Origin of the sequence: Saccharopolyspora mangrovi, assembly GCF_035320975.1 — a bacterium.
GTDB classification, from domain to species: domain Bacteria; phylum Actinomycetota; class Actinomycetes; order Mycobacteriales; family Pseudonocardiaceae; genus Saccharopolyspora; species Saccharopolyspora mangrovi.
Window position 1 is genome coordinate 1 of record NZ_JAWLNX010000011.1, and the last position, 204476, is coordinate 204476.

A 204476-nucleotide genomic window follows, 5' to 3' on the forward strand; every position below is an offset into this window, starting at 1 on the left:
CGCGTGGCCATCAGACCCGGCATCTCGTGCTCGGCCAACCGGATCTGGTGCCGACCCGCCTCAGCCAGACCCAAGTCCTTCACGGCGAACTCAAGACCGTTGACCTTCTGCAACTTGACGCTCATGACTTCCTTTCTGTTTCTTTCTGATTGGCAGCTGATGGACCAGCGGAATCAGGTGTTGAAGTACTTGGCTTCGGGGTGGTGCGCGATGATCGCGTCGGTGGACTGCTCGGGGTGCAGCTGGAACTCCTCGGAGAGCACGACGCCGATGCGCTCGGCCTCCAGCAGGTCGACCAGCTTGGCCCGGTCCTCGATGTCCGGGCACGCGCCGTACCCGAAGGAGTAGCGGGCGCCCCGGTAGCCGAGCTTGAAGAACTCGCGCACGTCGGAGGGGTCCTCCTGCGCCACGTTGCCGCCGTTGGCCCAGGCCAGCTCGCGCCGCACGCGGCGGTGCCAGTACTCGGCCAGCGCCTCGGTGAGCTGCACGCCCATGCCGTGCACCTCCAGGTAGTCCCGGTAGGCGTTCTTGGCGAACAGCTCGTTGGCGAAGTCGGCGATGGGCTGGCCCATCGTCACCAGCTGGATCGGCAGCACGTCGACCTGCCCGGTCTGCTCGGCCTGCTCCCGGGTGCGGAAGAAGTCGGCCAGGCACAGGCGGCGGTCGCGCTTCTGCCGGGGGAAGAAGAACCGGTGCCGCTCCTGGGCGTCGGGCTCCTCCTTGTCCAGCACCACGAGGTGGTTGCCCTCGGTGACGCACGGGAAGTAGCCGTAGACCACCGCCGCGTGCTGCAGGATGCCCTGCGTGGACAGCTCGTCGATCCAGTGGCGCAGCCGCGGCCGGCCCTCGGACTCCACGAGTTCCTCGTAGGTCGCTCCTTCGCCCTTCTTGGCGCCGCGCAGGCCCCACTGGCCGAAGAACGTGGCGCGCTCGTCCAGCAGCTGCAGGTAGTCGTTGACCGCGACTCCCTTGACCACCTTCGAACCCCAGAACGGCGGGGTCGGGACCTCGACGTCGGCGGCCACGTCGGACCGCGTCGTGTCGTCGTAGCCCGGCTCGTCACCGGCCTCGGCCTTGCGCTTCTCGGCGATGCGCTGGGAACGCGCGCGGCGTTCCTTGCGCTCGGCCTTCTTGGCCTCCTCCGCGGCGTCCTCCTCCGGGGAGTCGCCGCGCTTGATGGCCATCAGGCGGTCCATCAGGTGCAAGCCCTCGAAGGCGTCCTTGGCGTAGCGGACGTCGCCCTCGTAGACCTCGTCGAGGTCCTGCTCCACGAAGGACCGGGTCAGCGCCGCGCCACCGAGCATCACCGGGTACTTCTCGGCGATCCCGCGGGAGTTCATCTCCTGCAGGTTGTCCTTCATGATCACGGTGGACTTCACCAGCAGGCCGGACATGCCGATCGCGTCGACCTTGTGCTCCTCGGCGGCCTCGATGATGGCGTTGATCGGCTGCTTGATGCCGATGTTGACCACGTCGTAGCCGTTGTTGGAGACGATGATGTCGACCAGGTTCTTGCCGATGTCGTGGACATCGCCCTTGACCGTGGCCAGCAGCAGCTTGCCCTTGCCGCCGGAGTCGTCCTTCTCCATGTGCGGTTCGAGGTAGGCCACCGCCGCCTTCATGACCTCGGCCGACTGCAGCACGAACGGCAGCTGCATCTGGCCGGAGCCGAAGAGGTCACCGACGACCTTCATGCCGCCGAGCAGGTCCTCGTTGATGATCTGCAGCGGGGCCTTCTCCTGCATGCCCGCTTCGAGGTCGTCCTCGAGGCCGTTGCGCTCGCCGTCGATGATCCGCTTCTGCAGGCGCTCGAACAGCGGGAGCTTGGCCAGCTCCTCGGCGCGCGAGGCGCTGGAGGACTTCGCGGTCTGGCCCTCGAAGAGCTCCATGAGCTTCTGCAGCGGGTCGTAGTCCCCTTCGCGCCGGTCGTAGACCAGGTCCAGGGCGACCTTGCGCGGCTCCTCGTCGATCTTGTTCATCGGCAGGATCTTCGAGGAGTTCACGATCGCCGAGTCCAGCCCGGCCTCGCGGCACTCGTTGAGGAACACCGAGTTGAGCACCTGGCGCGCGGCCGGGTTCAGACCGAAGGACACGTTCGACAGACCCAAGGTGGTCTGCACGGCCGGGTGCCGCTTCTTGAGCTCCTTGATGGCCTCGATCGTCTCGATGCCGTCCTTGCGGACCTCTTCCTGACCGGTGGTGATCGGGAAGACCAGGCAGTCGATGATGATCGCGGACTCGTCCAGACCCCAGTTGGTGGTCAGGTCCTCGATCATCCGCTCGGCGACGCGCAGCTTCCAGTCCTTGGTGCGCGCCTGACCCTCTTCGTCGATGCAGGTGACCACGACGGTGGCACCGTGCTCGCGGACCATCTCCATGACCCGCTGGAACCGGCCGCCCGGTTCGGTGCCGTCCTCGTAGTTGACCGAGTTGACCGCGCAGCGCCCGCCCAGGTGCTCCAGGCCGGCCTCGATCACGTCGGGCTCGGTGGAGTCGACCATGATCGGCAGCGTCGACGCGGTGGCCAGCCGCGAGGCCAGCTCCCGCATGTCGTGCGTGCCGTCGCGGCCCACGTAGTCCACGCACAGGTCGAGCATGTGCGCGCCCTCGCGGGTCTGGGCCTTGGCGATCTCGACGCAGTCCTCGTAGCGCTCCTCGAGCATCGCCTCGCGGAACGCCTTCGAGCCGTTGGCGTTGGTGCGCTCACCGACGTTGAGGATCGAGGCGTCCTGGTCGAACGGGACGCTCTGGTACACCGAGGACACCGACGGGATGATCTCCGGCGTGCGCACCGTCGGAGCGGTACCGCCCACGGCCTCGGCCACCGCGCGGACGTGGTCGGTGGTCGTGCCGCAGCAACCGCCGACCAGCCGCGCGCCGTAGTCGCGCACGAAGCCGGCCAGCGCTTCGGCCAGCTCGTCGGGCTGCAGCGGGTACACCGCGCCGTTGGGGCCCAGCTCCGGCAGACCGGCGTTGGGCATCACCGACAGCGGGATGCTCGAGTTCTGCGCCAGCACCCGCAGGTGCTCGCTCATCTCGGCAGGACCCGTCGCGCAGTTCATGCCGATCAGGTCGATGCCGAGCGGTTCCAGCGCGGTCAGCGCCGCGCCGATCTCGGAACCGACCAGCATCGTGCCGGTGGTCTCCACGGTGACCTGGGCGATGATCGGCAGCTTCTGGCCGGTCTGGGCCATCGCGCGCTTGGCGGCCACGATGGAGGCCTTGGTCTGCAGCAGGTCCTGCGAGGTCTCCACCAGGAAGACGTCGATGCCCCCGTCGAGCATGCCCAGGGCCTGCTCGTAGTAGGCGTCGCGCAGCTTGGCGTAGGGCGCGTGGCCCAGGGTGGGCAGCTTGGTACCCGGTCCCATCGAGCCCAGCACGAACCGCTTGCGGTCCGGCGTGGAGTACTCGTCGGCGGCCTCGCGGGCCAGCCGCGACCCGACCTCGGCGAGCTCCCGGATGCGCTCCGGGATGTCGTACTCGGCCAGGTTGGCCCAGTTGGCGCCGAAGGTGTTGGTCTCGATCGCGTCCGAGCCCGCGTCCAGGTAACCCCGGTAGATCGAGGACACCACGTCGGGCCGGGTCACGTTGAGGATCTCGTTGCAGCCCTCCAGGTTGGAGAAGTCGTCCAGACTGAGGTCGTAGGCCTGCAACGCGGTGCCCATGCCGCCATCGGCGACGAGAACGCGCTCGTCGATGGCGGCCAGGAACCCGCTGGGATCGTTGTGCCGGTCTGACATGCCGCTACTCCCCGTTCGTCAGCGCAGCTTCGGCCCGACCTCGGCGGCTGCCTCGTCGCCGTAGGCCTCGGCGATGCGGGCCAGGAACGAGTCCCGCTCGACGTCGTACTCCTGCGGACCGTCGGTCTCCAGCGAGACGGTCGCCAGCGTGCAGCCCAGCTGCAGCGACCGCTCCAGGCTCAGACCGCCCTTGAGCCCGGCGAGGAAGCCCGCGCGGAGCGCGTCGCCGACACCGGTCGGGTCGCCCTTCTGCTTCTCCTTCGGGGGCTCGACCAGCAGCGTCGGTTCGCCCTTGGCCTTGACCTGGACGCCCTTCGGGCCGAGCGAGGTGACCCACTTGCCGACACGGCCGAGGACCTCGTCCTCGGACCAGCCGGTGCTCTGCAGCAGCAGGCCGTGCTCGTACTCGTTGGTGAACAGGTACTGCGCGCCGTCCACGAGTTTACGGATGTCGTCGCCTTCCATGCGGGCCAGCTGCTGGCCCGGGTCGGCGAGGAAGTGGTAGCCGCGGTCCCGGCACTCCTGGGTGTGGCGCACCATCGCGTCGGGGTCGTTGGCCGAGATGACGACGATGTCGAGACCACCGAGCCGGTCGGCGACGGGCTTGAGCTCGATCTCGCGGGCCTCGGCCATCGCACCGGCGTAGAACGAGGCGATCTGGTTCAGATCGGTGTCGGTGGTGCACAGGAAGCGCGCGGTGTGCTTGGTCTCCGAGACGTGCACGGACTCGGTGTCCACGCCGTGCCGCTCCAGCCACGCGCGATAGTCGTTGAAGTCCTGGCCGACCGCGCCCACCAGCGTCGAGGTCACACCCAGCTTTCCGAGGCCGAAGGTGATGTTGCCGGCGATGCCGCCGCGACGCACCTCCAGCTCGTCCACCAGGAACGACAGCGAGACCTGCTCCAGCCGGTCGGCCACGAGCTGGTCGGTGAACCTACCGGGGTAGGACATCAGGTGGTCGGTGGCGATCGAACCGGTCACCGCAATCCGCACTTAAATAACTCCTTCACCAGGGCAGGCTGCGGGACGCTGCCATGTGGGCGGCGCCCCGCAGCCTGCGACAGCTTCGTCGGTAGTGGCTTACAGACCGGCAGCGGCCTTGAGGGCCTCGGCGCGGTCGGTCTTCTCCCACGGCAGGTCGACGTCGCTGCGCCCGAAGTGACCGTAAGCCGCGGTCGGGGCGTAGATGGGCCGAAGGAGGTCGAGGTCACGGACGATGGCGCCGGGGCGCAGGTCGAAGACCTCGTTGATGGCCGCCTGGATCTTGACCGGGTCGACGTTCTCGGTGCCGAAGGTCTCGACGAACAGGCCGACCGGGGCGGCCTTGCCGATCGCGTAGGCGACCTGGACCTCGATGCGGCCGGCCAGGCCCGCGGCGACCGCGTTCTTGGCCACCCAGCGCATGGCGTAGGCCGCGGAGCGGTCCACCTTCGACGGGTCCTTGCCGGAGAACGCGCCACCACCGTGGCGGGCCATGCCGCCGTAGGTGTCGACGATGATCTTCCGGCCGGTCAGACCGGCGTCACCCATCGGGCCACCGACGACGAAGCGACCGGTCGGGTTGATCAGGACGCGGGCGTCGCTCGCGTCCAGACCGGCCCGCTCCAGCTCCGGAGCGATGACGTGCTTCTGGATGTCGCCGACCAGCTGGCCCTCGAGGTCGATCTCCTCGGCGTGCTGGGTCGACAGCACGACGGTGTCGAGGCGGACGGCCTGGTCACCGGCGTACTCGATGGTGACCTGGGTCTTGCCGTCGGCGCGCAGGTACGGCAGCGTGCCGTCCTTGCGCACGTTGGTCAGGCGGCGCGACATGCGGTGCGCCAGAGTGATCGGCAGCGGCGCCAGCTCGTCGGTGTCGTTGCAGGCGTAGCCGAACATCAGGCCCTGGTCGCCGGCGCCCTGCTTGGCGATCTCGTCGTCGCTGCCCTCGACGCGCTTCTCGTGCGCCTCGTCGACGCCCTGGGCGATGTCCGGGGACTGCTGACCGATGGCGACGTTGACGCCGCAGGAGGCGCCGTCGAAGCCCTTCACCGACGAGTCGTAGCCGATCTCGAGGACCTTGTCCCGGACCAGGGTCGGGATGTCGACGTAGGCCTTCGTGGTGACCTCGCCGGCGACGTGCACCTGGCCGGTGGTGACCAGGGTCTCCACGGCGACGCGCGAAGCCGGGTCCTGGGCCAGCATCGCGTCCAGGATCGAGTCGCTGATCGCGTCGCACATCTTGTCCGGGTGGCCCTCGGTCACCGACTCACTGGTGAACAACCGGCGGTTGATCTCACTCACGACTGCTCCTCACCTCACAAGCTTTGCAGCTTTGATCCTTGCGTACGGTAGTCAGGTTCTCTTCCCGGGGGACCTCAGACTCGGGCGTGAATGATGCCCCACGCGAGGTTCCCCGCCTTGCCCCCCGACACCCAGTTCTTAAGGCCGGTCTTCATCTTGGTGCGGTAGGCGTCACTGATCTTGTCGGCAAGATCACCCTCTCGGGCTTCCAGTTCCTGCAGGACCCGGCCGTAGTGGATGGCCAGGTACTCGGTCAGGTCCTCGAACTCGAAGTTCTGCAGACCCAGACGGGCGAGCTCACGGCGGTAGAAGCCGGGCGAACCCATCGTGTCCAGGCTCAGCCGATCCAGGATCGGACCGAGGTCGGAGTTCTTGGCGGTGTCGGCCGCCATCGGGTCGGTGAACAGGAAGGATCCCTTGGGCTTGAGGACGCGGGTGACCTCTTCCAGGACGCGCGGGCGGTCGCCGCTGTGCAGGATCGCGTCCTGCGACCAGACGATGTCGAAGGCGTTGTCCTGGAACGGGATGTCCTCGAAGGAGCCGTCCTTGACCTCGATGAGCTCGTCGAGGCCCTCGGCCCGGTTGAACTCGACGTTGCGGGCGTTCTCCACCTCGGAGAGGTTCAGGCAGGAGACCTTGCAGCCGTAGGTCTTGGCCAGGTAGCGGGCCGCGCCGCCGTAACCCGCGCCGATGTCGAGGATGCGGGTCTCCGGGGTGATCTCGACCTTGGAAGCCATCCGCTCGACGGTGCGGCGGGAGGCGGTGTCGATGTTCTCGGTCTCGGAGCTGTAGAGGCCGACGTGGATGTCGTTGCCGCCCCAGACGTGGTAGTAGAAATTGTCCGCGTCTTCGGAGTTGTAGTAGTCGCGGGCGGTGTGCACCGCGGTGGAGTAGACGTCGGCAAGATCGTCTTCCTCGACGTACTTCTTCTCCGCGACGTGGATGTAGAAGTCCGGCTCGCCTTCCTGGTAGGTCTCCTGGAAGTCGCCGTAGGTGTCGATGCGCTGGAATCCGACCTCGCGCATCAGCCGCCGCATGTAGTTCTTGCGCAACGGGTACATGTTCAAGAAGAATTCAGATTTGTCCGGGAAGGTGTACTTGAACCTCGCCAGACCTTCATCCACGTAATCCGGCTCCGCGGAAACGTCCTCACCCGCGTAGTAATACGTGTGTTTGGAGCTGAATCCGTCATCCAGAATGGAATCGTAATTCCGCTGGTCGATGATCAGAACGCCGTCGTGCTTCAGCATGGCGTAGAACTCGGCGAGCGTCTTGCGGCGGTCGCGCTCGGAGAACAGGTGCGTGAACGAGTTCCCGAGACAAATGATCGCGTCGTATTCGCCGTGGACGTCACGATTCAGCCAGCGCCAGTCGGCGTGCACGACGCGCAGAATGTGCCCGCCGTACTCGAGCCCGTTCTGGAATGCCTTGGCCAGCATCTGCGGACTGCCGTCCGCGGAGACCGTCTCGAAGCCCTCCTCGAGCAGCCGCACCGAGTGGAACCCGGTACCGGTGGCCACATCCAGGACGGACCTGACACCGCGAGCCTTGAGCTGGTCGATGAAGAAGCTGCCCTCGCTCTCGTAGCGCTTCTTCCAGTCGATCAGATCGTCCCACTTCTCCACGAATCCACCGACGTACTCGTGGGTGTAGTGGTCCGACTCGCGCACCTCCAACGGATTCTCGCCGAACACCTGCTCTTCACGGGCCACCAGATCGGCCGTGTCAGGCGAACCAGCCTCGTCAGAAGTCAGGTCGTCCACGCTCTTGGCCATTTTCACTCCCACCACTCACGTTGGTCATGCGCCACCCACGAACTTCAGGCATGCGCAAATCCGTGCCCCGAGCATGTGTCTCGCGGCCGTGCGGGTCGCCACTGCGAAAAAAGGCAACACCTCCGACCGGCGCGGGCAGCCGAGAAAACGCTCAAGGCCGCAGCACCAACGCCGATCACACTCGGCCGGCACCTTTGCCAACCGGCGCGACGCATTTCCGTGCGTCGCTTAACCAACCTAGGCGAAGGAGATCACGAAGCAAGCGTACAAACGTGTGACGGTAATCACCGCAATGCGATGATTGCGTGATTCCCATTGTCACCCTGGGTGAAAAAATGCGCTACCACCAGGGAATATTCCAGATGATTTTGGAGCTGATAACGATCACGTGAGTGCAACAAAATCCCGGAAGATGTACACTAACGCGCGCCTGATATAGCACAATGTTCGCGCCATATCAAGAGTTCCGATCGACAAGATTTCTATGAATAGCCGATGCGGCGGTTGACTTTTTGCCCCTCGCGGTACTTGCATCGAAGAGCGGAGCACGGATGTTACGGCGTTCACCCCCGGAGCGCCATAACTTTTTCTCGAGTGTCAGTCAATCGGTGCATCCGCCCCGGGGACGCCGGACCGATCCAGCGCCCGCATGAACCCGGGTACCCGTCCGGACCGGATCGCACACCCGGCCCGGACGGCGGCGCACGCGCCCTCAGTCAGCTCCTGAGCCCGGGGAAGTCCTCGTCGCGGTACTCGTCCCGCACGCGCTCCCCCGACTCGTAGAGATCGCCCTCCCGGCCCCGCAGCTCGACCCGCCGGATCTTGCCGGAGATGGTCTTGGGCAAGTCGAAGAACTCCAGCCGGCGGACCCGCTTGTAGGGCGCGAGGTTCTCCCGGGCGAAGCGCAGGATCGACTCGGCGGTGCGCTCGTCGGGCTCATGACCGGCTGCCAGGACCACGTAGGCCTTGGGCACCGCCAGCCGGACCGGATCCGGCGCGGGCACCACGGCCGCCTCGGCGACCGCCTCGTGCTCCAGCAGGACGCTCTCCAGCTCGAACGGTGAGATCCGGTAGTCGGAGGCCTTGAACACGTCGTCGGTGCGCCCGACGTAGGTGATGTAGCCGTCGGCGTCCCGGGATCCGACGTCACCGGTGTGGTAGTGACCGCCCCGGGTGACCTCGTCGGTGCGCTCGGTGTCGTCGGCGTAGCCGGTCATCAGCCCGACCGGGCGCGGCTGCAGCGCCAGGCAGATCTCGCCCTCGTCGGCCTCCTCGCCGGTCGCCGGGTCCAGCAGCACCACCTCGAAGCCGGGCAGCGGGCGGCCCATCGAGCCCGTCCGCACCTCCTGCCCCGGGGTGTTGGCCACCTGGACGCTGGTCTCGGTCTGGCCGAAGCCGTCGCGGATGGTCACCGACCAGGCACGACGCACCTGCTCGATGATCTCCGGGTTGAGCGGTTCGCCCGCCCCGACGACCTTCGCCGGTGGCGTGCGCAACGACCCCAGGTCGGCCTGGATGAGCATCCGCCACACCGTCGGCGGTGCGCAGAAGCTGGTGATCCCGCAGCGCTGCATCTGCTCCAGCAGACCCGCCGGGTCGAAGCGCGAGTAGTTGTAGATGAACACCGTCGCCTCGGCGTTCCACGGGGCGAAGAAGTTGCTCCAGGCGTGCTTGGCCCACCCCGGCGAGGAGATGTTGAGGTGAACGTCACCGGGTTCCAGCCCGATCCAGTACATCGTGGACAAGTGGCCCACCGGGTACGAGACGTGCGTGTGCTGAACGAGTTTCGGCTTCGCCGTGGTGCCTGAGGTGAAGTACAGCAACATCGGGTCGTCGGCCCCGGTCGGGCCGTCGGCGGTGAAATTTCCTTCCGCTCCCGCGCTTTCGGCGTAGGAGTGCCATCCCTCCACCTCGGACCCGACGGCGATCCGGGTGTAATCGCCCGGCACGTCGGCGAATTTCGCCGCGTCGTCCGATGTGGTCACCACGTGGCGGGCCTGGCCGCGGTCGACCCGGTCGCGCAGGTCGGCCGGACCCAGCAGCGGGGTCGCGGGGATGATCACCGCGCCGAGCTTCATCGCCGCCAGGATCGTCTCCCACAGCTCGACCTGGTTGCCCAGCATCAGGATCAACCGGTCGCCGCGCGCGACGCCGAGCCCGCGCAGCCAGTTGGCGACCTGGTTCGAGCGGCGGGCCATCTCGGCGAAGGTGATCTTCTGCTCACCGCCGCCGGCCTCGACGATCCACAGCGCCAGCTCGTCCGGGCGGCGCTCGGCGATGGTGTCGAACCACTCCAGCGCCCAGTTGAACTCCTCGAAGCGGGGCCAGCTGAAGCCCTGCCGCGCCGCGTCGTAGTCCTCGCGACACCGCAACAGGTAGTCGCGCGCGGCCAGGAATTCCGCACCGGCCGATCTCGCCGTCGCTTCGCCGATCACTCCGGTCTCCTCACTCCTGCGCTGCACTGCCGGGGGAAGAAGTGGACCATGTGCGCGGAGGGGTCTGCCAGCCCAACGGGGTGCACTCGTTGCTCCGATCTGCCGGTCCTGGCTCGCTGCTGTTGACTCCTCGTGCGGTTGTGGTCATTGTTGTTGATTACTGGTGATTTTCTTTCGGAATTTCCGGCGTCAAGGAGGACACCGTGTTCCGACCTGTCACGACGATTGCCACCGCACTCCTGCTCACCTTCTCCGGAGCACCCGCAACGATGGCCACCGCCCAACCAGATTGGCAGCCGAAGGAACCACCTCTGAGCACGCCGTGGACCGACCAGGTCGGCCCGGACAACGCCCTGCCCGAGTACCCGAGACCCCAGCTGACCCGCGAACGCTGGCTCAACCTCAACGGCCTGTGGGACTACACCGGCGGGCAGAACGCCACCGAGCAGATCCTGGTGCCCTACCCGCCCGAATCGGCGCTGTCGGGCGTGCAGCGCCACGACGACCAGATGACCTACGAACGCACCTTCGAGGTGCCCGCCGACTGGTCGGGGCAGCGGCTGATCCTGCACTTCGGGGCCGTCGACCAGCGCGCCGAGGTCTCGGTCAACGGCAAGCAGGTGGCGGTGCACGAGGGCGGCTACACCGCCTTCTCCGCCGACATCACCGATGCCGTGAGACCCGGTGCGCCGCAGCAGCTCACCGTCGCGGTCTCGGACGGGAACGAGACCCAGCCCTACCCGGTGGGCAAGCAGCGCAACGATCCCGGCGGCATCCTCTACACCGGTGCCTCCGGCATCTGGCAGACCGTGTGGCTCGAACCGGTCGCTCCGGCGCACGTCACCGGGCTGGACATCAACCCCGACCTGACCGGGTTCGGGATCACCGCCAAGACCTCCGCCGACAACGGCGAGCAGGTCGAGGTCGCGGTGCGCGACGCCGAGGGCAACGAGGTCACCAAGACCACCGGCCCCGCAGGCGAACCGGTGCGCGTGGACGTGCCGCAACCGCACCTGTGGACCCCCGACGACCCGTACCTCTACGACCTGACGGTGCGCCTGCGCGGCGCTGACGGCGCCGTGCTCGACGAGGTCGGCAGCTACACCGGTCTGCGCACGACGGGGCTGGTCAACGACGAGCAGGGCCGACCGCGGATGGCGCTCAACGGCAAGATCGTCTTCCAGCACGGTCCGCTGGACCAGGGCTACTGGCCGGACGGCATCTACACCGCGCCGACCGACGAGGCGCTGCGCTTCGACCTGGACAAGACCAAGGAGCTGGGCTTCAACATGGTCCGCAAGCACGTCAAGGTCGAGCCGGCGCGCTGGTACTACTGGGCGGACCGGCTGGGGCTGATGGTCTGGCAGGACATGCCGTCGCTGCCGATCGACCTGAACATCCCGCCGGAGGACAGCCCGCCGCCGTCGGAGGAGATGAAGGCGCACTACCGCGCCGAGTGGGTCGACATCATCGACCAGCTGCGCAGTTCCACCTCGATCGTGGCGTGGGTGCCGTTCAACGAGGGCTGGGGCGAGTTCGACACCGCCGAGATCAGCGACCTGACCCGGCGCACCGACCCGACGCGGCTGATCAACGCCTCCAGCGGGGTGAACTGCTGCTACTCGCTGCCCGACAGCGGCGCCGGTGACATCTACGACGACCACACCTACGTGGGTCCGGGTGCGCCGACGGTCAAGGACGGCCGGGCGATCGTCGACGGCGAGTACGGCGGGCTGGGGCTGGCCGAGGAAGGGCACCTGTGGCCGGGTGAGCCCAGCGCGTACGAGATGACCGAGAGCAGGGAGCAGCTGACCCAGCGCTACGGCGAGGTCAGCGACGAGCTGGCGCGCGTCATCGGGGCCAACGGCCTGTCGGCGGCGATCTACACCCAGACCACCGATGTGGAGAACGAGGTCAACGGCTTCCTCACCTACGACCGGCAGGTCATGAAACCGGACGTGGCCTCGGTGCGCGACCACAACACCGCCGCCATCGAAGCGGGAAGCCGATGAGGAGTCCGATGAGATCGACGAAGATCACCAGACGTGGTGCGCTGCTCGGGGCCGCTGGGACGGCCGGTGCGCTGGCGGCCCTGCCCGGTGCCGCGCAGGCCGCACCTGGTGCTCCCCCGACCGCGAGCGGGCGCCTCTACGAGATCGGCGCGGGACGGCATCGCGCGGTGGTCGGCGGTGTGGCCGCCTCGATGCTGTCCTGGACGGTCGACGGCCAGGAGATGCTGCTGACGCACGACCCCGACGACGTCGGGGAGGGCTACCAGGGCAAGACGATCCTGCCGTGGGCCAACCGGATCGACCACGGCGCCTACACCTTCGAGGGCGAGGAGCTGCAGGTCGCGATCAACGAGCCGGAGCGCGACGCCGCGCTGCACGGGCTGATGAACTTCGTGGAGTGGTCGCCGGTGCACCACCGCGCCGATTCGGTGGTGCTGGAGCACGTGCTGCCGCCGGACTACGGCTACCCGTTCCAGCTGGCGTTCCGCATCGAGTACCGGGTCGACGACCGCGGTTTCTCCAGCACCCTGTCGGCGACCAACGTCGGGCGCGGCCCGGCGCCGTTCGGCACCGCCAACCACACCTACCTGGCGGCGGCCCCGGGCACCCGGATCGACGACATCGTGCTGGAGATCCCGGCCGACACCTACTACGTGGTCAACGACCGGCTCATTCCTACCGGGACCGCGCAGGTGGCCGGCACCGACTACGACTTCCGCACCGCCCGGCCCATCGCGGACACCGCGATGGACACCGCCTTCACCGGCCTGCACCACGCGGGCGGCGAAGCGGTGGTGCGCTTCCGGCGGCCGGACGTCGACGTGCAGCTGTGGGTCGACGAAACCCACCGCTACCTGCAGGTCTACACCGACGACGACCCCAGCACCGACCGCCCGGGCCGGGCGGGGCTGACCGTGGAGCCGATGACGTTGGCGCCCAACGCCTTCGTCTCCGGTGACGGGCTGATCGTCCTGCAACCGGGCCAGACCCACACCGGCAGCTGGGGCTACCGCCTCGCCGAGTGATCGGCCGCCGTTCGGGGGTGGGAGTTCCAGCGGGAACTCCCACCCCTCGATGACCGTTAGGGTGGGGCGCGTGGCCGAATACATCCAGATCCCCACGCCGGCAGGCAAGTTCGACGCGTTGACCGCGGGCCCCGAGGACGGGCGCCCGGTGCTGCTGCTGCACGGATTTCCCGAAGCCGCAGTGGAGTGGAGCGAGCAGCTGGGAGTGCTCGGCGGCGCCGAGTGCTTCGCCGTCGCGCCGGACCAGCGCGGCTACTCCCCCGGCGTCCGCCCGGAGCAGGTCGCCGACTACCGGATGCAGGAGCTGGTCGGCGACGTGCTGGCCATCGCCGACCACTTCGGGTGGGAGCGCTTCGACCTGGTCGGCCACGACTGGGGCGCGGCGGTGGCGTGGTCGGTCGCAGCCGAGCACCCCGACCGGATCCGCACACTGACCGCGGTGTCGATCCCGCACCTGGACGCCTTCACCAAGGCCGTGCGCGAGGACGAGGACCAGCAGCAGCGCTCGGCCTACATGCAGGCGCTGCGCTCCTCCACCGCCGAGAAGACGCTGCTGGCCGACAACGCCGCCAAGCTGCGCCGGATCTACTACCCGGGCGTGCCCGAGCACCACGTCGACGACTACGTGCAGCGGCTGACCGAACCGGGCGCGCTGACCGGCGCGCTCAACTGGTACCGGGCATCGCGGTTCAACGAGGAGATCGGTCCGGTCACCGTGCCCACCCTGTTCGTGTGGAGCACCGAGGACGTCGCCGTGGGCTCCACCGCCGCGCTGGCCACCGAGCAGCACGTCACCGGCCCGTACCGGTTCGAGATGCTGCAGGAGGTCTCGCACTGGATCCCGGAGGAAGCGCCCGATTCGCTGACGCGCCTGCTGCTGCAGCACCTGCTCGCGCACGCCGAGTGATGTCTTGCCGGTGGCGGTCCGGGCGGTGAGCATGACATCGGTCCGGATTTCCGAGTCGCCGTAGGAGTGCTCGTGAAGGGTTCCGAAGGTCTGCTGGCCACCGCCGCTGCCGCCGGTGTCGACATCTGCTTCGCCAACCCCGGCACCACCGAGATCCCGCTGGTCGAAGCGTTCGACCAGGTCCCCGGGGTGCGGGCGGTGCTGGGCCTGTCCGAGGGCGTGGTGACCGGCGCCGCCGACGGCTACGGCCGGATGACGGGCACACCCGCGCTCACCCTGCTGCACCTGGGGCCCGGGTTCGCCAACGGCATCGCGAACCTGCACAACGCGCGCCGCGCCCGCACCCCGATCGTCAACATCGTCGGCGAGCACGCGTCCTGGCACCAATCCGCCGACGCGCCGCTGAGCAGCGACATCGAGTCGCTGGCGAACCCGGTGTCGGGCTGGGTGGGGCGCACCACCTCGGCCGCGGCGGCCTCCGGCGAGTTCGCCGAGGCCTACCTCGCGGCGCTGCGGAACCGGCTGCCGGCGACGCTGATCGCCGCCGCCGACCACATGTGGAGCCAGGGCGGCATGCCCGCGACCGCGCCCAGCGCACCCGAGCGCCCGCAGGTCGACGAGCAGCGGATCGCCGAGATCGCCAAGGTGCTCTCGGCCGGGCGGCGCCCGGTGCTGCTGCTGGGCGGGCAGGCGGTGGAGGACGCCGCGGGGATCCGCACGGCGGTCCGGATCGCGACCAAGGCGGGCGCTGCGGTGCTCGCCGAACGCGGCAGCGCCCGCGTGGAGCGCGGTCCCGGCATCCCGCCGGTGCGGATGCTGCCGTACTTCCCGGAGGCCGTGACCGAAGCGTTCGAGGGCTTCTCGGACCTGATCCTCATCGGTGCCCGCACCCCGGTGTCCTTCTTCGGCTACAAGGGCCAGCCCAGCCACCCGCTGCCCGACGGGCTGCGGGTGCACGAGCTGGCCGGTACCGACGCCGACGCGCTCAACGCCCTCGCCGCGCTCGCCGAGGCCACGGGCAGTGCGGCCGAGGAACTCCCGAAGGCCGTGCGCCCGGCGGTCACCGCGCCCTCGGGACCGCTGGACGCGGACGCGATCTCCGCGGCGATCGTGCTCACCCAGCCGGAGAACGCGATCATCGTCAACGAGGGCGTGTCGTCCTCGGCGTCCTACCCGGCGATCGCCGACGCCGCGCCCGCGCACTGCGAGCTGTCGCAGACCGGCGGTGCGATCGGCATGGGCATGCCGGTGGCCACGGGTGCCGCGATCGCGTGCCCGGACCGCGCGGTGATCAACCTGCAGGCCGACGGCAGCGCCGCCTACACCGTCCAGGCGCTGTGGACCCAGGCCCGCGAGTCCCTGAACGTCACCACGGTGATCTGCTCGAACTCCCGGTACCGCATCCTCGACCAGGAACTGCAGCGCGCGGGTATCGACGATCCCGGCGCCGCCGCGGCGTCCATGACCAGCCTGGGCGATCCCGCCCTCGACTGGCTGGCGGTCGCCCGGGGCTTCGGCGTGGAGGCGGTGCGCGTCACCACGGGCGAAGACCTCATCGATGCGCTCACCCGGGCCCACCAGCAGCCGGGGCCCCGCCTCGTCGAAGCCGTCCTCTGACCGTCGTCTGGTGCGGAAGAGCCCTGCCCCGCTCGAAGGCGGGGCAGGGGGGGTACGAGCGATCCCCGCCCGGGCCGAAGGGGCCGGGGTGGGGGGCCCGCAGGAGCTTCTGCAGGTCGGCGGGCTTCGCCGATGCTGCCTGGGCGACCTGCTCGCGGGCCAGGTCGTCGTAGGTGGGACGCGTGGTGCTGCGGAAGATCCCGGTGATCGCCGGGCTGAGGTCCTGACCGCCGAGGCGGGACAGGGCGAAGGCCAGCGACGGGTCCTCCCGCTCGGCGTCGTGCACCACGACGTCGGCGGAGTCCACTTCGGACAGCTTCGCGACGCGCAGCCCCTCGTGCCCCTGCACCACGCCGTACTGCTCGTCCTCCGGCCCGAACACGATCGGCTCGCCGTGGGTGAGCGAGACGATCCGGCGCTGCTTCTCCTCGTTGTCCTTGAGGACGTCGAAGGCGCCGTCGTTGAAGATCGGGCAGTTCTGGTAGATCTCCACCAGCGCGCTGCCCCGGTGCTCGGCGGCGGCCTTGAGGGTGTCGGTGACGCTCGCGCGATCGGAGTCGATCACCCGCGCCACGAACGAGGCCTCCGCGCCCAGCGCCAGCGACACCGGGTTGAACGGGTGGTCCAGCGAGCCGGCCGGGGTGGACTTGGTGACCTTGCCGACCTCGCTGGTCGGCGAGTACTGGCCCTTGGTCAGCCCGTAGATCCGGTTGTTGAACAGCAGGATCTTCAGGTTGACGTTGCGGCGCAGCGCGTGGATCAGGTGGTTGCCGCCGATCGACAGCGCGTCGCCGTCACCGGTGACCACCCACACCGACAGGTCCGGCCGCGAGGTGGCCAGACCCGTGGCGATGGCCGGGGCGCGCCCGTGGATGGAGTGCATCCCGTAGGTGTTCATGTAGTACGGGAACCGGGACGAGCACCCGATGCCCGAGACGAACACGATGTTCTCGCGCTTGAGCCCCAGCGACGGCAGGAACGACTGGACCGCGTTGAGCACGACGTAGTCGCCGCACCCCGGGCACCAGCGCACTTCCTGGTCGGACTTGAAGTCCTTGGCCTTCTGCGGCGCATCAGCGGCCGGCACCCCGGCCAGCCCGCCGAGCGACGGCATTCCCAGCTCGGTGGCGGTCACGCGGACACCCCCTGCAAGACATCGGTGAGCACGTTCTGCAGTTCTTCGGCCTGGAAGGGCAGGCCGGCGACCTTGGTGTAGGACTGCACGTCGACGAGGTAGCGGGCGCGCAGCAGCATCGCCAGCTGGCCGAGGTTCATCTCCGGCACGATCACCTCGTCGTAGCCGCGCAGCACCTCGCCGAGGTTGGCGGGCATCGGGTTGAGGTAGCGCAGGTGCGCACTCGCGACCTGCAGGCCCTGCGCCCGCACCCGGCGGCACGCCGCGCCGATCGGCCCGTAGGAGGAACCCCAGCCCAGCACCAGCACCCGCGCCTCGCCCGACGGGTCGTCGACGGTGAGGTCGGGAACGGTCACGCCATCGATCTTGCGCTGCCGCAACCGGACCATGTGGTCGTGGTTGTCCGGGTCGTAGGAGATGCTGCCCTTGCCGTCGGCCTTCTCCAGCCCGCCGACCCGGTGCTCCAGACCCGGCGTGCCCGGCACCGCCCACTCGCGGGCCAGGGTCTGCTCGTCGCGCACGTACGGCCAGAACTCGCCGGAACCGTCCGGCGCGTTGGGCTCGGTCGCGAACTCCACGCTCAGGTCCGGCAACGACGCGACGTCCGGGATCAGCCACGGCTCGGAGCCGTTGGCGATCGCCCCGTCCGAGAGCAGCAGCACCGGCGTCCGGTACTCCAGGGCGATGCGCGCCGCGTCCAGCGCGATCTCGAAGCAGTCCGCCGGCGAGCACGGCGCCAGCACCGGCACCGGCGATTCGCCGTTGCGCCCGTAGAGGGCCTGCAGCAGGTCGGCCTGCTCGGTCTTGGTCGGCAGACCGGTCGAGGGCCCACCGCGCTGGATGTCGCACACCAGCAGCGGCAGCTCCAGCGCCACCGCGAGACCGATGGTCTCCGACTTCAGCGCCAGACCCGGGCCCGACGTGGTCGTCACACCCAGCGAACCGCCGAAGGAGGCGCCCAGCGCGGCCCCGACACCGGCGATCTCGTCCTCCGCCTGGAAGGTGGTCACGCCGAAGTTCTTGTGCTTGGCCAGCTCGTGCAGCACGTCCGAGGCCGGGGTGATCGGGTAGGTGCCCAGGAACACCGGCAGCCCGCTGCGCTGACCGGCGGCCACGATCCCGTAGGCCAGCGCGGTGTTGCCGGTGATCTGCCGGTAGGTGCCCTCGGGCAGCTTGGCCGGGGAGACCTCGTAGGTCACCGCGAAGGACTCGGTGGTCTCGCCGTAGTTCCAGCCGGCGCGGAAGGCCAGCACGTTGGCCTCGGCGATGTCGGGCTTCTTGGCGAACTTCTCCCGCAAGAACCGCTCGGTGCCCTCGGTCGGCCGGTGGTACATCCACGACAGCAGACCGAGCGCGAACATGTTCTTGCACCGCTCGGCGTCCTTCTTGCCCAAGCCGGTCTCGGCCAGCGCGCCCTGGGTCAGCGTCCCCATCTGCACCCGGTGCACCGCGTAGAGGTCGTCGAGGACCTCGCCCTCCAGCGGGTCGGCGTCGTAGCCGACCTTGGTGAGGTTGCGCTTGGTGAACTCGTCGGTGTTGACGATCAGGATCCCACCATGCGGAAGATCGCCGAGGTTGGCCTTCAGGGCCGCCGGGTTCATCGCCACCAGCACGTCCGGCCGGTCGCCGGGGGTGAGGATGTCGTAGTCGGCGAAGTGGAGCTGGAAGCTCGACACACCCGGGAGGGTGCCTGCGGGGGCCCGGATCTCAGCCGGAAAGTTCGGCAGCGTGGCCAGGTCGTTCCCGAAGGCCGCGGCCTCCGAGGTGAACCGGTCGCCGGTCAGCTGCATGCCGTCACCGGAGTCACCGGCGAAGCGAATCACGACCCGGTTGAGCTTCCGGGTCCCGTTCGTCCGGTGTCCGTTCGTCGCGCCCAATTGATCCGTTCCCCTTCAATTGCAGGCAACGTTCGTCCTGTGGCGAACGATACAGGTAGTGGCGTGGTCGCGATCACGCAGTCGATCTTGTCGATCACCGTGTGCAAGCCCCCGCGCGAAACGATCCAGTTCCAGATTCCCGCGCAGGCAGGAGGACCTGTATCGATGGTGCAACCGGCGGATGAACGGGCGCTACGGATCGTTGACCGGGAAAACTGTGATCTGCCACACCTTGGGCCCTTCTCATGATGCGGGAACACGATCGCTCAACTGGCCGATGCCCACCCGGGTCCGGGTCGGATTACATCTCAGGCCGGACCAGAAGTCCGGTCGAGCCCGACCGTGGAGGAACACCATGCCGCTGCATCCGGAAGCCGAGCCGTTCGTCGCACAGATCCGGGAACTGGCTCCCGACCTCGGCGGTGAGGTGACCGATGCGGCGACCGCCCGCAGACTCTCAGCGGCACGCGCCCGACAGCGCCCGGCGCCGGAGGTCGAGCGCGTCGACGAGCGGCTGATCCCGGGCTCCTACGGCGTCGAGGTCCCGGTGCGGATCTACTGGCCGAGCAGCGACGCGGGACTGCCGCTGATCGTGCACTTCCACGGCGGCGGCTGGGTCATCGGCGACCTGGACTCCCACGACGGGCTGGCGCGGTCGATGGCCAACGCCACCCGGTCGATCGTGATCTCGGTGGACTACCGGCTCGCCCCCGAGCACCGCTACCCCGCCGCCGTCGAGGACGCCTACTCCGCCACGGTGTGGGCGGCGGCCCACGCCGATGAGCTCGGCGGTGACGCCTCGCGGCTGGCCGTGGCCGGCGACAGCGCAGGCGGCAACCTGGCGGCGGTCACCGCGCTGCAGTGCCAGGAGCGCGGAACTCCTGATCTGGCCTTCCAAATGCTGCTCTACCCGGTCACCGACCACGACTTCACCACCCAGTCCTATGTGGACAGCGGGCCGGATTGCCTGCTGACCAAGCAGCACATGATGTGGTTCTGGGACGAGTACGCGCCGGACCTGGAGGTCCGCGACCACCCGCACGCCTCCCCGCTGCGCGCCGACGACCTGACCGGCCTGCCGCCCGCGCACGTGCTCACCGCGGGCATGGACCCGCTGCGCTGCGAGGGGCAGCGCTACGCCGCACGGCTCAAGGAAGCGGGAGTTCCGACCTCGACCCAGCACTGCCCCGGCCTGTTCCACGGCTTCGCCCCGGACGCCGAGCGGATCCCGGTGGCCGCCGAAGCCATGCGCGAGCTCTACGCGGTGCTGCGCGCGGCCCTCGGCTAGCGAGCTCGCGCATCCGGTGGTGCGCTGGGGACGACGCGTGAGACGGGGGTGGACCAGGTGGTCGACGAGGTCGACGTCGTGGTGGTCGGCATGGGACCGGGCGGTGAGGACGTGGCCGCGCGGCTCGGGCGGGCCGGCTTGTCGGTGATCGGGGTCGAATCGCGCCTGGTCGGCGGCGAGTGCCCGTACTACGCCTGCGTGCCGACCAAGATCATGGTCCGCGCGGCCGACGCGCTCGCCGAGGCCCGCCGGGTGCCGGAGCTCGCTGGTTCGTCGGCGGTGCACCCGGACTGGTCGCCGGTGGCCGCGCGCATCCGCGACGAGGCCACGACCGGGTGGAACGACGAGATCGCCGTCCGCCGCTTCGAGAGCACCGGGGGTCGGCTGGTGCGCGGCGTCGGTCGCATCACCGCGCCCGGCGAGGTGACCGCGGGCGAGCAGGTGCTGCGCGCCCGGCGCGCCATCGTGCTCAACCCGGGCACCGAACCGGCGGTCCCGCCGATCGACGGCCTGGCCGGCACCCCGTTCTGGACCAACCGCGAGGCCGTGTCGGTCGAGGAAGTTCCGGCGTCGCTCATCGTGCTGGGCGGCGGCCCGGTCGGCCTGGAGTTCGCGCAGGTCTTCGCCCGCTTCGGCTGCGAGGTCACGGCCGTGGAGGCGAAGCCGCAGCTGCTGCCCCTGGCCGAGCCCGAAGCCGCCGAGGTCATCACCGACCAGCTCGCGGCCGAGGGCCTGCGGGTGCGGGTCGGCAGCACCGTGCGGCGGGTGCGGCACGACGGGCGCTTCCACGTCTCCACCGACGGCGAGGAGCTCACCGCGGAGCGCCTGCTGGTGGCCACCGGTAGGCGCACCGACCTGCGTGCGCTGGGCGTGGCGGCGGTGGGCCTGGACGAGTCCGCCCGGACCATCGCCGTCGACGAGCGGATGCGCGCGGCCGACGGCGTGTGGGCGGTCGGCGACGTGACCGGCCATGGCGCGTTCACGCACACCTCGGTGTACCAGTCGCGGATCGCGGCCGCCGACATCCTCGGCAAGTCGAGCGCCCCGGCCGACTACCGCGCGATGCCCTCGGTGACCTTCACCGACCCGGAGGTCGCCACCGTCGGGCTCACCGAGTCGCAGGCCGTCGCCGAGCACCAGCAGGTGCGCACCGCGATCTCCCGGCTGCCCGATTCGACCAGGGGTTTCATCCACAAGGTCGGCAACGCCGGCTTGGTGAAGCTGGTGGCCGACGCCGAGCGCGGCGTGCTGGTCGGCGCGACGGTCGTCGGGCCCTCCGGCGGCGAGATCATCGGCGCGCTCGCCGTCGCGGTCCACGGCGAGGTGCCGATCAGCCGCCTCAGCGAGATGATCTTCGCCTACCCCACGTTCCACCGGGCGATCGAACCCGCCCTCGACGAGCTGGCGGCCGCCTGAGGGCGGCTCCGCGTCCCTCGGCGGCTGCTAGTCGCGGGCCGCTCCGCGGCGGCGCTTGCGCTCGTACATGTCCTGGTCCGCGACGTGCAGCAGCTGCTCCTGGGTGATCTTCGGGTCGGCGGTGATGGCGTGGCCGACGCTGGTGCGCAACCGCAGTCGCCGTCCCCCGATGTCCACCTCGGTGTTGAGGCCCTGCTCGATGCGGTCCCGCAACGCGGCGGCCTCGGCCGCGTCCTCGACGAGGGTCACCACGACGAACTCGTCGCCGCCGATGCGGGCCACCGCGTCTCCCCCGCGCACGGCCTCCTGCAGCGCGTTGGCGGCGGCGACGATCACCTTGTCGCCCACCAGGTGGCCGTAGCGGTCGTTGAACGGCTTGAGCTCGTCGAGGTCGGCGAGCACGACGGCCAGCATCCCGTCGCCGCGGGCGATCCGCTTGAGCCCCAGGTCCATCAGATCTGCCAGCAAGGTGCGGTTGGCCAGGCCGGTGAGCGGGTCGTGCAGCGCCAGCTGTGCCAGGTGCGCGTCGGCGAGCCGGCGTTCGCCGACGTCGTCGTACTGGCTGACCACGAACGCCGGTTCACCGCCGGCGCCGGGCACGGCGGTGGCGCGGATCAGCATCCAGATCGGGTGGCCGTCCTTGTGACGGTAGCGCTTCTCGATGCTGACGCTCTCCACCACGCCGTGGACCAGGTCGTCCAGGATCGCGGGTCCCTGGTCGTCGTCCTCCTCGTAGGTGATCTCGCTGAAGTGCATGCCGATCATCTCCTCGCGGGAGAAGCCGAGCATGTCGCAGAGCGTGTCGTTGACCTCGGTCCAGTGCCCCTTGAGGTCCAGCAGCGCCATGCCGATCGGTGCGTTGGCGAAGCTGCGCTGCCACAGCAGTTCCGCCTCGCGGCGGCGGGTGATGTCCTGGCTCTGGGACAGGAACCGGACGGGTTCGCCCTGGTCGTCGCGGATGAACGAGCGCGACACCAGTGCCCAGATCACGCTGCCGTCGGAGCGGATGTAGCGCTTCTCCAGGGGTTCGTCGGCTTCCACCGGGCCTTCGGCGTCGATGTCGTCCGGGTGCGTCACGCTGCGGTAGTCGCGACCGATCAGCTCTTCCGGCCGGTACCCCAGCATTCGGCAAAACGCCGCGTTGACGTGCAGGTAGCGGCCCTGCAAGTCGAGAATCGCCATGGCCGCCGCCGCTTGCTCGAAGAGCGGCTGCCAGGGCGCGACGTCGCCGTCCGGCTCCGGGGTGGACATACGAAACGCACGATAGCCGCCGCGCAGCGACCACGCATCGACTACGAAAACCCGCGGCTGCGATTCGCAGCGAGGAACACGGTCCGTGACGGACCGACCGTCCCGCCCCGGGCGCTGAGGTGGTTCTGCGCGCGAGCTAGAGCGATTCGATGCGGGCCGCGACGCTGTCGAGCACCCGGCGCAGTCCGTACTCGAACGGCGCATCGGATTTGCGGGGGCGGCGTTGGGCCATCGCCGCCATGACCGCCGCGACGGTCGGGAAGCGCTCCTGCTGCCCGAACTCGGCGAGCAACTCGGGGCTGATCATCTTGGACTCCCCGGCGGCCCGCTCGGGCACGAACGGCGCGCTGCCGCGCACGAAACCGTTGACCAACAGCACGGTGTTGAGCATCTCGGCGGGTTCGAGCCCCGTTCCACTCAGCGCCGCGAGCCCGGCCTCCAAGTAGGCGACCTCGTTCGGGCCCATCACCCGCGGCTTGGTCACCAGCGTCAACGCCCACGGGTGGCGTTCGAAGACGCTGACGTTGGCGCGCGCCCACGTCTCCATCGCGCTGCGCCAGCCGCTCCGCTCGCCGATCTCCGGTGGTTCACCGATCGCCGTGTCGAGCATCAGGCTGATCAAGTCGTCCTTGCTCGGCACGTAGCGGTACAGCGACATGGTCCCCGCCCCGAGCTCGGATGCCAGCCGTTGCATCGACAGCGCTTCCAGGCCTTCGGAATCGGCGAGTTCGACCGCCTCGTCGACGATTCGCTGCAGGCTCAGGGTCGGTTTCGGTCCTCGCGGCGGGCGGCTGGTATCGCCCCAGAGCAGCTGGACACCGCTGGAGTGGACATCTCGATCGGTCATCGCAGTCCATTCTCGTGCTCGACGTCAGCGTGTTCGTCGCGCGTTGAGGTTACGCCGAACGGATTGCACGCCCCCTCTCCCGCGTGGCACGTCCGACATTCCGCAAGTCCGGTTCGGCGGCATCACCCCCAGCCGATGCCGCCGAACCGCCCCGACCCCGCCGCTTCGCAATCCCCTATTGCGTGCGGTATACGCATATTAGCGTACGACTTTCGTCCGGCGCCATCGAGATTCCGCCGCTCGCTGATCTGCTCGAACGCGCCATCGTGACGCCGGGCACAGTGAGATGACGAGCACAAGCCCGCCGCCCGGCCCCGATCTTGACTGCGCGCACGCGCGGCCCTTAACGTTCGCCAACATCCCGCCGGGCACGGTTTCGCCCTGCTGCGCGCGGTTTTCGCGACCTTCCTGGAGGAATCCCGTGTCGACAGCAGAGCGGATCAGCTGCACCGTCACCGACGGCGTGGCCGACGTGCGGTTGAACCGCCCCGACAAGCTCAACGCCCTCGACCACGCGATGTTCCAGGAGCTGGTCGCCACCGGCGAGCGGCTGCGCGGGGATTCCAGCGTGCGGGCGGTCGTGCTCTCCGGCGAGGGACGCGGTTTCTGCGCCGGACTGGACTTCAGCGTCTTCGGCGAGATGGCGGAGGGCACCCGGCCGCCGCGGTTGGACACCGACGGTCCCGCCAAGGCTCTCGCCCAGCAGGCCGTGCACATCTGGACCCTGCTGCCGCAGCCGGTGATCGCCGCGGTGCACGGCGTCGCCTACGGCGGCGGTCTGCAGATCGCGCTCGGCGCCGACATCCGGCTGGTCTCGACCGATGCCCGGTTCTCGGTGCTGGAGATCAAGTGGGGCATCAACCCGGACATGACCGGCACGCAGGTGCTGCCGGAGCTGGTGGGCCGTGACGTCGCCAAGGAGCTGACCTTCACCGGCCGCGTGGTCAGCGGCGAGGAGGCCGTCGCGCTGCGGCTGGCCACCCGGGTCGAGGACGACCCGCGCGCGGCCGCGCTGGCGCTGGCGGGCGAGATCGCGGGCAAGAGCCCGGAAGCGATCCGCGAGTCCAAGCGGCTGCTGGACCTGGCCGGACGCGTTCCGCTCGACGAGGGGTTCGAAGCCGAGCAGGTCGCGATCCACTCGCTGATCGGCTCGCCCAACCAGCTCGAGGCCATCGCCGCGAACCTGGAGAAGCGCGCCCCGAAGTTCACCGACCCCGTCTAGTCGAGGTCGGTCGCGGCGCTGTCCCGCACGGCCTTCGCGACGGCCGCCAGCGCCGGCGAGTCCAGCTTCCACTGCTGCCAGTAGAGCGGGACGTCCACGCCGCGGTCCGGTGCCATGTCGACCAGCGCGCCGGACCGCAGCAGGGGTTCGGCCTGGACGCGGGGCACCATCCCCCAGCCGAGGCCGACCACGATGGCCTCGACGAAGCCCTCCGACGAGGGCACGAAGTGCCGCGGGCCGCCCGCTCCTCCGCGGGCGATCCTGCGGGCGAAGGCGTCCTGCAGGTCGTCGTGGCTGTCGAAGATCAGCACCGGAACCTCGTCGAGCACCTGCTCGAGCGATCGCCGCACCATCCTCTCCGGCGCCGCGCAGGCCAGGTAGCGCATGTGCCCGAGCCTGCGCACCGAGCAGCCCTGCACCGGGTCCGGCGTGGAGGTCACCGCCGCCATCACCCGGCCCTCCCGCAGCAGCGTCGTGGTGTGCCCTTCGTCGGCCCGGTGCAGCTCGAAGCAGATCCCCAGCTCGTCGGGAACCCGGGCCAGCGCGGGCACGAACCAGGTGCTCAGCGAGTCGGCGTTGACGGCGATGGGCAGCGTGTTCGGCGCTCCGCTGCCGGACATGCCGAGCTCGGCGCTCACGTCCTCCTCCATCCGAGCCAGCTGGCGCGCGAACCGCACCACCACCTCTCCGGACTCGGTGAGCTGCACCGGCTTGCTGCGGATCAGCAGAACGCGTCCGGTGCGCTGCTCGAGGGCCTTGACCCGCTGGCTGACGGCCGACGGGGTCACGTGCAGGGCGGCGGCCGCGGCGTCCAGCGTGCCGTGGTCGACCACGGCGAGCAGCGTCCGCACGTGGTCCAACGGCAGATCTACATTCACATCTCCTAATGGTAGTTAAGAATCATTAGCTGTACTGTTCGGCGTTCGCTGCCTAGCGTCGGAGGTATGGCCAACGCCCTGCTCCCGATGTCCGCTGGTTTCGCGACCTGCCTGTCCCTGATCGTTTCGATCGGCGCACAGAACGCCTTCGTGCTGCGCCAAGGCCTGCGCAGGCACGCGGTGCTGATGGTGGTGGCGATCTGCATCGTCTCGGACGTCATCCTCATCGCGCTCGGCGTGGGCGGGTTCGGCACCCTGGTGACCAGGTCGCCGCTGCTGCTGACCGTCTGCACGGTGGCCGGCGGGCTCTTCCTGCTGGCTTACGGTTTCCTCGCCGCGCGCAGGGCCTTTCGCCCCTCCGCAGCGCTCGAGGCCGGTGTCGGCGAAACCGGCTCCCGGCGACGCGCCGCGCTGACGTGCCTGGCCATGACGTGGCTGAACCCGCAGACCTACTTGGAGACGATCCTGCTCATCGGCTCGGTGGCCGCCGGTTACGGCGCGATGCGCTGGGAGTTCGGCGCGGGTGCGCTGGCCGCGAGCTGCGTGTGGTTCATCGCCCTGGGATTCGGCGCGCGGCTGCTGACCGGGTTCTTCTCCCGCCCGTCGTCCTGGCGCCTCCTGGACGGAGCGATCGCGGTGATGATGGTGTCCCTGGGGGCCAGCCTCCTCGCGGGACTGTGACCTGTGGATTCATCCGAGGTGGTCACTTGATGGTGTTGTCCCGCAGGCGGTTTCGGCGCTGAACACCTGATCGTGTAGCTGCTGTTCGCTCGCAATTTCGAACGCTTCGGTGCACCATTGACACATGCGTTCGACAGAGATTGAGATGCGGAGACAGACCTCCAATCATCCTGCCCGTCAAACTATTTCAGCAATACCGCTACCCAGCGACGTGAAACACGCTCCAGGGGAGCATTGTTCACGGCGTCGGACGGCGCGTGTTCCCCACGAGCACCGCCGGCGGGCGGTGGCACGAGAGCCACCGCCCGCCACGCAGTGATACCCGGACGTTCCAGCGCACTGATCCTCAGTTGGCCGGTGATCCCGGCGACATGCTGTTTGACAACTGCAGAACGGGGTTTCCCGGGCGCGCTCAGACCCCCTCCGGGCGAGCAGGCCACTCCGGCATGAAGCCGGGGTAGTCCTCGCTCACCCGGAGGGGGAACTCCGGTGCCCGTTTGGCCAGGAACGAGCCGACGCCCTCAGCAGCGTCGGCGCCAGCGCCGAGCACGTTGATCCCCTTGGAGTCCAGTCTGTGCGCCTCCCACGGCGAGTCCGCCGAGAGCATTCCCCACATGAGCTGGCGGGCCACCGCCACCGACACCCCAGAGGTGTTCTCAGCGATCTCCCGGCAGATCGACCGCGCGGTGGGGATCAGATCGTCATCGGCGACCACCCGGGACACCAACCGGCCGGACAGCGCCTCCGAGGACCCGAAGATCCGCCCGGTCGCGGCCCACTCCATCGCCTGCGAGATGCCGACCACCCGCGGCAGGAACCACGACGAGGCGGCCTCCGGGAGGATCCCCCGCCTGGTGAACACGAACCCGAACTTGGCGCTCTCGGCAGCGATGCGGATGTCCATCGGCAGCGTCATCGTGACCCCGACGCCCACCGCCGCGCCGTTGAACGCACCGATGACCGGCTTGCGCATCGCGGCCACCCGCAGCGCCACCGTGCCACCGCCGTCCCGCGGGACTCCGTCGACCTCACCGAGCTCCCGGTAGGCCTCGGCCCGTCGCTCGTTGGCCTCGCCGTTGAAGGTGTCCTCGCCCGCGCTCAGGTCCGCCCCCGCGCAGAAGGCCCGCCCGGCGCCGGTGACGATCACCGCGCGGACCTCGTCGTCGGACTCGGCCTCGTCGAAGGCGGCGATGAGCTCACCGCGCATCACGTGCGTGAACGCGTTGAGCTTGTCCGGCCGGTCCAGGGTGATCGTGGCGATCTGTTCGGACACCTCGTAGCCGATCTCGGTGTAAGTCATCGCACCATCCATTTCGCGGGTTTGAAATCGGGTTTGCGCAGTGGAAAGGTCTGGCGTGCACCAGGAAGCGCAGAAAGCGGGGCAGCATGTCCGACGTCGAGTACCGGCAGTCCTCGTTCGCACCGCCCGCCGGTGCCACCGACATCCTGTTGGTCCGGCACGGTGAGTCCGCCCCGGCGGTGCTGGGCAAGCCCTTCGACCTCGTCGGCGGGCAGGGCGACCCCGAGCTCGCCCCGGCCGGCCGCGAGCACGCGGAGCGCGTCGGGCAACGGCTTTCGAGCGAGCGCATCGACGCGCTCTACGTGACCAACCTCCGCCGCACCACCGAGACGGCCGCGCCCCTCGCGTCCCGGCTCGGCTTGACCCCCCAGGTCGAGAAGGACCTCCGCGAGGTGCATCTCGGGGAGTTCGAAGGCGGGTTGTTCCGGCAGAAGGTCGCGCAGAACGATCCGGTCATCCAGCGGATGCACGCCGAAGGCCGCTGGGACGTCATCCCCGGCGCCGAGTCCTCCGAAGCGTTGCGCGAGCGCGTGGTCGCAGCGATCGAGCGGCTGGCCACCTCCCACCCCGATCAGCGGATCGCGGTGTTCACCCACGGCGGCGTGATCGGGGAGGTCCTGGCCATCGCCAGCGGCAGCCTCCCGCTGGCGTTCCTGGGCGCCAGCAACGGTTCGATCTCGCAGATCGTGGTCACCGGCGAGCGCTGGATCGTGCGGCGCTTCAACGACACCGCTCACCTGGGCGGCGGGCTGGACCAGCAACCCGCCGCCCTGAGCTGACTCAGCGGCCAACGCGGCCTACTTCAGTCCCAGCGCCCGCACCGCCTCGGTCGGATCGCCCGGGGCGACCAGCGCGATCGCAGGGGTCGTCACACCGTTGTCGACGTACTGCTGGACCCGTTCCCGGCAGTACTCGGCCGGCCCGTGCACCACCAGGTCGTCCACGATGCTGTCCGGGATCGCCGCCAGCGCCGCCTTGCGGTCGCCCGCGTCCCACGCCTGCCACATCGGCGTGAACTCATCGCGTCCCAGCCACTCGTGGAAGGCGCGGTACACCGGCACGTTCATGTACGCGGCGATGTGCCTGCGGGCCATGCCACGCGCGGTGTCGGGGTCGATGTCGGGCATCACGAAGATGCGCGCCACCACCTCCTTGTCCGGGCCGCCCTGCTGCACGTAGGGCACGACGGTGCGCACGTCGTCCGGCGAGAGCCAGTTGATGATCGCTCCGTCGGCCTCGCGCCCGGCCAGCTTCAACATCCCGGGACGCAGCGCCGCGACCAGCACGGGCGGCACCGGGTCGGCCACCAGCCCGGCGGTGAAGCCCTTGACCTCGAAGGTGTCGTAGGACTCGGTGACCTTCTCCCCGCGCAACGCCTTCCGCAGGAAGCGCACGGTGTCGCGCACCCGTTTGTAGGGCTCGTCGAACGGGATGCCGTTCCAGCGCTCGACGATCACGTTCGACGAGGTGCCCACGCCCAGCGCGAACCGGCCGGGGGCCGCCGCGGCCAAGGTGGCCGCGCTCATCGCCAGGGTCGCCGGGCCGCGGGTGTAGACGGGCACGATCGCCGTGCCCAGCCGCAGCTGCGGTGCCCAGGACGCGGCCAGCGCCAACGGGGTGAACGCATCGGCTCCGTTGGCCTCCGACGACCACACGTCGGTGTAGCCGAGATCGGGCAGCTCGGCGATGAGGTCGCGCTGCTCCGGCAGCGAGAGCTCGGGCAGCGGAACGCTGATGCCCCAACGTCGATCCACGGATATCCCTCTCAGTTCATCGGGTGTAACGGGCCTTGAGCTTGCCCTTGACGAGTTTTCCGGTCGGTGTGCGCGGCATGTCGTCGACGAAGTCCACGCTGCGGGGCACCTTGTAGTGCGCCACCCGCTCGCGCGCGTGGTCGATGATCTGCCGCTCCAGTTCGGGCCCGGGTTCGGCGCCCGGCGCGGGCCGCACGACGGCCTTCACCGTCTCCCCCATCTCGGGATCGGGCACGCCGAAGACGGCCACGTCGAAGATCGACGGGTGCAGTGCCAGCACGTTCTCGATCTCCTGCGGGTAGATGTTCACGCCGCCGGAGATGATCACGAACGCCTTGCGGTCGGTGAGGAACAGGAAGCCGTCCTCGTCGACGTAGCCGAGGTCTCCCGTGGTGGCCCAGTTGAGGTGTTCAGGGTGCTTGGCCGAGCGGGTCTTGTCCGGATCACCGAGGTATTCGAACTCGATCTCCTCGCGTTCGAAGTAGACGGTGCCGACCTCGCCGGCGGGCAGCTCGTTGCCCTCCTCGTCGCAGACGCGGACCACGCCCAGCACCGGCTTGCCCACCGAGCCCGGCTTGTCCAGCGATTGCGCGGAGTCGATCATCGTCATCCCGATCCCCTCCGTCGAGGAGTAGTACTCCTGCAGGATCGGCCCCCACCACTCGATCATCGCCTGCTTCACCTCCACCGGGCACGGCGCGGCGGCGTGCACGGCCAAGCGGTGGCTGGACAGGTCGTAGCGGCGGCGGGTGGTCTCGTCGAGCTTGAGCATCCGCACGAACATGGTCGGCACCCACTGGCTGTGGGTGACCCGGTACCGCTCGATGGCCCGCAGCGCTACCTCGGGGTCGAAGCGCTCCATCATCACCACGGTCCCCCCGATCGCGTGCACCGCGGCGCAGTAGCGCAACGGTGCGGCGTGGTACACGGGTGCCGGGGAGAGGTAGACGGTGTCCTCGTCGAAGCCGTAGAACCCGCGCAGCAGGTCCACCAGGATGTTGCCCGGCTCGTGGACTTGGCGATCGGGCAGTTCCGGCCGGATCCCCTTGGGGCGACCGGTGGTTCCCGAGGAGTACAGCAGGTCCGCGCCGCACGGCTGCACCGCAGGCACTTCGGTGGGTGCCGCGGCCAGCGCGTGCTCGTAGTCGTCGTAACCGGCCACCGCGCCGCCGTAGGCGAGCCGGACGCGGACGCCGGAGGTCAGTTCGGCGACCTGCTCGGGCAGGATGCCGAGTCCCGCCGAGACCACCAGTGCGCTGGCGTCGGAGTCGTTGACGACGTAGGCGACCTCGTCGGGGTGCAAGTGGCTGTTGACGGCGCAGACGTACATGCCCGAGCGCACCGCGGCCCAGTACACCTCGTAGGCGTGCAGGTCGTTGTCGGAGAGCACGGCGACCACGTCGCCCTTGGTCAGCCCGGCCTCGCGCAGCGAGTTGGCCAGCCGGAGCGACCGTTCGTCGAGTTCGCGATAGGTGAGCACCTCGCCCGATCCGGCCATGATCAGGGCCGGCTTGTCGGGCGTGGTGGCGGCGTGGACACCTGGGTACATGCGGCTCCTCCTTGAACCTCGCGTACCGCCTCGAATTACCTCACTTGACCAGTCCCTCGACCTTCCCGAAGAGCCGGCTGGACTGTTCGGCGTTGGGCACCACGAACTTGCCCTCGGCCTCCACCAGCACCGCGTCCGGCGCGTCGGCAGTGCAGATCGTGGCCTTCGACTCGGTCCACCGTCCGTCGACCCGCTCGACGCGGCCGACGAGGCGCAACGGCGTGGCCAGCGGCACCGGCCGCCGGTAGCGCAGTGACAGCTGCACCGTCATGCCGGGCGGGGCGCCACCGGCGGCGTGGGCGTGGCCGAGGATCTGGTCGAGCAGCATCGCGCTCATCCCGCCGTGCACGTAGCTCGGCGGCCCCTCGTAGGCCAGCCCCAGCGTGCAGGTGCCCACCGCGGCGCCGTCGACGATCTCCACCTGCATCGGCGGTGCGATCGGGTTGCCAGGCCCGACCGCCGGGCTGTACAGCCGTCGTGGGCGCCGGCCGTCGTCGACGGCGGCGAGCTGGCCGCGCTCGCGCCGCACCGCGTCCAGCGGGGGCACCAGCGCCCGCACCTGTGCGGTGATCTCACGCAGGGTCTCGGTGTCCGCCTCGGTGGACACGGCGGCGTCGGTGAGGTCTCGCAGCGCGGCACCGAGGTCCCGCACCGCTTGCCGGCGTTCCCGCAGTTCGTCTTCGCTGTCGGCGGCCACGTTCGCTGATCCCTCCGGGTGCACGATCAGATTCCGGCCCTCAGTTAAACCCGTCGCCTCGCCTCCAGTCCAGACGTACCGGCCGGTCGGTATGAAACTCGATCGGCTGCGCTCCCCAGACCGCGGGCAACTGTCCTGGACACCGCACCGGATAGGCTGTGGCCGAGCAGACGGGGAGGTGCGGTGCCGCAAGAGCGTGGGGAGCACTTCGTCCGCGCCGTGGAGCGGACGATGTCCGTGCTGCGGGCGTTCACCCCGCAGCAGGCGGAGCTGTCGTTGACCGAGGTCGCCCAAGCCGCCGACCTCGACCGGGCCGGTGCCCGCCGCATCCTGCTCACCCTCGTCGAGCTCGGCTACGTGCACCACACCGACCGGCGCTACGCGCTGACACCGCAGGTGCTGGAGTTCGGCCACGCCTACCTGACCAGCAGGTCGCTCCCGCAGGTCGCCGAACCGCACCTGCAGGAGCTGACCCGGCAGGTGCGGGAGATGACCGCGATGGCGGTGCTCGAGGGAACCGAGATCCGCTACATCGCCCAGGTGCCGAGCCCGAAACTGCTGTCGGTGGCGATCCCGGTCGGCTCCCGGTTCCCGGCGCACGCGACGTCGATGGGCAAGGTCCTGCTGGCGGCAGTCCCACCGGAGCAGCTCGAGGCCAGCCTCCGCTCGATCGAGCTGCCCCAGCTGACCCCGCACACCGTCACCACCCGCGAGGAGCTGCTGGCCGAACTCGCCGCGGTGCGCAGGCAGGGATTCGTGATCGCTGACGACGGCTTGGAGGAGGGACTGCGGGGCGTCGCGGTCCCGGTCCGCGACACCGATGGCCGGGTGTTCGCGGCGGTCAACGTGTCGCTGGACAAGCACAGCTCCACCGAGGAGGGCGTTCAGCGCGAGATCGTCCCGCTGCTCGCCCGCACCGCTGACCCCTCGACGGGTCCGCGAACCGGACCTCAGGCGTCCGGGTCCTCCACGTAGGACTTCTCCGCGACGTGGATGAAGAAGTCGGGCTCGTCGACGGGTTCCTCCTGGAAGTCCCCGAAGGTGTCGATGCGCTGGAACCCGACGTCGCGCAGCAGCCCGCGCAGGTAGTCCCTGCGCAGCGGGTACATGTTGAGGTGGTACTCGCTGCCGTCCGGGAACTCGTAGCGGTACCGGGCCAGACCGTCGTCGACGTGGTCGGGAACGGCTTCGACCTCCGTGCCGCAGTAGTAGTAACTGCTCTTCCCGCCGGTCTTTCCGTCCAGCAGGGCGTCGTAGTTGCGCTGATCGATGATGAGCACGCCGTCGTGCTTGAGCATCGCGTAGAACTCGGCGAGCGCCTTGCGCCGATCGTGCTCGCTGAACAGGTGGGTGAAGGAGTTGCCCAGGCAGATGACCGCGTCGAACTCGCCGTGCACGTCGCGGTTGAGCCAGCGCCAGTCGGCGTGGACGACGCGCAGGAGGTGGCCGCCGTTGTCCAAGCCGTTGCGGAACGCCTTGGCCAGCATCTGCGGACTACCGTCGGCGCTGACGGTGTCGAAACCCGCCTCGATGAGCCGGACGGAGTGAAATCCGGTTCCGGTGGCCACGTCCAGCACGCTGCGCACACCGCGAGCCTTGAGCTGGTCGACGAAGAAGCGCCCTTCTCCTTCAGCGCGCCGCTCCCAGTCGATCAGGTCGTCCCACTTGTCGACCATTCCACCCACGTATTCCTGGGTGTAGTGGCCGGTTTCGCGGACTTCCAGCGGGTTGTCTCCGAAGACCTGCTCGCGAATGTCGGTCAGGACGTTTTCGGTCATGCTCCCTTTTCCTCGAATCGCTCGAAAATGGTGCGGTGCGCGCGTCCGCCGAATTCTGCAACGGAATTCCGACGTCCCCGACGTTAGTCCGGTCGAAACGAACAGCAAGAGCCATTTCCCGCCGCACCACCGGAACGGCACGCCGACCGAACCGCTGCCGAGCGCCGTGGAACGCGCTCTGACCAGTGGATCCGCACGCGCCCCTCAGGTCGCCGAATTCGCCCGGATCCGCTCCGCGAGGAGGTTCGGCCACCGAACGCCGTGATCGCTGAGCGAACGTCGAGCCCGTCCCCGGGACGGGTTACCCCAGTGCCCTCGAATGCCACGCCGAGATGCGAAAATCGGTCTGCTAGCGCCAGATTCGCAGCACGGTGAGCGGAGTGCGACACCGATCAGCTCTCTCCCGCAGGGCCCTGCTGTCCGGGGCACTGGCCACCGGAGCACTCGCGATGACCGGCAACACCGCAGCCTGGGGTTCACCCGTGCGATTCGACAACCCGCTGGCGCTCAGGCGCGCCGACCCGCACATCTCCCGGCCCACCGACGGCAGCTACTTCTTCACCGCGACGGTGCCCACCTACGACAGCGTCGTGCTGCGCCGTTCGGCGACGCTGCAGGGGCTGGGCACCGCCGAGGAGCACGTGGTGTGGCGCAGGCACGACAGCGGCGAGATGAGCAAGCACGTCTGGGCGCCGGAACTGCACCACGTCGACGGGCGGTGGTACGTCTACTTCGCGGCGGGCAGCGCCGAGGACATCCAGACCATCCGGATGTACGTGCTGGAGAACTCCGATCCCGATCCGCTGGCGGGGACCTGGGTCGAGCGCGGGCGGGTCCACACGCCGTGGGACACCTTCGCGCTGGACGCGACGACCTTCGCCCACCGAGGCGTGCGCTACCTGGCCTGGGCGCAACGCGAACCCGGGGTCGAGACCAACTCGAACCTCTACCTGGCGCCGATGGCCGACCCGTGGACGCTCGGCGGAGCACCGGTGCGGTTGTCGGTACCGACCCACGATTGGGAGACCCGGGGTTTCCGGGTCAACGAGGGGCCGGCGGTGCTCGTGCGCCACGACAAGGTCTTCGTGGCGTTCTCTGCCAGCGCCACCGACAGCAACTACTGCCTGGGCTTGCTCTCAGCGCCGGCCGACGCCGACCTGCTGGACCGGGGCTCGTGGGAGAAGAACCCAGATCCGGTGTTCACCACCAGCGTGGCCACCGGCCAGTACGGGCCGGGACACAACAGCTTCACCGTCACCGAGGACGGCACCGACGTGCTCGTCTACCACGCGCGCCCGTACGACGCCGAGGTCGGCGACGTCAACCGGCACGCCCGGCTGCAGACCTTCGGCTGGAACCACGACGGGACACCGGAGTTCGGCGTCCCGTTACCGGACTGACCGCCTGAGAACAGCGGTGCCCCGGCCGCAAGACCGGGGCACCGCTTCACGCGCTCAGGCTCACACCATCGGGCGGTCCGTCGGCTCGATCGGAGCCGGCAGCACGTCGCGTCCGGTGAGGTAGCGGTCCACTCCGGCGGCCGCGGAACGGCCCTCGGAGATGGCCCACACGATCAGCGACTGGCCGCGACCCATGTCGCCGGCGCTGAACACACCGTCCACGCTGGACATGAAGTTGCCGTCGCGGGCCACGTTGCCACGCGCGTCGAGCTCCACGCCCAGGTCCTGGAGCAGACCCGGCTTCTCCGGACCGACGAAGCCCATCGCCAGCAGCACCAGCTGGGCCGGGATCTCGCGCTCGGTACCGGCCACCGGCTCGAAACCGCTGTTGGTGCGCTGGACCTCGACCAGCTGGAGCGACTGGAGCTTGCCCTGGTCGTCACCCACGAACTCCTGGGTGTTGACCGAGTACAGCCGCTCGCCGCCCTCCTCGTGGGCCGAGGTGACGCGGTAGAGCATCGGGTAGGTCGGCCACGGGTGCGCCTCGGAGCGCTCCACCGGCGGCTGCGGCATGATCTCCAGCTGCGTCACCGATGCGGCGCCCTGGCGGTGCGCGGTGCCGACGCAGTCGGCGCCGGTGTCGCCACCGCCGATGACCACGACGTGCTTGCCCTCGGCGTGGATCGGCGAGCGCTCGAAGTCGCCCTCCTGAACCTTGTTCGCCAGCGGCAAGTACTCCATCGCCTGGTGCACGCCGTCGAGTTCCCGGCCCGGGGCGGGCAGGTCACGGGCCTCGGTCGCGCCACCGGCGAGCACCACGGCGTCGTAGTCGGCGCGCAGCTGCTCCACGGTGACGTCGACGCCGACGTTCACCCCGGTGCGGAACTCGGTGCCCTCGGCCCGCATCTGGCCGAGCCGGCGGTCCAGCCGGCTCTTCTCCATCTTGAACTCGGGGATGCCGTAGCGCAGCAGACCGCCGATGCGGTCCGCCCGCTCGTAGACCACCACGCTGTGGCCCACTCGGGTCAGCTGCTGCGCGGCGGCGAGACCGGCCGGGCCGGAACCGATGACCGCGACCTTCTTGCCGGTGCGCTTCTGCGGCAACTGCGGCTTGACGTAGCCGGACTCCCAAGCCTTGTCGATGATGGAGATCTCGACCTGCTTGATGCTCACCGGGTCGCTGTTGATGCCGACGACGCACGCCGCCTCGCACGGGGCGGGGCACAACGTCCCGGTGAACTCCGGGAAGTTGTTCGTGGCGTGCAGCCGCTCGATCGCGGACTCCCAGTCGTCGCGCCACACCAGGTCGTTCCACTCGGGAATGAGGTTGCCCAGCGGACAGCCCTGGTGGCAGAACGGAATTCCGCAGTCCATGCACCGACCGGCCTGCTTGGTCAGCCGCGGCTGCTCGAACTCCAGGTAGACCTCGCGCCAGTCCTTGATGCGCACGTCCACCGGGCGACGCTGCGGGGTCTCCCGCGGCGTCGTCATGAATCCCTTGGGGTCAGCCATGAGCCGCCTCCATGATCGCCTCGTTGACGTCGCGCCCTTCGCGCTCGGCGGCGCTCTGCGCCTCCAGCACCCGCTTGAAGTCGCGCGGCATGACCTTGCCGAACCGTTCGACCGCGGTGTCCCAGTCGGCCAGCAGCTCGCGGGCCACCGCCGACTCGGTCTGCTCGAAGTGCCTGCGCACACGGTCGTGCAGGAACTCGCGGTCGTCGTCGTCCAGTGTTTCCAGGTCGACCATCTCGGGATTGATCCGCTGCGGATCGATGTCCAGCACGTAGGCGATGCCGCCGGACATGCCGGCCGCGAAGTTGCGCCCGGTCGTGCCCAGGATCACCGCACGCCCACCGGTCATGTACTCGCAACCGTGGTCGCCGACACCTTCGACGACCGCGATCGCACCGGAGTTGCGCACGCAGAACCGCTCACCCACGATGCCGCGGACGAACAGCTCGCCACCGGTCGCGCCGTAGAGCAGCACGTTGCCGGCGATGATGTTCTGCTCGGCCGCGAACGGCGCCTTCGGGTCCGGGCGGACCACGATCCGCCCGCCGGAGAGGCCCTTTCCGACGTAGTCGTTGCCGTCGCCCAGCAGCCGCAGGGTGATGCCGCGCGGGACGAACGCGCCGAAGGACTGACCGGCGGACCCGGTGAAGGTCACGTCGATGGTGTCGTCCGGCAGCCCTTCGCCACCCCAGCGGCGGGTCAGCTCGGACCCGAGCATGGTGCCCACGGTCCGGTTGACGTTGCGCACCGGCAGGTCCAGCCGGACCGGGGTGCCTTCCTTGAGCGCGCCCTCGGACAGCTGGATCAGGGTGTTGTCCAGCGCCTTCTCCAGACCGTGGTCCTGCTCGGTGGTCTGGTGCAGCGAGGCGCCCTTGGGCAGCTCCGGGACGTGGGTGATCGGCGCGAGGTCCAGGCTCTGGGTCTTCCAGTGCCGCACGGCCTCGGAGGTGTCGAGCAGGTCGGCGTGGCCGATGGCCTCCTCGAGGGAGCGGAATCCCAGCTCCGCCAGGTACTCCCGCACTTCCTGCGCGACGAACTCGAAGAAGTTCACCACGTACTCGGCCTTGCCGGAGAACTTCTCGCGCAGCTTCGGGTTCTGCGTGGCCACGCCCACCGGGCAGGTGTCGAGGTGGCAGACGCGCATCATGATGCAGCCCGAGACCACCAGCGGCGCGGTGGCGAAGCCGTACTCCTCGGCGCCCAGCAGCGCCGCGATGACGACGTCCCGACCGGTCTTGAGCTGGCCGTCGGTCTGCACCACGATCCGGTCGCGCAGGTCGTTGGCCAGCAGCGTCTGCTGCGTTTCGGCCAGGCCCAGCTCCCAGGGACCACCGGCGTGCTTGATCGACGACAGCGGCGAAGCGCCGGTGCCGCCGTCGTGACCGGAGATCAGCACCACGTCGGCGTGCGCCTTGGACACACCCGCCGCGACCGTGCCGACGCCGACCTCGGAGACGAGCTTGACGTGAATGCGCGCCTTGGGGTTGGCGTTCTTCAGGTCGTGGATCAGCTGCGCCAGGTCCTCGATCGAGTAGATGTCGTGGTGCGGCGGCGGCGAGATCAGGCCCACGCCCGGCGTGGAGTGCCGGGTCTTGGCCACCCACGGGTACACCTTGCCGCCGGGCAGCTGACCACCCTCGCCGGGCTTGGCGCCCTGCGCCATCTTGATCTGGATGTCGTCGGCGTTGACCAGGTATTCGCTGGTCACGCCGAAGCGGCCGGAGGCGACCTGCTTGATCGCCGAGCGCCGCGAGTCGCCGTTGTCGTCCGGGGTGAACCGGTCGGCGTCCTCACCGCCCTCACCGGTGTTGGACTTGCCGCCCAGCCGGTTCATCGCGATCGCCAGCGTCTCGTGCATCTCCTGCGAGATGGACCCGTAGGAGATGGCGCCGGTGGCGAAGCGCTTGACGATGGACGAGACGGGCTCGACCTCGTCGACCGGCACCGGCTTGCGCGCGCCTTCCTTGAACTTGAACAGCCCGCGCAGCGTCATCAGGTCGCGCGACTGGTCGTCGACGGCCTGGGTGTACTCCTTGAACACCTCGTAGCGCCCGGAGCGCGTGGAGTGCTGGAGCTTGAACACCGTCTTCGGGTTGAACAGGTGCGGTTCGCCCTCGCGGCGCCACTGGTACTCGCCGCCGATGGACAGCGAGCGGTGCGGCGCCTGCACCCCGTCGACCGGGTAGGCGCGGCGGTGCCGCTCGGCGACCTCCTGGGCCAGCACGTCGAAACCGACGCCGCCCAGGCGCGAGGTGGTGCCGGTGAAGCACCGCTGCACGACCTCTTCGCCGAGACCGATGGCCTCGAAGATCTGCGCACCGGTGTAGGAGGCCACAGTGGACACGCCCATCTTGGACATGGTCTTGCGGACGCCCTTGCCCAGCGCCTTGATCAGGTTCGCGGTGGCCTGCTCGGCCTCGGTTCCCTTGATCACGCCGGTGGTGACGAGATCTTCGACGGTGGCCATTGCCACGTAGGGGTTAACAGCGGCGGCGCCGTAACCGATGAGAAGAGCGACATGGTGCACTTCGCGAACGTCGCCGGCCTCGACGATCAAGCCCACCTGGGTGCGCTCCTTCTCGCGCACCAGGTGGTGGTGCACGGCGCCGGTGGCCAGCAGCGACGGGATCGGAGCGCGCTCGGCGTCGGCGTTGCGGTCCGACAGCACCAGGATGTGCGCGCCGTCGGCGACGGCAGCGGAGACCTCTTCGCAGATCTCGTCGAGCCGCGCGCGCAGCGCCTCTCCCCCACCGGCGACCCGGTAGGTGGCATCGATGACGGCGGGCCTGAGGTCGGGCCGGTCGCCGTCGTCGTTGATGTGCACGATCTTGGCGAGCTGGGCGTTGTCGAGCACCGGGAACGGCAGCACCAGCTGGTGGCAGGCCTCCGGGGCGTGGTCGAGCAGGTTGTGCTCGGGCCCGACGTGGGTGCCCAGCGAGGTCACGAGCTCTTCCCGGATCGCGTCCAGCGGCGGGTTGGTGACCTGCGCGAACAGCTGCGTGAAGTAGTCGAACAGCTGCCGCGGGCGTTCCGAGAGCGCGGCGAAGCCGGTGTCGTTGCCCATCGAGCCGATCGGCTCCGCACCGGTGGTGGCCATCGGCTGCAGCAAGACCCCGAGCTCTTCCTGGGTGTAGCCGAAGACCTGCTGCCGGTGCACCAGGGAGTCGTGCGAGGGCAGTTCGCGCTCGCGCTCGGGCAGGTCACCCAGCCGCACGACGCCGTTGTCCAGCCACTCCTGGTACGGGTACTCCTCGGCGAGCTCGCCCTTGATCTCGTCGTCGTCGATGATCCGGCCGGCGTCGGTGTCGACCAGGAACATCCGGCCCGGCTGCAACCGGCCCTTGCGGACGACCTTCTCGGGCTCGAACTCGAGCACGCCGACCTCGCTGGCCAGCACGACCAGACCGTCCTCGGTCACCCAGTACCGGCCGGGACGCAGACCGTTGCGGTCCAGCACCGCGCCGATCTGGGTGCCGTCGGTGAAGGCGACCAGCGCCGGGCCGTCCCACGGCTCCATCAGGTAGTTGTGGAACTCGTAGAACGCCTTGCGCTTGGGGTCCATCTCGGCGTGGTTCTCCCACGCCTCCGGGATCATCATCAGCACCGAGTGCGGCAGCGACCGGCCACCCAGGTGCAGCAGCTCCAGGACCTCGTCGAAGGTCGCCGAGTCACTGGCCTCCGGGGACGCGATCGGGTACAGCCGCTTGAGCTCACCGGGGATGAGATCGGTGTCGAGCATGCTCTCGCGGGTGCGCATCCAGTTGCGGTTGCCCTTGACGGTGTTGATCTCACCGTTGTGCGCGATGAACCGGTAGGGGTGCGCCAGCGGCCACGACGGGAACGTGTTCGTGGAGAACCGCGAGTGCACGAGACCGATCGCGCTGGCGAAGCGCTCGTCACCCAGGTCGGGGTAGAACGCGCCCAGCTGCGCCTCGGTGAGCATGCCCTTGTAGACGATGGTGCGCGCGGAGAGGCTCGGGAAGTACACGTCGGCTTCGTGCTCGGCGCGCTTGCGCACGCAGAACGCCCGCCGCTCGAACTGCAGCGCCGTCTCGGCTTCCTGCCCGTCCTGGGCGCCGATGAACAGCTGCCGGAAGTTCGGCATGGTCTCGCGCGCCGAGGTGCCCGCGCAGTCCGCGGCGATGGGGACCTCGCGCCAACCGAGCAGTCGCAGGCCTTCCTCGGCCACGATGCGCTCGATGATGGCCGCGGCTTCCTCAGCGGCGGCGTCGTCGGCGGGCAGGAACGCAGTTCCGGCCGCGTAGGTGCCGGCTTCGGGCAGTTCGAACGGCACGACCGCGCGGAAGAACGCGTCCGGGATCTGGGTCAGTAACCCGACACCGTCACCGGTCTCGGGGTCGGCGCCCTTGGCGCCGCGGTGCTCCAGGTTGCGCAACGCCGTCAGTGCTTTGTCAACCAGGTCGTGACTCCGCCGACCGCGGAGGTCGGCGACGAACGCGACACCGCAGGCATCGTGCTCATTGGCCGGGTCATACAGACCACTGGCTTGGGCGCTACGCTGCGCCACGCTTCTTGCATGGTGGGATTGGGGCATCGGACCTCCCGTCGACAGGCTGCGGCGCGCAGCAGGGCATGACTCACCCACTGCGAACCGCGGGAGCCTTTGGGGGCACTGACAAATAAGGATGCGCCGTTGCACTCTTGGTCAGTTTGAGGCACTGTACATACCCAGCGGCCCGAAAGCTACCGCTAGGTAATACGAAGTTAAGGGAACGTGACGACTCTCAGACAGTGAGACGCCGTTGTCGCAAAGGCCGGGAGTCCGAGGAATTGTGCACCACACATCTGTCCTAAGGCGACAGCTGGCGATCATCAGTGGTGTTGTTCACGATCTTCTTGCGCACCACCGAATGTAGCCCGAATCGCAGCTCACGCCGTTCGGATTCGGTTCAGACCCGCACTTTTCCGTAATTGTTGGTACACGGTCGGTGCGCGTGGGCGCAATCACCCGAATGCGAACGACTTTCAGACACTGGCCGGTTCTGGAATGCGGGACGGTGCCGGAGCCGCACCGACGCGCGTCGTGCGCGCCTCGCGCACCAGTAGGGCGATCAGAACCATCCCCAGCAGCGCGTACGGGTTGCCGAAAAGGTGCGCCACCGCGTCCCACGGCGGGCCGCTGGGCATCCAGTTGAACGCCGCTGCGAGCACCGTGACCAGCGTCCATCCGGCCACCAGCAGCCAGCCGACGCTCCGCCGCCGGACCGCGTAGCCGAGCAGCAGGAGCAAGCCGGGCGCGCACCACACCCAGTGGTCGGACCAGGACGTGGGCGAGATCAGCAACGCCAGGAGCGCGTTCGCCGAAATCGCGAGAACGGGTTCGACGCGCCGGATGGCGAACGCCACGGCGATCGTCGCGGTGACCGACAGCACCAACCACAGCGCGTTCTGGGCCGTCGCCGGGAGCTCGAAGCGCGACAGCGCGCCCATGATGGATTGATTGGTGTGGAAGGCCGAGCCGCTCACCCCGTGGGCGGGCCCCTTGCCGAACCAGTACTCCACGGCGGCGGAGAAGTTCAGCGCGAAACCGGCCAACGTCGCCGCGGCCGCGGTGGCCAGCGCGACGATCGTGGCCCGGTAGTCCTTCCGCAACACCAGGAACAGCAGGAAGGCGGCCGGGGTGAGCTTGATGGCGGCGGCCAGCCCGATCAGCATCCCGCGCGGCCAGCGCGGTGACTCGGCCAGGCAGTCGGCCATGACCAGGCCCATCAGCAGGATGTTGACCTGCCCCAGCCCGAACGACGAGTAGACCGGCTCCAGGAACAGCGTCCAGGGCAGCAGCGCCATCGCCACCGCCAGCGCCCCGCGCGCGCCCACCTCGGGCCACAGCCGGCGGGTCACCAGGTAGAGCGTGCCGCCGATGGCCAGCAGGTCCAGCAGGTAGAGCGCCATCAGGCCGACGCTGAAGGGCAGCAGCGCCAGCGGGGTCAGCGGTGCGAGCGCGAACGGCGGGTACACCCACGGCAGGACGCGGCCGATGCTCACCGTCGGCGCGGTGTTCATGATGTCCCCGCTGGCGAGCCAGGTGTGCACCGCCCAGCGGTAGACCTGGTAGTCGATGGCCGATTCCTCGCCGATGCCCGCTCGCGGCGTGAGCAGCAGCAGGCCGAACGCGGCCAGTACCAGCGGAACGCACACGAGCGTGATCGCGCGCGAGTTCGCGATCACGAACGCGCGCAGGCGGCCGGGCAGACCGCCGAGGTGCAGAGCAGGGACGGAGCCGATCCGTACCTTGGCCACCCTGTGTCCTCTCGTCCGAGCGGCGCCGGTCATCTGGCACTGAGTGATCACTGGATCACACCCGGTTCGCCGCGCCGCGGGAATTCCCCCGGTGAAAGCCGGAAAACTTTAACCCACGTGGCGCGCGATCCGGCACTCGCCTCGCCGGGGAGGGCCGGACGTTCAGCCGGCCAGGTCCATCGGGGCCAGGACCTTCGCCAGAAGTTCACCCAGCCGAGCTCGCTCGTCGTCGGTGAGCGGGTCGAGCAGCGCCCGCTCCCGATCCAGCTGGGCGGGGAAGACCCGGTCGATCACCGACCGCCCGTGCTCGGTCAGCCGCACGTCGATCTCGCGCCGGTCGCGGACGGAGGTGCTGCGGGTGATCAGGCCGTCTTCCTCCAGCCGCGCCAGCCGCTTGGTGGTGGCGGCGCCGGAGGAGAGCATCTCCCTGGTCAGCTGGCTGGGGCGCAGGCCACCGCCCGCCCTGCGCAGGGCGCTGAGCACCTCGAACTCCATCCGGGACAGCCGCAGGTCGTCGAGGACCTCGTCATGCCGCTGGTTGGTCAGCGCCGCGAGCCTGCGCACGCGTCCGATCACCTCGATCGGTGCGAGGTCCAGGTCCGGATACTGCTCGCGCCATTGCTCGCGGATCCGTCCGACGACGTCCAAGGCCACACTCCTTCACGAGTAAAACACCTAGTAACATCTTACTCGTGAACGGTTCCTTGCTCCAGACCCTGCGCTCCCGAGATGCCCTGCGGATCACGTCCATGTTCGGCGGCGTGCTGGTGCCGGCCCTGCGGGTCGGCGTCTCCTACGCGGTGCCGATCGTGGTGCTGCTGGCGACCGGGCACCTGGAGCTGGCTCCGTTCGCCGCGCTGGGCGCCTTCACCTCCCTGTACTGCCGCGTCGACACCTACGCGCGTCGAGCGTGGCTGCTGGCGGTGGTGGCCGCGGGCCTGACCGCGAGCGTGGCCACCGGCGCGATGGCCTCGGCGGCCGATGCCGGCGGCGTGACCAAGGTCGTCGTCCTGACTGTGGTGGCGACGCTGTCGAAGCTGCTCGCCGACGTGCTGCGGCTGGGCCCGCCCGGCGGGCTGATGTTCGTCTTCGCCGCGGGCGCGGCCGCGTACTCACCGCAGGCGTGGGGTGGGGTCGCGATCGCCATCGCGGTCACCGCCGCATCGGCGGCCCTGTCGTACCTGATCAGCATGCTGGGCGGGGTGCTGCACCCGACCGGGCCGCACCGGTTGGCCACGGCCCGGGCGCTGCTGGCGGTCGCCGACCACCTCCAGAACCCGAGCTCCGCGTCCCGCCGCCGCGCGCACGGCTCGGTGCACCACGCGCTGACCGCGCTGCGCGCGGGTGAAGGCCGGGCGGCGATCCGGTTGCGGGGACACCTGGCCCACGCGCTGCACCTGCTGCACCACCCGGCCGAGGTCGCCGAGGACCTGCGCGCCACCGGCAAGAGGCTCCGTCGCGGCAGGATCCCGGACCCGGCGCTGATGCGACCTCTCCCCCGCCCGGTGGCCGCGGGACGCGCCCGGCTGCGGGAGTTCCGCACCAACGCGCTGCGGATGGCGGTGGCATGCCTGGTCACCGGCCTGATCGCGTCGACGTTCGAGCTCGACCACGCCTACTGGGCGGTGGTCTCGGTCAGCTCCGTGCTGCAGTCGCACAACACCGCCGCGACCTGGCAGCGTGCCCTGCAGCGCAGCGCGGGCACCATCGCGGGTTCCCTGCTGGCGCTGGGGATCTTCGCGGCGGATCCGACGGCGGTCGTGCTCCTGGTCGTGATCGTGGTCTGCCAGATCGCCGCCGAGCTGGTGGTCATGGCCAACTACGGGCTCGGCCTGACCTTCGCCACACCGCTGGCGCTGTGCCTGGCGGCGCTGGGGCACCCGGCCGACCGCCTGCACCTGGTCGCCGAGCGGGTCGGGATGACGTTGTTCGGCGCGCTGCTGGGCGTGGTCGTCTGCCTGGTGCTGACCAACCGCCAGGCGCGCGCGCGGTTGCGCGAGGCGCTGGAGACCTGCCGCGGCGCCACGCGGAACCTGCAGCGCTCCCCCGCCGACCCGGAGGCGCGCGACGACCTGGTGCGGGCGGTGTTCGGGCTGCGCGATGCGCACCTGGTCGCCGTGGGCGAACCGCTGCGGGCGCACCACGACGACCAGGAGGTGCTCGACTGCGAGCACGACGCGTACCGGCTGCTGGCCGCCACCACCGCCTCACACCAGGGCGCGGTGAGCCCGGGTCATTCGACGCCGAGCCGTGCCAGCAGTTCGGCGCGCAGCGACACGAACTCGGGGTCGCCGACCTCGCGCGGGCGCGGCAGGTCCAGCACGCGGTCGTAACCGATGCGGCCCTCGTTCATCACCAGCACGCGGTCGGCGAGCAGCAGAGCTTCCTCGACGTCGTGCGTGACCAGCAAGATCGCGCAGCCGTGCCGCTTCCACAGCTCTCCCACCAGCTGCTGGGCCTTGAGCCGGGTGAGTGCGTCGAGCGCTGAGAACGGTTCGTCGAGCAGCAGCAGGTCCGGCTCGCGGACCAGGGCGCGTGCCAGCGAGGTGCGCTGCGCCTCGCCGCCGGAGAGCACCTTGGGCCACACGTCCACCCGGTGGCCGAGGCCGACCTCCTCCAGCGCCGCGACGGCGCGCTGCTTGTCGGGGCGTCCGGGAAGCCCGAGGACGACGTTGTGCCACACGCGTTTCCAGGGCATCAGGCGCGGCGACTGGAACGCCACCGCGCGTCGCTCGGCGACCTCGACCTCGCCGGTGACCTCCTGGTCGAGGTCGGCCAGGATCCGCAGCAGCGTCGACTTGCCGCAGCCGCTGGGCCCCAGCAGCGCGACGAACTGCCCGGGCTCGATGTCCAGGTCGAGCCCGTCCAGGACCGCGCGATCTCCGAACCTGCGTGAAAGCCCCCGGACCGCAGCTGGTTTCGCGGTCACTTCCCGCTGAACGCCGGTCGCCATGCCAGCACCACCCTTTCCAGTGCGCGGACGATGAAGTCGGCGACGAGGCCGAGCAGGGCGTAGAGCACGAGGCAGACCACGATCACGTCGGTCTGGAAGAACTCGCGCGCGGTGTTCATCTCGTAGCCGATGCCCGCGGAGGCGTTGATGGTTTCGCCGAACACCAGCGCCAGCCACGCCGATCCGAGCGCGTAGCGCAGGCCGACCAGGGCGTTGGGCATGGCGGCGGGCAGGATCACGTGCCGCACCTGCGCCAACGGCCCCAGCCCGAGCGTCTTGGCGGCTTCCACCAGACCGGCGTCGACGTTGCGGATGCCGCCGTAGATGTTCATGTACAGCGGGAAGGTCACCGCGAGCGCGATCAGCACGATCTTGGGCTCTTCGCCGATGCCGAACCAGATGATCAGCAGCGGGATCAGGCCGATCACCGGCACGGTGCGCAGCATCTGCATCGGCGCGTCGATGAGGTTCTCGCCGCGCCGGAACAGGCCCGACAGCGTCGCCAGCACGGTCGCGGCCACCACGCCGATCGCCAGGCCGGCGCCGACGCGCTGCAGCGACACCGCGATGGCCTCCTGCAGCCGCCCTTCGGCGAACAGCTCGGCGCCGGTCTCCAGGACCGTGGCCGGTGAGGCGAGGGTGTCGTCGCTGAGCACGCCGGTGCTGCTGAGCACCTGCCACAGCGCGACCAGCGCGATCGGGCTGATCAGCTTGAAGGTCCAGCGGGGGACGCGGGTTTCGCGCCGCGCGGTGCGGGTGCGCACCTGCGTGACGGGTATCTGCTCACCCGTCGGCACGGGTGTGAGGTGTGTGGTCATGAGGGCTCCACGAGCGTGGGCGGACATGCGGCGGCGACCACCGGCCAGAAGAGGGCACGGCGGTGCGGGGAGAAGGCGGTGGAGAAGAGGTCAGGCGCGACACAGCGCCGAGGACACGCGGGAGAAGTCCACGTAGCCCCGGATCGTCAGCGGCACCGACGGGATCATGGCGATGACGCTAGCCCGGCCGGCACCGGGTGTAAACGGCGCTCCACGGAATGGGATCGGGAGCCGTACACCCTGGTCAGAGACCGGGTGGGCTAGGTTGTGGGGGTGATCGAGGAGCTTCTGCCAGCCGGGGTGGCCACCGCCGAGACCTTCGACGACCCGCCCGGGGCCGAGCTGTTCGACGCCGAAGCGGCAGCGATCGCGAAGGCGGTCGCCAAGCGGCGCCGGGAGTTCACCAGCGGCCGCTGGTGCGCGCACCGGGCGATGCGGGCGCTGGGAGTCGAGCCGGTGCCGCTGCTGCGCGGCGAGCGCGGCGCACCGCAATGGCCCTCGGGCCTGGTCGGCAGCATCACCCACTGCGCTGGTTATCGGGGCGCGGCAGTGGGGTTCAGCCGCGAGGTGCGTTCGGTGGGCATCGATGCCGAGGAGCACCAACCGCTGCCGGACGGCGTGCTCGAGGTGGTGTCCCGTCCTGAGGAGCGCGAGCACATCGCCGAGCTGACCGCGCGCGAGCCGGGCACGCGTTGGGACCGGGTCCTGTTCAGCTGCAAGGAATCGGTCTACAAGACGTGGTACCCGGTCACCGGCGAGTGGCTGGGTTTCGAGGACGCGGAGCTGGAGTTCGGCGCGGGGACCTTCACCGCGCGGCTGCACAAGAGCGCGGGTGGGCTGACGGGCTTCACCGGGCGCTGGATGGCTCGCGACGGGCTGGTGCTCTCCGCCGTCGCGTTGCCGGAATAGGTGGAGGACGCCTCCCCGCCTCCCGCCGACCCGGCGCACGTTCGTTCCCCCTCGAGGAATCGCTCGGCGCGGGCATCAGCGGAAACACCTGGCGGCAGGAAGGCGCCCTCCACTCCCCCCTCGCAATGGACTGGGAGCCTCACGCCCGGTTCTTGAGGGCGCGGGCGACCTCGACCACGCGGCGCGCCTGCACCGCGGCTGCGGCGCGGGTGACGTCGTCGACCTTGTTCTCGCCCTGAGCGTCGACGTGGCTGGTGCCGTAGGGGTTGCCGTCGACGAACTTGCTGGCGTCGGTGTAGCCCGGCGCGACCACGATGCCGCCGAAGTGGTGGATGGTGTTGTACAGCGCGAGCAGCGTGGACTCCTGACCGCCGTGGGCGGTGGAACTGGAGGTGAAGCCGCTGTAGACCTTGTCGGCGAGCTGGCCCTGGGCCCACTGGCCGCCGAGGGTGTCGATGTACTGCTTGAGCTGGGCGGCGATGTTGCCGAAGCGGGTCGGCGAACCGAAGATCACCGCGTCGGCCCACACCGCGTCGGCGGCGGTGGCCTCGGGGACCGAGCGGGTGGCCTCGACGTTGGCGCGCCAGGCGGGGTTGGCGTCGATCGCAGCGTCGGGGGCCAGTTCCGGCACCCGGCGCAGCCGCACTTCGGCGCCCGCAGCCTCGGCCTCGGCGACCAGGGTGTTGGCGATTTCAGCACCGATTCCGGTGGACGAGTAGTAGATGACGCTGACCTTCACGTTGCTCACGACCCGAAACTCCTGTTCACGCAGCGGATCATCCGAACCGGCCGGTCTCTTACGCGGAAGACAGTAATCCGAAGAATGTCTTCCGCGCAAGCGACTTTCTGGAAAATGTCTTTCATGTAGTATGGATCTCCACGACCCGCAGTGAAGGAGCGTTGCGTTGAGCGAGGCGATCAGTCCGGACAGTGCCGTCGACGACGACGAGATCGTCACCTGGTGGGGCCTGGTCATCGAGGGCTACCACGTCACGGCCGACAAGCTCGCGACCGCGATCATGGATGGGTACGGGCTGCCGATGGCCTCGTTCGACATCCTGATCCGGCTGGTGCGCTCGCCCGACAACCGGATGCCGATGACCAAGCTCGCGCGGGAAGCGGCGCTGAGCAGCGGTGGGTTCACCAAGGTCGCCGACCGGCTGGCCAAAGCGGACCTGATCCGCCGCGTGCCCAGCGAGACCGACCGGCGGGTGACCTACGCAGAACTGACCGATCACGGCTTGGACGTGGCCAGCCGCGCCCGCCAGACCTGTGCCCAAGTCCTGCGCGACCACGTGCTGACCCCGCTGGGCAAGTCCGATTCCCTCGCCCTCGCCCAGGCCATGCGCACGCTGCGCGAGGCCAACTCCCCGCAGGAGTGAGAGCCGCTCAGCACGCACTCGGTTCGGCGGAGCCGAGGCGGTGCGAGCCGAGCCCCGCGCCTGGTCAGGGTGCCGCGGCACCCTGACCAGGGCTCAGAGCACGTCGGCGACCGCGGTGCCGGTTTCGTTCAGCGGCAGGCCGAGGTCGGCGCGTTCGACCAGCCAGCGGCTGGGCCGGTACCGAGGGTCGCCAGTGGCCGAGTGCAGCGAGCGCAGGATCGTCAGCACCCGGCGCGGGCCCACCTGCTGCCCCCATTCCAGCGGGCCGCTCGGGTAGCCCAGCGCCAGGCGCACGGCGGTGTCGATGTCCTCGGGCGTGGCCAAGCGCTGCTCGGCGATGAAGCAGCTGGTGTTGACGATCGAGGCGAGCAGCCGCTGGGCGATCATCCCCGGGCCGTCGCGCACGATGGTCACCGCGCGCCCGGTGGCGGCCAGCGCCGCCCAGGCCGCGCGGGCCATGTCGCGGTCGGTGGCCGGGTGCACGGTCAGCGTGCAGCGCGTGGCGTTGCTCAGCGGATCGACGCCGCAGACCTGCTGGGCGGGCAGGCGCGCCGACAGCGCCGCCGAGGCCGCGCTGTGGCCGTGCGGCGTGAGCAGCACGATCGCCGCCGAGCTCGGTTCCTCCCCGCGCTCGACCGGGCTGCCGACCTCGGCCAGCGCGTCGAGCAGCGCGGCGTCGTCGGACCACACGGGCCTGCCGGTCGGTTCGGGTGCCGCCGGTTCGGGGCGTTCCTGCTTGACGCCGTCCTCGTAGCGGTAGAAGCCCTCCCCCGTCTTGCGCCCCAGCAGTCCGGCCTCCAGGCGGGAGCGGGTGATCGGCGACGGACGCAGCCGGGGGTCGCCGTAGTAGCCGCTGAAGATGCTCTCCATCGCCGGGTGCGTGACGTCCAGCGCGGTGAGGTCCATCAGCTCGAACGGCCCCATCCGCAGCCCGAGCACGTCGCGCGCGATGCGGTCGACGTCCTCGGGCAGGGCCAGGTCCTCGGCGAGGATCTGCAGCGCTTCGGTGATCAGCCCGCGTCCGGCGTGGTTGACCAGGAACCCGGGGGTGTCGGTGGCCCGCACCGGCGTGTGGCCGAGCCTGCGGACCAGCTCGGTGAGCGCGTCGGGCAGGTCCGCGGCCGTGCGGGCCCCGGGGATGACCTCGACCAGCCGCATCAGCGGCACCGGGTTGAAGAAGTGCAGGCCGGCCAGGCGGCTCGGGTCCTGCAGCGCGGTGGCGATCGAGGTGACCTGCAGCGAGCTGGTGTTGGTGGCGAAGACGGTGCGCTGCGGCAAGGCGCGCTCCAGACCGGCGAACAGCTCGCGCTTGGTGTCGAGGTCTTCGCGAACGGCCTCGACGACCAGGTCGCAGTCCGCGGGGTCCAGCGGGTCGGAGAGCGGGACGAGACGGCCGGTCGCGGCCTCGGCCTGCTCGGCGCTCATCCGGCCCTTGCCGGCGAGCTTGTGGTACATCCGGCCGATCTCGGCGACCGCGGATTCCACGGCCTCGTGGCGGGCGTCGGCGAGTTGCACGGTGATGCCCGCCGCCGCGCAGATCTGGGCGATGCCCCGTCCCATGACGCCGGTGCCGATCACCCGCACGGTGTTCACGCGTTCCGCCCACTCGCCCGGCAGCATGGTCGACTCCTCCGTTGACGACGCCGATTCCGGTCAGCTTCGCACGCCTCGCCGAGAGCGTCCAATACCGAATTGCGGTACCAGTGAGACGCGACTCGACATAATCTCCGCTGCTTACGATCCGCGCGGGTGCTGTGCTACCAACGAAAGGACGACGCCGGAAACGGCGGCGTGCCAACGCGAAGGAGCAAGCGATGCGCGAAGCGGTGATCTGCGAGCCGCTGCGGACCCCGATCGGCCGGTTCGGCGGGGTGTTCAAGACGGTGTCGGCGGTGGAGCTCGCCGCGACGGCGATCAGGGGGCTGCTGGAGCGCACGGGCTTGCCCGGGGAGGCGATCGACGAGGTCGTCCTCGGCCACTGCTACCCCACCTCCGACGCCCCCGCGATCGGCCGGGTCGCCGCGCTCGACGCCGGGCTGCCGGTGGAGGTCGGCGGCACCCAGATCGACCGGCGCTGCGGCTCGGGCCTGCAGGCCGTGGTCGACGCGGCGATGCAGGTGCAGACCGGGGTCAGCGACGTGGTGCTGGCCGGTGGCGCCGAGGCCATGAGCAGCGCGCCCTTCTACACCACCGAGGCCCGCTGGGGCATTCGCGGCAGCGGGCTGGAGCTGCACGACTCGCTGGCCCGGGGCCGCACGACCGCCGGCGGGAAGAACCACCCGGTTCCGGGCGGCATGCTGGAAACCGCCGAGAACCTGCGCCGCGAGTACGGCATCCCGCGCGAGGAGCAGGACGAGCTCGCGCTGCGCTCGCAGCAACGCGCCGCCGAGGCCCAGCAGGCCGGCCGGTTCGACGACGAGCTGGTGCCGGTGACGGTGCGCTCCCGCAAGGGCGACGTCGTCATCGACGCCGACGAGCACCCGCGTCCGGACACCACCCTCGAGCAGCTCGCCGGGCTCAAGCCGGTGCTGGGCAAGAACGACCCCGAGGCGACGGTGACGGCGGGCAACGCCAGCGGCCAGAACGACGCGGCCGCGATCTGCGTGGTCACGACCCCGGAGAAGGCCGCTGAGCTGGGGCTTCGCCCGCTGGTGAAGCTGGTGTCGTGGGCGCGGGCGGGCGTGCCGCCGCGCACGATGGGCATCGGTCCGGTCCCCGCGACGGCCAAGGCGCTGCAGCGTGCCGGGATCGACCTGGCCGATGTGGACCTGATCGAGCTCAACGAGGCGTTCGCCGCGCAGGTGCTGGCCTGCACCCGCGAGTGGGAGTTCAAGCCCGCCGACTTCGACCGGCTCAACGTCAACGGCTCCGGCATCTCCCTCGGGCACCCGGTGGGCGCCACCGGCGGCCGGATCCTCGCGACGCTCTCCCGCGAGATGCAACGCCGGGAGGCTCGCTACGGGCTGGAGACCATGTGCATCGGAGGTGGCCAGGGCCTCGCGGCCGTCTTCGAGCGGGTTTAGTCCACAGTGGAGGAAGGCGGCTGTCGGCGGCGGCGATTAGGCTGAACGGCGTTCTCAGCGATCTGTTTCGAGGAGCTGTTCATGGCGATCGCCACCGCTGACAAGGTCGACCGCGAAGCGCTGCTGGAGTTCCTGCGGCCGAGGCACAAGGCAATCCTGCTCACCAGCCGGGCCGACGGGCGGCCGCAGATGTCTCCGCTGACCTGCGGGGTGGACACCGAGGGCCGGTTGGTCATCTCGACCTACCCGGAACGAGCCAAGACGCGCAACCTCCGCCGCAACCCGCAGGCGTCGGTGTGCGTGGTCTCCGACGAGTGGAACGGCCCGTGGGTGCAGGTCGACGGCACCGCCGAGGTGCTGGACATGCCCGACGCGCTGGACGGTCTCGTCGAGTACTTCCGGTGCATCTCCGGCGAGCACCCGGACTGGGACGAGTACCGGGAGGCGATGGTCCACCAGGACAAGTCGCTGCTCCGGATCACCATCGAGCGATGGGGTCCGATCGCCACCGGCGGTTTCCCGGCTCGCCTGGCTCAGGACTGACTGCGCGGCCTGACGTCCCGCTCCGGGGCGGGGCGTCAGGCGGTGCGGACGCGGACGCTGAAGGCCCGGGAGAAGCGGGCGCTCCGCAGGAACAGCGAGATCAGCAGCAACCAGCCGAATCCGACGCACAGGGCGATGCGCTGGTAGAGCCCCGCGTGGGGCTGGAAGTCGGGGACCTGGGCGAATCCGAGCACGGACAGCACGAGTCCGACGAGGAAGATCACGGCGGTGACGAAGCAGTAGGCGGCCCACCACGGGTGCTTCGTGGACCAGAACAGGCGGCCGAGCAGCCCGCTCGCGGCGGGCAAGCCCAGGAACACGCCCGCGGAGAACACCTGGTGGAGCACTCCCGTCGCGGTGACCTCGAACTCCTCACCGGCCGGGTAGCCGCCGACCGGGTCGGTGGTGAAGAAGCCGGCGCCGATGAGCCCGACGCCGATGGCGATGATCAGACCGGGAATCCACCAATCGCCGCCTAATCGCAGCAGCACGGACCGCACGCCGAAGGCGAAGCTGGTGACGAGCACACCGCTGATGCAGAAGTTCACCGCCTGCGTCCAGCCGAGCGAGCCGATGGCCAGCGAGCTCACCGGGTGGCGCAGCGGGTCGTACCCCGACCGCAGGGAACCTATGACCAGGAACGCCGCCACGAACAGCACCGCTCCCGCGGTTCCGCAGCGGAGCAGCGTCCGTTCATCGCGAGCCTGCAACATGCGCGGCAGCCTAGCCGCACGTGTCATCGGCTGATGTCACGGTCGTAACCAGCGCCACTTCCGCGGTCAGCCGCGTCCCAGTCTGCGGACGGCCGCACCGCCGCCGATCAGCAGCACGAGTCCGGCCAGCGCCCAGCGACGCTTCTCCTCCGTGGTGTGCCCGGTTTCCTCGGCGTCGGGTTCCTCGGAGGAAGAAGTGGGAGTGGTGGTTTCGGGTGATTCGCTCGGTTCTTCGGCCGGTGGTGGCGGTGCCGGCGTGCGGGTGGGGGTCGGTCGCGGCGGGGTCGGCGTTTGCTCGGCGGTCGCCGAGGGCGGTGGGGGTGGCGTGGTCGAGGGCGGCGACGTGGGTGGCGGCGAAGGCGGTTCGGGGGGCAGTGGTGCGGGCGACGGCGGTTTCCGCAGGCAGCCGGTGGCGTCGGAGCTGGACATCCCCGGCAGGTCGGCCAGCTCGTCCAACTCCCCTCCCCTGCTGATCCGGTAGACCCCGCCGCTGCGGTTGGCCGTGATGTGGAGCGCGCCGTCGCCGGCGGTCACGACCGATCCGTAGCTGTCCGGCAGCAGGGTCGGCAGCCACGACACGGGTTCGACGACGCCGGTCCGCTGGTCGAGCCGCACCACGGCCGGGATCCCCGCGTAGTTCTGGGCGACCCCGCGCAGCAGCCCGTCCGGGCCGATGTCGAAGTCGTCCACGGAGAAGGGCCCGTGCCGCTGCTCCAGCGCGATCGAGGACAGCACGTGCCGGAACGTCGGGCTGCTCGGGTCGACGTCCACTGTGTACAGGTAGTCGTCTTCGAGGACGTACCAGCGGTTTCCGCGGATCGCGCCGGCCGTGGGGTGTTCGAGGGGGTTCCACCGGGTGTCGGCGCGTCCGGCGATCACCGGCCCGAGGTCCAGCGGTGGGTCGGTCGGCCGCAGCGCCACCACGTGACCGCCGTCGGCGAAGCCCTCCGCGATTCCGTAGGCCCCGCCCTGCGCCGTCGAGTAGCCGATCGCGTTCATGCGGTGCGGCAGCACCCCGACCTGCGTGTCGACGAAGTCGGGCAGGCGCACCCGGTGCAGCACCGATGTCGTACCGGTGGTGCGCACCTGCACGACCTCGCACCCCGGAGCGGCCTGCGCCACCGGGCACACCACCGACGCCAGCAGTGCGAGGACGACCGCTAGCCCCGCCCGAGGCGGTCCAGCGCCCACTGGAAGGCCTCCGGTTCGATCCTGGACCCGCCGCTGAACGGGTTCTGCAGCTGGAAGATCGCGAACAGCAGCAACGCCAGCGCACCGGCCAATGTGGACACCAGCACGATGTGCGGGAACAACCTGGTTCCGCCGAAGAGGTTCGGCAGCAGCACGCACACCAGGCTGCCGACGATGAGCACGAACCACACCACCGCCACCACTCCTCGATCGAAGGCGCGGGTGAGGCGCTCGTGCCGCTCGGAGTAGACCTCCTTGAGCTTGTCCAGGGCCTCGGACTTGCGGTCTTCTTGGAACTCGCCGTCGCCCTGCGCATCGACCACCGCCGCCCGGATCTGGTCGAGCCGGTGCCAGCCCGGTCCGCCGACCGGCTCGCTGCGCCGCATCGCCGGCCACTCGGTGCGGATCACGGTGTCGAGGTAGGACCGGCTGTGCGCCCGGACCTCCGCGGAGGCCGCTGCGGGCAGCGACTCCATCGCCCAGGACACCGCGACCAGGTATCCTGCGCTTCGGTGTAGGCGCCCTGGCGCGTCTCGCCGACCGCGTCGAACAGCGTGACCAGCACGAACGCCAGGACCACGGCCTGCAGACCGCTGATGATGGTGAAGACCTGCCCGGCGGCGTCGTTGTTGCTGGACCTGCCCTCGTCCTGGCCGATCCGGCGCACCGGGTAACCGATCAGCGCCGCACCGGCCGAAGCCCCCAGCCCCCAGAGCGTTCCAGCCAGGACCAGGATCACTCGGCGACTCCGGCGGGGGCTTCACAGGCGGCGTCGGGTAGTCGTGGCGCCGGCACCCGTGGCGCCTCCGGTTCGAGCAGGTCGCCGACGTCGCAGCCGAGCACCTGGCAGATGACGTCGAGGTCTTCCAGCTTCAGGCTGGCGGGGGTCTTCGACCACAGGCCGGACATCTTCCCTGCGGAGATCACCAGCCCGTGCTCGGCGAATCTCCGCTGCAGGTCGGTGGCCTTCCAGATACCGCGCTGCGCCGCGACCAACCGCAAGTTCCACTTCACGCGAAATCGCCTCCTGGAGAAAACAGCTGACCGGTTCGCCGACCCTGATGGGCCTTCACAGATCCCGATCGAATCTGGAAACGCCCGGCGGAACCACTTCCCGAACAATACTCCGGAGATCCATCGGAAATGGATAACCCGATTCGTGGAATTCGAGTTCACATCCACGTCGCCCCGATGGAGCAACAACCGCCGTTACCACAGCTCCGCATTGCGCCGCCAGACTGATCGAGATCCGGAAAATCCGGACGTGAAAGACGTTTCACACCACGCTGCGTCACACAGTGGGAAGACCAGGTGATCACGGAGCTCCGCCGCGCTGACCACCGCGTATTGCCCCGTTCAGCACTTTCGGGTGACTGTACGGCCCCACCACCCGGTGCTAGCGTTCCGTTCGGAAGCAACACCAACTCCGCCGATCCCGCGCGGTCAACAATTCCTTCCACCCCTTTCCAATTCCGCGACGACAATCGTCGGTTCGCCTTTATCCACCCTGCTCCGAGTTCCCCGCTCGATGATTTTTCAGCACTAAGATTGGTGGTATTTCTGTCGTGACTGCGACCGATCCGACCAGCCCCGTCGACACCGAATCCCCGCAGCTGAGCCTGAGCACGGCCGCAGCCCGCAACCTGGCGACCACGACCAAGTCGGTCCCGCAGATGCAGGGCATCACCTCGCGATGGCTTCTGCGGATGCTGCCGTGGGTGCAGGCGGCCGGTGGCGTGTACCGGGTGAACCGGCGGCTGAGCTACACGCTCGGGGACGGCCGGATCACCTTCAGCAACACCGGTGCCGACGTCCGCGTCATCCCCCAGGAACTGCAAGAACTCCCGCTGCTGCGCGGATTCGACGACGAGGCGGCGTTGCGCGCGCTGGCGGACCGGTTCGTGCAGCGCCAGTTCGAGCCGGGCGAGGTGATCGCGAGTTCCGGTGACCCCGCCGAGGAAGTGGTGCTCATCGCCCACGGCAAGGTCAACAAGATCGGCACCGGTGAGTACGGCGACCAGACCGTGCTGGAGGTGCTCGCCGACGGCCAGTACTTCGGCGCGCAGGTGCTGGCCGGCGAGGCCGGTGAGTGGGACGCCAGCTACAAGGCGGTGACGCCCTGCACCGTGCTGTCCCTGGGCCAGCGGACGTTCCAGGAGCTCAACGGTTCCTCGGAATCGCTGCGCGAGCACGTCCGGCAGGCGCTGGCCGGGCCGAGCCGCCCGCACAACCCGCACGGCGAGGCCGACATCGACATCGCCTCCGGGCATTCCGGCGAGCCGTCGCTGACCGGCACCTTCGTCGACTACGAGCTCAAGCCGCGCGAGTACGAGCTCAGCGTCGCCCAGACCGTGCTGCGGGTGCACAGCCGCGTCGCCGACCTCTACAACCAGCCGATGAACCAGACCGAGCAGCAGCTCCGGCTCACCATCGAGGCGTTGCGCGAACGCCAGGAGGAGGAGCTGGTCAACAACCGGGAGTTCGGCCTGCTGCACAACGCCGACCTGCGGCAGCGCATCCCCACCAGGACGGGCCCGCCCACCCCGGACGACCTCGACGAGCTGCTGACGCTGGTGTGGAAGGAACCGGGCTGCTTCCTGGCGCATCCGCGCACCATCGCCGCGTTCGGCCGGGAGTGCAGCAAGCGCGGCTTGTACCCGCAGAGCATCGATCTCGGCGGGCACCAGGTCCCGGCGTGGCGCGGGGTGCCGATCTTGCCGTGCGACAAGTTGCACGTCAGCGACAAGCGCACCAGCTCGGTGATGCTGATGCGGCTCGGCGAGCAGAACCAGGGCGTGGTCGGCCTGCACCAGACCGGCCTGCCCGACGAGTACCGGCCGGGTCTGTCGGTGCGGTTCATGGGCATCAACGAGCAGGCGGTCATCTCCTACCTGGTCAGCGCCTACTACTCGGCCGCGGTGCTGGTCCCCGACGCGCTCGGCGTGCTCGAGCACGTCGAAGTGGGCCGCGAGAGCTGAGCAGGCGGGCCGGTCGCAGGGCCGGCCCGCTCCTCTTCCCGACCAGAGGAGTTGAACCACCTTGACCGCGACCGAGCAATCGGCGCTGAGCCTGAGCACCGAGGCTGCGCGCAGGCTCTCCACCACCACCAAGACGCAGCCGCAGATGCAGGGCAGGACATCGCGGTGGTTGCTGACGATGCTGCCGTGGGTCGACGTCGACGCAGGCGCCTACCGGGTCAACCGGCGGCTGACCTACACCTCCGGTGACGGCCGGATCACCTTCACCAACACCGGCGACGCCGTGCGCGTCATCCCCCGGGAGCTCACCGAGCTGCCGCTGCTGCGCGGGTTCGACGACGACTCGGCGCTGACCGCGCTCGCCGACCGGTTCGTGCAGCGGCACTACGAGCCCGGCCAGCTGATCTCGGTCGCCGGCGAACCGGCCACCGAGGTGGTGCTGATCGCGCACGGCAAGGTCGACAAGATCCGCGCGGGCGAGTACGGCGAGGACACCGTCACCGATACCCTGGCCGGTGGTGCCTTCTTCGGCTCGCAGGTGCTGGCGACCGCGCAGTCCACGTGGGACAGCACCTACCGAGCCGTCACGCCGTGCATCGTGCTCGCGCTCGGTCGTGCGGGCCTGCACGAGGTCACCAGGCAGTTCGACGAGCTGCGCGCGCACGTGGCCGCCGAGTACGCCTCCCCCGCGCCCGCGACCAACAAGCGCGGCGAGGCCGACATCGCGCTGGCCTCAGGGCATTCCGGCGAAGTCGCGCTGCCGGGCGCGTTCGTGGATTACGAGCTCGAACCGCGCGAGTACGAGCTCAGCGTCGCGCAAACCGTGCTGCGGGTGCACAGCCGCGTCGCCGACCTCTACAACCAGCCGATGAACCAGACCGAGCAGCAGCTCCGGCTCACCATCGAAGCCCTGCGCGAGCGCCAGGAGCGCGAGCTGCTCACCAACCGCGACTTCGGCCTGCTGCACAACGCCGACCTGCAGCAGCGCCTGCACACCCGCACCGGGCCGCCGACGCCGGAGGACCTCGACGAACTGCTGTCGCGGCGGCGCAAATCGCGGTTCTTCCTGGGGCATCCGAGGGCGATCGCCGCGTTCGGCCGGGAGTGCAACCGCCGGGGCGTGTACCCGCAGACCACTGCGGTGGGCGGCCAGGTCGTCCAGGCCTGGCGGGGCGTTCCGATCCTGCCCACCGACAAGATCCCGATCAGCGGCAAGGGCACCACCTCGATCCTGTGCATGCGCACCGGCGAGGACGACCACGGCGTGGTCGGACTGCGCCAGACCGGCATCTCCGAGGAGCACGAAGCCGGGATTTCGGTGCGGTTCTCGGGGATCAACGAGCAGGCGGTGATCTCCTACCTGGTCAGCGCCTACTACTCGGCCGCCGTGCTGGTCCCGGACGCGCTCGGCGTCCTGGAGAACGTCGAAATCACCCGCTGAGCGAAGGGAATCCGCAGATGACCACGATGCAGCAGGACGCGAACCGGGCCGGTCAGGCCTTCGAGGCGCTGACCAGCAGCCGGACCATGGTCGAGCCGGCGTTGCGAGCGGCGGTGGACCGGCTCCCGGACCGGATGCGCAAGGTCGCCGGTTACCACCTGGGCTGGTTCGACGAGCACGGCAACCCGGTGCGGGCCGACCGCGGCAAGGCGTTGCGGCCGGCGATGGTGCTGCTCAGCGCCTCGGCGGTCGGCGGCGATCCGGCAGACGCGGTTCCGGCGGCGGTGGCGGTGGAGCTGGTGCACAACTTCTCGCTGCTGCACGACGACGTGATGGACGGCGACGTCACGCGCCGACATCGGCCGACGGCCTGGACTGTTTTCGGCAACTCCACGGCGATCCTCGCCGGTGACGCGATGCTGGCGCTGGCGGCCGACGTGCTCGCCGCGTCGCAGCACCCGGAGGCGGCGAGCGCGGTCCGGATGCTCAGCAGCGCGGTGATCGGGCTCATCGACGGGCAGAACTCGGACCTGGAGTTCGAGACCCGCGCCGACGTCGACGTCGCGGAGTGCCAGCGGATGGCCCGCGACAAGACCGGGGCGCTGCTGGGCTGCGCGTGCGCTCTCGGGGCGCTCAGCGGCGGCGGATCCCCGGAGCAGATCACCAGGATGCGCAGCTTCGGGGAATGTCTCGGGCTGGCGTTCCAGCACGTCGACGACCTGCTGGGCATCTGGGGCGATCCGGCGATGACCGGCAAGCCCGTGTTCTCCGATCTGCGGACCCGCAAGAAGACGCTGCCGGTGGTCTCGGCCCTGACCTCCGGCACCAGCGCGGGCCAGCGGCTGGCCGCGCTCTACTACCGCGAGCAACCGCTGATCAGCGGCGAGTTGGCCCAGGCCGCGGAACTCGTCACGCTCGCGGGTGGCAAGGCGTGGAGCCAATCCCAAGCCGACGAGCTCCTGGCCGCGGCGCTGTCGGATCTGCGCAAGGCGGACCCGGACGAGGAGGCGGCGGATTCGCTGACCGCCCTCGCTCAGCTGGTTGCCCGCCGGGACCACTGAGTCCCGGCGCCCGGAAACGACGGCTCCAGCCGCTTCTCGCCCCTCCCGGCTGGAGCCGTCCCCGGTCCTCAGGCGTCGCGCCGGTTCCGGGTGAGCAGACCGATGACGCCCGCGGCGATCGCGGAGATGAGGAAGGAGGTCAGGGCCGCGCTCATCCAGGTGGGAACGGTGAACCCGGCGGCTTCGCGGGCGCTGGTCCAGAACGCGGTCCACCAGCCGAGTTCACCGGGGTTGATCAGCTGGAACGTCGCGAAGCCCAGCAGCCAGGCCACGAGCATCCCCCAGCGCGACGGGGCCTGGGCGGAGACGTCCCACTCGCGGCTGCGGGCGTTGTAGAAGTAGTCCACCGCCAGCACGCCGAACATCGGCACGAACACCGACCCGATCAGCAGCAGGAAGTTGGAGAACTGCTCGATGTCCATCGTCAGCGCCGCCAGCGTGCTGACCGCGCCGACGACCAGGCTCAGCACGCGGCGGTCGGTGCTGGGACGCAGGTTCTGGATCGACACCGCGGTCGAGTAGGTGTCGGCGAAGGACTGGTCGACCTCGCGCAGCACCAGCACCGCGAAGAACAGCACGCCCAGCGGAGCGGCCAGCAGCGGGTCGAAGGCCTTGTCGCCGTCGAAGCCGACCAGCGCCAGGCCGAGCAGGCCCAGCAGGTAGCAGGCGATCTGGGTGATCGAGTAGCCGACGGTGGCGGCGGTGAACGCGCCGCGCGCCGACCGGGAGTGCCGCGAGTAGTCCGAGGCGACCGGCAGCCAGGACACCGCCACGGCCAGGGCCGCGTCGGCACCCGGCCAGAAGCCCTCCCAGGACCCGTCGTGCATCGGCGGCAGCGGCTTGAGCAGCAGCTGCACGAAGAAGTAGACCATCGCGACGAGCACGGCGACGCTCACGTAGCGGCGCAGCAGCCGCAGCGCGCCGAGCGGCCGCAACGTCAGGCCGGTGGTGATCACCCCGGCGATCAGCACGTACAGCCACTGCGGTCCGCCGCCGAACAGGGCCTCCGCGCCCTGGGCGATCACCAGCAGTTCGAAGGTGCCCCAGCCGACCAGCTGCAGGATGTTGAGCACCGTCGGCACGTAGGACAGGCGGGTTCCGAACAGGCCGCGCAGCAGCATCATCGCCGGCGCGCCGGTGCGGGCCCCGGGGATGGCGGCGATGCCGACCATGAGGCTGCCCAGCACGGTTCCCACGATGGTCGCGGTCACCGCTGCCAGGAACGACAGCTGCGGCACTCCGGCCGGTGCGAGCACCGCGAGCGCTCCGCTGAAGCCCAGCAGGCTCACGCCGAGGTTGCCCCAGAACGCGCCCTGGTCGAGCACTCCCAGCGTTCTCGGCGCGGGTTCGTCCAGGGTGTTCGGAACTTCGGAACGTTCGACGTCAAGCGCCATCAACAGCTCCCTACGCCGGCATTATCCGGACAGGTTCGGCGGTCGGTGGCGCGCGTTGCCACCCTCTCAGCCCGGTGCGCCCGAGCTCCCGCGTGGATTCAGTCGGGCAGGACCCTACCCGATCGGGTGAAGCGCTGTCAGTCAGTGCCTGCGGTTGCCGAACAGGCCTCGGGTGATCTCGCGTCCTGCGGCGCTGGCGGCGGAGCGGAAGAACGAGCGCACGGCGGGGTTCTCGATCGCCTTCTGGAACATGCTCGCTTCCTGGTGTTGCGGCTGGCGCCGTTCGCCGGCTTCGGCAGCGGCGGCCGGTTCGGTGGCCTTCTTCGCGAGCTTCTCGTAGGCCGATTCGCGGTCGATCGTCTCGGAGTACTTGGCGTGCAGGTCCGAGGACTGGGCCGCGGCGCGCACGGAGTCCTCGCCGATGCTGCCCATCAGCGAGCGCGGTGGCCGCAGCCGGGTCCAGGCCACCGGTGTGGGCGCACCGGTCTCGGACAGCACCGTGACGATCGCTTCGCCGATGCCGAGCGTGGTCAGCGCCTGGTCGAGCTGGTAGTGCTCGGTGGTCGGGTAGGTCTTGACCGTGCGCGCGAGCGCCTTCTGGTCCTCGGGGGTGAACGCGCGGATGGCGTGCTGGACGCGCGCGCCGAGCTGGGAGAGCACCGGGTTGGGCAGGTCGGTGGGCAGCTGGGTGCAGAAGAACACGCCCACGCCCTTGGAGCGGATGAGCTTCACGGTCTGCTCGATGCGGTCCAGGAACGCCTTGGAGGCGTCGTTGAACAGCAGGTGCGCCTCGTCGAAGAAGAACACCAGCTTCGGCCGGTCGAGGTCACCGGCTTCGGGCAGTTCCTCGAACAGCTCGGCCAGCAGCCACATCAGGAACGTGGAGAACAGCACCGGGTTGGCCTGCACGTCGTCGAGCTCGAGCAGGTTGACCACGCCCTTGCCCTCGACCTGCCGCAGCAGGTCGGCCACCTCGAGCTCGGGTTCGCCGAAGAACTCGTCGCCGCCCTGGGCCTCCAGGTTGGACAGCGCCCGCAGGATCACCCCGGCACTGGCGGCCGAGACGCCGCCGATGCCCTTGAGGTCCTCCTTGCCTTCGTCGCTGGTCAGGTACTGGATGACCGAGCGGAGGTCCTTGGTGTCCAGCAACGCGAGTCCGCGCTGGTCGGCCCAGTGGAAGATCAGCCCCAGGGTGGATTCCTGGGTGGCGTTGAGCCCGAGCACCTTCGCCAGCAGCAGCGGCCCGAAGCTGGTGATCGATGCCCGGATCGGCACGCCGCGCCCGCCGGTGCCCAGCGAGAGGAACTGCGCGGGGTAGGACGTGGCCTGCCAGTCGTCGCCGACGTCCTGGGCGCGGGCGGTGAGCTTGTCACCGCCCTCCCCCGGCCTGGCCAGCCCGGACAGGTCGCCCTTGATGTCGGCGAGCACGACCGGGACTCCGGCCTCGGAGAGCTGTTCGGCGAGCAGCTGCAGCGTCTTGGTCTTGCCGGTGCCGGTGGCGCCCGCGACCAGTCCGTGCCGGTTGAGGGTGGCCAGCGGGATGCGCACCTGGGCCTGGGCGTCGGCCTCGTTGTCGATGACCACCGCCCCGAGGTCGACGGCGGCGCCCCCGGTCTCGTACCCGGACGCGATCTGCTCGGCAGCGCTGTTGTCGGTCACCGCAGTCTCCTCCCGGTCGGCACGTTCCCTTCGAAAGGTAGGTCGAGACCGCTGCCCGACCCGGGAGAGCCACTCGGTCGAGGGACAGGTGGGCGCGTCCCCCACTAGCACCCCGAACGAGGCACCAAAAGGCTCGTTGACCACCGGAAAGATCTCCTTCGGCGGCATGGGATGCATCGCTCGGTGGAGTTAGAGTCTGGTCAGACCACCCGGGTCCACCGAGCGTGCGTGAGGAGTTGAGGTCGTGACCGGTTTGGACCGCCTGCGGGCTCGTGTCGGCACCGAGGAAGCCCTGGTCGTGGCGTTCTCCGGGGGCGTGGACTCGGCGTTGCTGGCCGTGGTGGCGCACCAGGTGCTGGGGTCGCGGATGCTCGCCGTCACCGCGGTGTCGCCGAGCCTGGCGGCCGAGGAGCGCAAGCAGGCCAAGCGCTTCGCCCGCGAGCACGGGTTCGCCCACGTCGAGGTCTGCACCGACGAGGCCGACCGCCCGGAGTACGCCGCGAACGACGGAAACCGCTGCTACCACTGCAAGTCCGCGCTGTTCGACGCGCTGGAGCCGCTGGCGGCGGCGATGGGCGCGAACATCGCGCTGGGCACCAATGTGGACGATCTCGGCGATCACCGCCCCGGCCAGCACGCCGCAGCCCAGCGCGGCGCGGTCGCGCCGATGGTCGAGGCCGGGCTGACCAAGGCCGAGGTGCGCGAGGCCAGCGCGGCTCTCGGACTGTCCACTGCGGACAAACCGGCGGCCGCCTGCCTCGCTTCGCGCGTCGCCTACGGCGATCCGGTGACGCCGGAGGTGCTGGCCAGGGTCGAGAAGGCCGAGGCCGCCATCCACGAGCTGGGCTTCCCGGTGTGCCGGGTCCGCGCGCACGGTCAGGGCACGGTGGCGCGGCTGGAGGTGCCCGCCGAGGACATCGACCGCGCGGCCGCGCGCCACGCCGAGCTCGACGCCGCCGGCCGGGACGCGGGCTTCGAGTTCTGCGCGCTGGACATGGCGGGTTTCCAGAGCGGCCGGATGAACGTGCTGCTGCCGCTGCTGCCCGCCCGGACCGCGTCATGACCGGCTTCACCGACCTCGGCTACGCCCGGGTGGACACCGACCGGGAATCCCGGCAGGGCCTGCCCGAGGTCGTCTACGGCCCGGGCAAGCGCCCCGAGGAGATCACCGGCATCGTCACCGAACTGCTCGCCCGCAGCAGTGGTCCGGTGCTGGTCACCCGGGTGGAGCCGGAGGTCGCCGAGGCCGTGGAGGTGCCCGGGGGCAGCTACGACGAGACGGCGCGGCTGCTGGTCTGGCGCCCGGCGGCGGGACGGGACTTCCGGTTGTGCGTGGCCACCGCGGGCACCTCGGACTGGCCGGTCGCGGCCGAGGCCGAGGCCGTCGCCGCCGCGATCGGCTTGCGCACGCACGTGGTCCGCGACGTCGGAGTCGCCGGCATCCACCGGTTGCTGGCCGCGAGCGAGGACCTCCGGCAGGCCGACGCGGTGATCGTGGTCGCCGGCATGGAGGGCGCGCTGGCCAGCGCCGTGGGTGGTTTGGTGTCCTGCCCGGTGGTCGCGGTGCCGACCTCGACCGGCTACGGCGCCTCGCTGGAGGGCGTCACGGCGCTGCTGGCGATGCTCACCTCGTGCGCGGCCGGGTTGACCGTGGTCAACATCGACTCGGGTTTCTCCGCCGCGATGGCCGCGCACCGGCTGGCCACGGTGGCACGGCGATGATCCTCTGGCTCAACCCCGCGACCGGTCTCTCCGGCGACATGCTGCTGGGCGCGCTGCTCGGGCTCGGCGCACCGCTGGAGGAGGTCCGGGTGGCCATCGGGTCCACCGGGCTGACCGGGTGGTCGCTGACCGCCGAGCAGGTGGACGTCGACGGGATCGCCGCGACCAAGGCGGTCGTGACCGCAACCGATGACGCCCCGGAACGCCACGCCGCCGAACTCGTCGAACTCGCCTCCCGCGCCCGCCCGGAACCCGTTGCGGAGCTGGCGGTTTCCGCGCTCGACGCGATCGCGCGGGTGGAGGGGCGCCTGCACGACCGCGACCCGGCCGAGGTGCACCTGCACGAGGTCGGCGGGCTGGACACCATCGTCGACACCGTCGGCGTGGCGGCCGCGTTGCACGCGCTGTCGATCACCGCGGTGCACTCCGCCCCGATCGCGCTGGGTTCGGGCACGGTCCGCTGCGCGCACGGCGTGCTCCCCGCACCCGCTCCGGCGACGTTGCGGCTGCTGGAAGGCGCTTCGGTGGTCGGCGCGGACCTCACCGGGGAGACCGTCACCCCGACCGGCGCCGCGCTGGTCTCGGCGGTGGGCGTCCGGTTCAGCCCGCCCCCTGCGATGACGCTGGGTGCCACCGCCTACGGCGCGGGCACCAAGCGGTTCGCGCAGCGCCCGAACGTCCTGTCGGCGTCGCTGGGCTCCTCCCCCGGCGAGGCGGCGACGATGGTCGAGGTGGAGTGCAACGTCGACGACGTGACCGGTGAATCCTTGGGCCACGTGGTGGAGCGGCTGCTCGACGCCGGGGCGGCCGACGCGTGGACGAGCCCGGTGACGATGAAGAAGTCGCGACCCGCCCACGTGCTGCACGTCCTCTGCGCGCCCACCGACGAGGCGGAGCTGACCGGAATCGTGCTGGCCGAGACCGGGGCCCTCGGCATCCGGCGGCACGAGGTCCAGCGCACCGCGCTGCCCCGCCGCACCACGACCGTGCTCGTGCGGGGGCAGTCGATCCGCGTCAAGCACGGACCGCACCGCAGCAAGCCCGAGCACGACGACGTCGCAGCGGCGGCGAAGGCCCTCGGCCTCCCGCTGCGCACCGTCGCCGAACTGGCGCTGGCCGAAACGCGCGACTAGGTCGTGCCCGTCGCCGCTCGTCACTACGGTGGGTGTCGACTACTGGGGGCAGCATGACCGAGCAGGACGGGAGAACACGCCGGCGCCGGGTGTGGGGCGCGGTCGCGGTGGTCGTGGTCGCGACGGTGGTCGCCGGGGCGATCGCGCTGCGCGCTCCGTCGCCCGTGGGGCACTGGAACTCCCGCGCCGGGCACGACGCCTTCATGGCCGACTACCAGCGGGCCTGGCAGGCCATGCCGCCACCGGCTGAAACCCGGGACGTGCGCACCGAGTTCGGGTTCGTGCGGGTCTACCGGTTCGAGGGCACCGGGGCGAGCCGGTCGGAGCACCCGTTAGTGCTGCTGCCCGTCCGGGCCTCGCCCAGCCCGATCTGGGCGGACAACATGCCCTCCCTGCGCCGCCTCGGTGACCTGTACGTCGTCGACCTGCTCGGCGAACCGGGGATGAGCGTCCAGGAGGTGCCGATCGAGGACTTCGAGGACAACGCGGCCTGGCTCGACCAGACCCTGGCGGCGCTGCCCGAGGAGAGGTTCAACCTGCTGGGCCTGTCGATCGGCGGGTGGACGGCGACGAACCTGGCCACCCACTTCCCCGGCCGGGTGGCGAGCCTGCTGCTGATCGACCCGGCGCAGACCTGAGGCCATCGGCACCGAGATCGGCCGCTTCCTGGCCGCGCAGCGGTGATTCAGATCTTGCCGACGAGCTTGTCGGGCGTGATGGGCAGGTCGCGGACGCGGACGCCGGTGGCGTGGTGCACGGCGTTGTCGACGGCGGCCGCGGTGCCGCAGATGCCGATCTCGCCGATGCCCTTGGTGCCCATCGGGTTGACGTAGGGGTCGTCCTCGTCGATCCAGTCGACCTCGATGTCGCCGACGTCGGCGCAGGCCGCGACGTGGTACTGCGCCATGTCCCGGTTGATCACGTGCCCGTAGCGCGGATCGACGTGGGCTTGCTCGTGCAGGGCCATCGACATGCCCATCGTCATGCCGCCCATGAGCTGGGAGGCGCCGGTCTTGGCGTTGACGATGCGGCCGACAGCGAAGATGCCGAGCATGCGCGGCACCCGCACCTCGCCGGTGTCGACGTTCACCCGCGCCTCGGCGAACTGGGCGCCGAAGCTGTGCATCGCGAACGCGCCCCGATGCGGGTTGTCGGGCGTTCGACCGGTCACCACGACGCCTTCCTCGGGCACCGGCTCGCCTTCGGGCAGCTCCGCGCGCAACTGGCGCGCGGCGTCGACGATCGCCGAACCCCAGCAGGTGATGCCGGTCGAACCGCCCGCTCCGGAGGCCCAGGGCAGGTCGGTGTCGCCGATGCTGAGCACGACCCGGTCGACGTCGGTGCCCAGGGCGTCGGCGGCGATCTGCGTCAGCGCGGTCCAGGCGCCGGTGCCGATGTCGGCCGCGCCGATCAGCACCCGGTACCGCCCGTCGGGCCGGGCTTGGACGGTGGCCTGGGTGCCGGGCTGCGAGTTGACCGGGTAGGTGGAGGCGGCGACACCGGTGCCCACCAGCCACTCCCCGTCCCGGCGCACGCCCGGAACGGGGTCGCGGTCGGCCCAGCCGAACCTGCGGGCGCCTTCGCGCAGGCAGGCCACCAGGTTCCGGCTGGAGTACGGCAGGCCGGTGTCCGGGTCGACCTCGGGTTCGTTGCGGATGCGGAACTCGACGGGGTCCAGCCCGCAGGCGAGGGCCATCTCGTCCATCGCCGTTTCCAGCGCGTACATCCCTGGGCACTCGCCCGGTGCTCGCATCCAGGTCGGCACCGGCAGGTCCAGCTGCGCCACGCGGTGGGTGATCCGCCGGTTCGGCGCGGCGTACATCGTGCGCGTGGCTTTCCCGGCCATTTCGGGGAAGCTCTTGATGCGGGCGTCCTGGGCGACCACGTCGTGACCGATGGCGGTGAGGCGTCCGCTGGAATCGGCGCCGAGCCGCACGCGCTGGATCGTGGCGGCGCGGTGGCCGGCGATCGGGAAGACCTGCTGGCGGGTGAGCACCAGCTTCACCGGGCGCGGTGCGACGCGCTGGGCCGCCAGGACGGCGGCCACCAGGTGCGCGTGCGCGGGTCCCTTGGACCCGAACCCGCCGCCGACGTGCGGTGCGACGACGTGCACGTTCTCGGCGTCGACGCCGAAGAGCTCGGTGAGGGTGTCGCGCACCCAGTGCACGCCCTGCGTGGAGTCGTGGACGGTGAGCTCGCCTTCGGACCACGCGGCGGTGGTGGCGTGCGGTTCCATCGCGATGTGGTGCTCCTGCGGCGCGGTGTAGACCGCGTCGTGCACCACCGCTGACCCGTCGAGGGCGGTGTCGAGCTCGCCCCGGTCGAGGTCGTCGTCGGCCGGCACGAGGTCGTCGCGGTCGGCCCGCAGGTCCGCGTCGTGCTGGTCCTGCGCGTACTCGACGCGCACGCGACCCGCTGCGGCGCGCGCGATTTCGGAGGACTCGGCGAGGACCACGGCGACCGGCTGCCCCCGGTAGCCGACCTCAGGTGATTGCAGCACCGCGAGTTCGGCGTCGTCGGTGGAGGCCAGTTCGGGCGCGTTGCGGTAGGTGACCACGTCGAGCACCCCGGGCTCGTCCAGCGCCGCGGTCGCGTCGATGGTGGTGATGCGCCCGCGCGCGATCTGCGACTGCACGAGGTGGGCGTGCACGGCCTTGTCGACGGGGTGTTCGGCGGCGTAGAGCGCGCGGCCGCGGACCTTCGCCTCGCCTTCCAGGCGGTCGAGGGGCGCTCCGAGGACTCGGGTGGCGGTGCTCATCGCGCCACCCCCGCCAGGTCCGCGAGCGCTCCGGTGATCATGTTGCGCACCAGCTGCACCTTGAAGTCGTTGTCGGGCAAGGGATCGGCCGCCTCCAGCTCGGCGTCGGCGGCCCGGCGGAAGGCCTCCGCGGTCGCGGGCTCACCGCGCAGCACCTGCTCGGCGGTGGTGGCCCGCCAGGGCTTGTGCGCGACCCCGCCCAGAGCGACCCGCACGTCGCGGACCGCGCCGTCGGCGACGTCGAGGGCGGCCGCCACCGAGACCAGCGCGAACGCGAACGAGGTGCGGTCGCGGGCCTTGCGGTAGCGGGAGGTCGTCGCGAACTCCAGCGGCGGGACGTCCACCGAGGTGATGAGCTCGCCGTGGTCGAGCACGGTGTCGCGCTGCGGTTGGTCGCCGGGCAAGCGGTGCAGGTCGACCAGGTCGATGCGGCGAGCTCCGCCGGGTCCGACGGTGTTGACCACGGCGTCGAGCGCGACCAGCGCCACCGCCATGTCGGAGGGGTGGGTGGCCACGCACTCGCGGGAGGCGCCCAGGATCGCGTGCTCGCGGTGGAAGCCCTCGCGCGCCGAGCAGCCGCTGCCGGGTTCGCGCTTGTTGCACGGCGTGGTGACGTCCTGGAAGTAGCCGCACCGGGTGCGTTGCAACAGGTTCCCGCCGGTGGTGGCGAGGTTGCGCAGCTGCGGGGAGGCGCCCGCGAGCACTGCCTGGGACAGCACCGGGAAGCGCTGCCGCACCAGCGGATCCGCGGCCAGCGCGCTGTTGGTGACCGAGGCGCCGATGCGCAACGTGCCGTCGCGGTCCTCGATCTGGTCGGAGGTCAGCCGGCGCACGTCGACGAGCACTTCCGGTGCGGCGACCTCGAGCTTCATCAGGTCCACGAGGTTGGTGCCGCCGGCCAGGTACTCGGCTCCGGGCGTCTCGGCGAGCACGCTCACCGCCGAGTCCACGTCGGCGACGCGCTGGTAGTGGAACGGTCTCATCGGGTCACCGCCTCGTTGACCGCGCGAACGATGTTGGCGTAGGCGCCGCAGCGGCAGATGTTGCCGCTCATCCGCTCCCGGATCTCCCCGTCGAGATCAGCGCCGTCGGCGGTGACCGCGCTGGGCTCTCCCGCCTTCAGCTCTTCGATGGCGGCGACGGCCGAGACGACCTGGCCGGGCGTGCAGTAGCCGCACTGGAAGGCGTCGTGCCGGATGAACCCGCGCTGCACCGGGTGCGGCTCACCGTCGCCGAGACCGTCGGCGGTGCGCAGGTGAGCGCCGTCGTGGGCGACGGCGGGCATCAGGCAGCTGTTGACGCGCCTGTCCTCCAGCAGCACGGTGCAGGCGCCGCACTGGCCGTGGTCGCAGCCCTTCTTCGGGCTGGTGATCCCGAGTCCTTCGCGCAGCGCGTCGAGCACGGTCGTGCGGGTGTCCACGGTCAGCCGGTGCTCGGTGCCGTCCACGAACAGGGTGATGTCGGCGTCCACGATCCCTCCCCAATCGAGCCTGCACCACGCTTACCCGCACCTGCGCCGCGCCATGCACGGTCGATCAGTGCAGGTCACGCCACGGATCGGACTTCTGCGCGAGCCTGCGGCCCATGTTGGCCAGGCCGTAGGAGCGCGGGTGCACCCGGCCGAGCTCCTCGGGGTCGATCGGGGTGGCGGCCGGAGCCCCGGGGCGGGCGCGCAGCGAGTAGGGCGCGATCATGGTCTGGCCGTAGGCGTTGCGGTTGACGTCCAGGAAGATCCGGTCGCCGCGCTTGTTCTTGCGCTGCTCGGTGGTCAGCCGATCCGGGTCGTGGCGCGCTCCGCGCTCGGCGATCTCGCGCATCTGGGAGCGCACCTCCTCGAAGCCGACCTCGCCGTCCAGCGGCGCCGCGATGTGGAAGCCCTTGCCCCCGGTGGTCTGCAGGTGCGGAGCGAGACCCGCTTCGGCGAGCAGTTCGCTCATCGTGCGCACCACGCTTCGCAGCGTGGCGATGTCGGCGCCCTCGGGCGGGTCGATGTCGAGCACCGTCAGCACCGGGCGCTCCAGGTCTTCCACAGTGGACAGTGCGATGTGGAGCTCCAGGCAAGCCTGGTCGGCGAGGTAGAGCAGCGTCCGCTCGTCCTCGACGAGCACGTGGTGGACGGGGGTTCCTCCGCCCCGCTGCGGCACCGAGGTCCGCGGGATCCAGTCCGGGAAGTGGCGCGACGCCTCCTTCTGGAAGAAGCCCTCCGCCTCGATGCCGTCCGGGAACCGGCGCAGCGTCACCGGTTTGCCGCGCGCGTGCGCGATCAAGGGGCCGGACACGGAGCGGTAGTGGTCGAACACGTCCTGCTTCCGGAGAGAATCTTGCGGGTAGAGCACCTTGTCCGGGTTGGACGGTGCCTCCTCGTTTCGCGGCATGACCACGACGTACCCGGGCCGCCGCACCCCCAATCACCTGGTCGTGAGCAGCGTTGTCAGCGCGGCGTTAAAACATTCGGGTGATGACGGGAACCGATGGCCGTTGGATTTGTTCCTATTGGCTGTAAGCGGATTACGACGAACGCCGAACAGGGAGACCCTCGATGCAGCAACACGTGCGCGCAGAACTCATCGGCGGCCCGGAGGACGGGAGATCGTTCATCATCCCCGCCGTCGACGCGGACTTACCCATGGGCGAGTTCGCCTTCCCCTCGCCCCGCGACGGGGACGCCCCCTGCTCGCCCTACGCCTGCTACAACCGCCGCGACCAGCGCGCGGACGGGGTCTGGCGCTACCAGTACGCCGGAGAGCACAGCGTGACCCCGTGAAGCCCGGCGCTGCCGACCCTAGCTCACCGGAGCGTCGGTGGGGTGTGCCAAGCTGCGGCCATGCGGATCGCCACCTGGAACGTCAACTCGGTCGGGGCCCGGCTGCCCAAGCTGCTGGACTGGCTCGGCACGGCCGAACCGGACGTGCTGTGCCTCCAGGAGCTCAAGTGCGCCGAGGACGCCTTCCCGTTCGACGAGGTCGGTGAGCTCGGCTACGAGGTCGCCGCGCACGGGACCGGCCGCTGGAACGGCGTCGCCGTGCTCTCCCGCGTCGACCTGACCGAGGTGCGCCAGGGCCTGCTCGACCAGCCCGGCTTCCAGGCCGACGGCTCCCTGTTCGAAGCGCCCGAACCCCGCGCCGTCGCCGCGACCTGCGGCGGAGTCCGCATCTGGTCGGTGTACGTGCCCAACGGCCGCGAAGTCGGGCACGCCCACTACGACTACAAGCTGCGCTGGCTGGACGCGCTGCGCGCCACCGCCGTCGAGGAGCTGGCGGCCGACCGCCCGTGGGCGGTGCTGGGCGACTTCAACATCGCCCCCGACGACGAGGACGTCTGGGACATCGCGGCCTTCGAGGGCTGCACCCACGTCACCCCGGACGAGCGCAAGGCGCTGAGCGCGCTGACCGAGACCGGCCTGGCCGAGGTCCACCCCCGGCCGCTGAAGTACGACGTGCCGTTCACCTACTGGGACTACCGGGCGCTGCGGTTCCCGAACAACCAGGGCATGCGCATCGACCTCGTCTACGGCAACCGGTCGTTCACCGGCGCGGTCACCGACTCCTACGTCGACCGCAACGCGCGCAAGGGCAAGGGCACCTCCGACCACGCCCCGGTGGTCGTCGACCTCGACCTGGGCTGAGTTCGCCGCGACGGTGATCACCTCTGCGCTCCCGGCGCGTCCGGGGCGCTATGTTGCGGGGTGAACCACCCGGCGGGAGGAGCCACGACGTGTCCGATTCGCTCTGCCACCGCACGGCCACCGACCTGGCCGCGCTGATCCGGGCGCGCGAGGTCTCGGCGCGCGAGGTCGTGGAGGCCCACCTGGACCGGATCGAACGGCTCAACCCGAAGATCAACGCCGTGGTCTCGCTCGACCCCGAACGCGCGCTGGCGGCCGCCGCCTCCGCCGACGAGCAGCTGGCCTCGGGCGCCCCGGTCGGGCCGCTGCACGGCTTGCCGATCGCGCACAAGGACACCCACGACACCGCCGGGATCCGCACCACCTACGGCTCCCCGCTGCTGGCCGACAACGTTCCCGAGCGCGACGAGCTGGTGGTCGAACGGCTCAAGGCGGCGGGCACGATCGTCGTGGGCAAGACGAACGTGCCGGAGTTCGCGGCCGGCTCGCACACCTTCAACCCGGTCTTCGGCACCACCGCCAACCCGTACGCGCTGGACCGCTCCGCCGGCGGCAGCAGCGGTGGTGCGGCGGCGTCGCTGGCCTGCCGGATGCAGCCGCTGGCCGACGGCAGCGACATGGGCGGGTCGCTGCGCAACCCGGCGTCGTTCAACAACGTCGTGGGCCTGCGGCCGGCTCCGGGTCGGGTGCCGTCGTGGCCGGACGCCGCGGCGTGGTCGACGTTGTCGGTGCAAGGCCCGATGGCGCGCACGGTGGCCGACGTCGCGCTGATGCTCTCGGTGATCGCCGGGCCCGACGACCGCAGCCCGATCTCGATCAGCGAGCCCGGTTCAGTCTTCCGGGGTTCGCTGGAGGCGGACCTCTCCGGACTCCGGGTGGCGTTCTCGCTGGACCTGGGCGGGAACCTGGTGGTGGACCCGCAGGTGCGGGCGGCGCTGGAACCGGCCGCGCAGGTGCTCGCCGACGTCGGCGGTGCGGTCGAGCAGGCGTGGCCGGACCTGACCGGCGCCGACGAGGTCTTCCGCACGCTGCGCGCCTGGCAGTTCGAGCTGATGCTCGGCGAGCTCCGCGACGCGCACCCGGAGCGGATCAAGCCGAGCCTGCGCGACAACATCGACGCGGGGCGGGCCCTCACCGGCGCCGACGTGGGCCGCGCCGAGCGGCTGCACACCGAGCTGTACCACCGGGTGCGCGAGTTCTTCACCCGCTACGACGTGCTCGCGCTCCCGGTCAGCCAGGTGCCGCCGTTCGACATCGGCCTGGAGTTCCCCACCGAGATCGGTGGCGTGGCCATGCCCTCCTACCTCGATTGGATGCGCTCGGCGTACTGGATCTCGGCGACCGGGTGCCCGGCCCTCTCCGTCCCCGCCGGCTTCACCCCCGACGGCCTGCCGGTGGGCCTCCAGCTGGTGGGCCCGCACCGGTCCGAGCGGCGGCTGCTGGAGATCGCCCACGCCTTCGAGCAGGCCACCCGGCACGGAGACGCGCTGCCGCCGCTCTAGGAATCCCGGTCGGCGGCCGTGGCGTGGTCGTAGTAGCCGAGGACACCGGTGGCCCCGTGCAGCGCGAATCCGGCTTCGGGCGTGGTGGGCCCGCCCGCGGTCTCGATGATTCGCCGCATCGTGGTGTTGACGAGCTCGTCGAGGGCGCGCCAGCGCCCGGCCGGGTCGCCGGAGGGCGTGGCGTCCTCGGCGAAGTCCTCCGCGCAGCGGTCGAGGCCTTCGCGCAGCAGCCGCACGTGCTTGAGGAACGTTCCCCGCCCCCAGCCGGGGGCCAGCTCCTCAGCCCGCGAGGCGAGCAGCTCGGCCATGTAGGTGATGTCCTCGACGTGGTCGCCGAGCCACTTGCGGCGGCGGTGGATCGAGCCCAGTTCCGGCCACCGCTTGCGCGCGGCCTGCCGGGTCCGGCCGGTCACCGCGCTCAGATCGGCCAGGCTCGCGCCGAGCCACACGCTCTCGGCCGCGGCCGACTCGGTCTGCTGCGCAGCGGCCTCCGCGACGAGCTCCTCGGTGTCCAGCGCCGCGCGCAACCGCGCCAGCGATTCGACCCGCCACCGCTGCTCGGCGCCGTAGTCGGAGCTTTTCGCCCCCGGATCAGCGACCTCCACGGGCACCGATCCGGCCAACCGCTCGACGAGCCGAGCGGCCTCGTCCCGCACCATGACAGGCCCCCTCCTGTAAACCTGCGGTTTACAGTATCACTGTGAACCGCAGGTTCACAATGCCAAGCCTCGGCCCGCGGCCAGCGTCGATGCCTCGACCGGACCGGATTCGCGCGGAATCATGCTCCCGTCCGGCGATCGGAAGTCCACTGTGGACTGCAAAGTGGTGAATTCTCGTGGCTGACGGCTGGAATCGGACGCTCGACGTCTTGATTCCGGCGGTGAACACAGGTTTACTCACGGGGTGAACAGGGGTTCACGCCGCAAGTGAGGAGTCTGATGAGCGCCGCCGGGTCCGCTTCGTCCGCAACGCGCAGTTCCAGATCGGTCATCGTCGTGCTCGCCTCGTGCGGCATCGCGGTATCGCTGATGCAGACCCTCGTCGTCCCGCTCCTCCCCGAGTTCCCACGGCTGCTCAACACCACCGCCGCCAACGCCGGCTGGCTGGTCACCGCCCCGCTGGTCGCCGGAGCCGTGTGCGCCCCGGTCACCGGGCGGCTGGGCGACATGTACGGCAAGCGCCGGATGCTGCTGCTCTCGCTGGCCACGATGGCGGTCGGCAGCGCGATCGGCGCGGTCAGCGATGACTTCACCGCCGTGCTGGTGGGCCGCGTGCTGCAGGGCGCGGCGGTCGGCGTGGTGCCGCTGGGCATCAGCATCATGCGCGACGAACTGCCCGAGGAGCAGGTCGGTTCCGGGGTGGCGCTGATGAGCGCGACGCTGGGCATCGGCGGTGCGGTCGGTCTGCCGATCACCGGCGTGGTCGCCCAGGAGCTCGACTGGCACTGGCTGTTCGCCGGGGCGATGGTCTTCGCGCTCGTGGAGATCGCCCTGATCCTGAAGGTGGTGCCGGAGTCGTCGCTGCGCACCGGTGGCAAGTTCGACTTCCTCGGCGCGCTGGGACTGTCGGTGGCGCTGACCTGCCTGCTGCTGGCGATCTCCAAGGGCAACGAGTGGGGCTGGTCGAGCGCGCTGGTGCTGGGCCTGCTCGCCGTGTCGATCGTGGTGCTGCTGGTGTGGGGCGCGTACGAGCTGCGCACCCGGGCGCCGCTGGTGGACCTGCGGGTCTCGGCGCGGCCGACGGTGCTGCTGACCAACATCGCGTCGGTGCTGGTGGGCATCGCGATGTTCACCGGGTTCCTGGTCGGCTCGCAGCTGCTGCAGGCCCCGCCCGAGACGGGCTACGGCTACGGCATGTCGCTTGTGGTCGCCGGGCTGGTGCTGCTGCCGATCGGTGCCGCGATGGGCCTGTTCTCCCCGGTCTCGGCGCGGCTCTCGCGCCGCTACGGGCCGCGCACCACGCTGATCATCGGGGCCTGCGTGCTCATGCTGGGCAACCTCGGCGGCTCGCTGCTGCACGATCCGCTGCCGGTGGTGGTGCTGAACCTGACCATCGGTTCCATCGGTGGCGCGCTGGCCTACGGTGCGCTGCCGACGCTGATCATGCGGTCCGTGCCCGACACCGAGACCGCCGCCGCCAACGCGCTCAACAGCCTCGCCCGGTCGATCGGCACCTCCAGCTGCAGCGCGATCGTGGTCGCCCTGACCACCGGTTCCCTGGTGCACGTGGCCGGGGCGACCTACCCGTCGATCAACGCCTACTCCTGGGTGTTCGTGGTGGCCGGCGGCGCCGGTCTGGTGGCCGCGCTGATCGCCGCGGCGACTCCGGGACCGCCTCGGTACGAGGCTGTTACCCCGAGGGTGGCCGCTGCGGTGGGTGGCTCGCGCTAGCCTGAGGTGCATGCCCACCACCGGCTCGTCGATCGAGGAGCAGCGCCGCGACGCGTGCGCCACGCGGGAGAGCATCCTGAGGGCGGCGAGGCGGCGCTTCTCCTCGTGCGGCTACGCCGACGTGACGCTGCGCGACATCGCCGCTGACGCCGACGTCAGCGCTGCGCTGGTGGTCAAGTACTTCGGCGGCAAGGAAGACCTCTTCGCGCAAGCCTCGGACTTCCAGCACGACGCCGAGAAGCTGCTCGACTGCGAGCTGCCCGAGCTCGGCGAGCACCTGGTGCGCACGCTGCTGGACTACCACGACCGCACGCAGGGCGACCCGTTGGTGCGCGCGGTGTTCACCTCGTCGCGCCCGGCGGGTGCGAGGTTCCGGGACAACTTCGAGTCCCAGCTGGTCACCCGCCTCGCCGAACGCCTCTCCGGGCCCCGCGCGCGGCTGCGCGCCGAGCTGGTCTGCAGCCACCTCATGGGACTGGGCGCCGCCCGCCTGGTGCTGCGCACCCAGGCGATCACCGCCGAACCCACCGAGGAATTGGTCGCGATCACGGCCCCGCTGATCCAGAACTGGATCGACAACCCCCTCTGAACCCGGGGGCGAAAACCGCAGGAGTCGTCAGGGCGAGAACTGCGGTGTTCGCCCTCCGGGTGCGGGTCAGGCCGAGCGGCCGAGGACCGTGCTGTGCGGGATGCCGTCGAGGGCCTTGGTGAACTGCTCGATGACGTCGGTGAGGGCACCCGCGCTGTCGTCGTGGACGGTGAGCTGCTCGTCGACCAGCGAGAGGTGCTTGTCGAGCAGGAAGAAGCTCTGCACGGCGTGGCGGGCGCCCAGCGAGTGCACGACCGGGCGCAGCGCGTAGTCGATGGCCAGCACGTGCGCGACGCTGCCGCCGGTGGCCAGCGGAAGCACGGCCTTGCCCGCGAACCCGAACTGCGGCAGCAGGTCCAGGAACGCCTTCAGCAGCCCCGAGTAGGCGGCCTTGTAGGTGGGCGTGGCCAGCACGATCCCGTCGGCCTCGGCGACCTCGGCGATGGCCGAGGCGATCGCGGGGTCGGTGACGTCGGCGCTCAGCAACGCCTCGGCCGGCAGGGTGCGCACCCGGAGGTGCTCGGTGGTGCGACCGGCGGCGGCCAGCCGCTGGGCGATGTGCTCGCCGACCTTCTCCGTCTTCGAGGTGCGCGACGGGCTTCCGGAAATGACCAAAACCGTGGACACGGACTTCTCCCCTGTTCCTGGTCCGCTCGAGGACCGTTACCGGGTTCCGCCGATGACGGCGTCTCCCCTGACTGTGCGATTTCGTCAGGAGCGACAGGCCTGCGCTTTCACGCGCTGGAAGTCGACGTGCATCCGCCTGCTGAGTCTCGGAGAGGTCACGGCACCATCGTCTGGGCGGCCCGGTTGCGGTGTCAACGAGCGGTCGCGCGATCTCACGAGGCGGACGCCGCGTGCCGAAACTCGCGGCGTTTCCTCTGGCCATCGAGGTGTCCGGGCGACGAAGCTGTCGGGTGGACCACGAAGGAGGAAAACCAACATGTCAACAAGCCAGACCGCGCTGTGGCACCCGTTCGCGGACATGTTCGAGGTCAAGAGCAGCAGCTTCTGCGTCACCAAGGCCGAGGGGGCCTGGATCTACGACGATTCCGGACGCCGCTACCTCGACGGCACCGCGAGCCTCTGGTACGCCAACGCCGGGCACGGCCGCACCGAGATCGTCGAGGCCGCCGCGGCGCAGATGCGCGAGCTGGAGTCCTACTTCGTCTTCAACGACTACACCAACCCGCCCGCGGAGGCCCTGGCCACGCGGCTGGCCGACCTCGCGCCGGTGCCCAACGCCAAGATCTTCCTGACCACCGGTGGCGGTGAGGCGATCGACACCGCGGCGAAGCTGACCCGGCAGTACTGGGCGCAGCGGGGACAGCCGCAGCGCACCCACATCCTCAGCCGCGGCAACGCCTACCACGGCACCAACGGCATGGGGACCAGCATCGGCGGCATCGAGGCCAACCAGGCCGGTTTCGGCCAGCTGGTGCCGGAAACGGGCCGGGTCGCCCACGACGACGCCGAGAGCCTGCGCGAGGCCATCGAGCGCATCGGCGCGGAGAAGATCGCGGCGTTCTTCGCCGAGCCGGTGATGGGCGCGGGCGGCCTGTACCCGCCGGAGCCGGGCTACCTGGAGGCGGTCGCCAAGATCTGCTCCGAGCACGGGATCCTGTTCGTCGCCGACTCGGTGATCTGCGGTTTCGGCCGCGTCGGAACCTGGTTCGGCGTGGAGCGCTGGGGCCTGCAGCCCGACATGATCACCTTCGCCAAGGGTGTGACCAGCGGTTACCTGCCGCTGGGCGGTGTCGTGGTGGCCGAGCACGTCGCCGAGCCGTTCTGGGACGAGCCGGGCCGGGTGTTCCGCCACGGCGCCACCTACTCCGGGCACCCGACGGTGGCGGCCGCGGCGATGGCCAACCTCGACATCCTGGAGCGGGAGGGGCTCATCTCCCGGTCCGACCAGCTGGAGCGTCCGCTGCACCAGGCGCTCGAGCAGCTCGCCGGACACCCGGCCGTGGCCGAGGTGCGCGGTGGCATCGGCCTGCTCGGCGCGGTCGAGCTCACCGCCGAGCAGCTGCAGGCGGGTGCGCTGCCCAAGCTGCAGAAGAAGATCCGCGAGCTCGGCGTGATCGTCCGCCCGCTCGGCAAGGCCCTGGCGGTCTCGCCGCCGCTGATCATCACCGAGGAGGAGATCGGGCTCATCGGCAAGGCCTTCGCGGAGGGCTTGGACGCGCTGGTGTGAGTTGATCGGGGCGGCCGCGACACGCCGCGGTCGCCCCGACACGCCAAGGGCCCGATCGTCGCTCACCCCCTCGGTTATTACAGGGGCCACCGGCCTGGAACTTCCCCGTTGTGGAACCGATACGTCCGGAGGTGGTCCCGACCTGCTTTCGTCACGTACGTTTTTCACCAGATCGTGCGTCGTCGCAGATGGAGAAGGCTGTCGGCGGCGGTAGCGGTGTTCGCGGCGGCCCGCCGAATCCCGGGCCGAGGAGCGAAGGACAAGGCCGAAAGCAAAAGGGCCCCTGCGAACAAGCCACCCGGTGGAGTTGGCAAAATACGGCTTCCGGGTGATCGAACGCGCAGTGGGGGCGGACGGAGGAACTCAACCAGGTGAACACTCAGACCGCACAAGTCGACGATCTTCGACTGATCGCGCTGCCCAGCGCGGTGAACTGCACCGAGATGTTCGTGCGGTTCTCCCTGGCCGAGTGGAGTCTGCGCGAGATGACCGACATCGCCACGCAGCTCACCGGCGCCCTGGTGACCGCGGCCGTGGACGCCGCCGACCAGAAGAACCCCGGTTTCATCACCGTCCGCCTGCGCCTGAGCGGCGAGAGCCTGGTCGCCGAGGTCCAGGACGAGCAGGCCACCGTTCCCCCTCAGCTCGCGCCCGGATTCGCCGACGGACGCTGCGGTGCCACCGCGTTGCGCACCGGCGGCACCCTGGTGTGGTGCGAGATGCCGCTGCCCAGCGGCGTCAAGGCCGACTCCGTCCCGCTGCCCCGCCGCTCCCGCAAGAAGAACGCGATGGCCCCGCAGACCACCGAGGAGACCGCCGAGGTCGACCCCGAGGTCATCAAGCGCCTCCTCTCCGGCCTGAGCAACGGCGGCCTGGACTGAGAACCGCTCTGGTTCCTCTGCTCAGCGGTGCGGGTGGCGGAACCTGACCGGCTCCGTGGACTCCGCGCGCCGCTCCTGAGGCACGTCCCGGTTGCGGCGGGGTGACCTGGGCCTTGTTTCGCCGGGTCGTGCTCCGGGCACCTTCCGGGGCATGGACCAGGCAACGTTCCGCTCCGAACTGGCGCAGCAGCTGCGGGTGGACTCGGTGCGGGCCAGCACCGCCGCCGGCTCCGGTCATCCGACCTCGTCGATGTCGGCGGCCGACCTCATGGCCGTGCTGCTCGACGGGCACCTGCGGCTGGACTTCGATCACCCGGACAACCCCGCCAACGATCACCTGATCTTCTCCAAGGGCCACGCCTCGCCGCTGCAGTACTCCGCGTTCAAAGCGGTCGGCGCCGTCGAGGACGACGAGCTGCTGACCTTCCGCGAGTTCGGCAGCAGGCTCGAAGGCCACCCCACGCCCGTCCTGCCCTGGGTGGACGTGGCGACCGGCTCGCTCGGCCAGGGCCTGCCCATCGGGGTGGGCCTGGCGCTGGCCGGCAAGCGGCTGGACCGGCTGCCCTACCGGGTGTGGGTGCTCTGCGGTGACAGCGAGATGGCCGAGGGCTCGGTGTGGGAGGCCTTGGAGCACGCCGGGCACGAGCAGCTGGACAACCTGATCGCGATCGTCGACGTCAACCGGCTCGGCCAGACCGGGCCGACCATGCACGGCTGGGACCTGGCCTCCTACGCCGCCCGCGCGCAGGCGGCCGGCTGGCGGACCATCGAGATCGACGGCCACGACCTGGAGGAGATCGAGTCCGCGCTGGCCGACGCCGAGAGCGGTGGTGGTCGCCCGGTGGCGATCCTGGCCGCCACCCAGAAGGGCAAGGGCGTCGCCGAGGTCGCCGACAAGCCGGGCTTCCACGGCAAGCCGCTGGCGCACGCCGAGGAGGCGATCGCCGAGCTCGGCGGGCTGCGCGACCTGCGGGTCAAACCGGCCACGCCCGACGGCGACGCCAAGCCGCACGTGTTCGACACCGGCAGCAGCGGCCTGCCCGCCTTCGAGGTGGGCACCGAGCTGGCCACCCGCAAGGCCTACGGCCAGGCGATCGCGGCGCTGGGCGACCGGCGCGGCGACGTGGTGGCGATGGACGGCGAGGTGTCGAACTCGACCTTCGCCGAGCTGTTCCGGGACCAGCACCCGGACCGCTACTTTGAGATGTACATCGCCGAGCAGCAGCTGATCGCCGCGGCGGTGGGCATGCAGGTGCGCGGCTGGTGCGCGTTCGCCTCGACCTTCGCCGCGTTCCTCTCGCGCGCCTACGACTTCGTCCGGATGGCCGCGATCAGCCGGGCGGACCTGCGGTTGATGGGCTCGCACGCCGGGGTGGCCATCGGCGAGGACGGTCCGTCGCAGATGGCGCTGGAAGACCTGGCGGCGTTCCGCGCGGTGCACGGCAGCACGGTGCTCTACCCTTGCGACGCCAACCAGACGGTGCAGCTGGTCGCGGCGATGGCCGACCTGCGGGGCATCAGCTACCTGCGCACCAGCCGGGGCGCGATGCCGGTGATCTACCCGCCCGACGAGGAGTTCCCGATCGGCGGTTCGAAGGTGGTCCGCGACGGCTCCGACGTGACGCTGGTCGGCGCCGGGGTGACCCTGCACGAGGCGCGCAAGGCCGCAGACCTGCTGTCGCACGAGGGGATCGAGGCTCGCGTCATCGACCTGTACTCCGTCAAACCCGTCGACTCCGAGTCGCTGCGGCGCGCCGCGAGGGAGACGGCGGGGCTGGTCACCGCCGAGGACCACTGGCCCGAGGGCGGGCTCGGCGAAGCCGTGCTCAGCGCGCTGGCCGATCAGCCGACGCCGGTGCGCAAGCTCGCCGTGCACGAGCTGCCGGGATCGGGCAAGCCCGCCGAGCTGCTCGGCCAGGCGCGCATCGACGCCACCGCCATCGCCGAGAAGGCCCGCGAACTGGTGTCCTGAGGGTTTCCGCGCGGTCGGCCGGGGTAGACGGAGGTCGAACGTGCTTGAACGGAGGAGTCATGGTTCTGGCGGATCGCGCGGAGATGCTGCAGGTGCTGTGCCACGTCCGGTTCCCGGCGACGAAGCGGGAGATCGTGCAGCAGTGCGAGGATCTCGGGGCGGGCCCCGAGCAGATGGACCGGCTCGACGACCTGCCCGAGGGCACCTACGTCGAAGCCGACACGGTGCTGCAGGCGCTGCCGCACCCGATGCACGACTGACGGGCGGCAGCCGAGGTCAGGTGTCCTTGTGCTGGCGGGCGGTGAAACCGGCCGCGATGGCACCGGCGGCGGTGATCGTGCCCAGCGCGGCCGAGGTCCACACCAGGCCGCTCGCCAGCGACAGCAAGGACAGCATCGCGGTCAGCGTGAGCGCGGTGCACACCAGCACCCGGCGCAGCAGGCCCCAGCCGCGCTCGCCTTCGAACCGCTCGAACTTCTCCGCGAGCTCAGGGTCTGCGGCCACCAGCGCCGATTCGATCTCGGCGAGCCTGTCCCGCTCGTGCTTGCCCAACATGACGAGCTCCTAGTGACGTCCCCTTTGACCCCAACGAGGTACTCGCTCCCCAACTGCCGCAGGCGGTCCGTGGAGCTCATCCAGGCTCGCACGTGATCACCCGTCGTCCCTACGCTGCAGTCGGGTGATTTTCGGTTCACCGAACGACCTCCGTTCGGTTACCGACCGTCGACGACGACCGCCCTGCGCAACCCGCGCAGGGGGCCGGTGATCACCTCTCGTGCACTACGAGTAGTGCACGACGCCTTCGACGCGCTGCGCGCCGAGCTCCTCCTGCAGCACCAGGACGTCGAGGTGCGCGGCGGTTTCGAGCACGGCCATCATCTGGTTGAACACGTCGAGGTCGTCGAAGGCGCGTTCGCGGCGGGTCCAGGTCAGCGCCCGGGCCGCCTCGTAGGCGGTGCTCGCGCCGGCCGACACCACGGCGGCGGTGGCCACCAGTCGGGCGTCGTGGTGTGCCAGCAGCTCGTCGACCCGGTCGTGGACGCTGTCGGTGACCGGCCCGTGCGCGGGCAGCAGCCGCATGTCCGGGAGGCCGCGCACCAGCCGCAACGAGGCCAGGTAGTCGCGCAGCGGGCTGGCGGTGGGCGCCTGCTCGAAGCCGATGGACGGCGTGATGTGCGGCAGCACGTGGTCACCGGCGAACATCAGCCCGGCCTGCTCCTCCAGGAACACCAGGTGCCCGCGGGTGTGCCCCGGGGTGGGCAGCGCGCGCATCGGCCGGTCGCTCAGGCCGAGGTCGCTGGAGGCGTTGATCCAGGTGTCGGGCTTCTCCCAGATGTGGTTGCGCGGGGCGTCGTCGCGCAGGCTCAGCAGCACGTCGCGCACGGGCTTGGCGCCGTGCTCGGCCAGCAGCTCCAGCTGGCTGTCCATCGAGCGGTGATCCGGCGACATCAGCCGCTCGAGGGTGGCCTGCTCGCCCTCGCCGAGCAGCACCTCCGAGCCGAACTCGCGGCGCAGGGTGAGCGCCTGGGTGTAGTGGTCGCGGTGGGCGTGGGTCACCAAGAAGCGGGTGATGTCGCCCGGCCCGGCGCCGATCTGGGCGAGCGCGGAGATCAGCTGCTCGCGGGACTCCTCCAGCGCCCAACCGCCGTCGACCAGCGTCAACGAGTCGCCGTCGGCGATGGCGTAGACGTTGACCGCGCGCAGCCCGTCGTTGGGCAGCGGGAGCGGGATGCGGTGCACGCCCGGGGCCACCTCGAACGCGCCCGGCTCCATCCACTCGTACCGCGAATCACTCATGGTCAGACCTCCAGACACCCGGTCCACCAGCTCTACCACACATACCAACCGGTTGGTGTGTGGTCGCGCTCACTCGTGCAGTAGACTCCCGGGATCCGGACCACCGTCCGTCCACTGTAGATGACCAGGTGGCCGGATCTGACCTTGTTGCCGCGGGAACCACCGGGTTCTCGCGGCGAGGACCGAGGACGGGCGGAGACCGCGTGTCGTTGCCGGAAGAGCTGGCCGAACAGCTCCTGGGGTCCGTCATCGACGGGACCTACCCTCCCGGCGGCGCGCTGCCGTCCGAACCCGAGCTCGCCGAGCTGTTCTCGATGAGCCGGTTGACGGTGCGCGAGGCGATCAAGGCGCTGCGGGTGCAGAACGTCGTGCGCATCGAGCGCGGGCGCGGCACCTACGTCAACCCGCCGGTCGAGTGGACCTCGCTGCACCCGATGGTCCGAGCCGCCACCTCCTTCGGCGCCGATCCCGAGGTCGTCGCCGGGATCCACGAGGCCCGGCAGGTGCTGGAGGCCGGTGTGGCCGAACTCGCCGCCCTCAAGCGCACCGAGGCGGACCTGCAGCGGCTGCACCAGCACCTGCGCGAGATGCGCCAGGCCGACTCCCCCGAGGCGCGCGCCGGCGCGCACGTCGCCTTCCACGAGGCGATCGTGCACGCCACCGGCAACGCGTTCGTCCCGCTGCTGTTCGAACCGTTCACCCGCCTGCTGTCCGGGTTGCCCGCCGAGACCGACCGGGACGCGGTCGCCCGCCACGAGCGGCTGCTGGCCGCCATCGAGGACGGCGACCCGGTGGCGGCGCGCCGATTCATGGCCGCTCACCTGCACTTTCAGCACGACCAGGCGTGATCGGCGTAACCTCCCCGGTGGCCGGTCGTTGATCTCCCGGACAACTCGGGAGGTCTGGATGCGTCGCTCGTTGCTGGTCCTGCTCCTCGCGCTGCTGACCGGTGCCGCCGGTCTGACCACCGCCGACGCCGCCCCGGCCACGCCCGGTTGGACCGCGCGCGGCGAGACCTACCCGGGGGCGGTGACCGAAACCGACGTCGCGGTGCCGATGTCCGACGGGACCGTGCTGCGCGCCGACGTCCGGCGCCCCGCTGACGCCGAGGGCGAGGCCGCCGACGGCCGGTTCCCGGTGCTGGTCACCATCATCGCCTACAACAAGACGATCATCAGCGGTCCGGGGGCCGCCGCGATCGGTGGCGATCCGGAGTACTTCGTCAAGCGCGGCTACGTGCACGTCTCGATCGACGCGCGCGGCACGGGCTCCTCCGGTGGCGACTGGCAGGCGTTCAGCGCTCGGGAGAACGCCGACGCCGGTGAGATCGTGAACTGGGCCGCGTCGCCGGAACGCCCGTGGAGCAACGGTTCGGTCGGCATGCACGGCGCTTCCTACATGGGCATCAGCCAGCTGTTCGCCGCGGGGAACCGGCCGCCGGGCCTCAAGGCGATCTTCCCGCAGGTGCCCGCGATGGACACCTACCGCGACGTCGTCGCCTCCGGCGGCGCGCTGGACGTCGGGTTCATTCCACTGTGGATGGGTCTGGTCACCGGAACCGGTTTGATCCCACCGGCTTACGGCCCGGCCGAACCCGACAACGCGCTGCAGATGTACCTCGACCGGGTCCAGGGGGCGACGAGCTTCACCGCGCCGACGCTGCTGGAGGCCACGCTCGGCCTCAAGGCCGCCTTCGACGGGCCGTTCTACGCCGAGCGCTCGTCGGCGAGCGTGCTCGACCGCGTCGACGTGCCGACGTTCCTGGTGGGAGGCGAGTACGACCTGTTCCAGCGCGGCACGCCGATGGTGTTCGACAGCCTGCGGCAGCGCGGCGTCCCGGTGAAGATGATCTTCGGGCCGTGGGACCACCTGCAGGGCAGCGGTGACAGCGTCGCCGAAGCCGGTCACGGCACGCTGCAGGAGCTCCAGCTGCGCTGGTTCGACCACTACGTGCGCGGCGATGCCGACCCCGCGCTGGACTCCGACATCCCGCCGCTGACCTACCACGAGATCGGCTCCGGGCAGTGGCACGAGGCCGATCAGTGGATCGGTGAGCAGCGCGCCCGCAGCTTCCAGCTGTCCGGCACCTCGCTGCCGGGACTGCCCGGCAAGCTCGTGGACTCCGAACCGCAGCCCGGTCAGAGCAACATCGCCCCGCTGCCGGTGTCGGGGCTGTGCACCCGCTCGACCAACCAGTGGACCGCCGGGATGCCCAACGCCGTGGGCATCGCCCAGCTCTGCCACGACAACCGCTGGAACGACCTGTCCGGCGCGGTGTTCGAGACCGAGCCGATGACCGAGGCGGTGCGGATGCGCGGGCCGATCAACGCCCACCTCCAGACCTCCACCCCGACCGGCAACGGGATGCTGTCGGTGTCGGTGTCCTCCGTCGCCCCCGACGGCGCGGTCAACCGGCTCACCGGCGGCTGGCAGGTGCTCTCGCACCGCGCCCTCGACGAGTCCCGCTCGCGCTACCTCGACGGCAAGCTCATCCAGCCGTTCCACCCGTTCACCGCCGAAGCGCAGCGCACTATGCAACCCGGTGCGGTCGAACCGGTCGACGTCGAGGTGTTCCCGACCGGCGCGGTCATCCCGCCCGGGCACAAGCTGCGGATCTCCGTGCAGGCCTTCGACGTGCCGCACCTGCTGCCCACCGTGCGGGACCTGCCAGCTGCGCTGTCGCCCGTTGCCATCCACAGCTCTCCGGAGCATCCTTCGGAGATCACGTTGCCCGTGATTCCCGCCTCGGAAGGAGTCCGATGAACGCTGCGGTGACCGACATCGTCGACACCGATCGCTACCCGCTCGCCGACCCCGGCGGGCCCGGCTGGGTCAGAGCCGTGGAGCAGGTGCGCGCGGACCTGCGCGAGTCGGGGTGCAGCGTGCTGCGGGACTTCGTGGCCGCCGAGCACCGCGAGGCGTTGCGGGCGGAGTGCGCGGGCGTCGCCGACCGCGCCTACTACGAGGAGCAGACGGTCAACGTCTACAACACCTCGCCGGACGCCGACCTGCCCGACTGGCACCCGGGCAAGCGAACGACGTTGCGCGGCAACGCCTTCGTCGCTCGCGAGGACATCCCCGCCGAACACCTGATCCACCGGCTCTACACCGACGAGCTGTTCCAGCACTTCCTCGCCGACTGCCTGGAACTGCCGCAGATCCACCCCCTCGACGACCCCCTGGCGGGTCTCGTGGTGAACATCGTCAACCCCGGCAAAGAGCACCCGTGGCACTTCGACACCAACGAGTTCGCGGTCAGCATGCTCACCCAGCAGCCGCACGGCGGCGGCGTTTTCGAATACTGCCCGCACATCCGCTCGGCGGAGTCGGAGAACTTCGCCGACGTCGGCGCGGTGATCAGCGGCGACGGCGGGCACCTGGTGCGGAAGCTGCCGCTGCGGCCGGGTGATCTGCAGCTGTTCCACGGCCGGTACTCGCTGCACCGGGTCAGCGCCGTGGAAGGCGAAGTGGCCCGGCACTCGGCGATCTTCGCCTACAGTGATCGTCCAGGGGTGGTGGGAACCGCGGAACGCACCCGCCAGCTGTTCGGCCGGGTCACCGCAGCCCACGGAACCACCGCCCGAACCGACGACCTGCTCGACTGACAACCGGGAGGGGTGGGCTTGCTCAGCGGTGCGGGTAGCGGAACCTGAGCGGCTCCGCGGACTCCGCGCGCCGCTCCTGATGTCCCATGCACGGCGTCCCGGCGTGCTCGCCGCGAAGCCGCTCAGAACCCGCGACCGCGCCAGCTGAGTCCCACACCTGGAACAGCGACCACCGCCGCACACCTGAACGACACAGAGACGATCGAGGTTTCTTTGCGCACCAGCACTTTCGGCAACGAGGACTCGCTCCCCCGGGTCCCGCTGCCCACGCTCGAAGACAGCGGAGCCCGGTTCCTGCAGTGGTGCGCACCGCTGCTGACCGACGACGAGCTGGCCACCACCCGGCAGGCCCTGGCGGAGTTCCTCGACTCCGATGCGGCCGAGGAGTTGCACGCCTCGCTGACGGCCTACGCCGGGCAGGACGACGTGCACAGCTGGCTGGACGAGTTCTGGCGGGACCGCTACCTGGGCCGCCGCGACCGCATCGCGCTCAACGCGAACTTCTTCTTCCTGTTCAACGACACCGACGACGACCAGATCTCGCGCGCGGTCCGGCTGATCGCGGCGTCGGTGGACCACAAGCTGGCGCTGGACGCCGAGACGGTGCCGCCGACGACGCGGCGCGGCCAGCCGCTGTCGATGCAGCAGCACCGCTACCTGTTCTCCACCACCCGCATCCCGCGCGCCGAGCGGGACGGGGTGCGGGCGCCCAACACGCCCGAGCAGCCGGGTCCCAGCCAGGCGCGGCACATCGTGGTGTTCTTCCGCGGCAACGCCTTCCGCCTCGACGTGATCGGTCCCGACGGTGTCCCGCACACCCTCGACGAGCTCGCCGAGGCGCTGCGGCAGATCACCGCCACCACCACCCGAGGCCCGGGCGTGGGCGCGCTGACCAGCCACGACCGGGTCCGCTGGGCGGCGAACCGGGAAGCGCTGCTGGTCGACAACACCGCCTCGGTGGACGTGATCGAGACCGCGTTGTTCTGCCTGGCCCTGGAGCACGAGCTGCCCGCCGACATCGACGGCAAGTGCAAGCAGCTGCTGGCCGGTGACCCGACCGACCGCTGGTTCGACAAGGGCGTCACGCTGATCGTGTTCCCGGACGGGTCGGCGGGCATCAACGGCGAGCACTGCCTGCTCGACGGGACCACGATCGTCGAGTTCGTCGATTCGCTGGTGGAGGGCACCGCCGAGTCGCACTCGCAGTCCTCCGGCGCCGCCGCGCAGGGCGTTCCAGAACCGAGCGCGCTGGAATTCCACCTGCCACCGGCACTCTCCGGCGAGATCGAGGCCGCCGCCAAGGACTACTTGGCCTACGCCGAGGCGACCGCGACCCGGACCGTGCGCTTCGACGACTTCGGCTCCGAGCGGGCCAAGGCGCTCGGGGTGTCGCCGGACGCGTTCGTGCAGATGGCCTTCCAGCTGGCGCACCGGCGCTCGAAGGGATTCACCGGCGCGACCTACGAGTCGATCGCGACCCGGCACTTCCACCACGGGCGCACCGAGGCGATGCGCGTCGTGACGCCGGAGATCCTCAACTTCGTGGCTGCGATGGAGGCCCCGGACGTCTCGCGCGCCGACCGCGAGCAGGCGTTCCGCCGGGCCGCGGACGCGCACGTGACGCGCGCGAAGGAGTGCCAGGCCGGGGATGCGCCGGAACAGCACCTGTGGGAGCTGCAGCTCATCGCCGCCCGGCGCGGCCAGGAGTTCTCCCCCGCGCTGTACTCCTCGCCGGGGTGGCGGACGATGCGCGACGACTACCTGAGCACCAGCGCGGCGCCATCGGTCAACATCCAGTACTTCGGGTTCGGCGCCACCAGCGAGCACTGCATCGGGGTGGCCTACGTGCTGCTGCCGCAGAGCTTCAACGTGCACCTGAGCACGCCGCGCACGGTCGGTGAGCAGATGACGGCCTTCGCCGAGCAGCTGTCGCGCGCGATCGGCGAGCTCACCGAACTGGTGTCATGAGCCGGACCGATCAGCACAAGGCCGACTTCAGCGACATCTACGCCCAGCCGGACCCGAGGGCGTACGTCTCGACGCTGAAGCGGTTCGAGTACCAGATCCCGCAGCGCGCCACCCCGATCTTCCGCGAGGTGATCGGGGCGGCGCGCCCCGGGCGCGTCCTGGACGTCTGCTGCTCCTACGGCATCAACTCGGCCCTGCTGAAGTCCCCCCGGGACCCGCGCGAAGTCCTCGACCGCTACACCGATCCGGCGGTGGCGCGGTGGTCGGGCGCCGAACTCGCCGCGGCCGACCGGGAGGAGCTGGCCGGCGAGCTCGACGTCGTCGGCTTGGACGTGTCGGAGCCGGCGATCGCCTACGGCCGCGAAGCAGGACTGCTGTCCGACGGGTGGGCCGAGGACCTCGAAACCACCGACCCCTCCCCCGATCTCGCCAAAGGGGTCGCCAACACCGGCTTGATCATCTCCACCGGCGGTGTCGGCTACGTCGGCCGTCCCACCTTCGAACGGCTCCTCGGCGTGATCGACCGGCCGGAGGAGCTGTGGCTGACGATCTTCGTGCTGCGGGTGTTCGACTACTCCGACATCGCCGGACTCCTGGCCGACCACGGCCTGGTCACCGAGCGATTACCGGGCACCTACCCGCAACGCCGCTTCGCCGACGCGGCGGAGCAGCAGGCCGCGATCCACGACGTCGAACGCCGAGGCCTCGATCCCGAAGGCCTCGAAGCAGCAGGCTGGTACCACGCCCACTGCTACCTCACCCGTCCGAGCAACAGCCGATCGCCCCTCGCCATCACCTGATCACGAACCCCTGGGTCACCCTCCCCGCGATCCCCCGTCCGCACCGCCGCCTTTCGAATTTCGCGCGAAGTTCGAAAGGCGAGCCCGGCGTAGCCCTCTGACCTGCGCGGACACGCCCGGGTGCGTGGGCGGATTCGAATTTCGCGCGAAATTCGAGGGGGAACTCCGGGGGTCGAATTTCGCGCGAAGTTCGAATCCTGAGGTTCGCGGTCGAACTTCGCGCGAAATTCGAAAGGGGGGAACGCGTTGTCGACCCCGGGGTGGTTTCCCGGGGCCGACGACGCCATTGCGGGTTACTTGATCTCGCAGATGGTGGTGCCCTGGGTGACCGAGTCGCCGGGCTTGGCGTTGAGGCCGGTGACCGTGCCCGACTTGTGGGCGATGACCGGGTTCTCCATCTTCATCGCCTCCAGGACGGCGATCTGGTCGCCCTCGGCGACCTCCTGACCGTCCTCGACCGCGACCTTGACGATGGTGCCCTGCATCGGCGCGGCCACGGCGTCACCCGAGGCCGCAGCGCCCGACTTGCCCGCGGCGCGCTTGCGCGGTTTGGCCTTGCCGGCCGGCGCGGCCGAAGGTGCCGCGAACGCGGCCGGCAGCGAGACCTCCAGGCGACGGCCGCCGACCTCCACGAGGATCGTCTGCCGTTCCTCGGCCTCCTCGGCGGGCTCGGCGCCACCGGTGTGGGGCTCGATGGTGTTGTCGAACTCGGTCTCGATCCAGCGGGTGTGCACGGTGAACCCGTCGGTGCCCACGAACGCCGGGTCGCGCACGATCGCGCGGTGGAACGGCAGGACCGTGGCCATGCCCTCGACCTGCATCTCGTCGAGCACGCGGCGGGCGCGCTGCAGCGCCTGCTGCCGGTCGGCGCCGGTGACGATGACCTTGGCCAGCAGCGAGTCGAACTGCCCGCCGATGACGCTGCCGGTCTCCACGCCCGCGTCGACGCGCACGCCCGGGCCCTGCGGGGCGACGAACTTCGTCACGGTGCCGGGCGCGGGCAGGAAGTTGCGGCCGGCGTCCTCACCGTTGATGCGGAACTCGATGGAGTGGCCGCGCGGCTCCGGATCGGCGCCGAGGTGCAGCTTCTCCCCCGCCGCGATGCGGAACTGCTCGCGGACCAGGTCGATGCCGGTGGTCTCCTCGGAGACCGGGTGCTCGACCTGCAGCCGGGTGTTGACCTCCAGGAACGAGATGGTGCCGTCCTGGCCGACCAGGAACTCCACGGTGCCCGCGCCGTAGTAACCGGCCTCCGAGCAGATCGCCCGGGCCGCCTCGTGGATCCGGCTGTGCTGCTCCTCGCTTAGGAACGGCGCCGGGGCTTCCTCGACGAGCTTCTGGTGGCGGCGCTGCAGCGAGCAGTCGCGGGTGCCCACCACGACGACGTTGCCGTGCTGGTCGGCGACCACCTGCGCCTCGACGTGGCGCGGGCGGTCCAGGTAGCGCTCCACGAAGCACTCGCCGCGCCCGAAGGCGGTCTCGGCCTCGCGGACGGCGGAGGCGAACAGCTCCGGGATCTCCTCGATGGTGCGCGCGACCTTCAGGCCGCGACCGCCACCGCCGAAGGCGGCCTTGATGGCCACCGGCAGCCCGTGCTCCTGGGCGAAGGCCACGACGTCGTCGGCACCCGGGACCGGGTCCTTGGTACCGGGCACCAGCGGTGCCCCGGCGCGGGTGGCGATGTGCCGGGCGGTGACCTTGTCGCCGAGGTCGCGGATGGCCTGCGGCGACGGGCCGATCCAGATCAGGCCGGCGTCGAGCACGGCCTGGGCGAAGTCGGCGTTCTCCGACAGGAACCCGTAGCCCGGGTGGACCGCGTCGGCACCGGAGCGCTTGGCCACGTCGATGATCTTGTCGATGTTCAGGTAGGACTCGCCGGGCGTGGCACCGCCCAGCGCGAAGGCCTCGTCGGCCAGCCGCACGTGCTGCGCGTCGGCGTCCGGCTCGGCGTAGACCGCGACGGAGGCGATGCCCTCGTCCTGGCAGGCGCGGATGACCCGCACCGCGATCTCACCGCGGTTGGCGATCAGGACCTTGCTGATCGGCGTCACGTCCACAGTGGTCAACTCCTCATATTCCCGGCGCGACGCCGGAGCAGGCGGAAAACGTCAAGGCTGGCAACGGGTCACCCCGGCAGAGCGGAGGCCCGCCACGCGTGCGGGCCGGGTCGCAGCGGGCGGCGGCCCGCCGGGTGGCGCACGGCCGCGACCGGGTCACCCCACAGCGACATGGGCTCGGGCCCGTCCTCGGGGACCTGGGCGGCGGCCGCGCCGGCCAGCGCGGCGGTCACGGCGGCGATCTCGACGTCGTCGGGATCGCCGCGCACGATGCGCAGCACCGGCCGTTGCGGGTTCTGCTCGCTCATCGGATCGCTCCTCGACTCGCCGATCACAGCGGGATGTTGCCGTGCTTCTTGGCGGGCAGGCTGGCGCGCTTGTCGCGCAGCATGCGCAGCGACCGGGCCACGTAGCCGCGGGTGAACGACGGCGGGATGACCGAGTCGACGTACCCGCGCTCGGCGGCGGTGTAGGGGTTGCAGAGGGTGTCCTCGTACTCCTGCTGCAGCTGCGCGCGCAGCGCCTCCACGTCCTCCCCGTTGGCGGCGGCGTCGGCCAGCTGGCGCCGGTAGAGGATGTTGGCCGCGCCCTGCGCACCCATGACCGCGATCTGGGCGGTCGGCCAGGCCAGGTTGATGTCGGCGCCGAGGTGCTTGGACCCCATCACGTCGTAGGCGCCGCCGTAGGCCTTGCGGGTGATCACGGTGACCAGCGGGACGGTGGCCTCGGCGTAGGCGTAGAGCAGCTTGGCGCCGCGCCGGATGATGCCGTTCCACTCCTGGTCGGTGCCGGGCAGGAAGCCCGGGACGTCGACGAAGGTCAGCACCGGGATGTTGAAGGCGTCGCAGGTGCGCACGAACCGGGCGGCCTTCTCGCTGGCACCGATGTCCAGGGTTCCGGCGAACTGCGTGGGCTGGTTGGCCACGATGCCCACCGGCTGGCCCTCGACGCGCCCGTAGCCGGTGATGATGTTCGGCGCGAAAAGCGAGGAGACCTCCAGGAACTCCTCGTCGTCGACCACGGTCTGGATGACCTTGTGCATGTCGTAGGGCTGGTTCGGCGAGTCCGGGACCAGCGCGTCGAGCTCGCGGTCGGCGTCGGTGATCGCGTCGGCGATCGCCCCGCTGCCGGTGTCGGCACCTTCGAAGACCGGGGCTTCGGAGAGGTTGTTGCTCGGCAGGAACGACAGCAGTTCCTTGACGTAGCCGATCGCGTCGTCCTCGTCGGAGGCGAGGTAGTGCGCGTTGCCCGAGCGCGAGTTGTGGGTGTGCGCGCCGCCGAGCTCCTCGAAGGTGACGTCCTCGCCGGTGACGGTCTTGATGACGTCCGGGCCGGTGATGAACATGTGCGAGGTCTTGTCGACCATCACCGTGAAGTCGGTGATCGCCGGCGAGTACACCGCGCCGCCCGCGCACGGGCCCATGATCAGCGAGATCTGCGGGATGACACCGGAGGCGTGGGTGTTGCGCTTGAAGATCTCGGCGTAGAGGCCCAGCGCCGCGACGCCCTCCTGGATGCGGGCGCCGCCGGAGTCGTTGATGCCGATCAGCGGGCAGCCGGTCTTGAGCGCCAGGTCCATGACCTTGACGATCTTCTCGCCGAAGACCTCGCCCAGCGATCCGCCGAAGACGGTGAAGTCCTGGGAGAACACGCACACCTTGCGGCCGTCGACGGTGCCGTAGCCGGTCACCACGCCGTCGCCGTAAGGGCGGTTCTCATCCATCCCGAAATTGGTGGAGCGGTGCCGCGCGTGCTCGTCGAGCTCGACGAACGAGCCCTCGTCCAGCAGCATGTCGATGCGTTCGCGGGCGGTCTTCTTGCCCTTCTCGTGCTGCTTGGCCACCGCGCGCGCCGAGCCGGCGTGCACCGCCTCGTCGTTCCGCCGGTACAGATCCGCCAGCTTGCCCGCGGTCGTGTGGATGTCCGGCACGTCAACCGGCGGCTGACCGACCGGCTCCGTCGCGCTGCTCATGCAACCAACCTGTCCTCGTTACCTGCTCGGTTCCAGTATCCGCGCGGATCTGGTCTCGCCGGAGATTAAATCTCCAGAGGTGATCGAGTCAAACCCACAAGTGACCGGCGCCTAGACCGGATCACCTTGCCGAGGTGGTGTCTCCTGGCTTTTCCGCACCTAAGTGAACGGCCGGTAGCGCTGAGGTTCAGCCCTCGACGGGGGTCTCCAACATCAGCGCCGAGCCCAGCCGCAGCACCGCCCTTGCGTCGCGGATCGGGCCGGTGCGCGCCATGTCGTTGGCCGCGGTCAGCGCCGCCTGCACCAGGATCCGGGAGCGCACCGGATCCAGCTCGGGGCGCGCTTCGCACAGCAGCCCGACCCACTCGGCGACGTAGGAGTGCTGGGTCTGGCGCGCGCGGTGGCGCTCGGCCTCGGGCAGGTGGCCGACCTCGCTGACCAGGATGTCGATGAACCCGCCGTGGTCGAAGGCGAAGCGGATGTAGGAGCGCAGCAGCGCCCGCAGCGCCTCGGCCGGGTCGGTCTTGGTGGCCAGGGTGCGCTCCAGCTCCACCTCCAGCCAGGCGTTGCCGCGGGTGATCACCGCGCTGAGCAGCTCCTGCTTGCTGGCGAAGTAGTTGTAGAGGCTGGGCCCGGCGATGCCGGCCGCCGCGCCGACGTCCTCGGTGGTGACCTTGCCGTAGCCGGCGTCGGCGAACAGCCGGGTGGCCGCGGCCAGCAGCAACCGGCGGCGCGACGCCCGGCCGGCGAAGCGCTCCAGCTGCTCGGGGTGGGCTTCCGGCCGAGGTGCGAGCTCCTGCGGCGGGCGGTTGCCGATGATCACGACCATGTCGGCCAGCAGCTGCTCGAACTCGCGTCGCGACAGCTGCACCTGGTGGTACGACGGGCTGGTCAGCACGCTGAACATGCACCACGCGCGGAACCGCGCGTCGGCGTCGGCGAGTTCGGGCCGGAACGCGCGGGCGAGCCCGGTCAGCCCGCGGGCGACCTCGCGCAGCTCGCCGCGCAGCACGTCGCGGCGCTCCTCGGGGAGGCGCCGGGACTCCCGCTGCCAGAGCACGCCGAGCTGGCGGTGGTCGAGCGCGGCGGCGGCCAGCCGGGCCACCACCTCGTCCACGTCCCCGGCCTCGGCGGTGATCTCGACGAACGGGTGCAGCTCGTCGAGCACCACGTGGGTCAGCAGCTGCTGCTTGCCCGCGAAGTGCCGGTACAGGGCCGAGGAGCCGACGCCGACGGCCTCGGCGATGTCGCTCATGCCGACCTGGTCGAACCCGTCGCGGTAGAACAGATCAGCCGCCGCGGCGGTGATCATCGCTCGCCGGTTCCGGGGCCGCGTGTTGCGCGCGGGCGGACTCCCCACCTCGGCCATCACCACCTCCGCTCACTCCCTGCGCAGTATCCGCCAGAGGCTATTTCGCCACCCGAACCGGAACAACCTCACCTCACCTCCGGGCCGAGAACCGCAGTATTCGCCGTGCCGATTCCTGCGGTTCTCGCCCTCGTTGCGGCGGGGTGGGGCTCGGCTGATACTTGGTGCGCCGTCACCGGCGGCCGGTATCGCACCGGAGGTCCGGTTCGTCCTACGTGGACGGCTTGTCTTCGTCGAAAACCCCGGAACTCTCCGATACGCTGCGACCACCTCGTTGTCACTACTGTTCACAGTGGACGGAAATCATGTCCGAGCTCGCTCGAAGCCTCGACGTCGCCGACACCGGCGCCCGCCGCGGATGGATCGCCGACATCCTCGTCGACGCCTTCTCCGACCTCATGGAACGCGACCCGGCGGCGTTCCGCACCAAGTTCCGCAAGATGGCCGCCGACCCGTTCGCGTTCTACCGGGGCACCGCGTGCCTGTTCTACGCCGACGTCAACCGGCTGCCGGACCCGTGGGCCGACGAGCGCACCAGCAGGGTGTGGATCCAGGGCGACCTGCACGCGCAGAACTTCGGCACCTACATGAACGCCTCCGGCGTGCTGGTCTTCGACGTCAACGACTTCGACGAGGCCTACCTCGGGCACTTCACCTGGGACCTGCAGCGCTTCGCCGCGAGCCTGGCGCTGCTGGCCTGGAGCAAGGCGCTGCCGGACGCCGACATCGTCGCGTTCGTCCGCCACGCCGCCACCTCCTACCTGGACCAGGTGGGCGCGTTCGTCTCGGAGGACCGCGACTCGGAGTACTCGCTGCGGCTGTCGACCACCGACGGCACGATCCACGACCTGCTGCAGCAGACCCGGCTGCGCAGCCGCACCGAGCTGCTCAACCGGCTCACCGAGGCGGAGGGCTACGACCGGCGGATGCGGCGCGGCTCCAACATCCGCCAGCTCGACGACGCCGAGCGCGGCCGGGTCGAGGAGGCCTTCGCGCGCTACCTGGAGACGATCCCGCAGGAGAACCGGATGCGGGAGGTCGCCTACACGATCAAGGACATCGTCGGTTCCAGCGGTTTCGGGATCGGCAGCGCCGGGCTCCCCGCCTACAACGTCCTGATCGAGGGTCCGACCGAGGCCCTGGAGAACGACATCGTGCTGTCGATGAAGCAGGGCAACGTCGCAGCTCCGTCGCGGGTGGTCACCGACGAGCGCATCCGCAACCACTTCAAGCACCACGGGCACCGGACCGCCCTGTCGCAGCGGGCGCTGCAGGCGCACGCCGACCCGATGCTGGGCTACACCGAGATCGGCGGCGTCGGCTACCTCGTCGACGAGCTCTCGCCCTACGAGTCGGACCTGGAGTGGGGTGACCTGACCGAGCCGAGCGACATCATCCCGGTGCTGGACTACCTCGGCCGGGCGATCGCGAAGATCCACTGCGTGTCGGACGCGCAGTCGGACACGCAGCTGGTGAACTTCCAGACCGAGGAGGCGATCCTCACCGTCGTCGGCGACCGGGAGAAGGAGTTCGTCGACTGGCTCGTCGAGTTCGCGCTGGGCTACGCCGACGTCGTGCGCGATGACTACCGGTTGTTCGTCGACGCCTTCCGCAACGGCGAGATCGGCGGGGTCACCGCGACGGAGGGGTGAGACCCGCTCAGGCCAGCGCGCGCAGGGCTTGGAACACCGGTCGGTGGTGGATCCGGAAGCCCATCCGCTCGTAGAGCCCGATGGCGCCGGTGTTGGTCGCGACCGCGTGCAGGAACGGCTGCTCGCCGCGCGCCCGGATGTCGGCGACCAGTGCCCGGACCAGCCGCGACGCCAGTCCCCGGCCGCGGTGGTCCGGGTGGGTGCACACCGCGCTGATCTCGGTCCAGCCCTGCAGCCGCATCCGCTCGCCGACCATCGCGATCAGCTCGCCGCCGCGGCGGATCCCCAGGTACGTGCCGAGTTCGATGGTGCGGTCTTCGAACGGCCCGGGCTTGGTCCGCTCGACCAGCTCGCGCATCTCCGGTACGTCGGCGGCGGTCAACCGCACCGCCTCCGGTTCCGGGGCTCCGGTCACGCCGTCGTCGACCAGCTGCACTCCCGGCAGGTCCTCGACGCTCTCCCAACCGTCCGGCGCGCTGCGCGGCGGTCCGGTGATGACCACGAACCCGCCCGGTCCCACCAGCTTCGCGGCGTCCGCCCAGGCCGCGGCGTCGGGTTCGGTGGGCAGTCCCAGGAAGGGCGAGATCGCGGGCTCGTAGCGCACGGCGTCGCCGGAGCGCTCGGCGAAGTGGGCGTGGGCGCCGTTGAGCGCGTGCCACACCGGGTTCCGCAGCTGGTCGGACACGGTTCTCCCCCATGCTCGGTCGTTGCACTGGGCAACAACCGCTGGCGACGCGGAGTTGTTCCCTACCAGGTCCAGCGGGTGGCCGCGGCCAGCTCGTCGGGGGTGGCATCGGCGAAGCGCTCGGCCTCTCCCCTGCGGACGGTGACGATGGCGTCGTGCAGTTCGGGCTCCAGCGCTTCGGCCAGCACCTCGGACGAGGCCAGGGCGTCGGCGGCCTCCGCCGGTCCGGCGGGGAGGCGTTCGATGCCGGCTTCGGCGCGAGCGGACTCGGTCAGCAGCGCGGGGTCGCCGGTGATCTCGTCGGGGAGGGTGAGCTCCTCGCGCACTCCGGCGAGCCCGGCGGCGATCACCGCGCCGACCGCCAGGTAGGGGTTGGCGGTGGCGTCGAAGCACTTGACCTCGGCGTTGGCGGCCCAGGACTGGGTTCCCTCGGTGCCAGTGATCAAGCGCAGCGCCGCTTCGCGGGCCTCGCGTCCCCACACCTGCCAGATGCCGGCCCAGCGGGAGGGGCCCAGTCGCAGGAAGCTGGCCGGGTTGCCGGCGCCGATGGCCACCAGCGCGGGGAGTTCGCGCAGCACACCGGCCAGGAACGCCTCGCCAGCGGCTTGCAGTCCGTGGCGCCCGGGACCACCGGCGAGCAGGTTGCCGTTCTCGTCGTGCACCGACAGGTGCAGGTGCGCGCCCGATCCGGCGCCCTCCGGGACCAGGCAGGGGGCGAAGCTGGCGCGCCAGCCGTGGCGGCGGGTGACCGCGCGGATGGTGTGCCGGGCGAGCACCGCGTCGTCGGCGGCACCCACGGGATCCTTCGCCGCCACCGACAGCTCGGCCTGCCCCAGGGCGTACTCGGGGTGGAACTGCAGCACGTCCAGGCCCTGCTCGCGCATCGTCCGGACCAGCGCGAGGCCGAAGTCGGCGAGCGATTCCAGCCGGACCTGACCGTAGCCGGAGCCGCTGATGGCGGGCACGAACTCCTCGACCCCCGGTTCGGCCAGGGTCCACTCGTGCTCGAAGGCGGCCGACACCGACAGGTCCATCGAGGCGGCGGCCTCGACCTGGCGGGCTGCGAAGGCGCGCTGGCAGCCGACGAAGCGCGGCCCGTCCTGGGTGAACTTGTCCGCCGGGGCCCACGCCCACCCGGGCATGGCCGCCAGGTGCGTCAGCCGGGAGATGTCGGGGATCAGCCGCAGGTCGCCGTCCGGTCCGCCGAGGTGGGTGCCGCGCAGCATCATGTCGTCGAAGGTGAAGGTCTCGAAGCACGGTGAGGCGCCGAGGCCGTAGCGGGCGAGCTCGGACAACCGGTCCAGCGGGGCCGTCTTGACCCGCACGATGCCCGCGTTGTCCACGAAGGACAGTTCCACCAGCTCCACGCCCTCGGCCCGCAACCGCGCCGAGGCGGGCACCAGTTCGGCAGGTTCCCGGGCCGGAATCCGATCGCCGCTCATGCACCCACGGTAGTCGCAACAGCGCGGAGGGTGGGTGCATTTCGATGCGAAATGCACCCACCCTCCGCTCGGCCGTGTGGCGGGGGGGGGGGCAGTTTGGCTGGGGGGGCAGGAGTTGTTAGAAAGGGACGGGCTCGTCGAACGGGTCGGGGGCCTGGGCTGCCGGGCGTTGTTCGACGAGCGCGGCCAGCTCGCCCGCAGCGCGTTCGACGCGATCGGCCAGGGTGCTGTCGCCGCCGGTCGCCCAGTCCTCCGATGCAGCGTAGACCGAGGTCGGCGCGACGACGGCGTGCAGGTAGGCGAACATCGGCCGCATCGCGTGCTCCAGCGCCAGCGAGTGCCGGGCCGAACCCCCGGTCGCGCCGATGACCACCGGCTTGCCCGCGAGCGCGTCCTTGTCGAGCACGTCGAAGAAGGACTTGAACAGCCCGCTGTAGGACGCCTGGAAGATGGGGGTGATCGCGATCAGCCCGTCGGCGGAGCGCACCGCCTCCAGGACCTCCTCCAGCTCGGGGCTGGGGAAGCCGGTGACGAAGTTGTTGGCGATGTCCTTGGCGTGCTCCCGCAGCTCCACGACCCGGACCTGGACCGGGGTGGCGCGGGCGGTGACCGTGGCCAGGCGGTCGGCCAGCATCCGCGTCGAGGACGGGTTGCTCAGCCCGGCCGAGACCACCACGATCTCGCGCTCGCTCATCGCGCGACCTCCTGCTTCTGCTCCTCCTGCTGCTTGGCGGCGAGCAGGGACTGGTGGGTGGGGGCTTCCGGCACGTGCGCGGGCTTGAGCTTGGCGAACTCCTCGCGCAGCACCGGCACGACCTCTTCGCCGAGGATGTCCAGCTGCTCCAGCACGGTCTTGAGCGGCAGACCGGCGTGGTCCATCAGGAACAGCTGGCGCTGGTAGTCGCCGACGTTCTCGCGGAAGCTCAGCGTGCGGTCGATGACCTGCTGCGGGCTGCCGACGGTCAGCGGGGTGGCCTGGCTGAAGTCCTCCAGCGAGGGTCCGCCTCCGTAGACCGGGGCGTTGTCGAAGTAGGGCCGGAACTCGCGGACGGCGTCCTGGGAGTTCTTGCGCATGAACACCTGGCCGCCGAGTCCGACGATGGCCTGGTCGGCCTTGCCGTGGCCGTAGTGCTCGTAGCGCTGCCGGTAGAGCCGCACCATGCGCTTGGTGTGCTCGGCCGGCCAGAAGATGTTGTTGTGGAAGAACCCGTCGCCGTAGTAGGCGGCCTGCTCGGCGATCTCGGGCGAGCGGATCGAGCCGTGCCACACGAACGGCGCCACGCCGTCGAGCGGGCGCGGGGTGGCGGTGAACGACTGCAGCGGAGTGCGGAACTTGCCCTCCCAGTCGACCACGTCCTCCCGCCACAACCGGCGCAGCAGCGCGTAGTTCTCGATCGCCAGCGGGATGCCCTGGCGGATGTCCTGCCCGAACCACGGGTAGACCGGGCCGGTGTTGCCGCGACCCATCATCACGTCGACGCGGCCACCCGCCAGGTGCTGCAGCATCGCGAAGTCCTCGGCGATCTTCACCGGGTCGTTCGTGGTGATCAGCGTGGTGGAGGTGGACAGGATGAGGTTCTTGGTCTGGGCGGCGATGTAGCCGAGCATCGTCGTCGGCGAGGAGGCCACGAACGGCGGGTTGTGGTGCTCGCCGGTGGCGAAGACGTCGAGTCCGACCTCTTCGGCCTTGAGCGCGATTCGGACCATCGCCTGAATGCGCTCGGCCTCGGTCGGGGTCCGGCCGTTGGTCGGGTCAGTCGTCACGTCGCTGACCGAGAAGATCCCGAACTGCATGTGAACTCCCTGGTGAGTCCGAGCCCGCCTCATTTTGTACGAGCTTCAACTACTTGCCTGAACGAGTCTTCCTTACGAAGTATTCCTGCGGAACCGCGGCAGTCCCCGAGGCGACGCAGGTCACGTTCCAGGGTGCCGCTCCTGCCGACTCACGGGGGCGTGTGCGCACCCGGAGATGTCCGGCACGCTGCGTAAGATGCCCGCCGTGGCGTCTCCCGAAACCGCGACTGACCAGAACACCGAACCCCTCCAGGTCCTGCAGCGGGTCTTCGGCTACGACTCCTTCCGGGGCACGCAGCAGGAGATCATCGAGCACGTCGTCGCAGGTGGCGACGCACTGGTGCTGATGCCGACCGGCGGCGGCAAATCGCTGTGCTACCAGATCCCAGCCCTGGTGCGGTCCGGTGTCGGCGTCGTCGTCTCGCCGCTGATCGCCCTGATGCAGGACCAGGTCGACGCGATGGGCGCGCTGGGCGTGCGCGCGGGCTTCCTCAACTCCACGCAGAGCTACCAGCAGCGCCGCGAGACCGAGGACGCCTTCCTCAGCGGTGAGCTCGACCTGCTCTACCTCGCTCCCGAGCGGTTGCGGCTGGACTCGACCCTGGAGCTGCTCGCGCGCGGTGAAGTCGGCGTGTTCGCCATCGACGAGGCGCACTGCGTCGCCCAGTGGGGCCACGACTTCCGGCCCGACTACCTCGCGCTGTCGGTGCTGCACGAGCGCTGGCCGGAGGTGCCGCGCATCGCGCTGACCGCGACCGCCACCCCGGCCACCCGGCAGGAGATCGCCACCCGGCTGCAGCTGACCGAGGCTCGGCACTTCGTCTCCGACTTCGACCGGCCCAACATCCAGTACCGGATCGCGCCCAAGACCGACGCCCGCAGGCAGCTGCTGCAGCTGCTGCAGACCGAGCACCTGGGCGAGTCCGGCATCGTCTACCGGCTCTCCCGCGCCGAGGTGGAGCGCACCGCCGAGTTCCTCACCGCCAACGGCGTGACCGCGCTGCCCTACCACGCGGGCCTCGACAAGGAGGTGCGCGCCAAGCACCAGTCCCGGTTCCTGCGCGAGGACGGGCTGGTCATGGTCGCCACCATCGCCTTCGGCATGGGCATCGACAAGCCCGACGTGCGCTTCGTGGCGCACCTGGACCTGCCGAAGTCCATCGAGGGCTACTACCAGGAGACCGGCCGCGCCGGCCGGGACGGACTGCCCTCCACGGCGTGGATGGCCTACGGGCTGCAGGACGTCGTGCAGCAGCGCAAGCTCATCGACAACTCCGAGGGCGACGAGGCGCACCGGCGCACGCAGAGCAGGCACCTGGACTCGATGCTCGCGCTGTGCGAGACGGTGCAGTGCCGCCGCGCGCGGCTGCTCGACTACTTCGGCCAGCAGACCTCGGAGAAGTGCGGCAACTGCGACACCTGCATGAACCCGCCGGAGTCCTGGGACGGCACGGTCGCCGCGCAGAAGCTGCTGTCGACCGTGGTGCGGTTGCAGCGCGAGCGCAACCAGAAGTTCGGCGCCGGTCAGATCATCGACATCCTCCGCGGCAAGAAGACGCAGAAGGTCGAGCAGTTCCGGCACGACGAGCTCAGCGTCTTCGGCGTCGGCGCCGACCTCAGCGACAACGAGTGGCGCGGCGTGATCCGCCAGCTGCTGGCGCAGGGCCTGCTGGCGGTCGAAGGCGACTACGGCACGCTGGTGCTCACCGACTCCAGCTCCGAGGTGCTGCGCCGGGAAGATCCGCGGCAGGTGCCGCTGCGCACCGAACCGAAGAAGACCCCGGCCGCGAAGGCCAAGGCCCGCGACTACAAGCGGGCACCGCAGGACATGCCGCCGGAGGTGGAGCCGGTGTTCCAGAAGCTGCGCGCCTGGCGGATGGAGGTGGCCCGCGAGGAGGGCAAGGCGCCGTTCATCATCTTCCACGACTCGACGTTGCGGCAGATCGCCACCGTGCAGCCGTCCACGCTGGATGAGCTGGCCACGGTCAGCGGCGTCGGCGAGGGCAAGCTCAACCGATACGGGCAGGGCGTGCTCGACGCGTTGGCGGCGCCGGAGGAGTGATCGAGTCCGGCCGGGCTTTACACTCCGCCGGGCAAGCGGTCTCGAGGGAAGCGGATCTGATGAGCGATTGGTCGGCGGACGCACCGCTGCGAGACGTCAACACCACGGTCGCGCACAACGCGCGGGTGTGGAACTACTGGCTGGGCGGCAAGGACCACTACGAGGTCGACCGCCAGGTCGGCGACCACATCCACGGCCTGTTCCCGCTGATCGCCGACGTCGCCCGGGCCGACCGCGGTTTCCTCCAGCGAGCGGTGGTGCACCTGGCGGGTGAGGTCGGCATCCGCCGGTACCTCGACATCGGCACCGGCCTGCCGACCGCCGACAACACCCACCAGGTGGCGCAGCGGATCGCGCCGGAGTCGCACGTGGTCTACGTCGACAACGACCCGCTGGTGCTCACCCACGCCCGCGCGCTGCTGGCCAGCTCGCCGACCGGCCGCACCGACTACGTCGAGGCCGACGCCCGGCACACCGAGGAGATCCTGCGGGCGTCCTCGCGCACGCTGAACTTCCAGCAGCCGATCGCGGTGATGCTGCTGGGGATCCTCAACTTCATCCCCGACACCAGCCAGGCCGCCGACGTCGTCGCCCGGCTGGTGCGGGCGATCCCCTCCGGCAGCTACGTGGCGATCAGCCACCCGACGACCGAGCTCGACGGCGAGGCCAACCGCGCGGCGATGGACTTCTGGAACAAGAACGCCACTCCCCCGATCACCGCGCGAGGCCGGGACGAGATCGCCGCGTTCGTCGACGGCCTGGAGGTCCTCGAGCCGGGCATCGTCTCCTGCGCGCTGTGGCGCAACCCCGACGCCTCCGAGCCCAGCGTCCCCCAGTACGGCCTCGTCGCCCGGAAGCCCTGACGGCGGTTCACCTCTCGCTGTCGAGCTCGGCCATGTGCGGGCTCGGGTAGCGGTCGCCGCGCACCGCACCGCGCGGGACGAGCTCGTCGATGCGGGCGAGGTCGTCGGCGTCGAGCACGATGTCGTTGCTCGCGATCATCGAGGCGATCTGCTCCGGGCGGCGGACGCCGATGACGGGCAAGATCTCCTCGCCCTGCGCGGCGACCCAGGCGATGGCCAGCTGCGCCACGGTCGCTCCCTTCTCGGCCGCGATCTCGCGCACCCGCGCCACCAACGCCTCGTTGTGCTCGCGGTTGCCCTCCTGGAAGCGCGGCATGTGCGGCAGCGAGCCGCCGACCGCTCCGCTGCCGCCGATGAGGCCGCGGGAGAGCACGCTGTAGGCGGTGATGCCGATGCCGAGTTCGCGGCAGGTCGGCAGGATCTCGTCCTCGATCGTGCGGGTGAGCAGCGAGTACTCGATCTGCAGGTCGCTGATCGGGGCGACGGCGGCCGCGCGGCGGATCGTGTCCGCTCCGACCTCGCTGAGCCCGATGTGGCGGACGTGGCCCTTCTCGACCATCTCGGCGATCGCACCGATCGTGTCCTCGATGGGCACGTTCGGGTCGAGCCGGGCGGGCCGGTAGACGTCGATGTGGTCGACGCCGAGGCGGTTCAGCGAGTAGGTCAGGAAGTTCTGCACCGCCGCGGGACGGGCGTCGTAGCCGACCGGTGCGCCGTCGGGCCCGCGCATGGCACCGAACTTCACCGAGAGGACGACCTCGTCCCGGTCGCGGTCCTCGAGCGCGCGGCCGATCAGCATCTCGTTGTGGCCGTGCCCGTAGAAGTCGCCGGTGTCGAGCAGAGTTCCGCCCGCGTCGAGGTAGGCGTGGATGACCTGGACGCTCTGGTCGTCGTCGGTCTGGCCGTAGGCACCGGACAGGCCCATGCAGCCGAGTCCGGGGGACGTGACGGCGGGGCCGGTGGCGCCGAGGCGGCGGGTGGTGAGCTGAGTTGTCATGCCACCACCGTGCGCACTCGGCGGGCTCCGGCCCAGGCCCGCCTCATCCAGGGACGCGCTCTCCCTGGCTGCCGGGCCCGCGCGGGCCGATGATGGGAGGTGTGATCGACCGACCAGGACTCGCCGACTTCCTGCGCCGACGCCGCGCGGTGCTGCGGCCGACCGACGTCGGCATGCCCGAGGGCGTCCGCCGGCGCACGCCCGGTCTGCGCCGCGACGAGGTGGCCCAGCTGGCCGGGATCTCCACCGACTACTACACGCGTCTGGAGCAGCAGCGCGGCTCGCACCCGTCGGAGCCCGTCGTGGCGGGTCTCGCCCGCGCGCTGCGGTTCGACCTGGACGAACGCGACCACCTGTTCCACCTGGCGGGCCTGAGCTCACCACCGCGCCGCGCCGATGGGCACATCCGGCCGGGCCTGATCAGCCTGGCCGACCGGCTCACCGACGTGCCGGTCTGCATCTGCACCGATCTCAACGAGATCCTCTGGCAGAACCCGTTGGCCACCGCCCTCATGGGCCGGCACCGGCAGCGCACCGGGCGTCACCGCAGCGTCGTGTGGAGCTGGTTCACCGATCCCGAGATCCGCACCGGCATGCCCGAGGAGGATTGGGCGCACCACTCGGCAGCCCACGTCAGCGACCTGCGCGCCACCTACTCCCGGCGCGCGGGCGAGCACGACATCACCAGCCTCGTCGACGACCTGCTGGCCCGCAGCACCGAGTTCCGCGACCTGTGGGAGCGGCACGAGGTCGGCGTCCGGCACAAGGACCGCAAGCGCTTCCTACACACGGAGGTCGGTGAGGTCGACGTCAGCTGCGAAACGCTGCTCACCCCCGACGCCGACCTCAAGTTCCTCGCCTACTTCCCCACCAAAGGCACCGACGCCCGCGAGAAACTCGACCTCCTGCGAGTCATCGGCACCCAGAACCTCGGCCCGGCCACCCCGTGACCGGTTCGGGTCAGGTGATCAGGTCGAGGGTGCCGTGGTCGTCGATCGCTCCGCAGCCGCGCCGGACCATCTCGGCGAACATGCGGTCGCCCCCGATCGGTCCGGGTGCCGTAGGCGCAGCCGAAGACGGGGACGAGGGCTGCTTGCAGCATCGCGAGGCGGTAGTCCTGCCAGCAGGTTTCGAAGGTGTAGTCGGTGACGCCGTGAGCTCGCAACCCGCGGTGGTAGTCGGCGACGAGGTCGTGCTCGTGGGCGCGGCGCTCGTCCGGGGTCATGCCGGTGCTGATGAGGTAGGCCAGGTCGGGAGCCGGTAGGCCGAGGCTGAGGGTCTGCCAGTCGACGGCGCGCACCTCACCGGTGTCGGGGCGGACCATGAGGTTGTCCAGCCGGTAGTCGCCGTGCAGGAGGGCGGAGCACTCGCCGCGCGCCAGCGACCACTCCGCCACCGCGTCCACAGTGGTCTTCAGCGTCGCGATCGCCTTGGCGCTGAGCAGGTTTCCGACTCTCGCGATGAACGCGTCGACGGCCGGTCCGTAGACCTCGGCGAGCACCCGGGCGTCGGCCTCGGTGTGCGGAGCGAGCCAGCCGGTGTCCAGCAACGCGGCGTCGCATCAGCGGGGACCGTGCAGTCCGGCGAGGTTCACCGCCGCGGCGTGGATGCGCTCCGCGTCCCACCCGGCGAGCTGATCACCCGGCTGAGCGGGGGCGAGGTCTTCGAGCACGAGGGCGAACCTGCCGTCCGGTGCGACGTCGGTGGCCGCGTGGCAGTGCGGGACGGCGACCGCCACGGTCCCGGCCAGCTCCCGGTAGAAGTTGATCTCGCTGCGGTAGGCCCCGGCCAGCATCCCGCGAGTGCCGGCATCGGCGGTCTGCAGCTTGACCACCACCCGCGACGGCACTCCGGAACCGGTCACCTCGCACCGGAAGCACGATCCGATCTGCCCCGACCCGATCCGCCGCACGTCCACGGCGGTGACCTCGCCGCCGAGCGCTCGCCCCAACCAGTCCGCGGTAATCTCCTCAGCGGTGTCGATCGGTTCGATCACGCGGACCGTCCGGGGTTGACCGGCAACGACGAGAAGGCCGCTGGGGCCCGGACCTCGCGCCAGGCGTCGAGGACGCCTGGGAGTTCGGCGGGTTCAGCAGCGTGCAGCACGACCCCGTCGGCTCCGGCGGAGAACTGGTCGCCGATCCGTTCAGCACATCTGCGCGGACCGCCGACCGCAGCGGCGTCGAGCCATTCCGCCGGGAGCAACTCGTGCAGGTGGGCCAGCTGCTCCGCGGTGGCGACCGCGTCGAAGGCACCCGGGAACCCCGCGACCACCGGATCGCCCCGGAACGCGCGCAACGCCTCCGGGTCCCAGCCGTTCGCCCGCACCAGGACGTCGCCGTACCCCTGCAGGTAGGTGGCCAGCCGCCCGGTCAGCCGTCGCAGCACCCGCTCCTGCGGCATCGGCTCGGGCACCGTGACCAGCACCGACCACACGCGCACGGACGTCGGGTCACGACCGGCGCCCTCGGCGGCGGACCGGATCACCCGCACGGCCCGCGCCAGGGTGTCGTCGGCGAAGAAGGAGTGCAGGACGACTCCGTCGGCGATCTCCCCGGCCAGTTCCAGCGTCCGATCGCCGATCGCGGCCAGCATCACCGGGATGTTTTCGTCGAAGCTCGAGTCCTGCTGCAGGTAGGGGTACGTCCCGGCCGGTCCGCGGTGGTCGAGCACGGCCTCGCCGCGCCACAACCGCCGGTAGAGCTCCACCACGTCGCGCAGCTGCCCACCCGTGACCTTCGGCAGGCCCATGACCTCGAACAACGCCCCGAACCCGCGTCCGAGACCCAGCGCGTAGCGGCCGCCGGACAGGCGGTGGGCGGTGGCGGCCATCGTCGCGGTGACCAGCGGATGCCGGGTGTTGTGGTTGGTCGCAGCGATGCCGATCCCGTCGAGCGCGACGCTGCGGCGACCGCACCGGCGAGGACTCCGGCGTCTTTGGCGTTGAACCGCTCGGACAGCAGCATCGACCCGATGCCCAGCCGCTCGGCGAGGCGGACTTCGTCGAGGACGTCGCGCGGGGAGTCGCTGTGCCCGGCCAAGCCGTAGCAGGCGAGCTCGGGGAACTCCTGACCGCTCATGCGCACCCTTCCGCTGCCGTGGCGGACCACTGACTGGACAGGCGTCAAATCTAGGGTCCACCTCGATGCGCGACCAGGGTCCGGCGGGTGGATCCACTGGTTCGGCCCAATGCCGCACCACGGTGCCGTCGAACACGAACTCGACGGCGAGAAGCCTTCTGACCAGGGGCTTCTGGACCTTGTGCCGGACCTCACAGCGGCGTGCGGGCGAATCCGTTTTCGCTGGTCGCACATGAACACCTGCGGTCACCCTCCGCAGTCGATCGGGGTTTCCACCCCTGCGCATGCCCCATTCGCGTGATGGTTGCTTGAAGGCGCGACTACCCCCGGTTACCTTCGGTCAGGCGAGTCACGGAACGGTCACGGCGGTCAGCCGTCCCCGGCGCACCGGTCCCCCCGAACGGTTGCGGCCGTTCCCGGACTCGCGATCCCGGTAGACGTTTCAACCCCGAAAGGAAGCCGTGTTTCGCCAGCGTCTCCTGAACCTGCTGCCGGAGTCCACTCGCGAGGACCCCAGCCGCCTGACCCACGGCCTGGCCGCAGCCGCGGTCCTGGCCTTGGCCACGATCGCCCCGACCACTCAGGCACTCGCGGCCCCCGCCCCCGAACCTGCCTCTGCCGTCACCCCCGCGGCAGAGGCGCAGCTCCTCCCGTAACACCCCCGAAAGCCGAGGTGGACCGGACTGTCCCCCGCCGTCCGGTCCACCTCTTCCCAACTCAGCTCAACGACGCCGCTTGCCCCGGAACGTGTAGTGCCCCGGACCGGGCGTGTCGATGGTCGTCTTGCCGTGGGTCATGTTCCGGCTGAACCGACCGAGCTTGAACCCCCACGACGTGATGCGCGTGTTGTGGATGTTGAGGTAGATCGGCCCAAGTCGAACCCGCCTGTGCAGGTGAAAACCCATTACTCGCACCTCCGCAGAACTTCGCTTCAGCGCACGCGAGTCGAACCCGCAGTGGCCGGACACAACACCCAGCAAATCACACAACGGACACCCCCAGCCACAAAGATGATCTTCACCCCTCCACCGGCACGAGATCAGCTCCTGCTGAACGTCTTGCTCAGCAGCTCGATCAGGACCTCCGGATCAGCGTCCAAGGCGATGTGAGCGTTGGGCCTCGCAGCGGCCCCGGGGCGTCCACGGTGCCGCTATCGCCGTCGAGAATCGCCCTGCGCCCCAAGAGAAACGCGGTACCGAGATGGACTGGATCTGCTACCCGACCTGCGCGGACTGCTGCGGGACGCTCAAGGGCGAGCAGCAGTGATCGCTGCCGCCTGTCGACCGTCGCCGGTGAGACCGATGGCCGCATCGGCGTCGATGATCGGGATGGGGTTCGGTTAAGGTGGCCTTCCTACTGCTGGGTAGGGGTCGTGTTGGAGCGCGTGGTGGCGCCGTCGTTCGAGGTCGACAGATGAACCGTTGGTTGGGCCGGCTGACGCGGGCTTGGTGGCAGTGGGCGCGCAACGGTGCGGCGATCACCGCGCGGACCCGGGAAGGGCGCGGCTTCGGTGCGATGGGAGCGCGCAGCCACCTGGCGTTCCCGCAGGGAGCGCTGACCGGGACCGAGCGCATCCACATCGGGGCCGACTGCATCATCAACGAGCACTCGGTGCTCTCCGCCGGGCTGCCCGGAGCCCGCCTGGGCGAGGGCGAGCCGATCATCGTCATGGGCGATCGCTGCGTGCTCGGCCGCAACTCCGAGATCCTGGCGATGTCGTCGGTGGTCCTGGGCGATGACGTGTGGACCTCCAGCCGGGTCACGATCGTCGACCACCACCACCGCCACGACCTCACCGACGTGCCCGTCGCGGCGCAGTGGCCGCTGCCGGTGCGACCGGTGAGCATCGGTTCCGGAACCGTGATCAGCACCGGCTCGGTCATCCTCGCCGGGGCGCAGATCGGCGAGAACTCGATCGTCGCCTCCGGCGCCCAGGTGACCGCCGGGGTGTACCCGCCGAACAGCGTGCTGGCCGGGGTTCCCGCGCGCGTCATCCGGACCCACGCGGCCGTCGAGGCCGACGCCGTCTAGCTGGAGAGGAACTCCAGGGCCAGGACCTGCACCTCACCGACGGCGAAGCCGAGCAGGGCACCGGTGGCGATCAGCATCCACTCCTCCTCGCGGAAGGCCGGGCGCAGCAGCTCCTCGAACTCCTCGGGTTCGAGCTCCTGCATCTTGCTGACCAGGGTGTTGCGGATGTCCATCGCGTCGGCGGCGTAGTCCTCGACGTAGCTCATGGTCTCCGGCAGCTTGCTCATCACCATCTCGGCGATGCGGCCCTTGAGGTCCTGGTAGCGGCGCCCGCCGACAGCGAAGACCACCAGCGGCTTGGCGATGCTGGTGCGCCGGTTGAGCTCCTCGTCGACCTTGCGCGTCACCAGCGCCAGCACCTTGTCCGACAGCGGACCCCGCAGCACCGCCTCGATGACGTTGCGGGGCGTCACGATCTCCTTGGCGATCAAATCGCCGTAGGCCTCGGAGACCTCCTTGCGGCGCTTGAGGAACAGGCCCTGCCACTCGAACAGCCCGAGGTAGGTGGTCGGCTGCTGCGGCCGGAAGATCATCTTCAGCGCGAGCCAGTCGGTGAACCACCCGGTGAACAGGCCGAACATGGGCATCAGGATCGGCGCCTTGAACAGCACCCAGGCCGACATCTGCACCAGGCCGATGAGGAACCCGAACACCGCGCCGGAACGCCGGATGAACTGGAACTCCTTGTTCCCGGCCTCCAGGAAGATCCGGTTGAGCAGTTCCTTGTCCCGCACCAGCGCGGTGACCACCATCGCCTTGAGGTCGAAGACGTTGTCCACATCGGACTTGATCTCGTCCATGATGTCCGACAGCATCCGCGGAGCGTCGTTCTGGACCCGCTGGATCATGGCCCGGCGGACGACCTTCGGCATCGCCTCCCACATGCCCGGCTGGTAGGTGGAGGCGACCTCCTCGACGATCTCCTCGATCGCGTGCCGGAGCGGGCCCTCGACCTCGGCGACGATGCGTTCCGGATCAAGCCTCGCGACGACGTCCTGGGGGCGCAGCAGCTGTTCGGTGAGCGTGTCGCAGGCGATGCCGGCCATCTTCGCCGCGTGCTTGGGAACGATGCCCTGCCACCCTAAGAACGGCTTCTTGCCCCGGAACTCCACCGGGTAGAACATCATCTTGATGGCGAGGACCTTCGTGACGTAACCGATCAAGGCCGCCACGATCGGGATGGAGAGGTAGAGCATCCAGTGCTCGCTGAAGTCCTGGAGGATCGCTCCCATCTCACACCCTTCCCCGAAAAACCCCGAAACCACCTGTGCGCGCCGACACAGTGGCTGTGACCTTATCTCGCGCGGCTACGCCTTCAACGCATCCTCGGCACCGGATATCAGGGTGGGGTCGCATCGGCGCCAGAACCGCGCGCCGAGTTCGGACATCCGCACGCTGCGGCGGATCACCTTCGTCGACTTCGCCGAGCGCAGCGCTTCCCGGATCCGCGACTCGGTCTGCAGGATCTCGTACTGGTCGTCCATCGCGTCGAGCTCGGCGCCGATCTCCACCAGCCCCAGCGCCTGCAGGCGGGTCAGGTAGTGCGGAACCTCGTCGTGCAGCGCCACTCCCACGGCCCGGCCGACCGTGGAACCGTTGCGGAGCACGAACCTGCTGGTCCCGCCGATGCCGGAACGTTCGGCGACGTGCACGACCGGGTAGGCGACGCCGTCGCCGAGACCCGCGAGGATGCGGGCCTCGTCGGGGGTGATCAGCCGCAGGATCCCGGCGTAGAGGTACTCGCGGGCCTCGGCCTTGCCGGCCGTGGCCGAGCGGAACAGCAGCTCGGACATCGCTTCCCGGAGGCCGTCCTGAACCGGTTCGGCCTCGTCGTCCTCGGGCTGCGCGGGCTCGGCGAGGTCTTCCTCGGCGCTCTCGCGTTCGTCGACCGAGTCCAGCCAGACCCGCACCCCGGAGGCCACGACCTTCTCGATGGCCTGCACCTGGCGCTCCACCTCGACGCCACCGGGCAGCTCCCGCACCAAGCCCATGCCGGTGCGCGCGACGTCGCGACCGACTCGGCCGGCCAGTCCCAGCAGGCCGCCCAGCACGTTCGAGCCCGCCGACTCCTCGTCCTCGTGGTGCTCTTCGGCTCGTCGGCTGAGCTCGATCTCCCCTGTCACGCGGCCCCCTACGTCTACCCCGACTCATCGCGATCCGGTCCGGCGTGGATCAGCGATGTGGGCGAGTATCTCCTGCCCAACCCTGCGCAGACCAGACCGGGGGTGTCTTGTTTCCACTCGGATGCGACCTCGGCGCGCTGCACGTTCTCGGCCACCTCCCCCCTCCCGCAGAAGTTCTCCAACGCAGCAATGCGGACTGGACGGACCCACTCCGACGCCTCGACGAAGACCTGTTCGCACAGCGCACGAGGAGTACCCGCGGGACGTCCTCGCTGCCCCAGGGCGACCGGCGGGAGTTCCCACTCCGAGAGACGCAGTGACCAGGACTTTGAGCCCTACAGGACCGCACCACCCTGGTGCAGGTTGGGTGGCGGAACAGGTCGGCACTCCCGACCGCAGGTGCCGAAGCGTGAGCCGCTCCTGGGGCAGGTCAAAACGATCTGCACCTCGAACCAGGCCATGCCGGAGCCGCAGTCGTCGGACTGGCATCGCCGAGCGGGAACGGCGTCGTACAGGACACGGCGTACCAGTTCACCACTGGGGACGTCCTCGAGCTCTGGGGGCACAAACCAGCCTCAGCAGCACGAACAACGCAAGGAGAGCCCCGATGAGACGCTTACGAGCAGACAAGGGCAAGTGCGACGGGCACGCCAACTGCCAGATCGCGGCGCCCGACTTCTTCGACCTCGATGAGGACGGCACCGTTGAAGTTCTCCAGGACGCAGTGGACGAGTCCCAGCAGGCGGAGGTCGAGGAGGCGGTCCGGAACTGCCCGGTCCAGGCCCTCGCTCTCGACCGATGACTCGGCGAGTCGTCATCGTCGGTGCGGGCCTGGCCGGTTTCCGCGCCGCGCAGGAACTGCGCGCGCAGAGATATGACGGGGAGGTCGTGCTGGTCGGAGCGGAGACGCATCCGCCCTACGATCGCCCGCCCCTGTCGAAGCAGGTGCTGGCGGGACAGTGGTCACCGCAGCACGCCTTCCTCGGCGCCGCCGAGGGCACCGGGCTCGACGGTTCCGTCGAGCTTCGGCTCGGTACCACCGCCAAAGCGCTGCACACCGCCGACCACCAGCTGGTGGTGGACACCGGCGAGGCGCTCAGGTTCGATGCCCTGATCATCGCCACTGGCGCCGCACCGCGCACTCTGCCGGGCCGATTACCACCTGGTGTGCACACGCTGCGCACGCTCGACGACTGCACGGCCATTCGGTCGGACCTGCTGCGGGGAGGACCGCTGGTGGTCGTGGGCGGCGGCTTCGTCGGCGCTGAAGTCGCGGCGGTGGCGAGAGAACTCGGCCTGCACGTCACGATCGTCGAGGCGCTCGCCGCACCCCTCGAGCGCGCGGTCGGCGCCTCAGCGGGGGCGATGTGCGGGCAGATCCACGAAGAGCACGGCGTGACGGTCATGTGCAACGTCGCAGTCGAGGGGTGCGACGGCAGCAGCCGTGTTGAACGGGTTCGCCTCAGCGATGGAGCACGTCTCGATGCCGGTCTCGTCGTCGTCGGCATCGGAGTACGTCCGAACACTGGCTGGCTGGAGAACTCCGCCGTGCCGCTCGACGATGGTGTTGTCTGCGACGAGTTCGGCTGCGCCGACCAGGAACATCGCATCTACGCTGCCGGCGACGTCGCGAGCTGGCTCAACCCCAGTACTGGACGCCGGATCCGGGTGGAGCACTGGACCAGCGCCAACGAGCAGGCTCGGATCGTCGCCCACAACATCACCCACCCGCATCAACAGCGGGCCTTGGACGCCGTGCCGTACTTCTGGTCGGACCAGTACGGCCAGAGGATTCAACTCGTCGGTCAGGCAGATCCGGGGATGCGGACGACCGTGCTCACCCGGCCCGGGGGCGGAGCCCACCGGCTCGTGCTGTTCTCGGAGAACGGCGCTCTCTCCGCGGCCTTGGGTTTTGGTTGGACACGAGCGGTCGCCCTGTGCCGGCGGGTCATCACCGGGGGAGGGTCGCTGGACGAAGCGGTGGCTCAGGTCCGGAAAGCCGCCGGCATGGCTGCCTGAAGTTGCATAACCGCACACCGGAAGCGGTGGACACCGGGAATCCGAATCCTGGAAGCCCGGCAGCACCAACCACTCCATCAGCCTCTAATTCGTCCCTGCATCAGCGCTGGACTGGATTAATCGTGCCGCGATCGTGACGGAACTCGTGGTGCACTGCCCATCGGAGAGCCTGAACGCCCATCCGTGCCCGGGGCACACGATGCACCCATCCCGGATCTCGCCCTGCGACAGGTCCGCCATCGCGTGGGGGCAATAGCGCTGGATCTCGTACTCCTGCCCGTTGTCGTGCACGACTGCTCGTTCGTCGAGTTGCTTCCGCCTCTCATAGCGCGCATACGCCCGGTAGCTGTCGGGGTCGGCGAACCGGAGGAAGACCACCAGCGACTCGTTATACTGATCCGGTTCCCTGCTGGCCCGGACTCGTAGGCTCAGCAGCAGTTCTTCCCAGCTCAGCTTCTGGTCCAGCACCAGGTTCAGCAGCTTGTCCTCGATCTCCAACGTGTAGAAGCAGCTTTCGCCGGCGTGTGGGTAGACCGAATCCTCAGACCTGGTGAAATCCACGACCAGGGATTCCGGATGCGCCCCCGTGGTACGGATCAGCATCCTGCCGCCGATGCGTCGCCGGAAGAACGCCGAGGAGGCGATGAGCGGCTGAAAGTGGTCCCGGAGTTTGTTCAGCAGCGACCCTTCCGGAGTCGGGATCGAGTCAAGTTCCCGACGAATCAACGGCAACCGATCGCGCTGATATTCAGCCAGGTAACTCGTCTTGCGCGTGAAGCAATCCGATTTCAACCGCTCTTCGTTGTCGGCCGTGTGATCGGCTTGGTCCACGACTTCGTCACCGGGAAGCAGGACGATCGTTCGATCTGCGAACCCTTCGCGCTGGGCATAACTGTAGAAGTCGGCCTGCGTGGGGAAGATCGAGTCCCCGTCGAAGTTCAAGTCGTAGTGCTGCGTGTCCAGGAAGCAGGGCGGGCCAGCCGTGGGAACCAACCACCGCGCCCGCGAGGCGATGAACGTCTTGTGGACCGTCGCGAACTTGTTCTCCCGCTTGGCTCGGGAGATCTCCTTCTTGCGCTCAGGGGTGTAGTCGTACACGTACGGATGCCAATTCGCCCCGGAGAACTGCATGAAAAGGTAGTCGATGTCGAAGGAGTCCCGGATCCAGTTCAGGTCCTTGGCCGACACCTTCATGTCGTTGACGTCGACGATGGTCGTCTCCGGGGTTTCGATGACGAGCGTGCAGTCGTCCCAGATCGGAACCGATTGCACGACCGGCGTCAGCACCAGGTCATCGGAGAGGTTCACCTTGTGGTGCGACGGCGCGACCACGACTTCGTTCGGAACGTTGCCCTTCAGCTCGTTCAGCAAGTAGTCATCGGTGTATTGAGGAATGACGATTTTGGTCCACGGGCTGAGCGTCCGAAGAAAATCGACATCGAAATGATCCCGATGCTCGTGCGAGAGCACAACGTAGTCTACTTCGCGCAGCGCACCGAGGTCGAGGTAATCGTTCCGCGGAAACTGATGCCAACTCGACAGGAACGCCCCCCTTGACGAGAACCACGGGTCCGTCACCAGCGATGCCGTTGGCGTCTGAACAAAGATGCTGGCATGCCCGTAAAAACGGACGAAAGTGTTCAGATCTTCCATCATTCCCCCTCGTCCACTCCCCGAGGAGCGGCGTCACGTCCTCGCCATTATCCCCATGAAGTCCACAGCCACCGCAAGGCCATTGGTCTCTGGTCAGGACTTTAGCCCCCGCAAGGCCGTTCCCATGATCTAATGACCCGGTGTTGCAGCTGCCGCCCATAAGACACCGCTAATCTCGGCATCACAACAAGGAATCACTCGATCGAGTGATTTCCGCTTTCGCCGATCAATGCTTGCCGTAGCTAGTGCACAGTGGTGGTTGAGGGGTGAATATGGGAAAAGCAAAGCGGCGAACCACCTCCGCCTCATCGATACTGACCAAAGATCTACGAACGCGGTACCACCCGGTCGCGGTGCGGTTGCCAGGAGCAGGCGCTGGGGACGCGGGCTCGTCATGGAGGTGGGGAGAACTATGAGATTCCTGGTCACCGGCGGCGCGGGATTCATTGGATCACATCTGACCGAGTACCTGTTGCGAATCGGAAACGAGGTCCTGGTGCTCGACGATCTCAGCACGGGCGCCCAACGAAATCTCGAGTTCGCGTCCGAAGAACCCGGACTGCAGATCGCCGAGGGGTCAGTGCTCGACTCCGAACTCGTGAACCGATGCGCCTCCGGGGTCGACGGGATCTTCCACCTCGCTGCGGCCGTCGGCACCTTCACGATCTCGCAGAAGACCCTCGAGAGCCTTCAGACGAACATCCACGGAACCGAGACCGTCCTCGACGCGGCATGCCGTCATCAACGCCCCGTCCTCGTGGCCTCCACGAGCGAGGTGTACGGCCGGAACACCAAGATCGGCCTCACCGAGGACGACGACCTGGTCCTCGGCACACCGTTGCACAGCCGTTGGTCCTACGCGGAAGCGAAGGCGCTGGACGAGACGCTCGCTTACGCCCACGCGGCAGAGCACGGGCTTCGCGCGGTGATCGCGCGGCTGTTCAACACCGTGGGGCCAGGCCAGAACAGCCGCTACGGAATGGTCATCCCTCGTTTCGTCGAGCAAGCTCTGGCCGGGGAGGCGCTGACGGTCTTCGGAGACGGTCAGCAGATCAGGTGCTTCTGCCACGTGCACGATGTTGTTCCCGCTCTGGTTGCCCTGCTCCGCGATGGTCGCGCTTACGGCCAGGTGTTCAACGTCGGCAGCTCCGAACAGGTGACCATCGAAGAACTCGCGCGGCGTGTCATCGCGATCACGGGATCCTCGAGCGATATCACGCACGTCCCCTACGAGGACGTCTTCGGCCCTGGCTATCAAGACACACTGCGCCGAGTACCGGATTGCGGCAAGGTGCGCGCGCAGATCGGCTTCTCGCCGGAGCGCAACCTCGACCAGATCATCGAGTCCGTCGCCGCTCAAGCTCGCGCCGCCCCGAAACCGGCGCTGAAGTCGGGAGGCTGAGTCGGGGTGCCCACCCAAAGGACGCCGGCGGGCAGAGCACGGCGAGGACCCCGCACGATCCAGCTCAGCACGCTGGTGCTCTTGCTCGCAGCGGCCTGCGCGAGCCCGGGCTCCTCCCAGGCCCCGGGGTGTGACCCTGAACAAATCGCCGTCTTATCCGTGCCGTACTGGAACCTGACCGACGGTGCAGCGAACGTGCAGGCGCACGCCCGGTCCCTGACCGGAACCTCGCCCTGGGTCTACGGCGTTCGCCCGGACGGTGAGATCTCCCCCCACGAGCCCAACCTCTCCGCAGAGGAGAGGAGAAGCCTCGAATCGATCTACGCGTCGGGGCTGACCACCATTCCCACGGTCGCGAACCACTTCGACGGAGGTTGGCAGTACGCGCCCGTCGCCCGGATGTTGCACGATCCGGCCGTGATGCGGAAGCACATCGAGGACCTCACCGCCTTGGCGGTCACTCAGAACTTCGCGGGGATCGACATCGACTACGAGGAACTCCGCGCCGTTGACCGAACCGCGTTCACTGAGTTCGTGACCAGTTTGGGAGAAGCGCTGCACAGCAGGGGAAAGCAGCTGGCAGTGACCGTCTCGGCCAAGACGAGCGACGAGGGCGAAGCCGAGCCCAACCGCGCCCAGGACTACGGAGCGATCGCGCGAGCGGCCGACGAGGTTCGCGTAATGGCCTACGACTACCACTGGGAATCGTCCGAACCCGGCCCGATCGCGCCCGGTCATTGGGTGCGCGACGTGCTCGCCTACGCGACGACACAGGTCGAGCCGAGCAAGATCGTTCTGGGAGTCCCGGTTTACGGCTACGACTGGAGCACGGGTGTGGCACCTCCCGTCTCGTGGGCCCGCGCCCACGAGTTGAGCCAGCAGCACGACGCGGAAGTGCAGTGGGACGAGCGGAGTGAGACGCCGTGGTTCCACTACTGGGACGGCGGTACCCAGCACACGGTGTGGTTCGAAAACGCCCACAGCTCGGCGGTCAAGTTCCAGCTCGCCCGGGAATTCGGCGTCCGAGGCGTGTACCTCTGGGTTTTCGGGCCGGAGGACGAGCGGATGTGGGAGACGATGGCGTCCACAGGTGCTGCGAGACCCTGCTGAGCTCGTTCGACCCGCCGGATGCCGCCTCGACGTTCCGTCAGCGCCCTCACCGCCGCGATGCGGCGCTCCCGAGCGGGCGGATGGCTCGGGAGCGCCGCGCGGGGCTCAGGCGAGGACCGGGGTGTGCTCGGCGACCGGCCCGAAGAGGGCTTCCGAGCGCAGCGCCGCGTAGCCGGGCTTGATGACCTCGTTGATCAGCGCCAGGCGCTGGTCGAACGGGATGAACGCCGACTTCATCGCGTTGACGGTGAACCACTGCAGGTCGTCGAGCGAGTAGCCGAAGTTGTCGACGAGCTCGCTGAACTCCGCGGACATCGACGTCTGGCTCATCAGCCGGTTGTCGGTGTTGACGGTGACCCGGAAGTTCAGCCGCCGCAGCAGGGCGATCGGGTGCTCGGCCACCGACGGCACCGTGCCGGTGTGCACGTTCGAGCGCGGGCACATCTCCAGCGGGATGCGCCGGTCGCGGACGAACGAGGCCAGCCGGCCCAGCCTCGCGCTGCCGTCCTCGGCGATGTCGATGTCGTCGACGATGCGCACGCCGTGGCCCAGCCGGGCCGCGCCGCACCACTGGATGGACTCCCAGATCGACGGCAGCCCGAAGCCCTCACCTGCGTGGATGGTGAAGTGGCAGTTCTCCCGGCGCAGGTACTCGAACGCCTCCAGCGAGCGGGTGGGCGGGAACCCCGCTTCGGGGCCGGCGATGTCGAAGCCCACGACACCCTCGTCCCGGTACTTCACGGTGAGCTCGGCGATCTCGGCGGCCCTCGACTCCTGGCGCATGGCGCACAGCAGGACGCCGATGCGGATGCGGTTGCCCGCCTCGCGCGCCCGGGCCGCGCCGCGGCGGAAACCGTCCAGGATCGCCTCGACGACCTCGTCCAGCGAGAGGCCTCCCTGCGTGCTCAGCTCCGGTGCGTAGCGGACCTCGGCGTACACGACGCCGTCGGCCGCCAGGTCTTCGGCGCACTCGGCGGCGACCCTGCTGATCGCGGGCGCGGTCTGCATGACGCCGACGGTGTGCGTGAAGCGCTCCAGGTACTCCTCCAGCGAACCCGCCTCCGTCGCGGCGGCGAACCACGCGCGGATCTCGTCGGTGTCCCTGGTCGGCAGCGCGTCGTAGCCCTGCTGCTCGGCCAGCTCCGCGACCGTCTCGGGCCGCAACCCGCCGTCGAGGTGGTCGTGCAGCAGCACCTTCGGGGCGCGGTGGATCTGGTCGGCGGTCGGTACGTCGGCCACGTGCTCCTCCTAGTTGTTCTCCGATTGCGGGGTCTTGATCAGCAGCGCGGTGATCAGCGCGAGGGCGACGAACCCGCCCGCGGTCCACAGCGCTGCGTGGAAGGCGTCGAAGGTGGGGGCGCCATCGCCGCTGGTCGCGGTGACAGCGCTGGCGGCCACGGCGATGCCCAGCGAAGCGCCGATGCCGAAGCAGGCGCCGTTGAGCCCGGGCAGCGAACCGGGCTTGTCCTCCGGCGCGAGCGCCACCGCGAGGCCGGTGAGCGCGGTGAGCATGTACCCGGTGTAGGTGATGCCCAGGACCGCCAGCGCGGCCAGGACGACCACCTGCGACCGCGGCACCAGCACCAGCGGCACCAGCGCGGCCGCCGTGCCCGCGGCACCGATCAGCACCGAGAGCCGCCAGCCGATGCGGGGACCGAAGTGCCCGACCAGCGGTGCGGCGATGACACCGAGCGCCGAGGCGGGGGTCAGGTACAGCAGGGCCGACATCGTCGCCGAGAGGCCGTAGCCCTCCCCCGCGGTCTGGGTCAGCAGCGGGATGGTGAAGTTCAGCATCCCGAACACCCCGGCCAGGGTGAAGATCGTGGTCAGCAGCAGCGGCCAGCCGGCGCGCGAGGCCAGCACCGAGGTGTCGATGATCGCGTTCTGCTTCCCGCGCTCCGCGACGGCGAACAGCACGAGGGCCAGCACTCCCCCGACGAGCAGCGTCAGCGTGGGCACCGACGACCAGCCCCAGCTGCTGCCCTCGTTGAGCGCGAGCAGGATGCCGGTGAGCCCGATGCCGAGCAGGGCCGCGCCGGTCCAGTCCATCCGTCCCGCGGCGGTGCCGGTGGCCGGCACCCAGAAGTGCACCGCGACCAGGGCGATCACCGCGATCAGCCCGGTGATCAGGAAGATCCCGCGGAATCCGACGGAGTCGGCCACGGACCCGCCGATGACCGTGTCGACACCGGCGATGCCGCCGTTGACCGCGGTGATGATGCCGAGCGATCGGCCGAACTTCCGCGGCGGGAGGGATTCGTGCAGCGTCAGGTAGGCCAGCGTGAACGTCGCCGCGGACACGCCCTGCAGGCTCCGGCCGATGATGAACAGCTCGATGTTCGGCGCGAGCACGCAGACCAGCTCCCCGACCAAGGCGACCACGAGCGTCATCAGCAGCATCCGCCGACGCCCGACGTAGTCGCTGAGCCGCGCCAGCGTCACCTGACCGATCGCCGAGAACAGGAAGAACAACGTCTGGGAAAGCCCGCCCGCACCGCTGGTGGTGCCCAAGCTGTCGATCACGTTGGGCAGCGCTGGTGAGAGCATGGTGGCGTTGATCTGGTACCCGGCGACCGCCAGGACCAGGGCGGTGAGCAGGGCTGTCGAGCGCACCGGTGGTGCGCTGGTGGACGACGGGGCGCCAACTGCAGTCATGGGAACCTCCGCGTTGAGGCGATTCGAGGGGCGGGCAGCGGCGTGGTGGACGACCGGGTGCCGCCAGGTGAAGGAACTTGTCTGACATGTTCCGTGTATTGGCGGAAGGGTTTACCGGCTTCAGCCCTGCCCCGTCAAGAGTCGTTGCTGCGATTTTTTCCGATCAACGGGCCCGATTCCGGGGTTTGACGAGCGGGCCCCACTCTTCTAACTTGTCTGACATCAACCCAAACAGGGGGTGCGACGTGGCGGCCAGACGACCGCAACGGCGACCGGTCGTGGAGCTCTACGAGCGGGTCGTCGAGGCAATCCGGCAGGGGACCTACCCGCCGGGATCGACGCTGCCGTCCGAGCCCGACCTCGCCGCTGACCTCGGAGTGAGCAGGCCGGCGCTGCGCGAGGCCCTCCTGCTGCTGCAGGAGGACGGCGTGATCACCGTTCGGCGCGGCGTGGGGCGGACCGTCAACGGCCGCCCGGCCAGGCGCGGCTTCGAACGGCTGCAGCCCGTCGAGGCATTGTTCGGCGCGGACGGGGCCAAGATCCGGCCGCTGGCCAGGGTGCTGGAGGAACCGACCGATCTGGTCATGCAGCACCTACCGGTCCCGGCCAGCTGCGAGATCTGGTTCTGGGAGAGCGTCGTCGACATCGACGGCGTGCCCAGCGGCCTGGTCGAGGAGTGGAGCGCGCACGACGAGGCGCTGGCCGCCGTCGACCCGTCGCTGCCCGCGGCGTTGGCGGACGCCGAGGCGCAACCGAGCACCATGCTGCACGTGGTGTCCTCGCTCGACCCCTACTTGCCGTTGAGCGGATCGAGCTCGGTGAGCGCGACGGTGCTCGGCCGGCGGCGGGGCGAGGTCCTCGACCGCTCGCCGGACACCCCGGTCGTGCTGATCACCCAGGTCGTCTCCGTCGAGCGCACGCCGCTGCTCGCGGCGAAGTACGTGTTGCCCAGCGGCGCACCGAGCATTCCGGTGCGCCAATCCCGTTGAGAAGTCCCGGTTCCGCGACGCGGACCGGTGGTCGAGAGCACGCGCGCGGAAGAGCGGTGCACGACCCCGAAAGCAGAAAGGCACGCAACCGATGGCGCCCAAGAGAACACTGATCGTCGACTGCGACACCGGGATCGACGACGCCCTCGCGCTGCTCTACCTGCTCGGGGATCCAGACGTGGAGCTCAGCGCGGTCACCACGGTTTTCGGCAACACCGACGCCGACACCGCGGCGCTCAACACGCTCCGGGTGCTGGAACTGGCCGGACGATCGGACATCCCGGTCGCCGTGGGCGCGCGCAGCAACTGGTGCGGTGAAGCGCATCTCGCGCCCTACGTGCACGGCTCCGACGGCCTGGGCAACACGAACCTGCCCGCGCCGACGACGACTCCGAGCCCGGAGCCGGCCGCCGAGCTGATCGTGCGGCTCGCGCGGGAGAACCCGGGCAGCACGCACCTGCTCGCCATCGGTCCGCTGACCAACCTCGCCACCGCTCTGCTGCTCGAACCGGAACTGCCCCAGCTCGTCGCGCACGTGACGGTCATGGGTGGCGCGGTGCGGCACCCGGGCAACGCCACACCTGCCGCCGAGGCCAACATCCACAACGACCCGGAGGCGGCTCGGATGGTGCTGCGGGCGGGCTGGCCGGTCACCCTGGTCCCGCTGGACGCCACCATGTGCGAAGTCCTCACCGAGCAGCACCAGCGGCGCCTCGCCGAATGCGGTTCGCCCGCAACCGCGTTCACCTCGTCCATCCTGGACCAGTACTTCGACTTCTACGAACGCGACATCTTCGGCGAACGTCGGGCGGCCTGCCACGACCCGCTGGCCGCGGCGATCGCGGCCGGTGACGTCGAGCCGGTGCTGGCGCCGGTCGTGGCCACCGACGTCGACACCGGAGACGGTCCCGGGCGCGGCGCGACCATCGCCGACGTCCGCGGCCAGTACCAGAACTTCCCCGCGCAGGAGGGCGCGAACGTGCGCGTGGTCCTCGAGACCGACCGCACGTTTTCGGACCTGCTGGTCGACCGGCTCTGCGGTGCGCCCGAACGCGCTCAGCAGGTCGCCTGACCGGGACGAGAGCAGGGAGGACGAGCGATGTCGCGCGAACTGGACGTCGTCGTGGTCGGGTCGCTGAACGTCGACCTCACCGCCGGGGTGCACCGCCACCCGCGACAGGGGGAAACCGTGCGGGCGACCGCGCTGACCACCGGACCCGGCGGGAAGGGGGCGAACCAAGCCGTGGCCGCCGCACGGCTGGGCGCCCGCACGGCCCTGATCGGCCGGGTCGGAGCCGACGCGCACGGGCAGGACCTGCTGGCCGCGCTGGGCGCCGACGGAGTCGAGACCGCGCGCACGCTCCGCGACGAGTCGGCGGCCACCGGAACCGCGCTGATCAACGTGGCCGAGACCGGGGAGAACTCCATCGTCGTGGCCGCGGGCGCCAACGCGCACGTGTCCCCGGACGACCTCGCCGCCGCGAGGCCGCTGATCGACTCAGCGCGGGTCGTCTCGGTGGTCCTGGAGGTTCCGGTCGATGCCGTGTGCGCGGCGGCGCGCGCCGCACGCGATGCCGGCGCGCGCCTGGCGCTGAACCTCTCGCCCGTGGTCGACCTGCCCGCCGAGGTGCTCGCCGCCGCCGATCCGCTGATCGTCAACGAGCACGAAGCGCGGGAAGTGCTGCAGCGCAACGGGGTCCAGCTCCCCGGCGAGGAAGTCGGCTACGCCGAGGCGCTGCGCCAGGTCGGTGCGCGATCGGTCGTGGTCACCTTGGGCCCGCGCGGCGCGGCGGTCACCGAGCCCGGCCACGCCGAGCACGTACCCGGGGCACCGGCCGACGCGGTCGACACCACCGGAGCCGGAGACGCCTTCGCCGCCACCGTGGCCTGGCGCGTCGGCCAGGGCGACGCGCTCGCCGAGGCCGCCCGGTGGGCCACCCGCGTCGCCGCCCGCAGCGTGCAGCAACCCGGCGCCCAGCCGTCCTACCCGAAGCTCGCGGACGTCGTCAGCTGATCGGGGGCCGGTGCTCGCCGGCCCCGTTTCCGCCCGCACAGCCGTGAAATGACGCGCGCGGTGTTGTTCGCCGATCACGTGCGCGCTCCCCTCCCGGTCGCGAATCGCGGTCCCCGTTGAGGTGTGGGTCGCGGAGACCCGGGTAGCCCCTTGTTAGCCGTTCGACGCGTTGGTACGCGCGATCTTCGCTCGCGGAAGCGCGCGAAGAACGGTCGTGGGGCGGGAGGAGGACTTTTCGTGACGGTGGCAAATAACCAACAGGGCCAGAGTTCCGCAGTTTCCAGGCAACAGGCGAGCAGTCTCGCCGACGTCGTGGACCTCATCTTGGAGAAGGGCCTGGTGATCGACGCGTTCGTCCGCGTGTCGCTGGTCGGCATCGAGCTGATCACCATCGACGCGCGCGTGGTCGTGGCCAGTGTGGACACCTACCTGCGGTTCGCCGAGGCGACCAACCGGCTCGACCTGCACGAGAAGGGCGGCAAGGACCTGCCCGAGCTCGTCGAGGGCGTCACCGAGGGCGGTTCGGAGGGCAAGACGAAGGGAATGATCGAGGCGGCCAAGGACAAGGTCGACGAGTTCCGCGACGACAGCCGCGAACGGGAGCAGGAGCCGGCGGCGCGACCGAAGCGACGCGCCCAGCGGAAGGAGCGGGAGGAATGACCGCGGAGACCGATCGCCAGCACAGCCGTGAGCAGACGAGGCGCGGCACCTACGTCTACGGGATCACGCGCGCGCGGAAGTCCGCGCCGGGCGAGCTCCCCGCTGTCGGGGGCGAGTCCGGGGTGCGCGTGGTCTCGCGCGGCGGATTGTCGGCGCTGGTCAGCGACCTGGAGATCAACCGCCCGTTGGGCACACCCGAGGACCTGCTGGCGCACGAGCGGGTGCTGGACGCCGTCGCAGCCGAGACGACCGTGCTGCCGATGCGGTTCGGCGCGGTCCTCACCGACGCCGACGCCGTCGCCGAGGAACTCCTCGAACCCCATCGCGAGCAGTTCGAATCGACGCTGGCCGAACTGGATGGCGCGGTCCAGTACGCGGTCCGCGGGACCTACCTGGCCGATGAGCACCTGCGCGAGGTCGTCGAGGAGCAACCCGTGATCGCCGAGCTGCGCGATCGACTGCTGGGCGTCGCGGACGAGGCTCCTCCGGACGAACGAGTTCGGCTGGGAGAAATGGTCCACGACGCCGTGCTCGCCAAGCGGCAGGCCGACGCGGAGCGCCTGGTCCAGGCGATCGGCCCGACCGCGCTGCGCTCCCAGGTACACGAGGTGGTCGGCGAATCGGAAGCGCTGCACGTGTCCTTCCTCGTCGATCGGGATCAGGTCCCGGACTTCGACGCCCGGCTCGAGGAGCTCGCGCTGCAGTGGACCGAGCGGATGAGCCTGCGCCAGATCGGCCCGCTCGCGCCGTACGACTTCCTGGGCGGGGACTGACATGGGTCTGATCACGACGTTCCTGGACCTGCCCTTGAAACCGGCCCGAGCGACGGTGTGGGTGGCCGAGAAGCTCAAGGAGGCGGCGGAGGCCGAGTACTACGACCCCGCGGTGGTGCGCAACGAACTGGCGCGGGTCGAGGACGCGCACGCCGCGGGGGAACTGACCGACGAGCAGCGGGACGACCTCCAGAAGGCGCTGCTGGACCGCCTGATGGAGGCGCAGGACCTGGCCGAGGAGACGTGATCCGCAGTGGACGGTGATGCGAGGGACGAGGCGAAGTCGCGCGGGGACCGTCCGGGGCAACGCCGGGCATCGGAGCGCACCGAGCCACGACGCCGACGCGAGGCGGAGCAGGAGGACGCGCGTCCCGCTCGGGAGCGCGCGCCGCAGCTCGAGGCGGCGGAGGCCGCGAAGCTCGCGGTGGACCACGTCACCGCGCTCACCGGGCGCGACCCGGAGGGAGTCACCTCGCTGGAACCCACCGACGACGGGTGGCTCGTGGGCGTCGAAGTCGTCGAGAGCCGTCGGGTGCCCGACAGCACGGACGTCATGGCGGTGTACGAGGCCGCGGTGGACCACGGCGGCCGGCTCGTCTCCTACCGCCGCGTCGACCGCTACGCGCGCGGACGCGGCAACGAGCGCTGATCGAGGAGGCACCGGATGACCGAACCCAACGGCGGCAGAGCAGGTCCGCCTGCGAGGTACGGGCAGGCGGGGGCGCTGTCCGCCCGGTCCGAGTCGGCGAACCTGGCCGACATCCTCGAGCGCGTGCTCGACAAGGGCATCGTGATCGCCGGTGACATCCGCGTCAACCTGCTCGACATCGAGCTGCTCACCATCAAGCTCCGCCTCGTGGTGGCCTCCGTGGAGCGAGCGCGCGAGATGGGCATCGACTGGTGGGAGCACGACCCGTCGCTGTCCTCGGGACAGCGGGACCTCGCCCACGAGAACCGGCGCCTGCAGCAGAAGGTGCGCGAGCTCGAGTCCGGGTCCGGGTCCGCCGAGGCTCCCCCGGACGTCGACGAGCACGAGGAGGGGCGCGGTGGCTGAAGCGTTGACCTACTTGTACGCGATCACGCGCGGAACGGAACCGGATCTCGTCCGCGGGCTGGAAGGGATCGCCGGGTCGGGCGTCCGCTGGATCGAGGTCGCGGACCTGGGTGCCCTGGTCAGCGATGTCGACGAGGACGAGTTCGGCGAGGCGGCGCTGCGCCGCAACCTGGAGGACCTCGAGTGGCTGGGCACCACAGTCCGCGCTCACAACAGGGTCGTCGAGGCGGCCGCCGCCGCCCTGCCGGTGGCACCGATGGGCCTGGCCACCGTCTACTACGGCGACGACCGCGTCCGCGAGCGCATCGCCGAGCGCGCCGAGGGGTTCGAGTCCGTGCTCGACAGGGTCACCGGTCGCACGGAGTGGGGTGTCAAGGCGTTCGCGGACCTCTCCGCCGCTCCGGCCGATCCCGGCGAACCCGAGAGCGAGCGTCCCGGCACCGCCTACCTGCGGAAGGTCCGCCACCGCACCAAGTCCCGGGAGGAGTCGAAGCAGGAGGCGCTGCAGCAGGCGGCCGACGTCCACGCCTCGCTGGCGGAGCTCGCGGAGGAGTCGCGCACCCACCCGCCGCAGAGCCGCGAACTCGCGGGCTACGACGGAGTGATGGTGCTCAACGGCGCTTACCTCGTCGACGACGCGCGCGCCGACCTCCTCGTGGAGGAGGTGCGGGAGCTGGCGGAACGCCACCCGAAGCTCAGGGTGGAGCTCACCGGACCGTGGCCCCCGTACTCCTTCGCCACGATCCTGGAAGACGAGCGGGAAACGCCATGACCTCCGAGCCACGCGACCTGTCGCCGGTGGAGCTGCGCGGCCCCGGCGAGGTCGCGCTGGTCGACCTGCTGGACCGGCTCCTGGCAGGGGGCGTGGTCATCACCGGCGACGTCACGATCTCGCTCGCGGACGTCGACCTGGTCAAGATCTCCCTGCGGGCCCTGATCAGCTCCGTCCAGGCGGAGATCCCGGCGCAGGAGGTATCACGCGATGACTGAGCCGCACGACAACGCGCAGCTGCCCTCCCGGCGCTTGCAGAACCGGATCGAAACCGACTCCGAGTCGATCAAGCGCGACCTCGTGCGGCTGGTGCTCACCATCGTCGAGCTCGTGCGTCAGCTGATGGAGCGCCAGGCGCTGCGCCGGGTCGACGAAGGCGACCTGTCCGAGGAGCAGGTCGAGGAGATCGGCCTCGCCCTCATGCAGCTGGAGGAAGCGCTCTCCGAACTCCGGGACCACTTCGGTCTCGCACCGGAGGACCTCAACCTCGACCTCGGACCGCTCGGGCCGCTGCTCCCCGACGAGCGGGACCGGCCTTGAGCGGTGAGGCGGCGACGTCGGTCAGAACTCGAAGCCGCCGGGTTTGCCGTAGCGGTCGGCGATGAGGCCGGCCAGGGTCGCGATGGCGATCTCCGGGGGTGTGCGGGAGCCGATGTTGAGGCCGATGGGCCGGTGGACCCGCTCGATCTGGGAGTCGTCCACCCCGAGATCGCGCAGCGCCTGGACGTGCGGGCCCTCGTGGCGCGGGTTGCCCATGACGCCGATCCAGCGCGCCTCGTGCTGCAGGGCGTCGCGCAGCACCGGACCGAGCTCGTCCCGGTGGTGGTCGGTGACGACCACGTCGGTGCCCGGGCTCAGCTCCGGCACCTTCGCGAGGGCGTCCAGGCCCGCGGCCCGTTCGGGGTCGGGTTCGACGAGCAGCGTCGTGTAACCGAGGTCCCGGCCGTAGCGCAGCAGGTGCTCGGCGACCGGCGAGGCGAAGACCGCCACCAGCGCTCGTTGCCCGGTTTCGGCTGACACGTCACCGTGCGCGACGGCGCACGCGGCATCCTCGGTCATGCGCCAAGCATGCCAGCCGCGCCCAGGCCGGGACCACTCCCGCTACAGCCGCGTGGCCGTGGCCAACCAGGCGGGCACGTCGACCTGCTCGCCGTCGGCGACGCCGAAGACCTGCGCGTGCTCGCCGCGCGCGATGCCCCGGTAGGTGCTCGGGCGGACTCGCTCCAGCCGCCAGCCCTCGGCGAACACGCGCGGGAACACCGACTCGGCGACCACCGGGCCGAGGGCGGGTTCGACGTCGGCCAGCGCGAGCACGTGCACCGCAGCACCCGGCCTGCACACCCCGTGCAGGCTGCGCGCGTAGCGGTGCTGGTCCTCCTCGCCGAAGACGTGGAACAGGGCGCTGTCGACCACCGTGTCGTAGGGCCCGCCGGCCAGCGCGAGCGCGTCGGCGACCGCGAAACGCGCCGGGACGTCGCGTGCGGCGGCGTTGGCCTGGGCGAGTTCGATCGCGTGCGGGGCGGAGTCCACGCCCAGCACGTCGTAGCCGAGTTCGGTCAGCAGGATCGTGTGCTCACCGGTGCCGCAGCCAGGGTCGAGCACCGCTCCCCCGATCTCACCGCCGCGTTCGAGCTCGACGATCGCCTGCTGCGGCGCGCCGATCACCCACGGTGCGGTCCCCGCCACGTACGCCTCGTCGAATACTGAGCGATCCACAGACGTTCCCATCAGGTGTCCCCTTCATCAGAGCCGGTCACCACCACCCTCCAACTTCGAGCTAACTAGAGGTCAACAAGATCTTGGCGACGACCGGGACGTGACGCGCACCACTCCGCGATCAACTTGGAATTACGGCCGGGCCACTTATGTTGGTTGATAGTGACAGACTCAAGTAGATGGCGGCGAAGCAGTGCAAGACCGCCACGAGGAGGTAAGTAATGGCGACGTTCTTCGGACCGGTCGGTGGCCCGTTCGACGAGTACTTCGCGCGCTTCTTCGGGGCCGACGACGCCACGGCCGGCTCGCGCCGCGTCGACATCACCGAGCTGATGACCGAGCAGGCGCAGCAGCTGGTGGGCGAGGCCGCGAAGTTCGCCCGCGACCGCGGGCAGAGCAGCCTCGACGCCCTGCACCTGCTGTGGTCGGCCGCCAAGCAGGAGCCGACCCGGGCGCAGCTCGGCCAGCTCGGCGTGGACACCGAGTCCTTCGCCAAGCAGGTCGAGAGCCACCTGCCCGCCGCCGGCGGCCCGGTCGACGACGAGTCCGTGTCGCTGACGCTGGCCGCGCGCACGGCGCTGGCCGACGCCCACCGGGTGGCTCGCGCGCTGGGTTCGACCTACATCAGTCCGCAGCACGTGCTGCTGGCGCTGTCGGCCAACCCCGAGACCGAGGCCGGACGCCTGCTGGGCACGGCCGGCGCGGGTCCCGAGGCGCTGCGCGCCGCCGGTCAGCGCCCCGCACCGCAGCAGACGCCCCAGTCCAGCCCGAGCGGCGAGACGCCGACGCTGGACGAGTACGGCCGCGACCTCACCGAGACGGCCCGCGAAGGCGGCCTGGACCCGGTGATCGGCCGCGCCGACGAGATCGAGCAGACGATCGAGATCCTGTCGCGGCGCACCAAGAACAACCCGGTGCTGGTCGGTGAGGCCGGTGTCGGCAAGACCGCGATCGTGGAGGGCCTGGCCCAGCGCATCGCCTCCGGTGACGTGCCCGAGGTGCTCACCGGCAAGCGGGTCGTGCAGCTGGACCTCTCGGCGATGCTGTCCGGCACCCGCTACCGAGGTGACTTCGAGGAGCGGATGACCAAGGTCATCGACGAGATCTCCGAGCACAGCGGTGAGCTGATCGTGTTCATCGACGAGCTGCACACCGTCGTCGGCGCCGGTGGCGCCGAGGGCGCGATGGACGCGGGCAACATGCTCAAGCCGCGGCTGGCGCGCGGGGACCTGCACGTCGTCGGTGCCACCACGCTCGACGAGTACCGCAAGAACATCGAGAAGGACCCGGCCCTGGAGCGCCGCTTCCAGCCGGTCCAGGTGCCCGAGCCGAGCGTGGCCGACACGATCACCATCCTGCAGGGGCTGCAGGAGCAGTACGAGGAGCACCACAAGGTGAGCTACACCGAGGAGGCCGTTCAGGCCGCCGCGAAGCTCTCCGACCAGTACATCAACGACCGCTTCCTGCCCGACAAGGCGATCGACCTGATCGACCAGGCCGGTGCCCGCAAGCGGCTGAACTCCGGCGTCGCCGACGACACCGAGCTGCGCGAGCGGGTCGAGCGGCTGGAGCAGCAGAAGAACGAGGCGGTCGCCACCGAGGACTACGAGCGGGCCTCCGCGCTGCGCGATGAGATCACCAGCGCGCAGGCGCGGCTGGAGCAGGGCGGTTCGGGCGTGCTGGAGGTCGGCGCGGCCGACATCGCCGAGGTCGTCTCGCGTGCCACCGGCGTGCCGGTGTCGCGGCTGACCGCCGAGGAGAAGGTCCGGCTGCAGAGCCTGGAGTCGGAGCTGCACCAGCGGGTCGTCGGCCAGGACGACGCGGTGCGGGCGCTGGCCCGCGCGGTGCGCCGCTCTCGCAGCGGCCTGGGCGACCCGACCCGGCCGGTGGGCAGCTTCCTGTTCCTGGGCCCGACCGGTGTCGGCAAGACCGAGCTGGCCAAGGCGCTGGCGGAGTCGCTGTTCGGCGACGAGCAGCGGATGATCCGGCTGGACATGAGCGAGTTCCAGGAGCGGCACACGGCCAGCCGCCTGGTCGGCGCCCCGCCCGGCTACGTCGGGCACGGCGAGGCCGGTGAGCTGACAGAGGCCGTGCGGCGCAACCCGTACTCGGTGGTGCTGCTCGACGAGATCGAGAAGGCGCACCCGGACGTGTTCAACACCCTGCTGCAGGTCCTCGACGACGGCCGGCTGACCGACGGTCAGGGCCGCACGGTGGACTTCAGCAACACGGTGCTGATCATGACCAGCAACCTGGCTTCGGAGGTCGTCTCCAGCGCGGGCGGCAAGATCGGCTTCACCGCCGGCAGCCCCACCCAGGACCTGGAGGAGCGGGTCATGCCCAAGCTCAAGGACGCCTTCCGGCCGGAGTTCCTCAACCGGATCAACGAGATCGTGGTGTTCAAGCGCCTCGACGGCGAACAGCTGCACACCATCACGCGTGCGCTGCTGGCGACCACCACGAAGCGGCTGGCCGACATGGGCGTCGAGGTCGTCTTCGACGACGACGCGGTGGCCTGGGTCGCCGACCGCGGCTACCAGCCCGAGTTCGGTGCGCGGCCGCTGCGCCGGGCCATCGAACGCGAGGTCGACGACCGGATCAGCGACCTGATCCTGGACGGCCGTCTCACCGAGGGCACCCGGCTGCGGGTCGGCACCCGCGACGGCGGTCTGGACTTCCAGGTGGAGGCTCCGGTCGCCGCGTGAGGCCGCGAGAGGAGGCGGGCACCCGCGGGTGCCCGCCTCTACTCGTGCCGGGGAGAATCCGCGACGTGTCGGACCGCATCGCCGTCTACGGGACCCTGCAGCACGGGTCGAGCGCGTGGCACCTGCTGGAACCGCTGGTCACCGGCCCGTTCGAGCGGGTTGGGCTGCCCGGGACCCTCTACGACACGGGCCGGGGTTACCCGGCCCTGCGCTTGGGCGGGGACGGCCGGGTGCCCGCCCAGGTGTTCCGCCTCCGCGACCCCGACCGCGCCTGGGTGGTGCTGGACGACTACGAAGGCCCCGAGTACGAACGTCGTCTCGTCACCACCGCGGGCGAGCCCTGCTGGGTCTACACCTGGCCGGGCCCGGTCCACGACCTCCGTCCCCTCCCCCACGGCTGGCCACCCGGATGAGCCGGCGGCGGCTCGTCGTGCGAAACGCGCTTTCCCTGGTCACGAGGTTGCGGGTTGCCGTGCGCGTCGCCTGGATTGACCCTTCACAGCACGTTCCAACGTTGCGATACTTGTTCAACCAGGCGGTACTACCCGGTGGAGGTGGGCCATGCTCCCCAGGGACGAACGGCGCCGCCTGCGAGAGATCGAGCAGCAGCTCGTCGACGAGGACCCTCGGCTCGCGCGCAGGCTGAGCCAGACCAGCACGCTCGGCTACCTGCGGGCCCGCGTCTCGGTTCGGATGGCGGTGGCCGCTTGCGCCGGCGTGCTGGCGATCACCTGCCTGTTCCTCAACGAGGGCGCGGCCGCGCTGACGTCGGCGGCGCTGACGGGACTCCTGCTGATCTCCCGCACCTGGCGGATCGAACTGCTCTGATCATCCACTGTGGCCGGTTCATCCCGTTCCGACCCGGAAATGCCCTGTGCCCGAGTGGTTTGCGACCGGGTGCCCCCAACACACCGGTGGTGTGTTGGTTTGGTGCGCCACCACGATCGCGGGGAGAATCGGCGCCGGATTCGAGAGCTCTGGTTGGGAGTGTGTGATGACGACTGCCGCTTTCCTGGGCACCGGGACGATGGGCGCGCCGATGGTGCGCAACCTGGCCGCCGCCGGGTTCGACCTGCGGGTGTGGAACCGCACGCCCAGCCGGGCCGAGCCGCTGGCCGACACCGGCGCGGTCGTCGTCGACTCCCCAGCCGAGGCCGCTCAGGGCGCCGACGTGCTGGTCACGATGCTGCTCGACGCCGATTCCACGGTCACCGCCGGTCGCGAGGCCGCCGCCGCGCTGAACTCGGGCGGGGTGTGGGTGCAGATGGGCACCATCGGCCTGCCGGGCACCGAAGCGGTGTGCGCGGCGGCGGCCGAGATCGGCGGGGTCACCGTGGTGGACGCCCCGGTGCTGGGCACGAAGCTGCCCGCCGAGAAGGGCGAGCTGGTGGTGCTGGCAGCCGGCGCACCCGAGGTGCGCGGGCGCGTGCAGCCGCTGTTCGACGCGGTCGGCTCCCGCACCCAGTGGGTCGGTGAGGACCCGTCGCAGGCCGGTGGTTCGAGGCTGAAGCTGGTGGCCAACAACTGGGTGCTGACGCTGACCAACGCCGTGGGCGAGTCGATCGCGCTGGCCGAGGACCTGGGTGTGGACCCGTCGGACTTCCTGGGCGCCATCAAGGGCACCGCGACCGACTCCGCCTACGCGCACCTGAAGGGCGCGGCGATCATCAGCGGCGACTACGCACCGGCGTTCACCCTCAGCGCGGCCGCCAAGGACGCCGGTCTGGTGTCCCAGGCGGCCAGCGACGCGGTGCGGCTGGACCTGGCCGAGGCGGTCAGGGCGCGGTTCGCCCGAGCCCTGACCGCCGGTCACGCCGACAAGGACATGGCCGCGGTGTACTACGCGTCCAAGCGCTGACTCACTGCGCGCGACGTTCCGCGTCGACGGCGAAGGAGCCCTCGCCGCGGATGTCGCGGGAGGATTCGCCGACGTAGACGCGGTAGTCGCCCGCGGCGACGGTCCAGCCTCCGCCCAGCTCGTCCCAGTAGGCCAGCGCGCGGTCGGTGAGGGTGAACTCCACCGAGGCCGCGCCACCTGGCTCGAGGGTCAGCTTGGTGAAGCCCTTGAGCTGGCGCGGCGGCTGCGGCACGTCCTCGCGCGGCGAGGGCAGTCCGAGGTAGAGCTGCGGCACGGCGTGCCCGGTGCGCGGGCCGGTGTTGGTGACCACGACGCTCACCTTCTTCCCGGAGACCTCCAGGCCGGAGTAGTTGAAGGAGGTGTAGGACAAGCCGTGCCCGAACGGGAAGGCCGGTTCGATCTCCTGGGCGTCGTAGTGGCGGTAGCCGACGAAGACGCCTTCGGTGAAGTGCACGTCCAGGCCCTCGCCCGGGTAGCGGGCGGCATCGCCCGCGGTGGGCGTGTCGTCATCGCTGTCGGGGAAGGTCAGCGGTAGCCGGCCGCCCGGGTCGACGTCGCCGAACAGCACCCTGGCGATCGCGGTTCCCGCGTTCGCGCCCGGGTACCAGGCCTCCAGCAGCGCCCGCGTGCGGTAGCGCCACGGGGTGCGCACGGGGCCACCGGTTTCCAGCACGACCACGGTGTTGGCGTTGGCCCCCAGCGCGGCCTCGATGATCGCGTCCTGGTCGGCCAGCGGGTTGCCCAGCGCGGGTGGCGGGAACTGCGCGACGCCGGAGTCCAGGTCGAGGTTCGGCTTGTCCAGGAATTCCGACATCATGTCGGAGACGACGACCACGGCGATGTCGGCGTTGCGAGCGGCTTCGGCCGCGGCGTCCGGGGTCTTGCCGGGCTCGTGGACGACGGTGATGCCCGCCTCGGCGCCGCGCTGCTGGATGCCCTGCAGCGGGGACACGAAGCTGTACGGCGTCGTCGACGAGGAGCCGCCGCCCTGGACGAACTTCTCGGCGGCCTCGCCGATCACCGCGATGGTCTTGCCGCGCAGCGCGACCGGGTCCAGCGGCAGCAGCCCGTCGTTGCGCAGCAGCGTCATGCCCTGCTCGGCGACGTGGCCTGCGGTGTCGAGGTGGGCTCGCTTGTCGATCTGGCTGTCGTCGTTCGGGTATTCGGGACGGTCGAAGATGCCGCTGGCGAACATCGTGCGCAGGATGCGGCGGGCGTGTTCGTCCACATCGGACGTCGCGGCCTGGCCGAACGCCAGCGCGGTGCGGATCGCGGCGGGCGAGTACACCAGCGCGGGCCACGGTTCGAAGTCCATGCCGTTGGCCAGCGAGTTCCCGGTGGAGTGCATCGCGGCGTAGTCGGCGATGGTGTAGCCGGTGAAACCCCACTCGTGCTTGAGCACGTCGTTGAGCAGCCACTGGTGCTCGCAGGCGTACTGCCCGCCGACGCGGTTGTAGGAGCCCATCACCGCGCCGACGCCGGCTTCGCGGACGGCTGCTTCGAACGGCGGCAGGTAGATCTCGCGCAGGGTGCGCTCGTCGACGACGGCGTTGTAGAGCATCCGCGAGCCGACCACTCCCAGGACGCCTTCCTGGGTGTAGGCGGCGAAGTGCTTGACGCACACCACCACTCCCTCGGAGTGGGCACCCGCCGCCCAGCTGACACCGATGCGCGAAGAGAGGTAGGGGTCCTCGCCGAAGCCCTCGAAGGCGCGGCCGGAGGTCGGGATCCGCAGCACGTCGACGGTCGGGCCGAACACGACGTCGTTGCCCTTGCAGCGCACCTCGTTGGCGACGGTGGCGCCGTAGGTCTTGGCCAGTTCCGGGTCGAAGGAGGCCGCCAGCGAGACCCCGGAGGGCATCGAGGTACCGCTGCCCTGCCGGGATCCGACCGGTCCGTCGCCGTAGTAGACCGTCGGGACGCCGAGCCGTTCTACGCCGTGGCCGGTCCCGGTGTGCCCGGAACCGGCCGCACCGGCCAGGTCGTCACCGCCGAGCAGCGAGATCTTCTCGTCCAGGGTCATCTCGCGGAGCACCAGCGCCGCTCGTTCGTCGGGCGACAGGCCGGGGTCGCACCAGGCGTGCTCGCCGCAGCGTCCCGGCACGGCCGCTGCCGCCACCCCCGTGGGCAGGACGCTGGCCAATCCGGCCAGTCCGGCGGCGGTCATCAGGGTCCGACGATTCACTCGCTGCATCTGGCGCAGGGCTCCTCTCACTCCGTACGTCGTACGATTTCACCCAGTTTCCGCCAGAGAACGGCGTGGATCATCCTCCATACGCAGGCAGCTGAATGGTCCGATCGCGACGGCCAACGCCGCGCGACCAGGCGGAGCGGGGCGCCGGGGCTTTGGGCTCTGCCCCGCCGCGCCGGGCAGGCGCACCGTGGAACCCTCCCGCTGATGCGATCGCCACGGGAGCACACACCCAGGGAGTTCGCGATGACGGTCTCACCCGATCAGCAGCTGATGCGCTACCAGGCCCAGGCGCGTTCACCCGTGACCGCGTACCTGATGCTCGCCGTGTTCGGCGTGCTCGGGGTGCACCGGTTCTACGTCGACCGCGAAGGCACCGGCATCGCCCAGTTGGTGCTCACCCTCACGCTCGTCGGCTTGCCCGTGACGCTGGTGTGGGTCTTGGTCGACGCGTTCCTCCTGCACCGGTACATCACCGAGTGGAACCTCGATCTGGTCCAGCGGCTCAGCACCGCCGAACAGCCCCTGAACGTCTAGGAGTTCCGCGAGGCGGCGCCGAACGCGGTCAAGCGTTGCCTCCGATGCGCGGCCATGCGGACCGGGGCGTTGGCCACGCCGTAGCCCGCGTAGCCGTCGATGCGCTGGACGAGCTCGAGGAACACCCGGGAACCGAACAGCTCGGTGAACAGGTGCAGGAACTCGCCGTCGGAGTCGCGGTCGTAGAGCACCGAGCAGCGCCGCAGCGAGCCCAGCAGCTCCAGATCGAGGCCGAAGCGGGCGTCGAGGTCGTCGTAGTAGTTGTCGGGGATGGGCAGCACCGGAGCCGCTGAGGCGCGCAGCTTCTCGGCCATCGCGAGCACGTCGGTGCAGGTGAAGGCGATGTGCTGGGGGTCGCGGACGGCCGGCGCCCACTCGCCGCGCCGCACCAGGGTGCCGTTGAGGGCGATGCGCACCGAGCGGGTGGCGTCGACCATGCCGCGGTTGCGGACCATGCCGAACGGCGCGGCGTACTCGGTGACCTCCTCCGGTTCCAGCCCGAGCACCGAGCGGCAGAACAGCGCGGCCTCGTCGAAGTGGTCGAACGGCTGGGTCAGCGACACGTGGTCGATGCCGGTGATCAGCCCTTCCCCGGCTGTCGCGGTGTCGCGGAAGTCGGAGAGCCAGCCGTCGGGCGCACCGGTGTCGCAGAAGAACACGCCGGTGCCGTCGGGCGCGGCGACCGACGCCAGGCCCGCTTCCTGCGGACCGCGCTCGCGCGGCAGGATCGGCGAGCTCATCGCCTCGGCTCGCCGGGCCGAGCGCAGCGGGTCGGAGCTCTCCACCGCCAGCGCGCCGATCTCGGCGGTGTCCGCGGCCGACGCCGAGGCGTTGATCAGCACCCGCGCGCCGCCCTGCTCCCAGCGCCGCACCGGTTTGCTGCGGTGCTCGCCGGTCTCGGCGAAGCCCAGCGCGGCGAGCCCGTCGGACAGCCCGGTGGCGGTGGCCGGGTCGGCGAGGAGTTCGGCGAAGGCGTACCCGTCCAGGTCGGGGGCCGGGTCGGCGACCGGGATGCCGAGCTGTTCCTCCAGCAGCCGCAGCGAGCGCATCGCGTCCACGGCGGCGGGTTTCGGGTCGGCCTGCCGGAAGACGTCGTTGAACACCTCCAGCGACAGCGGCCCGGTGTAGCCGGCTTCGAGGACGTTGCCCGCGAAGGTCTTGAGGTCGAACGAGCCCTGGCCGGGGAACAGCCGGTGGTGGCGGCTCCACTGCAGCACGTCCATGTCCAGCTTCGGCGCGTCGGCGAGCTGCAGGTAGAACAGCTTCTCGCCGGGGATGGTGCGGATCAGCGCGGGATCGCCGTCTCGGGAGAGCACGTGGAAGGAGTCCAGGCACAGCCCCAACGCGGGGTGGTCGGCGCGGCGCACGATCCGCCACGAGTGCTCGTAGGTGTTGACGAACCGTCCCCAGGCCAGCGCCTCGTAGGCCACCCGCATGCCGCGCGCCTCGGCGCGGTCGGCGAGCACCCGCAGCTGCTCGGCGGCCAGTTCGTCGTCGTCGACGGCCTCCGGGGACACCGTCGAGCACACCAGCACCAGGTCGGTGCCCAGCTGCTCCATGACGTCGAACTTGCGCTCGGCTCGGCGCAGGTTCTCCCGCAGCCGCGCGGGCGGGACGGCTTCGAAGTCGCGGAACGGCTGGTAGAGGTCGACCGACAGGCCCAGGTCGCGGCAGTAGCGGCCGATGTCGGCGGGCGAAGCCGCGGAGGCAATCAGGTCGTTCTCGAAGATCTCCACACCGTCGAAACCGGCCGCTGCGGCGGCGGCGAGCTTGTCCTCCAAGGTCCCCGACAGGCAGACCGTGGCGATGGACCGTCGTGGCTCAGACATGCGCTCCCTCCAGTTCGGCGAAGTGCCGCAGCATCCGCTCGGCGTCCGGTTCCAGGCCGGTGAACAGGCGGAATGCGTCCACGGCTTGGAAGACCGCCATACCACCACCGTCGAGCACCTGGCAGCCGCTGCGGCGCGCGGTGTCGACGAGTTCGGTGGTCAGCGGCCGGTAGACGACGTCGGCGACCCACAGCTCCGGGCGCAGCAGCGCGGCGGGCACCGGAAGTCCCGGGTGGGCGGCCATGCCGGTCGGCGTGGCGTGCACCAGGCCGTCCGCCTTCTCCAGCTCTTCGGCGAGGTCGCCGCCGACGACGGCGCGCTCCGGCAGGGAGCCGGCCAGCGCGGCGGCGCGACTGGAGTCGACGTCGACGATCCGGACCTCTGCGGCGCCCAGGCCCAGCAGCGCGTGCCCGACCGCCGCCCCGGCACCTCCGGCGCCGAGCAGCAGCACCCGGTCCAGGGCGGCGCCGGGAAGCCCGCGCTGGAAGCTGCGGGCGAACCCGGAGTGGTCGGTGTTGTGCCCGATGGCGCGGCCGCCGTCGAAGACGACGGTGTTCACCGCACCCAGCGCCGCCGCGTCGGGGTCGACCTCGTCGAGGTGCTCGAGCACGAGCTGCTTGCAGGGGTGGGTGATGTTCAGCCCCCGGTAGCCCTCGGCACGAGCTCGGGACAGCACCTCGCCCACGGCGGTCGGCGGTTCGCCGAGCTCGTCGAGGTCCCACCGCCGGTAGCGGTAGTCCAGGCCGAGCTCGGCGGCCTCCCGCTCGTGCAACGCCGGGCTCAGCGACGGGCCGATGCCCGATCCGATGAGCCCCACCAGGTAGCCGTGGTGCACTCCGCACTCCCCATTAAGTAACGAACTAGCTAGTTAATAGTAGGCACAAGAGCCGCTCGCCGGGAAGAGCCCGTGCATTAGAGTGACCCTGAAGTGCAACAACCGCAGGGGAGCATCGTGGCCGCACCGACGTCCGACACCGGAGCGATCAAGCAGCGCGACGCCGACCGGACCCGCGCCGAGATCCTGCGGGTGGCCACCGAGGAGTTCGCCGACAAGGGCTACGCAGGCGCCCGGGTGGACGAGATCGCGGCCCGCACCAGCACCACCAAGCGGATGATCTACTACTACTTCTCCGGCAAGGAGCAGCTCTACCTGGCCGCGCTGGAGAACGCCTACTCGGTCATCCGCGGCCTGGAGAGCCAGGTCGACGTCGACGCGCTCGAACCCGCCGAGGCGATCCGCAAGCTGGCCGAGCTGACCTTCGACCACCACGAGTCGCACCCGGACTTCCTGCGGCTGGTCAGCATCGAGAACATCCACCGCGCCGAGCACTTGACCAAGTCCGAGCTGCTGCCCGGCCTGGCCGGCCCTGCGGTGGAGGTGCTCGACGGGGTTCTGCGGCGCGGACGCGAGAGCGGGCAGTTCCGCGACGACGTCGACGCGCTGGACGTGCACATGATGATCAGCTCGTTCTGCGTGTTCCGCACCGCCAACCGCTACACGTTCCAGGCGATCTTCCAGCGCGACCTGCTCGACCCGAAGCGCCGCGACCACTACCGGCGAATGCTCGGCGACATGGTGCTCGACTTCCTGTCACGAGACTGAAACGCACCCTTGACACGCGTTCGCGGGCGCTTCACAGTCTTGAGAACTAACTAGATGGTTCATAAGTCACCGCGCAACGGTGCACGGACTTCCTGGAGCTGACAGTGACCGACGGCCAAAGAGCCCACCTGGGCAAGCCGCGCAAGGCCGCGATCGCCGCGTGGATCGGAAGCGCGCTCGAGTACTACGACTTCTTCATCTACGGCACCGCCGCTGCGCTGGTGTTCAACAAGATCTTCTTCCCCACCTCCGACCCCGCGACCGGCACCCTGCTGGCGCTGGCGTCCTTCGGCGTGGGCTACCTGGCGCGGCCGATCGGCGCGTTCATCCTCGGCCACGTCGGTGACGCCTTCGGCCGCAAGCGCGTGCTGGTGTTCACCGTGCTGCTGATGGGGATCTCCACGGTCCTGGTCGGCTGCCTGCCCACCTACGACCAGATCGGCCTGGCCGCGCCCGCGCTGCTGGTCGCACTCCGCCTGCTGCAAGGCTTTTCAGCCGCCGGCGAGCAGGCCGGGGCGAACTCGATGTCGCTGGAGCACGCGCCGGCGAACCGGCGGGCGTACTACACCAGCTTCACCCTCAGCGGCACCCAGGCCGGGCAGATCCTGGCCACGGCGGTGTTCCTGCCGGTGGCAGCGCTGCCGGAGGAGCACCTGGTCAGCTGGGGCTGGCGGGTCCCGTTCTGGCTCAGCGCGGTCGTGGTCGTCGTCGGCCTGGTGATCCGCAGCAAGCTCGACGAGACCCCGGTGTTCGTCGAGGAGGTCGCCGAGACCAAGCGCGAGAAGACGCCCCTGCTGCCGCTGTTCCGCGACCACTGGGCCGGGGTGCTGCGCGTGATCGTCGCCTCGGTGATCGCCGCGGTGAGCACGATCTTCACCGTCTACGCGCTCAGCTACGCGGTGAACACCGTGGGGCTGGCCAAGACCCCGATGCTGTGGGTGGGCGTGCTGGCCAACGTCGTCGCGCTGGCGGCGATCCCGCTGTTCGCGGCCTTGTCCGACCGGATCGGCCGCAAGCCGGTGTTCATCGGCGGCTCGGCCGGGTGCGCGGTGCTGATGTTCGGGTACCTGTGGTCGCTGTCGACCGGCAGCTGGGCGCTGATCTTCACCTTCGGCATCCTGCTGTTCGGCGTGGTCTACAGCGCCACCAACGGGATCTGGCCGGCCTTCTACGGCGAGATGTTCCCGGCGAAGGTCCGGCTGTCGGGCATGGCCGTGGGCACCCAGATCGGTTTCGCGCTGGCCGGGTTCTCCCCCAGCATCGCCGAGGTCATCGGCGGTGGGCGTGAAGGCTGGGTCTACGTCGCGCTGTTCACCGCCGGCCTGTGCGCGCTGAACATCATCGCCGTGGCCTCCGCCCGCGAGACCCACGAGGTCCCGACCCCGGAGCTGGGGCAGTCCAAGACCCCGGCAACGGTCTGATCTCGACCTCCTCCCCCTGACGACCCCGATTTCGGCGGAGATCCCCACCGGGCCTCCGCCGAGGTCGGGGTCGTCGGCGTCTCCGGCGCCTTCACAACGTGGCACGCCATTCCGCGATGTGGGAGCTACGTCTCGATCGTTGACCTCCGCACGGGGTGCTGCGAGCATCCGTTGCGTGTTCACCCGGAACGCCTTCTCCTGGCGCCTGCACGTCGATCTGCGACGGCAGGCCAGCTCCATCTATCCGGTCCCGTAGGGACTTTCGGGCTTCCTGACTTCCCTTCCATGCCCGCCCCGCACCAACCTCCTTGATGCCGGGACGGTTTCAGCCGCAACCGGCCACCCCCTTCGCGCGTACTCGGTGACGTCGTCATCCGGGCGATTCGTCGTGCCTTGCAGATGGAGTGAAACGTCTTGCGTCGTCGTGATTTTCTGTCGTTGGCCGCAGCCGGTTCGGCCGCCGGACTGCTCGCCGCGTGCTCGGGAGGCCGCGGGAGCGACGCCGCTTCCGCGCCGGTACCGCCACCGGTCCCGGCCGATCAGCTGGCCGGGGTGACCCTGCGGGTCGGTGACCAGAAGGGGGCGTCCCAGTCGCTGCTGCGCTCGGCCGGGCTGGACGACTTCCCGTACCAGGTCCAGTGGGCCACCTTCACCTCCGGACCGCCGCTGCTGGAGGCGCTGTCGGCCGACGCCATCGACATCGGCGGCACCGGCAACACTCCCCCGCTGTTCGCCGCGGCGGCCGGAGCCGACATCAAGATCGTCGCGGCCTCGCAGGGCAACGTGGCCAGCGACGCGCTTGTCGTCCTGCCCCACTCCCCGCTGCAGTCCCGCGACCAGCTGCGCGGCCGCAAGATCGCGGTCGCCAAGGGCAGCTCCGCGCACGGCCAGATCCTGCAGACCCTCGCAGCGGTGGGCCTCACGCCCGACGACGTCGAGCTCGTCTTCCTGCAGCCCGCCGACGCGCTCGGCGCCTTCAAGCAGGGATCGGTGGACGCCTGGGCGATCTGGGACCCCTACTTCGCGCAGATCCAGCTCGAGTCCGGCGCCCGGGTGATCGCCGACGGGCGGCGCGGCGGCGCCAACGGATACAGCTTCCAGGCCGCGAGCACCGCCGCGCTGGCCGACGCCAAGCGCAACTCCGCGATCGCCGACTACCTGACCCGGCTGGCCCGGGCCAACCGCTTCGCCGACGCCAACCGGGAGAAGCGGGCCCAGGCGTGGTCGCAGGACACCGGGCTGCCGATCGAGGTGACCCGCAAGGCCACCGAACTGGGTCCGGACCTGCCCGTCCGGCTCGACGACGCGGTCATCCGCTCGGAGCAGGAGCTGGCCGACGCCTTCGTCGCCGCGAAGGAGATCCCGCGCCGGTTCACCTTCGCCGACTTCGTCGACAACCGATTCGCCGCCCAGCTCGCGACCGCCTGAGGAATCCCATGCCCATCACCACCCACTGGTTCCTGCCCACCCACGGCGACGGCAGGTCCGTCGTGGACCGCCCGCACACCACGCCGACCGGTGCCGACACACCGCGCCGCCCCGACATCGACTACCTCGCGCAGGTCGCCCAGGCCGTCGAGCACCTCGGGTTCACCGGGATGCTCACGCCGACCGGCAGCTGGTGCCAGGACGCCTGGATCACCACCGCCGCCCTGCTGGCGCGCACCAAGCGGATCAAGTTCCTGGTCGCCTTCCGGCCCGGTTCGCTGTCGCCGACGCTGGCCGCGCAGCTGGCCAGCACCTACCAGAAGGTCTCCGACGGGCGGCTGCTGCTCAACATCGTCACCGGTGGCGAGTCGACCGAGCAGCAGCGCTACGGCGACTGGCTCGACCACGACGAGCGCTACGCGCGCACCGACGAATTCTTAGCGATCTTGCGCGGCATCTTCGCCGGCGAGCCCTTCGACTTCGACGGCGAGCACTACAGCGTGCGCGGGGCGACGTCCTTCGAGGCGCCGGAACCCGCGCCGCCGCTGTACTTCGGCGGATCGTCGGAAGCCGCGCTGCCGGTGGCCGCCCGTCGTGCCGACGTGCACCTGACCTGGGGCGAACCGCCGGCCGCGGTGGGCCGCAAGGTGCAGCGGCTGCGGGAGCTGGCCGCCGAGGAGGGCCGCGAGCTGCGGTTCGGCCTGCGCGCGCACGTCATCACCCGCGACAGCAGCGCCGACGCCTGGGGCACCGCGCAGCGGTTCCTGGAGCAGATGGATCCGGCCGACGTGGCCGCGTCCCAAGCCAAGATCGCCAAGACCGAGGCCGTCGGCCAGCAGAAGATCGCCGAGCTGCACGGTGGCGTGCTGCCCGGCGAGGCCCGCGACCTGGAGGTCCACCCGGGACTGTGGGCGGGCGTCGGGCTGCTGCGGGGCGGAGCCGGAACCGCGCTGGTGGGCAGCCACTCCGAGGTCGCCGACCTCATCGAGGAGTACCACTCGGTGGGCATCAAGGAGTTCGTGCTCTCGGGCTACCCGCACCTGGAGGAGTCCTACTGGTTCGGCGAGGGCGTGCACCCGGAACTGGCCCGGCGGGGCTTGCGCGCCGCGCCTCCGCCCGGTGCCGCGCGCGAGCTGGAGCCCGCACCGCACTGAGGGCCCGCGGGGCAGTTCCGGGCGAAATGGACCTCGATCACGGTCGGTTCGGGACGGAACCTGCCCTGGACGCGCGAAACGACCCCGGCCGAAGCGCGGCCGGGGTCGTTCTCAGCTGTTCAGTAGCGGTTGCCGCCGGGAGCGCCGGGACGCTGCGGCGGACGGCCACCGGGAGCTCCGGGACGACCCGGTCCCGGCGGCTGCGCGCCCGGACGACCGGCGCCCGGGGGCGGACCGGCGGGTGGGTTGCCCTGCGGACGCCCCGGATTCGGAGCGCCGGGACGCCCCTGCCCGGGAGGTGCGGGACGGCCGCCCTGGTTCGGCGGGTTGCCCTGCGGACGCCCCTGGTTGGGCGCTCCCGGACGGCCACCGCCGGGCGGCTGAGCACCGGCGGGCTGGGAACCGGCGGGCTGAGCACCCGGCCGTCCCGGACCCGCCGGACGGCCCTGCCCGGCGCCGGGACGAGCCCCGGGGCGAGCGGCGGGCGGCTGAGCGCCCCGCTCGGGACGGGAGGTCTCCGCGCGCGAGGGGCGGTCGAAGTCCAGGTCGAAATCGTCGTCGTCGCGACGCCTGCGGCGGGGCATCTTCAGCGGGGCCTTGCCCGCCTGCTTGCGGCTGTTGATCCACAGGTCGAAGCCGAAGATCACCAGGGCCATGATCAGGAGCATCAGGCCGAGCAGCGGGACTTCCAGGACCAGCGCCACCACCAGCGCGAGCACCAGCATCGTGATGATCGGTACCCACGCGAACGGGTCGATCCGGTTGAGGATCGCGGAGACCCCGCCGGAATCGTCGTGGTCCGCGTCACGTGCCATCGAGACTCTCCAACTTCACTCTGCGCCCGGCCGCGGAAGTGTACCGGAGCTTCACCTCCGGACCCGCGACCGTCACCCGCCCGATGCGGGCCCGATCACGCCTTTTGTACGCCATCACCGACCGGCCAGGCGGACCTGGACCACCCCAGGACTCCACCCCGGCCGGACTCGGCGCGGGACGCGCGCCCGTCTCGCCGCCGCCCGCCGCGCGGACCGGTTCAAGATCATACTCACGCACCGGTTTCCCTTTGTTCACACCGGTGCCGAACACGACCGGGAATGGCAACACCAGCGGTTGACCAGGCACGGCGTCGACGATTGCGCGGCGACCGCGGATCCAGCGGGCTGCGGATACCCTGATTCAGCAGTCCATTATGGAGTAATTACCAAATAGCACGAATTCTGTGAACACCTTGTTGATCATGTGCGACGGCAGCTCGCGACGAGCGGCGATCCTCGCAGTTCGACGCCGCAACACGGAGTTTCACGCCGGACTGAGCATGCTCCAAGATCACTCCGGCGTCTCTGGAGAACCGAGGGCGTGGATACTATTGTGGCCGCCCGCAACTTTCCGGCGGGCAGAAATCCGGAGTCCGAAGTCACATTGATCGGGGCTGCAATGAGCACTGCCGACGAGACGCTCGGCGCGCTGACGAAAAGGCAGTTGGAAAACCTCTGCCGAGTAGCAGGAATAGACCACTCCGAGCCGGCCCGATTGCTCGGCGAGGCCCTCGGCGCGGCCCGCGACCGGCCGCTGGCGAGGCCACCGCTGTGGCCGTCGGACGTCGCCGACGACGCCACGCCGATCGAGTTCTCCGTCCAGGTCGACGACGGCGGCGACCGCCACCTGCGCGTCCTGGCCGAAACGCTGCCCGCCGAGCCCGGTCCGGCCGCCAACCTGCGCGCCGCCCAGGACCTCGTCGCCTCCCTGGCCGAGCGCTACGACCTGCCGCTGGACCGGCTGCGCGCGGTCGAGGACCTGTTCAGCCCGGAAGAACCGGACGGCACGTTCTCCTGGTGGTTCTCCTTCATCTTCGACTCCGCGGGCCCGCCCAGGTTCAAGGTCTACTTCAACCCCGACGTCCGGGGCCCCGAGGAGGCGCCGAAGCTCGTCGAGGAGGCGTTCAACCGGCTCGGTTTGGAAAGCGCCTACCCGACCGTCCTGGACCACGCGAAGCGCCGGGAGTCCGACCGGCTGACGTTCTTCGCGCTCGACCTGGACCGCAGCCCGCAAGCCCGGGTCAAGCTCTACGTCTCGCAGTACGACGCGGGCGTCGAGGAGGTCGAACTGGCCGCCTCCGCGGTGCCCGGCATCGACCGCTACCAGGTCGGCGACTTCTGCCGGCTGCTGGCGCCGGGCACCGAGCGGTTCCCCGGACGGCCCCTGGTGTCGAGCTACTCCTTCGTCGAAGGCGACCGCGAGAAGCCCAGCAACTACAGCATCTACCTGCCGCTGCGCGACTACGTGCCGGACGACTCGGTGGCCCGCCAGCGGGTCCGGCGGCACCTGCGCGACCACCGCATCGACCCGGAGCTGCTCGACGAGGTCATCGGTGCCCTCACCGACCGCGACCTGTCCGCGCAGCCCGGGATGCTCGCCCACGTCTCGCTGCGGCTGAGCCCGGACCGGACCGGCACCACCATCTACGCCTCCTCGGAGGCCTACGGCGGAACCCGCACCTGAGCTAGACCCGTCCACGACCGAGGAGCACCACCCATGCCGCACTTGCGCCCGTACGTCTCCGCCGTCGTGCGCCCGATCCCGATCACCACGCGGGCGCAGCGCGTCGAGGCGCTGGACCGCGCGGGGCACAACCCGTTCAACCTGCCCGCCGACGCGGTGAGCATCGACCTGCTGTCGGACTCCGGGACCGGTGCGGTCTCGACCGATCAGCAGGCCTGGGCGCAGCGCGGCGACGAGCGCTACGCGGGCGCCGAGTCCTTCTACCGCTTCCGAGACGCGCTGCGGGAGGTCGTGCCCTACGAGCACCTGCTGCCGGTGCACCAGGGCCGCGCCGCCGAGCGCGTGCTGTTCTCGGCGCTGCTCGGGGAAGGCCGGATCAGCCTGAGCAACACGCACTTCGACACCACCCGCGCCAACGTGGAGCGGCTCGGTGCGGAGGCCCGCGACCTGCCCGGCCAGGAGCTGTTCGACCTCGACAGCGACCACCCGTTCAAGGGCGACATCGACGTCGAAGCGGTCCGGCAGGTCCTCGACGGGCCGGACGGCGACCGGGTCGGGCAGATCCTGGTGACCATCACCAACAACGGCGGTGGCGGGCAACCGGTGTCGATGGCCAACCTCGACGAGATCAGCGCGCTGGCGCGCGAGCGCGGCGTGCCGCTGATCCTCGACGCCGCGCGGTTCGCCGAGAACGCGTGGCTGGTCGTCCGCCGCGAACCCGGCTACGCGGACAAGACCCCGCTGGAGGTCGCGCGCCAGGCGTTCGCGCTCGCCGACGGCGCGGTGGCCAGCCTGAAGAAGGACGGGTTGTCACCGGAAGGCGCGTTCATCGGCGTCAACGACGCCGAGCTCGCCGACCGGTGCGAGGTCGACGTGATCGCCACCGAGGGCTTCCGCACCTACGGCGGGCTGACCGGCGCGACCCTGGAGCAGCTGGCGCAGGGACTGCGCGAGGTCGTCACGCCGGAGTACCTCGCCGACCGCGAGCACGAGGCCGCCTACCTGGCCGAACGCGCGCACCACGCGGGCGTGGACACGTTCCGCCCGTCCGGCCTGCACGGCGTCTACCTCAACGCCGGCCGGCTGCTGCCGCACCTGACCCCGGCCCAGTTCCCCGGCCACGCGCTGGCCTGCGCGCTCTACCGCGAGGGCGGGATCCGCTGCGCCGAACTGGGTTCGCTGTACCTGGGTGCGCTCGACGAGAACGCCGAACTCACCGAGCCCGCGCCGTTCGAGCTGGTGCGGCTGGCGCTGCCGCGGCGCGTCTACGACCACAGCCACCTGGAGTACGTGGGCGAGGTGCTGGCCCGGATCGCGAAGAACCCTAAGTCGGTGCCCGGCTACCGGATCACCGAGAACCCGCCGATCCTGCGCCACTTCCGCTGCCGGACCGAACCGCTGAGCTAGCCCGCGGGCCCGGGTACCCTCCGACGGGTGCCCGGGTCGGGGTCAGCCGATCTCCGACGGGGCCCGGTCGATGGCGTGGCGGACGAGCGTGACCAGCGCGTTCTTGCACAGCGCCCGGTCTCGGGCGTCGCAGATGACGATCGGCACCTCGGGCGGGATCACCAGCGCGTCGCGCACTTCCTCGGGCTCGTACTCGTAGGTGTCGTCGAAGATGTTGACCGCCACCACGAACGGGATGCCGCGCCGCTCGAAGAAGTCCACCGAGGCGAAGGCGTCCTGCAGCTTGCGCGTGTCGACGAGCACCACGGCGCCGACCGCGCCCAGCGCCAGGTCGTTCCACAGCGGCCAGAACCTGTTCTGGCCGGGGGCGCCGAACAGGTAGAGCACGATCTCGTCGGAGATGGTGATGCGCCCGAAGTCCAGCGCGACGGTGGTGGTCTCCTTGCGGTCCACGCCGCTGAGGTCGTCGATGCCCTCGCTGGCGACGGTCATCTCCTCTTCGGTGGTCAGCGGCGGGAACTCGCTCACCGCGCCGACCATCGTCGTCTTGCCGACGCCGAAACCACCGGCCACGACGAGTTTCACGGGTATCGGGGCCGGATTTCCGGCCTCCTGCCCATCACCCCGGCCGGACTGCACCGGAAGGGACTGATCAGCCCCGGCTTTCGCCTCGGCCACCCTAGAGTCTGCAAAGCCCACGGTACACCTGCTCCAAGATTTCTCGGCTGACTTCGGTACGAGGCGTGCGCACGAAGACGGCACCGTGGTCGAGCAGGTCACCGCACAGAACCCGGACCACGCCCATCGGCTGTCCCAGCGCGACGGCGAGCTCCGCCAGCGACACGGGGCGATGGCACGCCTCCAGGATCGCGCGGTGCTCGGGCGTGAGCTCCAGCCTCGGTGTCTCCGGTCGCGGCTCGACGGTGACCACCTGGGTCGCCGTGTCGAGCCGGTGCTTGTGCTGCCCAGGTGTCCGGCCGCGCGTGATCGTGTACGGCCGGACCATGGGGCCGGCTTCATCGTCGTACCACGCCTCGTCCACTGTCAGGTCCTCTCCGCCGCCAAACCGCGCAGCTCTCGCGGCGCGGCCGACAGGAACGACCCGACCCGGGTGATCAGGCGGCCCATCTCGTAGGCCACCAGCTCGATGTCGGTGTCCGCCGCCGACAGCACCGCCAGGCACGCGCCGCTGCCCGCCGCCGAGACGAACAGGAAACCGTGCTCCATCTCGACGTGCGTCTGCGCGACCTGGCCGCGGCCGAAGTCCTTGCTCACGCCCTTGCCGATGCTGCGCATGCTCGACGCCGCCGCGGCCAGCTTGTCACCGGCGTCCCGGTCCAGTCCGGCGGACTTGGCGATGACCAGGCCGTCGTTGGACAGCACCACGGCGTGGTCGGCGCCGTGCACGCCCTGCACGAAGTCGTCCAGCAGCCAACTCAGTTTCGAAGCTGTCTCGGTCATGCCCACCTCACACACATGTCGTCTGGTCTGCTCACGAGCCGCTGCTGTCGGATTCGTCGAAGCCGCCCCGGAACGCGCGGCGGAACCCCGCCAGCTTGCTCGGCGAGGCGACCACGGCCTGGTCTTCGGCGTCGGGGTCGTCCTTGAGTCCGTCTGCCAGGTGGGTCTGCGGCACCCGTTTCGGCAGCGCCGGACGATTTCCCTTGCCGCGCTTGGCTTCCGGTTCCGGCGCGGGCTCGTCCTCCGGTGCGGGCGATTCGGTGGCCGGCCACTGGTAGCCGGGCTGGGTCGCGTCCCCGCCGGGCGCGGCGGACTGGTCGGTCATCGTCCCATCCCAGCTCAGTTCGCGCGGCTGCGGCACCAACGTCGGTTCGGTCCGCGCACCGTTGATCGGCTGTTGCTCCGCACCCGACCGCTCCTCCAGGTTCCCGGCGATCTCGCGTCGCCGCTGCACCGCGCCGATCGGCACCTGCACGGTGTCGCCCTCGCCCTCACCACCGCCTGCTTCCAGGATCCGGTGGGGCAGCAGCACGGTGGCGCGGGTGCCGCCGTAGGCCGAGACGCCGAACTCCACGGAGATCTCGCGGCGGGAGGCCAGCCGGGCGGCGGTGAACAGGCCCAGCTGCTCGGCCTTGTTGTTCTCCAGCACGAGCCGGTCGAACTCCGGCGGCTGGTGCATCATCTCGTTGGCCCGCTGGCGGATCTCGGGGTCCATGCCCAGGCCCTGGTCGGCGATGTCGATGGCGATCCCGCGCGCGACCTCGTTGGCCCCGACGTGCACCTGCGTGTTCGGCGGGGAGAACGCCGTCGCGTTGTCGATCAGCTCGGAGATCAAGTGGATCGAGTCGCCCACGGCCGCGCCGTGCAGCATCACGTCCGGCACGTGGCCGATGACCACCCGGGAGTACTGGTCGATCTCGGACATCGCCGAGCGCAGCACGTCCATCAGCGCGACCGGGCGGCTCCACCGGCGACCGGGCTGCTGGTCACCGAGGACCAGCAGGTTCTCCACCGTGCGGCGGGCGCGGGTGGTGGAGTTGTCCAGGTCGAACAGCTTGGCCAGCTGCTGGGAGCTCTCCTCGTTGCGCTCCAGCTGGTCGATCGTGGTGTGCATGCCGCGCAGCAGCCGCTGGATGCGGTGGGCCATGCCGACGAAGACGACGCGCGCGCCCTGCCGCGCCCGGGTTTCGCCGACGGCGGCCTGCACGGCCTCCCGCTGGAACAGCTGGATGGCGTGGGCGACTTCGCCGACCTCGTCGCTGCGGTAGTGCTCCAGGCGCACCATCTCGGCGTCGACGTCGACCGCCTCGCCCTCGCGGAGCCTGCGGACCACGTCGGGCAGCCGCTCGGCCATCGCCAGCGATTCGGTGCGCAGGCCCTGCAGCCGGGTCAGCAGCGCGTCGTCGACGACGGTGCGGTAGACGCGGCGGGCGAAGAAGAACGACCCGACCGAGACCACCAGCGCGACCAGGCCGCCGACCAGCACCGTCCACAGCGTGCTGCTCGCGCGGCCGACGGCGCCGCTGGCGACCTGCTCGCTCTGGGTGCGCACCAGGTTGGACATCTCGGCGCCGATGTCGTTGGTCATCCGCCGCCAGTCCTCGACGCGCAGCTGCGGGCGGTCGCCCGGGCCGAACGCCCCGTGCTGGATGAGCTGGTCCTCAGCGGCGACCAGCTGCTTCCAGTCCGGGTTGGCCAGCATCGCCTGGTAGCGCTGCCGCACCTCGGGCAGCATCGTGGTCATGTTGGCTTCGACCGCCGCGTGGTGGCCGATGATGTAGCCGGTGAGCTCGCGGTGCTGGGCCGGGGTCAGCTGGCCGCTGGCGAGGATGGTGCCGACCATCGAGGACTCGCGGGAGAGCATGTCCGAGGCCCGGAACAGGCCCACGGCGGCCAGCGATCCCTGACGCGCCTCGGAGTCCGGCGTGATCCGCGACTGGATGTCGAAGAGCCTGGTCGCGGTGTCGAACATGCCGTTGTAGAAGGCGTTGAGCTCGTCGACGGTCGCCTGCCCGGCGGCGATGCGGTTGCGCAGGTCGGGCAGCCCCTCGAAGTAGCCGTTGAGCTCGTTCATCGGCCCGATGACGTCGGCGGGAGCCGATTGCAGGACGGGAGCGGCCTTCTCGTTGAGCTCGGCGAGCGCGCTGTCGGTGGCGCCCTGCTGGCCGAGCAGCTCGCTGGTGCCGGCGCCGGGCTGGCCGATGACCTCGAGGCTGCGGAGACGTTCGCGCTGGACCTGGTCCAGGGCGTTGACCGCGGGCAGCGACATCGACTGCACACCGGAGGCGATCTGCCGGGCGAAGAAGGCGTCGAAGGCGAACAGCGAACAACCCACCGCCCACAGGACTGCCACGACGACCCACGGGACGAACACCGCCCAGGTCAGTCGCGACCGGATCGAAGAGCCACCGGCGCGTCGTCTTTCGGGCCCTGGCGAGGATGAGGAATGGTCTTGGGTCGTCACTTCCACGTTCTTTCCATCGATGGTCTTTCGCCCACGCCAGGGCATGCCCCGGCGGCCCGACAATGCGTGCCCTCGATACGCGAGGCACCTTATCGGATGATCTTCACTCAATAGTGGAGGCTGGCGAGTATTCCCCACCACTGCTGGACGGACGACAGTTCCTGCGGGATTTTTCCCATTGAACCGTGATCAGGCGGAGAAGGTGTGAAAACGCCGGACAGCGCGCGTGCCCGTCAATTCGAGAAGCCATCGAGATCACTCGAATGGAGGCCGCAGATCATCACTGTCCGGAATTGACCCGGAGCGCACTCCTCATCACCCCAGAAACGGACCAACCCGACTCGCTCAGGCCTCGCGATGAGCCTCGTCGGCGGCATCGCGCAACAGCGGCAGCCGCGCGGGCCCGGCCAGGCCGAGGTGGTACAGGTGCAGCTCGCTCGCCCCCGCCTCGCGCAACCGGCGCGCGTAGCCGGCGAGATCGCCGGCCTGCGGGCCGACAGCGGTCACGTAGGCGCCCACGTTGCCGACCCCGGCGGACCTCGCCGCGGCGACCTCGTCCGGGCCGGTGGGGTTCCAGCACGGCACGACGACCCCGTCGACCTCGGCCGGGACGTCCGGGGGCAGCCCCGGCAGCGCACCCGTCGCCCACGCGTCGGCGCTGCCGTGCAGCAGCACCCGGCGGCCGGTCCCCACGGCCCCGAGCACCGCGCGACGCAAGCGGTCGGTGGCCTCGCGGCGGCCCGCGAGCAGGTTCTCCCGCAGATCATCGGGCAGTTCGTCGGTGGTGGCGGTCAGCTCGCCGGTGGCGATGATCCGCCGGACCTCGGCGCGCAAGGCCTCGCGCACCCGGTCCGGGTCGACACCGGCCCAGCTGCGCGCGCACTCCCGGCAGCAGCACACCGACAGCAGGCGGGCCACCGCCGGGGCCCAGACGGCGTCGGTCTTCTCGTGCTGGTGCTGGTGCACGGCGCCGAGCTGGCCGCACGCCTCCAGCACCACCGAACGCACGTCGAGCCCCGCCAGCGCCGCTTCGGTGAGCCGAGCCGCGTAGTCGCGCACCTCGGAGTGCGACGGGCACAGCGCCCACGGGTAGACCTCGCCGAAGCAGTTGCGCACCGCGAGGTCCGGAAAACGCCCGCCCAGCAACGAGTTGTGCGTCAGCACCAGCCACGCCGCCGCCGGCACACCGCTGCGGGCCAGCTCGGCGACGGCCGCGCCCGCGCTGTCCGGGCCGACCCAATCCGGCTCGGCCGGGTGCAGCCTGCCCCAGCCGGTGCCCACCGGCCGGTAGAGCGCGGCGTGGCGGGCCACGACCGCGCTGCGGTTCTCGTCGAACGGGGTCGCCGCCCTGGCGCTGTGGTAGGCGACCGCCACGGCCACCTCGTCCACGCCGGACGCCGCGACCCGGTCGGCGAAACCGGGCCGGACGTCCCAGGGGTAGGCGTAGCCGGTGACGTGCGCGCTCATCGCGCGACCGCCGGGGCCTTCTCCTTCGCGGCCCGGTCGAGCACGTCGAGCATCTCGTCGATCTCGTCGGTCCGCTCGGAGGCGACCGCACCGAGACCGATGAACAGGGCCAGCGACACCAGGATCGGCGTCGCGACCGTCGCGGTCTGGCTGGCGTCCACGCCGTAGTACAGGACGGCGTAGGTGATCAGGCCGCCCGCCCACGACACCAGCGCCGCCCGGGACCCGCAGCGGCGGAACCACGGCAGCATGCCCAGCAGCAACGGCACCGAGATCGGCCCCATCAGCGCCGCCACCCACGACACCACGATCGACAGCACCCCGCCGAGGCTGTCGGCCTGGGTGGCGACCAGCATGCTCAGCGCGATGAAGCTGAAGGTCGCGATACGGCCCGCGCGCAGCCGCTGGGTCTCGCCGAACTCGCGGGCCTTGCGCCACAGCACCGGCAGCATGTCGCGGGTGATGACCGCCGAGATGGCGTTGGCGTCGGAGGCGACCATCGCCATCGTGTGCGAGAACATGCCCGCCAGGACCAGGCCCACCATGCCCGCGGGCAGCAGCTTCTCGGTCATGGCCGCGTAGGAGGTCGTGGGGTCTTCCAGGCCCGGCACGAACAGCGGCGCGGCGAACATCGGGAACATCAGCACCAGCGGCCAGATCAGGTACAGCGCGGAGGACAGCAGCGCGCCCCGGCGGGCGGCGTGGTTGTCCGGCGAGGCCATGTAGCGCTGCGCCAGGTTCCACATGCCTCCGTTGTACTCCAGGGTTTTGACCAGCACGTACACCAGGAGGAAGACGGTCGTGTAGTCCTCGGTGACCGGCGAGAGGTGCCCTGCGGGCAGCCGGTCCCACATCGTCCACAGACCCGAGATGCCGCCGAACGAGGACAGCACCGCCCAGATCATCACGATCCCGGCCAGGCCTTGGATCACGAACTGCCCGAAGTCGGTGAGCGCGTCGGCCCACAGCCCGCCCGCCGTGCAGTACAGCAGCGTGACACCGCCGGTCACCAGGATTCCCACCAGGATCGGCACGCCGGCGAAGGACTCCAGCAGGATCGACACCGCGAACCACTTGGAGGCCACGTCGAAGACCTTCAGCGAGGCCCCGCTCCAGGCCAGGGCCTGCTGGGTGGGGATGTTGAAGCGCCGGGCCAGGAACTCCAGCGGCGAGGCCACGCCGAACTTGGCGCGCAACTGGTTCCAGCGCGCGGCGAACAGCCACGCCCCGATCGCCACACCGACTCCGATGGAGGCGAAGCCCCAGAAGTAGACGGTGACGCCCTGGCTGTAGGCGACTCCGGCGTAGGCGACGAACAGCACCGCGCTGTAACCGGACATGTGGTGCGAGATCCCGGCCAGCCACCAGGGCATCCGGCCACCGGCGATGAAGAAGTCCTTGTCGGTCTTGACCCTTCGGTGCGACCACCAGCCGATGCCGACCATCAGCCCGAAGTACCCGATGACCATGCCCCAGTCCAGCGCGTGCACCGGCCCACCCCTTCACATCCGATGACTTGGAACTCCGCGGCTGTCGAGCTCGCTGCGGGATCGTCGTTGACCCGGTCGCGTGCGCCGGATGTGGTGCCTCGCCCGGCCCGCGGGCGGGGAAAGCGCTTCCCGATTTGGGCCGAACGGACCACACGGGAATTCCGCGCGGTCTTGAACAATTTGTTTCGTAAAGTTCCGGAGCTGGACGCTAGTATGGCGTCGATCACGTGTCAACCAACGTTCGATCAGCGTCCGGCACCCGGAATTCCTTGACCTCGAAAGGAAAACACCTTGTCGGAACGCATCCTGATCACCGGCGCCGCCGGTGTCGTCGGCAAGCTGATGCGGCCGCGGCTGCGCCGGGAGGGCCGGACGCTCCGGCTGCTCGACATCGCGCGACCCGCACCCGCCGGTGAGGCGAAGCCCCATGTCGCGTGCCCTGCCAGGACGTCGACGCGGTGATCCACCTCGGCGGCCACAGCCGCGAGAACAGCTGGGCCGAAATACTTTCGGTCAACATCGACGGCACGCGGACCGTCCTGGAAGCCGCCGGGCAGGCCGGAGTGCCCCGGGTCGTCCTCGCGTCCAGCAACCACGCCGCCGGGTTCCGGCCGGTCTCGGAAACCGCGACGCTGGCCGCGGACTCGCCGCCGCGCCCGGACACCTACTACGGGGTGAGCAAAGCGGCGGTGGAGGCGCTGGGCAGCCTCTACCACTCCCGGTTCGGGATGGACGTGATCTGCATCCGCATCGGTGCGTGCTTCGAGGAGGTCCACGACGAGCGCGGACTCGGCCTGTGGCTCTCCCCGACGACGGCGCTCGGCTCTTCGAGGCCTGCCTGTCCCACCCGTCGCCGGGTTACCGGGTCGTCTGGGGAGTCTCGGACAACACCCGGCGCTGGGTCCCGCTGACCGAGGCCGAGGCGCTCGGCTACGCGTCCCAGGACGACGCGGAGGTCTTCGCCCCCGGGGTCGCCCCGAACACCAGCCACGAACTCCTCGGCGGTCCGTTCACCTCAGCTCCGCTGGGAGAACCGAACTAGCCGTCGGAGCCGTTCCGCACGGCTGAGCAGGGCGGCCTCGACCACTAGTGCTGCTGTTCGCTGCGGCGTTGTTCTTCTCGGTAGCCGTAGGCGGCCTGGCGGACCGCTTGGTCGGATTCCAGGCTGGAGCCCAGCGCGCCCGCGATCACGCCCATCGTGGTGAAGCCCCAGGCCAGGGTCAGGTAGCGGGTGAAGTCGGCGGCGTGCCCGAGGGTGCTGGCCAGCAGGTTCGGCGGCACGATGAACAGCGCCACCGCCAGGTTGATCACGAACAGGCCCAGGTACATCACGCCGACACCGATGGTCAGCGTCGCCACGGTCGAGGTGTTGTAGAGCAGCACCTGCTCGCGGTCCTGCTCGCTTTCGCTGCGCCGCTTCTCCCACAGCCCGTGCGCGGTGATCAGCCAGAACACCAGCAGCACGACCGAGACGAACCCGGCGATGACCTGCCGGTACACGCCGAGCTGATCACCGATCTGCCAGATCGTGCTCGACGACAGGCCGAAGGCGCTGGTGGCCACCGCGGCGGCCAGCGCGCTGCGCAGACCGAAGACCAGCTGCGCGGGCTGGTTCGACCGCACCATGCCGGAGAGCAGCCGCAACCGGCCGCGCCTGCGGGTCGTGGTGTAGCGGACGTCGGCCTCGTGCTCGCCGTCGTGCTCCTGGCGGTGCACCGGCGCCAGGAGCCGGGCGAGCTTGCTGTCGAGCCCGTAGCGGTTCTCACCGCCTCCGCCGCGGCCGGTGAGCTCGTCGACGATCTGCAGCATGACCTGCCTGGACCGCCGGTAGACCTGGGTGCCGCCCAGGGCGGGCAGGGACACGACTGCCACGTTGCGGTCGAGGTCGCTCTCGGCGACCACAGGCAGCCCGTCCGCGCGCACCGGCAGATCGGTCAGGCAGATCGCGTAGTCCCAGTCGTGCTGGTCCATGCGCTCGCGGGTGGACCCGAGGATGTCGCGGGTGTTGTGCCTGCCTGCCGTCACCGGGTCGACGTCGACCTCGACGGCCCACGAGTGCTGCTCATCGCTGAGCAGTTCGGGGAGCTCGTCGGCGAGGCGCCGGGTGACCTGCTCGGGCATGTCGGGGTCGGCGACGAGCCCGAGGCGGCGGTCCGGAGTGCCCGACTCCGGTTCGCCTCGTTCGGCGAGCTGCTCGGTCTCCCGCTGGTCCTCGGAGGCCTCGTCGTGCTCCTGCCCGCCCGGGTCACCGGCTTCGCCGGAAGCGTCGGCCTGGTCCTGGTCGACCATGCTCCTCCTCTCGGCAACCACACCCCGCATGATCCATTGTGTCCCTCGGGAGTGGATCACCCGGGGGGAACACGCCGGCGCGGGGTGTCAGCGCCGCGCCGGCGACTCCGGGCTGGCCGCCTGGTTGAAGCGGCCGGCGAGCCCGAGCAGCCGCAGCAGGCGGTCGACGGAGGGTGAGGGCACGAGCACCAGCTCCTTGTGCCGGGCCTCGGCGAGCCGGCTCAGCTCCAGCAGCGCGCACACCCCGTCGGAGTTGATGAAGTTGATCTGCGAGAGGTCGAGCACCACCATCGCGGCCGTGCCGGCCAGCCGCTGCCGGACGGGCTCGGCCAGCAGGTGCCGCGCCGCCAGGTCCAGCTCGCCCAGGACCTGGACGACCACCACGCCATCACCGGGTCGGACCGCCCGCACCCGTAACGTCCCGGACGCCGAACCCGCCGCCGGGGTGGCCCGGCGCGGGGGCGGGATGGAACTCGCCGTGCCGGTCAGGTCGGCGTTCACCACGAGCAGACCCCCTCGATACCTGGCCGAGCGCGCGCACCGGCGCCCGAACTGGAGACAGGAATTCGTTCCGCGAGCACCAGCGGGAGGCTGGTGCGTCCGATGGCCCACTGGGCCACGCCCCCGCAGCGGAACGGCACCGGCTGTGTGCTCAACCGACGGTGAACGCGAGCGTACAGAAAGTCGCGAAAGTCCGCACGGTGCAACGAAGTTGATCGCTCGCCGCAGCCGGATCCCGGTGCGCGCGTGGATCTTCGACGTGGAGCACCGCGCGCGAACGCGGGCTCGTCGACGACGACAGCGGTACGGTCCCGTTTCGTGTACCCCGAAGAGCTGATCGATGCGCGGCGCCGTGCCGCGTGGGGCAGCGCCGCGTTCCTGGTGGTCGGCCCCGGCAGCGTGACCGGCCTGGTCCCCTGGCTGCTCACGCGCTGGCGAGCGCGCCGGCCGGTGCCCGGAGGCGTGCCCGCCCAGTTGCTGGGCACCGCGATGATCCTCGTGGGTGGCGCGGCGCTGACCCGCTCCTTCGCCCACTTCGTCATCGCAGGCATGGGCACGCCCGTGCCTGGGGCACCACCGTCGAAGCTGGTCGTGACCGGTGTCTACCGGCACGTGCGCAACCCGATGTACGGGGCCATGCAGTTGATGATCATCGGCCAGGCGCTGCTGCTGGGGCAGTCCCGCCTGTACGTCTGGTCCTCGGTCGCCGCCGCCCTCCCCGCCGCCTACGTACCGCTGCGCGAAGAACCCGTGCTCCGGGAGCGCTTCGGCGAGGAGTACGACCGCTACTGCCGCAACGTCCCCCGCTGGCTACCACGACTGCGCCCCTGGCACCAGGACTAGCCCGCGGCACCGCTCGGACGGCGCGGCTGCAGCCGGTCGCGGAACGCGTCCGTGGCGTCGACGACGGCCTCGGCCAGACCGCCGGCCGCGCGATGCCCGGCGTCGACCAGCCGCAGCTCGTTGCCGGGCCAGGCCGCGGCGAGCTGCCAAGGCGTGCCCAGGAGGTTGCCCAGGTCGAGCGCGCCTTGGCACAGCGTCGCCGGGATGCCGGCGAGCGCCCCGGCCGAGCCGATGATCTCGTCATCGGCGAGCCAGGACCCGTGCCGCCAGAAGTGCGTGACGATGCGGGCGAATCCGAGCGCGAAGCGGGGGTCCGCGAACGCCGGGTTCGGTGGCGAGTCGGGGACGAGCGCGTCCTCCCACGCGCACCAGTCGCGTGCCGCTTTCGAGTGCACGGCGGGAGCGGGATGCATCAGCAGCCGGTGGTAGGCGTCGGCGAGGTCCCCGTCGCGGTCGCGCTCCGGCACGCCCGCCCGGAACCGGGCCCACGGTTCCGGGAAGAGGGCACCCAAACCCCGGGTGAGCAGGTCGGTCTCGGCACGTCGGCCGGTGGCGAGCCCGCACAGCACCATCTCCGACACGCGTTCCGGGTAGCGCTGCGCGTACGCCAGCGCCAGCACGCAACCCCAGGAGCCTCCTTGCACCAACCACCGGTCGACACCCAGGTGCTCGCGAAGCCGCTCCACGTCGACGATCAGGTGTTCGGTGGTGTTGGCCGACAGGTCGGCTCCCGGCTCGGCGGCGTGCGGTGTGCTGCGCCCGCACATGCGCTGGTCGAACAGCACGATCCGGTACGCCTGCGGATCGAAGTACCGGCGCATCCCCGGTGTGCACCCCGCCCCCGGGCCACCGTGCAGCACCAGCGCCGGTTTGCCCGCGGGGTTGCCGCACACCTCCCAGTGCACGAGGTGCCCGTCGCCGACCGCCAACATCCCCGACTCGTGCGGCTCGATCACCGGATACACCCTGGTCCCCTCTCAGCCGAGCCCACCCAGCATGCCATCGGCACGAGACCGGCGGTGGCGCTGGAGAAGTCCGAACGGCAGGGCGGTGCGGCCTCAGGTGTCGAGGTGGCGGGCCAGGTTGAGCATCCCCATCTGGTCGATGGTGTTGGGGTCCGGGTCGACGCAGGACTTGAGGCGGGCGGTGAGGGCTTCGCCGTCGAGGTCCGTGCCGATGAGCACGAGGTTGGTGGCGCGCTCACCCTTCCAGCGGGTCTTCTCGAAGGCGGCGTAGACGCCGACCGCGTGGAGCATGAAGCGCTTCTCGTCACCGGAGGGGCCGAAGTCGATGGGGCCCTTGATGCGGTAGACGCCCCGGCTGCGCTCGTTGAGGAAGCGCAGGAACGCCGAGGGGTTCAGCGGCTCCTCGGCGGTGAACTCCACCGACTCGTAGGCGGCGTGCATGTGCTGGTCGTGATCGTCGTCGTGCTCCTCCAGATCCGCGAAGGAGAGCTGCCTGGCGCCGGCGGACTCGCGCACCTCGGGGGCCTCGAACAGGATCCCCGGTGAGATGCGGCCCCGCTCGACGGCCAGCACGGCACCGTCGGCGATCTCCCGGACCGAGGTGATCACCCCCTCCCGGTCCGCCTCGCCGACGCGGTCGACCTTGTTGACCACGACCAGGTCGGCCAGCCGCACGTGGTCGTCGAGCTCGGGGTGCCGGGCGCGGGTGTCGTCGAACTCGGCGGCGTCGACGACCTCCACCAGGCCGCCGAACTCGATGTTGGGGTTCTGCGAGGACAGCACCAGCCGCACCAGCTGCCGGGGTTCGGCGATGCCGCTGGCCTCGATCACGATGGCGTCCAGCGGCGCGCCCGGGTGGGCCAGCCGCTCCAGCATCCGGTCCACGCCGTCGGAGTCCACCGCGCAGCACAGGCAGCCGTTCTCCAGCGACATGGCGACGTCGACCTGGCCGGCGACGTTCATCGCGTCGATGTTGATGCTGCCGAAGTCGTTGACCAGCACGCCGATCCGACGCCCGTCGTTGTTGCTCAGCAGGTGGTTGAGCAGGGTCGTCTTGCCCGAGCCCAAGTAGCCCGCCAGCACGACCACCGGAATCCGCGCCGTCACCGCTCCCCCAAGTTCAGAACTCGCTCACCGGTCGCCATCCTCGCACGTCACCACCCGCGCGCGACGAAGGCGCCTGACCGGCTTATTGACCAGATCACGATCCGCCCTCTAGCTTGTTGCGCAGCTCCAGTCGGACACTGTCCGAAATACCGAACAATCGTGCCGGACAACGAAGTCTCGGAGGTACGACGTGGCAGGTGGCGGGGTGAGCCGGAGAACCTTCCTCGGCGCGGCGGCCCTGGGATGCGCGGGTCTGTCGAGCGGCTGCGGGTTCACGGGCAGCGGGGACGCGCTGCGGTACTGGAACCTCTTCAGCGGCGGCGACGGCGAGACGATGAAGGCGATGCTCGACGCCTACCGCGCCACGCACCCCGGAGTCGAGCTCGAGGACGTCACGCTGGAATGGGGCGACCGCTACTACACCAAGCTCGCGATGGCCGGGGCCGCTGAGCGCGCGCCCGACGTCGCGATCCTGCACCTTGGGCGGCTGCCCGCGTTCGCGCCCGGCGGGCTGATCGACGAGATGCGTCCGGACCTGCTGCGCCAGGCCGGGATCGGGCCCGAGCACTTCCCGCCGGGCCTGTGGCGGAAGTCGGTGCGCGGCGGCAAGCTCTTCGCGATCCCGCTCGACACGCACCCGTTCGTCCAGTACTACAACACCGACGTCTGCCGCGCCGCCGGGCTGCTCGACGAGCAGGACCAGCTGCGCACCCCGACCGGCCAGGACGGCGTGCGCGAGGCGCTGCGCGCGGTCCGGCGCGCGACCGGGAACGCCGGTCTGCTGCTGGAGACCACCGGTGACGGGGTGGGCCCGTGGCGGCTGTTCTGGAGCCTCTACCGGCAGGCCGGTGGCGACCTGTTCACCCCGGACGGCGCCCGCTCCGCGCTGGACGAACGCAAGGTCGCCGACGTGCTCGGGTTCGTGCAGGGGCTGCACGCCGAAGGGCTGGCCGCGACCGGGATGGACGGCGACGGGGCGATCGCGCTGTTCAGCAGCGGTCGCGCCGGGTTCTTCTGGTACGGCGAGTGGGAGGTGCAGACGTTCCTCACCGCTGAGATGGACTTCGGGATGACCCGCTTCCCCGGCATCTTCGGACCGCCGCTGGCCGAGGCCGACTCGCACGCCTTCGTCCTGCCGCACCGGGACCGGGACGAGCGGGACCACCTGCTGGTCTACGACCTCATCGCCACCTTGCTGCGGGACAGCACGAGATGGGCCGAGGGCGGCCACATCCCGGCGTACCTGCCGGTGACCAACAGCGACGCCTACGCCCGCATGCATCCGCAGTCGGAGTACCGCTCGGTCATCGACGACGTGCAGCTCGATCCCGACGTGTGGTTCGCCGGCTCCGGTTCCCGGTTGTGGACCGAGATGAACTCGGTGCTCGGGCCGGCGATGGACGGCCGGCTGGGCGTCGACCGCGCCGTCGCGCAGATCCGGGACGTCGTCGAAGACCTGCTCGCCACCCCGAACCCCACGGCATGATCGGAGGCCGCATGAGCACGCGCAGCGCAGGCTCGGGTTTCGCGTTCGTGACGCCGTTCCTGGCCGCCTACCTGCTGTTCCTGGTGCTCCCGCTGGGGATGGGGCTGGCCACGAGCCTCACCGACGCCGGCCTGACCGGCAAGAGCACCGATTTCGTGGGGCTGGCGAACTTCGCCGAGGCCCTGACCGATCCGGCGATGTGGCGGTCCTTCGGCGTCACCGTCGGGTTCACCGCCGCCAGCGCTCCCCCGCTGATCCTGGTCGGACTGGTGATGGCGTTGCTGACCCACCACCTGGCCCCGGCTCGGTGGTTGTGGCGGCTGGCGTTCTTCGCGCCCTACGTGCTGCCGTCCTCGGCGGTCGCGCTGATCTTCGTGTGGATCTACCAGCCGGAGTTCGGGCTCGCCGACTCGTTGTTGTCCTGGCTGGGCATCGGTCCGATGGGCTGGCTCTCGCACCCCGTCGCGGCGATGCTCGGCGTGGTCGTGGCCACCGTGTGGTGGACCGTCGGCTTCAACTTCCTGCTGTACCTCGCCGCGCTGCAGGCGATCCCCGACGACCTCTACGAGGCGTCGTCGCTGGACGGCGCGGGCGGCTCGCGGCAGCTCTGGCACATCACGCTGCCGATGCTGCGCCCGACGACCGGCCTGGTCGCGGTGCTGCAGGTGGTGGCCTCGCTGAAGGTCTTCGACCAGTTCTACCTGATCACCAACGGCGGGCCGCAGCACAGCACGCGGCCGATCCTGCAGTACGTCTACGAATCCGGGTTCACCAACTACCGCACGGGATACGCCTCGGCGGTGTCCTACGTGTTCTTCGCAGCGATCCTGCTGGTCACCCTCACGCACTTCAGCATCCAACGCCGCCGGGCCGCGGGAGGCACCCATGGCTGACCGATTCCGCTGGGGCACAGCGGTTCTGGCCGTCGCCACCATCGCGCTGGCCGCGTTGTGGTCGTTGCCATTCGGGTGGACGCTGCTGACCTCGCTCAAGCCCGAGTCGGAGACCACCGAGGTGCCGCTGCGCTGGCTGCCCAGCGAGTTCACCGTCGAGGCCTACCGCAGCGTGCTGGCCACCGACGACATCTGGATCTGGCTGTTCAACAGCGTTTTCACCGCGGGCGCGGTGACGGTGCTGGTGGTGCTGCTGTCGAGCATGGCCGCCTACGGCTTCTCCCGCACGGACTTCCGCGGCCGCAAGGCGCTGTTCGGGTTCGTCGTCGCGGGCGTGCTGGTGCCGACCGAGGTGCTGATCGTGCCGCTGTTCCAGGAGATGGTGTTCCTGGGCCTGGTGGACACGCCGTGGGGCGTGATCCTGCCGCAGGTCGTGCTGCCCGCGATGGTGTTCATCCTCAAGGTGTTCTTCGACGGCGTGCCCCGCGAGCTCGAAGAGGCCGCGATCGTCGACGGCGCGAGCCGGTGGCGGATCTACTGGCGCATCGTCATGCCGCTGTCGCGCCCGGTGCTGGCGGCCGTCGCGATCTTCACCTTCATCACGACGTGGAACAACTTCCTGTGGCCGTTCATCGTCACCGCGGACCCGAGCGCGATGACGCTGCCGGTCGGGCTGGCCACGGTCCAGGGCAGTTACGGCGTCCGCTACGCCGAGGTGATGGCCACCGTGGTCATCGCCGGACTGCCGCTGCTGCTGCTGTTCGTGCTGTTCCAGCGCCAGATCGTGCGCGGCGTCGCGCACACCGGTCTGGCCGGGCGATAGGGAGGAACTGGGAGATGACCCACGGCGAGACCGCGCGGGCGGACCTGACGATCGACCCGGCCTTCGAGGTCGGCGAGGTCAACCCGCGGCTGTTCGGCTCGTTCGTCGAGCACCTGGGCCGCTGCGTGCACACCGGCATCCACGAGCCGGGGCATCCCGCGGCCCGGGAGGACGGCCTGCGGCAGGACGTGCTGGACCTGGTGCGGGAACTGGGCGTGACGCTGGTGCGCTACCCGGGCGGCAACTTCGTCTCCGGGTACCGCTGGGAGGACGGCGTCGGCCCGGTCGAGCAACGTCCGAGGCGGCTGGACCCGGCGTGGCGTTCGGTGGAGACCAACGAGTTCGGGCTCAACGAGTTCATGCGCTTCACCGAGGTCTCCGAGGTGGAACCGATGATGGCGCTGAACCTGGGCACGCGCGGCCCGCAGGAGGCGCGCGAGCTGCTGGAGTACTGCAACCACCCCGGCGGCACCGCGTGGTCGGACCTGCGGCGCTCGCACGGGCACGAGCAACCCCACGGGATCGGTTTCTGGTGCCTGGGCAACGAGCTCGACGGGCCGTGGCAGATGGGCCACAAGACCGCCGAGGAGTACGGGCGGGTGGCCGCCGAGACCGCGCGGGTGATGCGCATGGTCGATCCCGGGGTGCAGCTGGTGGCCTGCGGCAGCTCGAACTCGGCGATGCCCACGTTCGCCGCGTGGGAGAACACCGTCCTGGAGCACACCTACGAGCACGTCGACCACATCTCCTGCCACGCCTACTACGAGGAATCCGGCGGCGACGTCGACAGCTTCCTCGCCTCGGCCCAGGACATGGAGCACTTCATCAACTCCGTCGTGGCGACCTGCGACCACGTGCGCGCCAAGCTGCGCAGCCGGAAGCGGCTGGCGCTGTCGTTCGACGAGTGGAACGTCTGGTACCGGGGGCTGCGCGATCCCGCCACCGAGCCGGACTGGGAGGTGGCGCCCCGGCTGCTGGAGGACAACTACACGCTCACCGACGCCGTGGTGGTGGGCAGCCTGCTGGTGACGCTGCTGCGCCACTGCGACCGGGTGACCGCCGCGTGCCTCGCGCAGCTGGTCAACGTGATCGCGCCGATCATGACCGAGCCCGGCGGCCCGGCGTGGCGGCAGACCACCTTCTACCCCTTCGCCGATGCCGCCCGGCACGGGCGCGGCCGCGTGCTGCGCGTCGAGCCGCGCTCGACCAGGCACGACACCGCCCAGTACGGCGAGGTCGACCTGCTGCACGCCACCGCGGTTCAGGAGGACGAGGGCACCGTCACGGTGTTCGCGGTGAACCGGAGCACCGACCTGCCGCTGGAGCTGGTCGCCGACGTCCGCGCCGCCGGCAGCGCGCGCGTCCTGGAGCACCGGGTGCTCACCGACGCCGACCGGCACGCCCGCAACACCCTCGCCGAACCCGACCGGGTCCGGCCCCGCGCCCTCGACGGCGCCGCGATCGACGGCGGGACGCTCACCGCCACCCTGCCCCCGCTGTCCTGGAACGTCCTGCGACTGCGCGGCTGACCTGGCCGCGAGGGGTCAGCGCGAGTCGGGGGTGAGCCGGAGGTGGTGGTGGGGTTCGAGGTCGGGCGCGGGCCAGGAACATGCTCCAGGCCAGGGCGTTCGCGCGGTTGGAGCCGCCACCCCAGTCCGCGTCGGTCGGTGCCGGACTGCCTGCCCGATCGGTGCGGACGTACCGGCCGGGGAGGAGCTCTTCGGCCAGCAGCAGCTGCCAGGTGCGCCGAGCGAAGTCCGGGTCGAGCGGCGAGAGCAGCGCCGCGATCTGCGCCGTGTTCGTGATCCCCTCGCTGAGCGGGCCGTGATCCCCAGCCTGGTGGCCTGCAACGTGCAGATGTCGCCGTCCGGCGCGGTGAACTCGGTGCGCAGCCGGTGCAGGAAGCGCGGCGCGACGGCCTCGGCGTGCCGGGTCCCGGCTGCGGTGTCGTACATGCGCAAACCAGCCAGGGCCACGGAGTTGCAGAACGGGAACACCAAACCCGGTTCGCACGGCCACAGCACGAGCGGGGAGCGCTGGAAGTTGGCGCTGACGTGCTCGGCGATGTCGGTGTGGCTGTAGGCGAACTCGGTGCCGTCGTCCCAGCGGAACCGCAGCGCGCCGGGCTCGTCGAAGCTGTCGTCGCCGGTGGCCTGCCGGTAGGCCGAGAGCATCAGCAGCAGGTAACCGGAGTACATGACGTTCGCCGGGCCGCCGATGGGATCGGGGCTGTTGCGGAGCATGCCCCACCGGTTCTCCCGCCGCCAGTAGCTCCAGACGGGCCGGTCGGTCATCCGCTGGACCAGGGCGCGCAGCGCGTCGTCGCGGTAGCCGCAGTAGGCGGGAGTGTGGGTGTGCCGCAGGGTCGCCAGCAGCAGAAAGACCGCCCAGATCCGGTACCGCATGGCCGGCAGCAGGTACTCGTCGCCGAACGGGCCGAAGCCGTTCCACTCGTGCGCGGGTTGCAGGGCCAGCGCTTCCGCCCAGCGCGCCAGCCGCGCTCGGTCGGCCTGGTCGGCCGGCTCGTCCCTGCTCGGCCGCCACTCCTCGCACGGCGCGGTGTCCAGGTAGTTCTGCGGGAGTCGCCGAGCTTCCGGGCGGACTCGCCCCGCCGCCGTTCGCGGAGCAGCAGCGCGGCCGGAACGCCGAGGACCGCGACCAGCTGGGCCCACGGCACCCACTCCTGCGGTCGATGGCCGTGCCCGTCGTGCACGGCCGCCAGCACCGCAGCCACCAGCATCGAGGTGATGATCACCGCCGGGAGCGCGAGGTAGTCGCCCTTCGACAAGGCGCGCTGGACACCCGTGAGCAGCCCGGCCACCACGGCGAGCAGGACGAGCAGGTGCAGCAGCAGCCACGGCACCAGCTCCCCCGACCAGCTCGGTGCGGGCGTGGCGAAGACGACGCCGAACCCGGGGACCAGCCCGGCCGCCCGCAACCAGTCCGGACCGCCCAGCGCGCTCGGCAACAGCCCCAGCAGCACCAGGGACGAGCCGAGGAGGCTCACGCGCTGCAGCCGGCAGGTCGTCAGCGGGCCGCGCAGGCCCGGCGGTCGTGGCAGAGTCGCGCTCGAAGAATCGCGCCCCATCGCGTCGTCCTCCCCCAGGAGTAGCCCAGCGACTGGTTCGAAGAGCGGAATTGACCCGATGCCCCACATGCGGCCTACTCGGTCGCATGTGCCCCATTTGCGCGGCCATCGCGGTCCCCTCACTCACGGTGGTGTGGTGGCGCTGGATGCGGCACCGCCGTGAGCGTGAAGACAATCCCCAGACGCCTCCCGCGGTCATCGCGCGCCCGCCCAGGCTCGACGAGTACGGGACCGACAAGGCGGGCCCGCCGAATTGACGTCGGCGGGCCCACCTCCGAGCGGAATTCGATCTCCTACTGCTGCCGGCCCACGTCGGTGAGGGCCTCGTCGAGAATGCCGAGTCCCCGATCGATTTCGGCCTCGGTGGCCGTGAGCGGCGGTGCGATGCGGAAGGTGCCGCCCATTCCCGGGAGCTGGACGATGTTCATGTGCAGCCCCAGCTCGGTGCAGCGGCGGGTGACGGCCGCGCCCAGTTTGTCGACGTCTCCCCCGTCCGGTCCGGCGGTGAGCTCCAGTCCCACCAGCAGTCCCCGGCCGCGGACGTCGCCGATCACCGGGTGCCGACCGGCCAGCTCGCGGAGACCGCCGGTCAGCCGCTCGCCCAGTTCGCGGGCGCGCACGTCGAGCCGGTCGCGGGTGAGCACGTCGAGGACCGTGTTGCCGACGGCGGCCGGGAGCGGGTCGTTGACGTGGGTGGTGAAGAACAGGAAGCCCCGGTCGTGGGCCTGCTGCTCGATCTCGGCGCTGGTCAGCACCGCTGCCAGCGGCAGTCCGGCACCGAGGGTCTTGGACAGGGTCAGGATGTCCGGGACGACGCCGTCGCGCTCGAAGGCGTACCAGTCGCCGGTGCGGCACAGGCCCGTCTGGGCCTCGTCGAGGATGAGCAGCATGCCGCGCTCGTGGCACTTCTCGCGCAGCGCGGCCAGGTAGCCGGGCGGCAGGTCGATGACACCGCCCGAGCTCAGGATCGGCTCGACGATGCAGGCCGCGAGGCTGCCGACGGACTGCGCGTCGATCAGGTCGAATCCCAGGTCCAACTGGCGGCGCCAGTCCAGCTCACCGCTGCTGTCGACGATGTCCGGGTGGAAGGCGTCCGGGACCGGCAGCGCGAAGTTGCCGGGTGCCGCCGGGCCGTAGCCGACGCGGCCGGCGCGGTAGGTGGCGTTGGCGGCGGCCTGGGTCATGCCGTGCCAGGACCGGGCGAACGAGACGATCTCGTGCTTGCCGGTCACGAGCTTGGCCATCCGCAGCGCGGCCTCGTTCGACTCCGCGCCGGTGGTCAGGAACAGGGCCTTGTCCAGCGGCTCCGGCAGCGTCTCGGCCAGCCGCCTCGCGAGGTCGATGACCGGTCGGCTGAGCATCCCGCTGTAGAGGTGGTCGAGCCGGGCCGCCTGCTGCTGGACCGTGGCGACGATCTCGGGGTGGGAGTGCCCGAGGATCGCGCTCATCTGCCCTGAGGTGAAGTCCAGCAGCTCGCGCCCGTCCTCGGTGAACACCGAGGCGCCCTCGGCGCGCTCGATGACACCGGGGCTGAAGGCGCCGCGCCCGGAGTAGCGGATCAGGTCACGTGTGGCGAGGTCGTCCATGCCCCGAAACTACGGGAGGTACCGGGGGTGGTGGCAGTTCCGGCTGCGGACCGCCACCACCCCGCCGGGCGGTCGTCAGACTTCGACGGGCTGGTCGTAGACGGAGAAGCGGAAGTACGTGCCGAGGTCGGCCGGCGCGCCCGGGGCCGTGGTGCGGTAGGCCAGCAGGTCCTGCAGGCCCGTCATGGTCGCCGGGTGCTGGGGTGCCAGGGCGGAGATCATCTCGAGGTGGGGCTGCGGGTCGAGACCTTCCTGTCGCATGAGGACGGCGATGCGCTGGGCCGCGTCCTCATCGGACCCGGCGTTGCCCGGTAATCGCAGGTACAGGTTCGCCTCCTCCGGTTGCGGGGAACCGGACCGGAAGGCCAGGCACACCATCGGCTCCTCCCCTTCGGACTTGTCCTGCCCGTGATAGAGCGACCGCCACGCGCGGGCGGCCCGGTGGGAATCGTGACCGGACGCCAAGGACGCGACGGCGTCGAGGTCTTCGAGTGCTCGACCGGTGATCCGGAAATAGATCTTCACGCGCGCTCTCTCCGAATTCATCAAATCGAGGGCGGCGAATTCGATCTCATTTCCTCGGTCGATCATCTCCGGCATCCACATTCGCACCGAGGACCAAGAACGACCGAGTCCGAGTCGTTCCATCGCCTCCGTCGTCCGCTCCAGCACGGCAGCCGGATCCGAGCTTTCCGATTGCGGATTGAAATAGGCCTTGTACCGCGTGGATTCACCTGGGCACCACGCCAGCGAATGCCAGATCGTGGGACGGTTCAGCCGTGGTCGATCGCTGACGAAGAGGTCTTCCACGAGGCGGTATCGACGCAGGTCCACGCCCTCTCGATCGGCGAGCCGCTCGGTGAAATCCCGTCCGGCGCGCTGACATCCGGCAGGTGTGGCCTGGTCGCCGAGCGATTCGAAGAGTATCCGGAGTTCCGGACGGCGCGCTTTCCAACTGATGGACATCTCCGCCGGAAAACCGTCCGCTGAAACAAAAGAGGGAACCTCCGGGCAAGAGCCGATCGGGTGATCACCCCATGAGCCCAACGCCACACTGAGTTCTGTGATGAGGGTCTCCACATCGGAGTTCGAGAACCCCAGATGTGCGGCAGCAGTTCGGTACTGGCTGGTCAGGAACTGTGTGAATGAGACGCCGTGAGCGGGGAAGACTCCCCACCGACGAGGTGATGGCGAAACCTCTCGTGAACTAGGCACTACCCCGACCTTCCGCATCGCGGTTACTCTTGATCGCGGCATGGCGCCTGTCAGCAACATCAACACGATCTCATCCGAACTCCGAATTGGGAATGGTCTGCACGTGGAGAGGGTCCGATGGGCACTGTGGACGATCGCGGAGAAGAACCATCTCAGCAGGCAGCTACCCGTGATGTGTGCGTGATCGGCGCCGGAATTTCCGGACTCGCGGTGATGCGTTCACTCCGGCGCCGCGGAATCGACTTCATCGGGTTCGAACGCGACGACGCCGTCGGTGGTGTCTGGAACTTCGACCCCGCCGCTGCGGACAGCCCGCACCCGGCCTACGGATCCCTGCACCTCAACACCTCCAGCAAGGTCACCGGGTTCACCGGATTCCCGGTGCCCGAGGACTTCCCGCGCTACCCGCGCCACGACCAGGTCGCCTCCTACCTGCGCCGGTTCGCCGACGAGCACGACCTCACCGGGCACATCGAGTTCGGCACCGACGTCCGCCAGGTGGAAGCCGCCCCCGGCGGCTGGTCCGTCACCACCGCCGACGCGCGAGGAGCGGTGCGAACGCGGCACTTCCGGGACGTGGTGCTGGCCTCGGGGTATCACTCCGCGCCACGCCTTCCGGACCCGAAGATCACCGGTTCAGACGAATTCCACGGCAGGCAACTGCATTCCGCTGATTACACCGATCCGGAGCCGTTCCGCGGGAAGAAGGTCACCGTCGTCGGGTTCGGCAACTCCGCCTGCGACATCGCCGTCGAGCTCTCCCGGGTGGCGGCCAAGACGGTGCTGTCGATCCGCCGGGGTGCGCACGTGGTGCCGAAAACCCTGATGGGACTGCCGATCGACGAGATCGCGGCGAGCCGCTGGTGGTCGTTCCTGCCGTTCAAGCTGCAGCGCAGGCTCATCGAGGTGCTGCTGTACCTCTCGCGCGGGCGCATCGGCGACTACGGCCTGCCCGAACCCGATCACCGCGTGATGGAAGCGCCGATCACCATCTCCGACGAGCTGCTCAGCCGCCTCTCGCACGGGGAGATCACCGTCCGGCCCAGCATCCGGGAACTCACCCGCGACGGCGTGACGTTCGGTGACGGCAGCACCGAGGACGCCGACGCGATCATCCTCTGCACCGGCTACGACATGTCGCTGCCGGTGCCCGACGACGTCGCCTTCGACGCCGACGGGCGGCTCTCGCTGTTCCAGCGGATCGTGCCGGTGGGCCACCGGGGGCTGTACTTCGCGGGATTCCTGCGCCCGGTGGGCGCGCTGACGCGGCTCGCCGAGCTGCAGGCGGAGTGGATCGGCGACCTCGTCAGCGGCGAGTCCCGGCTGCCCGGGCAGCACGAGATGGCCGCCGAGGTCAGCGGCCACCTCGACCGGATCGCCCGGCGCTACGGCACCGAGCGGCCCGAGGACGCGCTCAACGTCGACGTCCCGACCTACGTGCGCTCGCTCAAGCAGGAGCACCGCCGGAGCCTGGCCCGATCGTCGGTCCCGGCGGCCTCCTCCCGTCATCCCAGCTACGCGGTCACTGACCTGCACCGACCTTCTGCTGACTGGCCATCTGCTTCTTGACCAATTCACGCTCTTCGGCGGGAATCCTCTTCCGCCTCACGACGGAAGATTCCTGCTTCGCAGCAGGTCGCCCCGCCCGGGAAGTATCCGGTTGAGGGCTTACACCAGCTCCACAGGCCGACGCCGCCAGCCCGGCGGCCAGGATGTTCTTCGCTGCGTTGACGTCGCGGTCATGCCGGACCTCGCAACCATCACACGCCCATTCACGTACGTTCAGCGGCAGTCTCGCGGTGACTCTGCCACAGTCAGAGCACTTCTTCGACGAAGGGAACCAACGGTCGATCACGATCAGTTCCCGGCCATACCAGGCGCACTTGTACTCCAGCATCGACCGCATCTCAGACCACGATGCATCGCTGATCACTCGGGCGAGCTTGCGGTTCTTGCTCATGTTGGTCACCGACAAGTCCTCGATCACGACCGCTTGGTTCTCGCGGACGAGCCGAGTGGTGACCTTGTGCAGATGATCTTTGCGTCGGTCAGCGATCCTTGCATGGATACGGGCGACCTAGGTGAGCAGCGATGTGATCCCGGCGTCCACACCTACTGCTCGACGTGCGGGCCCGTGGTGATCGACCGCAGTTTCCACCCGGATGGACACGAACGACTCAAAGGTGGCGCTGGGCGGTACTCACACACCCGATTTGCTCCGCCCACGCGCGGAAGCCGCTGCTTCTGCGGCCGCGGTTCCGATGACGTGCTCGAGCAGGCGGGCGAGGACGTCCTTGACGTCGGCTCGGCGCCGGGCGTCGAAGTTCACCACCGGGACCTTGGCGGTGTCGATCTGCAGGGCGTTGGCGATGTCGGCGGGCTCGTAGCGTTGGGTGCCGTCGAACTCGTTGACCGCGACCACGTACGGGATCCGGCGGTCCTCGTAGAAGTCCAGGCTGGAGAAGCAGTCGTCGAGGCGACGGGTGTCGGCCACCACCACGGCGCCGAACGCGCCGTGGGTGTGGTCGTCCCACACCGACCAGAACCGCGACTGGCCGGGCATGCCGAACAGGAACAGCGGGGTCCCGTTGCTCAGGTTGATCCGGCCGAAGTCGATGCTGACCGTGGTCGTCGTCTTCTCCGGAACACCGGTGAGGGCGTCCACGGCGGCGCTGGCGTCGGTGATGGGCTCGTCGGTGAGCCGCACGTACCGGTCCGGGTCGGCCACGCTCTTGATCAGGGTCGTCTTGCCGCACCCGTATCCGCCGGCGATGACGAGCTTGACCGGCGGCCGCTCAAAGCTGTTTAACACTGTCCAGAACCCCCTGTAGGTATTCCAGTGTTGCATCGGAAACGGTTTCTTCCGGGGTGCTTTCGCCGTCGAGCGTGAGAACCCCCCGCCGCAGCAACGCACCCACCAGGGCGCGCGCCGTCAGGACCGGGGTCCCGAGGCTGCCGGCGACCTCGGCTATGGCCACCGGGTTCTTCGCCAGCTCCAGCGCGGCGCTGTCGGCCATCGACAGGTCGCGATGACCGTGGCCGTCGGGCCTGGCGACGACCTGCGTCGCCAGGTCCAGGTCCAGGTCGGACTTCTCCGGGGCACCTGCGACGACGAAGGGCCGGACGCCCGCACCGGGGTCCTCCGCGTGGACGTTCTGCTGGTCGGACATCGGTTACGGCCTCGTCCCCGTCAGCGAATCGGCGGAGCCTCCGCGGCCCTCGGTCACCAGGTGCTCGCCGACCTGGGCCAGCAGCCGGTCGAGTTCGACGTTGACGATCAGCGGGTCGGCGGCGGTGTCGACGACCACCGTGATCCCGGTGCGCTCGGCGGCCAGGGCCAGGATCACGAACCGGTTCGCGCCCTCGATGACGGTCTTGGTCAGGTCCCCACCACCGCCGATCACGCTGACCCGCTTCGACGAGCTGAACGCCGACGCCGACATCGCGGCGAGATCTTCGGCCTGCTCCTTCGACACGCCTTCGGACGCGGCCCTGGGAAACCCGTCCGACGACCACAACACGACGCAGTCCACGTCCGCGACGCGCTGCGCGAAGTCGGTCAGCACCCAGCTCAAGTCGCCTCGGCTCTCGCTCACTGTGTTCACCCCTCACCTCGGTCGCTACCGTGGTTCTGCCTGCCGGAGACGAAACCCATCGCTCCGCCGCCCGCGCTGCGCCGCGTTCCGGGGTCCTCGCCCGCGGAACCGGTCTCCTTGGCCTTCTTCTCCTCGTCGAGGGCCCGGCCGACGGCCGAAGCGCCCCGGCGTCGCACCGGGAGTCCCACCGGCGAGGTCTCCAGCGGTTCGTCCTCGACCGGCTCGGCGCGCGGCGCCGACGGCTCCGGACGGGTTTCGGCGCGGGTTTCGACCGGGTCGGCCAGCAGCGCCGTGGCGCTGCCGAGCGCGGCGCGCGCACCGGAAGTGCCCACCGGGGACGACCTCTCGATATCCGGCTCGCGGAGCAGGTCGGCGGGGATGGTCACCTCGGCGCGGATCCCGCCGGACTCGCCGGCCGACAGCACGACCTGGATGTTCCACTGCTGCGTGATCCGCGCGACCACCGGCAGGCCCAGCTGCATGTGCCGCTGGACGCCGCCGAGCGCGAAATCGGTGTCGGTGCTGAGGATCGTGTTGGCCTCGCCCAGCTTCTCGGGCTGCATGCCCAGACCCCGGTCCTCGATGACGACCACGAGCGCGCCGCTGCGCTCCTCGGTCCACACCCGGGCCTTGCCCTGCGGGGAGCTGTAGTTGGCGGCGTTGTCCATCAGCTCCGCGAGCACGCGGATCAGGTACGGCGCGGCCTGGCCGTCGACGGCCACCGCACCCGGGTGGCGGGTGTGGATGCGGCCGTAGTGCTCGATCTCGGCTCGCGCGGATTCGAGGATGATCTCCATCGCCGTCGGGCCCCGGTGGTAGCGCGCGAGCCGGTTGCCCGACAGCAGCCGCAGGTTCTCGGCGAGCCGGCGGGCGCGCAGCAGGAGGCTGTCGAGCACCAGCAGCGCCCGGTAGCGGGGCGCGGCCTCGCCGGCTTCGCGCTCCTCGGTGTCGACGATCTGCATGGCGTTCTGCACGATCTGCTGGACTCGCGCGGCCATGCCGACCACGACGCGGGTGAACGCGTTGCTGGTCTGCTTCTGCTTGATGCGCTCCTGCACGGCGACCTGGTAGGCGCCCGCGAAGGCGTCGGCCACCTCGCCGATCTCGTCCTTGCCGAAGTCCAGCGAGCGCAGCGGTGCGGAGACGTCGACCTCTTCGCCGCGCTCGACCTTGCGGAAGAGCTCGGGGACGTCCTCGTCGGCGATCTTGCGGACGGCGTCGCGCAGTTCGACCAGTCGCTGCGGCACCAGGGCGACCAGGTGGCGTCCGGCGAACCACCACATCAGCACCGCGGCACCGGCGGTGGCCAGCAGCACCAGGCCGGCGAACAGCGCGGTGCGCAGCAGCGCGTTGGTGCCGTTGGTGAGCCCGAGGTCCGCGCCGTAGCGGGCCTGCTCGACGGCCAGGTCGGTGAGCTCGCCACCGACCTGGTCGCTGATCTGGTTCCACTGCTGGGTCGTCACGCCCGGGGCCTGGCCCCGGGTGATCAGCTGCTGCTCGATGGTCTGCAGCCGCTGCCAGGCGGGCGAGCGGGTGAGCTCCTCGTAGCGCTGCGTGACCTGCGGCGAGGAGTTGGGGGCCTGCTCTTCGAGCTCGTCGTGGTAGGAGCCGACCAGAACGGCGAAGTCGACCTGCTCCTCGGGCAGCATCCGGGCTTCCACGCCTCGGGTGCCCAGCATCGTGGTCTGCGCCATCTGGTCGCCGGCGCGGAAGATCTCGGTGGCGGTGATGCCCGCCTGCCCGGCCTCGGCGTCCTCGACGGAGCGGGCCTGACCGTCGAACAGGTCGGCACCGGCTTCGAGGATCTCGTTGTAGTGGTGGATCGTCTCGAGCTTGTGCGCCGGGTTGACCGGCATCGCCGGGCGGAAGTGGGGAAGCTCGCCGATCAGCGCGCGCACCCGCTCGATCTTGCCCTTCATGTCGGCCGGGACGGCCGGGTTGGACGCCAGATCACCGAGCCTGCCGGAGAGTTCGCCGACGGCGCGGTCGGTGGCGGCGTAGCGCTGGGCGAGGGCGTCGGGACGGGATTCACCGTCGAAAGCGCGGGCGACCTGCTGGCGTTCGGCCTGCACCGCGGTGAAGGTGCGCACGGCGGGGATCGAGGTGTCCTGCACGGTCACGGCGACGTAGCGGACGATGAGGCCGTCGACGAACGAGGGCGCGAAACCGACGAGCACCACCACGAAGAACAGCGCGACGATGGTGATCAGGATGTTCCGGATCCTGCGCCGGAGGCTCGTCCTGTCCGGCTCGCGCGTTCTGCTCCTGCCCAACCGCACGTCGACCGCTCCTTCGGTTGTCCTCAGATGAGACAGGCCCCGGCCCCCGGCAGCCTTCGCGCGAATCGATGCGGAGCACGAGCTCCGCCGGCAGTCCACGACATTGGGGGGACTTCACCGAAGTGAGTGGGTGTGCTGCACCGTCGGTTCCGTGATCATCCGCGCTTGGCCGGGACAGTACCAGCACGGTTGTCGAGGTTGATCACTGATCCGGAACGCGCTTCACGTTCAGCTGAAGTGAACTGCGGCACCCGTTTTCGGTTACATTCTTCTTTCGATCATCGAACAGATCTTCCGCTGAGGACGGCCGCGCGGCAGGAATTGCCGCGCCCCGGGATTCACCCGGGCTCGTCCTGTTGTCATCGTCGCCCGTCATTGCCGCGCTCCCACCCGATCGCTACGTTGAGGAGATCCTGGTCTAGACAACGTTGTCCATCGGGAGGTCTTCCTTGCCAAGCCAGCAGGACGTCAAGACCGTTCGACGCTCCAACGTTCCCTGCAGGCTCGTCGCTCTCGCGATCGCCGCCGCGACCGCGCTCGGACTCGCCCCTGCGGCCCAAGCCGCGATCGACGATCCGGCGCAGCACGTCAACCCGTTCGTCGGAACCAAGCCCGGCGAACCGGCCTTCGGGCACGGTGGGCTGCGGGCAACACCTTCCCCGGCGCGGTGGCACCGTTCGGGATGATGCAGTTCAGCCCGGACACCGCGACCTACCAGCACGGCGGTTATTCCTACGACGACGGCCGGATTCGCGGGTTCAGCCTCACGCACCTGTCCGGCGCCGGTTGCGGGGATTTCGGAAACGTCCCGTTCATGCCGGTTCTCGATGGTTCCCCGGTGGCCGACTGCTCCTTCTCCCACGACAACGAGTCGGCCTCCCCCGGAGCCTACGACGTCACCTTCGACAACGGGCTCCGCACCGAGCTGTCGGCGACCCAGCGCTCCGGCATCGCGCGGTTCACCTACCCGCAGGGGCAGCAGGCGTCGTTGTCGGTCGACGCGGCGAAGGCCTTCAACGACGCGAGCGATGCGGTGCGGGTCGGGAGCAACACCATCAGCGGTTACAGCGACAGCGGTGGTTTCTGCGGCGCCGACAACTCCTACCGCGTGCACTTCCACGCGACCTTCGACCGCGACTTCACCACCACCCAGGTCGACGGCGGGCGGGCGTTCGTCGGGTTCGACACCGCGCAGGCGCCGGAGGTGGTGGCGCGGATCGGGATCTCCTTCGTCAGCGAGGACAACGCCAAGGCCAACGCCGAAACCGAGCAGGGCGGACGCGGTTTCGACGAAATCCGCGACGGCGCCCGCGCCGCGTGGAACGGGGTGCTGGGCCGCATCGACGTCGGCGGGGGCAGCGACGAGGACCGGCGGCGGCTCTACACCGGCCTCTACCACTCCCTGCTGCACCCCAGCGTCTTCAGCGACGTCAACGGCCAGTACGCCGGTTTCGACGGGCAGGTGCACACCGCGGCCGAAGGACGCGCGCAGTACGCGAACTACTCGGGCTGGGACGTCTACCGCTCGCAGCTGCCGCTGGTGGCGCTGATCGCGCCGGACATCGCCTCGGACATCGCCCAGTCGGCGGTGAACCAGTCGGTGCAGGGCGGCTACTTCGACCGCTGGACGGTCGCCAACGGCGGCACCGGCGTGATGGTCGGCGACCCGCTGCCGATCATGGTGGCCAGCGCTCATGCCTTCGGCGCAACGGGTTTCGACACCGCGACCGCGCTGCGACAGATGCGGGAAGGCGCGACCAACACCGACGAGCGGCCGGGTCATGCCGAGTACGACTCGCTCGGGCACGTCCCGCCGGGGGTGCAGGACGTGTGGGGTTCGGCGGCCACGACGCTGGAGTACACCAGCGCCGACTTCGCGATCTCGCAGTTCGCCGAGCGGCTGGGCGCCACCGACGTGCACGAGGAGTTCCTGGCGAAGGCGCAGAACTTCGAGAACCTGTTCAACCCGGCCAACTCCTACCTGCAGCCGCGCAACGCCGACGGGTCGTGGCCGCAGTTCGACCCGGTGCAGACCGAGGAGTACACCGAGGGCAACGGCGCCCAGTACACCTGGATGGTGCCGTTCAACCAACGGGCGCTGTTCGACCTGATGGGTGGCGACGAGCGGGTGGTGTCCCGGTTGGACGAGTTCTTCACCGAGCTCAACGGCGGACCCGACAAGCCTTACGCCTACCTGGGCAACGAGCCGTCGCTGAACGCGCCGTGGGCCTACGCCTACGCGGGCCGGCCGGACAGGACCCAGGACGTGGTGCGGCGGGCGCTGACGTCGCTGTTCAAGTCCACACCGGACGGCGAGGTCGGCAACGACGACCTCGGGCAGATGTCGTCGTGGTCGGTGTGGGCCTCGATCGGCATGTACCCGCAGGTCCCCGGCCGTTCGGAACTGGTGCTGGCCAGCCCGGTCTTCTCGTCGGTGCGCATCGACCGGGGCGGCACGAGCATCGCGATCAACGCGCCCGGGGCCTCGGAGAGCGCGAAGTTCGTGCGCGGCTGGAGGTCAACGGCATCGACAGCTCCAAGCCGTGGGTGGGCGAGGACTTCGTCGCGGCGGGCGGCACGCTCGACTTCGATCTGAGCGACCAGCCCGATCCCGCTTGGGGCAGCGCCCCGCAGGACGCGCCCCGTCCTACGACGTGCGGGGCTGAGCTCAGGAGTCGGCGTCGCGCCAGCGCAGCACTTCCAGCGCGGCGCCGACTCCGACGATGTCGTCGGCCAGCGGGCGCGGCAGCAGCTCGTCGGCCCTCGCGAGCCTGCGCAGCACGGTGTTGCGGTGGGTGTAGAGGCGTTCGGCGGTGCGGGAGGCGTTGCACTGCTCACGGATGTAGGTGCGCACGACCTGGCGCAGCTCGGGGTCGGCTTCGCGCAGCCCGCCCAGCGCTTCGGCGACGAACTCGTCGGCGTGGGCGGGGTCTGCCGTCATCAGCGCGACCAGCTGGACGTCCTCGTAGCGGGCGACCTGGCGGCAGGAGCTGAGCCGGGCCAGCATCCGCTGGGCGGTGAGGGCGTCGAGGTGGCTGCGGCGGAAACCGTCCACGTCCCGGCCCGGGCGGCCGAGCGACACGCGCACGTGCGGGCGGGAGCTGAGCTTCTCGGACAGCTTCTCGGTGCACGCCGAGGTCGCCACCGGCAGCCAGATCCACAGGGTTCCGGCGGTGGCGACCACGGTCAGCCTCCGGCGGGCTCCGGTGAGTCGCACCAGTTCTTCGGCCGCGGCCTCCAGCTCTTCCAGTCCGGTGCGGGCCGTGCTCCACACGACGGCGGCGGTGTGCGGGCCGGTGAGCCCGTAGCCGAGCTTGAGCTCCGCGCGTCGCGCGCTGATCGGGGATCCTTCGAGGATGAGCGTGACGGCGGCGCGGCGGTCGGCGTTGGTGCCGCGCACGAGGGTGTCGAGCTCCTCCTGCATCCGCTCGCTGATGCCCGCGATGGTGTCGTTGACGTAGGTCGAGATGGACAGCGCGGTGACGTCGAGGAGTTCGCGCAGCTCATCGGGGTCGGAGGTGAGCGAGAAGCAGAGCTCCATCCAGAACCGCCACGCGACGTTCTGCCCGGCCCGGTAGGTGTCGAGCGCGTGCGCGTCGAGTCCGCGCCGGACCAGGTCGCGGGCGGTGTCGAGGGCCTGCGTGCCGAGGTGCGGCGGGACGCGGCAGCCGGGGTCCTGGACGTTGGCGACGGCCCAGTGCACGACGTTGTCGACGTTGGTCTGCCGCAGCCCGTCGGCGAGCACGGGGTCGGCGGCGATGGCCTGCGTCCGGTCGGCGTCGAGGACGGCGGCGTGCAGCTCCTCCGCCCACCTCGTGGGCGGCCGCAACGCCTTCTCCGCACCCATCCGGATCAACTCCCGGACCCGGGCGGACGGACAGGGCCACGATCGCGTCACGGCAGGCACTATGCCCCACATCACCCGATTCGGGAAAGTCTCGGCCCGAGAGGCGGTTCTGGCCCGAATCGCGCGTGATCATCCTCCGCTTCGCCCGGTCAATTCGGACCAGAACCGCCCGTTCGCGAGGAACCCCGCACGTTGGTGGGGCTGCCCGGGGGTTCGGCGCAGCGGGCCTGGAGGTTGGCCGGGACCTCGGCGAGGTCGGTTCCCGCGCGCTGGTGGGTGCTCTCGTAGCCCCGGGTGCAGACGAACGGGTCGAAGCTGTTCAGGACGAGGCCGAAGCGGGCTCTGCCGTCGCCGGGGACGGTCGTCTTGGTGCCCTGCGCGAGGCTGGGGTAGGTGACCAGCAGCTGCTCCACGCCGTCGAGGCGGGTGCGGTAGACGTTGGCGGTGGTCAGCAGGTTGCCGAACAGCCCGCCCAGCTGCGGCCCGGATTCCCGCAGCAGCCCGCTGATCTGCTCGGCCGCGTCGGGTGCCGCACCGATGACGCGGCGCAGGTCCGGGTCGGAGGCCCGCAGCTGACCGGCGAACAGGTGCAGGTCCCTGCTGAACGAGGCGATTTCGGCGCCCTGCTCGCGCTGCGTTTCCAGCACCGTCCGGCCGCTGGTGATCAGGTCGACGGTCTGCGGCAGGTGATCGGTGGCCTTCCGGGTGTAGGCGTGGGAGGTGTCGAGCAGCGTTCCCAGCGGCCCGTTGAGGCCGGTGAAGGCCAGGTCCAGCTCGGTGACCACGGTCTGCAGCGACCCGATCGGGATGCTCTGGACGGTGCGGTCCAGGTTGGCCAGCAGGTCCTCCGGCGGCACCGGGATCGAGGTGCGGTCGCTGGTGATCACCGACCCCTCGCCCAGGTGCGGGCCGCCGTCGGACCGGGGCCGCAGGTCGACGTACTGCTCCCCCACCGCCGACCGGTTGGTGACCACGGCTTCGGTGTCGGCCGGGATCCTCGGTGCGCTGTCCTCGATCTCCAGCGACACGTCGATGCCGTCCGGGGTCAGCCGCAGCGGCCCGACCCGGCCGATCGGCAATCCGCGGTAGGTGACCTCGGCGTTGGTGAAGATGCCGCCGGAGTCCCGGAACCGGGCCACGGCGGTGTACCCGCGCGAGGACACCAGCCGGTCCAGCCCGGCGTAGGTGGCGCCGACGTAGGTGATGCCGACCAGGGCGATCAGCACGAACGCACCGATCTGCAGCTTGATCCGCTTGGAGATCACCGGACACCTCCGAGCACGGCGTCGAACGGTCCGCCCGGTCGCGGTGGCGGCGGCAGGGCCGGCGCGGGCGGGACGGGAGCGGGCTGGGCGGGGATCGGCAGCGGCAGTTCGCTGGGCCCGGCGCCGCCGGTGGGCGGCGGGCGCCCCTGCAGCACGTTGTCCACGATGGTGCTCAGGTCGAGGTCCAGCTGCAGGTCCAGGTTGGTGTAGTCGCCCTTGATGGCGTTCACCGTGTAGTCGGTGAAGGGGAAGGTGACCAGGATTTCCAGCGATTTCGGGAGGTCCTCGCCCGCTTCGGCGAGCTTGCGCAGGATGGGGCTCAGCGAGCGCAGGTTGGCGAGGGTGTCCTCCTTGCTGCGCTCGGTGGTCTCCACCGCGACCTCGGAGAGCCGGTCCATCTGCTGCAGCATGGTGACCAGCTGCCCGCGCTGCTCGTTGATGACCTTCAGGCCCGGCCCGAGGTTGTCCAGCGCGAAGGCGATGTCGTCTCGCTGGTCGACCAGCGAGGCCGCGAGCCGGTTGAGCCCGTCGATGGCGCGGGTGATCTCGTCGCGCTGGCCGTCGAGTTCGCGGGTGAAGACCTCCAGGTTCCGGTGCAGCGAGCGGATGTCGGCCTCGTTGCCCGACAGCGCGGCGCCCAGTTCCTGGTTGATCTGCTGCAACTGCCCGATCCCGCCGCCGTTGAGCAGCATCGACAACGCGCCGAGGACCTCCTCGACCTGCGGGTGGCGGTTGGTGCGCGACAGCGGGATGTGGTCGCCGTCGGCCAGCAGCGGGCCACCGGCTGTCGCGGAACCGTCGAGCTGGACGTACTTCTCGCCGAGCAGGCTGGACTGGCGCAGCTGCGCGACGGCGCTGGCGGGCAGCCGCACGTCGCGGTTGATCTCCAGGGTGACCGCGGCGGTCCAGCCGTCCGGGGCGAGCCGGATGCCCGAGACCCGGCCGACGGCGACGTCGTTGACCTTCACGCTCGCCTGCGGGACCAGGTCGAGCACGTCGGCCAGCTGCGCGGTCACCCGGTACGGGTCGTCGCCGAGGTCGGCGCCGCCGGGCAGCGGCGCGTTGTAGATGCCGGTGAAGCCCTGCTGGCCGCACCCGGCGAGCAGCAGCAGCGTCAGCAGCGCGGTCGCGATCCGCATCAGCGACCACCTCCCGGGTGCGGTGCTCCGGTGTCGCGCATCGCGTCGACCAGCGGCAGCGGGATGTCCGGGGCGTGGCCGTGGCGCAGCGAGGACAGCGCGTCGGCCGGGGACGGCAGCGGGACGGCGCCGGTGACGATCGGTTCGATGCGCTGGCAGGCGTCGGCGAGCGCGGGCGGGATCGGCCGGTCCGGCGGCGACTGCCGCAGCAGCTTGCAGACCAGCACGATCGGCGGGTGGGTGAGCTCGTTGATGTTGCCCCGGGTTCGGGTGGAGCCGGTGCTCGCCTCGTAGGTGTTGGCGAGGTTCGACAGCCCCAGCGGCGCCAGGTCGGTGACCTCCTCCAGCGCCGCACGCTGGTCGACGAGCACCTGCGTGACCGCCCGGAGGTGGTCCACGTTGGACTGGAGCACGGCGCGGTTGTCGCGGATGAACGCGGCGGTGTCGGCCAGGGCCGGCCCGAGTTCCCGCAGCGCACCACCGAGTTCGCCGCGTTCGGCGGCCAGGATCCCGGCGGTGTCGGCGAGCTGGGTGTTGAACCGGCGGACCTCCTGGTCGCTGTCGGCGAGGGTGCGGTTGAACAGCTGCAGGTTGTCGACGGTGGCGAACATGTCGTCCTTGGACCCCGACAGCGTGCTGGTGGCCTGGCCGAGCTGCCGCAGCATGTCGTTGAGCTGCGCGCCGTTGCCGCCGAGGTTGGCGGCCTGCACGTCGAGGAAGTCCGACAGCGCGCCGTGCCGGTTGGCGCCGTCGGGCCCGAGCATCCGCATGGTGCGGTCGGTGTTGCGGTTGATCTCGTCGAGCTCCAGCGGGGTCGCGGTGCGCTCGCGCGGGATCACCGCGCCGTCGGACAGTTCCGGCCCGTCCTCGTAGACCGGCGTGAACTGCACGTAGCGGTCGCTGACCAGGCTCGGTGCCACCGCAACGGCTTTCGCGTCGGCGGGGATCGGGGTGCCGTCGTCGACGCGCATCTCGACCCGAACCCTGGTGCCCTCCGGGACGACCTCGGTCACCGAGCCGACCCGCATGCCCAGCACGCGCACGTCCGAGCCGGGGAACAGGCCGACGGTGGCGCCGAAGTAGGCGGTCACCGAGGTCCGCGCGGACATCGCCACGGCCCACCAGGTCCCGCCGGTGACCAGCAGCGCCACCGCGAGCACGATCGCCATCACCCGCCGGTTCATCGCGGACCTCCCCGGCCGGACCCGCCCTCGATCGGCGGGCGGCAGCCTTCCTCGTTGGACGTGACGGGACCGGCGTGCAGCATCGGCGGGACCTGGCCGCACACGTAGCTGTCGAACCAGCGCCCGTTGCCGACGGTGTTGCTGAAGTAGCGCGCGAACGGCGCCAGGTTCTGCAGGCCCCGGTTGAGGTTGTCCTGGTTTCGGTGCAGCACCGCGGTCACCCGCTCCAGCGTGGTCAGCGCGGGTTTCAGCTGCGCGTGGTTGTCGGCGACGAGACCGCGCAGCTGCTCGGCGAGCTCGCGGGTGCTGCGCAGCAGGGTGCCGATGGCTTCGCGGCGGAAGCGGATCTCCTCCATCAGCAGGTTGCCGTCGGCGATGAGCTTGGCGAAGACCTCGTCGCGGTCGCCGAGCACCTGGCTGACCTGGCGGGTGTTGCTCAGCAGCTGCTTGAGCTGCGCGTCGCGCTGGGAGATGACCTGCGAGAACGCCGAGAGCCCGCGCAGCGCCTCGCCGACGTGCGCGGGGGTGCCGCGGAAGGTGTCGGCCATCGTCTGGAAGCTCTGCGCCAGCGCGGCGGTGTCGACCTCGCCGGAGCTGCGGCCGAGGTCCTGGAAGGCCTCGGTGACGTCGTAGGGCGAGCGGGTGCGCTCGGCGGGGATCGGTTCGGAGGAGTCCTGCTCGCGCTCGCCCTGCGGGTCCAGCGACAGGAACTTCTGGCCCAGCAGGGTCTTGATCTCGATGGAGGCGGTGGTGCGGTCGCCGACCCAGGCGTCGTCGACGCGGAAGGCGACCTCGACGTGCTTGCCGCGCAACGACATCGACGTCACCGTGCCGGCCTTGACGCCGGCGATGCGCACCTCGTCGTCCGGTTTGAGCCCGGCGGCCTCGGTGAACTGCGCGCGGTAGGTGGTGCCGCCGACCACCGGCAGGTCCTCGAAGTAGAACGCCAGCAGCGACACGACGGTGATCAGCACCAGTCCCACCACCCCGGCGGCGGCCGGGTCGCGTCGTTTCAGCCGTCCGATCATCGGCACCTCTCCGGCATCTGCTCCGGCGCCGTCGCGGGCAGCGGCATCGCCACGCCGAGGCTGGAGATGCGCACCTGCCCGGAACTGCGGCACAGGAAGTAGTTGAACCAGGACCCGTAGCTGGCGGTGCGGTTGATGGTGTTGAGCTTGCTCGGCAGCCCGGCGGCGAACCGCTCCACCAGCGGCCGGTGGTTGTCGAGGTGGTGCGAGAGCACGCCGAGGTGGTGGATGCTCTCGCGCAGCGGCTGCCTGCCTTCGGCGAGCAGCCCGGTGGTCGCCGCGTTGAGCTGCCCGATCCCCTCGACGGCGGAGCCGATCTGCTCGCGGTCGGCGGCCAGGCCGGACACGACCTGCTGGGTCTGCACCAGCACCTCGTCGAGTTCGGCGTTGCGGCTGTTGATGGTGCCGAGCACGTCGTTGAGGTTGGTGACGACCTCGCCGATCACCTGGTCGCGGGAAGCCAGGGTCTGGGTCAGCGAGCCGATGTGCGCCAGCAGGCTCTGCACGGTGCCGCCTTCGCCCTGCAGGGTTTGGATGATCGCGTGCGAGAGCCGGTTGACGTCCTCCGGTGAGAGCGCCTGCAGCAGCGGTTTGAACCCGTTGAACAGCACGGTGAGGTTCAGCGCGGGCCGGGTGCGTTCGAGCGGGATCGTCGAGCCCTCCGGCAGCATCGCGCCGGAACCCTCACCTCTTTCGATGGCGACGTAGCGCTGGCCGACCAGGTTGCGGTACTTGATCGAGGCGGTGGTCGAGGCGGGCAGGGCGCGTTCGCCGAAGAGCGCGAACTCCACGTGCGCCTGCCGCTTCTCGGCGATCTCGATGTTGCGGACCTGGCCGACCTTGACCCCGGCGATGCGCACGTCGTCGCCCTCGTTGAGCCCGGTGACGTCGGTGAACCGGGCCGAGTAGTGCGTGGTGGGGCCGAAGCTCGTGTTGGCGATGGTGATGCCGAGCAGCCCGGTGGCCAGCAGCGTCACCGCGACGAACGCGACGAGCTTGGTCAGCGACGGTGTGATCGATCTCATCGCACCTCCACCTGCGCTCCGCGGTACAGCGGACCGACCAGCAACGTGCTCCAGCCCGGGACCTCGTCCGGGCGCAACCGGGTGGCGGGCGAGAGCAGCGCGGCGATGAGGCGCTGCTCGGCCGGTGAGTGCTGCATCGACCCCGAGGGGCCGGTGAACGAGCTCGGGCTGGTCGAAGCCGGTGGGGTGTGCTGCTCGCGCTGCGGCGGGTGGGTCGAGCCGTCGCGCGGCGGTCCGCCGCCGGGCAGGTCGGCGGGCATCGGGACCTGGTCGTAGCAGCGGGGTCCGCGCTGGTCCTGCCAGCGGGGTTCGTCGTGGCCGGGCAGGTACTTGTCCCCGCTGTCGCTGATCTGCACCCGCAGCCGGATCACGCCGGGCGTGTCGGTGCCCTTGCCCGCGACCTGGTCGAGTCGCGGCACGGCGTCGGCGAGATCGTCGAACAGGCAGGGGTATTCGGGTGAGTAGCGCGCGAGCAGGCGGAGGTGTTCGCGGCTGGCCGCGTTGAGCCCGATGATGTTCTCCTGGTTGGCGCGCAGGAACCCGTCCAGGTCGGTGACACCGGTGGTCACCGTGCGGTACAGGCGGTCCAAGCCGGCGCGGTTGTCGGCGACGGTGCGGTGGTTGACGGCGAGGTCGCGCAGCGCCTGGGTGAGCTCCGGCGTGGTGTCGGCGTAGAGGTGGGCGACGTCGGCGAGCGCCTGGATGTTGCCCTTGAGCTCGGGTAGCACCGGGTTGAACTGCTCCAGGTAGGCGTTGCTGGCCACCAGCGTCTCGCCTAACTGCTCGCCGCGACCGTCCAGCGCCATCGACACGGTGTTGAGGGTGGTCGCCAGCTTGTCCGGCCGGACCGCCTGCAGCACCGGCATCAGATCGCTGAGCACCTTCTCCAGCTCGATCGAGGCCTCGCTGCGGTCCTGCTCGATGACGTCGTCGTCGCGCAGCGATTCCCGGGAGGGGCCCGCCGGTGGGACGAGGCTCACGTACCGCTCGCCGAACAGGGTTTTCGGCAGCAGCCGGGCGGTGACCCCGGCGGGGATGAGGTGCGCCTTGTCCGGGTGCAGCGCCAGGTCTAGTTCGGCGCCGCTCGCAGTGGCGCGCACCTCCCGCACCTCGCCGACGACCAGCCCGCGCACCTTGACGTCGGAGGGCGGTTGCAGCTGGTTGCCGACCCGGTCGGTGCGCAGCAGCACGTTGACCACCGGGGTGAACGCCTTCTGGTACACCGCGACCGTCGAGGCCAGGAACAGCACGATCACGCTGATGAACACCGCGCCGACCACCCGCCGGCGCAGCGTCCGAGCCCCCTCCCCCGCGCTCATCCGGCGATCCGCACGGTCGTGGTGGCGCCCCAGATGGCGAGGCTGAGGAAGAAGTCGAGCACGTTGAGCGAGATGATCGCGGTGCGCACCGCTCGTCCCACGGCGCTGCCGACCCCGGCTGGGCCGCCGGCGGCGCGGAAGCCGTAGTAGCAGTGCACCAGGATGATCATCAGGCTGAACAGCAGCACCTTGCCGAAGGAGAACAGCACGTCCTGCGGCGGCAGGAACAGGTGGAAGTAGTGGTCGTAGGTGCCCGCCGACTGGCCGTAGAAGTAGACCGTGATCACCCGCGAGGCCAGGTAGGACGACATCAGCCCGATCACGTACAGCGGCACCACCGCCCCGAGCCCGGCCAGCACGCGGGTGGTGACCAGGAACGGAACGCTGCGCACCGCCATGACTTCCAGCGCGTCGATCTCCTCGGAGATGCGCATCGCCCCGAGCTGCGCGGTGAAGCCGCAGCCCACGGTCGCCGACAGCGCGAGACCGGCCACCAGCGGCGCGACTTCGCGGGTGTTGAAGTACGCGGAGACGAACCCGGTGAAGCTGGCGGTGCCGAGCTGATTGAGCGCGGTGTAGCCCTGCATCCCGACGACGGTCCCGGTGAACAGCGTCATGCCCACCATCACGCCGATCGTGCCGCCGAGCACCGCCAGCGCACCGCTGCCGAAGGTCACCTCGGCCAGCAGCCGCAGCACCTCCTTGGAGTAGCGGCGCAGCGTGCGCGGCGCCCACGCGAGGGCGCGCAGGTAGAACATCGCCTGGTCGCCGGAGGTGTCGAGCACCTGCAGCGGGCGGTTGAGCAGCCGCCGGACGCGGCCGGTCGCCACGACCACGGCTCACATCCCCTTCGGCGGAACGAGCTGCAGGTAGATCGCGGTGAGCACCACGTTCACCAGGAACAGCAGCATGAACGAGATGACCACGGCCTGGTTCACCGCGTCCCCAACGCCTTTCGGCCCGGGTGCGGGGTTGAGGCCGCGGTGGGCGGCGACGACCCCGGCGATGAACCCGAAGATCACCGCCTTGATCTCGCCGATCCACAGGTCGGGCAGCTGGGCGAGACCGTTGAAGCTGGCCATGTAAGCGCCGGGCGTGCCGCCCTGCATGATGACGTTGAAGAAGTAGCCGCCGAGCACGCCGACGACGCTGACCACGCCGTTGAGCAGGGTCGCCACCAGCATCGCCGCGAGCACGCGCGGCACCACCAGCCGGTGGATCGGTGAGACGCCCAGGGTTTCCATCGCCGCGATCTCGTCGCGGATGGTGCGCGCCCCCAGGTCCGCGCAGATCGCCGAGCCACCGGCTCCGGCGATCAGCAGCGCGGTGATCAGCGGGCTGGCCTGCTGGATGATGGCCAGCACGCTGGAGGCGCCGGTGAACGACTGGGCGCCGATCTGCTTGGTCAGCGACCCGAGCTGCAGCGCGATCACCGCCCCGAACGGGATGGACACCAGGGCGGTGGGCAGAATGGTCACGCTGGCCACGAACCAGGACTGCTGGACGAACTCGCGGCACTGGAACGGCCGGGCGAACACGGCCCTGGCCACGTCCACGGCGTGCAGGAACAACCGTCCGGCCTCGCTGAGCGGACCGGTACCGGCCGGTCGCGCCACTCCAACACCCATCGCGGCTCCCCGGTGATCTCGGCAGGGCATCCAGAGTGATCAGCCGCACTCCTCGCAACCAGGGGCACAGTGCCCCAGAATTCACCCAGCCTGATGCACATCGCCCGTAACCCGGACCCGCCCCGGGAGCGATAACCACTCCTGATCGCTTCGAGAGTCCCTCCACCCCAGCTGATTCCGGTGTCCCAAGTGGAGCAGAGCCGTCCACTCACTCGGTTCAGGCCGGTTTCGCGCCGGTCGGAGCGGGTAGTCCCGAAAGTGGAGGCCGGATTCGACGGAACGGAGGTGCGCGGCGTGGTGAGCTGGCAGGCACGACTGGTCCTCGCCGAGTACTGGCTGACGCGACGCAAGAAGATCTTCGCCGATCCCGGCGAGCTGCGCGCGAGCGCCGAGAGCCACCAGGCGGAGAGCGTGCAGGTGCCGGACTGGGTCCACCGCCGCTTCCACGTCGAGGAGACCGACGTGCTCGGGCACCGCTGCTACACGCTGCACCCGCGCGAACCGGAGAACTCCCAGCACATCCTGTACCTGCACGGCGGCGCCTACGTGCACCAGGTGGAGCGCGCGCACTGGCGGTTCCTGGCGCGGCTGATCGACGCGACCGGGTCGGTGGTGACCGTCCCGATCTACCCGCTGGCACCTGCGCACGCCTACGACGAGACGCTGGCGATGGTGTGGGAGACCTACCAGCGGGTGCTGAGCGGACTGCCGCCGCAGGACCAGGTGATCATGGGCGATTCGGCGGGCGGCGGACTGGCGCTGTTCGTGGCGCAGCGGATCGAGCACCGCGGTGGGCCGCAGCCGCGCCGCCTGGTGCTGTTCGCGCCCTGGCTGGACCTCACGACCAGCGATCCCGCCATCGCCGACCGGGAGCCGCACGACCCGTTCCTGAGCGCGCCCGGTCTGCGCGAGGCCGCGCGCCTGTACACGCGCGATCTCGACCCGCGCGATCCCCGGGTGAGCCCGCTGTTCGGCGACCTGTCCGGGCTGGCGCCGATCAGCGTGTTCACCGGCACGCGGGACGTGCTGCTCGCCGACTCGCGCCGGCTGCGCGACCGGATCCACGATTCCGGCGGCGACATCGACTACGAGGAGTACCCGGGGATGTTCCACGGCTGGGTGCTGCAGTCGCTGCCGGAGGCCGAGCGCGCGAGGAACCGGGTTTCCACACTTGTGGGTGATTGAGCGCGCCACGTCCGGGGAAACCACCATGAGGCCCATCCCCCGACGTGCCGGAGAGGTGACCGGTGATGACGCATCCGCCCGACCCCGATCACGTGCAGCCGTTCCTCAAGGAAGTGCACTACCCGGTCAGCAAGGCCGAACTGGTGCACATCGCCGAGGAGCGGGGCGTGGACAACGAGGTGCTGCGAGCCGTTCGGCTCGTGCCGGACCGCACCTACGAAACGCAGGAAGAGGTCCGCGAGGAAGTCGCTTTCGGCAGCTGACCCGTCCCGAGCCGAACGGGTCTCGTCGGACGCTAACGCGGCGGTCGTCCACTCCGGTCTCCGGTGGCGCTGACCGTGCTGAGGACGAGCAGGGTCACGTCGTCGCCGGAGGACTCGGAGGTCACCAGCTGGTTCATCACCGAGGCGCAGACCTCGCCGGCGCGCGCGGCGGTGACCGCTTCGCACAGGTCGTCCAGCCCGTCGTCGATCGGCCGCTTGCGGCCTTCGACCAGACCGTCGGTGTAGAAGCACACCACCGATTCCGGCGGGACCTCGACCTCGGTGGTGCGCCGCTGCCGCTTCGACACCTCGACCCCGACCGGCGGGTCGACGGGCGCGTCGACGAGCTCGCCGCACCCGCCGGGGCGGGCCATGACCGGTGCCAGGTGACCGGCCAGCGAGACTTCCAGCCGCGCCGTGTCCGGGTCGTAGAGGGCGTAGCAGACGGTGGCCATCGCGTCGGGCTCGAAGTAGGTGACCTTGCGGTCGAGCTTGTGCAGCACGCGGGCGGGGTTCTCGTCGTCCAGCGCGTAGGCGCGCAGCGCGCTGCGCAGCCGTCCCATGACCACGGCCGCCGACAGCCCGTGCCCGACGACGTCGCCGACCACGATCCCGATGCGGCCGGACGGCAGCTGGAACACGTCGTACCAGTCGCCGCCGATCCCGTGGTCCGCGCCGCCGACGTAGCGGGCGTCCATCGACGCACCCGGGATCGACGGCAGCTTGCCGGGCAGCAGGCTGTGCTGCAGCACCGTGGCGGCGATGCGCTCGGCGCGCGACGAGCCCACCTGCGAGACCGAGGCGATGCGGTCGGCGGCGACCTGCACCAGCTGCGCGTCGTGGTCGGTGAACCCGTGCTCGGTGAAGGCCCCGACGCACAGCACCCCGATCGCCTCGCCGTCGGCGATCATGGGTGCGCCCGCCATCGAGCTGATGCCCCGGTCGCGCAGCGCGCGGCTGATCAGGAGGTCGTCGGTCACGCGGTCGAACACGCAGGCCTTGCGGTCGGTGAGAACGGTGCCGGCGAAGCCGTGCCCCACCGGCATGCGCACGCCCTGCTTGACGTCGTCGTCGATGCCGACCGCGGCGGTGGCGATCAGTTCCTCGCCGTCGGGGTCGAGCAGCAGCACGGTCGCCATGTCCACCCCCAGCACGTCTCGCACCCGCGCCAGGATCTCCCTCAGCAGGTCGTTGACGTCAAGGTGGGCGAGCGAGGTGTCCGTGACCAGGTCGATGCGTCGCAAACGCTCCTCGGCGGAAGACTCCGCGGAAGCATGCATGTCAGCCACCATAACGTCCGCAGTGCCCTGGCGTCTGCGCCGCAAAGGCTGCACCTTTGCCAGCAGCGGTTCTGGCCAGCATCATGGGGAACATGGATCCCGACATCAACGAACACCAAGCACCATTCAGCGCGGTGACCGAGTGGTCGGGTCGAACGCTGTTCGTCACCGCGACCGGCGAGGTCGAGCTGATCAACGCACCTCAGCTGGAGTCCGTCTTGGACCAGGCGGCCGAGGACCGGCCGAACGTGCTGGTGCTCGACATCACGGCTGTCACGTTCCTGTCCTCGGCGGGACTGGCCGTGCTGGTGCGCACGCACCGCAACGCCGAGGCGGCGGGCATCCGGTTCGGCGTGGTCGCCGACAACCCGGCGACCCGGCGTCCCATCCAGCTCATGGGGCTGGATCAGGAGTTCGAGGTCTTCGCCGATCGTGAAGGGGCGCTGGCCGGCGCGAAGGGTTTGTGACCGGGCAGGAACGCCTACCCTAGAGCTGCGATCGAGCCCGAACTGTTAGGACGCATCTATGGCACCCGCTCAGTCAGGCGGGCCGGGGTCGAACTCCGGGGACGTCGGTGACCTCCGCCGTCACGGCGTGCCCGCCTCCGCCGGCAACCTGCCGGTGCTGCGCGACGAAGTGGATGAGTGGGCCCGTGCCGCGGGGCTCGGCGGCGAGATCGCCGAGTCCCTGGCACTGGCCACCTACGAGGCGATGGCCAACGCCGTCGAGCACGCCTACGGGGGCGCTGCGGGTTTCCTGGACGTGGACGCCGTCCGCAGCGCGGCCGCGATAGAGGTCACGGTCACCGACCACGGCGCCTGGCGCCCGCCGCACGAGAGCGACCCGCAGCGCAAGCGCGGCCTGCCGCTGATCGAACGGCTCGCCGACGAGGCCGTGGTGACCTCCGGCGAGCACGGCACGCGCGTCCAGATGCGCTGGGCCGTGCCGGTGCGCCACAGCGACGACGACATGGCCTCCGCCGACGCCTGAGCGCTCAGCCGGTGAGGAATTCCTCGACGAGATCTCCGAATTCGCGCGGTGCCGCGTAGGGCACCATGTGGGCGGCTCCGGGCCAGGTGACCAGGCGGCCTCCGGGCAGCAGGGAGGTCACCCGCTGCGCCCAGCCGTGCGGGACGAGCTCGTCGTGCTCCCCTCTGATCACCAGGACCGGGACGTCGATCGCGGGCAGCTTGTCCTCGACGCGGTCGCGGATCGACTCGGCGAAACTGCTCACCACGCGGCGGAATCCGGCTTCGCGGTAGTCGCGGAAGGTCAGCGGCGCCAGCCCGCGCGGTTCGTGGCGGGAATTGCGCAGCCACCGCCGCAGCTGTCCCGCTGCGCTGCGGGCCAGCGGATCGGTGGTCGGCCCGACCAGGACGAGGCCGCGCACGTTCTCCGGGGCGCGCAGCGCCGTTTCGACCGCGATCTGGCAGCCGAAGGAGCACCCCAGCAAGGTCACCTCGCCGAGCCCGGCCGCGTCCCGCCACGCCTCGACCGCCTGGGCCAGTCCGGCGAGGCCGAGCGGCCGGGGAGGCCCGCTGCTCGCGCCGAAGCCCGGCAGGTCCACCGCCCACGTCTCGCGAATGCCGGAACGTCCGGCCACGAAGGGCAGCAGTTCGCGACTGGAGACACCGGCTCCGTGCACGCACACCAGCGGCGGGCGCGTTCCGCCCACGTGCCAGGCCACCAGGCCCCCGGGCGAGAGGTCCGGGCGCTCCAGGCCGATGCGGGTGCGCTGCATGCGAATCCTCCCCGGTCAGCGGACCTGCGGCGTCGTGCGGGCCGAGGAATCACCGCCTTGTCCGAGCGCGGACGTGTGAGCGGTGGATCGTCCGGGTATTCCGACGGCCGACCGGATGATCAACGCAACCTCGCGATTGGGGCGAAAGATGACCGCCACGACTCGGCTTCCGAAGCCCACCAGTGAATCCTGGCACTGGCAGCTGCACGCGGCTTGCCGAGACCTCAGGACCAGCCGCTTCTTCCACCCCGACAACGAGCGGGGTGAGCGGCGCGCCGAGCGCGAGCGGCAGGCCAAGGCCGTGTGCCGGCGCTGCCCGGTCATCGCGCAGTGCCGGGAGCACGCCCTCAAGGCGCACGAGCCCTACGGCGTGTGGGGTGGGCTCGGCGAGCAGGAACGCCGCGCCCTGCTCGGCCACCGCCGCAACGCGGCGGCCTAGGACTCCTCCGATGTGCGGTGCGAGCGGCAGTTGCAGGCGTGGGTGCTCATGCACGGCTGCGCTGTCCTCTTCGGAGCTTTTCCGCTCCCCGCACCGCTGAGCGAGGCGATCCCGCGACGGCGCTGAGATTATCCGTGCGCCGCAAGGGGTATTGCGCGACGGTAGGCACCGCTGGCCATCGTGGAGGCGACAATGCACCAGGAACGACCGCGCACACCGCCGAAGGACGACGACGAGGCCGCCGGGGCTCCGACGACGTCCGGTCGGGAGCGGCGCGAGCAGCTCGACGAGGAGACCGACGACCTGCTGGACGAGATCGACGACGTCCTGGAGGACGCCCCCGAGGAGTTCGTCCGCGGCTACGTCCAGAAGAGCGGTCAATGACGACCGCGTTCAGCTCGAGGCTCGGCGCCGGGAACGTTCCTCCCGGCGCCGAGCCCTCTTTCGTCACACGTGATCCCGCGGGATGCGGCGGTCCCAGTTCTTCGAGAACACCCGCTCGCCACCGAGGTAGCCGTCCAGCTCGGCGTGCAGCCGGAACTCGTGCGGTGTCGAGGTGAGGGCGGTGCGCGTGCTGGTGCGCACCGCCCAGTCGCCTCGGGCGAACCGCAGCGTCCACTCGGTCTCGCCGCGCACGGAGTCGAAGTCCTCGCCGACCCAGCTGTAGCGCTCGACGGCGCGCCGGTGGACGTCGAGGTCGATGTCGTCGAAGCGCACCTGGCCCAGGTCCTTGATGACCTCCAGCGACGACCGGTAGTCGACGAGGTCCCTGCTCACCTGCCACTGCTCCTGACCGGGGGTGATCTGCTTGGCCTGCACCGGCGGCGTGCCCTCGGGCTCGCCGAACAGCGGCGTGGGGAGCTCGTCGGCCTCCTCCGGCGGTCGCAGCGGCAGTTCCAGTTCGCTGTCCTCCGGGTGGATGGTCAACCGCACCGGCTCCGGCGGTGGCCAGGCCAGCGGCCAGTACGAAGTGGACAGCGCCAGCCGGATGCGGTGGCCCGCCGGGAAGGCCTGCGCGACACCGTTGAGCCGCAGCTGAACCTGGTAGCGCACACCGGGTTCCAGCGGCTTCGGCTCGTCGTGGCCGTCGCGGTGGGTCAGGTTGAGCAGCCCGTAGGTCACGCGCGTGGCCTGGCCCTCCGGGCTGACGTCGGACAGCCGCGCGGCCAGCATCGCCACCGGGCGGTCGACCTCGACGCAGACGTCCAGCAGCGGGCCGCCGAGGATCTCGCAGCGCTCCTCGAGCGGGTCGGTGCCGAACACCAGCGAACCGCCGTCCTCCTCGCGCTGGTCGTAGGGCAGGTCCGGCGGCGCGTTGTAGGAGCACCACTTGCCGCCGTACTGCCCGACCGACAGCGGTGAGCACACCGTCACCGGCGGGCTCCGGCGCTCCTCCCCCGGTCGGGCGATCGTGTTCTGCGCCAACGGGAATCGGGTGCGGTGCACGTGCGGAGAGGGCCACGACGGCTCGCCGACCCAGCGGCCGGGCCGGTCCTCGTAGCTGGTGGAGGGCGGCATGCTCTCCTGCATCCAGGTGCACAGCATCGGCTCGTCCATCACGCCGTTGTCGACGTCCTTGAGCCAGCGGTCCCACCAGCGCACGAGCTCCTGCAGGAATCCGATGGCCGGGCCCGGCCGGCCCAGGTGCGGGTACTTGTGCGACCACGGCCCGATCAGGCCGCGGCGCGGCACGTCGAGGTTCTGCATCAGGCGGAACACCGCGTTGGAATAGCCGTCGGCCCAGCCGCTGACCGCCAGCACCGGGCAGCCGACGTCGGAGAAGTCCTCGCAGATCGAGCCGTGCCGCCAGTAGTCGTCGCGGCGCTGGTGGCGCAGCCAGGTGTCCAGCCACAGGCCGCTGTCCTCCATGCGCTCGCGCCACATCTCCTCCCAGCGGTCGCCGACCACCGCCGGATCGGGCGGGCAGGAGTTGTAGGAGAACATGGTGCTCGCCCACGACAGGTTGTCGCTGAGCAGGCACCCGCCCATGTAGTGCACGTCGTCGGCGTAGCGGTCGTCGGCGCAGCACAGCGCGGCGATCGCGCCCAGGCTCTCCGGGCGGCGCGCGGCGACCTGCAGGGCGTTGAAGCCGCCCCAGGAGATGCCCATCATGCCGGTCCGGCCGCTGCACCAGGACTGCTCGGCCAGCCAGGCCAGCACCTCCTCGGCGTCGGAGAGTTCGAGCTCCAGGTATTCGTCGGTGAGCACGCCGTCGGATTCGCCGCTGCCGCGCAGGTCCACGCGCGCGCAGGCGTAGCCGTGCCCGGCCAGGTACGGGTGGTGGATCGAGTCGCGGATCGCGGTGAGGTCGCGCTGCCGGTACGGGATGAACTCCAGCACCGCGGGGACCGGCTCGGTGTCCGAGGCCACGGGCCGCCAGAGGCGGCCGGATAGCCGGGTCCCGTCCGCCAGCGGGATCCAGATCTCCTCCTGCTTGGTCTCGAGCGGGAGCTCGCTCACCTCGCGCACACGTCCTCCTCTGTCGTCACGGCGGGTCCCAGGCACCACCCGCTGACCTACCCACCAATCGATCCGGCCATGCCCGATCGGGCCACGTTTCACCACGCGGCGCAGCGGTTACTCGCGGAACAGGACTGCCGACGGAGCCCGGTGGGTGGAGGACTGCAGCATGGTTCGGTTCGGGTACACGCTGATGACGGAGCAGTCGGGGCCGCGCGAGCTGGTCAAGCAGGCAGCCGCCGCCGAGCGGGCGGGCTTCGACTTCGCGGTCATGAGCGACCACTACTCGCCGTGGCTGGACGAGCAGGGCCACTCCCCCTACGCGTGGAGCGTGCTCGGAGCGGTCACGCAGACGACCGAGAGCATGGACCTGCTGAGCTTCGTGACCGCGCCGATCATGCGGTACCACCCCGCCGTCGTCGCGCAGAAGGCCGCCACGATCGGATTGCTGTCGGACAACCGGTTCACGCTCGGCGTCGGCTCCGGGGAGAACCTCAACGAGCACGTCATCGGCCGCGGCTGGCCGCCGGTGAACGTGCGGCACGAGATGCTCGACGAGGCGCTGCGGATCATCTCGTCGCTGTTCGAGGGCGGCTACGTCGACTTCCGCGGCGACCACTACCGGGTGGACTCGGCGAAGTTGTGGGACCGGCCCGACCAGCGGGTGCCGATCGCCACCGCCGTGTCGGGCGAGCAGTCGGTGCAGAAGTTCGCCCCGCTGTCGGACGCGATGATCGCGGTCCAGCCCGAGGCCGCGCTGTGCCGGGGCTGGGACGCCGCGGCCGGCGGTGAGCAGCGCAAGTACGGGCAGCAACCGATCTGCTGGGACCCCTCCGCCGAGGCCGCCGCCAAGCGCGCCTGGTCGCAGCTGCGCTGGTTCGCCGGCGGCTGGAAGGTCAACGCCGAACTGCCCGGCACGTCTGGTTTCGCCGCGGCCACCCAGCACGTGCGCGTCGAGGACGTCACCGCGGGCATTCCCTGCGGCCCGGACGTCGACAAGATCGTCGAGTCCGTCTCGGCCTACTGGGAGGCCGGCTTCACCGACATCGCGCTGGTGCAGGTCGGTGTGGACGAGGACCCGGCGGGCTTCTTCGGCTTCGCCCGCGGGAAGCTGCTGCCCGCGCTCCGCGAGGCCGCCGGCGGCTGAGCGCCTCAGCGCAGCGTGCGGCCGGTTCCTCGCCAGGTGATCCCCGCGCGGCCGGGCTCGCGCGGGTCGAGCTGGTTGCGGGCGTCGACCAGCACCGGCGCTCGCATGACCTCGGCGACCTTCGCCCAGTCCAGCTCCGCGAACTCGGGCCAGTCGGTCAGCAGCACCAGGGCGTCCGCGTCCTCGGCGGCCAGGTAGGCGTCGCCGACGCAGCGGACTCCGGCCACCGCGGACAGCTGCGCGCACTCCGGGTCGTAGCCGCGCAGCTGCGCGCCCCGGTCGGCCAGCAGCCGGGCGATCGCGAGCGCGGGCGAGTCGCGCAGGTCGCCGGTGCCCGCCTTGAACGTCAGGCCCAGCAGGCCGATCCGCGCGCCCGCCACGTCACCGCCGCAGCGGTCGACCACCTTGTCGGCCACTCGGGCCTGGTGGTGCCCGTTCGCGCGGACCGCGGCGCGCAGCAGCGGCAGCTCCACGCTGGCGGTGTCGGCGGTGCGGAGCAGGGCCGCGGTGTCCTTCGGCAGGCACGAACCGCCCCACCCGGGCCCGGCGCGCAGGAACGACGGTGCGATGCGGTGATCGCGCTTCATCCCCTCGGTGACCGCCTCGACGTCGCCACCGGTGCGCTCGCAGAGCTCGGCGAGGTCGTTGACGTAGGAGAGCTTGGTGGCCAGGAAGCCGTTGGAGGCGTACTTGACGAGCTCCGCGCTGACCGGGTCGATGAGCACCGTGCGCGCGCCCAGCGGCGAGTACAGACCGGCGACGAGCTCGGCCGCGCGCGGCTCGTCGGCGCCGACGACCACGCGGTCCGGGTTGAGGAAGTCCTCGACGGCGTGCCCCTCCCGCAGGAACTCCGGGTTGCTGACCACCGCCACGTCCTCGCGGCCCAGCAACCGGCCGAGGCGCTCGGCGGTGCCCACGGGCACGGTCGACTTGGTCACCACCACCGCCCCGCGCGCCAGCAGCGCGCGGATGTCGCCGACGACCGATTCGACGGCGCCGAGGTCGGCGTCGCCGTCGGCGCCCATCGGCGTCGGCAGGCACAGGAGCACGACCTCGGCGCCGGAGACCGCCTGCCGGTTGTCGCGGGTGAACCGGAGCCCGCCCGTCGCCGCGCCTTCCGCGACGAGCTCGCCGAGACCGGGCTCGCGGATGTCCACCTCGCCCCGCCGCAGCCGGGCGATCTTCTCGCCGTCGACGTCGCAGCAGCTCACCTCGTGGCCCAGCTTGGCCAGGCAGGCACCCGTGGTGAGGCCGACGTAGCCGCAGCCGACCACCGCGATCCGGCGCGATTCCATGATGGGCCCCCTCCCGCGAGAACGGCTCCTCAGCGCAGGGTTTCGAGCTCCGCGAGCACCGGGGGCGGGTGCTCCTCGCACAGCCGCGCGGTGGGCGCGCGCCGCGACGACGTCGCGCGGGGCTCGGTGTCCGGGTCCGGGCCGATGCGCGGGTCGGCGCGGACGCACTCGATCACCCGGTCCACGTCCGCCCCGACCGCGCGGCACAGCTGGGCCAGCTCGTCGAAGAACTGCCGCTCGACGGCGAGCAGCCCGGCGGTGGCGTGCGGCACCAGGTCGGCGCTGTCGACGTCGCAGTGCAGCGGAGAGGCGGGCAGGCGGGCCAGCACCACGTCGGCGCGCACCAGCGTCTCGGCGTCGTCGGCGCCGAGGACCTGGCAGTCCGCGCTCAGGAAGTCCTCCAGCGCGGAGCCTTCCCGCAGCTGCTGCGGGTTGCTCACGACCGGCCTGCCCAACGCCTCCTGGAGGTCCCGGGTGGACTCCCACGGCGGCAGCACGCAGTTGATCACGGAGCTGCGCGGTGGGGCGGTGGGCTCGTCGGCGCCGCAGACGAACACGGCGTCGATGGCGGCGAGCTCACCGAAGCTCAGGGCGCCGCTGCGGTGCAGGCACCGCAGCACCTCCGGAAGCCACGGCTCGCTCGCCACCACCGCGGGGTCCGGGCGCGCGCAGCTCACCCGGACACCGCACCAGGCCAAGCCGGTGGCGACCGCGACGGCGGTCAGTCCCTCGCCGAGCACGCGAGCTCGCGGTTCCCTCACGGCCATGACGACTCCTCGGAGTGGCAGACGACCAGTTCGCGGACCTCGCAGCCGGCCGGTTGGCGCAGCGCGAACAGGACGGCCTCGGCGACGTGCTCGGGCCGGTTGAGCTTGGCGTCCTGCGGCGGCTTGTACTGCTCCGGCCTGCCGTCGAAGAACGCGGTGCGCATCCCACCGGGCACCAGCATCGTCACCCCGACGCGGCCGCTGAGCTCGGCCGCCAGCGCGCGGGAGAAGCCGACCACGCCGAACTTCGAGGCGCAGTAGGCGGTCGCGTCCGGCAGGCCTTTGAGCCCCAGCGTGGACGAGCAGGTGACCACCGTGCCGCCGCTCTCCTCCAGGTGCGGCAGCGCGGCGCGCACGACAGCGGCGGTGCCCAGCAGGTTGACCTCCACCACGCGCTCCCAGTCCTCGGCCGGCACCGAGCTCAGCGAACCGCAGGAGTCGATGCCGGCGGCGGTGAACACGCCGTCGAGACCGCCGACGGTGTCGGCCATCTCGCGCACGGCCCGCTCCGCCTCGCGCCGGTTCCCCAGGTCGACCTGGGCGTGCTTGACCGGGGCCGAGGGCACCTCGCGGTCCAGCACCAGCGGCGTGCCACCGGCCGCCGTCACCGCCTCGACGACCGCAGCGCCGAGGCCCGAGGCGCCTCCGGTGATCACGACATTACCCGGCCCGTTCATGGAGTTCCTCCCGATTCCCGTCCAGTTCCAGCAGGTTTCGCAACATCCGGGTGGTCGAGTACCCGTCGGTGAGCGGTACCCGGACGACCTCGCCGCCGCACTGCTCGACGACGCCGGCCTCGGGCATCCGGGACGGTTCGTAGTCACCGCCCTTGACCCACACGTCGGGTCGGAGCTCGGCCAGCAGGGAGCACGGCGTGGTCTCCTCGAAAACGGCGACGGCGTCGACGGATTCGAGGGCCTCCAGCAGGCACTTGCGGTCTTCCACCCCCACCAGCGGGCGCGGCGGGCCCTTGAGCCTGCGCACCGAGGCGTCGGAGTTGAGGCAGACGACGAGCGCGTCGCCGAGCCGCCGGGCCTGGTTGAGCAGGTTGACGTGGCCGGGGTGCAGCAGGTCGAAGCAGCCGCCGGCCGCGACGAGCCTGCCGCCGCGCTCCCGCACCCGTTCGACCACGTCCAGGCCGGTTTCGGACGCGGGTTGCTCGCTCGCGGCCCAGGCACCGGCTCCGCCGGCGGCGACGAACCGGGTGGCCGCCAGCACCGCGTCCGCGACGGCGTCCGATGTGGACTCCCCGCGCGCCAGGGCGAGGGCGGCCGCCACCGAGAAGCCGTCGCCCGCACCGCAGGTGTCGGTCGCGGTGTCGAGTGCAGGAGCGGCGATCAGCTCGCCGCCGGGGGCCAGCGCCGCGCCGCGCTCGCCCGTGGTCACCGCGACCGCGCCGCACTCCCACTGCCGCCACAGCTCCATCGCACCGGCCGGTTGCGCGGTCACGCCGCTGAAGCGGGCGGCCTCGGATTCGTTGGGCACCGCGAGATCCGATCTGGCCACGGGCACGGCTCCGCGGGGGTGCGGGTCCCAGACCAGCGGTGTGCCGGGCGGCAGCCGGGACAGCTCGTGGCGCAGTCGCGAGTTGCTCGCCGCACCGCGGCCGTAGTCGGCCACGAGCACCGCATCGGCGCTGCGCAGTTCCCGCACGACCGCCGGGCCCGGAGCCACGTCCGGAACGGTTCCCGCCCCGGCGTCGAGCCGCACCACCGATTGGCCCCCGGCCCGCACCCGGGTCTTGCTGGGCGTGCCTCCTGTGAAGGGCAGGTCCACCAGGCGGATCCCGGCCGGCAGCAGGCGATCGAGCTCGTAGCCGGCGGGGTCGGTGCCGCGCCCGCTGATCAGGGTCACCTCGGCGCCTTGGCTCGCGGCGAGCAGCGCCGCCAGCGCGGCACCGCCGGGCCTGCCGCGTCGCGACTCGACGTCGACCACCGGGACCGGCGCGTCGGGGCACAGCCGGGACGCGCTCCCGGTCAGGTCCAGGTCCAGCAGGGCGTCGCCCAGGATGACGAGCTTCACGTCGACCTCCTCGGGTCACCGGCGCACTTCGTGCAGAAGCGCGGTCCAGTCGGCCAGGAATCTGTCCAGCGAGTACCGCCGCAGCGCCGCCCGGCGGGCCGCGTTGCCCGCCTCCCGAGCGCGGTCGGGATCGGCGGTGAAGGTCGTGACCGCGTCGATGAGGGTGTCGACGCGGGTCGAGATCGCTCCGGCCTCCGGCGGCACGGCTTCGACGACCTCGGTGGCCGCGACGGCCACGATCGGCATGCCCAGGTGCATGGCCTCCAGCAGCGCCAGGCCCAGCGAGGTCCACCGGTAGGGGTGCAGGTAGACGCGGCGGGCGGCCAGCTCGGCGTGCATCTTGGGCTGCGGCAGGTCCTCGTGCGGGATGATGCGGTCGCAGCCGAGCACGTCCGGGAGTTCCCGGACCCGCATGCCGAACACGTCCAGCGGCGCGCCTCGGCTGAGCCGCGGAAGCAGGTCGGTCCCGGCGATGTGGCTGCGCCGCACCGGCTCGTTGACCACGACCCCCGCGTGCGGCACGGTGCCGGTCCAGCGGTGGCCGGGGTCGACGATGCCGTGCTCGATGACGGTGTTCGGCGCGCGTCCGCTGTCCCACCACATCTGGTTGAAGTGGGTGACGTGCGCGATCGGGATGTCCTCGCGGTCGGCCACCGGGTGCCGGTCGGGTCCTGCGGGGCCGCGCGGCGTGTCGTGCTCGACGTAGACGGCCGGGACGTCGACGCCGGGTCGGCGGCCGGTCCACAGCCGCGTGAGTTCGAGCTCGCCGGGCCGTTGCAGCACCACGACATCGATGTCCTCGTCGCGCAACCGGCCGGGCTCGACCTCGACCGCGTTGTCCGGCCAGGACACCGTCTGCGAGCGACCTCGCCCGTCGGGGCCGCGATCGGCGGTGACCGGCACCAGGTAGGTGTGCGGGCCCTGCACGAAAGCGGTCGCCCACGACCCGTGCCGGTGCCAGACCAGGATCCGCAGGCCCTCCTGGGAGGTCGCGGAAGTTCCGGGCGTGGCGAAGGTGGTCATGCCGTCACCTCCCGGACCGCCTCGACGACCTCCTCCGGGGTCACCAGCGTCAGGCACGGGTGCCCGGGCACCGGGCAGGACCGCGCGCGGGTGTCGCGGCACGGGGCCAGCTGCTCGCCGAGCACCACGCGCCGCACGCCGTAGGGAGCCCACCGAGCCGCGCTGACCACGGGAGCGAACAGCGACACCACGGGTGTGCCGACCGCGGCGGCCAGGTGCGCGGGCCCGGTGTTGGGCGCGACGACGGCGTCGGCGCCGTCGAGAACCGCCGCCAGCTCCGGCAGATCCGTGCGCCCGCCGAGGTCGACGCCGATGTGGCCGGCCACGTGGGCGGTCAGCTCCCGGTCGGACGGAGCACCGGTGACCACCACGCGCCACCCGGCGGCGGCCAGTTCGACCACCGCCGCCCGGCACCGGAACATCGGCCACTGCCTCGCGGGGACGGAGGCGGCCGGGTGCAGCACCACGTAGCCGGGTTCGCCGGCGAGGCGGCTGACGTCGGGCAGCGGGCGGCGCACCGCCAACCTCCCGTCGTCACCCTTGGGCAGCGCGAATCCGGCGGCGCGCGCCAGCGACAGCGCGCGTTCGGGCTCGGGAGGATCGCCGTCGATCCGGTGCCGGACGTCGAGCAGCGAGCCCGGGTAGTCCTCGCTGATCGCCGCGATCCGCTCCACCCCGGCCACCCGCAGCAGCAGCGCCAGCGGCAGCGCGGACTGGTGGAACGAGGTGAGCACCACCGCTTGGTCGGCGTCGATCTTGCGCAGCGCTTCGAGGAATTCGTGCATCGAGGACTCGGTCACCGGTGGCGGTTCCGGGTCGATCCACGGGGCGCACCGGGTCACGACCTCGTCCACCCCGGGCAGCAGTTCGGCCGCCGCGGCGCCGCGCGGGCCCGCCAGCATGACGACGGATTCCGCGTGCGCGGCCACGGCTCGCACCGCCGGCCCGGCCAGCAGCACGTCGCCGAGGTTGTCCTGGCGCACGACCAGCGCCCGCCTGGTCACGACGCACGTCCGGCGCGCTGCGGCGCCTCCGCCGGGTAGCGGTGGCGAAATCGTGCTGGGTGCAGAACTGGAACGAGCACAGCGACGCCTCCTGCGTGTCGTGCTGCTGTTCGTCGGTTCCGGCGTCCGGCTTTCCGCGGCCATTCCGCGACGCCCGACTACATCGCTACCCAGCGAAGCGGCTCTCCTACACATCCGCGCCCGAATGCCGCGCGGTTCGGCGCTGCCCGGGAGGTCTTCGTGCACGCTGCGCGAGCGACTGCGGGGTTTTTCGCGCGGGATGCGGGTAACCGCAGGAGCGTGGACGCCCGTTGCCGGTCTCCGGGAGTGCCGAATGGACGGACGAATCGACACCGACGTGGTGATCGCGACGCGCAACCGGCGTGACGAACTCCTCCGCACCGTGCGGATGTTGCTAGAGCTGCGCCCGTGCCCGCGCGTCGTGGTCGTCGACGACGCCTCGACGGACGGCACCGCCGAGGCGATCGCCGCGCTGCACCCGCGGGTGGAGCTGATCCGCGCGCCCGACAACCTCGGGGCGGCGGCGCGCAACCTCGGCGTCCTGAGCTGCCGGGCGGAGTACGTGGCCTTCAGCGACGACGACTCGTGGTGGGAGCAGGGCGCGCTGCCCCGCGCCGAACGCCTCTTCGCCGAGCACCCCGGCGTCGGGTTGATCGCCGCGAAGACGCTGGTCGGCGCACAGCAGCGGCCGGACGCGGTCAACGAGCTGATGGCGCGCTCGCCGCTGCCGGGCTCGCCGGGGCTGCCCGGGCCGCGGGTGCTGGGGTTCACCGCGTGCGCGGCCGTCGTGCGACGACGCGCGTTCGAGGAGGTCGGCGGCTTCGACCCGATGCTGTTCTTCGGTGCCGAGGAGAAGCTGCTCGCCTGCGATCTCGCGGCCGCGGGGTGGGACCTCGTCTACGCCGACGACGTCGTCGCGCACCACCACCCCTCCCCCGCCCGGTTGAGCCGGGCCGATCGCGAAGCCCTGGAGCTGCGCAACAACGTGCTGATCGCCTGGATGCGCCGGTCGCCGTCAGCGGCGGTGTCCGAGACGCTGCACGCGCTGCGCCGGTCCCGGCGGTCCACGGCGGGAGCGCTGCGGCGGTTGCCCGAGGCGCTGCGCCGCAGGCGGCGACTCCCCGACCGCGTCGAACGAGAGCTGACCACTGTGGAGTCCCAGACGTCATGACGACTTCCCGGATCTCGACCCAGCCCACCCGGCTCTGCGCGCTGCTGGACCGCGTCCCGCGCGCGGACATGGCCGTGCTCGGCACGACCGCTCCGGAACCGGCGGTGCTCGCCCACACCGACGAGCGGGCCCGGTCGCTGGAGATCGCGCAGCTGCGCAACGGCGCCGGGCCGAGCGTGGACGTGGCCGCGTCGCAGCGGCCGGTGCTCGCCGACCTCAACCAGATCCGGACCTACTGGCCGGACTTCGCCCGCCGCGCCCGCGAGCTGCGGGTGCACAGCTTGCTGATCGTGCCGCTGGAGCCGGCGTTCCCCGCCGGGGCGCTGAGCCTCTACGCGCACCGCTCGCACGCGTTCGACGAGCACGACGAGGACGTGGTGCGGCGATCGCTGGCCGCGCTGGCGAGGTGGTGAGCGTGTTCGGCACGACGGTGGTCATCGCCACGCACGAGCGCCGCGAGGAGCTGCTGCGCACCCTCGAGCACATGACCGCGCTGCCCGACGCGGCGCCGATCATCGCGGTCGACAACGGCTCCCGCGACGGCACGGCCGCGGCCGTGCGGCGGCACTTCCCGGACGTCGAACTGCTGGTGCAGGACCGCAACCTCGGCGCCTGCGCCCGCAACGTCGCCGTGGAGCGGGTCCGCACGCAGCACGTGACCTTCTGCGACGACGACACCCGTTGGCAGCCGGGATCGCTGGGCAGGGCCACCGAGCTGCTCGACCGCCACCCGGACATCGGCGCCGTGATGGGCCGCTGCCTGGTCGAACCGCGCCTGACCGAGGACCCGCTCACCCCGGAGCTGCGCACCTCGCCGGTGCCCGCGCCGCACTGGCTGCCCGGGCCGGCGCTGCTGAGCGTGATGGCCGGGCTCACCACCTTCCGCGTGAGCGCCTTCCGCGAGGCGGGCGGGTTCTCCGAGCGGTTGTGGCTGGGCGGCGAGGAGGAGCTGCTGGCTCTGGACCTGGCGGCGCGGGGCTGGTGGTTGTGCTGGGACCCGGACGTGCTGATCCACCACGCGCCGTCCCGGGCGCGCGACGCGCGGCGGCGCAGGCGGCTCGGCATCCGCAACACGCTGCTGACCACGTGGCTGCGGCGACCGGCGGGTAGCGCATGGCGCCGCAGCGCCCAGGTGCTGGCTTCGGCGCCGAGGGACCGGTGCACGGCCGCCGCGGCGCTGGAGGCGCTGCGGCAGTGGCGGTGGGTGCTGCGGGAGCGCCGGGTCGTGCCCGCCGAGGTCGAGCGCGGCCTGCGGCTGCTGGAGGAGCCGCAGCGCCGCTCCCCCGCGCGCCGCTACGTGGACTGAGGCGTGCGCTTCCGCGCGATCCGGCGTCGTCCGCCGGTGAGCCGCTGCCCGGGCCGCGTCCACCGCGGTCCCCGCTCCGGGCGCACCGTGGCCTTGCCGGGCACCGGCGGGTGGACCGGCTGCGGCGGGGCGGGGGGCCCCCCCGCC

186 protein-coding genes, 1 pseudogene and 1 riboswitch are annotated in these 204476 nt (G+C 70.4%); of the genes and pseudogenes, 87 read left to right on the forward strand and 100 right to left on the reverse strand.

Annotated elements, in window-relative coordinates; genetic code table 11:
• The 6 genes from R4I43_RS16900 to R4I43_RS16925 all read right to left on the reverse strand — a co-directional run.
• A partial coding sequence (locus R4I43_RS16900) for an adenosylhomocysteinase (protein ID WP_324266760.1) occupies positions 1-125 on the reverse strand: 125 nt, incomplete at its 3' end.
• A 48-nt stretch (positions 126-173) separates the two neighbouring features.
• Positions 174-3740: a methionine synthase gene (gene metH / locus R4I43_RS16905; RefSeq protein WP_324266585.1), complete on the reverse strand. Its 3567-nt coding sequence runs from the start codon at positions 3738-3740 to the stop codon at positions 174-176.
• A gap of 18 nt (positions 3741-3758) precedes the next feature.
• Complete coding sequence (locus R4I43_RS16910; RefSeq protein WP_324266586.1) at positions 3759-4733, reverse strand: carbohydrate kinase family protein; 975 nt, start codon at positions 4731-4733, stop codon at positions 3759-3761.
• A gap of 87 nt (positions 4734-4820) precedes the next feature.
• On the reverse strand, positions 4821-6023 hold the full coding sequence (gene metK / locus R4I43_RS16915) for a methionine adenosyltransferase (RefSeq protein ID WP_324266587.1): 1203 nt from the start codon (positions 6021-6023) through the stop codon (positions 4821-4823).
• A 74-nt stretch (positions 6024-6097) separates the two neighbouring features.
• Positions 6098-7798, reverse strand: coding sequence for a glycine/sarcosine N-methyltransferase (locus tag R4I43_RS16920; RefSeq protein ID WP_324266588.1), 1701 nt, complete (start codon positions 7796-7798; stop codon positions 6098-6100).
• A 716-nt stretch (positions 7799-8514) separates the two neighbouring features.
• A complete protein-coding gene (locus R4I43_RS16925; RefSeq protein ID WP_407691266.1) occupies positions 8515-10230 on the reverse strand; it encodes an AMP-binding protein in 1716 nt (571 codons plus the stop codon).
• A 272-nt stretch (positions 10231-10502) separates the two neighbouring features.
• On the opposite strand from R4I43_RS16925, the gene R4I43_RS16930 reads away from it, so the two are divergent.
• The 4 genes from R4I43_RS16930 to R4I43_RS16945 all read left to right on the forward strand — a co-directional run bounded on the left by R4I43_RS16930 (position 10503) and on the right by R4I43_RS16945 (position 15794).
• Positions 10503-12245 carry a glycoside hydrolase family 2 protein gene (locus R4I43_RS16930; protein WP_324266761.1) on the forward strand — a complete coding sequence of 581 codons (1743 nt, stop codon included), beginning with the start codon at positions 10503-10505 and terminating at the stop codon, positions 12243-12245.
• 8 nt (positions 12246-12253) lie between these two features.
• Positions 12254-13270, forward strand: coding sequence for an aldose 1-epimerase family protein (locus R4I43_RS16935; RefSeq protein ID WP_324266590.1), 1017 nt, complete (start codon positions 12254-12256; stop codon positions 13268-13270).
• A 70-nt stretch (positions 13271-13340) separates the two neighbouring features.
• Positions 13341-14177, forward strand: coding sequence for an alpha/beta fold hydrolase (locus R4I43_RS16940; RefSeq protein WP_324266591.1), 837 nt, complete (start codon positions 13341-13343; stop codon positions 14175-14177).
• A 72-nt stretch (positions 14178-14249) separates the two neighbouring features.
• Positions 14250-15794 (forward strand): acetolactate synthase large subunit, encoded by a 1545-nt coding sequence (locus R4I43_RS16945; protein WP_324266592.1) that lies wholly within the window; start codon positions 14250-14252, stop codon positions 15792-15794.
• Here the strand turns inward: R4I43_RS16945 and R4I43_RS16950 are convergent.
• The gene (locus R4I43_RS16950; protein ID WP_324266593.1) at positions 15742-16929 is read right to left on the reverse strand and encodes a 2-oxoacid:ferredoxin oxidoreductase subunit beta; all 1188 of its coding nucleotides are present in this window, start codon (positions 16927-16929) and stop codon (positions 15742-15744) included. The genes R4I43_RS16945 and R4I43_RS16950 overlap by 53 nt on opposite strands.
• On the reverse strand, positions 16926-18806 hold the full coding sequence (locus R4I43_RS16955; RefSeq protein WP_324266594.1) for a 2-oxoacid:acceptor oxidoreductase subunit alpha: 1881 nt from the start codon (positions 18804-18806) through the stop codon (positions 16926-16928). The genes R4I43_RS16950 and R4I43_RS16955 overlap by 4 nt, the downstream gene beginning before the upstream one ends.
• A 355-nt stretch (positions 18807-19161) precedes the next feature.
• Between R4I43_RS16955 and R4I43_RS16960 the strand changes: the two genes are divergently transcribed.
• Together R4I43_RS16960 and R4I43_RS16965 are read left to right on the forward strand one after the other, a co-directional pair.
• On the forward strand, positions 19162-20094 hold the full coding sequence (locus tag R4I43_RS16960; RefSeq protein ID WP_324266595.1) for an alpha/beta hydrolase: 933 nt from the start codon (positions 19162-19164) through the stop codon (positions 20092-20094).
• A 57-nt stretch (positions 20095-20151) separates the two neighbouring features.
• Complete coding sequence (locus R4I43_RS16965) at positions 20152-21510, forward strand: dihydrolipoyl dehydrogenase family protein (RefSeq protein ID WP_324266596.1); 1359 nt, start codon at positions 20152-20154, stop codon at positions 21508-21510.
• A 27-nt stretch (positions 21511-21537) separates the two neighbouring features.
• Here the strand turns inward: R4I43_RS16965 and R4I43_RS16970 are convergent, their stop codons facing one another.
• Positions 21538-22761: a PAS domain S-box protein gene (locus R4I43_RS16970; RefSeq protein WP_324266597.1), complete on the reverse strand. Its 1224-nt coding sequence runs from the start codon at positions 22759-22761 to the stop codon at positions 21538-21540.
• Between the two features lie 136 nt (positions 22762-22897).
• Positions 22898-23608, reverse strand: a complete 711-nt coding sequence (locus R4I43_RS16975; protein ID WP_324266598.1) for a TetR/AcrR family transcriptional regulator — start codon at positions 23606-23608, stop codon at positions 22898-22900.
• Between the two features lie 421 nt (positions 23609-24029).
• Between R4I43_RS16975 and R4I43_RS16980 the strand changes: the two genes are divergently transcribed.
• Positions 24030-24830: a crotonase/enoyl-CoA hydratase family protein gene (locus tag R4I43_RS16980; protein ID WP_324266599.1), complete on the forward strand. Its 801-nt coding sequence runs from the start codon at positions 24030-24032 to the stop codon at positions 24828-24830.
• Here the strand turns inward: R4I43_RS16980 and R4I43_RS16985 are convergent.
• Positions 24827-25708 (reverse strand): LysR family transcriptional regulator ArgP, encoded by an 882-nt coding sequence (locus R4I43_RS16985; protein ID WP_324266600.1) that lies wholly within the window; start codon positions 25706-25708, stop codon positions 24827-24829. The genes R4I43_RS16980 and R4I43_RS16985 overlap by 4 nt on opposite strands.
• Before the next feature lie 66 nt (positions 25709-25774).
• On the opposite strand from R4I43_RS16985, the gene R4I43_RS16990 reads away from it, so the two are divergent.
• Entirely contained in the window at positions 25775-26389 is a 615-nt protein-coding gene (locus R4I43_RS16990) for a LysE/ArgO family amino acid transporter (protein ID WP_324266601.1), read from the forward strand.
• A gap of 412 nt (positions 26390-26801) precedes the next feature.
• Here the strand turns inward: R4I43_RS16990 and R4I43_RS16995 are convergent, their stop codons facing one another.
• Positions 26802-27689, reverse strand: a complete 888-nt coding sequence (locus R4I43_RS16995; RefSeq protein ID WP_324266602.1) for a crotonase/enoyl-CoA hydratase family protein — start codon at positions 27687-27689, stop codon at positions 26802-26804.
• An 86-nt stretch (positions 27690-27775) separates the two neighbouring features.
• Between R4I43_RS16995 and R4I43_RS17000 the strand changes: the two genes are divergently transcribed.
• Complete coding sequence (locus tag R4I43_RS17000; protein ID WP_324266603.1) at positions 27776-28468, forward strand: histidine phosphatase family protein; 693 nt, start codon at positions 27776-27778, stop codon at positions 28466-28468.
• 18 nt (positions 28469-28486) lie between these two features.
• Here the strand turns inward: R4I43_RS17000 and R4I43_RS17005 are convergent, their stop codons facing one another.
• The 3 genes from R4I43_RS17005 to R4I43_RS17015 are packed head-to-tail and all read right to left on the reverse strand — an operon-like array spanning position 28487 to position 31689.
• The gene (locus tag R4I43_RS17005) at positions 28487-29443 is read right to left on the reverse strand and encodes an LLM class F420-dependent oxidoreductase (RefSeq protein ID WP_324266604.1); all 957 of its coding nucleotides are present in this window, start codon (positions 29441-29443) and stop codon (positions 28487-28489) included.
• A 16-nt stretch (positions 29444-29459) separates the two neighbouring features.
• Positions 29460-30992: an acyl-CoA synthetase gene (locus R4I43_RS17010; protein ID WP_324266605.1), complete on the reverse strand. Its 1533-nt coding sequence runs from the start codon at positions 30990-30992 to the stop codon at positions 29460-29462.
• A gap of 40 nt (positions 30993-31032) precedes the next feature.
• Positions 31033-31689 (reverse strand): PaaI family thioesterase, encoded by a 657-nt coding sequence (locus tag R4I43_RS17015; RefSeq protein WP_324266606.1) that lies wholly within the window; start codon positions 31687-31689, stop codon positions 31033-31035.
• Between the two features lie 183 nt (positions 31690-31872).
• On the opposite strand from R4I43_RS17015, the gene R4I43_RS17020 reads away from it, so the two are divergent.
• Positions 31873-32664, forward strand: coding sequence for an IclR family transcriptional regulator domain-containing protein (locus tag R4I43_RS17020; RefSeq protein WP_324266607.1), 792 nt, complete (start codon positions 31873-31875; stop codon positions 32662-32664).
• Here R4I43_RS17020 and R4I43_RS17025 read toward each other — a convergent pair.
• The gene (locus tag R4I43_RS17025) at positions 32640-33467 is read right to left on the reverse strand and encodes a glycine/sarcosine N-methyltransferase (RefSeq protein ID WP_324266608.1); all 828 of its coding nucleotides are present in this window, start codon (positions 33465-33467) and stop codon (positions 32640-32642) included. The genes R4I43_RS17020 and R4I43_RS17025 overlap by 25 nt on opposite strands.
• Before the next feature lie 380 nt (positions 33468-33847).
• On the opposite strand from R4I43_RS17025, the gene R4I43_RS17030 reads away from it, so the two are divergent.
• Positions 33848-34867 carry a glycoside hydrolase family 43 protein gene (locus tag R4I43_RS17030; protein WP_324266609.1) on the forward strand — a complete coding sequence of 340 codons (1020 nt, stop codon included), beginning with the start codon at positions 33848-33850 and terminating at the stop codon, positions 34865-34867.
• 60 nt (positions 34868-34927) lie between these two features.
• Here R4I43_RS17030 and R4I43_RS17035 read toward each other — a convergent pair whose 3' ends face one another.
• The 4 genes from R4I43_RS17035 to R4I43_RS17050 all read right to left on the reverse strand — a co-directional run bounded on the left by R4I43_RS17035 (position 34928) and on the right by R4I43_RS17050 (position 43288).
• Positions 34928-36379 (reverse strand): glutamate synthase subunit beta, encoded by a 1452-nt coding sequence (locus R4I43_RS17035; protein WP_324266610.1) that lies wholly within the window; start codon positions 36377-36379, stop codon positions 34928-34930.
• Positions 36372-40934, reverse strand: a complete 4563-nt coding sequence (gene gltB / locus R4I43_RS17040; RefSeq protein WP_324266611.1) for a glutamate synthase large subunit — start codon at positions 40932-40934, stop codon at positions 36372-36374. Before gltB ends, R4I43_RS17035 begins: the two co-directional genes overlap by 8 nt.
• 431 nt (positions 40935-41365) lie before the next feature.
• Positions 41366-42640 carry a glycosyltransferase 87 family protein gene (locus R4I43_RS17045; RefSeq protein ID WP_324266612.1) on the reverse strand — a complete coding sequence of 425 codons (1275 nt, stop codon included), beginning with the start codon at positions 42638-42640 and terminating at the stop codon, positions 41366-41368.
• 162 nt (positions 42641-42802) lie between these two features.
• Positions 42803-43288, reverse strand: a complete 486-nt coding sequence (locus R4I43_RS17050; protein WP_407691263.1) for a MarR family winged helix-turn-helix transcriptional regulator — start codon at positions 43286-43288, stop codon at positions 42803-42805.
• A 44-nt stretch (positions 43289-43332) separates the two neighbouring features.
• On the opposite strand from R4I43_RS17050, the gene R4I43_RS17055 reads away from it, so the two are divergent.
• Complete coding sequence (locus R4I43_RS17055) at positions 43333-44973, forward strand: FUSC family protein (RefSeq protein ID WP_324266614.1); 1641 nt, start codon at positions 43333-43335, stop codon at positions 44971-44973.
• Here the strand turns inward: R4I43_RS17055 and R4I43_RS17060 are convergent.
• Both R4I43_RS17060 and R4I43_RS17065 read right to left on the reverse strand, forming a co-directional pair.
• Positions 44874-45593 carry an ABC transporter ATP-binding protein gene (locus R4I43_RS17060; RefSeq protein ID WP_324266615.1) on the reverse strand — a complete coding sequence of 240 codons (720 nt, stop codon included), beginning with the start codon at positions 45591-45593 and terminating at the stop codon, positions 44874-44876. The genes R4I43_RS17055 and R4I43_RS17060 overlap by 100 nt on opposite strands.
• Positions 45566-46411 (reverse strand): ABC transporter permease, encoded by an 846-nt coding sequence (locus R4I43_RS17065; RefSeq protein ID WP_324266616.1) that lies wholly within the window; start codon positions 46409-46411, stop codon positions 45566-45568. Before R4I43_RS17065 ends, R4I43_RS17060 begins: the two co-directional genes overlap by 28 nt.
• 273 nt (positions 46412-46684) lie before the next feature.
• Between R4I43_RS17065 and R4I43_RS17070 the strand changes: the two genes are divergently transcribed.
• Positions 46685-47320 (forward strand): 4'-phosphopantetheinyl transferase family protein, encoded by a 636-nt coding sequence (locus R4I43_RS17070; RefSeq protein ID WP_324266617.1) that lies wholly within the window; start codon positions 46685-46687, stop codon positions 47318-47320.
• Positions 47321-47459: 139 nt separating this feature from the next.
• Here the strand turns inward: R4I43_RS17070 and wrbA are convergent, their stop codons facing one another.
• The gene (wrbA, locus tag R4I43_RS17075) at positions 47460-48068 is read right to left on the reverse strand and encodes an NAD(P)H:quinone oxidoreductase (RefSeq protein WP_324266618.1); all 609 of its coding nucleotides are present in this window, start codon (positions 48066-48068) and stop codon (positions 47460-47462) included.
• 157 nt (positions 48069-48225) lie between these two features.
• Between wrbA and R4I43_RS17080 the strand changes: the two genes are divergently transcribed.
• Entirely contained in the window at positions 48226-48702 is a 477-nt protein-coding gene (locus R4I43_RS17080; protein WP_324266619.1) for a MarR family winged helix-turn-helix transcriptional regulator, read from the forward strand.
• Positions 48703-48795: 93 nt separating this feature from the next.
• On the opposite strand, the gene R4I43_RS17085 is transcribed toward R4I43_RS17080, so the two are convergent.
• Positions 48796-50322, reverse strand: a complete 1527-nt coding sequence (locus tag R4I43_RS17085) for a 3-hydroxyacyl-CoA dehydrogenase (protein WP_324266620.1) — start codon at positions 50320-50322, stop codon at positions 48796-48798.
• 194 nt (positions 50323-50516) lie between these two features.
• Between R4I43_RS17085 and R4I43_RS17090 the strand changes: the two genes are divergently transcribed.
• Positions 50517-51725: an acetyl-CoA C-acetyltransferase gene (locus R4I43_RS17090; RefSeq protein WP_324266621.1), complete on the forward strand. Its 1209-nt coding sequence runs from the start codon at positions 50517-50519 to the stop codon at positions 51723-51725.
• Positions 51726-51806: 81 nt separating this feature from the next.
• The gene (locus R4I43_RS17095) at positions 51807-52268 is read left to right on the forward strand and encodes a PPOX class F420-dependent oxidoreductase (protein WP_407691264.1); all 462 of its coding nucleotides are present in this window, start codon (positions 51807-51809) and stop codon (positions 52266-52268) included.
• 35 nt (positions 52269-52303) lie between these two features.
• Here R4I43_RS17095 and R4I43_RS17100 read toward each other — a convergent pair whose 3' ends face one another.
• The 5 genes from R4I43_RS17100 to R4I43_RS17120 all read right to left on the reverse strand — a co-directional run bounded on the left by R4I43_RS17100 (position 52304) and on the right by R4I43_RS17120 (position 55186).
• Positions 52304-52981 carry a DUF998 domain-containing protein gene (locus R4I43_RS17100; protein WP_324266622.1) on the reverse strand — a complete coding sequence of 226 codons (678 nt, stop codon included), beginning with the start codon at positions 52979-52981 and terminating at the stop codon, positions 52304-52306.
• Between the two features lie 66 nt (positions 52982-53047).
• A complete protein-coding gene (locus R4I43_RS17105) occupies positions 53048-54172 on the reverse strand; it encodes a DUF6923 family protein (protein ID WP_324266623.1) in 1125 nt (374 codons plus the stop codon).
• A complete protein-coding gene (locus R4I43_RS17110) occupies positions 54142-54660 on the reverse strand; it encodes a bestrophin-like domain (RefSeq protein ID WP_324266624.1) in 519 nt (172 codons plus the stop codon). Before R4I43_RS17110 ends, R4I43_RS17105 begins: the two co-directional genes overlap by 31 nt.
• Entirely contained in the window at positions 54579-54911 is a 333-nt protein-coding gene (locus R4I43_RS17115; protein WP_324266625.1) for a hypothetical protein, read from the reverse strand. Before R4I43_RS17115 ends, R4I43_RS17110 begins: the two co-directional genes overlap by 82 nt.
• A complete protein-coding gene (locus R4I43_RS17120; protein WP_324266626.1) occupies positions 54908-55186 on the reverse strand; it encodes a helix-turn-helix domain-containing protein in 279 nt (92 codons plus the stop codon). Before R4I43_RS17120 ends, R4I43_RS17115 begins: the two co-directional genes overlap by 4 nt.
• 551 nt (positions 55187-55737) lie before the next feature.
• On the opposite strand from R4I43_RS17120, the gene R4I43_RS17125 reads away from it, so the two are divergent.
• From R4I43_RS17125 to R4I43_RS17135, 3 genes are all read left to right on the forward strand, one after another.
• On the forward strand, positions 55738-57150 hold the full coding sequence (locus tag R4I43_RS17125; protein ID WP_324266627.1) for a family 2B encapsulin nanocompartment shell protein: 1413 nt from the start codon (positions 55738-55740) through the stop codon (positions 57148-57150).
• A gap of 61 nt (positions 57151-57211) precedes the next feature.
• A complete protein-coding gene (locus tag R4I43_RS17130; RefSeq protein WP_324266628.1) occupies positions 57212-58591 on the forward strand; it encodes a family 2B encapsulin nanocompartment shell protein in 1380 nt (459 codons plus the stop codon).
• Between the two features lie 17 nt (positions 58592-58608).
• The gene (locus R4I43_RS17135) at positions 58609-59652 is read left to right on the forward strand and encodes a family 2 encapsulin nanocompartment cargo protein polyprenyl transferase (RefSeq protein WP_324266629.1); all 1044 of its coding nucleotides are present in this window, start codon (positions 58609-58611) and stop codon (positions 59650-59652) included.
• A gap of 68 nt (positions 59653-59720) precedes the next feature.
• Here R4I43_RS17135 and R4I43_RS17140 read toward each other — a convergent pair whose 3' ends face one another.
• Together R4I43_RS17140 and R4I43_RS17145 are read right to left on the reverse strand one after the other, a co-directional pair.
• Entirely contained in the window at positions 59721-61046 is a 1326-nt protein-coding gene (locus tag R4I43_RS17140) for a purine-cytosine permease family protein (RefSeq protein ID WP_324266630.1), read from the reverse strand.
• Positions 61037-61148: riboswitch (TPP riboswitch) on the reverse strand. It overlaps the preceding gene by 10 nt.
• Before the next feature lie 39 nt (positions 61149-61187).
• Positions 61188-62705, reverse strand: a complete 1518-nt coding sequence (locus R4I43_RS17145) for a helicase HerA-like domain-containing protein (RefSeq protein WP_324266631.1) — start codon at positions 62703-62705, stop codon at positions 61188-61190.
• Between the two features lie 244 nt (positions 62706-62949).
• Here R4I43_RS17145 and larE point away from each other — a divergent pair, with 244 nt between their 5' ends.
• The 4 genes from larE to R4I43_RS17165 are packed head-to-tail and all read left to right on the forward strand — an operon-like array spanning position 62950 to position 66198.
• Entirely contained in the window at positions 62950-63768 is an 819-nt protein-coding gene (gene larE / locus R4I43_RS17150) for an ATP-dependent sacrificial sulfur transferase LarE (protein WP_324266632.1), read from the forward strand.
• A complete protein-coding gene (larB, locus tag R4I43_RS17155; RefSeq protein ID WP_324266633.1) occupies positions 63765-64427 on the forward strand; it encodes a nickel pincer cofactor biosynthesis protein LarB in 663 nt (220 codons plus the stop codon). Before larE ends, larB begins: the two co-directional genes overlap by 4 nt.
• A complete protein-coding gene (gene larC / locus R4I43_RS17160) occupies positions 64424-65560 on the forward strand; it encodes a nickel pincer cofactor biosynthesis protein LarC (RefSeq protein WP_324266634.1) in 1137 nt (378 codons plus the stop codon). Before larB ends, larC begins: the two co-directional genes overlap by 4 nt.
• A 53-nt stretch (positions 65561-65613) precedes the next feature.
• Positions 65614-66198, forward strand: a complete 585-nt coding sequence (locus R4I43_RS17165; RefSeq protein ID WP_324266635.1) for an alpha/beta fold hydrolase — start codon at positions 65614-65616, stop codon at positions 66196-66198.
• A gap of 47 nt (positions 66199-66245) precedes the next feature.
• On the opposite strand, the gene R4I43_RS17170 is transcribed toward R4I43_RS17165, so the two are convergent.
• From R4I43_RS17170 to ligD, 4 genes are all read right to left on the reverse strand, one after another.
• Entirely contained in the window at positions 66246-68318 is a 2073-nt protein-coding gene (locus tag R4I43_RS17170) for a xanthine dehydrogenase family protein molybdopterin-binding subunit (RefSeq protein ID WP_324266636.1), read from the reverse strand.
• Positions 68315-69301 (reverse strand): FAD binding domain-containing protein, encoded by a 987-nt coding sequence (locus R4I43_RS17175; RefSeq protein ID WP_324266637.1) that lies wholly within the window; start codon positions 69299-69301, stop codon positions 68315-68317. Before R4I43_RS17175 ends, R4I43_RS17170 begins: the two co-directional genes overlap by 4 nt.
• The gene (locus tag R4I43_RS17180) at positions 69298-69789 is read right to left on the reverse strand and encodes a (2Fe-2S)-binding protein (protein ID WP_324266638.1); all 492 of its coding nucleotides are present in this window, start codon (positions 69787-69789) and stop codon (positions 69298-69300) included. Before R4I43_RS17180 ends, R4I43_RS17175 begins: the two co-directional genes overlap by 4 nt.
• A 64-nt stretch (positions 69790-69853) precedes the next feature.
• Positions 69854-70693 (reverse strand): non-homologous end-joining DNA ligase, encoded by an 840-nt coding sequence (gene ligD, locus R4I43_RS17185; protein WP_324266639.1) that lies wholly within the window; start codon positions 70691-70693, stop codon positions 69854-69856.
• A 164-nt stretch (positions 70694-70857) separates the two neighbouring features.
• Here ligD and R4I43_RS17190 point away from each other — a divergent pair, with 164 nt between their 5' ends.
• Genes R4I43_RS17190 through R4I43_RS17200 form a run of 3 tightly spaced genes read left to right on the forward strand, consistent with a single transcriptional unit; the run spans position 70858 to position 73445 of the window.
• Positions 70858-71082, forward strand: coding sequence for a hypothetical protein (locus R4I43_RS17190; protein WP_324266640.1), 225 nt, complete (start codon positions 70858-70860; stop codon positions 71080-71082).
• A gap of 60 nt (positions 71083-71142) precedes the next feature.
• Positions 71143-71943 carry an exodeoxyribonuclease III gene (locus R4I43_RS17195; RefSeq protein WP_324266641.1) on the forward strand — a complete coding sequence of 267 codons (801 nt, stop codon included), beginning with the start codon at positions 71143-71145 and terminating at the stop codon, positions 71941-71943.
• Between the two features lie 50 nt (positions 71944-71993).
• Entirely contained in the window at positions 71994-73445 is a 1452-nt protein-coding gene (locus R4I43_RS17200; RefSeq protein ID WP_407691265.1) for an amidase, read from the forward strand.
• Here R4I43_RS17200 and R4I43_RS17205 read toward each other — a convergent pair.
• Positions 73442-74104, reverse strand: coding sequence for a hypothetical protein (locus R4I43_RS17205; protein ID WP_324266643.1), 663 nt, complete (start codon positions 74102-74104; stop codon positions 73442-73444). The genes R4I43_RS17200 and R4I43_RS17205 overlap by 4 nt on opposite strands.
• Before the next feature lie 279 nt (positions 74105-74383).
• On the opposite strand from R4I43_RS17205, the gene R4I43_RS17210 reads away from it, so the two are divergent.
• Positions 74384-75835 (forward strand): MFS transporter, encoded by a 1452-nt coding sequence (locus R4I43_RS17210; RefSeq protein WP_324266644.1) that lies wholly within the window; start codon positions 74384-74386, stop codon positions 75833-75835.
• A 10-nt stretch (positions 75836-75845) separates the two neighbouring features.
• Entirely contained in the window at positions 75846-76424 is a 579-nt protein-coding gene (locus tag R4I43_RS17215; RefSeq protein ID WP_324266645.1) for a TetR/AcrR family transcriptional regulator, read from the forward strand.
• A gap of 66 nt (positions 76425-76490) precedes the next feature.
• Here the strand turns inward: R4I43_RS17215 and ssuE are convergent, their stop codons facing one another.
• Positions 76491-77051: an NADPH-dependent FMN reductase gene (ssuE, locus tag R4I43_RS17220; RefSeq protein ID WP_324266646.1), complete on the reverse strand. Its 561-nt coding sequence runs from the start codon at positions 77049-77051 to the stop codon at positions 76491-76493.
• Positions 77052-77367: 316 nt separating this feature from the next.
• Here ssuE and R4I43_RS17225 point away from each other — a divergent pair, with 316 nt between their 5' ends.
• From R4I43_RS17225 to R4I43_RS17240, 4 genes are all read left to right on the forward strand, one after another.
• The gene (locus R4I43_RS17225; RefSeq protein WP_324266647.1) at positions 77368-78618 is read left to right on the forward strand and encodes an aminotransferase family protein; all 1251 of its coding nucleotides are present in this window, start codon (positions 77368-77370) and stop codon (positions 78616-78618) included.
• A 371-nt stretch (positions 78619-78989) separates the two neighbouring features.
• Entirely contained in the window at positions 78990-79499 is a 510-nt protein-coding gene (locus R4I43_RS17230) for a histidine kinase (protein ID WP_093423361.1), read from the forward strand.
• A gap of 151 nt (positions 79500-79650) precedes the next feature.
• Positions 79651-81471, forward strand: coding sequence for a transketolase (locus R4I43_RS17235; protein ID WP_324266648.1), 1821 nt, complete (start codon positions 79651-79653; stop codon positions 81469-81471).
• 59 nt (positions 81472-81530) lie between these two features.
• Positions 81531-81731, forward strand: a complete 201-nt coding sequence (locus tag R4I43_RS17240) for a DUF2795 domain-containing protein (RefSeq protein WP_324266649.1) — start codon at positions 81531-81533, stop codon at positions 81729-81731.
• 16 nt (positions 81732-81747) lie between these two features.
• Here the strand turns inward: R4I43_RS17240 and R4I43_RS17245 are convergent, their stop codons facing one another.
• Together R4I43_RS17245 and R4I43_RS17250 are read right to left on the reverse strand one after the other, a co-directional pair.
• The gene (locus R4I43_RS17245; protein ID WP_324266650.1) at positions 81748-82026 is read right to left on the reverse strand and encodes a DUF3040 domain-containing protein; all 279 of its coding nucleotides are present in this window, start codon (positions 82024-82026) and stop codon (positions 81748-81750) included.
• A 225-nt stretch (positions 82027-82251) separates the two neighbouring features.
• The gene (locus R4I43_RS17250) at positions 82252-83268 is read right to left on the reverse strand and encodes an MBL fold metallo-hydrolase (protein ID WP_324266651.1); all 1017 of its coding nucleotides are present in this window, start codon (positions 83266-83268) and stop codon (positions 82252-82254) included.
• 203 nt (positions 83269-83471) lie between these two features.
• Between R4I43_RS17250 and R4I43_RS17255 the strand changes: the two genes are divergently transcribed.
• From R4I43_RS17255 to R4I43_RS17275, 5 genes are all read left to right on the forward strand, one after another.
• Positions 83472-84116, forward strand: a complete 645-nt coding sequence (locus tag R4I43_RS17255) for a FadR/GntR family transcriptional regulator (RefSeq protein WP_324266652.1) — start codon at positions 83472-83474, stop codon at positions 84114-84116.
• 58 nt (positions 84117-84174) lie between these two features.
• Positions 84175-86031, forward strand: a complete 1857-nt coding sequence (locus R4I43_RS17260; RefSeq protein WP_324266653.1) for a CocE/NonD family hydrolase — start codon at positions 84175-84177, stop codon at positions 86029-86031.
• Positions 86028-86873, forward strand: coding sequence for a HalD/BesD family halogenase (locus tag R4I43_RS17265; protein ID WP_324266654.1), 846 nt, complete (start codon positions 86028-86030; stop codon positions 86871-86873). The genes R4I43_RS17260 and R4I43_RS17265 overlap by 4 nt, the downstream gene beginning before the upstream one ends.
• A 213-nt stretch (positions 86874-87086) precedes the next feature.
• Positions 87087-88841: a choline/carnitine O-acyltransferase gene (locus R4I43_RS17270; RefSeq protein WP_324266655.1), complete on the forward strand. Its 1755-nt coding sequence runs from the start codon at positions 87087-87089 to the stop codon at positions 88839-88841.
• The gene (locus R4I43_RS17275) at positions 88838-89641 is read left to right on the forward strand and encodes a class I SAM-dependent methyltransferase (RefSeq protein ID WP_324266656.1); all 804 of its coding nucleotides are present in this window, start codon (positions 88838-88840) and stop codon (positions 89639-89641) included. The genes R4I43_RS17270 and R4I43_RS17275 overlap by 4 nt, the downstream gene beginning before the upstream one ends.
• 293 nt (positions 89642-89934) lie before the next feature.
• Here R4I43_RS17275 and R4I43_RS17280 read toward each other — a convergent pair whose 3' ends face one another.
• From R4I43_RS17280 to R4I43_RS17295, 4 genes are all read right to left on the reverse strand, one after another.
• The gene (locus R4I43_RS17280; protein ID WP_324266763.1) at positions 89935-91698 is read right to left on the reverse strand and encodes an acetyl/propionyl/methylcrotonyl-CoA carboxylase subunit alpha; all 1764 of its coding nucleotides are present in this window, start codon (positions 91696-91698) and stop codon (positions 89935-89937) included.
• A 68-nt stretch (positions 91699-91766) separates the two neighbouring features.
• A complete protein-coding gene (locus tag R4I43_RS17285; RefSeq protein ID WP_324266657.1) occupies positions 91767-92006 on the reverse strand; it encodes an acyl-CoA carboxylase subunit epsilon in 240 nt (79 codons plus the stop codon).
• A gap of 23 nt (positions 92007-92029) precedes the next feature.
• Positions 92030-93670, reverse strand: coding sequence for an acyl-CoA carboxylase subunit beta (locus R4I43_RS17290; protein ID WP_324266658.1), 1641 nt, complete (start codon positions 93668-93670; stop codon positions 92030-92032).
• A gap of 187 nt (positions 93671-93857) precedes the next feature.
• Positions 93858-95039, reverse strand: coding sequence for a TetR/AcrR family transcriptional regulator (locus R4I43_RS17295; protein WP_324266659.1), 1182 nt, complete (start codon positions 95037-95039; stop codon positions 93858-93860).
• Positions 95040-95344: 305 nt separating this feature from the next.
• Here R4I43_RS17295 and R4I43_RS17300 point away from each other — a divergent pair, with 305 nt between their 5' ends.
• A complete protein-coding gene (locus R4I43_RS17300; RefSeq protein ID WP_324266660.1) occupies positions 95345-96691 on the forward strand; it encodes a DUF2252 domain-containing protein in 1347 nt (448 codons plus the stop codon).
• Between the two features lie 7 nt (positions 96692-96698).
• On the opposite strand, the gene R4I43_RS17305 is transcribed toward R4I43_RS17300, so the two are convergent.
• From R4I43_RS17305 to R4I43_RS17320, 4 genes are all read right to left on the reverse strand, one after another.
• Entirely contained in the window at positions 96699-97376 is a 678-nt protein-coding gene (locus tag R4I43_RS17305) for a GNAT family N-acetyltransferase (protein ID WP_324266661.1), read from the reverse strand.
• 62 nt (positions 97377-97438) lie between these two features.
• Positions 97439-98818 (reverse strand): glutamine synthetase family protein, encoded by a 1380-nt coding sequence (locus R4I43_RS17310; protein WP_324266662.1) that lies wholly within the window; start codon positions 98816-98818, stop codon positions 97439-97441.
• 118 nt (positions 98819-98936) lie between these two features.
• A complete protein-coding gene (locus tag R4I43_RS17315; protein ID WP_324266663.1) occupies positions 98937-99512 on the reverse strand; it encodes an FMN reductase in 576 nt (191 codons plus the stop codon).
• Positions 99509-100612 (reverse strand): LLM class flavin-dependent oxidoreductase, encoded by a 1104-nt coding sequence (locus R4I43_RS17320; protein WP_324266664.1) that lies wholly within the window; start codon positions 100610-100612, stop codon positions 99509-99511. Before R4I43_RS17320 ends, R4I43_RS17315 begins: the two co-directional genes overlap by 4 nt.
• A gap of 196 nt (positions 100613-100808) precedes the next feature.
• Here R4I43_RS17320 and recQ point away from each other — a divergent pair, with 196 nt between their 5' ends.
• Positions 100809-102674: a DNA helicase RecQ gene (gene recQ / locus R4I43_RS17325; RefSeq protein WP_324266665.1), complete on the forward strand. Its 1866-nt coding sequence runs from the start codon at positions 100809-100811 to the stop codon at positions 102672-102674.
• Positions 102675-102733: 59 nt separating this feature from the next.
• Positions 102734-103537, forward strand: a complete 804-nt coding sequence (locus tag R4I43_RS17330; RefSeq protein WP_324266666.1) for an SAM-dependent methyltransferase — start codon at positions 102734-102736, stop codon at positions 103535-103537.
• 7 nt (positions 103538-103544) lie between these two features.
• On the opposite strand, the gene R4I43_RS17335 is transcribed toward R4I43_RS17330, so the two are convergent.
• Complete coding sequence (locus tag R4I43_RS17335) at positions 103545-104534, reverse strand: aldo/keto reductase (protein WP_324266667.1); 990 nt, start codon at positions 104532-104534, stop codon at positions 103545-103547.
• Between the two features lie 101 nt (positions 104535-104635).
• On the opposite strand from R4I43_RS17335, the gene R4I43_RS17340 reads away from it, so the two are divergent.
• Positions 104636-105484 (forward strand): helix-turn-helix transcriptional regulator, encoded by an 849-nt coding sequence (locus R4I43_RS17340; protein WP_324266668.1) that lies wholly within the window; start codon positions 104636-104638, stop codon positions 105482-105484.
• Here the strand turns inward: R4I43_RS17340 and R4I43_RS17345 are convergent.
• The 4 genes from R4I43_RS17345 to R4I43_RS17360 form a co-directional block, all read right to left on the reverse strand.
• Positions 105394-106083 carry a phosphotransferase gene (locus tag R4I43_RS17345; protein WP_324266669.1) on the reverse strand — a complete coding sequence of 230 codons (690 nt, stop codon included), beginning with the start codon at positions 106081-106083 and terminating at the stop codon, positions 105394-105396. The two genes, R4I43_RS17340 and R4I43_RS17345, sit on opposite strands and share 91 nt — an antisense overlap.
• A gap of 12 nt (positions 106084-106095) precedes the next feature.
• Positions 106096-106530 carry a phosphotransferase family protein gene (locus R4I43_RS17350; RefSeq protein WP_324266670.1) on the reverse strand — a complete coding sequence of 145 codons (435 nt, stop codon included), beginning with the start codon at positions 106528-106530 and terminating at the stop codon, positions 106096-106098.
• The gene (locus tag R4I43_RS17355) at positions 106527-107366 is read right to left on the reverse strand and encodes a TIGR03857 family LLM class F420-dependent oxidoreductase (RefSeq protein ID WP_324266671.1); all 840 of its coding nucleotides are present in this window, start codon (positions 107364-107366) and stop codon (positions 106527-106529) included. The genes R4I43_RS17350 and R4I43_RS17355 overlap by 4 nt, the downstream gene beginning before the upstream one ends.
• A 970-nt stretch (positions 107367-108336) precedes the next feature.
• Positions 108337-108519 carry a DUF4236 domain-containing protein gene (locus R4I43_RS17360; RefSeq protein WP_324266672.1) on the reverse strand — a complete coding sequence of 61 codons (183 nt, stop codon included), beginning with the start codon at positions 108517-108519 and terminating at the stop codon, positions 108337-108339.
• 508 nt (positions 108520-109027) lie between these two features.
• Between R4I43_RS17360 and R4I43_RS17365 the strand changes: the two genes are divergently transcribed.
• Positions 109028-109645, forward strand: coding sequence for an acyltransferase (locus R4I43_RS17365; protein ID WP_324266673.1), 618 nt, complete (start codon positions 109028-109030; stop codon positions 109643-109645).
• Here R4I43_RS17365 and R4I43_RS17370 read toward each other — a convergent pair.
• Both R4I43_RS17370 and R4I43_RS17375 read right to left on the reverse strand, forming a co-directional pair.
• Entirely contained in the window at positions 109642-110877 is a 1236-nt protein-coding gene (locus tag R4I43_RS17370; RefSeq protein WP_324266674.1) for a DUF445 domain-containing protein, read from the reverse strand. The genes R4I43_RS17365 and R4I43_RS17370 overlap by 4 nt on opposite strands.
• A 75-nt stretch (positions 110878-110952) precedes the next feature.
• The gene (locus R4I43_RS17375) at positions 110953-111768 is read right to left on the reverse strand and encodes an Abi-alpha family protein (RefSeq protein ID WP_324266675.1); all 816 of its coding nucleotides are present in this window, start codon (positions 111766-111768) and stop codon (positions 110953-110955) included.
• Positions 111769-112375: 607 nt separating this feature from the next.
• Here R4I43_RS17375 and R4I43_RS17380 point away from each other — a divergent pair.
• On the forward strand, positions 112376-112570 hold the full coding sequence (locus tag R4I43_RS17380; protein ID WP_324266676.1) for a ferredoxin: 195 nt from the start codon (positions 112376-112378) through the stop codon (positions 112568-112570).
• Positions 112567-113787, forward strand: coding sequence for an NAD(P)/FAD-dependent oxidoreductase (locus R4I43_RS17385; protein WP_324266677.1), 1221 nt, complete (start codon positions 112567-112569; stop codon positions 113785-113787). The genes R4I43_RS17380 and R4I43_RS17385 overlap by 4 nt, the downstream gene beginning before the upstream one ends.
• 84 nt (positions 113788-113871) lie before the next feature.
• Here the strand turns inward: R4I43_RS17385 and R4I43_RS17390 are convergent, their stop codons facing one another.
• Positions 113872-115443, reverse strand: coding sequence for a Rieske 2Fe-2S domain-containing protein (locus R4I43_RS17390; RefSeq protein ID WP_324266678.1), 1572 nt, complete (start codon positions 115441-115443; stop codon positions 113872-113874).
• A 409-nt stretch (positions 115444-115852) separates the two neighbouring features.
• On the opposite strand from R4I43_RS17390, the gene R4I43_RS17395 reads away from it, so the two are divergent.
• Both R4I43_RS17395 and R4I43_RS17400 read left to right on the forward strand, forming a co-directional pair.
• The gene (locus R4I43_RS17395) at positions 115853-116842 is read left to right on the forward strand and encodes an NAD-dependent epimerase/dehydratase family protein (RefSeq protein WP_324266764.1); all 990 of its coding nucleotides are present in this window, start codon (positions 115853-115855) and stop codon (positions 116840-116842) included.
• A 159-nt stretch (positions 116843-117001) separates the two neighbouring features.
• A complete protein-coding gene (locus tag R4I43_RS17400; protein WP_324266679.1) occupies positions 117002-117952 on the forward strand; it encodes a glycosyl hydrolase family 18 protein in 951 nt (316 codons plus the stop codon).
• A 105-nt stretch (positions 117953-118057) separates the two neighbouring features.
• On the opposite strand, the gene R4I43_RS17405 is transcribed toward R4I43_RS17400, so the two are convergent.
• Positions 118058-119191 carry an adenosine deaminase gene (locus tag R4I43_RS17405; protein WP_324266680.1) on the reverse strand — a complete coding sequence of 378 codons (1134 nt, stop codon included), beginning with the start codon at positions 119189-119191 and terminating at the stop codon, positions 118058-118060.
• Between the two features lie 9 nt (positions 119192-119200).
• A complete protein-coding gene (locus tag R4I43_RS17410) occupies positions 119201-120706 on the reverse strand; it encodes an MFS transporter (protein WP_324266765.1) in 1506 nt (501 codons plus the stop codon).
• Positions 120707-120852: 146 nt separating this feature from the next.
• Here R4I43_RS17410 and R4I43_RS17415 point away from each other — a divergent pair, with 146 nt between their 5' ends.
• From R4I43_RS17415 to R4I43_RS17465, 11 genes are all read left to right on the forward strand, one after another.
• On the forward strand, positions 120853-121596 hold the full coding sequence (locus R4I43_RS17415) for a GntR family transcriptional regulator (RefSeq protein ID WP_324266681.1): 744 nt from the start codon (positions 120853-120855) through the stop codon (positions 121594-121596).
• Positions 121597-121687: 91 nt separating this feature from the next.
• Positions 121688-122668 carry a nucleoside hydrolase gene (locus tag R4I43_RS17420; protein ID WP_324266682.1) on the forward strand — a complete coding sequence of 327 codons (981 nt, stop codon included), beginning with the start codon at positions 121688-121690 and terminating at the stop codon, positions 122666-122668.
• Positions 122669-122695: 27 nt separating this feature from the next.
• Complete coding sequence (locus R4I43_RS17425) at positions 122696-123610, forward strand: ribokinase (protein WP_324266683.1); 915 nt, start codon at positions 122696-122698, stop codon at positions 123608-123610.
• Between the two features lie 237 nt (positions 123611-123847).
• Positions 123848-124270 (forward strand): gas vesicle protein GvpJ, encoded by a 423-nt coding sequence (gene gvpJ, locus R4I43_RS17430; RefSeq protein ID WP_324266684.1) that lies wholly within the window; start codon positions 123848-123850, stop codon positions 124268-124270.
• Positions 124267-125043, forward strand: coding sequence for a GvpL/GvpF family gas vesicle protein (locus R4I43_RS17435; RefSeq protein WP_324266685.1), 777 nt, complete (start codon positions 124267-124269; stop codon positions 125041-125043). The genes gvpJ and R4I43_RS17435 overlap by 4 nt, the downstream gene beginning before the upstream one ends.
• 1 nt (position 125044) lies before the next feature.
• A complete protein-coding gene (locus tag R4I43_RS17440) occupies positions 125045-125290 on the forward strand; it encodes a gas vesicle protein GvpG (protein ID WP_324266686.1) in 246 nt (81 codons plus the stop codon).
• A 6-nt stretch (positions 125291-125296) separates the two neighbouring features.
• Entirely contained in the window at positions 125297-125692 is a 396-nt protein-coding gene (gene gvpO, locus R4I43_RS17445; protein ID WP_324266687.1) for a gas vesicle protein GvpO, read from the forward strand.
• A gap of 15 nt (positions 125693-125707) precedes the next feature.
• Positions 125708-126097: a gas vesicle protein gene (locus R4I43_RS17450; RefSeq protein WP_324266688.1), complete on the forward strand. Its 390-nt coding sequence runs from the start codon at positions 125708-125710 to the stop codon at positions 126095-126097.
• A complete protein-coding gene (locus R4I43_RS17455; protein ID WP_324266689.1) occupies positions 126090-126869 on the forward strand; it encodes a GvpL/GvpF family gas vesicle protein in 780 nt (259 codons plus the stop codon). Before R4I43_RS17450 ends, R4I43_RS17455 begins: the two co-directional genes overlap by 8 nt.
• On the forward strand, positions 126866-127087 hold the full coding sequence (locus tag R4I43_RS17460; protein ID WP_324266690.1) for a gas vesicle protein: 222 nt from the start codon (positions 126866-126868) through the stop codon (positions 127085-127087). Before R4I43_RS17455 ends, R4I43_RS17460 begins: the two co-directional genes overlap by 4 nt.
• Positions 127080-127409: a gas vesicle protein K gene (locus R4I43_RS17465; RefSeq protein ID WP_324266691.1), complete on the forward strand. Its 330-nt coding sequence runs from the start codon at positions 127080-127082 to the stop codon at positions 127407-127409. Before R4I43_RS17460 ends, R4I43_RS17465 begins: the two co-directional genes overlap by 8 nt.
• Before the next feature lie 21 nt (positions 127410-127430).
• Here R4I43_RS17465 and R4I43_RS17470 read toward each other — a convergent pair whose 3' ends face one another.
• The gene (locus tag R4I43_RS17470; RefSeq protein ID WP_324266692.1) at positions 127431-127928 is read right to left on the reverse strand and encodes an XdhC family protein; all 498 of its coding nucleotides are present in this window, start codon (positions 127926-127928) and stop codon (positions 127431-127433) included.
• Positions 127929-127970: 42 nt separating this feature from the next.
• Entirely contained in the window at positions 127971-128585 is a 615-nt protein-coding gene (locus tag R4I43_RS17475) for a class I SAM-dependent methyltransferase (protein ID WP_324266693.1), read from the reverse strand.
• A 221-nt stretch (positions 128586-128806) separates the two neighbouring features.
• Here R4I43_RS17475 and R4I43_RS17480 point away from each other — a divergent pair, with 221 nt between their 5' ends.
• The 4 genes from R4I43_RS17480 to R4I43_RS17495 all read left to right on the forward strand — a co-directional run bounded on the left by R4I43_RS17480 (position 128807) and on the right by R4I43_RS17495 (position 133148).
• A complete protein-coding gene (locus tag R4I43_RS17480) occupies positions 128807-131290 on the forward strand; it encodes an ATP-dependent Clp protease ATP-binding subunit (RefSeq protein WP_324266694.1) in 2484 nt (827 codons plus the stop codon).
• A gap of 65 nt (positions 131291-131355) precedes the next feature.
• Positions 131356-131703 (forward strand): gamma-glutamylcyclotransferase family protein, encoded by a 348-nt coding sequence (locus R4I43_RS17485; protein WP_324266695.1) that lies wholly within the window; start codon positions 131356-131358, stop codon positions 131701-131703.
• 148 nt (positions 131704-131851) lie between these two features.
• Entirely contained in the window at positions 131852-132118 is a 267-nt protein-coding gene (locus R4I43_RS17490) for a DUF3040 domain-containing protein (protein WP_324266696.1), read from the forward strand.
• Positions 132119-132284: 166 nt separating this feature from the next.
• Positions 132285-133148: an NAD(P)-dependent oxidoreductase gene (locus tag R4I43_RS17495; protein WP_324266697.1), complete on the forward strand. Its 864-nt coding sequence runs from the start codon at positions 132285-132287 to the stop codon at positions 133146-133148.
• Position 133149: 1 nt separating this feature from the next.
• On the opposite strand, the gene R4I43_RS17500 is transcribed toward R4I43_RS17495, so the two are convergent.
• Positions 133150-135342 (reverse strand): beta-glucosidase, encoded by a 2193-nt coding sequence (locus R4I43_RS17500; RefSeq protein WP_324266698.1) that lies wholly within the window; start codon positions 135340-135342, stop codon positions 133150-133152.
• 243 nt (positions 135343-135585) lie between these two features.
• On the opposite strand from R4I43_RS17500, the gene R4I43_RS17505 reads away from it, so the two are divergent.
• Complete coding sequence (locus R4I43_RS17505; protein WP_324266699.1) at positions 135586-135876, forward strand: TM2 domain-containing protein; 291 nt, start codon at positions 135586-135588, stop codon at positions 135874-135876.
• On the opposite strand, the gene R4I43_RS17510 is transcribed toward R4I43_RS17505, so the two are convergent.
• Both R4I43_RS17510 and R4I43_RS17515 read right to left on the reverse strand, forming a co-directional pair.
• Entirely contained in the window at positions 135873-137705 is a 1833-nt protein-coding gene (locus tag R4I43_RS17510) for a bifunctional sugar phosphate isomerase/epimerase/4-hydroxyphenylpyruvate dioxygenase family protein (RefSeq protein ID WP_324266700.1), read from the reverse strand. The genes R4I43_RS17505 and R4I43_RS17510 overlap by 4 nt on opposite strands.
• Entirely contained in the window at positions 137698-138540 is an 843-nt protein-coding gene (locus tag R4I43_RS17515) for a shikimate dehydrogenase (RefSeq protein ID WP_324266701.1), read from the reverse strand. The genes R4I43_RS17510 and R4I43_RS17515 overlap by 8 nt, the downstream gene beginning before the upstream one ends.
• 117 nt (positions 138541-138657) lie before the next feature.
• Between R4I43_RS17515 and R4I43_RS17520 the strand changes: the two genes are divergently transcribed.
• From R4I43_RS17520 to R4I43_RS17535, 4 genes are all read left to right on the forward strand, one after another.
• Positions 138658-139308 (forward strand): TetR/AcrR family transcriptional regulator, encoded by a 651-nt coding sequence (locus tag R4I43_RS17520; protein ID WP_324266702.1) that lies wholly within the window; start codon positions 138658-138660, stop codon positions 139306-139308.
• Between the two features lie 104 nt (positions 139309-139412).
• Entirely contained in the window at positions 139413-140729 is a 1317-nt protein-coding gene (locus R4I43_RS17525; RefSeq protein ID WP_324266703.1) for an MFS transporter, read from the forward strand.
• Positions 140730-141167: 438 nt separating this feature from the next.
• Positions 141168-142157, forward strand: coding sequence for an ABC transporter substrate-binding protein (locus tag R4I43_RS17530; RefSeq protein ID WP_324266704.1), 990 nt, complete (start codon positions 141168-141170; stop codon positions 142155-142157).
• 8 nt (positions 142158-142165) lie between these two features.
• Positions 142166-143311 carry an LLM class flavin-dependent oxidoreductase gene (locus R4I43_RS17535; RefSeq protein WP_324266705.1) on the forward strand — a complete coding sequence of 382 codons (1146 nt, stop codon included), beginning with the start codon at positions 142166-142168 and terminating at the stop codon, positions 143309-143311.
• A gap of 119 nt (positions 143312-143430) precedes the next feature.
• Here the strand turns inward: R4I43_RS17535 and R4I43_RS17540 are convergent, their stop codons facing one another.
• On the reverse strand, positions 143431-144126 hold the full coding sequence (locus R4I43_RS17540; RefSeq protein WP_324266706.1) for a hypothetical protein: 696 nt from the start codon (positions 144124-144126) through the stop codon (positions 143431-143433).
• Between the two features lie 619 nt (positions 144127-144745).
• Between R4I43_RS17540 and R4I43_RS17545 the strand changes: the two genes are divergently transcribed.
• A complete protein-coding gene (locus R4I43_RS17545) occupies positions 144746-145810 on the forward strand; it encodes a tryptophan dimethylallyltransferase family protein (protein WP_324266707.1) in 1065 nt (354 codons plus the stop codon).
• 33 nt (positions 145811-145843) lie between these two features.
• A complete protein-coding gene (locus tag R4I43_RS17550; protein ID WP_324266708.1) occupies positions 145844-147217 on the forward strand; it encodes a tryptophanase in 1374 nt (457 codons plus the stop codon).
• Between the two features lie 42 nt (positions 147218-147259).
• Here R4I43_RS17550 and R4I43_RS17555 read toward each other — a convergent pair whose 3' ends face one another.
• The 6 genes from R4I43_RS17555 to R4I43_RS17580 form a co-directional block, all read right to left on the reverse strand.
• The gene (locus tag R4I43_RS17555; RefSeq protein ID WP_324266766.1) at positions 147260-147856 is read right to left on the reverse strand and encodes a GTP-binding protein; all 597 of its coding nucleotides are present in this window, start codon (positions 147854-147856) and stop codon (positions 147260-147262) included.
• Between the two features lie 40 nt (positions 147857-147896).
• Positions 147897-148259 (reverse strand): DUF742 domain-containing protein, encoded by a 363-nt coding sequence (locus R4I43_RS17560; RefSeq protein ID WP_324266709.1) that lies wholly within the window; start codon positions 148257-148259, stop codon positions 147897-147899.
• 2 nt (positions 148260-148261) lie between these two features.
• On the reverse strand, positions 148262-148678 hold the full coding sequence (locus tag R4I43_RS17565; protein WP_324266710.1) for a roadblock/LC7 domain-containing protein: 417 nt from the start codon (positions 148676-148678) through the stop codon (positions 148262-148264).
• 31 nt (positions 148679-148709) lie between these two features.
• Positions 148710-151031 carry a sensor histidine kinase gene (locus tag R4I43_RS17570; RefSeq protein WP_324266711.1) on the reverse strand — a complete coding sequence of 774 codons (2322 nt, stop codon included), beginning with the start codon at positions 151029-151031 and terminating at the stop codon, positions 148710-148712.
• A 456-nt stretch (positions 151032-151487) separates the two neighbouring features.
• Positions 151488-152609 carry a hypothetical protein gene (locus tag R4I43_RS17575; protein WP_324266712.1) on the reverse strand — a complete coding sequence of 374 codons (1122 nt, stop codon included), beginning with the start codon at positions 152607-152609 and terminating at the stop codon, positions 151488-151490.
• Positions 152606-154099: a sodium:solute symporter family protein gene (locus R4I43_RS17580; RefSeq protein ID WP_324266713.1), complete on the reverse strand. Its 1494-nt coding sequence runs from the start codon at positions 154097-154099 to the stop codon at positions 152606-152608. Before R4I43_RS17580 ends, R4I43_RS17575 begins: the two co-directional genes overlap by 4 nt.
• A gap of 342 nt (positions 154100-154441) precedes the next feature.
• On the opposite strand from R4I43_RS17580, the pseudogene R4I43_RS17585 reads away from it, so the two are divergent.
• Positions 154442-155141 (forward strand): annotated as a pseudogene (locus R4I43_RS17585) (NAD-dependent epimerase/dehydratase family protein).
• A 44-nt stretch (positions 155142-155185) separates the two neighbouring features.
• Here R4I43_RS17585 and R4I43_RS17590 read toward each other — a convergent pair.
• A complete protein-coding gene (locus R4I43_RS17590; RefSeq protein WP_324266714.1) occupies positions 155186-156388 on the reverse strand; it encodes a hypothetical protein in 1203 nt (400 codons plus the stop codon).
• Between the two features lie 87 nt (positions 156389-156475).
• Positions 156476-156892, reverse strand: a complete 417-nt coding sequence (locus R4I43_RS17595) for an STAS domain-containing protein (protein ID WP_324266715.1) — start codon at positions 156890-156892, stop codon at positions 156476-156478.
• A 315-nt stretch (positions 156893-157207) separates the two neighbouring features.
• On the opposite strand from R4I43_RS17595, the gene R4I43_RS17600 reads away from it, so the two are divergent.
• The gene (locus R4I43_RS17600) at positions 157208-157732 is read left to right on the forward strand and encodes a methyltransferase family protein (RefSeq protein ID WP_324266716.1); all 525 of its coding nucleotides are present in this window, start codon (positions 157208-157210) and stop codon (positions 157730-157732) included.
• Here the strand turns inward: R4I43_RS17600 and pip are convergent.
• Both pip and R4I43_RS17610 read right to left on the reverse strand, forming a co-directional pair.
• Positions 157729-158697, reverse strand: coding sequence for a prolyl aminopeptidase (pip, locus tag R4I43_RS17605; RefSeq protein WP_324266717.1), 969 nt, complete (start codon positions 158695-158697; stop codon positions 157729-157731). The genes R4I43_RS17600 and pip overlap by 4 nt on opposite strands.
• A gap of 93 nt (positions 158698-158790) precedes the next feature.
• A complete protein-coding gene (locus tag R4I43_RS17610; protein ID WP_324266718.1) occupies positions 158791-159804 on the reverse strand; it encodes a CobW family GTP-binding protein in 1014 nt (337 codons plus the stop codon).
• Between the two features lie 205 nt (positions 159805-160009).
• On the opposite strand from R4I43_RS17610, the gene R4I43_RS17615 reads away from it, so the two are divergent.
• The 4 genes from R4I43_RS17615 to arfA are packed head-to-tail and all read left to right on the forward strand — an operon-like array spanning position 160010 to position 164535.
• Positions 160010-161290 (forward strand): extracellular solute-binding protein, encoded by a 1281-nt coding sequence (locus R4I43_RS17615; RefSeq protein WP_324266719.1) that lies wholly within the window; start codon positions 160010-160012, stop codon positions 161288-161290.
• A gap of 11 nt (positions 161291-161301) precedes the next feature.
• Positions 161302-162183: a carbohydrate ABC transporter permease gene (locus tag R4I43_RS17620; protein ID WP_324266720.1), complete on the forward strand. Its 882-nt coding sequence runs from the start codon at positions 161302-161304 to the stop codon at positions 162181-162183.
• Complete coding sequence (locus tag R4I43_RS17625; protein ID WP_324266721.1) at positions 162176-163006, forward strand: carbohydrate ABC transporter permease; 831 nt, start codon at positions 162176-162178, stop codon at positions 163004-163006. The genes R4I43_RS17620 and R4I43_RS17625 overlap by 8 nt, the downstream gene beginning before the upstream one ends.
• Before the next feature lie 14 nt (positions 163007-163020).
• A complete protein-coding gene (gene arfA, locus R4I43_RS17630; RefSeq protein ID WP_324266722.1) occupies positions 163021-164535 on the forward strand; it encodes an arabinosylfuranosidase ArfA in 1515 nt (504 codons plus the stop codon).
• A 15-nt stretch (positions 164536-164550) separates the two neighbouring features.
• Here the strand turns inward: arfA and R4I43_RS17635 are convergent, their stop codons facing one another.
• The 4 genes from R4I43_RS17635 to R4I43_RS17650 form a co-directional block, all read right to left on the reverse strand.
• Positions 164551-165411, reverse strand: coding sequence for a linalool dehydratase/isomerase domain-containing protein (locus R4I43_RS17635; protein ID WP_324266723.1), 861 nt, complete (start codon positions 165409-165411; stop codon positions 164551-164553).
• Positions 165297-166094, reverse strand: a complete 798-nt coding sequence (locus R4I43_RS17640) for a hypothetical protein (protein ID WP_324266724.1) — start codon at positions 166092-166094, stop codon at positions 165297-165299. Before R4I43_RS17640 ends, R4I43_RS17635 begins: the two co-directional genes overlap by 115 nt.
• A 293-nt stretch (positions 166095-166387) precedes the next feature.
• Positions 166388-167680 carry an aspartate aminotransferase family protein gene (locus tag R4I43_RS17645; RefSeq protein ID WP_324266725.1) on the reverse strand — a complete coding sequence of 431 codons (1293 nt, stop codon included), beginning with the start codon at positions 167678-167680 and terminating at the stop codon, positions 166388-166390.
• Between the two features lie 75 nt (positions 167681-167755).
• Positions 167756-168955 carry a tryptophan dimethylallyltransferase family protein gene (locus tag R4I43_RS17650; protein WP_324266767.1) on the reverse strand — a complete coding sequence of 400 codons (1200 nt, stop codon included), beginning with the start codon at positions 168953-168955 and terminating at the stop codon, positions 167756-167758.
• Positions 168956-169012: 57 nt separating this feature from the next.
• On the opposite strand from R4I43_RS17650, the gene R4I43_RS17655 reads away from it, so the two are divergent.
• Entirely contained in the window at positions 169013-170464 is a 1452-nt protein-coding gene (locus R4I43_RS17655; protein WP_324266726.1) for a flavin-containing monooxygenase, read from the forward strand.
• Here the strand turns inward: R4I43_RS17655 and R4I43_RS17660 are convergent.
• The 5 genes from R4I43_RS17660 to R4I43_RS17680 form a co-directional block, all read right to left on the reverse strand.
• Positions 170418-170963 (reverse strand): RNA-guided endonuclease TnpB family protein, encoded by a 546-nt coding sequence (locus R4I43_RS17660; RefSeq protein ID WP_324266768.1) that lies wholly within the window; start codon positions 170961-170963, stop codon positions 170418-170420. The two genes, R4I43_RS17655 and R4I43_RS17660, sit on opposite strands and share 47 nt — an antisense overlap.
• A gap of 132 nt (positions 170964-171095) precedes the next feature.
• Positions 171096-171707, reverse strand: a complete 612-nt coding sequence (locus tag R4I43_RS17665; protein ID WP_324266727.1) for a GTP-binding protein — start codon at positions 171705-171707, stop codon at positions 171096-171098.
• Complete coding sequence (locus tag R4I43_RS17670) at positions 171691-172065, reverse strand: DUF742 domain-containing protein (RefSeq protein WP_324266728.1); 375 nt, start codon at positions 172063-172065, stop codon at positions 171691-171693. Before R4I43_RS17670 ends, R4I43_RS17665 begins: the two co-directional genes overlap by 17 nt.
• Before the next feature lie 3 nt (positions 172066-172068).
• Complete coding sequence (locus R4I43_RS17675) at positions 172069-172491, reverse strand: roadblock/LC7 domain-containing protein (RefSeq protein ID WP_324266729.1); 423 nt, start codon at positions 172489-172491, stop codon at positions 172069-172071.
• A gap of 5 nt (positions 172492-172496) precedes the next feature.
• Positions 172497-174770 carry a sensor histidine kinase gene (locus R4I43_RS17680; RefSeq protein WP_324266730.1) on the reverse strand — a complete coding sequence of 758 codons (2274 nt, stop codon included), beginning with the start codon at positions 174768-174770 and terminating at the stop codon, positions 172497-172499.
• Between the two features lie 449 nt (positions 174771-175219).
• On the opposite strand from R4I43_RS17680, the gene R4I43_RS17685 reads away from it, so the two are divergent.
• Both R4I43_RS17685 and R4I43_RS17690 read left to right on the forward strand, forming a co-directional pair.
• Positions 175220-175456, forward strand: a complete 237-nt coding sequence (locus R4I43_RS17685) for a hypothetical protein (protein WP_324266731.1) — start codon at positions 175220-175222, stop codon at positions 175454-175456.
• Positions 175456-177366, forward strand: a complete 1911-nt coding sequence (locus R4I43_RS17690; RefSeq protein ID WP_324266732.1) for a GH92 family glycosyl hydrolase — start codon at positions 175456-175458, stop codon at positions 177364-177366. The genes R4I43_RS17685 and R4I43_RS17690 overlap by 1 nt, the downstream gene beginning before the upstream one ends.
• A 72-nt stretch (positions 177367-177438) precedes the next feature.
• On the opposite strand, the gene R4I43_RS17695 is transcribed toward R4I43_RS17690, so the two are convergent.
• The 9 genes from R4I43_RS17695 to R4I43_RS17735 all read right to left on the reverse strand — a co-directional run bounded on the left by R4I43_RS17695 (position 177439) and on the right by R4I43_RS17735 (position 187205).
• Positions 177439-178617, reverse strand: coding sequence for a PucR family transcriptional regulator (locus tag R4I43_RS17695; RefSeq protein ID WP_324266733.1), 1179 nt, complete (start codon positions 178615-178617; stop codon positions 177439-177441).
• Between the two features lie 149 nt (positions 178618-178766).
• The gene (locus R4I43_RS17700; protein ID WP_324266734.1) at positions 178767-179882 is read right to left on the reverse strand and encodes an MlaD family protein; all 1116 of its coding nucleotides are present in this window, start codon (positions 179880-179882) and stop codon (positions 178767-178769) included.
• A complete protein-coding gene (locus tag R4I43_RS17705; protein WP_324266735.1) occupies positions 179879-181021 on the reverse strand; it encodes an MCE family protein in 1143 nt (380 codons plus the stop codon). The genes R4I43_RS17700 and R4I43_RS17705 overlap by 4 nt, the downstream gene beginning before the upstream one ends.
• Positions 181021-182205 (reverse strand): MCE family protein, encoded by a 1185-nt coding sequence (locus tag R4I43_RS17710; protein WP_324266736.1) that lies wholly within the window; start codon positions 182203-182205, stop codon positions 181021-181023. Before R4I43_RS17710 ends, R4I43_RS17705 begins: the two co-directional genes overlap by 1 nt.
• On the reverse strand, positions 182202-183233 hold the full coding sequence (locus R4I43_RS17715) for an MCE family protein (protein ID WP_324266737.1): 1032 nt from the start codon (positions 183231-183233) through the stop codon (positions 182202-182204). The genes R4I43_RS17710 and R4I43_RS17715 overlap by 4 nt, the downstream gene beginning before the upstream one ends.
• Positions 183230-184258 (reverse strand): MCE family protein, encoded by a 1029-nt coding sequence (locus R4I43_RS17720; protein WP_324266738.1) that lies wholly within the window; start codon positions 184256-184258, stop codon positions 183230-183232. Before R4I43_RS17720 ends, R4I43_RS17715 begins: the two co-directional genes overlap by 4 nt.
• Positions 184255-185577: an MCE family protein gene (locus R4I43_RS17725; protein WP_324266739.1), complete on the reverse strand. Its 1323-nt coding sequence runs from the start codon at positions 185575-185577 to the stop codon at positions 184255-184257. The genes R4I43_RS17720 and R4I43_RS17725 overlap by 4 nt, the downstream gene beginning before the upstream one ends.
• Positions 185574-186335: an MlaE family ABC transporter permease gene (locus R4I43_RS17730; RefSeq protein WP_324266769.1), complete on the reverse strand. Its 762-nt coding sequence runs from the start codon at positions 186333-186335 to the stop codon at positions 185574-185576. The genes R4I43_RS17725 and R4I43_RS17730 overlap by 4 nt, the downstream gene beginning before the upstream one ends.
• An 81-nt stretch (positions 186336-186416) precedes the next feature.
• Positions 186417-187205: an MlaE family ABC transporter permease gene (locus tag R4I43_RS17735; RefSeq protein WP_324266740.1), complete on the reverse strand. Its 789-nt coding sequence runs from the start codon at positions 187203-187205 to the stop codon at positions 186417-186419.
• 294 nt (positions 187206-187499) lie between these two features.
• Here R4I43_RS17735 and R4I43_RS17740 point away from each other — a divergent pair, with 294 nt between their 5' ends.
• Together R4I43_RS17740 and R4I43_RS17745 are read left to right on the forward strand one after the other, a co-directional pair.
• Positions 187500-188390 carry an alpha/beta hydrolase gene (locus tag R4I43_RS17740; RefSeq protein ID WP_324266741.1) on the forward strand — a complete coding sequence of 297 codons (891 nt, stop codon included), beginning with the start codon at positions 187500-187502 and terminating at the stop codon, positions 188388-188390.
• Positions 188391-188455: 65 nt separating this feature from the next.
• Complete coding sequence (locus R4I43_RS17745) at positions 188456-188653, forward strand: DUF2795 domain-containing protein (protein ID WP_324266742.1); 198 nt, start codon at positions 188456-188458, stop codon at positions 188651-188653.
• Positions 188654-188685: 32 nt separating this feature from the next.
• Here R4I43_RS17745 and R4I43_RS17750 read toward each other — a convergent pair whose 3' ends face one another.
• On the reverse strand, positions 188686-189933 hold the full coding sequence (locus R4I43_RS17750; protein WP_324266743.1) for a PP2C family protein-serine/threonine phosphatase: 1248 nt from the start codon (positions 189931-189933) through the stop codon (positions 188686-188688).
• A gap of 92 nt (positions 189934-190025) precedes the next feature.
• Between R4I43_RS17750 and R4I43_RS17755 the strand changes: the two genes are divergently transcribed.
• Together R4I43_RS17755 and R4I43_RS17760 are read left to right on the forward strand one after the other, a co-directional pair.
• Positions 190026-190400 carry an STAS domain-containing protein gene (locus R4I43_RS17755; RefSeq protein ID WP_324266744.1) on the forward strand — a complete coding sequence of 125 codons (375 nt, stop codon included), beginning with the start codon at positions 190026-190028 and terminating at the stop codon, positions 190398-190400.
• A 58-nt stretch (positions 190401-190458) separates the two neighbouring features.
• Complete coding sequence (locus R4I43_RS17760) at positions 190459-190923, forward strand: ATP-binding protein (protein ID WP_324266745.1); 465 nt, start codon at positions 190459-190461, stop codon at positions 190921-190923.
• Positions 190924-190927: 4 nt separating this feature from the next.
• Here R4I43_RS17760 and R4I43_RS17765 read toward each other — a convergent pair whose 3' ends face one another.
• Positions 190928-191674, reverse strand: coding sequence for an alpha/beta fold hydrolase (locus R4I43_RS17765; protein ID WP_324266746.1), 747 nt, complete (start codon positions 191672-191674; stop codon positions 190928-190930).
• Between the two features lie 148 nt (positions 191675-191822).
• Between R4I43_RS17765 and R4I43_RS17770 the strand changes: the two genes are divergently transcribed.
• Together R4I43_RS17770 and R4I43_RS17775 are read left to right on the forward strand one after the other, a co-directional pair.
• Positions 191823-192113, forward strand: a complete 291-nt coding sequence (locus R4I43_RS17770; protein WP_324266747.1) for a WhiB family transcriptional regulator — start codon at positions 191823-191825, stop codon at positions 192111-192113.
• Between the two features lie 192 nt (positions 192114-192305).
• The gene (locus R4I43_RS17775; protein ID WP_324266748.1) at positions 192306-192497 is read left to right on the forward strand and encodes a ubiquitin-like protein Pup; all 192 of its coding nucleotides are present in this window, start codon (positions 192306-192308) and stop codon (positions 192495-192497) included.
• A 63-nt stretch (positions 192498-192560) separates the two neighbouring features.
• On the opposite strand, the gene R4I43_RS17780 is transcribed toward R4I43_RS17775, so the two are convergent.
• Entirely contained in the window at positions 192561-194582 is a 2022-nt protein-coding gene (locus R4I43_RS17780; RefSeq protein WP_324266749.1) for a CocE/NonD family hydrolase, read from the reverse strand.
• A 160-nt stretch (positions 194583-194742) separates the two neighbouring features.
• On the opposite strand from R4I43_RS17780, the gene R4I43_RS17785 reads away from it, so the two are divergent.
• On the forward strand, positions 194743-195720 hold the full coding sequence (locus R4I43_RS17785; protein WP_324266750.1) for a TIGR03557 family F420-dependent LLM class oxidoreductase: 978 nt from the start codon (positions 194743-194745) through the stop codon (positions 195718-195720).
• Between the two features lie 5 nt (positions 195721-195725).
• Here the strand turns inward: R4I43_RS17785 and R4I43_RS17790 are convergent, their stop codons facing one another.
• Genes R4I43_RS17790 through R4I43_RS17815 form a run of 6 tightly spaced genes read right to left on the reverse strand, consistent with a single transcriptional unit; the run spans position 195726 to position 201831 of the window.
• Positions 195726-197015, reverse strand: a complete 1290-nt coding sequence (locus R4I43_RS17790) for a UDP-glucose dehydrogenase family protein (RefSeq protein WP_324266751.1) — start codon at positions 197013-197015, stop codon at positions 195726-195728.
• Between the two features lie 29 nt (positions 197016-197044).
• Entirely contained in the window at positions 197045-197782 is a 738-nt protein-coding gene (locus R4I43_RS17795) for a hypothetical protein (protein WP_324266752.1), read from the reverse strand.
• Positions 197773-198459 (reverse strand): SDR family oxidoreductase, encoded by a 687-nt coding sequence (locus R4I43_RS17800; protein WP_324266753.1) that lies wholly within the window; start codon positions 198457-198459, stop codon positions 197773-197775. Before R4I43_RS17800 ends, R4I43_RS17795 begins: the two co-directional genes overlap by 10 nt.
• A complete protein-coding gene (locus R4I43_RS17805) occupies positions 198443-199804 on the reverse strand; it encodes a PfkB family carbohydrate kinase (RefSeq protein WP_324266754.1) in 1362 nt (453 codons plus the stop codon). The genes R4I43_RS17800 and R4I43_RS17805 overlap by 17 nt, the downstream gene beginning before the upstream one ends.
• A 15-nt stretch (positions 199805-199819) precedes the next feature.
• Positions 199820-200827, reverse strand: a complete 1008-nt coding sequence (locus R4I43_RS17810) for a glycosyltransferase (protein WP_324266755.1) — start codon at positions 200825-200827, stop codon at positions 199820-199822.
• On the reverse strand, positions 200824-201831 hold the full coding sequence (locus R4I43_RS17815) for a glycosyltransferase family 9 protein (RefSeq protein ID WP_324266756.1): 1008 nt from the start codon (positions 201829-201831) through the stop codon (positions 200824-200826). The genes R4I43_RS17810 and R4I43_RS17815 overlap by 4 nt, the downstream gene beginning before the upstream one ends.
• A 334-nt stretch (positions 201832-202165) precedes the next feature.
• Here R4I43_RS17815 and R4I43_RS17820 point away from each other — a divergent pair, with 334 nt between their 5' ends.
• Genes R4I43_RS17820 through R4I43_RS17830 form a run of 3 tightly spaced genes read left to right on the forward strand, consistent with a single transcriptional unit; the run spans position 202166 to position 204329 of the window.
• Positions 202166-203023 (forward strand): glycosyltransferase family 2 protein, encoded by an 858-nt coding sequence (locus R4I43_RS17820; RefSeq protein ID WP_324266757.1) that lies wholly within the window; start codon positions 202166-202168, stop codon positions 203021-203023.
• Positions 203020-203436 carry a GAF domain-containing protein gene (locus R4I43_RS17825; RefSeq protein ID WP_324266758.1) on the forward strand — a complete coding sequence of 139 codons (417 nt, stop codon included), beginning with the start codon at positions 203020-203022 and terminating at the stop codon, positions 203434-203436. The genes R4I43_RS17820 and R4I43_RS17825 overlap by 4 nt, the downstream gene beginning before the upstream one ends.
• 2 nt (positions 203437-203438) lie before the next feature.
• The gene (locus tag R4I43_RS17830; protein ID WP_324266759.1) at positions 203439-204329 is read left to right on the forward strand and encodes a glycosyltransferase family 2 protein; all 891 of its coding nucleotides are present in this window, start codon (positions 203439-203441) and stop codon (positions 204327-204329) included.
• The last annotated feature ends 147 nt before the right edge of the window (positions 204330-204476 follow it).

Coding starts and splice junctions, on each gene's coding strand:
- R4I43_RS16930 (WP_324266761.1), top strand. CDS start 10,503: ATGGCCACCGCCCAACCAGATTGGCAGCCGAAGGAACCACCTCTGAGC.
- R4I43_RS17140 (WP_324266630.1), bottom strand. CDS start 61,046: ATGGCGCTTGACGTCGAACGTTCCGAAGTTCCGAACACCCTGGACGAA.
- R4I43_RS17620 (WP_324266720.1), top strand. CDS start 161,302: ATGAGCACGCGCAGCGCAGGCTCGGGTTTCGCGTTCGTGACGCCGTTC.
- R4I43_RS17285 (WP_324266657.1), bottom strand. CDS start 92,006: ATGAGCGAGCAGAACCCGCAACGGCCGGTGCTGCGCATCGTGCGCGGC.
- arfA (WP_324266722.1), top strand. CDS start 163,021: ATGACCCACGGCGAGACCGCGCGGGCGGACCTGACGATCGACCCGGCC.
- R4I43_RS17810 (WP_324266755.1), bottom strand. CDS start 200,827: ATGACCACCTTCGCCACGCCCGGAACTTCCGCGACCTCCCAGGAGGGC.
- R4I43_RS17025 (WP_324266608.1), bottom strand. CDS start 33,467: ATGACCGAAAACGTCCTGACCGACATTCGCGAGCAGGTCTTCGGAGAC.
- R4I43_RS16935 (WP_324266590.1), top strand. CDS start 12,254: ATGAGATCGACGAAGATCACCAGACGTGGTGCGCTGCTCGGGGCCGCT.
- larB (WP_324266633.1), top strand. CDS start 63,765: ATGACCGGCTTCACCGACCTCGGCTACGCCCGGGTGGACACCGACCGG.
- R4I43_RS17705 (WP_324266735.1), bottom strand. CDS start 181,021: ATGCGGATCGCGACCGCGCTGCTGACGCTGCTGCTGCTCGCCGGGTGC.
- R4I43_RS17330 (WP_324266666.1), top strand. CDS start 102,734: ATGAGCGATTGGTCGGCGGACGCACCGCTGCGAGACGTCAACACCACG.
- R4I43_RS17755 (WP_324266744.1), top strand. CDS start 190,026: ATGGATCCCGACATCAACGAACACCAAGCACCATTCAGCGCGGTGACC.
- R4I43_RS17590 (WP_324266714.1), bottom strand. CDS start 156,388: ATGGTCGACCAGGACCAGGCCGACGCTTCCGGCGAAGCCGGTGACCCG.
- R4I43_RS17060 (WP_324266615.1), bottom strand. CDS start 45,593: ATGGCGACCGGCGTTCAGCGGGAAGTGACCGCGAAACCAGCTGCGGTC.
- R4I43_RS17085 (WP_324266620.1), bottom strand. CDS start 50,322: ATGCTGCCGGGCGAGTGGGCGGAACGCGTGAACACCGTGCGGGTGATC.
- R4I43_RS17730 (WP_324266769.1), bottom strand. CDS start 186,335: ATGTTCTACCTGCGCGCCCTCGCGTGGGCGCCGCGCACGCTGCGCCGC.
- R4I43_RS17395 (WP_324266764.1), top strand. CDS start 115,853: ATGAGATTCCTGGTCACCGGCGGCGCGGGATTCATTGGATCACATCTG.
- R4I43_RS17170 (WP_324266636.1), bottom strand. CDS start 68,318: ATGAGCACCGCCACCCGAGTCCTCGGAGCGCCCCTCGACCGCCTGGAA.
- R4I43_RS17300 (WP_324266660.1), top strand. CDS start 95,345: ATGTCCGAGCTCGCTCGAAGCCTCGACGTCGCCGACACCGGCGCCCGC.
- R4I43_RS17235 (WP_324266648.1), top strand. CDS start 79,651: ATGGACCAGGCAACGTTCCGCTCCGAACTGGCGCAGCAGCTGCGGGTG.
- R4I43_RS17625 (WP_324266721.1), top strand. CDS start 162,176: ATGGCTGACCGATTCCGCTGGGGCACAGCGGTTCTGGCCGTCGCCACC.
- R4I43_RS17200 (WP_407691265.1), top strand. CDS start 71,994: ATGTTGCGGGGTGAACCACCCGGCGGGAGGAGCCACGACGTGTCCGAT.
- R4I43_RS17540 (WP_324266706.1), bottom strand. CDS start 144,126: ATGGCACGTGACGCGGACCACGACGATTCCGGCGGGGTCTCCGCGATC.
- R4I43_RS17565 (WP_324266710.1), bottom strand. CDS start 148,678: ATGACCGAGACAGCTTCGAAACTGAGTTGGCTGCTGGACGACTTCGTG.
- R4I43_RS17655 (WP_324266726.1), top strand. CDS start 169,013: ATGGGCACTGTGGACGATCGCGGAGAAGAACCATCTCAGCAGGCAGCT.
- R4I43_RS17695 (WP_324266733.1), bottom strand. CDS start 178,617: ATGGGTGCGGAGAAGGCGTTGCGGCCGCCCACGAGGTGGGCGGAGGAG.
- R4I43_RS17715 (WP_324266737.1), bottom strand. CDS start 183,233: ATGATCGGACGGCTGAAACGACGCGACCCGGCCGCCGCCGGGGTGGTG.
- R4I43_RS17480 (WP_324266694.1), top strand. CDS start 128,807: ATGGCGACGTTCTTCGGACCGGTCGGTGGCCCGTTCGACGAGTACTTC.
- R4I43_RS17205 (WP_324266643.1), bottom strand. CDS start 74,104: ATGGTGCGGGACGAGGCCGCTCGGCTCGTCGAGCGGTTGGCCGGATCG.
- recQ (WP_324266665.1), top strand. CDS start 100,809: ATGCCCGCCGTGGCGTCTCCCGAAACCGCGACTGACCAGAACACCGAA.
- ligD (WP_324266639.1), bottom strand. CDS start 70,693: ATGCCGCGAAACGAGGAGGCACCGTCCAACCCGGACAAGGTGCTCTAC.
- R4I43_RS17010 (WP_324266605.1), bottom strand. CDS start 30,992: ATGTACCCAGGTGTCCACGCCGCCACCACGCCCGACAAGCCGGCCCTG.
- R4I43_RS17435 (WP_324266685.1), top strand. CDS start 124,267: ATGACCGCGGAGACCGATCGCCAGCACAGCCGTGAGCAGACGAGGCGC.
- R4I43_RS17790 (WP_324266751.1), bottom strand. CDS start 197,015: ATGGAATCGCGCCGGATCGCGGTGGTCGGCTGCGGCTACGTCGGCCTC.
- R4I43_RS17765 (WP_324266746.1), bottom strand. CDS start 191,674: ATGCAGCGCACCCGCATCGGCCTGGAGCGCCCGGACCTCTCGCCCGGG.
- R4I43_RS17505 (WP_324266699.1), top strand. CDS start 135,586: ATGACGGTCTCACCCGATCAGCAGCTGATGCGCTACCAGGCCCAGGCG.
- R4I43_RS17265 (WP_324266654.1), top strand. CDS start 86,028: ATGAACGCTGCGGTGACCGACATCGTCGACACCGATCGCTACCCGCTC.
- R4I43_RS17820 (WP_324266757.1), top strand. CDS start 202,166: ATGGACGGACGAATCGACACCGACGTGGTGATCGCGACGCGCAACCGG.
- R4I43_RS17510 (WP_324266700.1), bottom strand. CDS start 137,705: ATGTCTGAGCCACGACGGTCCATCGCCACGGTCTGCCTGTCGGGGACC.
- R4I43_RS17370 (WP_324266674.1), bottom strand. CDS start 110,877: ATGGGAGCGATCCTCCAGGACTTCAGCGAGCACTGGATGCTCTACCTC.
- R4I43_RS17460 (WP_324266690.1), top strand. CDS start 126,866: ATGACCTCCGAGCCACGCGACCTGTCGCCGGTGGAGCTGCGCGGCCCC.
- R4I43_RS17090 (WP_324266621.1), top strand. CDS start 50,517: ATGCGCGAAGCGGTGATCTGCGAGCCGCTGCGGACCCCGATCGGCCGG.
- R4I43_RS17690 (WP_324266732.1), top strand. CDS start 175,456: ATGCAGTTCAGCCCGGACACCGCGACCTACCAGCACGGCGGTTATTCC.
- R4I43_RS16960 (WP_324266595.1), top strand. CDS start 19,162: ATGCCGCTGCATCCGGAAGCCGAGCCGTTCGTCGCACAGATCCGGGAA.
- R4I43_RS17000 (WP_324266603.1), top strand. CDS start 27,776: ATGTCCGACGTCGAGTACCGGCAGTCCTCGTTCGCACCGCCCGCCGGT.
- R4I43_RS17135 (WP_324266629.1), top strand. CDS start 58,609: ATGACCACGATGCAGCAGGACGCGAACCGGGCCGGTCAGGCCTTCGAG.
- R4I43_RS17745 (WP_324266742.1), top strand. CDS start 188,456: ATGACGCATCCGCCCGACCCCGATCACGTGCAGCCGTTCCTCAAGGAA.
- R4I43_RS17545 (WP_324266707.1), top strand. CDS start 144,746: ATGAGCACTGCCGACGAGACGCTCGGCGCGCTGACGAAAAGGCAGTTG.
- R4I43_RS17775 (WP_324266748.1), top strand. CDS start 192,306: ATGCACCAGGAACGACCGCGCACACCGCCGAAGGACGACGACGAGGCC.
- R4I43_RS17735 (WP_324266740.1), bottom strand. CDS start 187,205: ATGGGTGTTGGAGTGGCGCGACCGGCCGGTACCGGTCCGCTCAGCGAG.
- R4I43_RS17210 (WP_324266644.1), top strand. CDS start 74,384: ATGAGCGCCGCCGGGTCCGCTTCGTCCGCAACGCGCAGTTCCAGATCG.
- R4I43_RS17470 (WP_324266692.1), bottom strand. CDS start 127,928: ATGACCGAGGATGCCGCGTGCGCCGTCGCGCACGGTGACGTGTCAGCC.
- R4I43_RS16975 (WP_324266598.1), bottom strand. CDS start 23,608: ATGACCGATCGAGATGTCCACTCCAGCGGTGTCCAGCTGCTCTGGGGC.
- R4I43_RS17165 (WP_324266635.1), top strand. CDS start 65,614: ATGACCGAGCAGGACGGGAGAACACGCCGGCGCCGGGTGTGGGGCGCG.
- R4I43_RS17425 (WP_324266683.1), top strand. CDS start 122,696: ATGTCGCGCGAACTGGACGTCGTCGTGGTCGGGTCGCTGAACGTCGAC.
- R4I43_RS17035 (WP_324266610.1), bottom strand. CDS start 36,379: ATGGCTGACCCCAAGGGATTCATGACGACGCCGCGGGAGACCCCGCAG.
- R4I43_RS16990 (WP_324266601.1), top strand. CDS start 25,775: ATGGCCAACGCCCTGCTCCCGATGTCCGCTGGTTTCGCGACCTGCCTG.
- R4I43_RS17770 (WP_324266747.1), top strand. CDS start 191,823: ATGACCGCCACGACTCGGCTTCCGAAGCCCACCAGTGAATCCTGGCAC.
- R4I43_RS17450 (WP_324266688.1), top strand. CDS start 125,708: ATGACCGAACCCAACGGCGGCAGAGCAGGTCCGCCTGCGAGGTACGGG.
- R4I43_RS17750 (WP_324266743.1), bottom strand. CDS start 189,933: ATGCATGCTTCCGCGGAGTCTTCCGCCGAGGAGCGTTTGCGACGCATC.
- R4I43_RS17100 (WP_324266622.1), bottom strand. CDS start 52,981: ATGTTGCAGGCTCGCGATGAACGGACGCTGCTCCGCTGCGGAACCGCG.
- R4I43_RS17295 (WP_324266659.1), bottom strand. CDS start 95,039: ATGGCCGAGGTGGGGAGTCCGCCCGCGCGCAACACGCGGCCCCGGAAC.
- R4I43_RS17785 (WP_324266750.1), top strand. CDS start 194,743: ATGGTTCGGTTCGGGTACACGCTGATGACGGAGCAGTCGGGGCCGCGC.
- R4I43_RS17495 (WP_324266697.1), top strand. CDS start 132,285: ATGACGACTGCCGCTTTCCTGGGCACCGGGACGATGGGCGCGCCGATG.
- R4I43_RS17190 (WP_324266640.1), top strand. CDS start 70,858: ATGCAGCAACACGTGCGCGCAGAACTCATCGGCGGCCCGGAGGACGGG.
- R4I43_RS17390 (WP_324266678.1), bottom strand. CDS start 115,443: ATGATGGAAGATCTGAACACTTTCGTCCGTTTTTACGGGCATGCCAGC.
- R4I43_RS17355 (WP_324266671.1), bottom strand. CDS start 107,366: ATGGCCGCCACCGCCCACCGCCTGTCCGGCGGCCGCTACGCGCTGGGT.
- R4I43_RS17310 (WP_324266662.1), bottom strand. CDS start 98,818: ATGAGCGGCGATCGGATTCCGGCCCGGGAACCTGCCGAACTGGTGCCC.
- R4I43_RS17240 (WP_324266649.1), top strand. CDS start 81,531: ATGGTTCTGGCGGATCGCGCGGAGATGCTGCAGGTGCTGTGCCACGTC.
- R4I43_RS17225 (WP_324266647.1), top strand. CDS start 77,368: ATGTCAACAAGCCAGACCGCGCTGTGGCACCCGTTCGCGGACATGTTC.
- R4I43_RS17260 (WP_324266653.1), top strand. CDS start 84,175: ATGCGTCGCTCGTTGCTGGTCCTGCTCCTCGCGCTGCTGACCGGTGCC.
- R4I43_RS17175 (WP_324266637.1), bottom strand. CDS start 69,301: ATGAGACCGTTCCACTACCAGCGCGTCGCCGACGTGGACTCGGCGGTG.
- R4I43_RS17635 (WP_324266723.1), bottom strand. CDS start 165,411: ATGCGGTACCGGATCTGGGCGGTCTTTCTGCTGCTGGCGACCCTGCGG.
- R4I43_RS17535 (WP_324266705.1), top strand. CDS start 142,166: ATGCCCATCACCACCCACTGGTTCCTGCCCACCCACGGCGACGGCAGG.
- R4I43_RS17490 (WP_324266696.1), top strand. CDS start 131,852: ATGCTCCCCAGGGACGAACGGCGCCGCCTGCGAGAGATCGAGCAGCAG.
- R4I43_RS17500 (WP_324266698.1), bottom strand. CDS start 135,342: ATGCAGCGAGTGAATCGTCGGACCCTGATGACCGCCGCCGGACTGGCC.
- metH (WP_324266585.1), bottom strand. CDS start 3,740: ATGTCAGACCGGCACAACGATCCCAGCGGGTTCCTGGCCGCCATCGAC.
- R4I43_RS17365 (WP_324266673.1), top strand. CDS start 109,028: ATGAACCGTTGGTTGGGCCGGCTGACGCGGGCTTGGTGGCAGTGGGCG.
- R4I43_RS17195 (WP_324266641.1), top strand. CDS start 71,143: ATGCGGATCGCCACCTGGAACGTCAACTCGGTCGGGGCCCGGCTGCCC.
- R4I43_RS17465 (WP_324266691.1), top strand. CDS start 127,080: ATGACTGAGCCGCACGACAACGCGCAGCTGCCCTCCCGGCGCTTGCAG.
- R4I43_RS17825 (WP_324266758.1), top strand. CDS start 203,020: ATGACGACTTCCCGGATCTCGACCCAGCCCACCCGGCTCTGCGCGCTG.
- R4I43_RS17760 (WP_324266745.1), top strand. CDS start 190,459: ATGGCACCCGCTCAGTCAGGCGGGCCGGGGTCGAACTCCGGGGACGTC.
- R4I43_RS17725 (WP_324266739.1), bottom strand. CDS start 185,577: ATGAGCGCGGGGGAGGGGGCTCGGACGCTGCGCCGGCGGGTGGTCGGC.
- R4I43_RS17385 (WP_324266677.1), top strand. CDS start 112,567: ATGACTCGGCGAGTCGTCATCGTCGGTGCGGGCCTGGCCGGTTTCCGC.
- R4I43_RS17065 (WP_324266616.1), bottom strand. CDS start 46,411: ATGACCACACACCTCACACCCGTGCCGACGGGTGAGCAGATACCCGTC.
- R4I43_RS17640 (WP_324266724.1), bottom strand. CDS start 166,094: ATGGGGCGCGATTCTTCGAGCGCGACTCTGCCACGACCGCCGGGCCTG.
- R4I43_RS17550 (WP_324266708.1), top strand. CDS start 145,844: ATGCCGCACTTGCGCCCGTACGTCTCCGCCGTCGTGCGCCCGATCCCG.
- R4I43_RS17245 (WP_324266650.1), bottom strand. CDS start 82,026: ATGTTGGGCAAGCACGAGCGGGACAGGCTCGCCGAGATCGAATCGGCG.
- R4I43_RS17645 (WP_324266725.1), bottom strand. CDS start 167,680: ATGGACGACCTCGCCACACGTGACCTGATCCGCTACTCCGGGCGCGGC.
- R4I43_RS17290 (WP_324266658.1), bottom strand. CDS start 93,670: ATGAGCAGCGCGACGGAGCCGGTCGGTCAGCCGCCGGTTGACGTGCCG.
- R4I43_RS17360 (WP_324266672.1), bottom strand. CDS start 108,519: ATGGGTTTTCACCTGCACAGGCGGGTTCGACTTGGGCCGATCTACCTC.
- R4I43_RS17420 (WP_324266682.1), top strand. CDS start 121,688: ATGGCGCCCAAGAGAACACTGATCGTCGACTGCGACACCGGGATCGAC.
- R4I43_RS17800 (WP_324266753.1), bottom strand. CDS start 198,459: ATGAACGGGCCGGGTAATGTCGTGATCACCGGAGGCGCCTCGGGCCTC.
- R4I43_RS17095 (WP_407691264.1), top strand. CDS start 51,807: ATGGCGATCGCCACCGCTGACAAGGTCGACCGCGAAGCGCTGCTGGAG.
- R4I43_RS17275 (WP_324266656.1), top strand. CDS start 88,838: ATGAGCCGGACCGATCAGCACAAGGCCGACTTCAGCGACATCTACGCC.
- R4I43_RS17380 (WP_324266676.1), top strand. CDS start 112,376: ATGAGACGCTTACGAGCAGACAAGGGCAAGTGCGACGGGCACGCCAAC.
- R4I43_RS17720 (WP_324266738.1), bottom strand. CDS start 184,258: ATGAGATCGATCACACCGTCGCTGACCAAGCTCGTCGCGTTCGTCGCG.
- R4I43_RS17315 (WP_324266663.1), bottom strand. CDS start 99,512: ATGAGCGAGCGCGAGATCGTGGTGGTCTCGGCCGGGCTGAGCAACCCG.
- R4I43_RS17335 (WP_324266667.1), bottom strand. CDS start 104,534: ATGACAACTCAGCTCACCACCCGCCGCCTCGGCGCCACCGGCCCCGCC.
- R4I43_RS17670 (WP_324266728.1), bottom strand. CDS start 172,065: ATGTCCGACCAGCAGAACGTCCACGCGGAGGACCCCGGTGCGGGCGTC.
- R4I43_RS17215 (WP_324266645.1), top strand. CDS start 75,846: ATGCCCACCACCGGCTCGTCGATCGAGGAGCAGCGCCGCGACGCGTGC.
- R4I43_RS17440 (WP_324266686.1), top strand. CDS start 125,045: ATGGGTCTGATCACGACGTTCCTGGACCTGCCCTTGAAACCGGCCCGA.
- gltB (WP_324266611.1), bottom strand. CDS start 40,934: ATGCCCCAATCCCACCATGCAAGAAGCGTGGCGCAGCGTAGCGCCCAA.
- R4I43_RS16970 (WP_324266597.1), bottom strand. CDS start 22,761: ATGTCCACCCCGGAGCCGGACGGCGACGTCGCGCCCTGGCAGCCGCTC.
- larC (WP_324266634.1), top strand. CDS start 64,424: ATGATCCTCTGGCTCAACCCCGCGACCGGTCTCTCCGGCGACATGCTG.
- R4I43_RS17650 (WP_324266767.1), bottom strand. CDS start 168,955: ATGTTGCTGACAGGCGCCATGCCGCGATCAAGAGTAACCGCGATGCGG.
- R4I43_RS17575 (WP_324266712.1), bottom strand. CDS start 152,609: ATGAGCGCGCACGTCACCGGCTACGCCTACCCCTGGGACGTCCGGCCC.
- R4I43_RS17795 (WP_324266752.1), bottom strand. CDS start 197,782: ATGGCCGTGAGGGAACCGCGAGCTCGCGTGCTCGGCGAGGGACTGACC.
- R4I43_RS16995 (WP_324266602.1), bottom strand. CDS start 27,689: ATGACTTACACCGAGATCGGCTACGAGGTGTCCGAACAGATCGCCACG.
- R4I43_RS17320 (WP_324266664.1), bottom strand. CDS start 100,612: ATGCAGTTCGGGATCTTCTCGGTCAGCGACGTGACGACTGACCCGACC.
- R4I43_RS17250 (WP_324266651.1), bottom strand. CDS start 83,268: ATGAGTGATTCGCGGTACGAGTGGATGGAGCCGGGCGCGTTCGAGGTG.
- R4I43_RS16920 (WP_324266588.1), bottom strand. CDS start 7,798: ATGGCCAAGAGCGTGGACGACCTGACTTCTGACGAGGCTGGTTCGCCT.
- R4I43_RS17710 (WP_324266736.1), bottom strand. CDS start 182,205: ATGAACCGGCGGGTGATGGCGATCGTGCTCGCGGTGGCGCTGCTGGTC.